The following is a 230686-nucleotide window of genomic DNA, read 5'->3' as shown; positions in this document are numbered from 1 at the left end:
TGGCGACATCAAGGGAAGCGAGCAGTAAGTATGAAGTTGAAGTTGTCGTTAGCATACTAAAAATCGATTGAACTCTCTCTTTAGAAACGAGACCTTCTTTCATATTAAGTACTGAGCTTTGTGTTAGCGAGCTGCCAAGTTTGTGTACGCTTGTTGCTGCCAAATCTGCTCCAGCTTGCATAGCTGAAAGAGGTAGCTCTTCGTGAAAATGAATATGAACACCGTGCGCCTCATCGACCAATACTGGAACATCAAATGAATGGGCAAGCTCAACAATACTTTTTAAGTCGGCTGCAATGCCGAAGTAAGTTGGATTGATGACGAGTAGCCCTTTTGCATCTGGATGTTTTTCCAGAGCTTTTTTAACTGATTCAGGTGTAATACCATGGGAAATTCCTAATTCATTATCGATTTCTGGATGAATAAAAACGGGAACAGCTCCAGAAAAAACAATTGCTGTCATGACTGATTTATGTACATTTCTCGGAACAAGAATCTTGTCCCCAGGTCCGCAAACAGCCATCACCATCGTCATAATGGCGCCGCTTGTTCCTTGTACAGAAAAAAATGTGTGATCGGCTCCAAATGCTTTTGCTGCCAAGTCTTGTGCTTCTTTAATCATTCCTTTTGGTGCATGTAAATCATCAAGCGGTTCAATGTTAATCAAATCAATACTTAAAGCGTTCTCACCAATAAATGTTCTAAATTCTTCTTCCATTCCAGACCCTTTTTTGTGACCAGGGATATGAAATTGAATCGGGTTTTTTGCGGCGTGTTTTTTTAATCCAGTAAATAAGGGTGTTTCGTGCTGCTGCAATTGATTTCCCACCTTCATTAAATGCTTTTTTCTTTATTGTATTGTTTATCAAAAATCATCTCGTTATTTGACGTTTTTTCTTGATGGCATAAAACAAATGAATTATATTATGTTCTAGAAGGAATGTAAAGAAAATCGGCTCGGATAGATACTTAGTCAAACACAAATAATAACAAAACATAAACGAAGGAGTTGTCTGAATGGGAGAATATCAATATCCGATGAATGAAGATTGGAGTACGGAAGAAGCGATAGATGTTATCGCATTTTTCCAAACGATTGAACTTGCCTATGAAAAAGGAATAGAACGCGATGTGCTGATGAGTGCGTACCGTCGCTTTAAAGAGATCGTTCCCGGAAAGGCGGAGGAAAAAAAACTGTGCAACCAGTTTGAAGAAGTGAGTGAATATTCTCCTTATCAAGCAGTAAAAAAAGCGAAAAAGCAAGCTGAAGACCATAAAATTAAATTATAAAAAGGGATGGGTTGCTTTTCATCCCTTTTTTAGATCTGCTGTTTTGATGAATTGATAAAGGTAAGTGAGTTTTTCAAAAGCTGTCTCGATCTGAGAAAGAAAATCATCTGAACTCATTTGTAATACTTGATCTTTTGAAAGCTGAATCCCGCAGAGCACCTCCGCTTTTTTAACCTTTTCAAGTCGTTCAAATAATTGCTTCAGTTCCTCTGTTTTCATATCGGACTGGACGTGTGCTTCCGGTTTTGTATGGTCAGCCGACCAGACAAATGTATCTGGAATCCGGTTTTTAATATCTTGTAAATGTTCTTGCAATCGTTTCCCGTATTCTTCTTTAAGTGGAGCTTCATAAATAAGTGCAAACCAAACGAACACATGGGTTTTCCAAAGCCCGATTTGAAAATGCGGAAACTTTTTATAGCCTCTCTTATTGTTTGCAAAAGCAACCCAACTATCATCAGGCGGGTTGACAGAACGCCGTGCATGTTTTGCAACATGAACGAACATTTCGTCTCCAGTAAGGACGGAAAGAACAGGGGCAAAATGTTCACCTAATGCTTGGAGCTTTGGGCGAACGGTTTCTTTCAAAACACGCATCCGCGCATCTAGGCCTTCTATTGTGAATGTTTGAAAATCTTCTTCAGTTAAACGCAAATGATTCATTTTTTTCCTCCTTGTCCCATCAATCCTCATCATTTTATCATAGCACCAAGACAAATTAAAAAATAATGTTTTTTTTTCACTTTTCTGAGGTAAACAATAGGTAAATCACACAATTTTTATAATGGTGTTGCGAATGTTTTTATGATTCATACGATATGAATAAGACATAATGAAGGATATGCCGGAGGGAATTATGATCTGTTTAATATCAATTTCTCTGGAAGGGGCTAGATGGCAATGAGATCACTTGTCAAACAAGGGATGAAGGAAGAAAAAAATAATCGTGTGGCAGTCTTAAGGCTTGAGGTTGATTATGAATTAGCAATCCTTTTCGAAGCCTTGAAACAAAATGATGAAACCCAAATTGAATTAAGTAAACGCAAACTGGAACAACTCAGAAAAGAATGGATCAGATTTCTAGAGAAAAACCATACTAAAAACGAACCTGGCTGATGGTTCGTTTTTATCTAAGCGCCAGACTTTTTTCATTTCTCTTGCTTTTTTTCGGCCAATATCATTATGCTATCAATAAATCAGTATACATAGAAAAGAGGTTGTATGATGACAAACTGGAAGGAAATTGACCTACTTGCAAAAACATGGGTGAAAGAAGCTGGACAAAAAATAAAAGAAGCGATGAGAGAAGAAGTAACGATTGAAACAAAATCAAATCCTAATGATCTAGTCACAAATATTGATAAGGAAACCGAGCGATTTTTGATTGATAACATTCAGTCGGTTTTTCCAGATCATCACATTCTTGGGGAAGAAGGACAAGGGGACAAGCTCACTTCATTAGATGGAATCGTCTGGATGATCGATCCAATCGATGGAACAATGAACTTTGTTCATCAAAAACGGAATTTTACAATTTCAATTGGGATTTTTGAAAATGGTATCGGTAAAATCGGACTTATTTATGATGTCATCCATGATGAATTGTATCATGCGTTTCAAGGAGAAGGCGCATATATGAATGATACGAAGCTAGGAAAAATGAAAAGGGTACCACTTGAAAAAGCGATTCTTGGGATTAATGCAACTTGGATAACGGAAAATAGTCGGATTGATCCAAATGTTTTGTCTCCGCTTGTTAAGCGGGTCAGAGGAACGCGTTCTTACGGATCAGCAGCTTTAGAACTCGCTTATGTTGCCTCAGGAAGGCTAGATATGTATGTAACAATGCGACTTGCTCCATGGGATTATGCTGCGGGATGTATCCTTCTGAATGAAGTGGGTGGAATCTATACAACCTTAAATGGGAAACCAGTAAATTTCCTAGAAAACACTAGTGTTTTAGCGGGGAATCCTAACTGTCATCAAACAATTTTAAGCGATTACTTATCTGAGCAATAATCTCGCGTGACACTGAATATTTGAATACTTGAAAACGGAAAATAGGGATAAAAAAGACTGTCCAACTAGCTCGTTTATTTACTTTGTTGGAGGTCTTTTGTATATGTCTCCAATCTTCTTACCGAGAAGAACGATGATATCATAACCTTAAAATAGCATTGGCGGGGATATTGGTGGAGATCGACGTAATGAGCGTTGTTTTGATTGCTGTTTTCATTTACATCGTTATATTTGTCATGATGAGTAAAAGAATTGGGAACAAACTTGCTTTTTTATTGATATTTATCGGGGGATTAGCCATCTTTTTCATTGATCAGCTATATATTTGGATTCTAATATGGGGACTTATCACTTTATATTTTTGGTTAAAAGACAGAAGCCATTCATGATCCGAAACAAACCTATATTGAGATGGTCAGCCCCTTTATTTGTAAAGGAGCTTTTTTCTAATCCAGTAAACCTTTATCACGCATTCGCTTTTTTAAGCTAAAACCGATTCCCATCATGATGACGAACATTATCACGGCTCCGATCACACCGGGAAGATTTTTCTCAGCAATGGCAACTCCAATTAACATCATGCTGATTACGGTGATTAAAGCCACTAGTAAGAAGATCCATTTGACCTGTTTCATTGTCTTTCCAACCCCTTTTTCACATCCTACTGTAAGTTTACAGAAGATCATGCAAAATGGAAAGGTGGCACTAAATATTTTTGTCAAATTGAAATCACTTCAATTCTCAGTTATAATATGAAAGATTATCTAAATTTTTTAGGAGATGAAAATGTGAAACTTCGAGAAGATCTTCGCAATATCGCTATTATCGCCCACGTTGACCACGGAAAAACAACGCTTGTTGATCAACTTCTTCATCAGGCTGGTACATTCCGTGCTAATGAACATGTGGCTGAGCGCGCCATGGATTCCAATGATTTGGAAAGAGAGCGCGGAATTACGATTTTGGCGAAAAATACAGCGATTCATTATAAAGATACACGTATTAATATTTTGGATACACCAGGACACGCCGATTTTGGTGGTGAAGTTGAGCGGATTATGAAAATGGTTGATGGTGTTTTGCTTGTCGTTGACGCGTATGAAGGCTGTATGCCACAAACCCGCTTTGTTTTGAAAAAAGCGCTAGAGCAAAACTTAACGCCGATTGTTGTCGTCAATAAAATCGACCGTGATTTTGCCCGTCCGCAAGAAGTTGTTGATGAAGTACTTGATTTATTTATTGAGCTTGACGCTTCTGAGGATCAGCTAGAATTCCCTGTTGTCTACGCTTCAGCGATCAATGGTACAGCATCAACAGATCCAGAACAGCAGGATGAGAATATGAAAGCTTTATTTGAGGCGATTGTCGGTCATATTCCATGCCCGGTTGATAACCATGAAGACCCACTTCAATTCCAGGTGGCACTTTTGGATTACAATGATTATGTCGGCCGGATTGGAATTGGTCGTGTTTTTAGAGGGACGATGAAAGTGGGCCAGCAGGTTGCATTAATGAAGTTGGATGGTTCTGTTAAGTCGTTCCGTGTCACGAAAATCTTCGGTTTCCAAGGACTAAAACGGGTTGAAATTGAAGAAGCCAAAGCCGGTGATCTTGTTGCGGTTTCAGGGATGGAAGACATCAATGTAGGTGAAACGGTCTGTCCGATTGAGCATCAGGAACCACTGCCAGTTCTTCGCATTGATGAGCCGACACTACAAATGACATTTGTCGTCAATAACAGTCCTTTTGCTGGACGAGAAGGCAAATATGTCACAGCTCGTAAAATTGAAGAACGTCTTGAACAACAGTTGCAAACAGACGTGAGTCTTCGAGTTGATCCGACACCATCACCAGATGCTTGGGTAGTATCAGGACGCGGTGAACTTCATTTATCAATTTTAATTGAAAACATGCGCCGTGAAGGTTTTGAATTACAAGTATCAAAACCTGAAGTCATTATTAAAGAAATGGATGGGGTTCGCTGTGAACCAGTCGAGCGTGTCCAAATTGATGTTCCTGAAGAACATACAGGTGCTGTCATGGAATCAATGGGTGCCCGTAAAGGTGAAATGATCGATATGATCAACAATGGAAACGGGCAAGTTCGCTTGATTTTTAATGTACCTTCACGCGGTCTAATTGGTTATTCGACAGAGTTTCTTTCGTTGACAAGAGGTTTCGGAATTTTAAACCATACTTTTGACAGCTATCAGCCGATCGAACCAGGCCAAGTTGGTGGCCGCAGACAAGGTGTTCTCGTTTCGATGGATACTGGTAAAGCTTCTGCTTATGGAATTCAGGGCGTTGAAGAACGTGGCGTTATTTTTGTTGAGCCAGGTACAGAAGTGTATGAAGGTATGATTGTTGGTGAGCATAACCGCGAAAATGATTTAGTGGTGAACATTAATAAAATGAAGCAACAGACAAACGTACGTTCAGCAACGAAAGATCAAACAGTAAGCATGAAAAAACCGCGAATTATGTCTCTTGAAGAATCGCTGGAATATTTGAATGATGATGAATACTGTGAAGTAACACCTGAGTCTATCAGATTAAGAAAGAAAATTCTTGATAAAAATGAACGAGAAAAAGCTGCGAAAAAGAAGAAGTTAGCAGGATTGTCTTAAACTTTGCAGAAATTGAAAAAAGAACGACCCATCTAGCAAAGGGGAGGGGGATTCTTTTTGAATGATGTAAGTGAACAGCTGTCATTTTTTGCCGCGCTTTATCAAGTCGATCAAAATCCTGGAGCAGGCATGTGGCAGCTTTATGTTACGATCTTCATCCTGTCAGCTATTGTTTATAAACTAGGGTTTGCCAAACGGCTGCCACTGTTAAAAAATGTGATCATTTATTTTTTTCTAGCTCTAGGGTGCACATTGTTAACATTTTTCGGCGTCTTTTTACCAGTTGGAGAAGGGCTAGTTGTTGCTATCCTCATCTTAGCGATTTATAAAATTCGCCTGTGGCGCTCGAAAAAGGCGCAACAAATCAAAAAAGCATAGACCCTTAAGTCTGTGCTTTTTTATTTCAGTTAATAAGTAAAGGTCGGATCAATACATATCCGACCTTTATTATGGTTTTACCCGTTCCTTTTCTTTTCTGTGTGGATATAATTTAAAACGGCCGGTTTTCATCCTGTTTTCCGTTTTGATTTTGATCCGTTCGTGACATTCGTTGCACAAATAGGTGTGAATGGGGCGGTTACGAAGACGTTTAGCAATTTGTGTGTCATCATCAAGTTGATCAATTTTGTCACACAATGAACACTTAACCCTCACTTTTTTCACCTCGCTTCAATTATTTCAGTATACCATACCAGTGAAAAATGAGAAAAGCTTATGCCGTGGCACAAGCTTTTCTAGTTAGGGCTGTCTGTTTTTCATATGTTTATTCGACTGTTTATTTTGTTGTTTTTCAAGCTGTTTTTGTCGATCATGATTTAACTGGTCATTGTTTGTTTTTGATGGTGTTGTATTTTGATTATCTGTCATGTCAGTTGGGACTTCCGGAATGACGCGACCGACAATCGCCGCCAATTCATCAAGAATACCCTTCACAGGTCTGCCCTGCTGAATTTGCCTGCCCATACCTCTCAACCGATTAAATGTGTCTGGATCGGCTACAACGACGGCATTTGCTCCGTAACGATCTTCTTGAAGTGCTTCTGCAACGGAATATTTAATTGATTCCACTTTACTCCTTTCTAAATTGTCCTTTACATCAATCCCGACGACAGCAAGTCTTCCAAGGACAACTGCTGTAGCATCAATTACACCGGGGACTCTTTCGGTTATTTTGACGAGCCGTTTTGAAATGGTTTGTCCGCTTTCTCGGTTTACAGGATCTTGAGCGACGTTTTTCACTTGAATGGGTCTGTTCCCCGGCAATTCGTTTGCTTCATTTTCAATACCGCAAGCTGTAAGCAGCATAAGGGAATAAATGAGAAATAGAGATATGATTCGCACTTAAAGTGACCTCCTTAAAAATGCATTCGATATTTTTTATTGTTGAATTAACCTTCTATCTTTATTCAGAAAAACATATATTTTAGCGGGCGCTCCATCAGCTTTTACCAAAGGCTAAAAATCCTGATCAGGAGGCGAAAGATTGAGTAAAATTTATGTGTTAGATACCAATGTGTTGTTGCAGGACCCGAATTCAATCTTTTCTTTCGAGGATAATGAAGTTGTCATCCCGGCTGTTGTATTAGAGGAAGTCGATTCGAAAAAACGCAATCTGGATGAGGTGGGAAGGAATGCCAGATTGGTATCGAAATTAATAGATGATTTACGTTTGAAAGGGAAATTGTATGAAAGTGTTCCTCTCTGTAATGGGGGAAAGATCAGAATTGAACTTAATCACCGCTCATTTCATCAACTTCAAGAAATCTTTGTGGAAAAAACAAATGACAACCGGATTTTAGCGGTTGCAAAAAATTTAAGTCTTGAAGAAGAAACAAAAAACGGTGGTCGTCCAGTCATACTTGTCAGTAAAGATATGCTTGTAAGGGTCAAAGCGGATGCGATCGGATTAATGTCTGAAGATTTTTTACACGACCGAGTGATTGACAATCATGATATATATAGTGGTTTTTCCGACATGTATATTGATACTGAGCAGATGAACTCATTTTATGAAGTTCACAAATTACCGATTAACGGCCGGATGAGTGAACCATTTCACCCAAATCAGTTTGTTGTGATGAGGGATGCACTTAATAGTTCATCATCAGCAATTGGGATAGTCAATCAAACTGGGACAGCTATTCATAAACTGATTTTTGATCAGGAACAGGTTTGGGGGATTCGCTCGCGGAATGTTCAGCAAACAATGGCGATTGAACTTTTATTAAGACAAGATATACCACTTGTTACATTGATCGGGAAGGCCGGAACAGGAAAAACGCTGCTTGCATTGGCTGCCGGTTTATTGCAAACGGAAGATATGGGATGCTATCAGAAGCTTGTTGTCACAAGACCAATCGTTCCAGTCGGGAAGGATATTGGCTATCTTCCTGGGGAAAAAGAAGAAAAATTAAGACCGTGGATTCAGCCGATTTTTGATAACCTTGAATATTTGTTTAATACAAAAAAGCCTGGAGAACTCGATGATATATTGGCGGGGATGGGATCGATTCAAGTGGAAGCACTCACATATATACGTGGCAGAAGCATTCCTGATCAATTTATTATTATTGATGAAGCTCAAAATCTGACCAAGCATGAAGTGAAGACGCTTTTAACACGGGTAGGGGAAGGTAGTAAAATCGTCTTGATGGGGGATACCGATCAGATTGATCATCCATATTTGGATGCCATGAATAATGGCCTGGCATATGTGGTTGAACGTTTTAAAGAACAAAAAATTTCCGGTAATGTAAAACTTTTAAAAGGGGAGCGTTCAGGGCTTGCCAGACTTGCCGCCGATTTGTTGTAGAAAATCTATTCGGCTCGCTGGCAAGCCGTCACTGCTTAGTTATTTGGCTGCAGCTGATTGAATGTCCCCGTTCTTTTTTAAATCACTTGAATCTCTTTAAGGTGTTTTATCGGATTGTTTCGGTTGGAGCCGTCTGCAAAATAAACATGTACAGGTCCATCCTCTGTTAGCGGTTTCCCGTTTTTGCTGAAACAGAGGATCGAATCTTTAGCTTTTGCAAATGAAACAGTCAATACTTCATCTTGATCTTTTACTTTAAACAGGCATTTTACAGCTGAATCAGCTACTTCTGCATTTTTTAAAAATGGCTCAAGTCTAATAGCGAATGTCCCATCGAGTAATTTTTGTTTTTCATATTGTTTTTCTGATTTTAAGGTCGGAGGCGATACTGCACCTTCTCTAATAAGTCGCTCCTGATCTATCTCAAGATCACTAGGCTTGTTTTGCACATCTCGCATATTTGCAAAGAAATGATCCAACTCAAATTTTCGATCATCAAAAATCCACACGCTTGGATCAAGTGTAATCGCATGTTTTACATTTCCCGTAATGGTTATGATCTTCATTTTTATACCACTCCCTCACAAAAATTATAAGCGCTTTCTTTCGAGTTGTCACTTCTCATAACATTGGTTATAATGGGGGTGGAAGATAACGGAAATGACGTTTGTGATGGAGGGAACATCGTGAATTGCCGCTGTAATGAAGAACTCGAGTATTTTGTCAAGGAAGCGAAAAAAGTCACTAAAAAGGGAAAAGTGGCTTCATACATACCAGCTTTAGCAGAATCATCAAGAGATGATTTATCAGCTGCAGTCTACTATGAAGATGGGACATGTCTGTATGCTGGAGATGCTGAGAAGATTTTTACACTTCAAAGTATATCAAAAGTGCTTTCACTTGCACTTGTTCTCATGGATCATGGACCAAATAAAGTGTTTCAATATGTTGGAAAAGAACCGACCGGTGATCCGTTTAATTCCATCATCAAACTTGAAACCGATAATCCAGGAAAACCGCTTAATCCAATGATCAATGCCGGTGCATTAGTCGTCACAAGTATGATCAAGGGAATGTCATCATCTGATAAAATTGAGCATTTATTAAATTTCGTTAGAATGCTGGCTAATAACCAAAGTATTTCGATATGTCAAAGGGTCTCAGAATCTGAATTTGAAACATCTATGATTAATCGGTCAATGTGCTATTACATGAAAGAGTACGGGATTTTTCGTGGTGAAGTGGAAGAGGTTATCGATATTTATACAAAACAGTGTGCTATTCAAATGAATAGTGTGGATCTGGCGAAAATCGGTTCTGTTTTTGCACTTAATGGCAAACACCCCGAAACAAGAAAGCAAATCATCCCAACAGACATTGCAAGAATATGCAAAACATTCATGGTTACTTGCGGTATGTACAATGCCAGTGGTGAATTTGCCATTAAAATTGGAATTCCCGCTAAAAGCGGGGTTTCAGGTGGGATTATGGGGCTATCTCCAAACCAGTTTGGTATCGGGATATTCGGTCCTGCTCTGAATGAAAAAGGAAACAGTATAGCCGGAATCCGCCTCTTGGAACTGTTATCTGCAAACTATAATCTGAGTATTTTTTAGCGGTTTAATCAGGAGAAATAACTTGCAATTTTAGAGGTTAGGCTTTATTATGAATAGAAGAATTATGTACTCGTCTGGGGAACGGAGGGATATTTTTGGTGTCTGAAACTGTAGTCGATCATCGTGAAAAAGCACTTAGTTTGTTAAAACGTGATGCTGATAAAATTTTAAAGCTGATTCAAGTGCAAATGGACAACTTAACGATGCCTCAATGTCCTCTTTATGAAGAGGTTTTAGATACACAAATGTTCGGACTTTCTAGGGAAATTGACTTTGCAGTCCGCCTTGGATTAATAGAAGAACACGAGGGGAAAGAATTGCTCTATACGCTCGAATGTGAATTGTCTGCATTGCATGATGCATTTACAAAAAAATAAAAGAATACTCAGGGACTCCATTATAGTCTGAGTCAGCTTGTCGGGCGACGTGTTTAAGTGCACAGACTGCCGACAGGCTTTTTTGTTATTGATAAACAGACGGTTAAGTGACGAATAAAACGAATAAACGATGGATGAATTAGACCGATAAAAAGAGCAGTGAAGACGGCTAATGATATTCTTCGTTCTTTTGGTAAAAGTGTAGTAAAATAACAAAAAGCTCATATAAAAAATGTTCAAGGGCAAAGTAAGGAAGAGGATAAATATGATAAAAAGAATGCTCAAATCGTATGATTATTCACTCATCTTTGCTGTATTTCTCCTCTGCGGGTTCGGGCTCGTAATGGTGTACAGCTCAAGTGTAATCACGGCGGTTACAAAATATAAACAGCATAGTGACTATTTTTTTAACAAACAGACTAAGGCTTTCATCATTGGTTCACTGATATTTTTATTTACGGCATTTTTTCCGTATAAAGCATTTGCCAATCGAAAATTTCAAAAGCTGCTGTTGCTCGGCTCATTCTGTGCCTTAATCGCTTTATTTGGTATTGGTCATGTGGCTGGAAACGCCCAAAGTTGGTATAAAATTTCGAATTACAGCATTCAGCCAGGAGAGTTTGTCAAACTGACAGTCATATTGTATCTTTCTTCTGTTTATGCCAAAAAGCAAAGTTATATTAATAATCTAGGAACGGGAATTGCTCCGCCAGCTCTCCTCACTGTGGTGCTCTGTGTGTTAGTTGCCGTTCAGCCTGATTTTGGGACAGCGTTCATCATTGGATTGATCGCTTTGTGCATCATTCTCTGCTCAGGGTTCAGCGGGAAGACATTGTTTAAGTTGTTAACATTGGCTGGCGTCGTCTTTGTCCTTGTCAGTCCACTCATCCTTTTCAATATGGACGATATTTTAACGAAGGAGCGTTTGGGCCGTTTTGAAAGTTATCAAAACCCGTTTGAAGATCGGACAGGTAAAGGTTTTCAAGTGTCGAACTCCTTGATTGCAATTGGTACAGGTGGAATTTTCGGTCTTGGTCTTGGTGAAAGTATTCAAAAATACAATTATCTTCCTGAAGCGCATACGGATTTTATTATGGCCGTTATTGCAGAAGAACTTGGTGTTTTCGGTGTTTTATTTGTGATCCTGTTACTCAGCTTTATTGTTATAAAAGGTTTTTATATTGCAAGAAAATGTGAGGATCCATTCGGTAGTCTGCTTGCTATTGGAATCTCAAGTATGATCGCTCTCCAAACATTTATTAATTTAGGAGGTATTTCAGGATTGATTCCTTTGACAGGTGTAACCCTTCCATTTATTAGTTATGGAGGCTCATCACTTGTTGTCCTTTTAGCGAGCATGGGGATTTTAGTGAATATTAGTATGTTCAACGAATATTTCAATCGTTATAAACGAAAACAGTCTATTAATACTACAAAATTCAAAGAAAATCAATATCAAAAAAGTATTAATTATTAAAAAACTTAGCGTGTACAGGTGTTTTAGATTGATTTAGAATAGATACATACTAAGATTCGGTTAGGGGGAACGACATTGTTACTGCAGTCTATCCAAAAAGTTCTTGTTGCAAACAGGGGAGAAATCGCAATCCGTGTTTTTCGTGCTTGTGCAGAGTTACATATTCGCACGGTAGCGATTTACTCAAAAGAAGACAGCAAATCTTATCACAGATATAAAGCTGATGAAGCTTACTTGGTAGGTGAAGGAAAAAAGCCGATCGATGCTTACCTTGATATTGAAGGAATCATTGAGATAGCGAAGCGGAATCATGTTGACGCCATACATCCGGGCTATGGTTTTTTATCAGAAAATATCCAATTTGCCAAGCGTTGTGAAGAGGAAGGGATTATTTTCATCGGTCCGACATCAGAACATTTAGATATGTTCGGCGATAAAGTAAAAGCGCGTGAGCAAGCAGAAAAAGCGGGGATTCCTGTTATTCCGGGAAGTAATGGTTCGGTTGACAGTTTGCATGATGTCGAACACTTTGTTAAACAACACGGCTATCCAATTATCATTAAAGCATCCCTTGGCGGGGGAGGCCGTGGAATGCGGATCGTCAGGGAAGCTTCTGAACTGGCGGAGGCATATAATCGAGCAAAATCAGAAGCGAAAGCCGCATTTGGAAATGATGAAGTATATGTTGAAAAGCTGATCGAAAAACCGAAACATATTGAAGTTCAGATTTTCGGAGACAAAGACAGGAATGTGGTTCATCTATTTGATCGTGATTGCTCTGTGCAAAGAAGACATCAAAAAGTGATTGAAATTGCGCCGAGTGTCGGACTATCTGACTCGCTTAGAAAGAGAATTTGTGATGCAGCAGTTGCTCTGGCGAAAAATGTTAATTATATCAATGCTGGGACGGTTGAATTTTTAGTTGCTGATGACGAGTTTTACTTTATTGAAGTCAACCCTCGCGTTCAAGTTGAGCATACCATTACGGAAATGGTGACAGGAATTGATATCGTTCAGACGCAAATTATGATTGCCGGAGGGCTCAGCCTGAAGAGTAAAGAAATCAATATTCCTCATCAGGAAGCTGTTATACTCCATGGCTATGCCATTCAATCAAGAGTAACGACAGAGGACCCTGCAAACAATTTTATGCCTGATACGGGTAAAATTATGGCATACAGATCAGGTGGGGGTTTTGGCGTTCGTCTCGATACAGGAAATAGTTTTCAAGGTGCCGTCATTACACCTTATTACGATTCTCTGCTTGTTAAACTTTCAACATGGGCACTAACATTTGAACAGGCTGCTGCGAAAATGGTGCGAAATCTTCGGGAATTTCGGGTAAGAGGGATTAAAACAAACATACCGTTTCTTGAGAATGTAGCAAAGCATGAGAAGTTTTTAACAGGGCAATATGACACATCTTTTATCGATTCAACACCAGAGCTGTTTGTGTTTCCGAAACAAAGAGACCGCGGCACAAAAATGTTAACATATATCGGGAATGTTACAGTCAACGGTTTTCCTGGCATACAACAAAAGAAAAAACCGGAATTTGATCGTCCGCCGATCATTAAAACAGATATTGATCAGCCAATTGCGAACGGAACGAAACAGATCCTTGACGAACGGGGAGCGGACGGACTTGTCAAATGGGTGAAAGATCAAAAAAATGTTTTGCTGACTGACACAACATTTCGCGATGCTCACCAATCATTGCTTGCAACAAGAGTCCGCACTCGTGATCTGAAGAAGATTGCGGCTCCGACAGCAGCTGTTTGGTCTGAGCTGTTTAGTCTTGAAATGTGGGGAGGAGCTACATTTGATGTAGCCTACCGTTTCTTAAAAGAAGACCCTTGGAAAAGACTTGAAGAATTGCGGAAAGAGATTCCAAATACGATGTTTCAAATGCTGTTAAGGTCGTCAAATGCTGTTGGTTATAAAAACTATCCTGACAACTTGATTGAAAAGTTTGTTAGCGAGTCTGCGGCAGCCGGAATTGATGTGTTCCGTATTTTTGATAGCTTGAACTGGGTCAAAGGGATGACGCTTGCTATCGATGCGGTCCGCTCTTCAGGAAAAATGGCAGAAGCAGCGATTTGCTATACCGGTGACATTCTTGATCCGGCAAGAACGAAGTATAATCTTGACTATTATACATCAATGGCCAAAGAGCTTGAGGCTGCAGGAGCCCATATTCTTGGGATCAAAGATATGGCAGGGCTGTTAAGGCCGCAGGCTGCATATGATTTAGTGTCTGCTTTGAAAGAGACAATCGATATCCCGATCCACCTTCATACACATGATACAAGTGGTAATGGCATATTTATGTATGCAAAAGCAATCGAAGCTGGGGTTGACATCGTTGATGTGGCAATCAGCTCAATGGCGGGTCTAACATCCCAACCGAGTGCTAGCTCGCTTTATCATGCTCTTGAAGGAAATAAACGCCGTCCGCAATTAAATGTTGATGCGGTTGAATCGCTTTCGCAATATTGGGAATCTGCCAGAAAATATTACAGTGAATTTGAAAGTGGGATGAATGCGCCTCATACTGAAATTTATAATCATGAGATGCCTGGCGGTCAGTACAGTAACTTGCAGCAACAGGCGAAAGGCGTCGGGCTTGGTGACCGCTGGAATGAGGTCAAAGACATGTATCGACGAGTCAATGATATGTTTGGTGATATTGTAAAGGTAACACCATCTTCTAAAGTTGTTGGCGATATGGCGCTCTATATGGTACAAAATCAATTGACAGAAGAGGATATTTATGAAAGGGGAGAATCGCTGGACTTCCCTGATTCTGTTGTTGAGCTCTTTAAAGGATATCTAGGTCAACCACATGGCGGATTCCCTGAAAAACTGCAAAAGCTGATTTTAAAAGGGGAAAAACCGATTACCGTCCGTCCTGGGGAATTGCTTGAGAAAGTCTCTTTTGATGAAATCAAAGCCGAATTTTTAGAAGAACATGATATGGTGTTAACCGATCAGGATGCTGTCTCATATGCTCTTTATCCAAAAGTATTTACCGAGTATGTCAAAACCGCAGAGACGTACGGAAATATCTCTGTTTTAGACACACCAACCTTTTTCTATGGCATGACACTTGGGGAAGAAATCGAAGTTGAAATTGAAAGAGGAAAAACACTTTTCGTCAAGCTAGTCTCAATTGGTGAACCTCGTGCCGATGCGACAAGAGTTGTTTATTTTGAATTGAATGGACAGCCTCGTGAAGTGATCATCAGAGATGAAAGCATTAAATCTTCCGTTCACCAAAATATGAAGGCAGATCGTTCAAACCCGAATCATATCGCAGCTTCTATGCCAGGCACAGTCATGAAGTTGTTGGTTGAAAAAGGTGATCAAGTGAAAAAAGGCGATCATTTGATGGTCAATGAAGCGATGAAAATGGAAACAACAGTTCAAGCTCCGTTTGCAGGAACAATTGAAAACATTTATGTCAAAAACGGGGAAGCTATTGAAACAGGCGACTTACTCATTGAAATGAAAAAGTAAATTACGAAGATTGCCGACGATGTCGGCGATCTTTTTTTGAACATGTGCAATGGACATGAAGATCAGCCGGTTGCCGTAGCTAAAAATCAAACCCGCCAGTTCAAATTGGCGGGTTTGATTTTTAATCTTCAATTTCTAAGTCAAAATCTATTGTCGATAACGGACCATTAATAATAAGAAATAGCTGAGAATCCCGAATAGACAAGAAATAAATAAGGCATGGGCAAGTGCGAAACCGAGATCTAATCTAGTCAAGACAACAAGAATTCCTGAAACTGCTTGAAGAATAATCAAGATTAAGGAAATCATCCAGCCCCAATACATTCTCTTCTGATGTTGGTAATGTCTCGCGGCATGAAGGGTAGCGACCACAATCCATAAGAAGAGCAGGGTGGCAGCGATCCTGTGCCCCATCTGGACCCATTCGTGAAACTGCGTCGGAATCCCGCTATTTAGTCTGCTGCAGTGCGGAAAGTCTGGACAAGCTAGACTTGAGTTTGTGTGGCGTACATAGGCTCCTGTATAAACAACGATATAGGTATATATCATAATACCTACAATATGAAACTGCATGGTTTTTCCTATAGAAAACGACTCCACTTTCTTTTGAGAAAATGCTTCAAAAATGAGGAGTGTTAAAAGTAAAACAGATGCAAAAGAGACTAACGAAATGCCGAAATGAAGAGCCATCACTAGTGCGGATGATCCGAATACCACCGCAGCTGCTCCTAACAGAGCTTGGAGAATGAGAAAAACAACCGACATGATCGCGAGGAATTTTGTTTCCCTGATATGACCGATTTTTTTCCAGCTCCAAATGGCAAGAGCTAAGACTAAAATTCCGCAAGTACCGCTTACAAATCGGTGACTCCATTCGATGATTGATTCCAATGTTAATGCCGGAAATATGCTACCATTACAAAGCGGCCATGATCTCCCACACCCCATCCCGGATCCTGTTTTTGTAACGAGTGCCCCGCCGATCAGTACGAATAACATGGCGATTGTTGTGATGATACCCAAACCTTTTAATGCTTTATTCATAAATTCAATTCCCCTTTTTATGAAAGAAAATAAGTACTATTCCTTTACAAGTTTAAGCAAATTGATGTTCTGGTGCAATTCATTAGCATTGGTGTTCACAAAAATGCAATACAATATGTTCACATTTTTCTTTCGTTCAGAGACTTGATAAATCCGGTTTCGTTTGATAGAACTATATTATAATGACGTCACCCTCTATGGTTGTTCACAACTTTTCCTGCATTTGTATCAGAAGTCATAAAAAGTTCACAAATAATAAGCGGTTTGTCGATTATTATTTAATAGGATGTTTTTTTCCATTCGGTAATCTAGTATGATAGAGTTGTAGGTTTTTATGAATATATCATTTCTCTTCAAGTCATAGAGGTTTGGGTAAGGGGGTTTATGTTATGGCTGAATCAAGAATGACAGCTGATCCAACAATGAATGGACAAATAGAAGAAACAACACCATGGAAAGATTTCCTCGCTCTTATTAAAGTCGGGATTGTATACTCAAACCTGATCACAACGTTTACAGGGATGTGGCTCGCTTTTTATTTATCAAATATGAGCTTTTTAGGAAATCTCGATATTGTCTTGTATACTTTAGCCGGATCTTCGCTCATTATAGCGGGATCATGTGTGATCAACAATTATTATGATCGTGATATTGACCAGCTGATGCAACGGACAAAAACAAGACCAACTGTAACAGGCAAAATTCAGCCTTCACAGGCATTATGGTTTGGTATTTTGTTGATTGCATTCGGCTTTACGATGTTGCTTATGACAACAATGACAGCTGTTGCTGTCGGTTTTGTCGGCGTTTTCACTTATGTTTTTCTTTATACAATGTGGACGAAACGCCGTTACACCATCAATACGATTGTCGGCAGTATCTCAGGAGCTGTTCCTCCTCTGATCGGGTGGACTGCTGTTCAAAGTACTATCAGTGTTGAAGCATGGATATTGTTTTTAATCATGTTTATCTGGCAGATTCCACACTTTTTGGCGCTTGCGATTAAAAAAACCGAGGAATATCGGGCTGCCAACATTCCAATGTTACCGGTCGTCCACGGTTTTGAGATTACCAAAAGACAGATTATGGTCTGGATTGTCTGCTTAATGCCGCTACCTTTTTTCCTTAGTGAACTCGGCTTACCGATCGTTATTCTCGGTACACTGTTGAATATTGGCTGGCTCATTTGTGGCCTTGTTGGATACAAAAACAACAATATCATGAAATGGGCAACGCTTATGTTCGTATATTCATTGAATTACTTGACTATTTTCTTTGTTGCCGTCGTTGTTTTTACACTTTTTAAAATTGGATAAAGTACATCTTGAAGGCTGTCACTTAAACTAGGGACAACAATCATGTAAAAGCCGCCTTATCGATTTTTTTCGATTATGTTTATAAAGGCGGCTTTACGTTTATACATAGATGGTATTTTGAGTAAAAAACATCATGATTTAAGAAAAAAGGAAATGTAAGTGCTTTAATTAACGAGGGGTTAGATGTATGAATAGGTGTTTATATAGCTTTTGTCGTGGCAAGTTCCAAAAGGATTGATTGAAAAGGGGTTGGGATGAAATGTTTAAAAAATGGCGTCTGATGTCATTGTTCGCTATTTTGGTGCTCGTTCTAACAGGGTGCGGAGGAGAACCGTTTTTGTCAACGCTTAAACCAGCGGGAGAAGTGGCTGAGAAGCAATACTATTTAATGATTCTCAGTACGCTGATCATGGTGGTTGTTGTCTTAGTAGTAAGTTTTATTTTTATATTTGTTATTTTGAAATACAGAAGGTCTAGACTCGGTGATGATCACATGCCGAAACAGATTGAAGGAAGTCATAAATTGGAGATCTTATGGACTGTTATTCCGATTATTTTGCTTCTTATCTTGGCTGTACCTGTTGTTTCAGATACGTTTGATTTAGGGAAAACAAAAGCGATGGATAAGAAAAACAGAGACCCTGAGAAAACGCTTGTGGTCAATGTCAGAGCAAGCCTTTATTGGTGGGAATTTGAATACCCTGATTATGGTATTGTTACAAGTCAAGAATTAGTTGTTCCTACCGATAAACGCGTTTATTTTAAGTTGAAAGCTTCTGATATTAAACACTCTTTCTGGGTACCTGCGGTTGGTGGAAAAATCGATACAAATACAGAAAACGAAAATAAATTTTATCTAACATTCGATGATGAGAAGAGCAAGGATGCCGGCGGCTATTTTTACGGGAAATGTGCTGAACTTTGTGGACCTTCCCATGCGTTAATGGATTTTAAAGTTAAAGCTGTTTCCAAAGATCAATTTCAAAATTGGGTAAATGATATGAAACATTATAAATCTAAACCAAAAACCGATTTGGCAGTGCGAGGAGAAAAGCTTTTTAAAGAAAAAAACTGTCTGAGCTGCCATGCGACAGAACCTAATGATAAGAGGGCAGAAGCGGCACGGACAGCGCCAAATTTAGCTGCTTTCGGGGAACGAACTAGAGTTGCAGGGGTAAAGGATTTTAATGATCAAAATATTAAAGATTGGTTGAAAGACCCTGAAAGCATCAAACCGGGTAATAAAATGACGGGAACATATCCGGCTTTAAATGAACAGGAAATTGATGCATTAACAGAATATTTAAAGGGGTTAAAAACCAAAAAATAACGCTTCAAAGGGACAATGAGGGAGGTTTACATTGTGAGTACGCTTACAAAAAAGCAAAGTTTTGGGGCTGTTTTATGGGACTATTTGACAACAGTTGATCATAAGAAAATTGCCGTACTGTATTTGATCGGAGGGGGCATCTTCTTTATACTTGGCGGGATTGAAGCGATTCTGGTCAGAATTCAGCTGGCAATACCTGAGAATAATATCGTCAGTGCAGGAATCTACAATGAAGTCATGACAATGCATGGGACGACAATGATCTTCCTAGCAGCGATGCCACTTTTGTTTGCGCTGATGAATGCCGTTGTTCCTCTTCAAATCGGAGCAAGGGATGTGGCATTCCCGTTTCTCAATTCTTTAGGATTTTGGCTGTTTCTATTCGGTGGGCTGTTTCTCAATTTAAGCTGGTTCTTAGGTGGGGCTCCAGATGCTGGTTGGACGTCATATGCTTCACTTTCACTGAATTCAGAAGGGCATGGAATTGATTTCTTTGTTCTTGGTCTGCAAATATCTGGACTTGGTACATTGATTGCGGGAATTAACTTCCTGGCTACGATTATCAACATGAGAGCACCGGGAATGACCTATATGAGAATGCCTCTTTTTACATGGACGACATTTGTTTCTTCTGCTCTGATATTATTCGCTTTTCCTCCATTAACAATTGGTTTGGCACTTTTGATGTTTGACAGACTGTTTGGTACTAGTTTCTTTAACAATGAACTGGGTGGAAACACGATTATTTATGAACATTTGTTTTGGATTTTCGGTCACCCAGAAGTTTATCTCTTGATATTGCCTGCTTTCGGAATATTTTCAGAGATCATTCCTGTGTTTTCAAGGAAGAGGTTATTTGGTTACTCTTCAATGGTATTTGCCACGGTGCTAATCGGGTTCTTAGGCTATATGGTATGGGCTCACCATATGTTTACAACTGGGCTGGGGCCTGTAGCAAACGCTATTTTTGCGGTAGCAACTATGGCGATTGCGGTTCCGACCGGAATTAAAATTTTCAACTGGTTGTTCACCATTTGGGGCGGCAGTATTAAATTTACAACACCGATGCTTTATGCGGTGTCATTTATTCCGTCATTTGTATTGGGTGGGGTAACGGGAGTTATGCTTGCAGCTGCTCCGGCGGATTATCAGTTCCATGATACTTATTTTGTTGTTGCTCATTTCCATTATGTTATTATCGGTGGGGTCGTGTTTGGTATATTAGCAGGGGCTCATTATTGGTGGCCGAAAATGTTTGGCAAAATGCTTAGTGAGTCATTGGGGAAAGTTTCATTTGTATTGTTTTTTATCGGTTTCCACCTGACGTTTTTTATTCAGCACTGGCTGGGACTTTGGGGGATGCCGCGGCGTGTGTTTACGTATTTGCCAAATCAAGGGCTTGATGTAGCGAATTTGGTCAGTACGATTGGCACGTTTTTAATGGGAGCGGGAGTTATTATTTTACTGATTAATGTTATTGTAACGACAGCAAAAGGGAAAAAAGTTGGCAGTGATCCTTGGCAAGATGGAAGAACATTGGAATGGGCGGTGTCATCTCCACCTCCTGAATACAATTTTAAACAGCTACCACTTGTCAGAGGACTTGATGCTCTCTGGATTGAAAAAAGCGCAGGCAAACGGGAAATGACTGCTGCAGAACCTGTTCAAGATATTCACATGCCGAACAGTTCCATTTTACCTTTCTTTATTTCATTAGGTCTGTTTGTAGCGGCATTTGGTCTCATGTATCGTACAGAATACGCTTGGGGATTACCGGTCATTTTTATCGGCTTCGGAATTACTTTCTTTTCGATGCTTCTACGGTCAGTTATTGATGACCATGGCTACCATATTCATAAAGAAGAACTTCCGGATGACGATGACAAAGGGGTGAAAGCTTAATGCATACAGAAGAGAAATTAACAGCAGAAACATTTCCGGCTGCTCCTGAACGGGCAACTCTGGAAGGGAAAAATAAGTTTCTTGGGTTTTGGCTGTTTCTAGCAGGTGAAACGATTCTTTTTGCATCGCTTTTCGCAACGTTTTTAGCTCTTCGGGATTCAACTGCTGGAGGTCCGAAGACAAGTGAAATATTTGGTATGGGTCTTGTCTTTTTTGCAACAATGCTCCTTTTGACAAGCAGTTTGACAAGTGTTTATGCAATGTATCATATGAGAAACTTCGCTTTTAAAAAAATGCAGTTTTGGCTCTTGATCACTGTATTACTCGGTGCTGGATTCCTTGCGCTCGAAATTTATGAATTTAATCACTATGTTCATGAGTTTGGATTTACAATTAAAAGCTCTGCTCTTGGTTCTGCCTTTTATACACTTGTCGGCACACACGGGGCCCATGTCACCTTTGGACTATTCTGGATTTTAACATTGATGATAAGGAACACTAGACGAGGTTTAAACCTTTATAATGCTCCGAAATTTTATGTAGCTAGCTTATATTGGCATTTTATCGATGTTGTTTGGGTGTTTATCTTTACGGTTGTATATTTGATGGGGATGGTGGAATAACATGGTGAATAATGGAAGCGACAAAAACCCAAAAACTGACCTCGTCTACCGGAGAAAGAAAAATAAGGAAGAAATGAAGCATCAGCTCGTTTCTTTCGGTTTGATGATCGGATTGACCATTGTTGCATTCTTAACAGTTGCTACAGATGCAGGTATTTGGTTTACGATTCCATTTATTCTTTTGCTTGCGATCATACAGGTAGTCTTTCAATTATATTATTTTATGCATATGAGCCAAAGAGGCCATGAGGCACCATCACTATTCCTGTATTCTGGAATTTTCACAGCATTTATCACGGTCTTAGCTTTAATGACGCTTGTTTGGCTCTAGTTTAGTTGATCGAAAAAGGAGGTGGTCTTTTTGGGGAATCTCATTATTTTTGGATTTCGTGCACTTTGGAGCCCTTACTTTTTCGGGGGTGTCCTCTTGATCATAGGCTTGTATTTTTTGTTGATCAAGCGTTTAGGATCTGAGAGTGAGCAGACATCTATTAAGCAAATTAGTTTGTTTTTAACAGCGATGGTTTTACTTTATGTTTCAAAAGGAAGTCCGTTGGATCTCGCCGGGCATATTTTGTTCAGCGCACATATGGCACAGATGGCCATTTTGTACTTAGTTGTACCACCGCTTCTCATCCTAGGGGTGCCAGCATGGCTTTGGAAAAAAATTCTTTTTCGTCCTGTTATTCAACCGCTTTTCCGGTTTTTGTCAAAGCCATTAATTGCAATTATTGTGTTTAATGGTTTGTTTTCGATGTATCATGTTCCACTCGTATTTGATTTTGTGAAAACAGATCCTGTTTACCATGCGATTACGACGATTGTCATTTTTATCGCTGCGTTTTTGATGTGGTGGCCACTTCTTCATTCGGTCAACAAGCTCCCACAAATGAGCAGTCTTTTAAAGATGGGCTATATTATGGCTAATGGAATGCTTTTGACACCTGCATGTGCTTTAATCATGTTCAGTAAAGCAACTTTATATTTAACATATTCTGATCCGAGTGCATGGGTAGACGCCATGAAATTGTGTGTACCTCTTGATATGCTGAGTGGTATGTCCTTAACAGGGCCAGAAATGTTTAGTTCGATGCCTGTCTTACAAGATCAACAATTGGGGGCAATTGTCATGAAAATCATTCAAGAAATTGTCTACGGAACGTGTTTAGCGTTTATCTTTTTTAAATGGGCGAAAAACGAAAGAGCCAAAGATCAAGCAGAGCTTTCTCCATCGACCGTCCATTAATAAAAAATGGTACAGTGCTTCTCTACACTGTACCATTTCTATGTAAAAAGACTATACTTCAAGCGTTGCCACTTTCTCTTTTACCTTTTTTAATACCGATTCGCATGATTGAAGGAGCTGAGTTGGAAAATGCTCATCTTCTCCATATTCCACCCCGTGTGGATAATAATATTTGCCTAAAAGTGGTGTCATCAATTTAATAACGGCATGTCTTGAGCCAACATCACCTTCGATTGCATAGCCGAACACTCGCAGGTAGTATCTACCTTCAACCATATCGAATTTTCGGTCATATGTAACCCTTTCATAGTCCCATTGTCCAGCTCTGACAAAACCTTCACTTTCCATACAATAGTCTAACCGGTTAAGCTCAGCATTCAGTCCTTCAATTCCGGATTCTTCAAATCTCATGTTTCAGGCCCCCCTTTGTTTAAAAAATTTACCTTTACTGACAATCATAGTATGAAAGTGTTGAACTTTCAATGCTGGTTTTATCCATTTGTGAATGTTTTCATAAAAAGTATGAATCAAGGAAGGCTTGACGACAATATGAACAAAGATCGTATATATGATAGGGAGGTATTCGTTTGACAAGAGTGAAAGATATCATGACAAAAGATTTGTTATATTGCACAGTTCTCGATAATGTTTACGAAGCAGCGGTTAAAATGAAGGACGGCAATGTTGGTGCAATTCCAGTTGTAACCGATGACCGTCTTGAGCTTGTTGGTATCGTAACAGATCGCGATTTGGTTTTACGAGGAATAGCCGCGAAAAAACCAAATTCTCAGAAAGTAACAAGTGTCATGACAACAAATGTTGTGACAGTTCAAGAAGATGAGCCGTTTGAAAAAGCGATTGATTTGATGGGGGAACATCAAATCAGAAGAATCGTGGTGACAAACGGGCCCATATTAACGGGAATCATCACCCTTAAAGATATATCGATTTATGAACAATCAAACCGCCGAGTGCGGGATCTATTAACATTTATATCAGAAAATGAAACAGAGGATTTCCTTCATTAAAAACATATTTGATATTAAAGGCAAATAGGCTGTATTGTAATTGAAAATTTGTGAGTGTTCTGTTTAAATGTCACTAAGGCGTTTGTGATAACCAAGCCATTTGCTGGAGGTGGAAGTTTGAAAAGCATATTAAGAGCATTGATGATCCTTCTGATTGTTGCAGTATCATATACCCTTTTTATTCAATATGGATCAACTCCTGAGAAAATTGCCAATGAAGATAAACCACAAGTGTCTAACAATGAGACGAAACAGAATAAGCCTTTGAATATCCCATCATCAGGATTGCTTTCATTTATCGGAAAATCTCCTGAAACACTCGAAAAAAAGCTAGGGAAACCTAATAGAATTGATTCTTCAGCTTATGATTACAAATGGTGGGTTTACAATAAGGGGAAACAACAATATGTCCAAATCGGTGTTCTTGGCGATAAAATCGTCACCCTTTTTGCAACAGGTGACAAGGTTAACACGAAACCATTTAAAATTGGACAACCAGCAAGAGAAGTTTTTAAAACAGCAAAAATTGCACCACATGTTAATGTGGAATACGGTGGTAATTCATACCGGTTTGAGTTTTCAGAGGATGATATGAATACAAGGCCGACTGTTAAGGTTGGCGATTTCTATGTGCAGCTGTATATGGATAAATTTGAAGGGGAATTATCAAGTATTAGAGTATTGGATGCAGAAACTTTGATTAAGCAAAGACCCTATGAGGTTGTATACAGAGGAAAACTTATCGAACCTAAAGCATTGAAAGAGGCTGAATGGCAGCAAGTTGAAAAAGCAAATGAAAACCAAATTTTCGATTTAACAAATGTCATACGTGCAAGATATGGACTTTCAAAGCTAGAATGGGATGATGCCGTATCAAAGGTAGCTGAAGGGCACAGCGGCGATATGGAAGAGCATGATTATTTCTCGCATGTTTCAGAGCATGAGGGGACATTAAAGGATCGTCTTGAAAAAGGGAAAGTGAATTATGAACAGGCTGGAGAAAATATTGCTTTAAACTATGTGGATGGACCGGCAGCGATTGAAGGTTGGCTCAATAGTGAAGGGCACAGAAAAGCTCTGCTTAACAAAGACTATACGAATCTTGGAGTTGGGGTCGATCAGAAATATTATACACAAAACTTTATCAAAAAATGGAATTAAGGATCGCAGCGGTGAAAAATTAGGCGAACACATTTTACATCATCTGATACATTATAAGTAGGCACTGGTTTTTTTCGGAGGGGGTGTAGACGTTGACGACCAAAAAAAATGCACACTCATCAATTGATGAGTTTAAGTGGTTTATTAAACGGCATCCTAAGCTCATATCAGAGGTTCGAAAAGGAGAAAAGAGCTGGCAGGAAGTGTATGAAAATTGGTTTTTGCTTGGAGAAGATGATGCTATATGGAAACCTTATAAAGATCAAGTAGAAACAAAAGAAACGGCATCTGGAGAAAACGGAAAAAACGATTTTATCTCTAAAATGGTTATGGCTTTCAGAAAAATGGACGTCGACCAAATGAATGAACAAATGAATAAAATGAGCCAGTCTATTTCTTCATTACAAAGCCTACTTAACCAGTTTTCGAGCAGCGGCGCTAAGCAAGGCAACCATCAGGGCGGCCAGCAGCCACCATTTTCATTCCGAAAAGATTGATAAAGGAGTTTAATATGCGACAAGAAGTGCAGGAATATGTGTTTGCAAACGAGGAGCGCCGCCGTTTCATCCGTCAGCAACCAGTCTGGTATCGTAAGCTTTCACGTAGTCCACGTGATTTGTCCGCTTTTCAGCTCGACATGATGAATTTTTACGAAAAAACGATTCCTCACCGTGTAAACCAGTTTTCAAACAGTATTCAGATGGCCCAGATGATGATGCAAATGTTCCAAGCGATGCGCACTCAGGATTAACCCCTGGGTGTTTTTTGTATTGATAAAAACTTAGAATTTGTAAAAACTATTGACTGAGGGAGTTGATTGAGATGAAGAAAAGCTGTTTAATCATATGTTTATGTTTTTTACTAGCGGGGTGTACAACGTATAAACCGAAACCTAAAGGTGTAATAAGTGATTCAGTGCATAAATTCCAGCAAATGAGCTATGCCTAAAACTTAAAATACATAGACATTTTGAAAAAGATTATTTTATGATACACTATTGTTGGAGGTGCGTGTCTATGTATGCCACAATAGAATCTGTAAGACTTCAGAATGAAGCTTATGAATTGGCCAACATGATCCTTCAATCAGAGGCGGCAGAATATTACCGGCAATCCCGGAAGCGTCTCCAAGAAGATAAAGAGGCCGAACGAATTATCGCTTCGTTTACCAAAATAAAGCAACAATATGAGGACGTACAGCGTTTTGGAAAGTACCATCCTGATCATAAAGAGATTTCAAAAAAAATGAGGGATATTAAAAGACAGCTTGACCTTCATGAGACTGTGGCAGAGTTTAGAAAGGCCGAAACAGATCTTCAAACCATTCTAGATGAGGTCAGTGTGGAAATCGGTCAAGCGGTGTCAAAACATATTAAAGTTCCGACCGGAAACCCTTACTTTGATCATCTTTCATCGTGCAGTAGTGGCTGTGGATCAGGTGGTAGTTGTGGATGTAAAGTTTCATGACGAGACGTTTTGTCTCGTCTTTTTCATAGATTGAAGCAGATAAGCGACAGGCAGGTGAAAAGCTTGAAAGAAAGACGTCAAGGATTGATCGTTTGGCTTCATTCCTTAAAACATGCAAAAGCGTTGAGAAAATTTGGGAATGTTCACTATGTTTCAAAACGACTTAAATATGCGGTTGTCTATTGTAATATGGATGAAGTAGAAAAAGTGATGGCCAAAATACGTTCGTATTCTTTTGTCAAAAAGGTTGCTCCTTCGTATAAACCCTTTTTAAAAATAGAATTTGAATCAAAACTTGATAAAGCGAAAGAATACGATTATAAAGCAGAAATATAATCGCTTAAAAAAATCCCCGCAAGAATACCCTGCGGGGTCCTTCTATACCTTAAATTTTAAGGAGAAGGCAAAGGGAGAGGAGAAACCGGAGGAAGAACTTATGGGGAAACGTAAGTCTTCTCCGCGGTTGGCAACAACATCAATTGATGCTGTTACTATTATTATCACCAAGCATGATTGTCACTATACATAAAAATTTAGGTTGGTGGTTTGTACCAAAAACCACTTTATGTTAAGATAATGATGATTTTTTTGAGTTTAAGAAAAAGTGGTGGAAATATGAGAGTGATTTCTGGAGTGTACAAAGGACGCGCTATTAAAGCAGTTCCTGGTACATCGACAAGACCGACAACAGATAAAGTAAAAGAGTCGATCTTTAATATGGTCGGTCCATATTTTGAAGGGGGAATCGGTCTTGATTTATTTGCGGGAAGTGGAGGATTAGGTATTGAAGCACTTTCCCGGGGCTTTGACCGCCTCGTTTTTGTAGACCGAGATTTTAAAGCCATACAAACCGTGAAAGCCAATCTGAAAACTTTAGGGGTAGAAAAGTGTGCAGAAGTCTACAGAAATGACGCTGAAAGGGCACTCTATGCGGCAAGTAAAAGGGGACTTCGTTTTGATGCTATCTTTTTAGATCCTCCATATCAAGAACAAAAGCTGAAAGCGCTTTTAATTATGATTGAAAAATCAAATTTGTTGAATGATAATGGATTTATCCTTGCTGAGCATGCGAAAGAAGTGGTACTTCCTCAAGAAACGGGAGAGCTTCACATCTCGAGACAAGAAATATACGGCTTAACAGGGGTAAGCATTTATAGAAAGAGGGGAAATAGGGATGGCTAGCATTGCCGTTTGTCCTGGAAGTTTTGATCCGGTGACATTTGGACATTTGGATATTATTAGAAGAGGGGCAAAAATATTTGACCAAGTATATGTATGCGTTCTAAACAATTCTTCAAAGCAACCGTTGTTTACGGTTGAGGAGCGCTGTGATTTACTAAAAGAAGTAACGAAAGAGATGGATAATGTCCATGTTGAATCTTTTCAAGGTCTGTTGATTCATTATGCTAAAAATAAACAAGCGAACGTTATTTTACGCGGCCTCCGAGCTGTCTCTGATTTTGAATATGAGATGCAAGGAACCTCGATGAATAAAGTGCTTGATGAAAACATTGAGACATTTTTTATGATGACGAATAATCAATACTCATTTTTAAGTTCGAGCATTGTAAAAGAGGTAGCTAAATATAATGGATCTGTAGTAGAACTTGTCCCAGAAGTAGTTGAATCTGCACTTCAAGATAAGTTTTCAAAAAAATGAGCGGCCGAATATGAATTGCACCCCAAATTTTAGACACAGTCTAAAATTTGGAGGTGCTTTTCTTTTGGTTAAATATTGTTAATCAATACAAGAATCATGGTGAGATAAAGGGTACACAAATCACTCTTTAGAGTCGTATAAACTAGACGTACTTCAGATAATGGGACGTCAATAAATTTTTTAATCTACCTTCTCCCTCTACGATACTCCAATGGAGCCGCCCGTGCCTTTGAAGCGGAAGGGATTGACGCCCTAAAACGAAAGAAAAGGGGCGTCAATCCATGAAAAAAATCAACCATCAGAAGGATCAGAAGAAGCGTTACGAGCTGAAATTGAGCGTATACGCATGGAGAATTTCTTTGGCCTATTAAAGTCTGAATTACTTTATTTAAAAGAATTTGAGAGTATGGAGCATTTTAAACAAGAATGATATTTATTCCTATAATCATAAGCGAATCAAGGCAAAATTAAAAGGCATGAGCCCGGTTCAGTACCGTACTCATGCCCAAGTAGCCTAATAAAAAAACGTGTCTAACTTTATGGGGTCACTTCAATACGGTTGCTCATTTTTTTGCTAGTGATAAAGTCTTTGTATAAAGGATCAGATAAATAAAAAGTGTTCCGATCGTTACAAGAGGTCCTATTTGCACTAAAGAATTCCATACTTGGACAACAAGTGATTCCGTTTTCCCAGCGCGAAAAAATAAAAAAACTGGTTCATTTAGTTGAGTGAAAGATGTGTAAAGGGGTTTCCAAAGGATCGGTACAAATAGAGCCGCATAAATACCTTGTAAAAACCGAGCGATAAAAAATGGTTTGAAACGAATATCTGTTTCTGCAAGTATTCCAGCCACCTGAGCTTGAACACAGAAGCCGCTAAATCCTAATATAAAACTTACGATAACTGCTTTTGCTAATAAAGGAGCATTCGTAGCGCTGACAAGTTGACTACCTAGTGTAATTTCAAAAACACCGGATAGTAATGGTTTATCAAGATGAATAGGGAAATGGAGTACACTTAGAATCATGCGCATACCTTGTGAGAGAATGTCTGTTATGTGAACAACAGACAGAATATTGTTAAACACAGAAAAAAGGATGATAAAACCGCCTACCATAAGCAGTGTTTGCACCGAAGAGATAACAGCATCACTTAACAATTTTCCCAACGGTCTTTTTTCTTCAAGCCTTGCCTTGTGAAGCGCTTTTAAAGCTTCTTTAATCGAAGGGATGTGACGCATTCTTTTGTTTCGGTCTGGAGCGATTTCTTCTTTTTTTCCGTAAGACCGCATGGTCACTCCTACGGCCAAATTACCTAAATAATGTGCTGCTGCAAGAACAATACCGAGAGCCGGATTATGAAAAAAGCCAACCGCTACAGCTCCGAAGATAAACAACGGGTTAGATGAATTGGTGAATGATGCAAGCCGCTCAGCTTCTACTCGGGATATTTGCCGTTCTTGTCTAAGTCTTGAAGTAAGTTTGGCCCCTGATGGAAATCCGGAAGCCATGCCCATAGCAAGCACAAATCCTCCGACACCTGGGACGCGGAAGACTGGTCTCATAAAAGGTTCAAGGAGAAGTCCAACAAATGTGACGATGCCAAACCCGATCAATAGTTCTGATAAAATAAAAAAAGGCAGTAAGGAAGGGAATACTACCTCCCACCACATAGCAAGTCCATTTTTGGACGCATCAAACGATGCTTGTGGGTGGGTAATAATAGCAGCTGTAAACAGAAGAAGCAAAACGGCTATGATAAAAGTATTTACTTTTTTCATATTGATCCCAAATCCCCCTTAAGACTGTAAATACACATTGTCAGCTGGAACATGATAAAATAAATTGGAGTTGATTTCCACCCGATGCTTCTTTATTATTATACGAAGCTTGTTCCACATTTTAGACCAATAGAATGTCATTTGTCATCAACATCATGCTAAGCATAGTAAGTTGAGTTCGTTAAATTAAAGATGGAGGGTTTTATTTTCATGCAAAAAAGAAGGTTTGTCCGCATTGCACTCTTGATCGCCATCATCGGGGTCGTTCTATCATTTGTGAGACTCCCTGTTTATATTACTGAGCCAGGGGGAGCGACAGAGCTGAATCCCTTAATTAAGGTAACTGATGGATACAAAGAAAAAGGCAGTTTTTCTTTAATGACCGTTAAGGTAGGGCCTGCGAATCCTTATACATACATATGGGCAAAGCTTCGTCCTTATCATGAAGTCCTTCCTGAAGAGAACTTTAAACAAGAAGGAGAAACTGATGAAGAATATATGAAAAGGCAGTTGCAAATGATGAGGGATTCCCAAGAAAATGCCATGATAGCAGCTTACAAAAGAGCTGGAAAAAAGGTCAGCTATACGTTTAACGGAGTTTATGTTATGTCTGTTGTTGCCGATATGCCAGCGGAAGGGAAACTAAAAGTTGGTGACAAAGTCAAAAAAGTGGATGGAAAGACGTTTCAATCAGCGGAAAGCTTAGTTCGTTATATTGAAACAAAGCAAGCTAATGATATTGTAAAAGTAGTGATAGAAAGGGGTAAAAAACAACAGACAATCACAATGAAGCTGAAAACATTTAAGGAAGAACCGAACAGAGCAGGGCTAGGCATATCTCTGATAACAGACCGGAATGTCAAGGTGAAACCGACTGTAAAAGTGAATATCGAAGACATTGGTGGTCCTTCAGCAGGTCTGATGATGTCAATGGAAATCTATAATCAATTGACGAAAGTGGATGAAACAAAAGGCCATCATATCGCTGGAACTGGAACAATTGATGAGAAAGGCAGAGTTGGGCCAATCGGGGGAATCAGCCAAAAAATTGTTGCGGCAGACAGGGCAGGAGCTGATGTCTTTTTTGCTCCACATGAAGGTGGTAAAAAAGGCTCGAATTATGAGGAAGCTGTCAAAACGGCGAAAGATATCAAGACCAACATGAAAATTGTCCCTGTTGATCATATGGATGATGCGATCAATTACTTAGAAAAAAAAGTTAACCAATCTTGAGATGGTCAATATGAACCGCACTTCTGGCGAGAGGTGCGGTTTTTGACTGCAAGGTATTTCAATGCCGTAAAAATAAGCCGTTGTCTTCATCATACCTAAGCGGTGAAAGTGAATACTCCGCTTCAGCCAGTCTTGTTCGTGCAGGTTCATGAAGTGGTGCACTATAAACTTGTCCAGCTTTTATATCCAGATGAAGAGACGGATTGGAGAGAGACCCAATTTTCGTGATCAGTGGAATCCGCAACTCTTTTTTCTTTTTTGCCAAATATGTCTGGCCTTTTTTGGTCATTCCGAGCAGCCTGATGTAACGAGGATGTGTTTCAGCAAGAATCTGATGAACAACGGCTTTTTTTGTTCGTGTCAAGATGTGTGTATTCATTCTTTGTAACCTTGTCCATGTATAACGTTTTGTTTTTAGCAAGTCCATATATTCTAAGAAAGAACCAGCTTTCTGAATCACTTTTTTGACGCGATGTTCAAGACCTTCTTCAATCTCATAAATTTGCTGAAGTTCTTCTATATCCATCGTTTGAAGATTGTACTTTAGAAAAGAGAAATAATGTTCTGGAGAATGCCAAAGGCCAAATGTCCTCATATATTCATTTAATTCCTTAATAGAGTTTTCAGGTAGAAAAAAGCTACTATCCGATAGACCTTCTTTTTCAATCATTGATTTGCGAATGCTTGTCGCACTTGCGATGTTTCCTGACATTTCGGGCAGGAGAGCATCGTGATATTCAGAAGATAGGCGTTTAACAGTCACAGGTTTCATCTGAAAATGGTTCTCTAAAATGGTTTTGACATAGTGAAAACCAAGGATGTTGTTCGGTTTAGAAAGATCTAAGGTATGTTCGCCATTTGTGATCACAGAAAACGCTTTTGTCATAGCGGACGGATAACTCATCCCTGAGGAGACCTGTTTTTTTACTTCCTGATTAAGAACCTGTTGATGTTGAAGCATATATGTGGCTGTTTGAACAAATGCGTCAGGATCACCATTTTCACTGCCAAAGAATATAGAACTGCAACCTAATTCGTTCAAAAGCGCGACCGCACCTGTAGCGAATATTTCGGCTTTTTGCACGGCGAATACATATGGTAGCTCGACAACGATATCAACATGAGAGGTAAGCGCCATTTTTGTTCTCGACCATTTAGAAACGATCGCAGGTTCACCTCGTTGCAAAAAAAAGCCGCTCATGACAGCAATTGCCACATCACTTCTCGTTTGTGACAATGCTTCTTGAATATGGAACAAGTGACCGTTATGAAAAGGATTATATTCGACAACAACACCTACTGCTTTCATTTTTCCACCTCTCTTGCATCTCTTGAAATAGTTATGATACATTTACACAAGGAATCTGTTGGTTTTAAGTGTATGAATTGTGATGTAAGATGTCAACGAATGAAAGATTCGAACATTGATCTGTAAAGAAAAAATATTGACAAAAAACATGATGAAAGCTATAATCATGTTTGTTGCTCTCTTAGAGGTGATACAATGAAATGGACGATACATCAGCTGAATCAAATGCCGAAGAAAAGCTTTGAATTTGATGAAACAGTTGATCTAAACGAACTATCTCAAAACTCAGATATACGTAGTATTTCACCAGTCAATGTCAAAGGAAAAGCGACGATTGAGTCAAAGCAGGTTGCGTTTGACATTTCTATTTCAGGCGAAATGATCTTGCCTTGTTCAAGAACACTTGTTGATGTTCGTTATCCATTTAGTATTTCAACAAAAGAACTGTTTTTATTTCATAAGATGGATGAAATCGAAGATGAAGATGTCCATATTGTTGAGGATGATCTGATCGACTTGACTCCGATTGTCAAAGAAGAGATCCTTCTTGAAATACCCATGCAAATCTTTTGTGAATCAGTTCAAAAAGAAGAAGGTGCTCCCCAAGAAGGCAAGGATTGGCAGGTCATTACAGAAGATGACCGGAAACATCAAATTGATCCAAGGCTTGCTGATCTTGAGAAGCTCTTAAAACAAGAAGATGAATCTTAACACTCTTTAAGGAGGTGGGAATAATGGCTGTACCTTTTAGAAGAACTTCTAAAATGAAAAAAAGACTTCGTCGTACACACTTTAAATTGCAAGTGCCTGGTATGGTAGAATGCCCAAACTGTGGTGAGATGAAACTTTCACACCGCGTCTGCAAAGCATGTGGATCATACAAAGGAAAAGACGTAAAAAGCAATTAATAAAAAAACACAAGACACTGAGTCTTGTGTTTTTTTATTCTTTAAAACAGGAAAATATTCTATCTACTCTATTAGCTGCATATGTATGAGGTAAATTCATAAAGCTATGGAGGCGAATTCATTTGACTATTACAAGACAGGATGCCTGGACACAGGATGAAGATGTGTTGCTTGCTGAGGTTGTTTTAAGGCATATTAGAGAGGGGGGGACACAGCTGTCGGCGTTTGAAGAAGTAGGTAAAGCTTTAAGTAGGACAGCAGCAGCTTGTGGTTTCCGTTGGAATTCATGTGTGAGAAAGCAATACCAATCAGGAATCGAATTAGCCAAAAAGCAGCGTAAACAATTGCGAAAAAAGATTGGTGTTCACGCAGCCACTTTGCCGAACTCAGTCAAAACCCTCTCTGAAGACAGAAATGATAACCTGACACTTGAAGATGTCATCTGCTTTTTGGAAAACTTAAAAGATACTACATCTCACAAAGTTGATCATGACGAAAAAAGTCGACTGTACGAAGAAATCAATCAATTAAAAAGTGAGATTGAAAAATTGCAAAATGAAAATGAATCACTTAAAAAACAGCTTAAATTGACAGAGGGCGATTATAAAGCATTAATTGAGATTATGGAACGGGCAAGAAAGATGGTCGTTCTTCAAGAAGATGAAAGAAGTAAAAATGTAAAATTCCAAATGGAGACAAATGGTAATTTGGAAAGAATGGAAAAATAGTCAACCGGCCTGACAGTTTCGGCCGGTTTTTGTCTAAGCTGATTCTGAATTTTGATTGTCTTCACTTTCAGGAAGCCAGAGGAGTGGATTTTCTCCCTTATCACGGGCCAAATCATATTTAACTGGCTTAAACCCCATTTTTCCCCAAAAATCAGATGATTTTACACGTGGACTAGTGCGAATCGGTAATCCGAATGATTTAGCAAACTCAACAAGCATTGTCCCATAACCTTTGCGCTGATACCCTGGTAGCACTTCGAGCTTCCAAAGCTCCAGATATTCTCTGTCTTCTTCAAAATATTGATTATATTTACGATCCACTTTATATAGACTCATTCTTGCTATCAACCGATGTCCATAATATATACCGTAAAACGGTGAGTTGCTGTCATTTTCAATCATATTACTTTCAAGATCTTCCAACATAGAAAGTTCTTGAATCCCATATTCCCTGAATTTTTTAAATTCTTCTAGTGTTTTATAATTGATCAACAAACGCTCCACTTTGACCATCTTGTTACCCCCTTTGATTGTGTTATACCTATATTGTAAACGCTTTTTTATAAAAATCCAAATGATAAAAATATTCATAAAACGGCTAACGAGTCAATGGACGTTATTTCTGCTATGATATACAGTATATAAAAAATCAGGATGTGAGGATTTGAGAATTGGAGTGATTGGTGGAGGCTCAATCGGGCTTTTATTTGCATACTATTTTTCGTTTCATCATCATGTGACTATAGTGGTCAGAAGAGAAGAGCAGGCGAAGTCCATCCGACAAAACGGGCTTTCACTTTTAGTAGATGGAAAGAAATATTCGGCTAAACCTGAGGTGAGTGTTGGGCTTGATTCGGATTTTGATCTTCTTTTTGTTGCGGTAAAACAACATCAATTAGCCGCAGTTCTGTCTGAATTGGAGCATAAAGATCCTCTTCAGATCATGTTCTTGCAAAATGGAATGGCACATACTTCTCTTCTAGAAGATTGGAATGTTAAGCATCATCTATATGTCGGAGCTGTGGAACATGGTGCTATCAAAGAAAATGACTATACAGTTCAGCACACAGGGAAAGGAATCGTAAAATGGAGCGCATTCCATTCAGACCGAGCTGAGAGGTTGAAAAAAGAACTGGAGGCGGTACATGAGTCCTTTCCTTTTTTGTGGCACGATGACTGGTATCAAATGCTGGCTAGCAAATTGATTGTGAATGCCTGTATCAATCCGTTGACAGCTCTTCTAAAGGTGAAAAATGGAAAGCTCATTGAAGAGCCGATGTATTTAGCATTCATGAAGTTTGTGTTTGCAGAAACAAGCCGGATTTTGGCAATTGAAAACCCGCAAAAGGCATGGGAAAATGTTCTTTCCGTTTGCCGAAAAACAAGAAGCAACACATCCTCAATGTTAGCGGATATACAGGCAGGAAGAACAACGGAAGCTGACGCAATTATGGGTTATTTGTTAAAACTGGCAAAAAAATCGGGAGATTCTACTCCACATCTCACTTTTCTATACGACAGTATTAAGTCGCTAGAAAAGGTGTCAAGCTAAATCATTTGACGATCACGCTGAACGTGCTATACTCATTTCGGGAAACTAACTATTTACTGGAGAAAGGAAGTTCGAAAGATGCAGCTTACTGAACTTTCCATTGAAAGTCAAAACCCTTTTGTACGAGACTACATAGAAGAGAAAAAGGAAATGAAGCTGTTTTTTGATTACGGCTTAAACAGAGAAGATTGGGAAATGCGCTTGCACGACCTTTCCTCCCGTACATATCATCGTGATGCTTTAGCCGACTATTTACTTAAGTATCACCGTAAGTTTAAATCAAAAAAGATAAATGAGGTCATTGAGCTTCTGCGTGATCCAACGAGTGTTGTAGTCGTTGGTGGACAGCAGGCCGGTCTTTTGACAGGACCGCTATATACGATCCATAAAATCCTCTCAATTCTTCTGCTAGCAAAACAAAAGCAGCAAGAGTTTAATGTTCCAGTCATTCCAGTGTTTTGGGTGGCCGGTGAAGATCATGATATAGAAGAAATTAATCATCTCTATTTATCAGATAACGGGAAAGTGAAAAAATATAAGCTGACCCAGTCTTATTGGAAGAAAAGTGCGGCTGCTAAAACACCTCTTGATCTTGATAAAGCTGAAAAATGGCTGAAAGGTGTTTTTGCTTCTTTCCAAGAAACGGAATATACGAATGAGCTTCTTGCTAATGTACAACGATGTTTGCGGCAGTCAGAGTCTTTCACTGATTTTTTTGAATATATGATTGTTGAATTGTTCGAAAAAGATGGGCTTGTCCTACTAAACTCAGGAGATCCTGAATTAAGAGCGTTACAGTCTGACTTTTTACAAGCGCTCATCAAGAAAAATGATCAACTTGGTGAATCTGTTACACGTCAGCAGGCGTTCATGAAGGAGATGAACTATTCTCCGATTATTGAAACAGCTACCCGTCATGCACATCTTTTCTATGAATATGACGGAGAACGCTTTTTAATTGAAAAAGAGGATACGAATTTTTTTATAAAAGAACTTCGTCTGAAATGGTCTGAGGCAGAGCTTTATCACTTGATCCAAGAAAAACCGGAAGCCTTTAGCAACAATGTTGTAACAAGACCGCTCATGCAGGAATATCTTCTCCCAACATTGGCATTTATTGCAGGGCCAGGAGAAATCAATTATTGGGGAGAGTTAAAAAGTGCTTTTCATGTGATGGATTTTAAAATGCCACCAGTTGTGCCGAGACTCAATATCACGTTTTTGGAACGGCATATTGAAAAGAAGCTAGCTGAGCGGGGCGTGGATCTTAAAGAGTCTCTTGAAAAAGGGAGTTTAACCAAGAAGGAACAGTTTTTTGCAAATCAAGTGCCAAGCACATTTACAAATGTAATCGAACAGGCAAAACAAAAGTTTGAAATGATTCATTCTTCCGTCCGGGCTGAAGCGCTTGAAGTTGACCAAAGTCTGATGCCATTTCTGACAAAAAATGCTCGCTTTATTCAAGATCAACTATCGTTTTTGGAAAAAACAGTCATAAAACGAATTGAAGAAAAAGAAACCAATATTTTAAACGATTTCGACAAAATTCAAATGAGTATTAGACCTTTACAAGCTCCACAAGAGAGAATTTGGAATATCATGTATTATTTAAATAAATACGGTCCAAATTTCTTGGAAAAATACAAAGATTTGCCATATTCTTTTCAAAATCAGCATCAAGTTGTCAAACTTTGAAATAATTTTTTTAAAAACCCTTGATAGTTCAGGGTTTTTTTTTATTCTAAAACAGTGTAAAATATAAATGTGGAGAGAAGTGGTGGATAGTGGTGAGTTAAGGAAGGAAAGTGGGGGCCAAGATCATGTTTATGGGTGAATACCAGCATACGATTGATACAAAAGGCCGCATGATCGTTCCGGCAAAGTTCAGAGAGGGTCTTGGTGAACAGTTTGTCCTGACAAGAGGACTTGACCAATGCCTTTTTGGATACCCGATGTCCGAATGGAAACTCATCGAGGAAAAACTGAAAGCTCTTCCTCTTACAAAGAAAGATGCACGCGCATTTACCCGCTTTTTTTTCTCCGGTGCCACAGAGTGTGAATTGGATAAACAAGGGAGAATTAACATCACATCTTCGCTCTTAAGTTATGCAAAGCTTGAGAAGGAGTGTGTGGTTATTGGAGTTTCAAATCGAATTGAATTGTGGAGTAAAGAGATTTGGGAACAATATGTAGATGAGCAGGAAGATTCATTTGCTGAAATAGCGGAAAACATGATTGGGTTTGATATTTAATGAATCTTTGCGCGAAACAAGCATTCTGCAATCAGTTCATTTGAAAAAGGTGGGATAAAAAGGAAATGTTTCAACATCAAACAGTATTGCTAAAAGAAACAGTCGATGGTTTAAATGTAAAAAAAGACGGTACATATGTAGACTGCACATTAGGTGGTGCAGGGCACAGTTCATATTTACTTACACAGCTCTCAAAAGATGGTAAATTAATTGCGTTTGATCAGGATGATATGGCACTTCGTCATGCAAAAGAAAAACTAGCAGATTTTGAAGGACAAGTTGTTTTGGTAAAAAGTAATTTTCGTTATTTAAAAGATCGTCTAAATGAAATTGGAATTTCTAAAGTGGATGGTGTTTTATTTGACTTAGGTGTGTCATCTCCTCAGCTTGATACACCAGAACGGGGATTCAGTTATCATCATGATGCTCCGCTTGATATGCGGATGGATCAATCGGCAAGTCTTTCAGCGAAAGAGATTGTCAATGAATGGCGTTATGAAGAGTTAGTCCGTATTTTCTTTAAATATGGGGAAGAGAAGTTTAGTAAACAAATCGCCAGAAAAATTGAAGAAGCACGAGAAAAATTGGTTATTGAAACAACAGGTCAACTTGTCGATATCATCAAAGAAGCAATTCCCGCCCCAGCAAGGCGAAGCGGCGGGCATCCTGCTAAACGGATCTTTCAGGCGATCCGAATTGCAGTAAATGATGAATTGAAAGTATTTGAAGAAGCGCTCTTGCAGGCAATTGATGTGCTGAAGCCCGGTGGAAGAGTATCTGTTATTACCTTTCATTCATTGGAAGACAGAATCTGTAAATCGACATTTAAAGAGTTGGCTTCATTACCTGAATTGCCTCACGGATTACCTGTCATCCCTAAGGAATTTGAACCGAAATTAAAACTCGTTCATAAAAAACCAATCACAGCTTCAAAAGAAGAGCTAGAAAACAATAACCGAGCGCGGTCGGCGAAACTGCGGATTGCGGAAAAGGCACGAGAGTAAGCTGTGCAAATTAAAAAGGAGGTCATCAGTCTATGAGTAATTTAGCCTATAAAGTGGAAAGACAACAAAGACAAACTGCAAAAGCGGAGCCATCCGTTATCATCCGAAGAAGAGCATCCATTACATTAGGGGAAAAGGTGCTGATCGTCCTCTTGGCCGTTGCTCTATTCAGTGCTTCACTTTTTCTGATTTCACAGATTTATGTCTCTTATCAGAAAAATATTGAAATTCAACAGCTGAACAACAAGTATGAAGCAGAAAAAAATAGAGTTGGTGATCTTGAAAAGAGGGCGAATGAGCTTAAAGCACCTGATCGAATCATCAGAACAGCTAAAGAAAAAGGGCTTAAATTTGGTGACAAAAAAGTGAAGAATGTACAGGAATGATGAGAATGCCGAAAAAGAATAAATTTATGAACAGAGGAGCGGCAATACTTAGTATTTGTTTTGCTCTCTTTTTCTTTGTGATCCTAGGAAGATTTTTGGCTATTCAAGTGACAGGAAGGGCCAGTGGAGAAGTCTTAGCAGTAAAAGCAAATGAACAATTTGAAAGAAAGCGGTCCATTGAAGCGCACAGAGGAGCGATTCTTGATCAAAATGGTAAAGTGCTTGCAGAGGATACTTCAACCTATAAACTAGTTGCTATCTTGGATAAAAAAATGAAGCCTAAATATGTTTCAAATAAGGATTTTACTGCAAGACAACTTGCGCCAATTATTGGAATGAAAAAAGAAAAAATTCTTGAAATTCTTAACAAGAACAGAGATCAAGTTGAGTTCGGGGCGGTTGGTCATCTCAGTTATGATCAAAAAGAAAAAATTGAACAACTCAATTTGTCTGGTATCGGCTTTATTCGTGATACAAAGCGCTTCTATCCAAATGGTGTCTTTGCCTCTAATTTGATCGGCTATTCCCGGTTAAATGGAAAAACTGGTGAAATGCATGGTGCAATGGGGCTAGAACAAAGCATGAATCAATATCTGAAAGAAACAGACGGCTATATGACGTATGAAACTGATAAAGCAGGATGGCGTCTCCTTCATGACAATGAACAAATAAAAGCCCCTAATAATGGTGATAACGTCTATTTAACGATCGATCAAAAAATTCAAACGTTTTTGGAAGACAGTATGACAACAGTCCAAAAGAAATATAAACCGAAAAAGATGATGGCTGCGGTCGTTGATCCGGAAACAGGGAAAGTACTAGCCATGGCGCAAAGACCAAGCTTTAATCCAAATAAACGGACAAATGTCGCAAACTATTATAATGATTTAATCTCTTACAGTTTTGAACCGGGTTCAACGATGAAGATCTTTACTTTGTCAGCGGCCATAGAAGAGGGAGTCTTCAAGGGAGAGGAAGCTTACCGATCAGGGACTTATTCCGTTTCCAAAAGAGATAAACCGATTAAAGACCATAACAATGGAAACGGTTGGGGGCCAATTTCCTTTAGAGAAGGTGTTGTGCGTTCATCTAACGTTGCATTTGCGATTCTTGCCAATGAAAAGTTAGGAACAGACCGTTTCAATCAGTATTTAAGAAAATTTCATTTCTATGAGAAAACGGGCATTGATCTTCCGGATGAGGCCAATAGTAAAATAAATTTTAAATATCTTCGTGATAAAGTATCAACAGCGTTTGGACAGAGTTCAGCGGTCACACCGATTCAACAGCTTCAAGCTGCAACAGCGATTGCTAATGATGGGAAGATGATGAAACCTTATGTGATCGATCATATCGTCGATCCAGACGACAAAAAAACAGTTTTGCAAAATCAACCGAAAATCGTCGGTCAACCAATTTCAGAAAACACAGCAAAAGAAGTGCGCGAGCTTTTGGGAGAAGTTGTGACTTCAGAAAAAGGTACAGGTCGTGCATATCAGATTGAAGGATATGATATTGCCGGAAAAACCGGAACAGCTCAAATTACCGGAAAAAACGGAAAAATTTTAAGCGGGCGAGAGAACTATGTATTTTCTTTCATGGGTATGGCGCCGAAAGATGATCCAAAACTCCTCATCTATGTAGCTGTTCAACAACCGAAGTTAGAAGGTAGTCAAACAGGTGCTATGCCGGTTTCGGAAGTTTTCAATCCGGTGATGAAAACAAGCCTTCACTATTTGGGTATTGAACCGAGTCAAAGTCAAAAAGAAGCTGAAAAAACGGAAGAAAAACAAATGGAAATGCCTGACTTCATTGAGAAACGCACAGAAGATGCTATCAAAGAAGCAGAGGAAAATCATCTTGTCGCTGTCACTACTGGTGATGGAGAAGCGATTCAAGACCAGTATCCAAAAGCTGGTGAAGAAGTGCTGCCAAATGAACGGGTCTTTCTGAAAACAGAAGGGAAAATCGTGATGCCTGATATGACAGGCTGGTCGAAACGAGATGTTTTCCGTTTTGGTTCAATGGTCGGTATCCATATTGAAACAAGTGGGCAAGGCTTTGTAACAAGCCAAACGATCCAAAAAGGGACAGAATTAAAAACGAAAACAGTTCTTAAAGTAAGATTGAAACAGTCTTAAAATGATAGAAGGTTGTCGGTGAATCCGATAACCTTCTATTTAAATAAATAGCAGCAAACGAAAACCGTTCTACCAAATCATTCTAAGACATAAAATGAAACAAGCTTAAATAAGGAGTGAACGGTCTCTTGCGCGTTTCTAATGTAACAGTCAGAAAACGTTTAATTTTAGTTCTGCTTTTTGGCGTTTCGATCTTTTTGATTATTGATACAAGGCTTGGATATGTTCAGTTTGTCTTGGGTGATAAACTGACATCATTAGCAAAAGATTCTTGGAGCAGAAACCTTCCCTTTGAACCGGAAAGAGGTGAAATCCTTGACCGAAATGGAGTCAAGCTTGCGACAAATCAAAGCGCACCATCTGTTCTAGTCGTACCAAAACAAATTGAAAACCCGATCGAAACGAGCGAAAAATTGGCCAATGTGCTCAATATGTCAAAAGAAAAAGCCTACAAACACGTGACCAAAAAAACGTCCATTGAAAGAATAAATCCAGAAGGTCGAAAAATTTCTCACCAGAAAGCAAAACAAGTGAGAGACCTCAATTTGAAAGGTGTCTATATCGCAGAGGATAGCATCCGTCATTATCCGTTTGGTAGCTATCTATCTCATGTGCTTGGTTTTGCTGGAATTGATAATCAAGGTCTACTAGGGCTTGAAGCTTTTTATAATGAAGAGCTCAAAGGTGAAAAAGGCTATGTTAAATTTTACTCTGATGCAAAAGGGAAGAGAATGCCTGAAGAGGCTGATGATTATACACCCCCAAAAGATGGCTTAGATATGAAACTAACCATTGACTCCCGAGTGCAAACGGTCATGGAGCGAGAGTTTGATATTGCGGAATCGAAATACCATCCTGATGGAATGGTTGGGGTGGCAATGAATCCGAAAACCGGTGAAGTCCTTGCGATGGTCAGCAGACCGGACTTTGATCCGGCAAACTATCAATCAATTGATCCAAAAGTCTACAACCGCAATTTACCGGTATGGAGTACATATGAACCAGGATCAACATTTAAAATTATTACACTTGCAGCTGCATTAGAAGAGAAACAAGTTAATTTACAAAAAGATCGCTTTCATGATAAAGGATCTGTTGAAGTTGATGGCGCACGACTAAAATGCTGGAAACGGGGTGGACATGGCTCCCAGTCTTTTCTTGAAGTTGTCCAAAATTCCTGTAACCCTGGTTTTGTTGAACTCGGTCAGCGACTCGGGAAAGAGAAATTGTTCAGTTATATTAAAGACTTCGGATTTGGAAAGAAAACGGGAATCGATCTTCAAGGAGAGGGAACAGGTATCTTATTTCCGCTTGATCGAGTTGGTCCTGTAGAGCAAGCGACAACGGCTTTTGGACAGGGTGTATCAGTGACTCCGATTCAACAAGTAGCAGCTGTTTCTGCAGCGGTTAATGGTGGAACACTATATACACCTTATATTGCAAAAGAGTGGATTGATCCTGTTACAAAACAAGTCGTTAAAAAAAATGGGCCGATCGCCAAGAAGAAAGTGATTTCTGAAGAAACATCGAAAAAAATCCGCTATGCACTTGAAAGCGTAGTTGCCCAAGGAACGGGCCGGAATGCCTTTGTTGATGGGTACCGGGTAGGTGGGAAAACAGGAACAGCACAAAAAGTGCAAGACGGAAAATACTTAAAAAACAACCATATTGTCTCGTTTATTGGAACCGCTCCTTCTGATGACCCAAACATTGTTGTTTATGTCGCTATTGACAATCCAAAGGGAACAATTCAGTTTGGTGGGACTGTTGCCGCACCAATTGTCGGCAACATTATGAGAGACAGTCTTCCACAGCTCGGGGTTGACAAAAGAAAGAACCAAATTAAGCGTGAATACAAATGGCTGGACAAAAAATTGATTGAGGTCCCGAATCTTATAGGGTTGTCTGTGACAGAACTTGAACCTTTGCTCGTCAATTTGAAACTGAATGCTTCAGGGGAGGGCAATGTCGTTGTTCAGCAATCCCCAAAAGCAGGAGAAAAGGTCAAAGAAGGTTCAACAATTCGCATTTACCTTGATGATCCACAAGATGATCAGGAAGATTGACTTGATCATAAACGATAGCCAATTGTATCGGCAAGCCCATTTCTGCTCGTTTTTTAAGTTTTTCAGGTGATTAGCTGGAAGTATCCTCTTTTTTACGCTAAAATATGAACTGTATGTCTAACAACTACTAATAATCATTTAAAGAAACTGATTTTGAACTCGGAGAGGTTTGATATGATGAAATTAACTAAGCTTCTTACATACTTAAGAAATGAACCTTCCTTTACCGGCCAAGAAGACCCTGATATAACCTCAATCGAGATGGACTCCAGGGAAGTCAAAACAGGGAGTCTTTTTGTTTGTATAAAAGGCTATACAGTCGATGGTCACAAATACGCTCGACAGGCTGTTGATAAAGGAGCGGTAGCCATTCTAGCGGAAAAACAAGTTGATGTAGATGTTCCCGTTATCATTGTCAAACATTCGAAGCGTGCGCTTGCTGTCTTATCAGATGCTTTCTATGGCCAGCCCACAAAACAATTAAGACTAATTGGCATCACTGGCACCAATGGTAAGACCTCAACTTCTCACATAGCGGAAGAGATTTTTAAGCATGCCGGCAGCCGAACAGGTTTAATCGGCACGATGTACATGAAAATCAATGATCAAATACTTGATGTCAAAAATACGACACCAGAAAGTGTGACACTTCAAAAAACGTTTCGAAAAATGGTTGATCAACAAGTAGATACAGCGATAATGGAAGTTTCTTCACACGCTCTTCATATGGGGAGGGTCCATGGTTGTGATTACGATATTGCTGTATTTACTAATCTGACGCAGGATCATCTTGATTATCACGAGACGATGGAGGAGTATCAGCATGCCAAAAGTCTGCTTTTTTCTCAGCTTGGCGGAGCATTTCACCATGAAAAACCGAAGTGGGCGGTTTTAAATGCGGATGATCCCGTTTCTGAATCTTTTGCCCAAGTGACTGCCGCATATCTTCTCACATATGGCATCATAAATGAAGCTGATATCAAAGCGGTAGAGATCAAGATCACACCAAAAGGAACAAGCTTTGATCTTGTCACACCAAAGGGAACAAAACAAGTGACAATCCCGCTTGTTGGCCAATTTAATGTTTATAATGTGTTAGCAGCAGTAGCAATCGCTATTGCGGCAGATATTCCGTTTGAGACCATCACAAAAGCAATTGAAGGGTTAAGTGGTGTCAAAGGGAGATTCGAATTGGTCAATGCCGGTCAAGATTTTCCAGTGATCATTGATTATGCGCATACACCTGACAGCCTTAAAAATGTTCTCCATACGTCTCGAGCGATGACAGAAGGTAAGCTATTTGTGGTAATCGGCTGTGGCGGGGATCGTGATAAGACGAAGCGACCGCAAATGGCGAAGATCGCTACTGAGTTGGCTGATGAGCCGATTTTCACTTCGGATAACCCAAGAAGTGAAGATCCAATTGCGATTATAAAAGGTATGGAAGAAGGAGTAAGAGGGGCTTATTATCACAGTATTGTGAATCGGGAACAAGCCATCTTTTTTGCCATTACCAATGCCAAAAAAGGTGATGTCGTCCTGATCGCTGGCAAAGGCCATGAAACTTATCAGCAAATCGGTGATCAAATATTTGATTTTGATGATGCTGAAGTAGCGAAAAAAGCCATTCTTGAGTTGAAATAAACTGAAAAAGAAATACAGGAAAGAGTTGTTAATGTAATGGATGTGTTCAAAATAAATCAACATATGAAAAAAAACAGTGAATATGATAAATGCGTATGCTGTTTTCTGAAAAATAACCAAACGGGAAGGGGGGAGAACAATGATTGAACAAGTCATTTTGTTTACGATTTTAATGGGCTTTTTAATCAGTGTTCTGTTATCTCCGGTATTTATCCCGTTTTTAAGAAAACTGAAATTTGGGCAAAGCATTCGTGAAGAAGGACCAAAGTCCCATCAGAAAAAGTCGGGTACACCAACAATGGGTGGTGTCATGATTATCTTATCGATTATCGTCACGACGATCGTGATGACAATCAAATTTTCCGAAGTCAGTACCAACATGTTTCTCCTGTTGTTTGTCACTGTTGGCTACGGTCTGCTCGGCTTTTTAGATGACTATATCAAAGTCGTCATGAAGCGGAACCTTGGACTTACCTCAAAACAAAAGCTGATTGGTCAGATTGTGATCGCTGTGGCATTTTATATCGTATATTGTATTCAAGGTAAACCAACTGATATTAGTATTCCAGGGACAACGATATCACTTGAACTTGGTTGGGCTTATCTGATCGTTGTTATATTTATGCTTGTTGGCGGTTCTAATGCTGTTAATTTGACTGATGGGCTTGACGGGCTTTTATCTGGGACAGCCGCGATCGCATTTGGTGCATTTGCCATTTTGGCATGGAATCAATCACAGCAGGATGTTGCGATTTTTTCGGTAGCCATAGTTGGAGCGGTTTTAGGGTTTTTAGTCTTTAATGCTCATCCAGCAAAGGTTTTTATGGGTGACACGGGATCGCTCGCTCTTGGTGGTGCGATTGTCACGATTGCAATTCTAACAAAGTTAGAAATTCTTCTAGTCATTATCGGCGGGGTTTTTGTGATTGAAACCCTTTCTGTTATTTTGCAAGTCATTTCTTTTAAAACAACAGGTAAGCGAATCTTTAAAATGAGCCCACTCCATCATCATTATGAGCTTGTAGGCTGGTCGGAGTGGAGAGTTGTTGTTACATTTTGGACAGCAGGACTTCTGTTTGCCGTCTTAGGAATATACATCGAGGTGTGGTTATAGTGGATACTGAAGGCTTATTACAAAATCAAAACGTCCTTGTATTAGGACTGGCAAAAAGCGGATATGCAGCTGCATCCATTTTACATGAGAAAGGCGTACATGTTGTGGTCAATGATCAATTGGCTTTTGAAAAAAACGAATCTGCGCAAATTCTTGCCGAAAAAGGAGTCGAAGTCATCTGTGGATCACATCCAATTGAGCTATTCGATCTTCATTCAATTGATATTTTGATTAAGAACCCGGGTATTCGCTATGAAAATGTAATGGTTAAAGAAGCGCTTAAAAGAGGCATTCCTGTCTGGACGGAGGTAGAATTAGCCTATCATCTGACAGATGCGCCGTTTATCGGTATTACAGGTTCAAATGGAAAAACGACAACGACAACGCTTGTTTATGAAATGCTGAAAGCAGATGCTAAAAAAGCGCTTGTTGCCGGAAATATTGGAACAGCAGCAAGTGAAGTTGCATATCAAGCTACCGAAGACGAATGGATCGTCACAGAGCTTTCTTCGTTTCAGCTAATGGGGACATATGCATTTAGACCGAAAATCGGTTTACTATTAAACGTATTTGATGCCCATCTTGATTATCACCATACTCGAGAAAATTATGAGCTAGCAAAACAACAGATATACCGAAATCAATCGGAAACAGACGTTGCTGTTGTCAATTTGGATGATGATGTCGTCACTCGGCTCGCGAAATGCTCAAAAGCGGAGAAAATTTATTTCTCGGTTAAACAAGAACTGGAACATGGAGCATGTATAAAAGACGGGATGATCTTGTTTCATCATGAACCAGTCATGCCACTCAAAGATGTTGTGTTACCAGGGGAACATAATTTGGAGAACATTTTGGCAACGATTTGTATTGTGAAGACCGCTGGGGTTGCCAATCAGGCTATCCAAAAAGTCCTGTCAAGTTTTAAAGGTGTAAGACACAGAATGCAATATGTAACAACTATTAAAGACAGAATGTTCTACAATGACAGTAAAGCAACAAATATCCTCGCAACGAAAAAAGCTCTATCATCCTTCGACAAACCGGTGATTCTACTTGCCGGAGGACTTGACCGTGGCAATGGATTTGATGAATTAAAGCCACACATGAATTCAGTCAAAGCGATCATTACTTTTGGGGAAACAGCCCCGAAGTTTGAGAAGTTGGGCAAAGAGTTGGGAATACAACAAGTCAAACGTGTCGATAATGTTGAACAAGCAGCATCTGCGGCTTTCAACTTGTCAGACACGGGAGATGTCATTCTCTTGTCACCAGCTTGTGCAAGCTGGGATCAGTACAAAACATTTGAAGAACGTGGTGACATGTTTGTAAATGCCGTGCATATGCTTAAATAGGGGCTTGTCTGCTTGAGAAGCCCTAAGAAAAGAAGCTTGGGGTGTTCGGCCTTTGCATACTAAAAAAACGTCACCAGACTTTTTATTGGTTATCATTACGTTATTATTGTTAACAATCGGACTGATCATGGTCTACAGTGCCAGTGCGGTATGGGCAACATACAAATATGACGATTCGTTTTTCTTTGCTAAACGGCAGCTATTATTTGCTGGAGTCGGGGTTATCGCAATGTTTTTCATCATGAATGTTGATTATTGGACATGGAGAACTTGGGCAAAAATGCTAATGATTGTCTGCTTCTTCCTCTTGGTCATTGTTCTGATTCCCGGTATTGGGATGGAGCGGAATGGCTCAAGAAGCTGGATCGGTGTAGGAGCTTTTAGTATTCAGCCTTCTGAATTTATGAAACTCGCGATGATTGCATTTTTAGCAAAATTTTTATCTGAAAAACAAAAAAATATTACCTCATTTAGAAAAGGGTTTATACCAGCCCTAGGTATCGTTTTTTCTGCTTTTCTTATCATCATGATGCAGCCTGACCTTGGAACTGGGACGGTGATGGTCACAACATGTATTATTATGATATTTGTGGCTGGGGCGAGAATCTCACACTTTGTGTTCCTCGGTTTGATCGGGCTTAGTGGATTTATCGGTCTTGTCCTGTCAGCACCATATCGAATAAAAAGGATTACGTCTTATTTAAACCCTTGGGAAGACCCTTTAGGAAGCGGCTTTCAAATTATCCAATCGCTCTATGCAGTTGGACCAGGCGGACTATTTGGACTAGGACTCGGTCAGAGCAGACAGAAGTTTTTCTATTTGCCTGAGCCGCAAACAGATTTTATTTTTGCTATTTTATCAGAAGAGCTTGGATTTATTGGTGGGTCACTGATTTTATTGCTTTTCTGTGTCCTATTATGGAGAGGTGTTAGAATAGCCTTAGGTGCACCTGACTTATACGGAAGTTTTATTGCTGTCGGTGTTATTTCAATGATCGCCATTCAGGTGATGATTAATATTGGTGTTGTGACCGGTTTAATTCCAGTCACCGGCATTACATTACCGTTTTTAAGTTATGGAGGTTCATCATTAACGTTAATGCTGATGGCAGTTGGTGTACTTCTCAATGTCAGTAGGTATTCAAGATATTAATGTGATCAGCGATAACCCTGTTAAAAAAGCAGGGTTATCGTCGTGTGAAAAAGAGATAAGGGGGAAAACAGATGCGGATCGTTGTAAGTGGAGGCGGAACGGGAGGTCATATTTATCCCGCCCTTGCATTTATTAAAGAAGTGAAACAACACCACCCAGATGTAAGTTTTTTATATATTGGGACAGATAAAGGTCTTGAGAAAAAAATTGTCGAACGAGAAAATATTCCTTTTAAAGCAATTGATATTACCGGTTTTAAAAGAAAACTATCATTTGAAAATCTCAAAACGGTTATCCGATTTTTAAAAGGTGTCAGCGAATGCAAAAAAGAGTTAAAGAAATTTCAACCGGATGCGGTGATTGGAACGGGTGGTTATGTGTGCGGACCAGTAGTTTATGCTGCCTCAAGATTAGGAATTCCGACAATTATCCACGAACAAAACAGCCTTCCTGGACTCACAAATAAATTTTTATCCAAATATGTTGACAGAGTAGCGATTTGTTTTGAAGAAGCTCAGACACATTTTCCTACAGAAAAAGTTGTTTTTACCGGAAACCCAAGGGCATCTGAAGTCGTATCTATAAAAGAGGTGAAGTCTTTAAGCACTCTAGGGTTACAGGAGAACAAGAAAACAGTCTTGATTTTCGGAGGAAGCCGCGGTGCCGCTCCGATTAATGAGGCTGTCATTGCGATGCAACAATCATTAAAAACTAGAGACTATCAAGTTCTTTATGTTACAGGAGAGGTTCATTATGAAAAAGTGATGTCAGCACTCAATCATGAAGGTATCGCCGAGAATATGGTTGTCATTCCATTTTTGCATCAAATGCCGGAATACTTGAAAGCGTTCGATTGTATTGTTGCACGGGCAGGTGCGACAACAATCGCGGAAATCACCGTCCTTGGTATTCCTAGTGTCTTGATCCCGAGTCCATACGTTACGGCGAATCATCAGGAAGTCAATGCAAACTCGCTTGGCAAGCATAACGCTGCAGTCGTTTTAAAAGAATCAGAACTTGATGGCGACCGTTTAGTTCAAGCTGTCGATCATATTTTACAAGATGAAAAAACGTTACATGAGATGAGTGAGCGCGCAAAATCTCTTGGTGTTCCTGATGCAGCCCAACGTTTGTATCATGTATTAAGTGAATTGCAACAACTAAAAAAAAGATAAAACATAAGGATTTTGGAGGTTTTCCATGGATAAAGTCATACAGGAATTAAGAGAACTTGAAGTTGGTAAAGTGCTTGAGAAAGAACCGTTGGCAAACCACACAACAATAAAAATTGGCGGCCCCGCTGATATTTTGGTGATTCCAAAAAACATTGAGGCGATTGGCGACACGATGAAGGTCATCAAAAAACATCATGTCAAATGGACTGCGATTGGCAGAGGCTCAAACTTACTTGTCCTTGATGAAGGGATAAGGGGTGTCGTGATTAAGCTGGGGACAGGTATTGACCATATTGAGATCGATGGTGAGACTGTAAGAGCAGGTGGTGGATGCTCTGTTGTTCGGCTTGCTACCGGTATCAGCAAAAAAGGACTTTCCGGTTTAGAGTTTGCCGCAGGTATTCCGGGATCAGTCGGTGGGGCAGTTTATATGAATGCAGGAGCTCATGGCTCTGACATAAGCCGAATTTTAGTGAAAGCTTTGATTCTATTTGAAGATGGAACGTTAGAGTGGCTATCAAATGAAGAAATGTTGTTTAGTTACCGTACATCTATTTTACAAAACAAGCGACCAGGAATTTGTCTTGAAGCTGTTTTCCAACTGGAACAAAAAGAGCGTGATATCATCATTGAAGAAATGCAAAAAAATAAAGATTATCGCAAAGAAACACAGCCGGTTTCAAACCCATGTGCAGGTAGCATCTTTAGGAATCCTCTTCCAGACCATGCAGGTAAGCTTATTGAACAGGCTGGATTGAAAGGTTATCAAATCGGAGGCGCAAAGGTTTCCGAGATGCATGGGAACTTTATTATTAATGCTGGGGGAGCTACAGCCAAAGATGTTCTAGATCTCATTACATTTATTCAAAAAACGATTAAAGAAAAGTATGGTGTTGATATGCATACTGAGGTTGAAATGATCGGTGAAAAACGATAAATCTTTTCAGAAATCATACTGCCTTATGGTATAATGTACGAGAAATCAAACGGCATCTTAGTATGTCGTTTGTTTCGCTAACGGCAGTTTTTTCTTTTGAATAAACACCGTGTTTCCATTTTAGGAGGCGCATTTTTCAAATAAAATAGCAATTGTCGTCATCTTTAACCTTGAGGTGAACCATCGTGAAACCCGATCAAGATAAAATCGTCAATATAGAAGAACGGATTCCGAAAATTAAAGAACAGAGAAAACAAAAGGCAAACCGCAGGCTGATTACATTTATTATTTTGTTTTTTTTCATGATGCTTGTCATTATTTACTTACAGACACCGATCAGCAAAGTGTCAACAGTAGAAATTACCGGTAATCAAAATGTATCTAAAGATAAAATTATTTCACTCTCTTCGATTGAAGCAGGAGAGACAGAATACTGGAGTCTAAATGAGCGACAAACCGAGCAAATAATTGAAAAACACAATTTAATAAAAAAAGCTCAAGTTTTTAAAAGTTTGCCCAACAAAGTGTCGATCTCTGTTGAAGAATATAAAAACATTGCTTTTTTACAAAAACATAATGCGTATTATTCTGTGCTAGAAAACGGGCAGGTTCTCTCTGATGAAGTAACACCGTCTGATCAAGCTCCCATCTTAAATGGCTGGAAGAAAGATGATAAACTCGTTCAAATGGCTAAACAATTAGACAAACTTCCTGAGACAGTAAAAAAATTGATTTCAGAAATTAATTATTCACCTCAGAAATCGAAATCTTGGAATATCAAGTTATATATGAATGATGGACATATTGTGACAGCTTCAATTAAAACTTTCGCCAATAAAATGTCTAAATATCCTATAATTGTAAAAGAGTTGCCGGGAAATCAAAAAGGGATTGTTCATTTGGAAGTCGGGACTTATTTTGAACCATTGCAAAAAAAGTCTAAGAAGGAAGAAAAACGTTGAAAAAACATACGGCCATCCTTTCGCTAGCCATGCTTGTATTGGGGTTTCTCTTGTCTTTTTCATATCAATTCACAAAAGAGATGAAAGATAAGAAGGGACCTTCGAAAAGCTGGGAAGAGGAATATTCACTGAGAGATCGGCTGATATCACAAGAAAAGCAAACCAATGCACTGAAAAATGAGTTAATGAGCAAACAGAAAGAAGTGCAGCAAACAGAAGAATCTCTCAAAGGTGAGAAAGAAGAATATGATCACATTCTCGAAGATGTCGAGAGATACAGAATGTTTGTCGGTGAAATTGGAGTTCAAGGTCAAGGAATTCAAGTCACATTAAAAGATGCTTCATATATACCTGAAGGGGAGAATGTCAATCAGTATATCATACATGAAAGCCACATCTTCCGTTTATTGAACGAACTATGGATCTCCGGCGCTGCCGCTGTATCGATCAATGGCCAGCGTGTGACACATCATTCCTATATTTCTTGCAACGGACCTGTCATTACTGTTGATGGAAACCAATATCCAGCTCCATTTGTTGTTTCCGCAATTGGGGAAGCGGATGTGCTGATACCGGCACTAAATATTGCGGGAGGTTTAGTTGACCAATTGACCCGTGATCACATCTCAGTCCATATTGAAGAACAAGCTAAAGTTATGATGGATCCTCTTTTAAATCAAGGGGAATGAAAGAGTTGATAACAGACGTGAAGAAAAACAATCGTTTTCTTAGTATCACTGTGTTGATGCTTATATTCGGCTTCATGCTCTCCGTGCAGTTCAATTCACTAAAGGAGCCCAAAGTTCGCGATACAAGAGATATTTGGGAGTTAAGGGAAGACTTAAAAGCAGAACAAACAAAACAACTTCATCTTTTAGCTGAAATCGATAAATATGAAAAGATGCTGGTAACATACCGGAAAGCGAAAGGGAATTCGAAAACGAAAGGATTGAACGAAACACTTCAAAATTTAAAAAAACAAGCAGGTTTGACTGATATCACTGGTCATGGAATAACGATTAAAATATCGCAGCTGTTTTCGGAGGAATTGACTGGACAATCAATCGAAAATCCGCCGCCAGATCTTCTGAAAAAATTAATCAATGAATTAAATATGTATGAAGCAACGGAAATGTCGATTAATGATAGAAGAGTGATCCATACGACTGTGATTAGAGATATTAATGGAATAACCAAAATAGACGGATTTCCTTTGGATGACTATCCGATAACAGTAAAAATTATCGGGGAAAATGCCGATAAACTATATAGTGGGATGATTGCTTCAAACATGCAAGATCTCTTTGCTGGAGAAAATCTCGATTTACATATAGAGAGGCCTAAAAAACAAATCAAGATTAAAGCATATGATGGTTCAATACAAGTCAATCCATTGAAACCGCTCGAAAAATCAAAAGGAGAAAATTCCTAATGTGGCTTCCAGTTCTAGGGCTTTTGCTTGGAATTGCAATCGGTTTTAGCACAAACTTTACAATACCAAGTGAGTACTCGAGTTACTTGTCTTTAGCAATCCTTGCAGCACTCGATACGATGATTGGAGGAATAAGGGCCCATTTACAAAGTGTATATGATGAACTGGTTTTTGTGACAGGTTTTTTTTTCAATATTGTAATTGCAATAGGTTTGGCTTTTCTGGGCGTTCATCTTGGTGTAGACTTGTATTTAGTCGGCATGTTTGCATTTGGCATCAGACTGTTTCAAAACATTGCGGTTATTAGAAGAATATTGCTTGTCAAATGGACAGCCTTACGGAGAAAAAATAAAAAAAATGAGATTTAAAAGAGGATATACATAGGATGTAACGAATATTCACAGTAATCCTAAAACTAAAGAAACGTGATAACTGTGTCTTTTTGTTACACACTTGTAACCCTTCATTCATTGTATTGTTGTTCGGCAAATAATAGAATAGAATTGACTGAAATGTGAGGAGGTGCCTTTAGAATGAACAACAATGAACTTTACGTCAGTCTAGACATCGGTACGTCCAATATTAAAGTGATCGTCGGTGAAATCTCAGATGATTCTCTCAACATTATCGGAGTCGGAAATGTTCCTTCAAGGGGACTGAAAAAAGGGTCAATCGTTGATATAGATGAAACTGTTCATTCTATAAAAAAAGCGTTTGAACAAGCGGAAAGGATGATAGGTTTTCCGTTGACTCATGCTATTGTTGGTGTTAATGGTAATTACATCCATATTCAAGATACGAGCGGTGTGGTCGCAGTTTCAAATGAAAATAAAGAAATTCAAGTAGAAGATGTACGGCGAGTAATGGAGGCGGCTGAAGTTGTATCGATTCCTCCGGAACAGCTCATCGTTGATGTCATTCCGAGGCAATTTATCGTTGATGGACGTGGGGATATAACAGATCCGAAAAAGATGCTCGGGGTTCGCCTTGAAGTGGAAGGATCGCTGATAACCGGTTCAAAAACAATTATTCATAATTTGCTTCGCTGTGTTGAACGGGCGGGAATTGAGATTACAGATATATGTTTGCAGCCTTTGGCTGCCGGCTCTGTCGCTCTTTCTAAAGATGAAAAGAATCTCGGTGTGGCTTTAATCGATATTGGAGGCGGCTCGACAACCGTTGCGGTCTTTGAAAATGGCCATCTTCTCTCGACAAGTGTCGTCCCTTTAGGCGGAGAAAACATTACAAAAGATTTATCAATCGGTCTTCGCACTTCTACAGAGGAAGCTGAGAGAGTGAAAAAGCAGTTTGGACATGCCTTCTATGAAGAAGCATCAGAAGAGGAAGTATTTGATGTTGCCGTCATTGGAACGGATCAACATCAAACTTTTACTCAGCGGGAAGTGGCCAACATCATTGAAGCTAGATTAGAAGAAATCTTTTTGTTTGTGGTGGAGGAACTCCATAACATGAACATTAAAGAATTGCCGGGGGGATTTGTGCTCACCGGAGGACAGGTAGGAATGCCAGGAGTCCTCAACCTTGCACAAGATATTCTTCAAAATAACGTCAGAGTGGCTAGCCCGAATTATATCGGTGTCAGAGAACCCCAGTACATGACGGGAGTCGGCCTCATTCAATTCGCATATCAAAACGCCAAAATCCAAGGCAGAAAAGTAGGATTTCAAATGCCGGTAGAAGCGGTTCAGGAAGTTGCAGCTTCCCATCAGAAACAAATGCAGCATCGTTCAAAAACAAAGTCTAAGCAACAAGCTGAGCAGAGAAAACCAAGTAAAATGAAAAAACTATTTAACATCTTTTGGGAATAGACATTAGTCATTCGACGATTAGGAGGATTTAGCATGTTAGAGTTTGAAACAAATATAGATGGCTTAGCATCGATTAAGGTAATAGGAGTAGGTGGCGGTGGAAACAATGCTGTCAATCGAATGATTGAGAATGAAGTTCAGGGAGTCGAGTTTATTGCCGTCAACACAGACGCTCAGGCTCTTAACCTTTCAAAAGCGGAAACGAAAATGCAAATTGGTGCAAAGTTGACACGCGGACTTGGTGCAGGAGCCAACCCGGAAGTTGGTAAAAAAGCGGCTGAGGAAAGTAAAGAACAAATTGAAGAAGCGCTAAGAGGCGCTGACATGGTATTTGTTACAGCAGGAATGGGTGGCGGAACTGGTACTGGAGCAGCTCCTGTTATTGCTCAAATTGCCAAAGACTTAGGAGCATTAACAGTTGGTGTTGTCACAAGACCATTTACCTTTGAAGGTAGAAAAAGACAGCTTCAAGCAGCCGGCGGAATTACAGCGATGAAGGATTCTGTTGATACTTTAATCGTTATTCCAAATGATCGCCTCCTTGAAATAGTTGATAAAAACACACCAATGCTTGAAGCATTCCGTGAAGCGGATAATGTTCTCCGTCAAGGCGTTCAAGGAATTTCAGATCTCATTGCAACACCAGGGCTGATTAACCTTGATTTTGCTGATGTGAAAACAATTATGTCAAATAAAGGATCTGCACTGATGGGAATCGGTGTTGCAACAGGTGAAAACCGTGCAGCTGAAGCAGCTAAAAAAGCTGTCTCAAGTCCACTGCTTGAAACGGCGATCGATGGTGCTCAAGGCGTTCTCATGAACATTACAGGTGGTACGAATTTAAGCTTGTATGAAGTTCAGGAAGCCGCTGATATTGTCGCTGCTGCATCAGATCAAGATGTCAACATGATCTTCGGTTCTGTTATTAATGAAAGTTTAAAAGATGAAATTGTTGTGACAGTCATTGCAACTGGTTTTATTGAACAGGATCAAGATCTGACAAAACCACAAAGACCTTTAAATCAAGGCTTAAAACAGCATCAGCACGTTCAGCAGAAACGTGAGCCGAAGCGAGAAGAACAGCCAAGTATGTCTCACCGCAACTTATCACAACCTGCCGAAGATACGCTTGATATTCCAACTTTCTTAAGAAACCGCAATAAACGCTAATCAAATCACAGAGAGCTGCCGTTAACAAAGACGGTAGCTCTTTTTTTCATGCATCTCAACTCCGAAAATTTATTTAATGAAAACTTACAAATAACGACAAAAAAATAACCCTTTTTTTACTATATTTAATATAACACCATGGTTTGACAGAAAAACATAAAAAAGGAGGTGACAAAACAACACTAGCTTTTCTCAATTGAAAAAGGGGGACTTTCTTTGAAACGAATGCTGAAAACGAAAGCACTATGCTCCATTTTAAGCGGACTTCTCATTGGATTGTTAATAATGCCTGTTGTATCTGTTGGAGAGTCAACACCATTACTTACTTCTAGCAAAGATCAGGTGAAAAACCACATTTCAAGCAAAGGGAAAATCTCGAAATCACTTGTGAAACGATTCAAAAAAGCAGATAAAGTCACTTTTTTGATTAAATTGAAAGATCAGATTAATCCTCAAAAAGTTGCAAAACAAGCAGAAAAGAAAGCAAAAAAGCAATCTCTAAGCCCATCTAAACTAGAATATCAAAAGCACTCGGCAGTGGTTTCTTCTTTAAGAATCCAAGCGGATAAGACACAAAGTAATCTAAAAAACTATCTTAAAAAACAAGCGAAAAAGGGAAATGCTAATCAGATTCACTCATTTTATATTGTCAACGGTATGGCAGTCCATGCGACAAAAGAAGTAATGGAACAAGTAGCTGCTTTTCCTGAAGTAGAAAAGGTGTTACCAAATGAAACAAGACAACTTATTAAATCCTCCAAAAAATTGAACAAACAAAAATCAGTCCCGGCTCAAGAAGGGATTGAATGGAACATCTCCAAAATTAACGCACCAGAAGCATGGAAAATAGGGTATGACGGTACTGGTACAGTTGTAGCCACAATTGACACTGGTGTACAGTGGGATCACCCTGCACTCAAAGAAAAATATCGCGGATATAATCGTGAGCATCCTGATCAAACAAATCATGAGTTCAACTGGTTTGATGCGACTGCTGGACAACCTGAACCATATGATGACCTTGAACATGGAACACATGTGACAGGTACAATGGTCGGCTCAGAGCCTAATAAGAAAAATCAAATTGGAGTTGCACCAGGCGCAAAATGGATTGCAGTCAAAGCTTTTACAGCTGATGGTGCTACAGATGCTGACTTACTAAAAGCAGGTGAATGGATTTTAGCGCCTAAAGACAAAGAAGGAAATCCTCATCCAGAAATGGCGCCAGATGTTGTCAATAATTCTTGGACAGGCAAATCTGGTCTTGATGAATGGTATCGTGATATGGTCAAGACGTGGCGGGCTGCTGGTATTTTTCCTGAATTTTCAGCAGGGAATGCTGATGAAACAACCCTGGGTGGTTCTGCTTCAATTGCAATTCCGGCAAATTACCCTGAAAGTTTCGCAACAGGTGCGACAGATACCAATAATCATTTGGCCGATTTTTCTTTACTTGGCCCATCACCATATGATGAAGTAAAACCCGAGATGACCGCACCTGGTGTTAATATTCGCTCTTCTGTTCCAGGAGGCGGATATCAAGATGGGTGGAATGGTACATCAATGGCAGGGCCACATGTTGCTGGAGTAGCCGCCCTACTTAAACAAGCAAATTCATCGCTTTCAGTTGATGAAATCGAAAAAATACTAATAAATACAGCAACACCTCTTACTGATAGCAAATTTGGTGAGACACCTAACAACGGGTATGGACATGGACTTGTTAATGCATTTGATGCAGTATCTTCTGTCACAAAAGGATTGGGTAGAGTAGAAGGCAAAGTTGGAAAAGAAGGTGAAGATCGTCAAGCACCGACATTAACCCATGAAGGGGTAAAAGAAGTATTCTCTGGTGCCGATCTACCGCTTGTCGCTAAAGTTGAAGATAATATTAGCATTTCATCAGTCAAGTTGAGCTATAAAACAGATTCTTCCGATTGGCAAACAATGGCTGCCAAACAAACAGAGGGAGACTACAAAAAAGGAACGTTTGAAGCGACCATTCCTTCTGTTAAAGGAAAAGCACTTTCCTATAAATGGATTGTTACAGATTATGGTGGAAATCAAATAGAATCTAAAGTTTATGAACTCCCAGTGTCTCCGGCAATTACAACAGGTTATAAAACAGATTTTGAAACACCTGTTAAAGGATGGGTCAGCTCAGGAGTAAAAGATTCATGGGAACAAGGTGTCCCACAATCAGGTCCTAAATCAGCTGTATCTGGAAAACAAGTATATGGGACAAATCTGACTGGACCATATGATGATGGAGCAAATATGAACCTGATTATGCCTCCTATAAAAGTGCCAGAGAAAGAAAAACTCTTTCTACAATTTAAATATTGGCATCAAATAGAGGAGGACTTTGACTACGGATTCGTTTATATCCAACCTGAAGGTAAAGAAGAGTGGGTGAAAGCCGCTGAGTACAATGGTTTGACTGCAAAATGGATGGATGAAAAAATTGATTTGTCAGCCTATCAAGGCCAAAAAATTAAGGTGATGTTTAATCTTCAGTCTGACGACAGTCTTCCAGAAGACGGTTTATATATTGATGATATCGAGCTTGTCAAAGACCCGAAAATAACTGGAAATAAAAACCGGCTTGGTGTAGAAAAACGTTCAAAAAAAAGGAAACATTCACCAAAAAAACAAACGATTGATCCGAAAAAAACAAAACCTGCAAATATGATGAAACAAAAAGCTAAAGTAGAAAAAGCAGTACCAACAATGCTCCCATTAAAAGCTAAAGTCAGCGTTCTTGAAACTGGAAAATCAACTTATTCAAGTGCAGCAACCGGAAAATATAATCTTTCACATTTGACTGGTACTTATACAATGCAAGCTGAGACATACGGATATGAATCTGAGAAGCAAACTGTCAAAATTGAGGCTGATCAAACAACGAACATTCATTTTGTCATGAAAGAGCTTGAGAAAGGTACACTGTCGGGAATCGTTAAAAATAAAAAAACAGGTGAACCTATAGAAAATGCTAAGCTATATCTGATTGAAGATGCCGCCGTTAAACCAGTGGAGACTGATAAACATGGACGATATTCATTGACTGCCTATAAAAACTCTTATACAGTCAAAGTCATTGCAAAAGGCTATTACAGCAGTGAATTTACAGTTGATTTAAAAGGCAATATGACCAAAAATGTTGAGCTTAAACCATTTATCGGCTATCCTGGAGAAATTGGTTATGATGATGGGACAAGTGAAAATGGTTGGGTTTTTGATCAAGTAGGCAACGCATTCGCTGTAAAAATGTCTCTAGATAAAGGTAAGGAAAAAGCGATGTTAAAAGGTGGTTTATTTAAATTCTGGGATGAAGCATTTCCAAATCCGGGCGGAACGAAATTTGCAGTTGAGGTTTATGATGACTCAGGAGAAAAAGGGGCTCCGGGCAAAAAAATTGCTGGGCCGTTTACTGGGGAAGCGATTCGCGATGGATCAGTATGGACCAACATTGATTTGAGTGATAAAGCGATAATGGTTGGAAAAGATTTTTACCTTGTCTGTGTTCAAACACAAGATGCAGATCATTCTCCAGCTCTTGGTGCAGATGAAGATGGCGTTTATTCTGGTCGAAGCTGGGAATATTCTAATGGATCATGGTCAAAAGTATCGTCAGAACAAGGGAATATGATGATCCGTGCTTTAGTTGATTATGAGGTTGCCGTACCGATTATTACATCGCCAAAAGACGGGTTGATCACGAACAAGAAGAAAACGATGATCAAAGGGACAACATCACCAACAACAACTGTACATCTCTTTAATGGCAACAAAGAAATCGGAAGAACAGAAACTGACAAAGACGGTAAATTTACAAAAGAGATTCAATTAAATAATGAAGAAAACATGATCACTGCAAAGGCATCTGTCGCTTCGGGAACAACCGATGCCTCAGCACCTGTTCGGATTGTACTTGACCAAACAAAACCAAAGCTTTCCATCACTTCACCACATCACGGATCGAAATTTAATAAAGAAGCAGTAACAGTAAGAGGTACTGTCTCGGATAAACATTTACAATCGGTTAAAGTGAACGGCAAAAAGGCAACTGTTAAAAATGGTAAATATTCAGTTCGGATTCTGCTTGATCAGGGTAAAAATGATATTGGTGTAACAGCGGCTGATGCTGCAGGTAATCAAACAACTAAAAAAGTGATGCTTGATGTTAACTTTAAAACACCACAAATTAAACATTTAAAACCGACTAAAAATAAAAGATTAAAAACAGGTGAAACTGTCAAAATTGAGTTTGAAAGTGCTCCGCATTTAGATGCTGTCTTTGTCATGAGAATGCCGTTGACAAACTTTAATATCACCTCGAAGAACGTGACTGAACTGCCAATGAGAGAGGTTTCAAAAGGTAAGTATGAAGGATACTGGACTGCCACCAAAGGCTCAAAAGCAAAAGGAGCGGAAATTGAGGTCATTGTCCGCGATAACTATGGCAATATTGCAAGAAAAACGGCAAAAGGAAAATTGTATATTCATTAAACAGAAAACGCTGTCTGAATTCAGGCAGCGTTTTTTTAAATCGACAAATTCAGTATGAATCTCTCAAAAAATGTACCTCCTGTGCAACACTAACTGACAGACTTTACCTTTGGGCTTGATTTATACTTATGAAAAACAATCTACAGGTGCGAGATCATGAGAGGGGACGGATGTGGAAATATATTTAGATGTGATTTGGGTATTAAACTTTTGTTTTGATTTACTTCTGCTAATGATGACTTCCTTTATTTTGAAACGAAGGGTAAAAAAGTCAAGGTTTATTCTGGGGGCGTTTGTCGCATCGAGCATCATTTTGTTCATGTTTACCCCTTTCTCACCATATGTCCTTCATCCAGTAGGTAAGCTTTCTTTTTCTGTTTTCATTGTGATCGCAACATTTGGCTTTAAACGGTTCCGGTTTTTTCTGCAAAACTTGTTTGCTTTCTATTTCGCTACTTTTCTTATAGGAGGAGGGATAATTGGAGCACATTCATTGCTTAAAACAAACTCAATCATGAACAACGGTGTCATCATGACAAGTTGGTCCGGTTTTGGTGATCCTGTCAGTTGGTTGTTTGTCGCTGTTGGATTTCCCGCAATATGGCTGTTTTCTAAAAAGCGTTTTGAGGATGTTGAGATGAAAAAACTTCAATATGAAGAACGGGTGCGTCTGCAAGTGGAATTTGCTGATGAAACACTATTTTTTGGGGGACTGATTGATTCAGGAAATCAGCTCTATGATCCGATTACAAAAACACCTGTGATGATTGTCAATATTGAAAAGCTAAACAGTGTTCTTGGGGAAGAGGGGATTTCCGTTATCATGGAAAAAAGTCCTCTTGATGCGATCGAACAGCTTGATCATATCAAACGGGTTCGGTTAATTCCGTATCGGGGGGTCGGTCATCAACACCAATTTTTAATCTGTTTAAAACCGGATCATGTGCAGATTTTTACGAAAAAAGAGGCGCTTGAATCGCCTAGTTGTTTGGTTGGTATTAGTACATCACCGTTATCTGTTGATGGAGAGTTTGATGCTATTGTTCATCCAAAGATGGTGTCAGCAGGAACTGTTGTTCAACACGTGTCATAAAATACTTAAGTTTAATAGGGGGAGGAAGATGAAAAAACTAAAACTAAGATTTACCTATCTCTGGTACAAACTATTGACAAAACTGGGCTTGAAAAGTGATGAGATCTACTATATTGGAGGAAGTGAGGCACTACCGCCTCCATTATCCAAAGATGAAGAACAGGTACTTCTTCACAAACTTCCAAATGGGGATCAAGCAGCACGAGCCATTTTAATTGAAAGAAATTTAAGGCTTGTTGTGTATATCGCCAGAAAGTTTGAGAATACAGGCATCAATATCGAAGATTTAATTAGCATTGGTACGATCGGTCTGATTAAGGCAGTCAACACATTTAATCCTGAGAAAAAAATCAAACTAGCTACATATGCATCTAGATGTATTGAAAATGAAATTTTAATGTATTTAAGACGTAACAATAAAATCCGCTCAGAAGTATCTTTTGATGAGCCGCTCAATATTGATTGGGATGGAAATGAGCTTCTCCTATCAGATGTCCTTGGAACAGAAAATGACATTATTACAAAAGATATAGAAGCAAGTGTTGATAAAAAACTATTAAAAAAAGCGCTTGAACAGCTGAATGCTAGAGAAAAACAAATCATGGAACTCCGATTCGGGCTCGTAGGAGAAGAAGAAAAAACGCAAAAAGACGTTGCTGATATGCTCGGGATTTCTCAATCATACATATCCCGGCTTGAAAAAAGAATTATTAAAAGGCTAAGAAAAGAATTCAATAAAATGGTGTAATTTTTTTAGGGAAATTGAAGCGTTGCTAGCCTAGGGTTTTAGCATCTGCTTTCTTATTTTTGGAAATCGGTAATGCATATTTTTCCTACCCAAGGAGATACTGATCCTTGTACAGCAGCTCCTGTAGGGAGGGAAAAAGATGTCGAGAAATAAAGTGGAAATCTGCGGAGTTGATACATCAAAGTTACCCGTACTCAAGAATGAAGAGATGAGAAAGTTATTCAAGCAAATGCAGGATTTAGGAGACCGCTCAGCAAGAGAAAAGCTTGTTAACGGCAATTTACGCCTTGTCTTAAGTGTCATTCAAAGATTTAACAACAGAGGAGAATATGTTGACGACTTATTCCAAGTGGGCTGTATCGGACTAATGAAATCAATTGATAATTTTGACCTGAGCCACAATGTTAAGTTCTCAACATATGCTGTACCAATGATCATCGGAGAAATTCGCAGATACTTGCGTGATAACAATCCTATCCGGGTATCGCGGTCATTGCGAGATATTGCGTACAAAGCGTTGCAAGTAAGAGAGCGTCTTATTAGTGAGACAAGCAGGGAGCCGACGGCAGAAGAAATTGCCAAAGTCCTTGATGTGTCCCATGAAGAAATTGTCTTTGCTCTTGATGCCATCCAAGATCCTGTATCATTGTTTGAGCCTATTTACAACGACGGAGGAGACCCAATCTATGTAATGGACCAAATCAGTGATGAGCGAAACAAAGATTCACAATGGATAGAAGAACTTGCTTTAAAAGAAGGAATGAGACGGTTAAACGAACGGGAAAAAATGATTCTTCGCAAACGCTTCTTCCAAGGAAAGACACAAATGGAAGTAGCTGATGAAATTGGCATTTCCCAAGCGCAAGTGTCACGTCTAGAAAAAGCCGCTATTAAACAAATGAATAAAAATATCCATTAAAAACCGCAGATTAACTGCGGTTTTATTATGTTCAAATCATCATTTCTCTACATATTATAGACCCACAAAAAGACTCGCTAGAAAAACAGTCTAAAGAAGAGACTGCCATTCATATAATCATACAAGGATACGAAACATAGGGGGCTAACGAAATATGATGACCATTTCCACTTTTCAGTTGAAAGATGTTGTGAATGTATCAAATGGAAAAAGGCTTGGCTCTATCGGTGATATTGACATCAATGTAACATCAGGGAAAATTCAGGCAGTTGTCATCGGTGGAACAGGAAAAGTTTTTGGATTTTTTGGAAAAGAAGAGGAAATTGTTATTCCGTGGCGAAATATAGTTAAAATTGGTGAAGATGTCATTTTAGTACGTTTGAATTGAATAATAAAACCAGTTATCTGCAATGTTCAACCTCAATATTTCGCCTAAAAATATGACTAAACGTCATATATTAGCAATAATTATTTCAAAAAATACATTTCGTTTAGTTTTTTGAGACGAAACTAAACGAAACCACGAAGATGTGTTAAAATAGGAGCGATATCATGAAAAAAATTGTGTCGAAAGGTTGATCAGCATGAGTACATATAAACCCTTTCGTCTTCAGGCTCCGTCTATGCTTGTTATTGAGGATTGGAAGGATATTGGGAGAGCGGACGGAGCAATTATTGCCGGATTTACTACAAAAAACGGCGGTGAAAGCGAACCGCCTTTTCAATCACTAAATACAGGGCTGCACGTACTCGATCATCAGCAGCATGTCACAAATAACAGACAAAAGATTGCAGGCATTCTTCAAACCGATTTAAATGATTGGGTTTTTGCCGATCAAACTCATGAAAACCACATTCATAAAGTGACTTCAGAGGATCGCGGGAAAGGTGCTTTCCGATATGAAACAGCGTTACAAGCGACAGATGGACTTTATACTAATGAACAGAATCTTTTTTTGGCCCTCTGTTTTGCGGATTGTGTTCCTGTTTATTTTTACGACTCTGTTCGTTCATTAATAGGGATTGCACATGCCGGATGGAAAGGAACAACCATGGAGATTGTCAGTAAAATGGTTGAAACATGGGTCAGCAGGGAGGGCTCAAACCTTCAGGATATTCATGCTATCATCGGCCCTGCAATCGGTGAATGTTGTTATACAGTTGACGATCATGTCATATCAAAACTTAGAAATCTTCCGTTTCTGCATGAAAAAAAAGCTTTTTTGCCGATAAAAGAAGGGAAGTACCGTTTAAACCTGAAAGAGGTGAATAGACAGCTTCTTTTACATGCGGGAATTCCGAATGGGCAGATTCAAGTGAGTTCATTGTGTACGAGCTGTGAACATACTTTGTTTTTCTCCCACCGCAGAGATCAGGGGAAAACGGGAAGAATGATGTCTTTCATCGGACTAAAGGAGGTTTAGCTTCAGGTGGATGTAAAAAGTAATTTACAACATATACATGACAAAATAACCGAAGCCTGTAAAAAAGCAGACAGAACTCCAAAGGATGTATCTGTCATTGCTGTGACAAAGTATGTCTCACCTGAAAGAGCGCGAGAAGCGCTCGATGCTGGGATCATGCATTTAGGAGAAAATCGTGATACAGGATTGCTTCACAAGTTGGAGATATTAAAAGATAGACAACCTGTGTGGCATTTTATCGGTACACTGCAAACAAGAAAGGTAAAAACGATCATTGATCATGTTTCATATATCCATTCTTTAGACAGACTCTCATTAGCCGATGAAATACAAAAAAGAGCCAAAAAACCGGTCAGCTGTTTTGTACAGGTCAATACATCTTTAGAAACTTCAAAACACGGTATGACAAAAGAAGAAGTTCTTCCTTTTGTTAAAGCACTGACTGCTCATGAAAATATTCGAATCATTGGATTAATGACCATGGCTCCTTTTACAGATGACGAGACAGAGCTTAGAAACTGTTTTCGTTTATTAAGGGAGTTGCGTGATGATGTTCAACAACTGGAACAATGGAATGCTCCATGTCGTGATTTGTCAATGGGGATGTCAAATGACTTTACAATCGCGGTTGAGGAAGGTGCGACATTTATCAGAATCGGATCTTCACTAGTCGGAAATGAAATTGGAGGTGGACAAAGATGAGCCTTAAAAATAAGTTTAAAAACTTTTTTTCCTTAGAAGATGAGGAATATGAATACGAATATATTGAAACAGACAGGGAAGACATTCCTGAAGAGCACGAATACAAAGACGACACCGCCCACCAATCAAAAGCTTCTGGGAAGCAGAATGTCGTCAGTTTGCAAAGTGTGCAAAAATCTTCTAAAGTAGTATTATGTGAGCCTCGGGTGTATGCGGAAGCTCAAGAGATCGCCGATCACCTGAAAAATCGTCGCGCTGTTGTTGTCAATTTGCAGCGAATTCAGCATGATCAAGCGAAAAGGATTGTTGATTTCTTAAGCGGTACGGTTTATGCCATCGGCGGAGATATTCAGCGGATCGGCGCTGATATCTTTTTATGCACACCTGATAATGTTGATGTCTCAGGCACGATATCCGAGCTTATGGAAGAAGAACACCAGAGGTGGTAAATGACAAATGGATCTAATATTTATAATTTTAAGCAGGCTGTTAAACATTTATTTTTATGCCCTTATCATTTACATTCTGATGTCTTGGGTCCCAAATGCGAGAGAATCATCGATCGGAAGGTTGTTGGAAGCAGTTTGTGAGCCATATCTGGAACCATTCAGAAAGATTATTCCCCCGCTTGGAATGATTGATATCTCCCCGGTTGTCGCCATTTTTCTGCTAAGATTTGCAGATCAGGGTTTATGGATGGTGCACAATTTGTTAACTTCGATGTAAAGTAGGAGATGATCTTCGTTGGCGGCGATTTTGAACGTTTGTGTGCTTTTCATGATCGCCCCCAATGATCCTTTACATAGAAAGGACAGATGATGAACGACATTTATCAACATTTTAGAAAAGATGAAGAGCCTTTTATCGATCAAGCTCTCGAATGGAAACGAATCGTAACGGAACAATATACAATAAAACTGACCGATTTCTTGGATCCGCGGGAGCAGGTTATACTAACTTCTGTTATCGGTCATTCTGATGAAGTGAAGCTCGGCTTGTTCGGCGGCTTTCGAGAATCTGAAAGAAAACGAGCCATTCTTTATCCTGAATATGCGGAACCATTGATAAATGACTATCAGATTCAAGCTTTTGAAGTCACCTATCCGCATAAGTTTGCTTCGATCGAACACCGCGAACTTCTTGGTTCTTTAATGGGACTCGGACTCAAACGGCAAAAATTTGGGGATTTCATCTTCGCGGGGGATATACGGCAATTCGTTTGTTCTGAAGAAGTTGCTGATTTTGTTTTTTTTCACCTCACTCATATCGGAAGGGTAAAAATCGGACTTGAAAAAATCCCGCTTGCAGAGCTTCACATACCTGAACAACATGTCGAAATAAGGGAAGACACGGTCTCATCTTTAAGGCTTGATACAGTTTGTTCACAAGTGATTAGACAATCTCGGCAAAAAGCGCAGGCTTTAGTGAAAAACGGACTTGTAAAAGTGAACTGGAAGCTTGTCGAAGACACTTCCTACTCACTACTTGAAGGGGATATGCTATCTGTTCGAGGCTTTGGCCGCTTTAAACTGACAAACATTGATGGGAAAACAAAAAAAGGAAGATGGAGATTGACAATTGCAAAACAAAAATAAATGGTTTTGCCGATTCTTCTTGTTCATTTGTACATAAAAGAAAATTATGGAGGTGGCTGGTATGCCTTTGACCCCAAATGATATTCATAATAAAACATTTACAAAAGCGTTTCGTGGCTATGAGGAAGATGAAGTAAATGAATTTTTGGCTCAAGTAAGGAAGGATTATGAGATTGTTCTTCGTAAAAAAAGTGAGCTTGAAGAAAAAGTAAATGAATTGGACGAGCGTCTAGGTCATTTTTCAACAATTGAAGAAACATTAAATAAGTCGATTCTTATCGCACAGGAAGCGGCAGAAGATGTAAAACGAAATTCTGAGAAAGAAGCGAAACTGATTGTCCGTGAAGCGGAGAAAAACGCTGATCGAATCATCAATGAAGCTCTCTCTAAATCAAGAAAGATTGCGATGGAAATTGAAGAGCTAAAGAAACAGTCTAAAGTGTTTAGAACTCGCTTCCAAATGTTGATTGAAGCACAGCTTGATTTACTGAAAAATGATGATTGGGATCATTTACTTGAGTATGAAGTGGATGCCGTTTTTGATGAAAGAGACTAGCATTTCTTTTCAATCTTGACATCTTACATCTGTTCGGCATATAATACGTTCATAAATTGAGATGAAAAACGTTTGAGAGGGACAGACTTTGATTCGCAAAAACAATGAAAGCGACCCGGGGATGGTGTAAGCCTGGGATTGTTGAATTCATGTCGATCAACCCTCAAGTTTTCTTTCTGAAACATGCAGTAGGAAAGAACGTCACATCACGTTACGATGGTTGAGTGGATAAGCATATTTATAGCTTATCTAAAAGGGTGGTACCGCGAGAGCAAAGCCTTCTCGTCCCTTATGGGATGAGAAGGCTTTTTTTATTTTATAAAAAAGTTCTGGAGGAATGATGATGGAATACAAAGATACGCTCTTAATGCCGAAAACTGATTTTCCAATGAGAGGTAACTTGCCGAAGCGAGAACCTGAAATTCAGCAGAAATGGGAGGACATGGACATTTACCGTCTCGTTCAAGAACGGACGAAAGGGAGACCGATGTATGTATTGCATGACGGACCGCCATATGCAAATGGGGACATTCATATGGGGCATGCGCTGAACAAAATTTTAAAAGACTTTATTGTCCGTTGGAAATCAATGAACGGCTATCACGCACCATATGTTCCTGGCTGGGACACCCATGGCTTACCAATCGAAACTGCCTTAACGAAAAATAAAAAGGTAAAACGCAAAGAAATGACTGTTGCCGAATTCCGCAAACTTTGTGAAAAATATGCATGGGAACAAATCGAAGGCCAAAAAGGGCAGTTTAAACGGCTTGGTGTAAGAGGAGACTGGAAAAATCCATATGTTACTTTAAAACCTGAATTTGAAGCGGAACAAATTAAAGTGTTTGGGGAAATGGCGAAAAAAGGCTATATTTACAAAGGCTTAAAACCAGTTTATTGGTCTCCTTCTAGTGAGTCCGCTTTAGCCGAAGCGGAAATCGAGTACCATGATAAACGCTCGCCATCTATTTATGTAGCGTTTGATGTTAAAGATGGAAAAGGCGTTTTAACAAATGGCGATAAAATTGTGATTTGGACAACAACACCATGGACGATCCCTGCCAACTTGGGGATTTGTGTTCACCCTGAACTGGAATATAGCATTGTTGCTGTAGGTTGTTCACGTTATGTGATCGCCAGTGCACTTGTTGAAGATGTTTCAAAAACAATCGGTTTTGAAAATCCGCAAGTTGTTCAGACTGTCAAAGGGAAAGATTTAGAACATATTTTAGCAACACACCCGTTATATGATCGAGATTCACTTGTTATGCTTGGAGAACACGTAACAACTGACGCAGGCACAGGCTGTGTACATACAGCTCCTGGTCATGGTGAAGATGATTTTAGCGTCGGTCAGCAATACGGACTTGATGTTCTTTGCCCAGTAGATGAAAAAGGAAATATGACAAGTGAAGCACCTGGTTTTGAAGGGCTGTTTTACGATGAGGCCAACAAACCGATTACGGAAAAACTAGAAGAAAAAGGTGCTCTTCTGAAATTGGAGTTCATTACCCACTCATATCCACATGACTGGAGAACGAAAAAACCAACGATTTTTCGAGCGACTGCCCAGTGGTTTGCATCTATTAAAGATTTTAGAGAAGATCTGCTTAAGGCAGTTAAAGAAACCAATTGGGTACCTGAATGGGGAGAAACTCGTCTTCATAACATGATTCGCGACCGCGGTGACTGGTGTATTTCAAGACAGCGCGCCTGGGGTGTGCCAATTCCGGTATTTTATGCGGAAAACGGTGAACCAATCATTACTGATGGAACGATTGAACATGTGTCAAAACTATTTAGAGAACACGGATCAAATATTTGGTTTGAAAAGGAAGCCAACGAACTACTTCCTGAAGGTTTCACACATCCTGGAAGCCCGAACGGACACTTTACAAAAGAGCAGGACATTATGGATGTTTGGTTTGATTCAGGTTCATCACATCAGGCAGTCTTAGAAGAGCGTGAAGATTTGCAAAGACCAGCAGATTTGTATCTAGAAGGGTCTGATCAATATCGGGGTTGGTTTAACTCGTCTCTATCAACAGCTGTAGCTGTCACAGGAAAAGCCCCTTATAAAAGTGTCTTGAGCCATGGTTTTACACTTGATGCAAACGGGCGTAAAATGAGTAAATCTCTTGGGAATACGATAGATCCGACGAAAGTAGCTAAACAGCTAGGTGCTGAAATTTTACGGTTATGGGTTTCATCAGTCAATTATCAAGCTGATCACCCGGTATCAGATGATATTTTAAAGCAAGTTGCAGAAGTTTATCGTAAAATCCGGAACACGTTCCGCTTCCTTCATGGAAACATTGCTGATTTTAACCCAACAAAAGATGCAGTCGCTATCACAGAACTTCGCGAAGTTGATCAGTATATTTTAATCAAATTGAACAACATCATTGAAAAAGTAAAAAAAGCTTATGATGATTATGATTTCTCAAGTGTCTATCATACCATTCATAATTTCTGTACGATCGAACTCAGCTCATTTTATATGGATTTTGCAAAAGATGTCGTCTATATTGAGCATGCCGATCATAAAGATCGTCGCAGTATGCAGACTGTTTTTTATCAAACATTGCTTGCACTCGTCAAATTAGTTGCACCGATCTTGCCGCATACAGCAGATGAAATGTGGAGCCACTTCACATTTGTTACAGAAAAAAGCGTGCAGCTTAGCGATATGCCAGAAACTGAAGACATCCCAAATGCAAAAGAAACAGAAGAAAAATTCGATCGCTTTATGCAGGTTCGCGATGATGTCTTAAAGGCACTGGAAACGGCTCGAAATGAAAAGATCATCGGAAAATCTTCAGTTGCTAGCTTGACGCTTTATCCAAACGAGCAATCAAAAACTTTGCTTTCTTCCATCAAAGAAGATATCAAACAGCTTTTCATTGTTTCTGAAGTGAAAATCGGTGGATCTGACACAGAAGGTCCGGAAGCTGCTCAATCGTTTGAAACAGGCAAAGTGATCGTTGCTCAGGCTGAAGGAGAGACTTGTGAAAGATGCCGGATGGTTTCTAAAGAAGTCGGTCAAGATTCAGATCACCCAGACTTGTGTCCTCGCTGTGCAGGGATTGTAAAAACATATTATTAAAATTAAAGGGAAAGCGGTTCGGATATCCGAACCGCTTTTTTGATATACTGACATCGTTTTGAACGTCAGGAAAAATCTTTTGTGCTTGGAGTTCAAATTGTCGGTAACACTAAAAGGACAAAAGATCAGAGAGCAGGGGTTGATGTTAGTAATGAATGAACAACTGGCAAACATTCAAATCGAACTCCTTCAAATGAAGGAAGAACTGGAATTAAGATTATTTGAGTATTCCTTTTTCCAACAAGATTGTCAGGCAATGAATTCAAATCAGCAGACGACTCTTATATACCATGTAAAAAAAGAACTTCAGGATGTACTTTTAGCCCTTTCTAAAATTCAGAATGGAACATATGGCATTTGTGAAGAAACAGGACAGATCATGCCGATTTCAAAACTTACTGTTTTGCCGACCGCAAGAACAGTAGATGATTTTTTATTTCCAACCCAATTTGAAAAAAAGACATTGCCTATTTGGGATGAAACCGATCAAACATATCATGAGGCGCTTTATTAATGTACCCTTGAGAAGGTAAAATACTGCCTTCTCAAGGGATGTCAACGAATATTCCTTTACTCCGCTTCTTTTTCTTGTTAAAATGCTTTAATGAAGAGAAACAGATACTGGAGGAACGGTTTGTGCCTTATTACATAATTGCATTATTTATCATTGGAATTGATCAATTAACGAAATGGCTTATTGTCAGTAAGATGGAATATGGAGAAAGCATTCCGGTTTTCGATAGCTTCTTCTTTATTACTTCTCATCGAAATCCGGGTGCTGCATGGGGAATTCTTGCCGGACAGATGTGGTTTTTTTATATCATTACAACAGTAGTGATCATCGGTCTCATGTACTACATCCAAAAGCATGTCAAAGGACAAATTCTTCTTGGAATGGCTCTTGGACTTATGCTCGGTGGCGCTATCGGTAATTTTATCGACCGGATTTTCAGACATGAAGTTGTTGATTTTATCCATGTTGTGATCGTTAATTATCATTATCCGATCTTTAACATCGCTGATTCTTCTTTATGTGTCGGCGTGTTGCTTTTGTTTATCCACATGATATTAGACGGAAAGAAAAAGAAGGAGCTGTAAAATGGAGCATTATGAAATGACGGTTCATGAAGAACATCGAAGTGAACGCATTGATAAATACTTAACCAGTATAGAATCGAATTGGTCAAGAACACAGGTTCAACAGTGGATTAAAGAAGATCTCGTGCATGTAAACAAAAAAGTTGTAAAAGCCAATTATAAAGTACAGCCGGGGGATGTCGTGACTGTTGATGTTCCCGAACCAGAACCGCTCGATGTTGTGGCAGAACAGATGAATCTTGATATTTATTATGAGGATCAGGATGTTCTCGTTGTCAATAAACCGCGTGGGATGGTTGTACATCCAGCTCCAGGTCACTTGACAGGAACGCTTGTCAATGGTTTGATGGCACATTGTGATGATCTCTCAGGCATTAACGGTGTCATGCGCCCTGGGATTGTTCATCGAATTGATAAAGACACGTCAGGCCTCTTAATGGTGGCGAAAAATGATCTGGCTCATGAATCGCTCGTTACACAGCTTGTCAATAAAACGGTGACAAGAAAATATACTGCACTTGTCCATGGCACGATTTCTCATGATCATGGGACGATTGACGCACCGATCGGAAGAGATAAAAAAGATCGGCAAAGTATGACTGTTACAAGAGATGGAAAGCATGCGGTGACTCACTTTGAAGTGAAAGAGAGATTTGATGAGTTTACGGTTGTTGAGTGTCGGCTTGAAACAGGGAGAACCCATCAAATTCGTGTACATATGAAATATATCGGTTTTCCGCTTGCTGGGGATCCGAAATACGGCCCGAAAAAAACGATTGATTTTAATGGACAAGCTCTTCATGCGGGAATATTAGGGTTTGATCATCCACGCTCAGGTGAATATATTGAATTTGAAGCACCACTGCCAAAAGATATGGACATTCTTCTTGATAAACTTCGAAATAAGCATTGACAGATGATTTCTTTTTTGAAATAATAAATGAAGTTAAAACAGATTCTTTAACGCAGTCCAGAGAGGCTGAGAAGGATATCGGACAGGTGAATGACCCATTCGCTTTAAAGAGAACCCCTCTCTGCCTTTTGCAGAAGGGGTTTTTGTTTGATCCTGATAGAGATATGAGGGGGTCTTTAAACCATGGTGGAGAAGGAAAAAGCAGTTATACTCGACGAACAGGCGATCAGAAGGGCGCTGACACGAATCGCTCACGAGATGATTGAGCGAAACAAAGGAATGAACAATTGTATCCTTGTCGGAATCAAGACGAGAGGCATTTATTTAGCTAAACGTCTTGCTGAGCGGATTGAGCAAATTGAAGGAAATCAGGTGATTGTGGGAGAACTCGACATTACGCTGTACAGAGACGATCTCACTAAAAAAACACCGAATGAAGAACCCCTTGTCAAAGGTGCAGATATCCAGACTGACATCACAGATCAAAAAGTGATTGTGATCGATGATGTTCTTTATACTGGGCGCACAGTGAGAGCGGCAATGGATGCACTTGTTGATGTTGGTCGACCTTCCTCAATTCAGCTTGCTGTACTGGTTGATCGCGGTCATAGAGAACTGCCGATCAGGGCTGATTATATTGGCAAAAACATTCCAACTTCAAAGTCTGAAAAAGTCATGGTACAGTTGGAAGAAGTTGATGGCCGTGATCTTGTGGCCATTTATGAAAAATGAATGAAATGATCCTTTTTTAAATGCATTCCAGAGAGTTTGCAAAGAGGGAGAAAGCGACTGCTCGTCACCAGTAGTGTGACAGTCTTCGTCTACCTCTTTGCATAAATAGCAAAGGGGTTTTTTTAATGGGACGTTTTCTTTTTCAATAATAAGACATCATAACAGTTGAGGTTGATCACCAGGAGGAAAAAAGATGAGTCAGAAAAAAGTTAATTTAGGTGTCAGAGATGTACCAAAACCATTAAATTGGATTTCCTTTAGCCTACAGCATTTGTTTGCCATGTTTGGAGCAACCATCCTCGTTCCGAAACTTGTAGGATTAAGCCCGGGTGTGGCGCTGATTACAAGCGGTCTTGGGACACTTGCATATCTATTTATTACAAAAGGACAAATCCCGGCTTACTTAGGTTCATCCTTCGCTTTTATCGCCCCGATTATTGCGGCTAAAGCTTCTGGAGGTCCTGGAGCAGCTATGATCGGTGCTTTTATGGCAGGGATTGCTTACGGGTTGATTGCTCTCTTCATTCAGCAGCTTGGCACAGGGTGGCTGATGAAAGTTCTTCCCCCGATTGTTGTTGGGCCAGTAATTATTGTCATCGGGCTTGGACTTGCGAGTACAGCGGTTAAAATGGCGATGTATGAAAATTCAGGTGCAACACAACTTGTATACAGTGCAAAACACTTTGGTGTTGCAGGATTTACACTTGCTCTCACGATCATCTGCGCGATTTTTTTAAGAGGGTTTTTCAGTCTGATTCCGGTCTTAATCGGGATCATTGGCGGATATTTGTTCGCTCTCAGTCAAGGAATAGTAGATTATCAAATGGTGGTTGATGCAAAGTGGTTCGCAGTTCCTGATTTCGTTCTCCCATTTGTGGATTACACGCCATCGCAGGCAGCAATGGGAATCGGAATTGCCATGGTTCCTGTTGCCTTTGTGACCATGTCCGAACATATCGGGCACCAGATGGTGTTAAGCAAAGTTGTCGGTCAAGATTTCATCAAAAAACCGGGACTTCACCGCTCGATTTTGGGAGACAGTGTCGCGACATTAATGGCGGCATGTCTAGGTGGACCACCAACGACAACTTATGGTGAAAATATTGGCGTTCTGGCGATCACAAGAGTTTTCAGCGTATTTGTGATCGGAGGAGCTGCCGTTATCGCCTTATGTTTTGGATTCATCGGCAAAATTTCAGCGCTTATTAGCTCAGTTCCGTCCGCAGTAATGGGGGGGGTTTCCATCCTCTTGTTTGGAATCATCGCTTCAAGCGGACTGAGGATGCTGATTGATAATAAAATAGATCTCGAAAATAAACGAAACCTGATTATCTCATCTGTCATTCTTGTCATTGGAGTCGGCGGTGCATTTATTAAAGTTGGAAATTTTGAATTATCCAGTATGGCGCTTGCCGCAATTGTTGGTGTGATTTTGAACCTTGTCCTGCCAGAATCAAAGGAAGAACAGGATGGGATCGAAATAGAAGAACATATATAAAAACCTTTTAACTAAAGTCCAGAGAGGCTTGAAAGGGTTGCTGAAAGAGAATGCAAAACACATTCTCTGATTCACTCTATCCTCCAAGCCATCCGTGTCTTGGAGGATTTTTTTGGGAAAATTTAAAACTTAAGGGGGAAATAAAATGAAACATTTAACTGCAATGAATAAACTAAGCCTTGAGGAAATTCACGAGCTTATTGAAGAAGCAAAAACATTAAAATATAATGGTTCTCAACACATACTAGAAGGAAAGTTCGCTGCTAATTTGTTTTTCGAGCCGAGCACAAGAACCCGCTTCAGCTTTGAAGTAGCGGAAAGAAAACTTGGCATGAACGTCTTAAATCTTGATGATGTAAGCTCAAGTGTTCAAAAAGGGGAATCTTTGTACGATACAGTAAGAACGCTGGAATCTATTGGTGCAGATGTTTGTATCATCAGACATTCGCAAGATGATTATTATAATGAACTAGTCGGTCATGTCGGTATTCCGATCATCAATGCAGGTGACGGTTGTGGCCAGCATCCAACCCAATCATTGTTGGATTTATTGACCATACATGAAGAGTTTGACAAATTTGAGGGGCTGACGATATCAATTTACGGCGATATTAAACACAGCAGGGTGGCAAGGTCAAATGCTGAAGTCTTATCAAGGCTTGGTGCAAATATTCTTTTCGCTGGTCCTGATGAGTGGCGGGATCAAGATAATCAATATGGCACTTATGTTTCACCAGATGAAGCGGCCGCTAGTTCCGATGTTGTCATGCTACTGAGGATTCAACATGAACGACACCATGAAAAAATGACAGCAGACGATTATTTGCAAACATATGGATTATCAATCGAACGGGCAAAGTTGATGAAAAAAGACGCCATCATTATGCACCCAGCTCCAATTAACCGAGATGTAGAAATTGATAGCATTCTAGTAGAATCACCTCAAGCAAGAATTTTTAAACAAATGGAAAATGGTGTATATATGAGAATGGCCATTTTAAAAAGAGCGCTTGAAGTAAGTACTACCATTAAAAAGGGAGATGGATTATATGTCTTATCTCATTAAAAACGGGATTATCTTCGATGAAAATGGAAATCAAAAGCAGTGTGATATTCGGGTGACTGGAGACATGATCAGTGAGATGGGGCATCTGGAAGCTGGACTAGACGAAACAGTCATTGATGCAGAAGGGCTTTTCATCTCACCTGGATTTGTTGATCTCCATGTTCACTTAAGAGAGCCGGGTGGAGAGAGCAAAGAAACGATTGAAACAGGGACAAAAGCAGCGGCTAGAGGAGGATTTACAACGGTTGCAGCGATGCCGAATACACGTCCTGTTCCTGATACGAAAGAACAACTGGAACAGCTCACAAAACGAATTCATGAAACGGCGTCTGTCAGAGTCCTTCCTTATGCTGCAATTACAATCAGACAAACTGGTCAAGACATGACGGATTTTGATGAACTCACAAAAGCGGGGGCATTCGCTTTCACTGACGATGGAGTTGGTGTTCAGACTGCTGGGATGATGTTTGAAGCCATGAAAAAAGCAGCGGCTCTCAACAAAGCGATTGTTGCCCATTGTGAAGATAACAGCTTGATTTATGGAGGGAGCGTCCACGACGGTGAATTTGCTAAAGTTCACGGCTTAAAAGGAATTCCGTCTATATGTGAATCAGTTCATATCGCGAGGGATGTTCTACTTGCTGAAGCAGCGGGCTGTCATTATCATGTCTGCCATATCAGCACAAAGGAATCGGTCCGCGTTGTCCGCGATGCCAAAAAAGCGGGAATTCGCGTTACTGCAGAAGTGACACCACATCATCTGCTGCTTTCTGATGCTGATATACCGGGACTGGATACAAATTATAAAATGAATCCACCGCTTAGAAGTAAAGAAGACAGGGAAGCACTTTTGGAAGGACTCGCAGATGGAACGATTGACTTTATTGCAACAGATCATGCTCCGCATACAGAAGCGGAAAAACAACAAAATATGAGCCTTGCACCATTTGGAATTGTTGGTTTAGAAACAGCTTTTCCACTTCTATATACACACTTTGTTAAAAACGGTAGTTGGACTTTAAAACAGCTTATCGATTATGTAACTGTCAAACCTTGTGAAGCATTTGAATTACCTTATGGAAAACTAGAAATAGGCCAATCAGCGGATGTTACGTTAATTGACCTTGATCATCAAGAAAAGATTGCGAAAGAGACTTTTCTTTCTAAAGGAAAAAATACACCATTTAACGGTATCGACTGTTTTGGATGGCCGGTCATGACAATGGTGCAGGGAAAAGTGGTTTACCAAAAGGGGAGGCTTGAAGAATGATAAGACGTCTGGTTCTTGAAAATGGGGCGGTTTTCCAAGGAGAAGCCTTTGGTAGTATTGAAAACGGTATGGGAGAAGTCGTCTTTAACACTGGAATGACAGGCTATCAAGAAATCCTTTCAGATCCATCCTACTGTGGACAGATTGTCACTCTGACCTATCCATTGATCGGAAACTACGGTATCAACAGAGATGATTTTGAATCTATCACACCTTATGTACGAGGCTTTATTGTCAAAGAGTTATGCCAACTTCCTTCAAATTGGCGTTCTGCCTATACACTTGATGAATACTTAAAAATAAAAAATATTCCTGGCTTATCAGGGATTGATACGAGAAAACTAACCCGCATGATCCGTACCGCCGGAACCTTAAAGGGGATATTTGCCGGTGCTGATGAGGATACGGATGTTCTTGTTCAAAAATTAAAAGAAACAACCCTACCAAAAGATCAAGTCAGCCAAGTTTCAACGAAAACGGCATATCCAAGTCCTGGAAGAGGGAAACGGATTGTGTTGGTAGATTTCGGAATGAAACATGGTATTTTACGAGAACTCAATAAACGTCATTGTGATGTGATTGTTGTACCTCACCATGTAACAGGTGAAGAAGTGATGCAGCTGAAACCTGACGGGGTCATGCTTTCAAATGGACCGGGAGATCCAGAAGATGTACCTGAAGCGATTGAAATGATTCAAACGATTATTGGAAAGGTTCCTCTTTTCGGTATCTGTCTCGGACATCAATTGTTCGCTCTTGCTTGCGGCGCAAAGACAGAGAAAATGAAATTCGGTCATCGGGGATCAAACCATCCTGTTAAAGAACTTAAGACTGGCAAAGTATCCATTACATCGCAAAATCATAGTTATACAGTTTCATCTGTTGACGACACACCACTTGAAGTGACACATCTGGCAGTGAATGATCATACAATCGAAGGTCTAAAACACAAATATGAACCAGCATTTACTGTTCAATATCATCCAGAGGCTTCACCAGGACCAGAGGATGCCAACCATTTATTTGATCAATTTCTAGAAATGATTGAAAGCATTGAGAAAGAAGGGGTAGCTGTATGCCGAAGCGTCTAGATATTAAAAAGATTTTGGTCATTGGTTCAGGTCCGATCATTATTGGACAGGCTGCTGAATTTGATTATGCAGGGACTCAAGCGTGTCTAGCTTTAAAAGAAGAAGGGTATGAAGTCATCCTTGTCAACTCAAATCCAGCGACGATTATGACCGATACAGAAATGGCTGATCGTGTCTATATCGAACCACTGACACTTGAATTTTTAACGCGAATTATCCGCAAGGAGCGTCCAGACGCGATTTTACCAACCTTGGGAGGACAGACAGGTCTCAATTTAGCAGTCGAATTATCGGAGAGTGGTATTTTGGCAGAGTGCGGTGTCGAGGTCCTCGGCACAAAGTTGTCAGCGATTCAAAAAGCTGAAGACCGCGATTTGTTTAGAAATTTAATGAATGAACTTCATGAACCAGTCCCTGACAGTGAAATTATCCATTCATTAGAAGAAGCTCGTAAGTTTACGCGGGAGATCGGATTTCCGGTGATCGTCAGACCTGCTTATACACTTGGTGGAACTGGTGGAGGCATCTGTTCAAATGAAGATGAACTGAAAGAAATTGTTGAAAGTGGATTGAAGATGAGTCCAGTTCATCAATGCCTGCTTGAAAAGAGCATTGCCGGATATAAAGAAATTGAATATGAAGTGATGAGAGATGCAAACGATCATGCGATTGTCGTCTGTAATATGGAAAATATTGATCCGGTCGGTATCCATACCGGTGATAGTATCGTTGTTGCTCCAAGCCAGACGTTGAGTGACCGTGAATATCAAATGCTTCGTAATGTGTCCTTGAAAATTATTCGTGCCCTTGAAATCGAAGGTGGCTGTAATGTGCAGCTTGCGCTCGATCCAAATAGTTTTCAATATTACATCATTGAGGTCAATCCAAGGGTCAGCCGTTCATCTGCCCTTGCCTCAAAAGCAACAGGTTATCCAATTGCAAAGCTGGCTGCTAAAATCGCTGTCGGACTGTCTCTTGACGAAATGATGAATCCTGTAACTGGGAAAACATATGCGTCATTTGAACCAGCACTTGACTATGTCGTCTCAAAAATACCGCGGTGGCCATTTGATAAGTTTGAATCAGCTAACCGCAAACTTGGCACACAGATGAAAGCAACAGGTGAGGTCATGGCGATCGGTCGAACTTTTGAGGAATCATTGCTCAAAGCTATCCGTTCACTTGAGGCAGATGTATATCATCTTGAATTGAAAAATGCAGCAGATATTACAAATGACACCTTAGTCAAACGGATTCAAAAAGCGGGAGATGAACGGCTCTTTTATTTGGCTGAAGCCTTGAGAAGAGGCTACACAGTTCAAGAACTCCATCAGTTTTCTGCAATTGATCTGTTCTTTCTCCATAAGCTTGCAGGGATCATTCGCTTTGAAGAGACATTTGAAAAAGCACGCGGTGACTTCAGTTTATTAAAAAAAGCAAAAGAACTTGGTTTTTCAGATCGCACAATCAGCCAATTATGGGGAATGCCGGAACGAAAGGTATATGATCTTAGAAAAGAAGCTGGGATTGTACCTGTTTATAAAATGGTTGATACATGTGCAGCAGAGTTTGAATCTGAAACACCTTATTTTTATAGTACGTATGAAGAAGAGAATGAATCTGAAAGAACGGAGAAAAAAAGTGTCATTGTGCTAGGCTCAGGGCCGATCCGAATCGGTCAAGGGGTCGAGTTTGATTATGCCACCGTTCATTCTGTTTGGGCGATTAAAGAAGCAGGATATGAAGCGATTATTATTAATAACAACCCTGAGACGGTGTCGACAGACTTTAGTATTTCTGACAAACTTTATTTTGAACCGCTGACTGTTGAAGATGTGATGCAGATTATCGATTTGGAACAGCCTGAAGGTGTGATCGTCCAGTTTGGGGGACAGACCGCAATCAATCTTGCCGATGCCCTAGAAGACAGAGGAGTAAAGATTCTTGGAACATCTCTTGAAGATCTTGACCGTGCTGAAGACAGAGATAAATTCGAACAGACGCTCGAAATGCTCCATGTTCCACAACCATTAGGAAAGACAGCAATATCTGTAGAAGAAGCTGTTAAAATTGCTGATCACATCGGCTATCCGGTCCTTGTTCGCCCATCATATGTACTTGGTGGAAGAGCAATGGAAATCGTTTATCATCAATCAGAACTTCTTCACTATATGGAACATGCGGTAAAAATCAATCCCCAGCACCCTGTGTTAATCGATAAATATTTGATTGGGAAAGAGATTGAGGTAGACGCCATTTCTGACGGGGAAACAGTTGTCATCCCAGGGATTATGGAACATATCGAACGAGCCGGTGTTCACTCTGGTGACTCGATTGCTGTCTATCCGCCACAATCGCTTTCAGCAGAGATTAAGAAAAAGATTGAACAATACACGATAAAACTAGCAAAAGGCTTAAACATTGTCGGACTCTTAAACATTCAGTTTGTCCTTTCAAAAGATGAAGTGTATGTCCTTGAGGTGAATCCGCGATCAAGCCGCACAGTGCCATTTCTCAGCAAAATTACCGGCATCCCAATGGCGAACCTAGCAACAAAAGTGATTCTTGGTCAAAAGCTTTCAGATGTCGGATTTACAGAAGGTCTGCAGCAAGAACAAGCAGGTGTGTATGTAAAAGTTCCTGTCTTCTCTTTTGCAAAGTTGAGAAGAGTGGATATTACGCTTGGTCCGGAAATGAAGTCAACGGGCGAAGTCATGGGAAAAGATTTGACATTGGAAAAGGCGCTTTACAAAGGACTGATTGCCTCAGGTATACAGATTCCAAAAGATGGGTCAGTACTGTTGACAGTTGCTGATAAAGATAAACAAGAAGGGCTTTCGATCGCCAAGCGGTTTCATGCGATCGGTTATCAAATTTTAGCGACAGAAGGTACGGCTGACTATTTACGACAAGCGGCAATTCCCGTTAAAACCGTTGGGAAAATCGGTCAGGAAGGCGGAAATTTACTTGATGTGATCCGCAATGGAGAAGCTCAATTTGTCGTGAATACACTAACAAAAGGAAAACAGCCGCAAAGAGACGGTTTCCGAATCAGACGTGAATCTGTCGAAAACGGTGTGGCCTGTCTGACATCACTTGATACAGCTGAAGCAATCTTGCGGGTCCTTGAAAGTATGAGCTTTCTGACTGACCATATGGCTGAAATTAAACTAGTACAAGAGGCGGCGGTACACGAATGAATAAAGGGTATATGACGGTTTGTTCTAATAAGCGTATTGCTGATGATATTTATCAAATGGTACTGAGAGGGGAGCTTGCCAAGACTTGCAACGCCCCGGGGCAGTTCCTTCATTTGAAAGTCAGCGAATCTGTGACTCCATTGTTAAGACGACCGATCAGTATTGCACATATTGACCAAGACAAAGAAGAAGTGACAATTATTTTCCGCAAAAGTGGTGAAGGGACAAGCCTGCTAGCTGCAAAAACAAAAGGGGATTTGCTTGATGTGTTAGGGCCGCTCGGCAATGGATTTCCAGTTGAAACGATTGACTCTGGAAAAACAGCGCTTTTAGTTGGAGGGGGGATTGGTGTTCCCCCTCTTTATGAACATGCCAAACAACTGACAAATAAAAAGGTCGATATTATTTCTGTGTTAGGATTTCAATCGGTAAAAGATGTTTTTTATGAGCAGGAATTTAATCAATATGGTTCCGTACACATTGCAACCGTGGATGGTACTCATGGCACAAAAGGATATGTCACAGATGTGATCGAAGCCGAGAAACTTCAGTTTGACTATTTGTTTGCTTGTGGACCGACACCGATGTTAAAAGCGTTAAAAGATCGTTACCCAGATAAAGAAGTTTACCTTTCACTAGAAGAACGGATGGGCTGTGGAATCGGAGCTTGTTTAGCTTGTGTATGTCATACAGATGAAAGTGATCAATCATATATGAAAGTCTGTGTTGATGGTCCTGTTTTTCGAGCACAGGAGGTGCTTTTATAATGCTTCATGTCAATTTACCGGGTCTTAAGCTGAAGAATCCCATCATTCCAGCATCAGGATGTTTTGGTTTTGGAAAGGAATTTGCTCAACTGTATGATCTCTCCTGCCTTGGCGCGATTATGATTAAAGCAACAACCAGTGAGCCGCGTTTTGGGAACCCAACTCCGCGAGTTGCTGAGACACATGCTGGCATGCTTAATGCAATCGGATTGCAAAATCCTGGTCTACAGGCTGTAATGGAACATGAACTTCCATGGCTTCAACAATTTGATGTACCGATTATTGCGAATGTAGCAGGTTCACTGCTTGAAGATTATGTTGAGGTTGCCGCAGAAATTAGCAAAGCTCCAAATGTTGCTGCACTTGAGCTCAATATTTCTTGTCCTAATGTCAAAACAGGCGGAATTGCGTTTGGCACATCGCCTAAAACGGCAGCAAGCTTAACAAAAGCAGTGAAAGAGGTTTCGAGTGTTCCTGTTTATGTAAAACTTTCACCTAATGTTGCAAATATAGTTGATATTGCTGTGGCGATTGAAGAAGCTGGGGCAGATGGTCTGACGATGATTAATACATTGATTGGCATGAGGCTTGATTTAAAAACAGGTAAACCGATTTTAGCCAATAAAACCGGTGGTTTATCAGGTCCCGCTATTAAACCGGTTGCGATCCGGATGATCTATGAAGTCAGCCAAGCAGTTGATATACCGATTATCGGTATGGGTGGTGTTCAATCTGCGGAGGATGCACTTGAATTTTTATTAGCAGGAGCGAGCGCAGTTGCTGTTGGAACAGCAAACTTTGTCAATCCTTTCGTCTGTCCAGAGATCATTGAACAATTGCCGACTGTCTTAAAAAAGTACGGATATTCGTCATTGACGGACTGTGTAGGAAGGAGCTGGAAAGATGAAACAAACATCGCCCATCATCGCGCTTGATTTTGCTTCAAGAGAGGAGACATATTCGTTTTTAAATCAGTTTCATGGAAAGAAACTTTTTGTAAAAGTTGGCATGGAGCTGTTTTATCAAGAAGGTCCTGCTATTCTTGAACAATTAATGGAGCGGGACTGTCAGATTTTCTTAGATTTAAAGTGCCATGATATTCCAACAACTGTATACAAAGCCATGAAAAGGCTAGCAAGATTCGGTGTTAGCTTAGTTAATGTTCATGCAGCAGGAGGGAAACAGATGATGGAAGCGGCGCTTGAAGGCCTTGAAGCGGGTACGTCCGCTGGGCAAAAACGCCCATCTTTAATCGCAGTCACACAGCTGACAAGCACATCAGCAGAAATGCTTAAAGATGAATTGCTCATCGAAGAAACACTGCTTCATACTGTTCTTCACTATAGCAAACTGGCAAAGCATGCTGGGCTTGATGGTGTTGTTTGCTCAGTACATGAAGCAGAGCAAATCCGTCAGGCTGTTTCTCCTGATTTTCTAACTGTAACCCCGGGCATTCGCTTAGCTGATGATGACAAGAATGATCAAATGAGAGTGGCGACACCGAGCTATGCCAAGGAAAAAGGGGTTTCAGCCATTGTTGTTGGTCGTTCGATTACCCAAGCAATAGATCCGGTTCAAGCATATCAGAAAATAGCACTTGAGTGGGGAGGAATACGGAATGAGTAGAAGTATTGCCAATCATCTTTTAACGATCAAAGCCGTTTTTTTACGGCCGAATCAGCCGTTTACATGGGCGAGTGGTATCCTGTCACCAATTTACTGTGATAACCGTCTGACCCTTTCATATCCTGAAGTGAGAAATGAGATTGCAGGAGGTCTGGCAGAGCTGATCCAAGCTCAATTCCCTCAAACAGAAATGATTGCTGGAACAGCAACAGCGGGTATTCCCCATGCCGCACTTACTGCTGATAGGCTCGGTCTGCCAATGAGTTATGTTAGAAGTAAACCGAAGACCCATGGAAAAGGAAATCAAATAGAAGGGCGAATATCAGCAGGTCAGAAAGTCGTTGTCATTGAAGATTTAATTTCAACAGGTGGAAGTGTTCTCGACGCTGTTACTGCTTTAAAAGAAGCAGGCTGTGATGTGTTAGGGGTTGCCGCCATCTTCACATATGGACTTTCAAAGGCAGACACTGCTTTTCGTAAAGCAGGTGTAGATTATCACACTTTAACCGATTATGACACCTTGATTGAAACCGCAGTCAGTGGTGCCTATATCAGTGAAGCAGATGTCACCAAACTAAAAGAATGGAGAGCAAATCCAGAATCGAAAAAATGGATGGAACAATAAAAAGCCGTCATCCCTCAAGTGGGAGACGGTTTTTTTTAGTAAAAAAGAATCATTTTTTAATTTTAATTAATCCTATCAAAAAAGTCGGGTTGACTTTTGTTTGAATTGTGCTAAAATTTTAAAATAACAATTGAGGGGCTAATCTAGTGCTGCTTTTCGTTTGAAAGATGGGGCAGAGGAGGAACTAGAGTGGGAAGAGATGAGCAATTCGAAATCGTGATCATCAAGATGAAAGATATGTTGAAGGACATGAACTTCGGATCGATTACATTCATTGTTCAAGATGGGAAAGTCATTCAAATTGAAAAACATGAAAAAATAAGATTGAAATAGCTGACTAGACAAACTAGAGGCGGTTTTCACAGTTTTTCTGCTGGAAGCCGTTTTTTTGTTGGCGAAAAAAGGAGGGGATAGCGATTCTTACTTATCATTCATGGAAGGAACCAGCCATTACGTTTCAACATGATGACTCTTATAAAGGGGCATTAGCGGTACTTAAATGGGCCTATGGTCATTATGGTGATCAGCTTGTATATGCTTGTAGCTTTGGTATTGAAGGAATCGTTTTAATGGATTTAATTAATAAGGTGAAAAAGGATGCCATGATCGTGTTTCTTGATACAGGGCTTCATTTTAAAGAAACATATGAAACAATTGAAGCTGTCAAAGAACGTTATCCAGGCTTTCAGATTATGATGAAAAAACCGGAGCTTACCGTTGAACAGCAAGCAGAAAAACACGGAGATAACCTTTGGAAAACTGCTCCAAACTTTTGCTGTGAGCTAAGGAAAGTGACTCCGCTTCGTGAGACACTTTCAGCTTATTCGGCCTGGCTGTCAGGACTTCGTCGTGAACAATCAGAAGGGCGGCGCAACACGGAATTTATTAATAAAGATGAAAAGTTCAAGTCAATTAAAGTTTGTCCGCTCATCCATTGGACATGGAAGGATATTTGGCGTTATGCAACAAAGTATGATCTACCATATCATCCCCTTCATGACCAAGGCTATCCAAGTATAGGCTGCAAACCGTGCACCTCTCCGGCTTTTACAATGGATGATCTTCGCTCTGGCCGCTGGAACGGATTGGGCAAAACAGAATGCGGATTACATGAGTAAGGAGATCTGATCATGGAACTTGCCGCCATTTTATTCAGTATCTTTTTTGCCATAAATATTGGCGCGAGTGGTGCAGCGGCTTCTCTAGGGATTGCATATGGAGCAGGAGCGGTGAAAAGTAAATGTTATGCTTTACTGATCTGTGCGCTAGGTGTTCTCCTTGGGGCAGTTTGTGGTGGCGGGGAAGTCGTCAAAACGATTAGTTCAGGCATTATTCCCGAACAAGTCATTTCCCTGGAAATTGTCTGTATTATCATTGGTTCCGCTGCATTATCGTTATTTATCGCCAATCTTCTCGGAATCCCTCTTTCCACAAGTGAAGTGACAGTTGGATCTGTTATTGGAGTCGGTGTCGCATATCAAGTTTTATTTGTCAAATCGTTATTTGTCATTATTTCATTTTGGATGGTTGTTCCGATCGTTGCTTTTTCTTTTACCTTTTTCATCGTCAAAGCGTTTAAAAAGCGGATAATCAAAAAGAAGAAGACAAAGATCTTAACGATCCTTCTGTTAATAACAGGGTTTTTGGAGGCTTTTTCAGCGGGAATGAATAATGTGGCAAATGCTGTAGGTCCTTTGGTGGCTGCGCATGTATTGTCAATTAAGGAAGGAACACTGTTGGGCGGATTATTTGTTGCTCTTGGCGCCCTTTTATTGGGGCGGCGTGTTCTTGAAACAAATGGTAAAAAAATCACCAAATTTTCAATCGGTGAGGGGATTCTCCTGTCGGGAACTGGAGCTGGACTTGTGACAATTAGTTCAATTTTAGGTCTTCCTGTTCCGCTTGCACAGGTCACATCATCTTCTATTATAGGGATGGGAATGGCAAAAAACGGTGGTCATGTCTTTCATAAACAGGTCGTGAAAACGATGCTGAAAGTGTGGATTGTTTCACCGTTCTTTTCTTTAAGCTTATCTTATCTGTTGGTCAGCCTTTTATTAAAAGGGGATTACTATGCTCTGATTATCATTGCCAGTGTATTGTTATCATCAGTCGGAACGATTAGCTTGATGAAAGCGGTAAGAAGTGAGCAAAACTCCGTTCATGAACAAGGCGGAGGAATTTAAACGGTTATGTAGGGGGAACAAATGATGAGTTTAGAGCCACATGGCGGTGTGTTAGTGAACCGTGTCAATGAAGAATACGATATACAAAACATTTCACAAGAAATCGAACTGGATTCAGTTGCTGTTTCTGATTTGGAACTGATTGGTATTGGTGGGTACAGTCCTATTCAAGGATTTTTAACAGAAGAAGACTATCTGTCAGTTTTAGACAATATGAGGCTTACGAGTGGTGAAGTGTGGACACTGCCAATCACACTTCCGGTTGATGAAGCAAAAGCTATTCAATTACAAACAGGCGAAACGGTCCGTCTCATGTATCAAGGAGAAACTTACGGCATCATCGACATAGAAGATATTTATCAACCTGACAAGAAAATGGAAGCTGAAAAAGTATATAAAACAAGTGACTTGAACCACCCGGGCGTCAAAAAATTATTTGAGCGGGGAAACATCTATGTTGGTGGCTTGATTACATTGATCAAACGGAGTAAAAAACAATTTCCAGCATACACATTTGAACCGAAGGAGACAAGACAGAAATTTGCTGCTCTCGGCTGGAAAACGATCGTTGGTTTTCAAACGAGAAACCCTGTGCACAGAGCGCATGAATACATTCAAAAAACCGCTTTGGAAACCGTTGATGGCCTGTTTTTGAATCCATTAGTTGGTGAAACCAAATCAGATGATATACCGGCAGATATTCGGATGGAGAGCTACCGTGTACTACTTGATCAGTATTATCCAAAAGACCGCGTTTTTTTAGGGGTTTTCCCAGCAGCTATGCGCTATGCCGGTCCGAAAGAAGCTGTGTTTCATGCACTAGTCAGAAAAAATTATGGCTGTACACATTTTATTGTTGGAAGAGATCATGCTGGAGTCGGTGATTATTACGGAACATTTGAAGCACAAGAGCTGTTTGATCAGTTTACAGCGAAAGACATAGGGATTATACCGCTGAAATTTGAACATAGCTTTTACTGTCAGGTATGCAATTCAATGGCCACAGTAAAAACGTGTCCACATGATCAAGAGCATCATGTCATATTGTCAGGTACAAAGGTGAGAAGCATGTTAAGAAACGGTGAATGTCCACCACATACATTTAGCCGTCCTGAAGTCATCCAAACTTTAATTAAAGGTTTAGCCACTTCTAAGGAGGGATCTGTTGGTGAATGACGATATTGTTTGGCATCAGCAATCGATTACGAAACAGGAATACCACGAAAAAAATAACCATAAAAGCTTGCTGATTTGGCTGACGGGTTTAAGCGGTTCTGGCAAGTCAACAATTGCCAACGCTGTGGCTCGTGAGTTGTTTGAAAAAGATTATCAAGTTATCGTGCTTGACGGTGATAATGTAAGACATGGCTTGAACAAAGATCTCGATTTTTCTGATGAAGACCGTACAGAAAATATCCGTCGGATTGGTGAAGTTGCCAAGTTATTTATCGAACAAGGGACAATCGTGATAACCGCATTTATTTCTCCCTTTCAAGAAGATCGGGATCTTGTTAGACAACTGATGGAAGAAGGAGAATTCCACGAAGTCTATGTCAAATGCGATTTAGAAACATGTGAAAAAAGAGATCCAAAAGGTTTGTACAAAAAAGCAAGAAACGGGGACATTTCGTTTTTTACAGGAATCAGTTCACCATATGAAGAACCAAAAAAACCAGAACTTGTCCTTGATACCAGCAGTTATAACAAGAATGAGTGCAAAAATCAGCTAATCAAATATATAATAGCAAACGCGAGATAAAGATGATCAATAGGAAAGTACAGCTCATGTACTTTCCTCATTTCATATATAATGATATGGGGGAAACCGATGATGGGAAAAGTGTATATCGTTGGGGCAGGTCCTGGAGACCCTGACTTATTAACAATCAAAGCTTTAAAAGCGATCCAAAAAGCGGATTGTATTTTATATGACCGACTGATTAATCATCAGATTTTACAACATGCAAAACGAGAAGCAGATCTGATTTATTGCGGAAAGCTCCCCAATTATCACACAATGAAGCAAGAAACAATCAATCATTTCCTTGTCAAGTATGCGAAAAAAGGGAAAAATGTAGTCAGACTAAAAGGAGGAGACCCATTTGTATTTGGTAGAGGGGCCGAGGAAGTGGAAAACCTTGCCGAACATGGGGTTTCATTTGAAGTGATTCCCGGTATTACATCTGGAATAGCGGCCGCTGCATATGCAGGTATTCCTGTTACCCATCGGGAAGTTAGTTCAAGTGTCGCTTTCGTAACAGGCCATTATAAACAAGACGAGAACCTCGAAGAAAAGTGGAAAACGTTGGCTACTGGGATTGATACACTCGTCATTTATATGGGGATTAAAAATATTGAACAAATTGAAAAACGTCTCATTCAAAATGGCAGAGATCCACAAACACCGGCTGCTTTTATCCACTGGGGAACGACAGAGCAACAAACAACCGTGGTTTGTACCGTGGATTCACTTGCTGAAACAGTCAAAACCGCAAAGATTACCAATCCAAGCCTAATTGTCATTGGAGATGTCGTCCATTTCCATTCAAACATCAATTGGTTCGAAACAGAACTCAAAAATAAGCTATTAAGTGAGGCGCTATCATAATGAAACAAGCAATTTTATATATTAGTCATGGCAGTCGTTTAAAAAAAGCTCAGCAAGAAGCGACAGCTTTTTTAGAAAGTTGTAAAGCAGATCTAGCCGCCCCCATTCAGGAAGTGGCTTTTTTGGAGTTAGCTGCACCTAATATTGAAGCTGGCTTTACAGCTTGTGTCGAAAAAGGTGCGACACATATTGCGGCTGTACCACTTTTGTTGTTAACCGCCGCACATGCCAAAAAAGATATGCCCGAAGAAATCGCCCATCTTTCTGCACAATATCCTTCAGTCCATGTCACTTACGGCAGGCCGATTGGAGTTGATCGGGAAGTCATGAAAGCCGTTTTAGGTCGAATAGAGGAAACAGGAAGACCTGTTGAACATGCGCGGATCATATTGGTTGCCCGAGGCAGCTCAGACCCGGATGTCAAACGAGATGTCAAGGAGATCGCCGCCCGTCTGCAAACACTTGCTCCAGTTGAAGAGGTGATTTCCTGTTTTATGACTGCTTGTGAACCTCATTATCAAGAAGTGTTATCACGGTATAAAAAAAGTGACGGGAAAACAACATTTATCGTTCCATATCTGCTGTTTACAGGGATACTGATGAATCAAATTGAACGGGAAACTGAAACATTACAAGAAACCAATCCTGATATTGTACTGACAAAATATCTCGGTTTTCACCCCCATGTAAAAAAATCATTTTTACAGCGAGTTGAGGAAACAATTTTTGATTTTAGGGGGAAAGACTGATGTTACCACTACATATCAACATGAACGGAAAAGCGATTGTCATTGCAGGAGGAGGACGGATTGCGACAAGGCGGTTGAAAACGGTGCTCAGTCAAGGTGCAACGATTACAGTCGTAAGTCCAGAAGTATCAGAGGACATGCTTGAACTGATCAGATCACATTCGATTGACTGGAAGCGAAAAAAAGTTGACCCAGAAGATGTAAAAGGCGCTTTTTTAATTATTTTAGCAACTGATCACCCTGAGACAAACAAACGAATTGCCGCATCAGCCAATCCTTATCAGCTCGTCAATGTTGCCAGTGAAGCGAAGCTTGGAAATGTTTATGTCCCTAAAATCATTAACAAAGGAAAAATCACAGTTTCCGTCTCGACAAATGGGGCAAGCCCAAGCCACACGGTAAAACTCGCAGATCAGATTGAGGGAATGATTGATGACCAGTTTGTTAAAGAAATTGATGGACTATACCAGAAAAGAAGAGGGGGCTAGCCGTAGCGGAATGTATAATAAATATTTTCTCAACATCCACTTTAAGGGTGGGATGAGAGTGAGACGGAGACGGAGACCACTAAAATAAAAAAAGTATTAACGTAAAAAGTAGGACTTTTATATAGGGTCCTGCTTTTTTACTTTCTGATTTTCATTTAATGAGGAAAGAGTTTTGTAGAGAGTTATTTAATAGAAAAAATTTCAAAAAACAATTTGTATATAAAATGCTCTTGTGTTAATTTATAGAATAAATGAAAAAAGGAGGAGGTTTTTTGGGTAAAAAGTTATTAGTTGGTCTTGCATCTGTAGTGCTCATTTATATTGCCCAAATCGGTCAAGCGAAAGGAGCAGAACTAAAAACAATCATTCATCCAACCTCAAAAGAAGTTAAATTAGACTGGAATGACACTGGTGATCGGTATGAAGTCTACTCCGCAGGAAAGCTAGTGTGGAAGGGGACAAAGTCAAAGTATGTCCAAAGAAATCTAAAGTCCGTTAGCCCACAAGATTTTAATATTGTGTCATACAAAGACGGAAAAAGGGTTGACTCACTCAATATTGACACAATGACATTGCCTGAAAATCGAGCAAAAGTGAACAGTGCTTATGATGAAAATATGCCCGATCCTTTAAAGTCTGATGTGTATATAGACAGTACAATTAATGATCATGTACTATCATTAAAACTGAGAGGAAATATCCAGGATGATTTTGATGGGAAAATAGAAATATATAAAGATGAGAAGCTAATAGACAATAATGCAGGCACAAAGCTTGTAGATGATAATATTGAACCAGGAAAAACTTATGTATACAAATTTGTAGCAACAAAAAGATTAAGCGAGTCAGAAATTAAAAAAGTAAATGAAGAGTTTAAAAATACAGGACAAGCCTTAAGTTTTGACAAAATAAAAGATTATTATTACAGACCATACGAATATATCAAAGCAATTAGAGTGCCAAAGCAAAATGAAAGAGTGAATAACCCTGCTTGGGAACCACCTGTTGGACCTCATCCAAATCAGATTGGCATTAAATATCGAACCTTTATTCCAAATAAATATGTTAGAGCAAGTTCATTGGTTAGTGGATGGACAAAAAGTTATAAGTTTGGTGGAGATAATAGATCTTTTAGTTTTTCAAGAGGATCCCACCGTACTCAAACTGAAGCGGTTGCAAGATTTTGGAGTACGGGGTCCGAAACATTTTTCAAAAAAAGTGTTGGATACACTAGATTGTACACAAAAAAAGGGGAATTTATAAAGAAAAAGCGAGCCTCAGCCAAGGATATCACTTTCTCTCAAGGGGCACGTGATAAGAAAATGAATTACTTTGTGATTCATCATAATACTAAAGTGGCTTTTAATGATTTTGGTTGGGCTTCTCCCGGGATAACCTATGGTACAGGAATTGTTGCACATAAAAATGGTCGGGTAACAGTAAGTGGCACCAGAGACCAAGCGCCAAATCATGAAATGTATGCATACATTCCATACTCTGATGTAATGATTCCTTTATTTAAAGCAAAAAATAAAGGATTTGAGTATCTTGCTCCACCAATGCCCAATGCGTATATAAACATAAATGTTAAGTTTTAATAATATTAAAATGCACTGAACTTCAAATTAATCAGTGCGTTTTTTTTTCAATAAAAGGAATAGAGAGGCTCATAATAAAAGCACTAAAAGATGTCATACTTAGAAATAAGAAATCTTTAATTTGAAAATAATACAAACTGGAAGTATGCACAAATACGGTTAATAGAGAGATTAAGATGATATTAAAAGAGGCTCGGAAATGAAAAAATTTCTTAACAATAAAATCAACAAATAAGTATTCAATTAATGCAAGTGCTGAAAGGTATGAGAGAATAAAGAATGCATAACTCAATGATTCACCTACGTCTTTAAGGTCTCCCATACGATATAGGTTTAAATAGAGAAGGATCAAAAAAGTAATATGACAAATCACGAAGCCAAATATAATCTTTTTAATGATCACCATAAGTTCAGATATCATTCCTTTTTTGAATATTATACATAACATATTAATAACTAGGAATGATTCTGAAGACCTTTTTTAAGAATAGTTTGTTTTAAAGTCAAGAAGGATAAAGTATTGAAAAGGATATTTTGACAGCATACTTGTCTTTGATTAACATATAATGTTAAATCCATGATCGCTTAATGTTAGTTTTTGTTATAATAAAAATGATTAAAAAAATCCCTTTATTTGAGGTTTTAAATATGAATCGATTGGAACATGAAAGATAACAACTCACATGCTATGTAAGAGGACCTCCCTTTAATGATTTGCACAAATAGAACAATTTTTGGGAGGTAAAAAGATGATAAAAGAAGATCAGTTTAAGAATTTCATAAAAGATGTAACTAAGGAGTTTTCTGGATGGAACTTTTCTTTAATTGCAGGGACGGGACGGATGAGAAGTAGTTTACTTCCATGGTCATATGGAAGTTTGGCAATACCTCTCATTCAAAATGCAAGTGCAATGTTGGACATGGGGACTGGTGGTGGAGAATTGTTATCTATGTTCAGACCTTTTCCATGCTCTGTTTTTGCAACAGAAGGCTACAAACCAAACGTTGAAATAGCAAAAGTAAATCTTGAACCTTTGGAAATAACGGTTGTCCCAATTGAAGAGGATTCTGACCTGCCATTTCATGATAAACAGTTTAACTTGATTTTAAATCAACATGAATCTTACTCACCTAAAGAAGTAAGAAGAATCATTCAAGAAAATGGCACGTTCTTAACACAGCAAGTTGGAGGATTAGATTGTATTGAAATCAATAAAGCGTTAAATGCCTCAGTGAATAAAGAATTTGAAAACTGGAATCTGACAACAGCATTACAGGAACTAAAAATGAATAAGTTTGAAATATTATATAGTCATGAAGAATTCCCAATTCAAAGATTTTATGATGTTGGAGCATTAGTATATTACTTAAAAGCAATCCCTTGGCAAGTTCCCGACTTCAGTATTGAAAAATATGAAGAAAACTTATATAAAATACACAAAAATATTCAATCTAAGGGCTTTTATGATGTAAAGCAACATCGCTTTATAATTAAAGCTAGGGCGATATAGAGGTCGGTATACTGTTTCATGTTGGAATCGAGATAACTGTACCTGTTTCAGGGAGCATGAAGAGATAGGGCCAATCACGGCTCATTTTCACCTCGTACCTGTTGCATTTACCGAACGAGTCCGAACTGTATTCAGACTATCAGAAAATTTTATCGTAAGACAGATCTTGCGATTTTAGGAGGACTATATGGACGAAAAGCAAAAGGTTCTTGCAGTTGTGAATAAAAAACAATTAGCTTCAATTATGAACAACACGAAATGGGAACAATTGCAGAAATTTGTAATTGATAATTTGCCGTTTCCTCCTGCTTTCCAAGTGAAGTATGTATTAGAAGATCCTCCTGATACAGAAAACTTTGAAGAAGATGTATGGTATTGGGGTGACTGGCAGCACGGGTTGGGTCCGTTTTATTCCATAGAATGGATGCGAGTCAGACCTAGATATGTAAAACATCGAGGTAGACTGATTGAACCTGAAATATTTGATATCACTGACCCATTCATCGACATATTACAAAAGCTAAACATTCCATTTGTTCAAGAAGGTCGCACAATTTGCATTTATGGTTATGTTAACAGCACAGAAATATTCAACCTGAAGCCATAACGAAAAGGGGGAGCCAAAAAGGTTCCCCTACCATTAAAGAAGCCTATTTACTAGCGCCTTTTTTTAGTCTAATCACCAGGTCTTCATCAGGTGTGACAAATAAAGTTTGCTGATTGTCATATGTGACAAAGCCTGGTTTTGCCCCATTCGGCTTTTTCACATGGCGTATTTTCGTGTAATCAACAGGAACTGAAGAAGACTGTTTCGCTTTACTGTAATAAGCAGCGATTTGGGCTGCTTCAAGAATCGTTTTTTCATCGGGCTCACTCGTTTTAATCACAACATGTGACCCGGGAATATCTTTCGTATGAAGCCAAATATGGTCACGTGCGGCAAGCTTCATCGTCAAATACTCATTTTGTTTATTATTTTTCCCAACAAGAATGGTTTCCCCTGTTGTAGATTCATATAATTCAAGTGACGGTGCTTGTTTTTTTTGCTTTTTTTGCCCTTGCCGTTGTTTGCTCCGCAAGTATTTTCCTTCTGCAAGTTCTTCGCGAATTTCTTCTAAATCCCTTGGAGAAGCACTTGACAGCTGTTGAGTAAGCTGGTCGAAATAAGCGATTTCCGCTTCGGCTAGCCTGATTTGTTCTTTGACAACATCAACGGAGTTTTTGGCCTTCTGATATTTTGTAAAATAGCTTTGGGCATTTTCCGATGGTGTTTGATTCGGGTTAAGCGGAATCGTAATTTCCGCACCATTTTCATCATAGTAGTTAATGACGTTCGCGGTTTTGTCACCTTTTTTCAATTGATAAAGGTTTGCTGTTAAAAGCTCTCCATAAAGCTGATATACTTGTGCTTTTTCTGAATGTTCAAGTGTTTTTTCAAGTTTACTAATTTTTTTTTCGTTTTTTTTCTTTTCATTGATGACAAATCGTTCTAAATCATGGGCCTGTTGTTTCACGCGATCTCTTTCTGCTTTTCCAAAATAATAACGATCCAGAAGTTCACTTAAAGTCGTGAAGGTTCGCTTATTTCCGTTTACATGAGTCAAATCAAGGAGATAGTAATATTCTTTTCCATTGTTGTTGACCAATTGAGGTGTAAACTTGTGCTCTTTCACATCGCTAAACATCTTCATCAGCGCGTTTGGCAGTGTTGTTCGGTTCGCAAGCCCTGCACGAAATACAGCTTCTTTTGCAAACAGTGGCGAGACACCGGAAAATGTTTCAACAATTTGTCTATCCAATTTTCCTTCCTGGAAATTCAAGTAGCGAAGGATGTGCTCCGCATCTGTTTCAAGTGGTAATAACTTGTTTTGAGCTGGAGGGAGGATGTACGTGTGACCGGGAAGAACGGTCCGATAACTGTTGATTGAAGGTGACAGGTGTTTTAAGCTGTCAATGATCATATCTGTTTCTCCTTCTCCGTCAGTTACCACGATGTTACTATGCCTACCCATAATTTCCACGTAGAGCTTTCTGATAAGCATATCGCCAATCTCGTTGCGGGTTCTGATATGAAAAACGATCAAACGATCGATTCCAATCTGCTCAATCTTCTCTATAAACCCGCCTTCCAAATGTTTGCGGAGTAGCATGCAAAACATGGGTGGTGTACTCGGATTATCATATGTTTCGGTCGTCAAATGAACCCGCGCATAGCTGGGATGCGCAGATAGCAGCAGTTTATGGTTTTTCCCATTTGCTCTGACATGAAAAACAAGCTCATGTTTATATGGCTGGTGGATCTTTGAAATCCGGCCACCCTCAATGGTTTTGTTTAATTCTTCTATCATTCCATATGTAAAAATGCCATCAAACGACATACGAATACACCCTTTTCTCGTTCATTTATTCATTTCATTATTATAGCATGATTTTGGACGAGTCTGAATAAATTGACTTGTAGAGATGTAACCTTAAAAGTTCCTAGGGTAGGAGGAGTGGACGATTCAATGAAATGGCATGAAATGGGACAAGGCGAGTTATTGAAGATAACAAAAACGTCCATGAACGAAGGATTAACAGAAAAAGAAGCGGAAAAACGGCGCGGAAAGTATGGTGTCAATGAACTTTCAGAAGGAGAAAGAACCTCGGCGCTCGCTTTGTTTTTTTCACAATTTAAAGATTTTATGGTGCTGGTGTTGCTTGCAGCAACGTTAATTTCTGGTTTTCTAGGTGAATACATTGATGCAATTGCGATTGTTGCCATCATTTTTGTCAATGGGATTCTCGGGTTTTTTCAAGAAAGACGGGCGGAGCGCTCACTTGAAGCATTAAAGGAATTGTCAGCACCTCAAGTGACAGTGCTTCGTGACGGAAGGTGGATCAAAGTTGCTTCCAGAGAACTTGTACCAGGGGATGTTGTCCGTTTTATGAGCGGTGATCGGATCGGTGCTGACATGAGACTGTTGGAAACAAAAAGTCTTGAAATTGAAGAGTCTGCACTTACGGGGGAATCATTGCCAGTTTCTAAGCATTCAGAAGCGATTCAAGCTGATGATGTGTCTTTAGGTGATTTAGAGAACATGGCTTTTACGGGGACGCTTGTCACAAGAGGAAGTGGTAGCGGAGTTGTCATAGGTACTGGTATGAATACAGCAATGGGGAAAATTGCGGATATGCTTGAATCAGCCGGAAAGACAGTAACACCATTGCAGCGAAGGCTTGAAGAACTCGGTAAAATCCTGATTGTCGCCGCCTTATTTTTAACCATATTAGTAGTGGGAACCGGAGTTTTTCAAGGACATGACCTGTACAATATGTTTTTAGCAGGTGTTTCACTTGCTGTTGCTGCGATACCTGAAGGATTGCCGGCTATCGTCACAGTTGCTCTTTCTCTCGGAGTCCAGCGAATGATCAAACAAAAATCGATCGTTAGAAAGCTTCCTGCTGTTGAAACCTTAGGATGTGCCTCAATTATTTGTTCTGATAAAACGGGTACAATGACACAAAACAAAATGACAGTGACTCATGTTTGGTCAGAAGGAGAAACATGGAATGTTACAGGTGTCGGGTACAATCCTGAAGGTTCATTCACCATGAACGGTAGGGACGTTCAAGTGAAAAATCATAAGACTTTACAGCAAGTCTTATTGTTTGGAGCATTATGCAATTCATCCTCGATTACAGAGGAAGATGGTGAGTTCCGTTTAGATGGAGATCCAACCGAAGGTGCTTTACTGATCGCAGCCAAAAAAGCCGGGTTTACAGATCGATATCTTGATGGACATTTTAAGATTGTTGAAGAGTTTCCATTCGATTCTTCAAGAAAGATGATGTCTGTCATTGCTGAGGATACAAACGGCAAACGTTTTGTCATTACAAAGGGTGCACCTGATGTTTTAATGAAGCGATCCGTGCACACGTTAAAACAAGGGAAACGAGAACCGTTTACAAAAGACCGAATGAAAGAAACAAGCAATGTACTTGAAAAACTTGCTTCTCAAGCGCTAAGAACGATTGCTGTTGCTTTCAAACCATTGAAAAATGGTGAGAATCCCACTATTGAAAAAGCAGAATCCAATTTAACATTTGTTGGACTTTTGGGCATGATTGATCCGCCTCGGCCAGAGGTGAAACAAGCGATTAAAGAATGCCGAGAAGCAGGGATTAAAACCGTCATGATTACAGGTGATCATGTTATGACAGCTACTGCAATTGCAAAAAATCTAAGTCTATTACCACATCGTGGAAAAGTCATTGATGGGCAGCAACTGAATGAACTTTCTCAGGAAGAATTGACAAATATTGTTGAAGATGTTTACGTGTTTGCCAGAGTGTCACCTGAACACAAATTGAAAATTGTCAACGCATATCAGGAAAATGGCCATATTGTTGCTATGACAGGGGATGGAGTGAATGATGCCCCAGCTATAAAGCAGGCTGATATTGGCATCTCAATGGGGGTCACGGGTACAGATGTCGCCAAAGAAGCTTCATCACTTATTCTTGTCGATGATAATTTTGCTACCATTAAATCGGCAATTAAGGAAGGACGGAATATTTACGAGAATATTCGCAAGTTCATTAGGTATCTATTAGCTTCAAATGTCGGTGAAATCCTTGTGATGCTATTTGCAATGCTACTTGCACTGCCATTGCCATTGGTTCCGATTCAGATTTTATGGGTAAACCTTGTCACAGACGGACTGCCAGCTATGGCGCTTGGAATGGATCAACCTGAAGGTGATGTCATGCACCGAAAACCACGGCATCCGCAAGAAGGCGTATTTGCGAGAGGACTTGGCTGGAAAGTTGTTTCACGCGGTTTTTTAATTGGTATTGCGACACTCGCCGCATTTATGTTCATTTATCACCGCAATCCAGAAGCGCTTGCTTATGCGCAAACTGTAGCTTTTGCGACATTGGTGCTTGCCCAGTTGATCCATGTCTTTGATTGTCGTAGTGAACGGTCCATTTTTGACCGTAACCCGTTTGAAAACATCTATCTGCTTGGTGCTGTTCTGTCGTCAATTTTATTGATGCTTGTGGTCATTTATTATCCGCCGCTGCAGCCGATTTTCCACACTGTGCCAATTTTAATGACGGACTGGCTCCTTATTATCGGGATGTCAGCTATTCCAACTTTTTTACTTGCCGGCTCACTTTTGACAAGAAAAAAATAGGCTTGTATGATATAATCTTAAAGGTAATAGAGGTTTCTATTACCTTTTTGAGTGTTACGATGATAAAGTGGAAGTAAAACGGTTTACATTTTGCTCACTTAAACAGAATTGGGTGTGTTATATGATTCGGAGTATGACTGGTTTCGGCAGTGCCAGCAAAACAAAGGATGGTTTGACAGCAGCTGTTGAGCTGAAGTCTGTCAACTATCGGTTTAAAGAAGTGAATGCTCGTATGCCAAGGCCATTGCTCTATTTAGAAGAGACAATCAAGCAAAAGATTTTTAAACATATACAAAGAGGTCGGCTCGAGCTGTTCGTGTCGGTTGATGGTGATGCTTTAGTTAGCCGAAAAATCAAGGTTGATTGGCCGCTGCTCGAAGAATATATCACGGTTGCCGGAGAGATGAAAGAGCGTTATCAGCTATCAGGAGAAGTTACACTTCATGACGCTTTTCAGTTTGAAAACGTTGTTCAGGTCGAAGAGGAGCCTGTTCAACTTCAACACCTTGAACAGGTACTGCTTGAGGCTGTTGAAGTGGCTGTCCTTGAATTGTGCGGGATGCGTGAAGCTGAAGGCCTGCGACTTAAAGAGGATTGCCTTCTCCATATTGCTAAGCTTGAAAAGCTGACAGAAGAAATCGAAACACTTGCTCCAATGGTTGTTGATCATTACCGGGAACGTCTCAAAGCACGGCTTGAAGAATGGTCATCAGACAGTATGGATGAAAACCGACTGTTGACAGAAGTGGCTTTATTTGCTGACCGCTCTGATATTACAGAAGAAGTGACAAGGTTGAAAAGTCACTTTAGCCAATTTCGTGACATTTGTGAAACGGGTGGAGCGATTGGGCGCAAGCTCGATTTTCTTGTCCAAGAATTAAACCGGGAAGCCAATACGATTGGTTCAAAAGCGAATGATCACCAAATCACAAAACATGTCGTTGAAATGAAAAGCTCTATTGAAAAAATAAAAGAACAAGTGCAGAATATAGAATAGTGGATTGTGCTTATTGTTTACGGACGATCTCAACAGGCTACACTAGAAGAGACGTTCAAATACAGGGGGAACGTATAAGATGACGATTAAACTGATTAATATCGGCTTTGGTAATATTATATCCGCAAATCGGCTTATTTCGATTGTGAGTCCGGAATCAGCGCCCATCAAACGGATGATCCAAGATGCAAGAGATCGAGGTATGCTTATCGATGCTACATATGGAAGAAGAACCCGTGCGGTTGTTATTATGGATAGCGACCATATCATCTTATCGGCTGTTCAGCCTGAGACAGTAGCACAAAGGCTATCAGCCAAAGAAGAAATGATCGAAGAAGGGCAGGGATAAAAAGCCGTATGAAAGAAAGAGGATTATTAATCGTTCTCTCTGGTCCTTCCGGTGTTGGCAAAGGAACAGTTAGACAGGCGCTGTTTGCTCAAGAGGACACAGCATTTGAGTATTCGATTTCAGTCACAACACGTAAACCAAGACAAGGCGAACGAGATGGCATCGATTACTTTTTTAAGACACGCGAACAATTTGAAGACATGATTGAGAACAATCAGCTACTGGAATGGGCCGAATATGTAGGCAATTATTACGGAACACCAGTCGATTATGTTGAAAAGACACTTCAGGAAGGAAAAGACGTTTTTTTAGAAATTGAAGTTCAAGGCGCGCTTCAAGTGAAGAAAGCCTTTCCTGAAGGCCTGTTTATTTTTTTGGCGCCACCAAGTCTAGAAGAACTGAAAAATCGGATTGTAACGAGAGGTACAGAATCCGAAGCTCTGATCAAAAACCGGATGAGGGCTGCCAAAGAAGAAATCGAATTGATGGATGCTTATGATTATGTTGTGGAAAATGACAGTATTGAGCATGCATGCGAAAAGATTAAAGCAATCGTACTCGCTGAACACCTAAAGCGTGTCCGTGTTGCTCCTAGGTATAAGAAAATGTTGGAGGTTGAATAAAAATATGTTAGATCCGTCAATTGACTCTTTAATGGGTAAACTTGATTCAAAATATACGCTTGTAACTGTATCAGCAAAGCGCGCTCGTGAAATGCAGATCAATAAAGATCAGCGAATTGAAAATCCAAAGTCCCATAAATATGTCGGCAAAGCGCTTGAAGAAATCGATGCAGGTCTGCTTACATTTGAAAAGGAAAATCGCTAATAATTGTAAAAATAGCAACCTATCCAGTAGGTTGTTATTTTTTTAAAGGACTATCAACAAGGCATAGGGGGAGAAAAAGATGCTGAAAAATCGAAACATCTTGTTAGGTGTGAGCGGAGGGATTGCGGTCTACAAAGCGGCCGCATTAACGAGTAAACTTGTGCAGGCTGGTGCTAATGTGAAAGTCGTGATGACCAAATCAGCCTGTCAATTTGTTTCTCCACTTACCTTTCAGGCACTCTCGCGTCATGAAGTATACACAGATACATTTGAAGAACGGAATCCCCATGTGATTGCCCACATTGATGTGGCTGATTGGGCTGATTTAGTCATCATTGCACCAGCAACGGCAAATATCATTGGGAAACTTGCTTCAGGAATAGCTGATGATATGCTAACAACAACACTTTTGGCCACATGTGCTCCTGTTTGGATTGCGCCAGCCATGAATGTTCATATGTATGACCATCCAGCGGTTCAACGTAATATCGGTACTCTCTACAAAGATGGCTACCGGTTTATTGAACCTAGTGAAGGATATCTTGCCTGTGGTTATGTAGGGAAAGGTAGGATGGAGGAACCGGAACAGATCATCCAACTTATTAAAGAGCATTTTTCTGCTAAGCAAGACAGTCCACTAAAAGGAAAAAACGTTGTTGTCACAGCAGGTCCAACAAGGGAACAAATCGATCCAGTTCGTTTTTTCTCAAACCATTCAACAGGGAAAATGGGCTATGCGCTCGCTGAAGAAGCTCAGAAGCTCGGGGCTCATGTCACGTTGATTACCGGTCCAACCTCACTTCAAGCACCAACAGATGTTGAGGTTGTTTCCGTTACCTCTGCTGCTGATATGTTTGATGCGGTCTTGTCTCGATTTGCGGAGAGCGATATCGTCATTAAAACGGCTGCTGTCGCAGACTACAAACCAAAACATATCCATGATCACAAACTGAAAAAGAAAGATGGCGCACTGGTGATTGAGCTTGAACGAACAAAAGATATTTTAAAAGAACTAGGAGAGCGGAAAACAAACCAAATCATAGTTGGATTTGCTGCAGAAACACAACATGTCGAAGATTATGCGCAAGAAAAACTGATGGTGAAAAATCTAGACATGATTGTTGCTAATAATATTGCTGAAGATGGTGCAGGTTTTGGAACAGACACCAATATTGTGACTGTTTATCATCGTGATGGCAGCCAACATGCATATCCGCTTATGTCAAAACAAGCAACTGCAGCAGAGATTTTGCGAGAGGTCGCCGGGCTAGTTGAACGGAGCGGGGAACTTACATGAATTTTGCTGAAGTGATCGTTGATGTCACCACAAAAAATCTCGACAGACCGTTTGATTACCGAATCCCTGACAAATGGAAAGGGATGATTAAAAAAGGGATGCGGGTCATCGTACCCTTTGGCCCCCGAAAAGTTCAAGGGTTTGTCATCAATGTGAAAGATGACTCTCATCTCTCTGAGAAGTCAGTCAAATATATTGCTGACATGATTGATTTGACACCTGTTTTAACTGAGGAGTTGCTTGAACTATCTGATTGGCTGACAGAAAAGACACTTTCTTATAAAACGACGGCTTTACAGGCGATGCTCCCGGCAGCAATGAAAGCCAAATACGCGAAAGAAATCAAAGTGATTAAAAACAAACCGCTGACAGAGCCATTAAAAAGCTTATTTTCTGGTAAAATATCACTTCCCTACACAGAAATTAATGATCATAATGTATTAAAGCTTATCCAGCAACAAGTTCAGGCGGGAAATCTTGAAGTAGCATACAAGGTTTCCCAAAAAACAAACAAAAAGATGCGCAAGACGGTGGCTCTGCTTGGCTCGAAAGCGAAGTTGCAAAAAGCGCTTGATGAACTATCGCCGCAAGCTGTTAAACAAAAAGCGATTCTCGAGTTTTTCCTTGAGAAAGAAATAAGTCAGTCAGTCCCTGTTAAAGATCTGTTCGAAAAAACAGGAGGCTCTTCTACATCATTAAAAGCACTTTTGCAAAAAGGTCTTTTACAAGAAAGTGAAGAGGAAGTTTATCGAGATCCTTTTCAGGATAAAAGTTTCAAAAAAACCGAACCACTCTCGTTAACAGAAGAGCAAACTCAAGCTTATCAAGCGATCTCTGAAGCTCTTGAAAAAAACCGACATGATGTATTTCTCCTACATGGTGTCACAGGAAGTGGTAAAACGGAAATCTATCTTCAGTCGATTGAAAAGGTGTTAAAGGCTGGTAAAGAAGCCATCGTTCTTGTTCCAGAAATTTCACTGACACCGCAGATGGTCAAACGTTTTAAAGGTCGTTTCGGATCCCAGGTGGCGGTTTTGCACAGTGGTCTTTCAACAGGTGAGAAATATGACGAGTGGCGAAAAATTCACCGCAAGGAAGTCCGACTTGTTGTAGGCGCACGCTCGGCGATTTTTGCCCCGTTTGAAAATCTAGGTATGATGATTATTGATGAAGAACATGAAACATCGTATAAACAAGAAGAAATGCCGCGATATCATGCGAAAGAAGTGGCCATCAAACGAGCTCAGTATCACAAATGTCCGGTCATTCTTGGCAGTGCCACACCGACACTTGAATCATTTGCAAGGGCAAAAAAAGGGGTCTACAAGCTACTTTCTCTAAAATATCGCGTCAATTATCAAGCTATGCCAGATGTTTCGATTATTGATATGAGAAATGAACTGAGAAACGGAAATCGGTCAATGTTTTCAAGGGAGTTAATGGCAGATCTTGAACAAATGCTTGAAAAAGGTGAACAAGCTGTCCTTTTTTTAAATAAAAGGGGCTATTCATCGTTTGTCATGTGCAGAGATTGCGGTTATGTGATCCAATGCCCCCACTGTGAAATTTCCTTGACATATCATCGGGCAGGGCAGCGTCTTAAATGCCATTATTGTGGCTTTGAAACAGGGATGCCGGCAACCTGTCCAGAGTGCACCAGTGAGCATATCCGTTATTTTGGAACAGGTACACAGCGGGTTGAAGAAGAATTAAACAAAGTTCTTCCACAAGCTAGAGTGATTCGAATGGATGTAGACACAACATCTAGAAAGGGAGCCCATGAAAAACTGCTATCTTCATTTGGACAAGGGAAAGCCGATATTTTGTTGGGAACACAAATGATTGCCAAAGGCTTGGATTTTGAGAATGTGACACTAGTTGGTGTGCTTAGTGCAGATACAATGCTGCATATCCCTGATTTTAGAGCAGCAGAAAAAACATTTCAGTTGATGACACAGGTCAGCGGCAGAGCAGGACGTCATCAAAAAACGGGTCGGGTCATTATTCAAACGTATACACCTTCACATTACAGCATTCAATTAACAAAAACACATGATTATGAGGCATTTTTTCAGCAGGAGATGTTACACAGAAAATATCAGGCTTATCCACCATATTATTATTTGGCGCTCATCACGGTTTCCCACGAAGAAGTCACAAAAGCAGCTCTCGTTACAGAAAAAATTGCCCAATATTTAAAAAAGAATATTTCTGGTGATGCCAAAATTCTTGGACCTGCCGCTTCTCCTATTGTCAAGATCAAAGATAGATATCGCTATCAATGCGTGATAAAATACAAACAGGAAAACGAGCTTACATCTTTACTAAAAAATATGATGGATCATTACAACCGCGATATTGAAGAAAAGCAGTTAATCATTTCGATCGATATGAATCCTTATATGATGATGTAAGAAATAATATTGTGATGGAGGGCTTTTTAGATTGGCAGTAAAATCGATTGTCATATATCCTGCGGATGTTCTGGAAACACCCGCTGAGCCTGTAACGGCATTTGATAAATCTTTAAGAAAACTACTGGGTGATATGTATGATACGATGCTCGAATTTGACGGAGTCGGACTTGCGGCCCCGCAAATCGGTGTCTTAAAAAGAGTCGCTGTTGTCGATATTGGTGATGAGACGGGAAGAATTGAGCTGATCAATCCGAAGGTGATGGCACAACGTGGTGAGCAAATAGGACCTGAAGGTTGTTTAAGCTTTCCTGGTTTATATGGAGAAGTCAACCGATCTGATCATGTTAAAGTGAGGGCATTAAACCGCCACGGAAAGCCATTTACAATTGAGGCGGACGGCTTTTTAGCGAGAGCACTTCTCCATGAGATTGACCATTTAGATGGAATTTTATTTACATCCAAAATTATACGATATTATGATGAGGAAGAACTTGAGGAAATGGAAGGATGATTGGATGACAAGGATCGTTTTTATGGGAACCCCGGATTTTTCAGTTCCAGTTCTCAATACGCTGATTAACGACGGCTATGAAGTGGTAGGAGTTGTCACACAGCCAGACCGTCCGAAAGGCAGAAAAAAGGTGATGACACCACCTCCTGTGAAGGAAGAAGCAATAAAGCACGGGATTCCTGTACTTCAACCTGAGAAAGTAAGAGAGGAACAAGAGATAGATAAAATCCTTGACTTGAAGCCAGATTTAATTGTTACGGCAGCATTCGGTCAAATTTTACCGAGTAAACTGTTAGATTATCCGAAATATGGTTGTATCAATGTTCATGCCTCACTTCTGCCTGAACTTCGCGGAGGTGCGCCTATCCATTACGCCATTCTTGAAGATAAGCAAAAAACAGGTGTTACAATCATGTATATGGTGGAAAAACTAGATGCTGGGGACATGCTTGCCAAAGTTGAGGTTGCTATCGATGAAGATGATAATGTTGGAACTCTTCATGATAAACTTAGCAAAGCAGGAGCAGCGCTTCTCTCTCAAACAGTTCCGAAGGTCGTTAAGGGTTCTGTTACACCAGAAAAGCAGAATGAAGAAAGAGCGACATATGCACCGAATATTAAAAGAGAGCAAGAACGGATGGATTGGTCAAGATCTGGTGAGGATTTATATAATCAAGTCCGTGGCTTAAATCCTTGGCCTGTCGCCTACACGCTCCTCTTTGGGCAAACATTGAAAATTTGGGAAGCGCAAAAAGTATCTGCTGAGAAGAATGCTTCACCAGGAGAAGTGATCAGCATCGAAAAAGACGGTATTATTGTAGCAACAGGTAATAGGACCTATTTAAAAATAACAGAACTGCAGCCCGCGGGGAAAAAAAGAATGAAGGGCGAAGATTTTGTCAGAGGAACTAGTCTTCAAGTCGGAACGAAATTAGGTCATCATGATGAAGAAAAGTAATGTGAGAGAAGTTGCACTTGACGCATTGATTAAACTTGATCAAAATCAGGCATATAGTAACCTTTTACTGCAGTCTGTTATGAAAACACACGACTTAAATGATAAAGACAGAGGATTATTAACTGAACTTGTTTATGGAACACTTCAACATCAACTTGCACTTGATTATATGTTAAAACCGTTCATTAAAAAGCCGGAAAAGGTGAAACTATGGGTGGTTCATCTTTTAAGAATGTCACTATATCAAATGGAATATCTTGAGAAAATCCCAGACCGAGCCGCATTGTTTGAAGCTGTTGAAATTGCTAAGAAACGCGGTCATAAAGGAATTTCTTCATTTGTGAATGGAGTCCTGCGTTCGATTCAAAGAGAGGGTGTACCTTCTTTTGCGGAAATCACCGATCCGATTGAACGTTTAGCCATTGAAACGAGCCATCCAGAGTGGCTTGTCAAAAAGTGGACTGATACATATGGATTTGCTGCGGCTGAACAAATTTGTCGGATTCATATGATTCCACCTAAACAGACGATTCGTGTCAACGAACTGAAGTATGACAGGAGCACCTTACTAAACCTTTTGCAAGAAGAAGGAATTAAGGCTGAAGAAGGTGACTTGTCTGAGGATGCAATCAAACTGTTAAAAGGAACCATAGCGGGAAGCTCCTTTTTTAAAGAAGGTGCTGTGACCATTCAGGATGAAAGCTCCATGTTGGTTGCGAGGGCACTAGGTGTAAAGTCTGGAGAATCAGTCCTTGATGCCTGTGCTGCACCGGGAGGAAAATCAACACATATCGGTGAGCTTCTAAAATGTACTGGAAAAGTGATCTCTCTCGATCTTCACCAGCATAAAGTAAAATTGATAAAGCAGGCAGCTGAACGGCTCGGACTATCAAATATTGAAACCGCAACGATGGATGCTAGAAAAGCTGGGGAAGCCTTCAAAACGGAACAATTTGATCGGATTTTAGTTGATGCTCCATGTTCAGGTTTTGGTGTCATTCGCAGAAAGCCTGATGTGAAATATAGTAAGACACCTGCTGACAGCGCAAGGCTTGCTGGAATTCAACTGGCGATATTAAGAGAAGTTGCCCCTTTGTTAAAGAAAGGCGGTACACTTGTATACAGTACATGCACGATGGACAAGGCGGAAAATGACCAGGTGGTCCAAGCTTTTTTAGGAGAACATCAAGAATTTGAAGCTGATCTTACACTGAAAGAGAGGCTTCCAGAAAAGACGGTACCCTATGTAGAAAACGGTAGCATTCAAATTCTGCCTCACTATTTCGGCACCGACGGCTTCTTTATTTGCAGCATGAGAAAGAAGGGATCATAAATGACTGAATCAAAACAAAAAGTTAGAAAAGAGTTACGAACGAGTAAACCGTCCATTTATTCTTTTGAAATGGATGAGCTTAAAAAATGGCTAAAGGATCACAATGAAAAACCATTCCGCGTTTCACAAATTTTTGAATGGCTTTATGAAAAAAGGGTGACATCGTTTGCTGAGATGACAAACCTTTCAAAAGAACTTCGCGCCAAACTGGAAGAGCATTTCGTCTTGACAACTTTAAAAACGGCTGTCAAACAGACATCCCAGGACGGCACGATGAAATTTTTATTTGAACTTCATGACGGTTATACAATCGAAACCGTTTTAATGAGACACGAATATGGCAACTCTGTTTGTGTAACGACACAAGTTGGCTGCCGGATCGGCTGTACATTTTGTGCCTCTACGCTCGGAGGACTAAAGAGAAACCTTGAAGCGGGCGAGATCGTGGCACAGGTTGTCAAAGTTCAGCAAGCGCTTGATGAAACAGATGAGCGCGTCAGTTCGATTGTCATTATGGGAATTGGTGAGCCGTTTGACAATTTTCAAGAAATGCTCGCATTTTTAAAAATTGTCAACCATGATCAAGGACTGAACATCGGTGCACGTCACATCACAGTATCGACAAGTGGGATTGTGCCGAAAATTTATCAGTTCGCAGATGAAAAATTGCAGATTAATTTTGCGATTTCCCTGCATGCACCGAACACCGAGATCAGAAGCCGCTTAATGCCGATCAACAGAGCGTACAAATTACCTGAGTTAATGAAAGCGGTTGACTATTATATTCAGAAAACTGGCAGAAGAGTTACCTTTGAATACGGGCTTTTTGGCGGTGTCAATGATCAGGTTGAACATGCTGAAGAACTGGCCCGCTTATTAAAAGGAATCAAATGTCATGTTAATTTAATTCCCGTCAATTATGTACCTGAACGAGACTATGTCAGAACACCGAAAGAGCAGATTTTTGCCTTTGAAAAAACATTAAAAGCACATGGAGTGAATGTGACAATCAGAAGAGAGCAAGGCCATGATATTGACGCTGCTTGTGGACAGTTGCGAGCAAAGGAGCGTCAAGAAGAGACGAGGTGAATCAAGGTTGAAAACAGCCTTAATAACGGATAAGGGGAAAATACGGCAGCATAATGAAGATGATGCTGGCATTTTTACAAAAACAGAGGAGCTTGTGTTGGCAGTTGTTTGTGATGGAATGGGAGGCCATCTTGCTGGTGATGTAGCAAGCAAGATGGCGGTTTCAACCCTTCGAGACATTTGGGAGCAAGCGGAAACGATTCCGTCTACCCCTGCTGATAGTGAAGCTTGGTTGATAGAACAAATTGCTGCTGTTAATCAAAAATTACATGACCATTCGAGAACATATCAAGAATGCCAAGGAATGGGGACAACGGTTGTCAGTGTATTATATACAGGGAAATCTTTAACGGTGGCCCATATTGGAGATAGCCGTTGTTATCTGTTGCATGAAAGCAGCTTTACGCAGCTTACAGAAGATCATTCGCTCGTTAATGAATTGGTGAAGACGGGAAGCATTTCGAAAGAAGATGCTCAACACCATCCGCGAAAAAACGTGTTGACAAAAGCCCTTGGGACAGAACCGACAGTAACTGTTGAGGCGCGTTCTTTTGAAGTCGAACCAGGTGATCAAATTCTATTATGTTCTGACGGTTTAACGAACAAGGTAGATGATCTAAAGCTAAAAGAAGTTCTGCATGCTTCAATATCTATAGAAAATACGGCAGAACAGCTTGTCCAGATGGCAAATGACAATGGTGGTGATGATAACATCACTGTCGTGTTATTAGAGCTTCCTTCCCAAACTAAAGTAGGTGAAGACAAGTGTTGATCGGCAAAAGAATTAGCGGCCGTTACCAAATCCTACGCGTCATTGGCGGAGGAGGCATGGCAAATGTCTATTTAGCTGAAGACATCATACTTGATCGGGAAGTTGCCATTAAAGTTCTGCGATTTGACTTCGTTCATGATGCCGATTTTATCAAAAGGTTCAGAAGGGAAGCAGAGTCTGCTGCCAGTCTTGATCATCCGAATATCGTCAGCATTTATGATGTTGGAGAAGAAGATAACATCTATTATATTGTCATGGAGTATGTTGAGGGGATGACTCTCAAAGAATACATAAACCAAAATGGTGCTCTTCATCCGAAAGAAGCAGTCAATATCATGGAGCAGATTGTTTCTGCAATTGCCCATGCCCATGATAATCAAATCGTTCACAGAGATATCAAACCCCACAATATCTTAATCAATCATATGGGACATATTAAAGTAACTGATTTTGGTATTGCCATGGCATTAAGTTCAACAACCATTACTCATAACAATTCGGTTTTGGGTTCTGTCCATTATCTTTCACCTGAACAAGCAAAAGGTGGATTATCAACGAAAAAATCTGACATTTATTCACTTGGTATTGTCATGTTTGAGCTCTTGACAGCTCAGACCCCATTTGTAGGAGAATCAGCGGTCAGCATCGCACTTAAACATCTGCAGGCAGAAACCCCTTCAGTAAAAAGGTGGAATGCATCTGTGCCGCAAAGCGTCGAAAATATTGTCCTGAAGGCAACGACAAAAGATCCGTTTCATCGTTATGATACGGCAGAAGATATGGAAAAAGATCTAAAGACGGCTTTTGATCCTGATAGAATAAATGAAAACAAATTTGTCATTCCTACAGATGAAATGACAAAAGCGATTCCGATTATTAAAGATCAGCAGAAAACCTCTGAGCCAGCAAACACAAATCAGTCCGAAGAAACCCCTCTTGTATCGAAAAAAGGCAAAAGAAAGAAAAAAAGAAAAGTTTGGCTGCTCGTTTTATTAACACTATTTTTTGTTTTAGCGACATCAGCTGTTTTAGCCGTTACAGTGTTTCCATCATTGTTTATGCCTAAAGATATAGAAGTTCCCAATGTTGGTGGACTTGAATATAAAAAGGCTGTCTCAAAGCTTGAGAAGCAAGGGTTTGAAATTGATCCAAATACTGAAGATATAGCAGATGAAAACATAAAAGAAGGTTTGATTGTAAAATCTGACCCAGAAGCGGGCGATGTTGTTAAAGAGGGCTCAACAATCAAGCTTTATAAAAGTTCAGGCAAAGAAAGAAAAGAAGTCAATGATGTGACAGGACAAAACATTGATGCAGGTAAAAAACTCCTTGAACAAAATGGTTTTAAACATGTGGTTACTGAAGAGATAAATGATGACGAAGCGGCTGGTACCATTATTAGTCAACAGCCTTTAGCAGGAACTGAAATTGTTCCGGATGACGATGAGATCAAATTAACGGTTAGCATAGGACCAAAAGCAACATCTTTAAGAGATTTAACAACTTACAGCAAACAAGCCGCTTCAGGTTATTTAGATGATCATCAACTAGTCCTTGTTGAAAAAGAAGCGCATTCCGAAGATGTTCCTAAAGGGCAAGTCATGAAGCAGAAACCAGCAGCAGGGACAGCTGTGAAACCAGGTGAAAAAATTGAGGTCACATTTTCTCTTGGACCTAAAGAAAAACCAATTCAATCAGTAACTGAAAAAATTGACATACCTTATGAACCGGAATCAGAAGGAGAAAAACTAGACGTCAAGATTGCAATAGATGATGAAGATCATAGCATTTCTGACACTTATGAACACTTCAAGATTACAGAGCCAACGAAGCGAACAATCAAATTTAAAATTGGTCCTGGCAAAAAAGGTTATTATCAAGTCATGATCAATGATAAAGTAGTCAAATCAAAAACCATTGAGTATCCTGAGGATGAATAAGGAGGTGCACTATGCCTGAGGGCAAAATTATAAAAGCGTTAAGCGGCTTTTATTATGTATTGGATGGAGATCAAATCATTCAATGTAGGGGGAGAGGGAATTTCAGGAAGAACAAAGTCACTCCTCTTGTTGGTGATCATGTTGTTTATCAGGCTGACAATGATAAAGAAGGTTATTTGTTGGAGATCAAAAAGAGAGATAATCAGCTTGTCAGACCTCCTATTAGCAATGTTGATCAGGCTGTTCTTGTGTTTTCCGCAAAAGAGCCCGATTTTAGCACTTCACTGTTGGACCGTTTTTTAGTACTTGTTGAAGCAAATCAGATTAAACCGATCATTTGTATTACAAAGACCGATTTACTATCAGAGGATTGTCTAAAAGAGATTGATCAATATGCAGAAGACTATCGCAAGATCGGTTATCACGTTTGTTTAGCTTCAACTAAAAATGAGAGTAGTTTAAGCAATCTCATTCCGCATTTTAAAAACAATATCACCGTATTTGCCGGTCAGTCAGGTGTGGGGAAGTCTTCTCTTTTAAATGCGATCAGTCCTGATCTTCAGCTAAAAACCGATACAATTTCAAGCCATTTAGGAAGGGGAAAACATACAACCCGACATGTCGAACTTATTTATACAGGTAATGGACTTGTTGCCGATACACCTGGTTTCAGTTCGCTTGAGTTTTCCGGTATTGAAGCAGAAGAATTAGGGGATACGTTTTTGGAAATTGCTGAAAAAAGCGCTGAGTGCAAATTTCGCGGATGTTTGCATATAAAAGAGCCAAATTGCGCTGTTAAAAGATCTGTAGAAACGGGAGAAATTGCATCTTATCGGTATGACCATTATGTTGAATTTTTAACCGAAATAAAAGATAGAAAGCCGAGGTATTAAATATGGTATATATTGCGCCATCCATTCTGTCAGCTGATTTTTCTCGTCTCGCTGAAGAGATTAAAGATGTGGAACAAGGTGGAGCCGACTTTATTCATATCGATGTGATGGACGGGCATTTTGTTCCCAACCTGACGATTGGTCCGCTTGTGGTTGAGGCTGTCCGTCCCATCACAGAACTTCCACTTGATGTTCATTTAATGATTGAGAATCCAGATCAATATATTCCTGCATTTAAAAAAGCGGGGGCGGATATTTTATCGGTACATGTCGAAGCATGCCCACATCTACATAGGACGATCCAGCTTATCAAGGAGCAAGGAATCAAAGCCGGTGTCGTTTTAAATCCACATACTTCTGTTCAGCAAATCGAACATGTGATCGAAGACCTTGACCTCGTATTATTAATGACCGTAAATCCAGGTTTTGGCGGGCAATCATTTATTTCTTCTGTTGTTCCGAAAATCAAGCAGGTCAAGGAACTCGCTGATCAAAAAGGCCTTACTGAGCTATTGATTGAAGTTGATGGAGGAGTTAATCAACAAACGGCAGTACAATGTATAAACGCCGGAGCAAACATGCTAGTCGCTGGCTCGGCAATTTATAATGAAAAAGATCGTCAAAAAGCGATTTCTGATCTAAAAAAAGCGACTGAATAATATTGATCGCATGTAGACTAAAATAAGAGCCAGCTGACAGCTGTGCTCTTTTTTAGGATAGAAAGGACAGAGCAATGAAAAATATTAATATTATGGCAGGAGGTCCCAGTTGTCTCATCCCGGATTTGTCAGCATATCATGATAGTAGCACACATTGGATTGGTGTTGATCGAGGGGCGGTGACACTTCTGGAGGCAGGGATCATCCCGCAAGAAGTGTTTGGGGATTTTGATAGTATCACAAATGAACAAAAGATAGCGTTGGAAAGTGCGGCACCGCATTTTCATATCTATCAAGCTGAAAAAGATCAGACCGATCTTGACCTTGCCCTTAGTTGGGCTGTTGAACAAGAGCCTCTCTCCATCAAACTGTTTGGGATATCAGGAGGAAGAGCAGATCATTTTCTTGGGAATATCCAGCTTCTTTATCAAACACTGAAAAAGAAAGTCGACACAGTCATGATTGATAGGCAAAATACCATCAGCATGTTTTCACCTGGTTCCTATACAGTAAGCCATGATCAATCAAAGCCATATGTTTCATTTCTACCGTTTACAGAATTGGTCAAAAACCTGTCTCTAACCGGTTTTAAGTATTCTTTAAATAATTGTCATATTACACTTGGATCTACACTATGTATTAGTAATGAACTCATCCATTCAAAAGGTGCGTTTTCGTTTACGGAAGGCATATTAATCATGATAAGAAGCAATGATTAAAAATAACCTAGTGATACATGCGGTTATGGGACTCTTGAGGAGGGAACAAAATGAAATTTTATACCATTAAGTTGCCGAAGTTTTTAGGGGGAATTGTACGGGCGATGTTGGGCTCGTTTCGCAAAAATTAAGAAAGCGCCTCGTGCGCTTGGTGTTCCCAAACTGAAAAACACGTAAAAACGCCTGCTCTCTAGGCAGGCGTTTATTTCTTATACACGCTCAACTTTTCCGGATTTCAAAGCTCGAGCTGATACATATACTTTTTTAGGCTTACCATTCACAAGGATGCGCACTTTTTGAACGTTTGCTCCCCATGTGCGTTTAGAAGCGTTCATCGCGTGAGAACGAGAATTTCCAGAACGTGATTTTCTGCCTGTAATTACGCATTTACGTGCCATTTCTTTCCCTCCTAACTCTCAAAAAACATCATCATTCTCTATGAATTGATTACATTGTGATGCTTAAGGTACTTTAATAATTTACCACAGCCGAAAATCGTTTGCAACTATTGTTTGTTCTCCTTTCAAGAATATTCACTTGACATCTTGAAAAAATAGACGGCCTGTAGTATAAGTAGGATTGGGTCTGTACCTGTTCTTTAAAAAAGAAGATCCTTATAGTAAAATGGTGTTAACTCGGTCAAGATAACCTAAAAAGGAGGAACCGATGTGTCCATTGAATTTCGAACAAAATACGGACAAATTGATATATCAAATGAAGTCATCGCCATGGTTGCCGGAGGCGCGGCGATTGATTGTTACGGGATCGTAGGTATGGCATCTAAGAACCAAATTAAAGACGGATTGACTGAAATCCTTCGAAAAGAAAATTTCAGCCGTGGAGTGATTGTGCGTCAGGAAGATGACCGTATACATATTGACATGTATATCATCGTTAGCTATGGAACAAAAATTTCAGAAGTAGCGCATAATGTCCAAACAAAAGTCAAATACACGCTGGATCATACAGTAGGTCTTGCAGTTGATTCCGTAAACATTTACGTTCAAGGAGTACGCGTGACGAACCCGTAGTTAGGAGGAAAACAAGAGTGTCTAAACGAATTTTAGATGGGAAAGCATTTGCAGACATGGTTCTGTATGGCGCGCACCATCTGTCTCAAAACGCAAAAGTAGTTGATGCGTTAAACGTATTTCCAGTTCCGGATGGAGATACGGGTACAAACATGAACTTATCGATGACATCTGGTGCAAAAGAAGTAAAACAGCTTCATACTGAAAAAATAGGAGAAGTGGCAGCAGGCCTTTCAAAAGGACTGTTAATGGGAGCGCGAGGAAACTCAGGCGTTATTTTATCACAGTTGTTTAGAGGCTTTGGAAAATCGATTGAGCAGAAAAGTGAAATCGATGCAAAGGAATTTGCTGCCGCTTTTCAGGCAGGTGTTGACGCCGCCTATAAAGCCGTTATGAAACCGATTGAAGGTACAATTCTGACTGTCGCTAAAGATGCGGCCAAAAAAGCAGTGGCTACTGCTCAGACCGACACTGATATTATTACGGTTATGGAGGCTGTTGTAAGTGAAGCTACGGCTTCATTAGAACGGACACCTGAATTGTTACCGGTGTTAAAAGAAGTCGGGGTTGTTGACAGTGGAGGCAAAGGGCTTTTATGTGTCTATCAAGGGTTTTTGGCCTCTTTGAAAGGAGAAAAACTTTCAAATCAGGCCACCTCTCTTCCGGCATTGGACGACCTTGTCAGCGCTGAACATCATAAAAATGCGCAAAGTCAAATGAGCACAGAAGATATTGAATTCGGTTATTGCACAGAATTCATGGTCAAGCTCGGTCAAGGCCAACAAGCGTTTGATGAAGAGAATTTTCGCCAAGATTTAAGTCGTTTCGGTGATTCGTTGCTTGTCGTATCTGATGAAAATCTTGCGAAAGTCCATATTCATGCCGAATATCCGGGAGAAGTCTTAAGTTATGCGCAAAAATACGGTAGCTTAGTCAATATGAAAATTGAAAATATGCGTGAACAGCACAGTGCGATCATCAATCAAAATCAAACTGAAACAGCTACACAAAAGGTAACAGCTGAAAAACAAGCATATGGCATTGTGACGGTGGCAATGGGCAAAGGAATTGCAGAGCTTTTTCAAAGTATTGGTGCAACAGCTGTGATAGAAGGTGGCCAGACGATGAATCCGAGCACAGAAGACATCGTTGCAGCGATTCAAGACACTCATGCAGAGAACGTCGTTATATTGCCGAATAACTCAAATATTGTGATGGCGGCAAACCAAGCTGCAACAGTTGTTGAACAAAACGTGATCGTGATTCCGACAAAGACTGTTCCACAGGGAATGGCTGCATTGCTAGCATTCAATCCTCAGCTTGAGATAAAAGAAAATGAGGCTAATATGCTTGAGGCGATCGAAGATGTCAAAAGCGGTCAGATCACATATGCGGTTAGAGACACGAACATTGATGGGATGGACATTAAAAAAGGCGATTTTATGAGCATTTTAAATGGAAAAATCGTTGATACCGCTACAGAGCAGTTGTCAGCAGCCAAAAAGCTGGTCTCTAAGATGATCGATGAAGATAGTGAAATTGTAACAATTATTAAAGGGGAGGATGCTTCACAAGAAGAAGCGGAAGACCTTGCTCGTTTTATTAGGGAAACGTATGATGAAGTCGAAGTCGAAGTTCACAACGGAAAACAACCGTTATATGCTTATATTTTATCTGTAGAATAATTATTCTTAAAGGGCTGTCCAACAAGTCAATTTTGTGACTATTGGACGCCCTTTTCACATTTAAAAAACGCTCCTTCTTTCCATTTTCAATATATTGATGATTTTCTAAAATCCCGCTATAATAAGGCGGGAACAAATATTCGGAATTTAGAAATGGTAACAGTGACTGATTGTTTACGAATTTATCGAGATTTTATCAGATAACCCTGATCACCATAGATAACACAAGGTCCACCTGCAACTGTGTATGTCATCAAGGCAAATTGAGATACTTGTCAATTATTAGGCGTAGAATGAAGCTTCACATTTATAAAAAACAATGTCGCTTACATTCTGAAGGTGAATTAGTCAAATCGAAGGCTTGAAAGTACAAAAGTCAAATCATTAACTAAAGGTTCCCAACCAAGTTAAAAAACGCTTTCATAAAGGTGCATCATCTTTCTTGCCAATTGAGATATGATCGATTAGTCTAAAAAAAACGGCCTTTTCTTGCCCAATAGGAGATTGGCGGACAATTTGTATGATTAAAGGGGGATATTGATGAAGTACAGAAGTGTGTTTGATATTATCGGGCCGGTTATGATCGGACCATCTAGCTCCCATACCGCAGGCGCTGCGAGAATCGGGAGAGTGGCCAGAAGCTTGTTTGCGAGAGAACCGCAAAAAATCATTGTATCTTTTTACGGCTCTTTTGCGGAAACCTATAAAGGACATGGGACAGATGTTGCGGTCATTGGCGGTCTCTTAGACTATGACACATTTGATGAAAGAATTAAAGACGCCATTCGCCTTGCCGAAGAAAAAGGAATTGAGATTGAGTTTCGCGAAGAAGAAGCGGTTCCAAAACATCCAAATACAGCCCGCATTCTCATCTCCGATCATCAAGGAACTCTTGAACTTGTGGGAATATCAATTGGCGGAGGTAAAATCGAAATTACCGAACTGAACGGCTTTGAACTTAGACTATCAGGAAATCACCCGGCTATTTTAGTGATTCATAATGACCGGTATGGGACAATTGCTGGTGTTGCTAATGTTTTGGCTAAATTCGCCATTAACATCGGTCATATGGAAGTTGCCAGAAAAGATGTCGGTCAAGAAGCACTCATGACGATTGAAGTAGATCAATTTATCGATCCGGTTGTCTTTGAGGAATTAAAAACACTGCCGAATATCATCGATGTTACACAAATTGCTGACTAACAGGTAAAAAAGAGGGGGATGACATGTTTCGAAATGTGAAAGAACTTATTGAACTGACAAAAGAGAAAAAGGCCTCCATATCAGAAATCATGATTAGGCAGGAAATTGAAGTTTCAGGGCGGACACGGGAAGCTATTTTTGAACAAATGGAGGAAAATTTAGCTGTTATGGAAGCGGCTGTTGAAAAAGGAGTCACCGGGGTTAAGTCTCATTCTGGGCTAACCGGCGGAGATGCCGTTAAACTTCAAGCATATCTCCAAGCTGGAAAAGGAATATCAGGTGATGTGATTTTAGATGCTGTCAGTAAAGCGGTTGCGACAAACGAAGTCAATGCGGCAATGGGAACGATTTGTGCGACACCGACTGCAGGATCTGCCGGTGTTGTCCCAGGTACTTTATTCGCAGTTAAACATAAGCTTAATCCGACAAAGGAGCAGATGATTCGTTTCCTATTTACTTCAGGGGCATTTGGCTTTGTCGTTGCCAATAACGCTAGCATATCGGGAGCAGCAGGCGGTTGCCAGGCTGAAGTTGGTTCAGCTTCAGGAATGGCAGCAGCAGCAATTGTAGAAATGGCTGGGGGAAAGCCTGAACAATGTGCAGAAGCGATGGCGATCGCTTTGAAAAATGTACTCGGTCTTGTTTGTGATCCTGTTGCAGGGCTTGTCGAAGTTCCATGTGTGAAACGAAATGCAATGGGGGCTGCAAATGCAATGGTTGCAGCAGATATGGCACTTGCCGGTATTACAAGCCGAATTCCGTGTGATGAAGTGATTGATGCGATGTACAAAATCGGCCAAACGATGCCGACAGCGTTGAGAGAGACGGGGCGAGGGGGCCTTGCTGCAACACCGACAGGGAAGGAACTTGAGAAAAAAATATTTGGAGGGGCATCAGTGACACGTGGAAAATCATTTACAAACTAGTATATCTGCCATCAAAGGAGTCGGAGCGGAAACGGAGAAAACGTTAAATGAGCTCGGTATATACAATATTTCCGATCTGTTAAACTATTTTCCGTACAGATATGATGATTATGAGTTGCGTGATTTGGAAGACGTTGCACACGAGGAAAGAGTAACAATAGAAGGGAAGGTTCACAGTGAACCTTCTCTTACCTATTACGGAAAAAAACGGAGCCGCCTTACATTCCGGCTTCTTGTAGGAAATTATTTAATTACAGCGGTTTGTTTTAACCGTCCATATTTGAAAAAGAAACTCACGCTTGGCTCTGTCATCACTATTTCAGGAAAATGGGACAAGCATAGGCAATCGATCATGGTTCAAGAATTAAAAAATGGACCACATCAAAATACTCAAACGATTGAGCCTGTTTACTCAGTAAAAGAAAAGCTAACTGTTAAGATGATGCGGAAATTGATTCAGGAAGCGATCAACAACCATTTACAATTTGCCCAGGACCTCTTGCCTGAAAAACTCCGGCTCACATACAAACTCCTTTCTTACCAAGATGCAGTAAGAACGATCCATCAACCAAAGACACGGGAAGCTTTGAAACAGGCGCGACGCCGCTTTGTTTATGAAGAATTTTTACTATTTCAACTAAAGATGCAAGCATTACGAAAGTTTGAAAGGGAACATTCTGACGGGCTCAAACATTCCTTTAGCATCGAGGCTGTTGATGCATTTGTTAACAGTCTTCCCTATACCTTGACAAAGGCCCAGGCTAAAGCCCTAGATGATATTTTGAAAGATATGGTTTCTGATTTTAAAATGAATCGTTTACTGCAAGGTGATGTAGGATCGGGTAAAACGGCCGTCGCTGCCATTGCTTTGTATGCTTGTCTTCTTTCTGGTTATCAGGGAGCATTAATGGTTCCGACCGAAATATTAGCGGAGCAGCATGCTGATTCATTGGTTTCTTTGTTTGCCGGGGAGGATGTTCGTGTTGCGCTCTTAACTAGCTCTGTCAAAGGCAAGCGAAGGCGAGAGCTTCTAGAAAGATTAATAAACGGAGAAATCGATATTTTAGTGGGGACACATGCCTTAATTCAGGAAGATGTTCATTTTAAACAGCTTGGACTTGTCATCACTGATGAGCAACATCGGTTTGGTGTAGAACAAAGAAAAAAGTTGAGAAGTAAAGGCAAAGACCCTGACGTTCTCTTTATGACAGCGACACCGATTCCCCGGACACTCTCCATCACAGTTTTCGGTGAAATGGATGTTTCTGTTATTGATGAAATGCCGGCGGGGCGCAAACAAATTGAAACGTACTGGGTTAAACATGATATGCTGGAACGCATCATGACTTTTATCGAAAAAGAGTTAAAAAAAGGTAGGCAGGCCTATGTGATCTGTCCGCTGATTGAAGAATCAGATAAGCTTGATGTCCAAAATGCGATCGATGTTCACAGTATGCTGACGCACGCTTTTCAAGGAAGGTGGCACATCGGGCTTATGCATGGTAAATTGCCTAATGATGAGAAAGAACAAGTGATGAGGCAGTTCAGTCAAAATGAATGTCAAATTCTTGTCTCAACGACTGTCGTTGAAGTCGGGGTGAACGTTCCAAACGCAACGATCATGGTCATTTATGATGCTGACCGTTTCGGACTTTCACAGCTACACCAGCTTCGTGGTCGGGTCGGGCGCGGTGATCACCAATCATATTGCATTTTAATGGCAGATCCAAAATCTGAAACGGGTAAAGAACGTATGGTGATCATGTCTGAAACAACAGACGGCTTTGAACTTTCAGAAAAAGATTTGGAATTGAGAGGACCGGGTGATTTTTTCGGAAAAAAACAAAGTGGAGTCCCGGAATTTAAAGTCGCAGATATGGTTCATGACTACCGCGCGCTTGAGACAGCAAGACAAGATGCGACAGAGCTTATTTCATCAAAAGCATTCTGGTCAGAAGACAAGTATGCCGGAATAAGAGAGTATTTACAGAACAGCGGAATAATGGATGGGGAAAAATTAAGTTGATCATCATAGACAAAGAATATTGCATTCTAATCTATGAAATTATATACTACTATTAGTACCTAGTCATAATTCCCGCGGATGGTGTTTATAAATATGAGAAAAAGTAAAAGAGAACGCCAAGAATTGCTGCAGCAGACCATTAATAGGACCCCGTTTATAACTGATGAGGAGTTGGCGGAACAGTTTAATGTCAGCATTCAGACGATTCGTTTAGACCGTTTGGAACTTTCTATCCCTGAACTGAGGGAAAGAATTAAAAGTGTCGCAGAAAAGTCCCTTGAAGACGAAGTAAAATCACTTCCACTTGATGAAGTAATCGGGGAAATCATTGATCTTGAACTGGATGAACAGGCGATTTCGATTCTTGAAATCAAAAAAGAACATGTTTTCAGTCGCAATCAAATTGCAAGAGGACATCATTTATTTGCCCAGGCTAACTCACTTGCTGTTGCAGTGATCAATGATGACCTTGCATTAACCGCTACAGCGGATATTCGCTTCACGCGACAGGTCAAACAAGGTGAACGGGTTGTAGCAAAAGCGAAAGTCGTTAAACTTGATAAAGAAAAAGGCAGAACGATTGTCAATGTTAACAGCTATGTTGCAGAGGAACCTGTGTTTTCAGGCGAATTTGTCATGTATCGTTCAAAACAATCTTAGAAGGTGGCGCATATGTCATGAGAATTGCTGTTGATGCTATGGGTGGCGATCATGCTCCTAAAGCCGTTATCGATGGTGTAATGAAAGCCATTGCGGATTTTAAAGATCTAGACATCACACTTGTTGGTGATCAAGAAAAAATGGCTGCTCATTTAACAGATCATGAGCGGATTCATATTAAACATGCAGAAGAAGTGATTGAAGCGACAGATGAGCCTGTTCGTGCTGTAAGAAGAAAGAAAAACTCGTCAATGGTTCTAATGGCTACAGAAGTCGCCGAGGGAAGAGCGGATGCCTGTATTTCTGCCGGGAATACAGGAGCCTTGATGACAGCTGGATTATTTGTCGTCGGCAGGATTGAAGGAATCGAAAGACCTGCCTTAGCACCGACCTTACCAACGGTATCTGGAGACGGTTTTCTCCTCCTTGATGTTGGTGCAAATGTAGATGCAAAACCTGAACACCTCGTTCAATATGCGATTATGGGCTCTGTTTATAGTGAACACGTTTTAGGTGTAAAGAACCCGAGAATTGGTCTATTGAATGTAGGGACAGAGGACAAAAAAGGAAATGACCTTGCCAAACAGGCCTTTCAAAACCTAAAAAAACTAGATCTCAACTTTATTGGTAATGTTGAAGCGCGCGACATGCTTGATGGTGTTGCAGATGTGATTGTGACAGATGGCTTTACTGGAAACATTGCCTTAAAGACGGTCGAAGGTGCCGCACTGTCGATTTTTAAAATGCTGAAAAGCACGCTCACCTCAAGTTTTGCGACGAAATTGGCTGCTTCTGTGCTAAAACCGAAGCTGAAAGAAATGAAAGCAAAAATGGACTACTCTGAATATGGAGGAGCCGGACTGTTTGGTTTGAAAGCGCCTGTCATTAAAGCGCATGGTTCTTCTGATGAATCAGCTATTTATCATGCAATCCGTCAGGCGAGAGGGATGGTCACTCAACATGTTGCGTCATGTATTGAACAAAAGATTAAACAAAAAGCAGATGAATAGTCTGGAGGTTTTTTGAAAATGGGTAAGATTGCTTTTTTATTCCCTGGTCAGGGATCCCAGCATATTGGTATGGGGTATGAACTGTATCAAAAAGAGCCGAAAGCAAGACAGATATTTGAGGAAGCAGATCAAACGTTGGAAACAAACTTAAGCTCTCTTATGTTTGAAGGAGATGCGAAAGAATTAACACTTACATACAATGCACAACCTAGCCTGCTAACGGCAAGCATCGCCACGCTTGAAAAATTAAAGGAATACGGTATAACAGCCGATTTCATGGCTGGACATAGTCTAGGTGAATATTCAGCATTAGTAGCTTCTGGCGCGATGTCCTTTAAAGATGCAGTTTACGCTGTTAGAAAACGTGGTGAATTTATGAATGAAGCTGTCCCGGCTGGAGAAGGAGCGATGGCCGCGATTCTTGGCATGGATCGTGAAGCACTAAAAAATGTAACAGATCAGGTGTCCAAAGAAGGGAATCTCGTTCAACTGGCGAACTTAAACTGTCCCGGACAAATTGTTATTTCAGGAACTGCAAAAGGGGTTGAACTTGCCTCAGAACTTGCGAAAGAGCATGGCGCAAAGCGAGCAATTCCACTTGAAGTCAGCGGGCCGTTTCATTCTGAACTCATGAAACCAGCTGCCGAAAAATTGCAGGAAGTTCTTGATCATTGCAAGATTGAAAATGCATCTACACCTGTTATTTCTAATGTAACGGCTGATGTTGTGACAGATAAAGAAGACATCAAACAAAAACTGATTGAGCAGTTGTATTCACCTGTTCGCTTCGAGGAATCGATTAGCAGATTGATTGACGAAGGTGTTACAACTTTCATTGAGATCGGTCCGGGCAAAGTTTTATCTGGACTTGTTAAAAAAGTGAATCGTAGAGTTCAAACAATTGCTGTATCAGACCCAAATACAATTGAGCTTGCTGTTCAAACTTTGAAGGAGGAACAAGGACATGCTGGAGAATAAAACCGCAGTTGTCACCGGTGCTTCAAGAGGGATTGGCCGAGCGATTGCACTCGATTTGGCTAAACATGGAGCAAATGTCACTGTCAATTATGCAGGAAATGAAGCGAAGGCAAACGAAGTTGTTGATGAGATTAAAGCACTCGGCCGAGATGCGGTTGCGATCAAAGCCGATGTTTCAAAAGCTGATGATGTTCAAGCGATGATGAAACAAACAATTGAACGTTTTGGTTCCCTCGATATTCTTGTCAACAATGCTGGTATTACGAAAGACAATCTGTTGATGAGAATGAAAGAAAATGAATGGGATGATGTCATCAACATAAACTTAAAAGGTGTGTTCAACTGTTCAAAAGCTGTGACAAGACAGATGATGAAACAAAGAAGCGGTCGGATTATCAATGTCACCTCGGTTGTGGGAGTCATCGGAAACGCCGGACAAGCTAATTATGTCGCTGCAAAATCAGGTGTTATTGGTTTAACGAAAACCTTGGCAAAAGAGCTCGCTTCAAGACATATTACTGTGAATGCAATTGCACCAGGGTTTATCTCAACAGAAATGACAGATAAACTGACAAAAGAGCTTCAAGATGAGATGTTAAAGCAGATTCCACTTGCCCGTTTTGGTGAGCCTTCAGACATTAGCAATGTCGTTGTTTTCCTTGCGTCTGAACAATCTCGTTACATGACCGGTCAGACATTAAATATTGATGGCGGAATGGTCATGATTTAAATTTCTCTGGTTTTTTAAAAATGAATCAACTATAATACTTGAGGGGAGGTGAATAGCTATGGCAGACGCATTAGAGCGTGTAACAAAAATCATCGTAGACCGCCTTGGTGTAGATGAAGCTGACGTCACTCTTGAAGCCTCATTTAAAGAGGACTTAGGAGCTGACTCCCTGGATGTAGTTGAGCTGGTCATGGAACTTGAAGACGAGTTTGACATGGAGATTTCTGACGAAGATGCTGAAAAGATTGCAACAGTCGGTGACGCTGTGAACTACATAAATAGTAAGCAGTAAGCTCTAACTTAAAGTCCCGTTTAAAGACGGGGCTTTATCCCTTTATTATGCTTAGAAAAGCCGAACCAAGACCAAGCCTACCTGATTTTATAGGAGGCTAGGTATACTTGATGTACCTAGATGGAGGTTGCTATGTCAAAACATTCTCATTTCAAAGACAGAAAAGTGTTTCATAAAAAAGTGGAACAGTTTAAACAGTTTCAAGAACGAATTTCGGTTCAATTTCAAAATGAGAAGCTTTTATACCAAGCGTTTACACATTCATCTTATGTGAATGAGCATCGAAAGAAGCCTTATGAAGATAATGAAAGGCTTGAATTTTTAGGAGATGCTGTTTTGGAACTAACCATTTCTCAATTTTTATACGCTAAATACCCGGCTATGAGCGAGGGTGATTTGACAAAATTGAGAGCGGCGATTGTATGTGAGCCTTCATTGGTTTCTCTAGCCCATGAGCTTTCTTTTGGAGAGCTTGTCCTTTTGGGGAAAGGAGAAGAAATGACAGGTGGAAGAAAGCGGCCGGCACTGTTAGCTGACGTGTTTGAAGCTTTTATCGGTGCGCTTTATCTTGATCAAGGGCTTGAATCTGTCGTAACCTTTCTGAAAGCGTATGTCTTCCCAAAAATCGATGAGGGTGCTTTTTCTCATGTGATGGATTTTAAAAGTCAACTTCAGGAATTTGTACAGCGTGATGGACGAGGTTCTTTAGAGTACAAGATTCTTCAGGAGAAAGGTCCCGCACATAACCGTGAATTCGAAGCCAATGTATCGCTTAAAGGAGAAGTACTGGGAGTAGGAACCGGCCGATCCAAAAAAGAAGCTGAACAGCATGCCGCCCAAGAAGCGTTGGAAAAGTTACAAAAACACCATATTGAACAATAAATCCCCCTTGCCAAAAACAGGGGGATTTCAGTATATTAGCGCCTTTTATGAAAAGGTGTGATAGAATTGTAATACTTTAATACATGAGGAGGATCAGGATGTTCCTCAAACGTTTAGATGTCATTGGATTTAAATCGTTTGCAGAACGAATTTCTGTAGATTTTGTAAAAGGTGTAACAGCTGTTGTCGGACCTAATGGCAGCGGAAAAAGCAATATTACAGACGCGATTCGCTGGGTATTGGGGGAGCAGTCCGCCAAATCACTCAGAGGTGGCAAAATGGAGGACATCATTTTTGCTGGAAGTGATTCGCGAAATAAGCTAAATCTTGCGGAAGTGACGCTGACGCTTGATAATGAAGACCATTTTCTCCCGATTGACTTTCACGAAGTCAGTGTGACAAGGAGAGTCTACAGATCAGGCGAAAGTGAGTTTCTTATCAACAATCAATCTTGCCGCTTAAAAGATATCATCGATCTTTTTATGGATTCAGGGCTTGGTAAAGAAGCGTTTTCAATTATCAGCCAAGGGAAAGTCGAAGAAATTTTAAGTAGCAAGGCTGAGGAACGAAGAAGCATTTTTGAAGAGGCAGCCGGTGTTTTAAAATATAAATCAAGAAAGAAAAAAGCTGAAAACAAACTGTTTGAAACACAAGACAATTTGAACCGTGTCGAAGATATTCTTCATGAACTTGAGGGACAAGTCGAACCTTTAAAAGTACAATCATCAATCGCTAAAGATTATCTTGAAAAAAAGGAAGAACTTGAAAAAATCGAGATTGCTTTAACAGCATTTGATATAGAAGAACTTCATAAAAAATGGGAGGCTCTTGGAGAAAAAGTCGAGAAGGCAAAAGACGAGGAAATGTCGGCATCTGCCTCCATCCAAGGAAAAGAAGCTAAAATCGAACAGGCGAGAGATAAAATGCAGGCGCTTGACGAATCGATTGATGAACTTCAACAAGTGCTCCTTCTAACAAGTGAAGAACTTGAAAAACTAGAAGGCAGAAAAGAAGTTTTAAAAGAACGAAAAAAGAATGCCTCCAAAAACAGAGCACAACTCGAAGATACGATTGTACAGCGTGGGGAAAAAGAAAAAGACTTAAATGAAAAAATAACCAAACAAAAAATGGTTTATGAAAAGCTCCAAGCTGAAGTGAAAGAGATTAAAAAGCAAGTCAAAGATAAAAATCAAGCACTCTCAATGTACAGTGAAAATGTCGAAGAAGAAATCGAACAGCTGAAAAGCGATTATTTTGAGCTATTAAACGAACAGGCTTCGATTCGGAATGAGTTGCAGTTTATTGAGGATCAGATGTCTCAATCTGCTCACCAACAAAAACGTCTTGCAAATAACAACGAAAAATATTTGGATGAACGACAGGAACTCACTGAACAAAAAACAAAAACAGAACACGAGTTCACCCTCCTTGATGAGCAGCTTCATTCCCAGATTCAGGCCTATCGGGACACACAAAAAAGCTATGAACAAAAGAAAAACCAATATGAAAAAAAAGAGTCAGCTCTTTATCAAGCTTATCAGTATGTCCAGCAAGCTCGTTCAAAAAAAGAAATGCTTGAGACCATGCAAGAAGACTTTTCTGGATTTTATCAAGGTGTTAAAGAGGTACTGAAAGCTAGAAACGAACTGCCGGGTATCCATGGGGCGATTGCTGAGCTCATTCAAACAGACCAAAAGTATGAAACAGCGATTGAAATTGCCTTGGGAGCTTCAGCGCAACATGTTGTGACAGAACATGAAGATGCAGCAAGACAAGCGATTCAGTATTTGAAAAAACATTCATTTGGACGAGCAACATTTCTCCCGCTTTCTGTGATGAAAGAGAAGTATATCCAGTCTCGTGATCTTGCCCTTGCTAAAGAAAACCCGTCATTTATCGGAAATGCCAGTGAGCTTGTTTCATATGCATCATCATACAGGACGGTTGTCCAACATCTACTTGGCAATGTGCTGATTACAGAGCATTTAAAAGGTGCTAACGATCTTGCCAAACGGCTTGGACACAGATACCGGATCGTTACACTTGAAGGGGATGTCGTCAATCCAGGTGGCTCCATGACGGGTGGAGCTGTGAAGAAAAAAACCAATTCACTTTTAGGACGTACAAGAGAGCTGGAAGCGATGACAGAACGTCTACAGGAAATGGAAAGCAAATCCCAACTGCTTGAAGACGAAGTGAAAAGCTTAAAAATAGAGATCCAAGCTCTTGAAAAACAGCTTCAAACATTGCGTGAAGATGGAGAACGTTTAAGAAGTGAACAACAGCAAATGAAAGGCCGACTTTATGAACTAGAAGTTGCCGAAAAAAATGTTAACAGTCATTTGGAACTGTATGACAGAGAAAAAGCAGAGCTTCTTGAAGAGGATAGCACAAAAAAACAACGAACATTAGAACTTGAAGAAAAGCTAAAAGTCGTTTCTGAAAGCTTGAAGAAACTCGATGGGGAAATCGAGCATCTCACGGAAAGAAAGCAGACGCAAACATCAACAAAAGAAACACTACAAAGTGAGTTGACTGATTTAAAAGTTGTACTAGCGAAAACGGAACAGTCTTGTGCACATGAACGGGAAAAACTCACAAGGTTAGAAGAAGAGTTTTCTGAAAATGAAGAAGCTTTGAAAGTTACCAAAGAAGACCTCTCATTTCTCACAACAGAAATGTCATCAAGTTCAAATGGTGAGGAAAAGCTTGAGGACGCAGCGAAAAAGAAATTGAATGATAAAAATAAAACTGTGGAGCTTATCGCCTCAAGAAGAGATCAGCGGGCAAAACTACAAAAAGGGCTTGAAACAGAAGAGCTTGAACTAAAAGAAATGAAACGTCAATATAAACAAATGGCAGGCCTTCTGAAAGATGAAGAAATTAAGCTCGGACGTATGGAAGTGGAATTAGATAATTTGATTGCGTTCCTGCGTGAAGAGTATGGCTTATCATTTGAAGGTGCAAAAGAGAAATATCCTTTGGAACTAGCGGCTGAAGACGCGAGAAAGCGCGTTAAGCTCATCAAACTAGCGATCGAAGAACTTGGCACTGTCAATCTTGGAAGCATTGAAGAGTACGAAAGAGTGAATGAACGCTACGTCTTTCTAACGGAACAAAAGGATGATCTGCTTGAAGCGAAAAATACGCTCTTTCAAGTGATTGAAGAAATGGATGATGAAATGACGAAGCGATTTGCGGAAACCTTTACACAGATTCGCTCCCATTTCGAAGAAGTTTTCCGTGCGTTATTCGGGGGCGGAAGAGCTGAATTAAAGCTGACAGATCCCGAAGATTTACTTCATTCAGGTGTGGAGATTATCGCTCAACCTCCTGGTAAAAAGCTGCAAAATTTAAGTCTCCTTTCTGGAGGAGAACGGGCTCTGACAGCGATTGCTCTCTTGTTTTCGATTCTTAAAGTCAGACCTGTCCCATTCTGTGTGTTGGATGAAGTAGAAGCAGCACTTGATGAGGCCAATGTGTTCCGCTTTGCACAATATTTGAAAAAATATAGCTGTGAAACTCAATTTATTGTCATTACTCATCGAAAAGGTACGATGGAAGAAGCCGATGTTCTTTATGGTGTGACAATGCAGGAATCAGGTGTTTCTAAGCTTGTCTCCGTTAAACTGGAAGATACAAAAGAATTAGTTTAAGTAAAGCGAGGTTACGATGATGAGTTTTTTTAAGAAACTGAAAGAGAAGATCACAAAGCAAACCGATTCTGTCTCGGGAAAGTTTAAAGAAGGCTTGACCAAAACAAGACATTCGTTTCAGGAGCGGGTCAATGAACTCGTTTCCCGCTACCGAAAAATAGATGAAGACTTTTTTGAAGAGCTTGAAGAAGTACTGATCGGAGCGGATGTTGGTGTATCAACTGTAATGGAGTTGATTGATGAACTGAAGAGTGAGGTCAAACGAAAAAACATTCAAGACCCGAAAGAGGTCCGGGCTGTTATTTCTGAAAAGTTGGTTGAGATTTATGAAGGTGGAGAGAAAGAAGTCTCAGAGCTTAACATAGAGGATGGCCGTTTAAACATTATCTTGTTTGTTGGTGTTAATGGTGTTGGAAAAACAACAACAATCGGTAAACTAGCTCACCAATTTGTAAAGGAAGGAAAAAATGTCGTCCTTGCTGCTGGAGACACGTTCCGTGCAGGAGCGATCGATCAGCTTGAAGTGTGGGGAGAGCGAGTTGGCGCACATGTTGTCAAACAGGCTGAAGGTTCAGATCCGGCAGCTGTAATCTATGATGCTGTTCAGGCCGCCAAAGCAAGAGGTGCTGATGTTCTTCTTTGTGATACAGCAGGACGACTACAAAATAAGGTGAACTTGATGAAGGAACTTGAAAAGGTGAAACGCGTGATTCAGCGTGAAGTGCCTGAAGCGCCTCATGAAGTGTTGCTTGTCTTAGATGCGACAACAGGTCAAAATGCCATGACACAGGCGAAAGAGTTTTCAAAAGCGACAGATGTATCAGGAATTGTGTTAACAAAACTTGATGGAACGGCAAAAGGTGGAATTGTTTTGGCGATTCGTCATGAACTGAACATTCCCGTTAAATTTGTCGGACTTGGAGAAAAAATGGATGACTTACAACCATTTAATGCAGAGTCTTATGTCTACGGCTTGTTTTCAGATCTAATCGACACAGAAAACTAGTTCTTGATAAATGACAAGATAAAAACTTGACAGTTAAAACAAATCACAGTAAACTAATGTATTGTAAAGGGATTTGACTTAACAAAGGGGAGAGTCTCATGACGCTTGAAAAAACAACGAGAATGAATTACTTATTTGATTTCTACCAGTCGTTGTTAACATCTAAACAAAAAAGCTACATGTCGCTTTACTACTTAGACGATTTCTCCCTTGGCGAAATAGCTGAAGAATATCATGTCTCAAGGCAAGCTGTCTATGATAACATTAAACGGACTGAAGCTATGCTTGAGCAATATGAAGAAAAGCTACTTTTGTTTAAAAAATTTCAAGAGCGCAAAAAAATATTTGAACAGTTGAGAAAATTGACTGCTGATCAGACTGAAACGGTCAGACTGATTGATGCGCTTGAGAAATTAGATTAGGAGGCGGCACTTAAAATGGCATTCGAAGGATTAGCCGACCGACTGCAGAAAACGATTTCTAAAATCCGCGGCAAAGGAAAAGTAACAGAACAAGACGTTAAAGAAATGATGCGTGAAGTTCGTTTAGCGCTCCTTGAAGCGGATGTCAACTTTAAAGTCGTTAAAGATTTTGTGAAAAAGGTAAGTGAACGAGCTGTCGGTCAGGACGTCATGAAAAGTCTGACACCAGGACAACAAGTCATTAAAGTTGTCAAAGAGGAACTGACAGAGCTGATGGGCGGAGAAGAAAGTAAAATTGCCACAGCCAAACGTCCACCAACTGTGATTATGATGGTTGGTTTACAAGGAGCCGGTAAAACGACCACAACAGGAAAACTTGCCAACCTGCTTCGTAAAAAGCATAATCGCAATCCGCTCTTAGTAGCAGCTGATATTTACCGACCAGCTGCAATTAAACAGTTAGAAACACTCGGAAAACAGCTAAGTATGCCTGTGTTTTCACTTGGTGATCAAGTCAGCCCGATCGATATTGCAAAACAGGCGATTGAAAAGGCGAAAGAAGACCATCATGACTATGTGCTCATCGATACAGCAGGACGTCTTCATATTGATGAAGAACTGATGGATGAACTGCACAAAGTAAAAGAAATCGCTCAGCCGGAAGAAATATTCCTTGTTGTTGATTCCATGACAGGACAGGATGCGGTTAATGTTGCGAAAAGTTTTAACGACCAGCTTGGTGTAACAGGAGTTATCCTGACCAAACTTGATGGTGATACAAGAGGTGGTGCGGCTTTATCAATTCGCGCTGTGACAAATACGCCGATTAAATTTGCCGGACTCGGTGAAAAACTTGATGCACTCGAACCGTTTCACCCTGAACGAATGGCTTCACGAATTCTTGGTATGGGTGATGTGCTGACCTTGATCGAAAAAGCCCAAGCAAATGTTGATGAAGAAAAAGCAAAAGAGCTTGAGCAAAAAATGAAAAATATGAGCTTTACGCTTGATGACTTTTTAGAACAGCTTGGTCAGGTTCGCAATATGGGTCCTCTTGATGAGCTTATTCAAATGATGCCTGGTGCAGGTAAAATGAAAGGCTTAAAAAATGTCAAGGTCGATGAAAAACAGCTCAACCATGTTGAAGCGATCATTAAATCGATGACTGGAAAAGAAAAAGAACAACCTGAAGTCATAAATGCTAGCAGACGCAAACGAATTGCGAAAGGTAGCGGAACATCAGTTCAGGAAGTCAACCGTCTTTTAAAACAATTTGAAGATATGAAAAAAATGATGAAGCAAATGACAAACATGACAAAAGGGAAGAAAAAAGGTTTTAAATTGCCCTTTATGTAAACTCGTTTTCTGATGATCAAAACGTTGTTAAGAAAAAACACTTTACAAACACTTTTATCATTGTTAATATACTATCTTGTTGAAATATTTTCGGAGGTGCTAGGTAAAATGGCAGTAAAAATTCGTTTAAAACGTATGGGAGCAAAAAAATCTCCTTTCTATCGTATTGTTGTAGCAGATTCTCGTTCACCACGTGACGGTCGTTTCATTGAAACAGTCGGAACTTACAACCCGGTAGCGAAACCAGCAGAGGTAAAAATCGATGAAGAGCTTGCTCTTAAATGGCTTCAAACAGGAGCTAAACCGTCTGACACGGTACGCAACCTTTTCTCAAAAGAAGGTATTATGGAAAAATTCCACAATGCTAAACAAAGTAAGTAATGAGTGATCTACACTTGGAAGAGCTGATTGTATCTTTAGTCAAACCGCTTGTGGATCATCCTGATGATATTCGGGTAACCAAAGAGGAACAACATCAACAGATCATAATCCGTCTTTCTGTCAATCAAGAAGATACCGGTAAAATTATCGGGAAAAAAGGGCGGACTGCAAGAGCGATACGTTCTGTGGTGTTTGCGGCTGGCGCACAGTCTTCTAAGAAAGTTCAACTTGAGATTGCAGACTAAGGGAGAGGGTTTAAAACCTCCCCCTTTTTTATCATGAGAGAAAAAATCACTTGGATGAGTAGGTGATGTATCATGCAAATTATTCAGCGTGTAACTGTCATGCAAATCTTAACTGAAAATAGTAAGAAAAAACTGCTCGCTTTCTTTGAAGAAAAAAAAGAAATGCTAGAACGTGAATGTAGCCAACTTTATTTTCAACTTAGAAAACACGAAAAAGAACATCACAATTCAGCAGCAGCCGATTCATTCAAAAAAGAAATTGAAAAGCGCCATGATAAAATGAAAATGATCGAATTTCAAATTCATCAAATTCATACGCTTCCATTAGGCAGTGAAGTGAAAGAAAAAGAAGTTGATGCTTTGTTAAATATTGAAGTCGGTGATCATTGGAATGAGATGACTGAAGGAAAAACAATCGTAATTGAAGACGGAATCGTCAATGAAATTCGTCCGAGGTGAAAACATGCAGAAACGATGGTTTAATGTAGGGAAAATTGTCAATACTCATGGAGTGAAAGGTGAAATACGTGTGATTTCAAAAACTGATTTTCCTGAAGAACGATATCAACCTGGAAACACGCTTTACATATTTACAGAACAACAGGAAGAACCCATTCAAGCAACGATAAGTTCGCATCGGCTTCATAAACAATTTCATCTTTTGCAATTTAAAGAGATAGCAACATTAACTGAAGCTGAAAAACTAAAAAATGCTTTGATCAAAGTTCCAGAAGACCAGTTAGGTCAATTGGCAGAAGACGAATACTACTTTCATGAAATTATCGGCTGTGATGTTTTCTCAGAAGAAGGAGATCAACTCGGTAAGGTGAAAGAAATTTTAACTCCCGGTGCAAACGATGTTTGGGTCATAGCGCGCTCTGGTCAAAAAGATGTGCTGATCCCTTATATCGAATCTGTCGTAAAAAGCATTAACGTCAAAGAAAAAATCATTAAGATTCATATGATGGAAGGATTACTTGACGAATGAGAATTGATTTTTTAACACTTTTTCCAGACATGTTTGAAGGTGTACTAGGTTCTTCAATTCTTCAGAAAGCCCAAGAGAAACACGCTGTCGATTTTCATGTCGTTAATTTCCGGGCTTATTCTGATCATAAGCATCAAACTGTTGATGATTATCCGTATGGCGGTGGCGCAGGCATGGTCTTAAAACCGCAACCTGTCTTTGATGCGGTCAAAAACTTGAGTAGTGAGGCAGAGAAAGATCCCCGCATTATCATTGTTTGTCCTCAAGGTGAGCGCTACACTCAAAAAAAAGCGGAAGAGCTTGCCAAAGAGGAACACTTAATGTTTATTTGTGGCCATTATGAAGGGTATGATGAGCGAATCAGAGAACACCTGGCAACCGACGAGATTTCTATTGGTGACTTTGTGCTGACAGGTGGTGAACTGCCAGCGATGATGATCGCTGATAGTGTTGTCAGACTGTTACCGGGGGTCCTCGGCAAAGAAGAATCACACCTAGAAGATTCTTTCAGTACAGGTCTACTCGAACATCCGCATTACACACGCCCTGCAGATTACAAAGGCTTAAAGGTTCCCGATGTTCTCATCTCTGGAAATCATGCCAAGATTAACGAATGGAGACGAAAAGAGTCGCTCAAACGGACATTTTTAAGACGACCTGATCTTCTCGAACACTATTCTTTATCAGATGAAGAACGAAAATGGATTTCAGAATGGGAAAACCGCTAGATTCTATTGCGTCTTGTAGAAAGATATGATATGATACTACTTGTGACTTGAACGGGACTCTCGTTTAAGTTTGAAAACGATGTTCCGCTGTGGTCGTTATTTTCCCATGAGCATCTGTTGGAAGGAGTTGAAGACGATGCAAAAATTGATTCAAGAAATCACAAAAGAACAACTACGCACTGATTTGCCTGCGTTCCGTCCTGGTGACACTTTACGTGTACACGTTAAAGTTGTTGAGGGTAACCGTGAACGTATTCAGGTCTTTGAAGGTGTTGTGATCAAGCGTCGTGGTGGCGGAATCAGCGAAACTTTCACAGTTCGTAAAATTTCTTACGGTGTTGGAGTTGAGCGTACATTCCCATTGCACACACCAAAAATCGCGAAAATCGAAGTTGTCCGTCATGGTAAAGTACGCCGTGCGAAACTTTATTACTTACGTGAACTTCGTGGAAAAGCGGCTCGTATTAAAGAAATTAGACGATAATGATAATGAACGAAAAGAGCTTGTTAACCATAACAAGCTCTTTTTTTATAAATGATCTAAATAACAGAAAGAAGGTGGTCGTCGTGGTGATTCAATGGTTTCCTGGCCATATGGCGAAAGCAAGGCGGGAAGTAACGGAAAAATTAAAGTTGATCGACATTGTATATGAACTTGTTGATGCGAGAATCCCCATGTCCTCAAGAAATCCGATGATCGAAGATATTTTGAAGCACAAACCGCGGATCATGCTACTCAACAAAGCGGATAAAGCTGATTCACTGGTGACGAATAAGTGGAAACAGCATTTTGAAGCAGATGGGATTCCCTCACTTGCAATCAATTCTGTCAATGGGCAAGGATTAAATCAAATTTTACCCGCTTCAAAAGAGTTGCTAAAAGAAAAATTTGACAAAATGAAAGCAAAAGGTGTCAAGCCTCGAGCAATTAGGGCGTTAATTGTTGGTATTCCAAATGTGGGAAAATCGACTTTGATCAATCGACTTGCCAAAAAAAATATTGCCAAAACCGGTGATAGACCTGGAGTGACAACAGCACAGCAATGGGTAAAAGTCGGCAAAGAATTGGAACTTCTCGATACCCCGGGGATTTTATGGCCGAAGTTTGAGGATGAGCTTGTTGGCTTAAAGCTTGCGGCGACAGGAGCCATTAAAGATTCAATTATCAATTTACAGGATGTTGCAGTATTCGGTTTACGCTTTTTAGAAGAGCACTATCCTGAGCGTTTAAAGAACCGCTATGATTTTGTAGAGATCCCTGAAGAGATTGCACAACTGTTTGATGAGATCGGTAAAAAACGCGGGTGTCTAATGGCCGGTGGTGCGATTGATTACGATAAAACAACAGAGGTCATTATTCGGGATATCAGGACAGAAAAATTTGGGCCACTCTCATTTGAAGAGCCTGAAGAAATAGAAAAAGGCGCGCTTTAAAAAAAGGCGGGTCTTTATTTTTTATCAAGATCCACCGATAAAAAAAATAGGGGAGAAATGAATTGAAAACATTAACTGTAAAAGAAGTGAAAGAACGTCTTCAGTCAGTGAAGGTAAAAGATGATCCTTTTATCGAGCAATGCTTGAAAGATGGGCGCAAAAGCATTCAAGCGCTCGTTACAGCCTGGCTGAAGCAAAATGAAAGACTATTGGCTATGCAGGAAGATTGGTGGACGATGACTTCCTATGAACGGTCACTAACAGAGCATGGCTATCAATATATCGCTGGAATTGATGAAGCTGGTCGAGGTCCTTTAGCAGGCCCTGTCGTTGCTGCTGCAGTCATCTTAACTAAAGATTGTGAAATATTAGGCCTGACTGATTCGAAAAAACTATCCAAACAAAAACGAGAAGATTACTATTCTTTCATTATGGAGGAAGCACGAGCTGTTGGAGTAGGGATTGTTGATGCAGATGTTATAGATGACATCAATATTTATGAAGCATCTAAACAGGCGATGACAAAAGCGGTTCAGGCGCTGTCTATTGCTCCCGATTATCTGCTAATTGATGCAATGTCACTCCCGTTAGTGACCAAGCAGACATCATTGATTAAAGGTGATGCCAAAAGCGCATCAATCGCAGCTGGCGCGTGTATTGCAAAGGTAACAAGAGACAAGTTGATGGACGAATATGCCGACAAATATCCAATGTACGGTTTTGAAAAGCACAAAGGCTATGGAACGAAAGAACATTTGGACGCTCTAGCTAAGTATGGACCATCACCTATTCATCGCAGATCGTTTGCACCTGTACGAGCCCACTTGAACAAATAGCGGAGGGAGAAGGAATTTGATGATGCTAAATGAATTACATAAAAGCCTGATCACCCAATTTGAAAATTCCGATTCTCTCCAACGGATGAACGGGGCTGAGACGGACCAAAAAAAGCTGTTAATCGGCAAAGTGCTCAAGTTTATCGGTGAACAGTATGCTGAAATTCAAATCGGCAACACAAAATGGCAGGGACGACTTGAAACACCGCTCACAACAAATACGTATTATTGGTTTTCTTATGAAAAGAAAGCAGATGAACCACAAGGTCGCCTTCAAGTCGTTGAAGCATTTGACAAAAGCCCGAAGACGGTACAGGATGCTGCTGTAAAGCTTTTGGATGGCCTCTCACTAAAAAGCACAAAGGAGGCCGTATTTTTAGTCGGAGCACTGCTGAAAGAGCAGCAACCGATCAAGGAAAATGATGTGAAAGCAGCGATCAAATGGCTTGAAAACTTGCCGAAATCACAAATTCAAAAAGGAATGGACGCTGTTATCTTTGCACTGAAACGGCAACTTCCTGTTCACCCGGGCATCCTTGATTCAATTTTAGCTGTGAAAGATCCAGTTTCAATCAGTAGCCAAATTGGTAAACTGTATGAAGCAATCAGCCATGAGCCACAACACACGACAGGCTTGGAAAAGCTGAAAAATGCGCTTCTTCCGATTTTAAACGTTGAGACTGAACTTCAGGCAGAAAACCTTCTGCGAATTCTTTCTGACAAGGCGAGACCGGCAGGCAAAGAAACACAGCAGACTTTACTGTTACAGACCGAAAATGAACAAGACAATAAAATGACTCATCCAAAGCTTCATGAACCCGCAATGGCAAAAGAGATTTTGGCGAAACTAACGACACTGGCTGAACAGAAAGGGACAACATTAGTTAAAGAAGCTATCACTTGGATTAAATCACTGCCATCCCATAAACCGATGACATTTGCTATGTTAACAGAAAGCGAAACAGAGTTGTTGCAGCACATCATTAAGGAGTCCGCGCCTTCCTTAACAAATAAAGCAGATGTACTCACTGCCTTGTTTAAAATGAAAAACTTGTTAGGTGTAAAAGATGAACTGTCTTTTGTAAAAGCGCTTGAAAATGCTGGTCCGATTAAGGAGCAAAGCCTGCAGTCATTGAAGCTTGTCCTAAATGAAATGCGCCATTCTCAGGATCTTTCACCTTCTGTTAAACAGGAAGTAAACGAAGTGTTTAATCGATTAAACGGTCAGTTGTTTTTGCAACATGACCAATCAACACAAAGCCAGCTTTTTCTTTCATACCCATTGTTCTCTAAGCACAGTGTCCAGGATTTAACGGTTTTCTTTAATGGTCAAAAAAAAGAAGATGGTAAAATTGATCCGTCCCAGTGTCGTCTCATGTTTTATCTGCAGTTGGACGCACTTAAAGAAACAGTTGTTGATTGTTTTATTCAACAAAAAGTCATGACAGTTACGATTGAGACTGGCTTTGATTTGCAGGGGCTCATTGACCCATTGTTCCCCTCCTTAAAGGAAAAATTGAAAGAGCTTGGTTATAGCTTGTCGAGTGTTACGGCAAAAAAGCGGGAACATCTTCAAATGCCGTCCTCTGTGGAAAGTCAGTTTGAACAGATGACACAATACACTTTGGATGTGAAAATATGAAAGAAATGATGCCGTTAAGAAAGGCTGTTGCACTACATTATGATGAAATGAAAGATAAGGCACCAAAAGTAGTTGCTAAAGGATCGGGATATACGGCTGAAAAAATCATTCTAGAGGCCAAAAAAGCAGGAGTTCCCATCCAAGAAGATCCGACTCTTGTCGAATTAATGCGCCACCTTGAGCTTGATGATCATATTCCAGAAGCACTCTATGAAATTGTAGCCGAAATTTTTTCATTTATCTATTCATTGGATGATGAAATGAAAAAGGGGGAATAACCTTTAAAAAAGGCGATTCCCTCTTTTAATTTTATATTTTCAATAAAGTAAAAGTTTGAATGTTTAGAAGGATTTTACGATTTTGTAGCGAATTCTGGACAATCTTTCTATGATTATATAAAATGAAAGCGCAGTCTATTATTATTTTTGCTACATAAGTTAGGAGGATGGGAAATGAATATCCATGAGTGCCAAGGGAAAGAGGTCCTCAAGCAGTATGGGGTGACCGTTCCGGAAGGTAAAGTGGCATTTACAGCAGATGAAGCGGTAAAAGCAGCAGAGGCATTGTCAGGCCCGATTTATGTCGTGAAAGCACAAATTCACGCAGGCGGGCGCGGTAAAGCAGGAGGGGTAAAAATTGCAAAATTAAAAGATGAAGTGAGAACGTATGCGGAAGAATTGTTGGGGAAAACGCTTGTCACTCACCAAACAGGCGCTGACGGCCAAATAATAAAACGCTTACTTATTGAAGAAGGCTGCGATATTAAAAAGGAGTACTATGTTGGGCTTGTTCTTGATAGAGCGGCGTCACGAATCGTACTGATGGCTTCTGAAGAAGGTGGGACAGAAATTGAAGAAGTCGCCGCAAAAACGCCGGAAAAAATCGTTAAAGTTGTGATTGATCCAGCGGTTGGACTGCAAAGCTATCAAGCGAGAAAAGTCGCTTTCGCTATTCATATTCCAAATGAACTGGTCGGCCAAGCTGTTCAATTCATGATGGGGCTGTACAGGGCATTTGTTGAAAAAGATTGTTCGATTGCCGAAATTAACCCACTTGTCGTGACAGGCGATGGGAAAGTCATGGCGCTTGATGCCAAGCTCAACTTTGATAGTAATGCATTATATAGACAAAAAGATATCTTGGCATACAGGGATCTTGATGAAGAAGATCCGAAGGAGATCGAGGCATCCAAATATGATTTAAGTTATATTTCACTCGATGGTAATATCGGTTGCATGGTAAACGGTGCAGGGCTTGCGATGTCGACAATGGATATTATAAAACATTACGGGGGAGAACCGGCAAACTTTCTTGACGTCGGTGGTGGTGCAACGGCTGAAAAAGTGACGGAAGCTTTCAAAATTATTCTGTCTGACCAAAATGTGCAAGGAATCTTTGTCAACATTTTTGGCGGTATCATGAAATGCGATGTCATCGCTCTAGGGGTTGTCGAGGCAACAAAACAAGTTGGATTAACTTTACCTCTTGTCGTACGCTTGGAAGGAACAAATGTAGATCTCGGCAAAAAAATCCTTCATGAATCAGGACTTAATATCACGTCTGCTGAATCAATGGCTGACGGCGCACAGAAAATTGTATCCTTAGTGAAGTAAGAAAGGCAGGGGAGTAAAAAATGAGTGTATTTATCAATAAAGATACAAAAGTCATTGTTCAAGGGATTACAGGTTCGACGGCACTATTTCATACAAAGCAGATGCTAGAATACGGCACAAAGATTGTCGGCGGCGTAACACCTAAAAAAGGTGGAACAGAAGTTGAAGGGGTACCTGTATTCAACACAGTTGAAGAAGCTGTCAAAGAAACTGGAGCAACTGCTTCTGTTATTTATGTGCCGGCAGCATTCGCGGCTGATGCGATTATGGAAGCTGTTGATGCGGAACTCGAACTTACCGTCTGTATCACTGAGCATATACCAGTGCTTGACATGGTAAAAGTAAAAAGATACATGGAAGGTAAAAAAACGAGATTGATTGGACCGAACTGTCCAGGAGTGATTACACCTGAAGAATGTAAAATCGGAATTATGCCGGGCTATATTCATAAGAAGGGGCATGTAGGGGTTGTCTCGCGGTCTGGTACCCTTACATATGAAGCTGTGCATCAGCTTTCAGAAGCAGGAGTTGGTCAATCAACAGCTGTTGGTATCGGTGGAGACCCGGTAAACGGGACGAATTTTATCGACGTCTTAAAAGCCTTTCAAGAAGATCCTGATACACATGCTGTCATTATGATCGGAGAAATTGGTGGTACAGCAGAAGAAGAAGCGGCCGAATGGGTGAAAGCTCATATGAATAAACCTGTCGTCGGTTTTATCGGCGGAAAAACAGCTCCTCCGGGAAAACGGATGGGGCATGCCGGTGCGATTATTTCTGGAGGAAAAGGCACAGCTGATGAAAAAATTAAAACGATGAATACCTGCGGAATCGAAGTTGCAGAAACTCCTTCAGTAATGGGAGAAACATTGATTCAAGTACTAAAAGAAAAAGGCCTTTACGAGCTATGTAAGACACATTGATAAACATAAAGCAGGAATAGTCTAAATGATCTATTCCTGCTTTTTAAATCTTTGAAACTAGTTCTTTTGAATGGCATGCTAGAAAAATGATGGAGGTTTTTGAATGAATGATAGTAGCGACCTTTTGATCTTCCTTCGCTTAAATGGTGCTTTGTCACCTTCGCTTTTGTATAAATGGTGGAAAAAAGATCCTTCTTTATCACTTACAGACGAAAAAAACCATCCTTTAACAGAACTTACGGCAAAAAAAATAAACTTATATTCTATCAGAAAGCTGACCCATAATGGACTCTCTACAATAAAAGATCTTTACCAGTATTATCGTGAAAACGGGGTGAACTTGATCGCAATCTCGTCCCCTGATTATCCAGACTGTCTGAAAATGATTCACGATCCACCCCCTGTATTATTTATAAAAGGAAAGAAGACTCTTTTTTATGAAAAAAGACGGATCGGAGTTGTTGGAACACGTCATCCTTCTTCATATGGCGAAATGGTTACAACTTATCTTGTGAGGGAACTTAGTAAAAAAAATTGGTCGATTGTTAGTGGAGTGGCAAAAGGGATTGATGGTCATGCCCATCGAGAAAGTATTCGTGCAAAAGGTAGCACAATTGGAGTCATTGCAGGAGGATTCAACCACTTTTATCCCCGTGAAAACCGCCAGCTTGCCGAACAGATGGCAAGAAACCATCTTCTGGTGTCAGAGCACCCGCCGCATGTAAAACCTCAAAAATGGCATTTTCCGTTGCGAAATCGACTGATAAGCGGATTAACTGAAGGAATTGTTGTGATTCAAGGTAAGGAAAAAAGCGGATCACTTATTACAGCATATCAAGCACTTGAACAAGGAAGAGAAGTTTTTGCAGTACCAGGTTCAATCTTTGAACAAAATTCATTGGGACCAGCGAAGCTTATTCAAGAAGGGGCTAAACTAGTCACTGGGATTGATGATATAATTAGTGAACTTCCTTCTTTTCATACTCAAAATTTGGAACTTCTTTAAAAATATCGTTTGACAAATCGCATTCGAATATTTAATAATAGTGAGGATTTCAAGTTTAAACGAGCGAATTGGCGTTTATCATAAAGAATGGTTAAATTTAAATGAAATCAATGATGATGTTGAATATCATAAAAAGGCTAAATTGAAAAGAGAGAGAACACCTCTTGAGGGGGATAATGTGATGTCCGAATACTTAGTTATCGTGGAATCGCCTGCTAAGGCAAAAACGATTGAGCGATACTTAGGAAAAAAATACAAAGTTAAAGCGTCAATGGGGCATGTCAGAGATCTGCCAAAAAGCCAAATGGGAGTTGACTTCGAGCAGAACTTTGAACCAAGATATATTACGATTCGAGGGAAAGGGCCTGTCCTGAAAGAACTAAAAACAGCTGCCAAAAAAGCAAAAAAAGTTTATCTTGCAGCTGACCCCGACAGAGAAGGGGAAGCTATTGCATGGCACCTTGCTCACAGTCTTGATTTGGACTTACATTCAGACTGTCGTGTTGTTTTTAACGAAATTACAAAAGATGCAATTAAAGACTCATTTAAGCACCCACGTATGATTAATATGGATCTTGTCGATGCTCAGCAAGCGAGAAGAGTTCTTGATCGTCTAGTCGGCTATAAAATCAGTCCAATTTTATGGAAAAAGGTTAAAAAGGGCTTAAGTGCCGGTCGAGTTCAATCTGTCGCATTGCGTCTCATTATTGATCGTGAAAAAGAAATAAACGAATTCAAACCGGAAGAATACTGGACGATTGAAGGTTCTTTCCTAAAAGGAAAGGAAACCTTTGAAGCCAGCTTTTTTGGGATTCGCGGTGAAAAGCATCCGCTTAAAAGTGAAGATGATGTTAAACAAATCCTTTCACAGATCAAAGGCAACCAATTTGACATACAAAAGGTAACAAAAAAAGAACGTAAACGAAACCCGGCTCTTCCGTTTACGACTTCAACACTTCAACAGGAAGCTGCGCGAAAATTAAATTTCCGGGCAAAGAAAACGATGATGATCGCCCAGCAATTGTATGAAGGAATCGATCTTGGCAAAGAAGGAACCGTTGGGTTAATCACTTATATGAGAACGGATTCAACCCGAATTTCCAACACAGCCCAAGAAGAAGCATCTTCTTTTATCGACCAGCAATATGGTAAAGAGTTTTTAGGAAACAAACGAAAACCTGCAAAAAAGAATGAAAATGCACAGGACGCCCATGAAGCGATTCGACCAACATCTGTGCTCAGAAAACCTTCAGAGCTTAAGGCTGTATTGGGGAGAGATCAACTTAGGCTTTACAAACTCATTTGGGAACGGTTTGTCGCTAGTCAAATGGCATCAGCTATATTAGACACGATGAGTGTTGATCTTGAAAACAACGGCATGACGTTTCGGGCAACCGGAAGTAAAGTGAAGTTTTCCGGTTTTATGAAAGTTTATGTTGAAGGCAAAGATGATCAAGCAGAAGAAAAAAATAAAATGCTTCCCGATTTAGTTGAAGGCGATACAGTTCTTGCAAAAGATATTGAACCTGCTCAGCATTTTACACAGCCGCCTCCGCGTTATACGGAAGCCAGACTCGTCAAAACGCTTGAAGAGTTGGGAATTGGACGCCCGTCTACTTATGCGCCTACATTGGACACCATTCAAAAGCGCGGGTATGTGACGCTTGATAATAAACGGTTTGTTCCGACTGAACTCGGGGGAATTGTACTTGAAGCGATGATGGAGTTTTTCCCTGAAATCATCAATGTTGAATTTACCGCGAAAATGGAAAAAGAACTTGATGATGTTGAAGATGGAAACATTCAGTGGATCCAAATTATTGATTCCTTTTACAATGATTTTAAGAAGCGTGTTGAAAAGGCAGAAGCTGAGATGAAAGAAGTTGAAATCGAACCTGAATATGCAGGTGTCGATTGTGAAGAGTGCGGCCACCCAATGGTATATAAGCTGGGACGATACGGGAAATTTATGGCTTGCTCCAATTTTCCGGACTGCCGTAATACAAAACCGATTGTAAAAGAGATTGGTGTTAAATGTCCATCATGCAAAACTGGAAATATCGTTGAGCGCAAATCGAAAAAACGCCGCATCTTTTACGGCTGTGACCGCTATCCTGAGTGTGAATTCGTATCTTGGGATAAACCTCTTGAGCGAAAATGTCCAAAATGTGAGGACATGCTCGTCGAGAAAAAGCTGAAAAAAGGCGTTCAAGTACAATGTGTGAACTGTGATTATAAGGAAGAACAACAAAAGTAGCGGTGAGCAGAGCTTTGCTCACCTTCTTTGTTGTGTGAAAAGAACACGAATAAGGAGAGATATCAATATGAATCAAACGATCAATGTTATTGGGGCCGGCCTAGCTGGAAGTGAAGCGGCGTGGCAACTTGCCAAACGAGGTATCCATGTCCGACTATATGAAATGAGACCTGTTAAACAAACACCGGCACACCATACAGACAAATTTGCAGAACTTGTTTGTAGCAACTCACTTCGCGCCAACACTTTAACGAATGCTGTAGGTGTATTAAAGGAAGAAATGCGATTACTAGATTCAGTCATCATTGCTGCCGCTGATCACTGTTCTGTGCCAGCGGGAGGAGCACTTGCTGTTGATCGACATGAATTCGCCGCACATGTAACCGAAAAAGTGAAGCAACATCCAAATGTCACAGTCATAAACGAAGAAGTGCAGGAAATACCGGAGGGACCGACGATTATTGCCACTGGCCCGCTTACTTCTAAGGTACTTTCTGAGCAATTGCAGCAGTTAACAGGTGAAGATTATTTATACTTTTATGACGCTGCTGCACCGATCGTTGAAAAAGACAGCCTTGACATGGATAAAGTCTATTTGAAATCCCGTTATGATAAAGGGGAAGCTGCGTATTTAAATTGCCCCATGACAGAAGCAGAGTTTGACCGTTTCTATGAAGCGCTCATATCTGCGGAGACCGTGCCACTAAAAGAATTTGAAAAAGAGATTTTCTTTGAAGGCTGTATGCCGATCGAAGTCATGGCCAAACGAGGCAAAAAAACGATGCTTTTCGGGCCTATGAAACCTGTTGGGCTTGAAGACCCAAAAACAGGGAAACGCCCATATGCTGTTGTTCAGCTTAGACAAGATGATGCTGCTGGTACTCTCTATAATATTGTCGGTTTTCAGACTCATCTCAAATGGGGTGATCAAAAAGAGGTGCTTCGACTTATTCCAGGCTTGGAACAGGCTGAAATTGTTCGTTACGGTGTTATGCATAGAAATACATTCATTAACTCGCCAAGTCTTTTAAAAGCAACCTACCAGTTTAAAAAAAGGGATGATCTCTTTTTTGCTGGACAAATGACAGGTGTTGAAGGTTATGTAGAATCAGCGGCATCGGGACTTGTGGCTGGTATTAATGCTGCCCGCCTTATATTAGGCAAGGAACCCATCATCTTTTCTAATGAAACGGCGATTGGTAGCATGGCTCATTATATTACGGAAACAAACCAGAAAAACTTCCAACCGATGAATGCAAATTTTGGGCTCTTTAAAGAACTTAACGTTAAAATTAAAAATAAGCAGGAGCGTAATGAACAATATGCATTACGTGCATTAGATACTATTCGAAATATTTCGAAAACATTATAGATATTCATTGCCATAACAACTTGTTATGTGATAATATTTAAAAGCCCTTTTCAAAGAGGTGGAGTCATGGAAAATGTTAAGAATTTTTTAACTTTATTCATTGAATATTTACAAATAGAAAAGAGTTATTCAAAATATACAATTGTGGGTTACATTTCATCTATTGAAGAGTTTGAACGCTTTTTAAAAATTCAAGGAATAAAGGGCTTTCAAGACGTGACTTATCCGGATGTGAGGATTTATTTGACGGAGGTTCATGAAAAAGGGCTTACACGCAGAACGATCAGCAAAAAAATCTCAGCATTGCGAAGCTTTTATAAGTTTTTGGTGAGGGAAAAATTAGTAAAAGATAACCCCTTTTCCGTCGTCAGTCTTCCAAAACAAGATAAACGAATTCCGAAGTTTTTGTATGAAAGAGAGCTTGAAGAATTATTTGCAATTTCAGATCTTGATACCCCGCAAGGACAACGAAATCAAGCGCTACTAGAGCTTCTTTATGCCACTGGTATGCGGGTAAGTGAACTTTGCGGATTAACCGAAACTGATGTAGATTTAAGTTTTGATACGGTATTAGTTCATGGAAAAGGAAAGAAGCAAAGATATATTCCATTTGGTTCCTTTGCACACGAGTCTTTGGATCTATATTTTCAAAATGGTAGACATATCCTTCTGGCGAAAGCAAAGGAGCCTAGTTCTTTTGTGTTTTTAAATCAAAGAGGTGGGCCCCTGACTCAAAGGGGAGTTCGATATATTTTGGATGAAATTGTAAGAAGTGCTTCGGGGACATTACATATACACCCTCATATGCTTCGTCATACATTTGCCACCCATTTATTAAATAAGGGAGCTGATTTGCGGAGCGTTCAGGAATTGCTTGGGCATTCAAATCTTTCTTCAACTCAAGTGTATACACATGTATCTAAAGACATGCTCAGGAAAACGTACATGTCTCACCATCCTCGGGCTCATAAAGGGAAATAAAGGAGGCTCTTTTATGTCATCTTTTCATGCGACAACAATATTCGCCATTCAGCATAACGGAAAGTGTGCGATGGCGGGAGACGGCCAAGTTACATTCGGGCAGGCTGTTGTGATGAAGCATACGGCAAGAAAGGTGAGAAAGCTATTTAATGGAAAGGTACTCGCTGGTTTTGCCGGTTCTGTCGCAGATGCTTTCACACTTTTTGAAATGTTTGAAGCAAAACTTGAAGAGTACAATGGCAATCTGCAGAGAGCGGCTGTTGAACTTGCAAAAGAGTGGCGTAGCGACAAAATTCTCAGGAAACTTGAAGCGATGCTAATTGTCATGAATACAGATAGTCTTTTGCTCGTTTCGGGAACCGGTGAAGTGATTGAACCGGATGACGGTATATTGGCAATTGGTTCTGGAGGGAACTATGCCCTTGCTGCTGGAAGGGCTCTCAAACGATATACTGGTGGCCAGCTTGAGGCGAAAGAAATTGCAAGAGCTTCACTTGAAACTGCTGGCGAAATTTGTGTGTACACGAACGATCAAATCATTGTAGAAGAACTTGAATAGAAAGGATTTGAGGCATATGGAAAAAAAGCCGCTAACTCCGAGAGAGATTGTTGATCGGCTTGACCAGTATATCATCGGCCAGGTCGATGCAAAAAAAGCGGTGGCCGTCGCTTTAAGAAACCGCTATAGAAGAAGTCTTCTTGATGAAAAGTTACGTGAAGAAATCGTTCCGAAAAATATATTGATGATGGGACCGACAGGCGTTGGTAAAACAGAAATTGCTAGGCGAATCGCAAAGATTGTCGGTGCGCCGTTTGTCAAAATCGAAGCGACAAAATTTACAGAGGTTGGCTATGTTGGTAGAGATGTAGAATCCATGGTTCGAGATCTTGTGGAAACATCTGTCCGTCTCGTCAAAGAAGAAAAAATGAGTGAAGTAAAAGTGATTGCCGAAGAAACTGCAAATAAACGCCTTGTGAAATTGCTTGTTCCAGGAAGAAAAAAGCAGGCAGGTAGCAAAAATCCTTTTGAAATGTTGTTTGGAGGAAATCAGGATCAACAGCAGGACGATCATGATACAAAAGAAGAATCTGATATCCAAACGAAACGGAAGCAGATTGAGCATCAGCTTGCTCTCGGTGAACTTGAAGACCATTATGTCACAGTCGAAGTTGAAGAGCAGCAACCATCGATGTTTGATATGCTTCAAGGTTCAGGAATGGAACAGATGGGGATGAATATGCAGGACGCGCTCAGCAATTTGATGCCGAAAAAGAAAAAGCGTCGTAAACTAATGGTGAAAGAAGCGCGAAAAGTGCTGACAAATGAAGAGGCGGCAAAGCTTATCGATATGGATGAAGTAGCACAGGAAGCTGTCTTGAGAGCAGAGCAATCAGGGATTATTTTCATCGATGAAATTGATAAAATCGCCAAAAAAAGTGGGGCATCTTCTTCAGCTGACGTATCTAGAGAGGGTGTGCAACGCGATATTTTACCGATTGTAGAAGGCTCAACCGTGATGACAAAATACGGGGCTGTGAAAACAGATCATGTACTATTTATTGCAGCGGGTGCCTTTCATATGGCAAAACCAAGCGATTTAATCCCTGAGCTACAGGGGCGTTTTCCGATTCGGGTAGAATTGAAAAAACTGAGCATCGATGACTTTGTGAAAATCTTAATTGAACCAAGTAATGCACTGCTCAAACAATACAAGGCTTTGTTAAAGACTGAGGGTATATCTCTTGAATTTTCTGACGATGCTATTCGTAAGATTGCAGAGGTCGCTTATCATGTCAATCAAGACACAGATAATATTGGAGCAAGACGACTTCACACCATTTTGGAACGGCTGTTGGAAGAATTATCATTTGAGGCTCCTGATGTGACGATGGAAAACGTTGTCGTTACACCACAGTATGTGGAAGAAAAATTAGGTTCAATTGCTAAAAATAAAGACTTAAGTCAGTTTATTTTATAAACCATTCAATATGAGTAACTTTAGGAGGATCATTAATTATGGCTTTATTACAAAAAACAAGAAAGATTAATGCAATGCTGCAAAATGCGGCAGGGAAACCGGTTAATTTTAAAGAAATGGCGGAAACGCTTCGCGATGTGATTGATTCTAACATTTTCGTTGTGAGTCGAAGAGGAAAACTTCTCGGTTTCTCTATTAATCAGCAAATTGAAAATGATCGGATGAAAAAAATGCTAGAGGAACGTCAGTTTCCTGAAGATTATACGAAAAGCCTGTTCAATATTCGAGAAACATCATCTAACTTGGATATTAACAGTGAATACACTGCTTTTCCTATCGAAAATAGCGATCTATTCCAAGCTGGGCTGACGACAATCGTCCCAATTGTAGGTGGAGGAGAAAGACTAGGTACTTTAATTCTTTCCCGTCTTCAGGCAAAATTTGAAGATGATGATCTAATCCTTGCTGAATATGGAGCTACAGTTGTCGGAATGGAGATTCTGAGGGAAAAAGCAGAGGAAATAGAAGAAGAAGCCCGCAGTAAGGCAGTTGTTCAAATGGCGATAAGTTCATTGTCATACAGTGAACTTGAAGCAATTGAGCATATTTTTGAGGAACTTGATGGAAACGAAGGGCTACTTGTTGCGAGCAAAATTGCTGATCGAGTTGGGATTACACGTTCGGTTATTGTGAATGCATTGCGCAAACTTGAAAGTGCAGGGGTAATAGAATCTAGGTCTTTAGGGATGAAAGGCACATATATTAAAGTTTTAAATAATAAATTTTTGTTTGAATTAGAAAAACTAAAGTCTCATTAAAAGAAAAAGCAGAAAAGCCGCAAAACATGCGGCTTTTTTTTATTTCACCACTAAAATTATATAATAATAATTATAATGCTGAAAAAATGATTAAATAGTGGTTAAATAACCATAATAATACTATATAAATATAATAACATCTAAATGTAACAACTGTAACACTACATAGTTCTTATAATCTAGGACTAAAGTACTATTTATAAAATAGATATATATTACGAGTTTTTTTTATTCAAATATCATGGACTTTAAGCCTATTTTTTCATACAATGGTCTTATGGATTTTACAAATCTCGACAAGATTCTTAGAGAGTTGGAAAAAGATTGGAGGTAATTGGTGTTGGATATATTTGCTGGCACGATCAAAACACTGGAAGGATCCTTGCGGCAAGCAAACATTAAGCAAAAAGTCATATCCAATAATATTGCCAATGTAGATACACCGAACTACAAGGCGAAAGAAGTATCATTTAAAAATGTGCTAAATGAAGAATCCTCTCGGCTGAATGCTATAAAAACAGACTATAGACACATTGACTTTAAAGGTAATCAGTCTAATTATTCAGTTGTATCAAGTAAAAATACGTCTTATCAAGAAAATGGAAACAATGTCGATATCGATCGGGAAATGAGTGAAATGGCGAAGAATCAAATTCAATATCAAGCGTTAGTTGAAAGAATTAGTGGGAAATTTAACTCATTAAGGACTGCACTTACGGGAGGTAAATAATGGGCATGTTTAACGGCATTAATATTTCAGCTTCAGCTCTGACTGCGCAACGGGTTCGAATGGACACAGTCTCATCTAACCTTGCAAACATGGATACGACGAGAGCTAAAAGAGTAAATGGTGAATGGCAACCTTATCGGAGAAAGCTTGTCTCAACTGCTCCAAAAGGCGAATCCTTTTCATCTGTACTTCATTCATCGATGAATGGATCATCAAGAGTTGGAGAAGGTGTAAAAGTGACAAAAATTAGTGAAGATCAAACACCATTTAAACTCGTTTATGATCCGACACATCCTGATGCAAATCAGGAAGGTTATGTGCAAATGCCAAATGTCGATCCTCTCAAGGAAATGGTCGATTTAATGAGTAGCACAAGATCTTACGAGGCCAATGTCACAGCAATGAACGCAACAAAAGGAATGCTCATGAAAGCATTAGAAATTGGAAAGTAGGTGAGAAATGATGATCAATGCAATCTCTCCGTTTCAAACTCAATCTGCACAAGCGGCAGGTACAGAATTGACAAAACCAATCAGTAACAAACAAGCAGGCTCTGAAAACCAGGTCAGCTTTTCAAATATGTTAAAAAACTCTATCAATGCTTTGAATCATTCTCAAAACCAATCTGATAAGCTGACAAACGCATTGGCTCTTGGACAGAATGTCAATCTAGATGAAGTCATGATTGCGGCTCAGAAGGCTAATGTATCATTAACTGCTGCAATAGAGTTTCGTAACAAAGCAGTTGAAGCCTATCAAGAAATCATGAGAATGCAAGTGTAAGAAAGGAGTAGAAAATCGAAGAGAATTAGTGTATATACCGGGGGAGTAAGATGAATCGTATTTTAACGCAAATAAAAACTAAGGTAACCGATTTTTGGAAGAATCGATCAAAACTGCAAAAAATCCTAATGATCAGCGGTGTTGTCACTGTGGTGATACTGTCTATCGTCATTGGTGTTTTGGCCTCATCTGAAAAGATGGTTCCGCTCTATAAAGATTTGACAGCAGAAGAAACTGGTAAAATCAAGCAAGTTCTTGATGAAAAAGGAATTTCATCAGAAATTGACACAGATGGATCTGTCATTAAAGTTCCTGAGGAACAAGTTAATAGCTTAAAGGTTGATTTGGCAGCAGAAGGTCTTCCGAAAAGCGGAAGTATCGATTATTCGTTTTTTGGTGAGAATGCTGGATTTGGTATGACAGATAACGAGTTTGATGTTTTAAAAGTAAAAGCAACACAAACTGAACTTTCAAATCTGATTAAAGGGATGGAAGGTATTAAAGATTCCAAAGTCATGATCAACCTTCCAAAGGATTCCGTCTTTATTGGAGAAGAGAAGCCGCAAGCATCAGCTTCGATTGTCTTGCAAATAAAGCCTGGCTATACGCTTGATCAAAGTGAAGTGAATGGTCTTTATCATCTTGTTTCTAAAAGTGTTCCAAATCTTGATGAGAAAAACATCGTGATCATGGATCAAAATTCTACGTATTACGATCTAACTGGCAAAGAGTCCGGATCTTATGCAGACAGCTACTCTTCCCAACGAGAAGTCAAAGCTCAAATTGAGAAGGATCTCCAAAGACAAATTCAACAGATGCTGGGCACAATGATGGGACAAAATAAGGTGGTTGTGTCTGTCACATCTGATATCGATTTCACAAAAGAAAACAGAAAAGAAGATCTTGTTGAGCCTGTCGATAAAGAAAACATGGAAGGCATCACAGTGAGTGCTGAACGAGTCAATGAAACATATGCTGGTGAAGGCGCGCAAGCTGGAGGTGTCAATGGAACAGGCGAAAATGATGTGACAAACTACGCGGAAGCAGGTAAAGGTGAAGGAAGCGGAGACTACGAAAAAAGTGAAGAACGCATTAATACTGAAGTCAACAGAATCCACAAAGAAATTGCCGAAAGTCCTTATAAAATCAGAGATTTAGGTGTACAGGTCATGGTGGAGCCGCCGAAAGCGAATGACCCTCAATCACTCCCAGCTGAGAGGGTAGAAGATATTAAGAAAATCCTCTCAACCATTGTGAAAACATCAATAGATAAGAAGTATGAGGAAAAACCTTTAACTGATGAAGAAGTCGAAGGCAAAATTGTTGTCTCAGTTTCACCATTTGATGGAAAACAGGCCATTGATGAAGAAGCAGAAACAGGTGGTATTCCACTTTGGGCTTATATCACAGGTGGTGTGGTGCTAGTTGCACTTGCCGGTTTGATCATCTGGCTTGTCAAACGACGTAAGACAGAAGATGTACAAGAAGATGAATGGTTTGAGACACCTCAAGAACCGATCAGAGTATCTGATGTTAATCAGGAAAAAGAAACAGAAGAATCTGTCAGAAGAAAGCAGCTTGAAAAAATGGCGAAAGATAAGCCTGATGAATTCGCAAAATTACTGCGTAGCTGGCTGACTGAGGAATAGGAGGGAATTTGAAATGGCAAAAGTAAAACAAGATAAGCTTACAGGTAAACAAAAAGCGGCCATTCTTATGATTTCCTTAGGCCTTGATGTGTCAGCTAATGTTTATAAACATTTAACGGATGAAGAAATTGAACGGCTCACACTTGAAATATCAAATGTCAGAGCTGTCTCACCTGAGAAAAAAGATGACATTATCCAAGAATTTCATGAAACAGCACTTGCTCAAGAATATATTTCAAACGGTGGAATCCATTATGCAAAGCAAGTGTTAGATAAGGCACTTGGTGAGGATAAAGCAGCCAATATTATTACACGGCTCACATCTTCACTACAAGTTAGACCGTTTGATTTTGCTAGAAAAGCAGAACCGGCTCAAATTTTGAACTTTATCCAACATGAGCATCCGCAGACAATTGCTTTGATCTTATCCTATCTCGATCCAGTGCAATCAGGGCAGATATTGTCCGAACTTGATCAGGAAGTGCAGGCTGAGGTGGCAAGACGGATAGCTGTTATGGATAGAACTTCTCCGGAAATTATAAATAAAGTCGAACAAATTTTAGAGCAGAAACTTTCATCGACCTTTACTCAGGATTACACACAGACCGGCGGTATTGAAGCTGTTGTCGAAGTGTTAAATGGAGTTGACAGAGGAACAGAGAAAACCATTCTGGATGCCCTTGAAATACAGGACCCTGAACTTGCAGACGAAATTAAGAAACGGATGTTTGTCTTTGAAGATATCGTTACACTTGATAACCGTGCGATTCAAAGAGTTATCCGCGATGTTGAAAACGAAGATCTACTTCTATCTTTAAAAGTGGCAAGCGAAGAAGTCAAAGATATTGTCTTTGGCAACATGTCACAACGTATGGTTGAATCGTTTAAAGAGGAAATGGAATTCATGGGACCTGTGCGACTGCGTGATGTTGAAGAAGCTCAATCTAGAATCGTTAGCGTGATTCGCAGACTTGAAGAAGCAGGTGAAATTGTAATCGCCAGAGGTGGAGGAGATGATATCATTGTCTAACATCATTAAACAGCGATTATCATCTATTCCAGAAGTAAAAGGGCGGACAATTTCAATAAAAGAAGTGAAAACTCCCAAAGATGAGGAAGAGGTGTTGGGAGAGCCTGATCCGCAACTGCTTCTACATCAGGCCAAGCAAGAAGCAAATCAACTACTTGAGAAGGCGAACCTTGAACTTGAGCAAATAAGGCGTCAAATTGATGAAGAAAAAACAAACTGGGATACAGAACGTCAAGCTTTGATGGAACAAGCGAAAAAGGAAGGTTTTGAGGCGGGTTTTGAACATGGAAAAGCTGATGCCCATAAAACCTACCAATCTTATTTAGAAAATGCTCATGCCATTGTCAGTTCAGCTAGACAAGATTATGAAGAAAAAATTGACCAATCGGCTGAAGAAATCATCACACTTGCTGTTTCCTTGGCTAAAAAAGTGTGGCATCAAAAACCGGATGACAAAGAAGCTTTCATTGAGCTTGTGAAACAAGTACTATCTGAAATAAAAGAGTTCGATGATATTTCGATCTATGTCGATCCCGAGTACTACGAAATGGTTCGGAGTCAGAAAAATGAGCTTCAACAGTTGCTTCAATATGGCACTCACCTCGCCATTTATGCTGATGAAAAAGCTGTAAAAGGTACTTGTTATATCGAAACAGCTTTTGGGAGAATTGATGCAAGTATTGACACTCAATTAGAGCAATTGAAACAGAAATTGTTAGCCCTACTTGAAACGGCGGGTGAAAGCTGATGATGCTTGAGCAGCTACTTGAATGTATTGAGGCAGTTGATGCTTATAAACGTTTTGGAAAAGTGAAACAAGCTGTCGGTCTTATGATTGAGTCAAAAGGACCAGAATGTTCAATTGGAGATGTTTGTAAGATTTATACGAAAGGCAATACGGGAAAAGTAATTAAAGCGGAAGTCGTCGGCTTTAAAGATCAAAATATTCTACTCATGCCCTATCTTGAGGCGGCCAACATCGCACCTGGTAGCATTGTCGAAGCGACGGGAGAGTCACTACGAATTAAAGTCGGTTCGGGTTTAATCGGACAGGTTGTTGATGCATTTGGCAACCCGCTTGACGGAAGCATACTACCGAAAGGCTTGGCACCAGTTTCGACTGAACAGGCACCGCCAAACCCGATGCAAAGGCCTCCTATTAGAGAAAAAATGGCAGTTGGTGTCAGATCAATTGACAGCCTCTTAACTGTCGGAAAAGGGCAACGCGTTGGTATCTTCGCTGGAAGTGGTGTTGGAAAAAGCACACTGATGGGGATGATTGCAAGAGAAACAGAGGCAGATTTAAATGTCATTGCCCTTGTTGGTGAACGTGGCCGTGAAGTGAGAGAATTTATTGAAAAAGATCTTGGTGAAGAGGGACTAAGGCGTACGATTGTTGTTGTCGCGACATCAGATCAGCCTGCTTTAATGAGATTGAAGGCAGCTTTTACAGCAACAGCAATTGCCGAATACTTTCGTGATAAGGGCCAAAATGTGATGTTTATGATGGATTCGGTGACAAGGATTGCCATGGCTCAACGTGAAATTGGTTTAGCGACAGGAGAACCGCCGACAACGAAAGGTTATACGCCTTCAGTGTTCGCTATTTTACCAAGACTTCTAGAACGAACAGGCACAAATGAAAATGGTTCAATTACAGCTTTTTATACAGTTCTTGTCGATGGTGATGATATGAACGAACCAATTGCTGATACAGTACGAGGGATTTTGGATGGTCATATTGTGCTAGACCGGAATCTTGCTAATAAAGGTCAATTTCCTGCGGTGAATATTTTAAAAAGCATCAGTAGGGTCATGAGCAATATTGCTGAGAAGGATCATATAAAAGCCGCAAACCGATTTAGAGAATTGTTATCAACCTATCAAAATTCAGAAGATCTTATCAATATCGGCGCATACAAAAAAGGATCTTCTCGGGAAATTGATGAGGCGATACAGATTCATCCGGAACTGATTCGCTTTCTCAAACAGGAAGTGGATGAAGGAGCATCTCTAGAAGACAGCATTTCTTTACTAAAGAGTCTTATAGGAAGAGGGGAATAGCAAGAATGGCTTATTCATTTAGATTTCAAAAGCTTTTAGAGCTTAAAGAAAATGAAAAAGACCAATCATTTGTTGCATACCAGCACTCAGTTTCAGAATTTGAAAATGTTGCAGAAAAATTATATGAAAGCATGAACCAAAAAGAAACGCTTGAGAAAAATAAAGAAATGAAAATGCAAACTGGTATGAGTGTTCAGGAAATGAGACATTATCAGCAATTTGTTACAAATCTTGAAAACACGATTCATCATTATCAAAAGCTTGTCATCATGAAAAGAAATGAAATGAATGAAAAACAAACCGATTTGACTGAAAAAAATATTGAACTAAAAAAATTCGAGAAAATGAAAGAAAAACAGCTTGAAAAATTAACAACCGAAAGCAAAGCGAATGAAATGAAAGAAATGGATGATATCTCCATTACTCAGTTCATGGCACAAGGAAATTAGGAGAACAAAATGGCTGAAGAAAAAAAACCTAGTAAATTTCTCAAATTTTTGTTGTTGATTGTCACTCCCCTCCTATTCATAGGGGTTGCAGGATTCGTCGTGATGTGGCTTTTAGGTATTCAGGTTCAAGATGTTGCTTCTAAAATCCCTGTTGTTAAAGAGTTTGTCCAAGACAGTGATCAAAATCAAGGGAAAGATAGCACAGCTCATCAGCAAGACAACAAAGCGGAAAAGCTACAAAAAACAATTGATGAACAAAAAAGTGAGATCGAAACGCTCACAAGTGACTTGAAAACGAGTAATGAAGAAATTAAAACACTCAAACAACAAATCAACTCATTAAAGAAAACAGAAGAACAAGATAGTGAAAAAGACAAGACCAAAGAGGCAGAAAAGGGCAGTAAAATCGTTAAAATTTATCAAAGTATGCCAAGTAACAAATCTGCCAAGATTTTAAGTGAACTAAACGAGCAAGAGGCAGAAAAAATCTTAAACGCCTTAAACAAAAAGAAAGTGGCAGAGATCCTTTCGAAAATGCCTCCTGAAAAAGCGGCTATCTTTACAGAAAAGCTTGCAAAACTTGAAGAGAAGCCTGAAGAAAAACCTGAAGGGGGGGAATAGCTTGCGACTTCTTGACACGATCTCTTTTGGGGCTAAACCATCGCTGGGAACAGTTTCAACAAAGACAAGCGGGACAACCCCTGGCACCGTCTTTCAGGATGTACTTCAAAAAGAAAACAGCTTGGTTTCTTTTCGTGAAAAAAGTGGAGAAGATTCAGGTGGAGACAATCAAATGAATCAGCTGATAAAAGAACTTGAAAATTGGCTTGCTGGTAAGGGGAGCAATCCTTTAACTGAAGAAAATTTGAATGCTCTTCAAGCACTTGAAAACTCAAGTGCTACACCTGAAACACTCTCACTGGTTGATCAGCTTTTAAGCAAGATCAAAATGTTGCTAGAGTCTGACACTGAAACGAGTGCGAACAGTGCGATTGCCGATTCTGAAGAGGTACTCACTGATGAAGACATGGAAACAGATGATCTGAAACTGCCTGACGTTGCGACGCTCAGTCAGCTGCAACACCTGTTGTTTGCCATCATGCAAGAAAATCAGTCGACTCAAAAATCGTCTCAAATTGCTGAACTATACGAACAAGCGCCGGAGTTTCTTTCGATGTTGGTTAAAACAGGTTCAGAACCATTGGCAAATGAATTAAAACGTCAGCTCTTTACGAAAGACCCGAATCAATCACAGTTGCTGTCCATGTCAAATGCCGAGTTGAAAAGCTTGAAAAGCTTAATTGAGCAAATGATGGAAGACAGCTCTCAGCCAGGTCAGAAAGAGTGGAAAATGGTTGAAAGTCAGCTTAAAGCTTTCCTGATGAGCAACAAATCGGATGTTTTAGTAACAGATACACCATTTTCATTACTTTTTAAAGGCAAAGAGATTCAGGTGGAGAGAAAATCAGAGCCGATTCATTCCCTAGGGATGATTCAGCAACAACGAACTGGAGACACTCTCCTTCAAGGGCTAAAGTTGACGTCGGAAGTGCCAGCTGCTCCGCAAAAAGACTTAACAGATCAAATTCTAGGTTCTTGGAAACAAATGAAGTTTACACCGTTTGGTAAATCAACAGGCAGTTTTACGATTCGTTTGAATCCTGAGAACCTCGGGTTTATTACGATTAAATTGGTCAAACAGCATGGGATGTTCTCAAGCAAAATCATTGCCTCGACTGAGTCGGCAAAAGAGCTATTAGAACATAATTTGTCACAACTCAAACAGGCACTGCCAAATATGTCTGTGCAAATCGATCGTTTTAGTGTATCACATCAAAACGGTGATCAGCCGTTTGGTCAGTTTGCAGATCAGCAAAAAAATCAACAGCAGCCAAAACACGATCAGCCACACCACCAGGAAAATGAAGATTTCCGTGAGTTTTTAGATGAACTGATCGAGACTCGACTGCAGGATACAGAGGAGGAAAGTTAATGGCTGAAACTTCGATCGGTGCAAGAACACAAACTCCAAGTACGCAGACAAGTTCAACAACGTCTTACTATTTGTCAGATAAGCAAAAGACGGAGAAGAGCGGATCTAATTTGGGAAAAGATGATTTTCTGAAATTGTTAATGAAACAATTGCAACATCAAGATCCATTAAAACCGATGGAAGACCGCGAGTTCATTGCACAAATGGCGACCTTTTCAAGTATGGAACAATTAACAAATTTAAATAAAACGATGTCGACCTTTGTTGGTCTACAAGATCCAATGTCAATGTATGTTGGTTGGATTGGTAAACAAGTCACTTACTCAGCTGATGATCATAGCGAAAAAACCGCACTTGTCAAATCAGTAAAAAGTTCAGATGGTCACTACTTGCTCGTTCTTGATGATGGAACAAAAGTGAATCCGTGGGATGTAACGGCAGTAAGTACAGCTGATCAGAAATAAGAAGAGAAATTTAGGGAGGAATTCATTAATGTTACGTTCACTATACTCAGGAATTAGCGGAATGAAAAACTTTCAGACTAAGCTAGATGTCATTGCAAACAATATTTCAAACGTCAATACTGCTGGTTATAAGAAAAGCAGAGTGACTTTTAAAGATATTGTCAGTCAACAGATTGCAGGTGCAGCTGCTACAACTGCTGACAGAGGATCAGTAAATGGTAAACAAATCGGACTTGGTTCAACACTGGGAACGATTGATGTGATTCACACCAATGCAGCACCTTCAACAACGGGCAGAGATTTAGACATTGCGATTGCTGGAGACGGCTACTTCCGAGTTGGCTCAGGTACTGAAACTTACTATACACGTGCTGGAAGCTTTTATTTATCAGATATTGGCGACTTAGTCAATGGAGACGGGCTGTTCGTTTTAACTGCTGCCAACGGTAAAATCAATATTCCGAACACAGCACAAAGTGTAAAGATTGGACCTGATGGTACAGTGACATATGTTGATGCAACAAACAACAATGTGACCGCTGGACAAATTTCCCTTGCGACTTTCAGCAATACAGGCGGGTTGGAGAAGAAAGGTGACAACCTTTACCGTGAATCATTAAGTTCTGGAGCAGAGCAAGTTGTTGCGCCAGGAGGCGGCTCATCAGGTGTATTACAAACTGGTGCACTAGAAATGTCAAACGTTGACCTTTCCGAAGAATTTTCTGACATGATTATCGCACAGCGTGGTTTCCAGTCTAATGCAAAAATCATTACAACCTCTGATGAAATCCTTCAGGAACTCGTCAATCTGAAACGATAGGGGTATAAACAGTGATTAAAGTAACGCGTTTAAACGGACAGCCATTTACTCTGAATGCGATATTCATTGAACAAATTGAATGTTTTCCCGACACAACAATTACACTGTCAAACGGTAAAAAGTTCGTTGTCAAGGAAAATGAAGATGCTGTTGTGGAACGAATTGTAGCATTTTATAAAAAAATTCAAATTATTTCTTGTGACCAGAGAATTGAGGAGTCTGAATGAATAAAAAACTTCTAGGTATTATGCTGTTTATTGTTTTGCTCATCATTGTACTGGGAGCAGTCATTATTTTTATGTTAAAAGGAAACGCAAGTGAAGATGGAAACAAGGAACGATCTATTGATGAAGTCTTGGAATCCGTTGTTGAAATACAAGAAATCACTACGAACTTAAAATCAGACAATGTCGTTCGTTTATCACTCAAACTAGAAACAGATTCGCCAGAAGCGAAAGAAGAGCTTGAAAAACGTGATTTTCAAATTAAAGATACAGTGATTTCTATTTTAGCCAATACCACTGCTGAGGATATTAGTGGTACCAAAGGAAAAGATAAATTCAGAGAAGCATTAAAAGAAAAACTGAACTCGAACTACATGAAAGAGGGCAAAGTAAAAGAAGTCTACCTTACCTCCTTTAATAGCCAGTAGGAAAGGATTCGATAGAATAACGGAGGTGAGAAAATAGATGGCAGGAGAAGTACTCTCCCAAAATGAAATTGATGCATTACTTTCGGCGATATCGACCGGAGAAATGGATGCTGATGAACTGAAAAAAGAGGAGACCGAAAAAAAGGTAAAAGTCTATGATTTTAAACGGGCGCTCCGCTTTTCAAAAGATCAGATCCGCAGTTTAACGAGAATTCATGATAATTTCGCGCGTCACTTAACGACCTATTTCTCTGCGCAGTTGAGAACTTATATTCAGATCTCAGTCAGCTCAGTTGATCAAGTCCCGTACGAGGAATTTATTAGATCGATTCCAAATATGACTATTCTCAATCTCTTTGAGGTTCATCCGCTTGAAGGGAAGATCATGATGGAGATCAATCCTACGATTGCCTATACAATGATGGACCGGGTCATGGGCGGAATTGGATCAAGTCATAATAAGATCGAGAACATGACAGAAATTGAGACAAAAATCATGGCCAATCTATTTGAAAACTGTCTCGCGAATTACAAAGAAGCTTGGGAATCGATCACCGAAATTGAGCCGGAAATGACCGATTTTGAAATCAATCCGCAGTTTGTGCAAATGGTTTCACCTAATGAGACAGTTGTCGTCATTTCATTGAACACACAAATAGGAGATATTAGCGGCGTCATTAATCTTTGTATTCCGCATGTCGTTCTCGAGCCGATTATCCCTAAACTTTCTGTCCATTACTGGATGCAGTCTGACAGAATTGAAGCAAAACCAGAGGAAACAAAGTCGCTAGAAAAGCGGATTATGACGGCACGAATTCCAATTGTTGTAGAACTCGGAACATCAGAATTAACGATTGAAGAGTTTTTACATTTAGAAATTGGCGATTGTATCACTTTGGACAAATCAGTAGCAGAACCTCTTACTGTTTTGGTCGGAGATAAACCGAAATTTCTAGGACAAGCCGGCCGAATGAATCGGAAAACAGCGATTCAAATTCTAGAACACGACATAAGAGGTGAAGAAGATGGAGAATAACAGCAGGTTATCACAGGATGAAATTGATGCGCTACTTAAAGGTGGCGATGACAATAATCAAGAACAGCCAGAGTCAAGCTTATCCCCGATAGAGCAAGATGCAATCGGGGAAATCGGAAATATTTCCTTTGGGAGCTCTGCGACAGCTTTGTCCACTTTGTTAAATCAAAAAGTTGATATTACAACACCAACTGTTTCAGTGATTAATAAGAGTCAGTTGATTAATGAATTTCCTCGCCCATATGTTTCAATCGGTGTGAGTTATACAGAAGGCTTTTTAGGAAACAACCTGCTTGTCATCGAACAAAGTGATGCTGCGATCATCGCTGACTTGATGATGGGTGGAGACGGAACAAATGCTGATCCGTCCTTAAGCGAAATTCATTTAAGTGCCGTTCAAGAAGCGATGAACCAAATGATGGGATCAGCGGCAACATCAATGTCGACCGTCTTTAGCAAAAAGGTTGATATTTCACCGCCAGAAGTTGATCTACTAGATATGAGTGAAGGGGAAGGAACAGACCAAATTCCCAAGGAAGATCCACTTGTCAAAGTATCCTTCAGAATAAAAGTAGGAGAATTAATTGACTCTCATATTATGCAGCTTTATCCGCTGACATTTGCGAAAGATTTGATCAACGAATTAATGGATCATGGAAATGAAGAAACACCAGCACCGGCTGAAGAACCAGCGGTCGCTCCGGAAACACCGGCACCGGCTGCTGCACCTGTCGCGCCTGCTGCAAGTCCGAAACCAAATCCAACACCAAAACAGCAAGCGACACCGGTTCAAGTGGCACCAGCTGAGTTTGTCTCATTCGATAATCAGCCTCAAGCTCAGTCTCATCATCATAACCTTGGCATGTTGATGGATATTCCTTTATCTGTGACGGTCGAGTTGGGTCGGACAAACCGCAGTGTCAAAGAAGTTCTTGAGTTGTCAACCGGCAGTATCATTGAGCTTGACAAATTAGCGGGTGAGCCTGTTGAAATCCTTGTGAACCAACGGATAGTTGCAAAAGGAGAAGTTGTCGTGATTGATGAAAACTTCGGTGTTAGAGTAACAGATATTTTGAGTCAAGCAGAACGAATTAATAAATTAAGATAACAACAGATTGATTAAGGAGAGGTTAAAAATGGCTTATAGAATTTTAATAGTTGATGATGCAGCTTTTATGAGAATGATGATTAAAGACATCTTGGTGAAAAATGGGTTTGAAGTAGTTGCTGAAGCTCAAGATGGAGCACAGGCAGTAGAAAAATATAAAGAGCATTCTCCTGATCTAGTGACAATGGATATTACAATGCCAGAAAAAGACGGAATTACTGCTCTGAAAGAAATCAAAGCGATTGATCCACAAGCAAAAATCATTATGTGTTCTGCAATGGGTCAGCAGTCCATGGTTATTGACGCTATCCAAGCTGGAGCGAAAGACTTCATCGTCAAGCCGTTCCAAGCTGACCGTGTAATGGAAGCAATCAATAAAACACTAAGTTAAAGGGTGTTCAACTTGTTTAAGAAACCTTTCATTTTCATCGTCAGCATTTGTGCGCTTCTTTTTCTCATGATCCCAGTCTCTTCCGCTTTTGCGGAGGAATCTGGGAACCAGAACCAGACAGTTGATCAGTTGTTTAATAAAGATGCTGGCAAAGAAAAAGAAAAAGGACAAACGAAAACGGAGAAAAAAAATAGTCAGTCTGTTAAGGAAGAGACGGAAACAGAAACCCCGTCTTCTTCCGTTACTATATTTGATTTTGTCAAGATGATCGGCGCCTTACTATTTGTGATTTTTCTCATTTACGCTTTGGTCAAATTTATGAATAAACGAAACCGCCTGTTGAAACCTTTTCAATCTGTTGAAAACATTGGCGGTACATCACTGGGACAGAACAAATCTGTACAGTTGATTAAAGTAGGGAAGAGAGTACTGGTTGTCGGAGTCGGTGACAATATCCAGCTTTTAAAAGAGATTGAAGATCAACAAGAATGTGATGAGCTTCTCACTCAACATGAAACGGCTGTAAACAGTAAGGTAGAGTGGCAGAAATGGGTAGAGCAAGTCAAAGTTCCAGGAAGACAAAAGCAAAGTGGAACACCGACTTTTGCTGAATCATTAAAAGCTCAGCTTTCAGAATTAAAACAAAGTCATGCAAAAGGCAAAAAGAAAGGCCGAAATCAACATGAATGAGTTTATCGATTTATTTAATTCAAGTGATGCGGCAAATGTGAGTGCCAGTGTCCGGCTACTCCTTCTTTTAACAGTGTTTTCAGTTGCACCGGGGATTTTAATTTTGATGACTGCTTTCACAAGGGTTGTCATCGTCTTGTCTTTTGTTAGGACATCTTTAGCAACGCAATCTATGCCACCAAACCAGGTGCTGATTGGGCTCGCATTATTTTTAACATTTTTCATTATGGGACCGACATTTTCTGAGATTAATAAAGAAGCGTTGACCCCTTTAATGAATAACAAGATTAGTATAGATGAGGCATACACAAAGGCTGAAGTTCCGATCAAAGAGTTTATGAGTAAGCATACGAGACAGAAAGATTTAGCGTTATTTATGAATTACGCCAAGATGAAGACGCCTGAGTCCATTAAGGATATCCCGCTTTCTACAATGGTTCCAGCGTTTGTCATCTCAGAATTGAAAACAGCATTTCAAATGGGATTTATGATCTTTATTCCGTTTTTGATCATCGATATGGTTGTAGCCAGTGTTCTGATGTCGATGGGGATGATGATGCTTCCCCCAGTCATGATTTCACTACCGTTTAAGATTTTGCTGTTTGTCCTTGTAGACGGCTGGTATTTAATTGTTAAATCATTGCTGCAAAGCTTTTAGAGTAGGTGGTCAAACATGAATTCAGAATTTGTAATATCGATGGCTGAAAAGGCGGTATATGTCACACTGCTTATTAGTGGACCTTTATTGGCGCTCGCTTTACTAGTGGGACTGATCGTTAGTGTTTTTCAGGCAACGACTCAAATCCAGGAACAGACGCTTGCATTTATTCCTAAAATTGTTGCTGTGCTTGTCGGGCTAGTTATTTTTGGCCCATGGATGCTATCAACAATTTTATCTTTTGCAACTGAACTGTTCTCAAATTTAAATCGTTTTGCAGGGTAGTTGAAAAATGCTATCTATTATTGAACTATTTCCAGCCTTCTTACTAGTGTTTGTGAGGATCACAGCTTTTTATGTAACGGTGCCTCTATTTTCTTATCGGACAATTCCTGCCGTTCATAAAATAGGTTTTGCATTTTTTCTAGCAATTATCAGTTTTAGTACGATTAAAAACCCTCCACATCTTGATGTAGATGGCATGTACATGCTGTTGATCATGAAGGAGGCGCTTGTTGGGCTTCTACTCGGACTTATCGCTTATATGATGATTTCAGCTATCCAAATTGCTGGTTCTTTCATTGATTTTCAGATGGGTTTTGCTGTGGCCAATGTCATCGACCCTCAGACAGGGGCACAAAGTCCGCTGGTCGGTCAGTTTTTGCACACGATGGCTCTTCTACTCATGTTGAGCTTGAATGCCCACCATCTTTTGCTTGATGGAATTTTTTACAGTTATCAATATATTCCGATTGACCATCTTGGGCTTTCATTTGGGAATGAACAATTTGGTGATTTTATTGCCAAAAGTTTCAATTCGATGTTCATTACTGCTTTTCAATTGTCAGCACCTGTTGTCGCAAGCTTGTTTTTAGTCGATTTAGCATTGGGAATTGTCGCGAGAACCGTACCGCAGCTGAATGTGTTCGTTGTCGGTCTTCCTTTGAAAATCGCGGTCACCTTTATCATGCTCATCATCTGTATGGCAGTTATGTTCAGCATGATGCAAAACGTATTTGAATTCGCCATTCGGACAATGAGAGATTTATTAAGTTTACTTGGGGTGGCATGATGAAGCTCACATTGGACTTGCAATTTTTTGCAGGTGAAAAAACTGAAAAAGCAACACCGAAAAAACGCCAAGAAACGAGAAAAAAAGGGCAGGTTGCCAAAAGCGCAGATATCAACACAGCAATCACACTTCTCGTTGTGTTTCTATCATTTTTGTTCATTGGACCATTTATGAGAGACCGCTTAACCGGTTTAATCGAAAGGTTCTTTAAAGAATCACTGACAATGGAAATAACGGTAGCTAACATTCCCGGATTGTTTCGTGATCTGGCTCTGGAAAGCGGATTGCTAATGGCACCAATTTTACTAGCAGCCCTTGTCTCAGGTGTTTTAAGTAACTATATGCAAGTGGGATTTTTATTTGCACCTGAAGCGATCAAAGCGGATTTGAAAAAATTGGATCCGATTCAAGGGTTTAAACGAATTTACAGTATGAGAGCGATCGTTGAACTTTTGAAGTCCATTTTGAAGATCGCGCTTGTTGGTACTGTCACATTTGCAGTCTTATGGATGAACTTTGATAAGATCATGAGAATTTCTCATTTAACCCCTGGTAAGGTTTTATCATCTGTTGGCTGGCTGACCTTTTTAATGGGGGTATCGGCAGCGGTCGTACTGATATTTCTTGCGACACTTGATTACCTTTACCAAAAATTTGATTATGAAAAAAGCATTCGAATGTCAAAACAGGACATTAAAGAAGAATACAAAAAAACAGAGGGCGATCCTTTAATTAAATCAAAGATTAAACAAAAGCAAAAAGAAATGGCGATGCGCCGTATGATGCAAGAAGTTCCGAAAGCAGATGTCATCATTACAAACCCGACGCATTATGCGATCGCCCTTAAATATGATGAAAGCAAGATGGATGCACCATTTGTGCTGGCAAAAGGGGTCGATTTGATGGCCTTGAAGATTAGGCAGATTGCCAAAGAGCATAATGTGATGACAGTTGAAAACAGACCTCTGGCAAGAGCGCTCTATGATCAGGTTGAGATTGATCAAGCTGTTCCAGAAGAATTTTTTAAGGCCGTTGCTGAAATCTTGGCTTATGTATATAAAACAAAGCAAAAAATCTAGTGAATTTTTCGTTTTAAAAGGAGAGAAACAGCATGTCAGCAAGAGACTTATCAATTTTATCCGGGGTTATCCTGATTGTGGCAATGCTCATTATCCCTTTTCCTACATGGTTGTTGAGCGTCTTTATCATCGTTAATATTTCTCTTGCGTTGATCGTGCTTCTCACCACAATGAATATGAAAGAACCGCTGCAGTTTTCGATATTTCCTTCTTTATTGCTGTTGCTGACGCTGTTCCGTTTAGGGCTGAATGTATCAACAACACGTTCCATTCTGTCAAACGGTGATGCGGGAAAAGTCGTTGAAACTTTTGGATCTTTCGTTGTCGGCGGTAATGTGCTGGTCGGTCTTGTTGTTTTTATCATCCTGGTCATTATCCAATTTGTCGTCATTACAAAAGGGGCGGAACGGGTTTCAGAAGTTGCAGCAAGATTTACGCTTGACGCTATGCCCGGTAAACAGATGAGTATCGATGCAGATTTAAACGCCGGAATGATCACTGAACAAGATGCGAAAGTTCGTCGTGAAAAAGTGGCTCGTGAAGCAGATTTCTATGGAGCGATGGACGGAGCGAGTAAATTTGTCAAAGGGGATGCAATCGCTGGTATTATCATCGTTCTCATTAACGTTCTGTTTGGAATGGTGATCGGTATGCTGCAAAAGCAGATGAGTATTCAGGAAGCGGCTGCACACTTCACATTAATGTCTGTAGGTGACGGTATTGTTTCACAGTTACCTGCTCTCTTAATCTCGACCGCAACAGGGATTGTTGTAACAAGGGCTGCATCAGACGGTAACCTAAGTCAAGATATTACCGGCCAGCTATTTGCTTATCCAAAGCTCTTGTATGTCACAGCTGGAACAATTTTTTTACTCGGAATCTTTACACCGATCGGGATTCTTTTGACCGGTCCGGTAGCTGCCCTTCTGGCGATAGGAGCTTATACACTTTCTAAAGCTGGGGAAGAAAAAGATCAAATCGAAGAGATTCTTGAGGAAGAAGCGGAAGTCGATGAGTTAAAAAGTCCGGAAAGTGTTGTCCATCTGCTTGATATCGATCCGATCGAATTTGAATTCGGCTATGGATTGATTCCGCTGGCTGATGCTAACCAAGGTGGAGATCTATTAGACAGAATTGTGATGATCAGACGCCAGCTTGCGATTGAGTTGGGTCTTGTTATCCCAGTGGTCAGAATTAGAGATAACATCGCACTGCAACCGAATGAGTATAAGCTAAAAATTAAAGGTAATGAAGCTGCAAAAGGGGAGCTTCTTCTTGATCACTTTTTAGCGATGGCTCCGACTGGTGAAGACGATCAGATTGAAGGAATTGATACGATCGAGCCATCATTTGGCCTTCCGGCAAAATGGATTGCTGAACCGCAAAAAGATCAAGCAGAAATGCTAGGATATACAGTCGTTGACCCAGCTTCTGTTGTTTCGACGCATATTACAGAACAAGTGAAAAGACACGCTCACGAATTAATCGGTAGACAGGAAACAAAACAACTGATCGACCATTTAAAAGAATCGTATCCGGTTTTGGTCGAGGAAGTCACACCAAATCCGTTGTCTGTTGGTGATATTCAAAAAGTACTTGCGAAACTTCTCAAAGAAAAAGTATCAATCCGGAATTTGGTGACCATCTTTGAAACTTTAGCAGACTACGGAAAACTGACGACAGATTCAGATATGCTAACAGAATATACGAGGCAGGCACTTGCTAAGCAGATTACAAGTCAATATTCAAAAGAAAATGAAACACTGAAAGTGGTAACCTGCTCAGGACGTGTTGAAAAGTCGATTGCTGAAGGGATTCAACAAACCGAACACGGCAATTATTTATCTCTTGAACCAGCAATATCTGAAAATATCATTCAGTCTGTAGCTAGAGAAATTGAGCAGCTCTCATTAAGACAAGAAATGCCGATTCTCCTCTGCTCGCCGCCCGTCAGAATGTATATTAAACAGCTTTTGGAACGCTATTTTCCAGATCTTCCAGTACTGTCATATAACGAACTGGAGGCTAATGTGGAAGTTCAAAGTATCGGAGTGGTGGATATTCAATGAAAATTAAAAAATTTGTAGCTGGTTCTATGCAAGAAGCCACAATGCAAATCAGGCAGGAGCTTGGAAATGACGCCGTCATTTTAAACTCTAAAAAGATTCAAACACGTAAGTTTCTTGGATTTGTCAAGAAACAAGGTGTAGAAGTCATCGCTGTTCTTGATCAAGATTTTCCCGAGATGAAAAAACCAAAACAGCAGATGCCTACTATTTTTCAACAAACACTTTCACCTGAAAAACCGGAGCAACTTGATTTAGCTCATCAGGTAAAAGAACTGAAAGAAATGTTAGCAAATCAGCATCAAGAACATGCTGTTGATGTGTTGCCAAAACCGTTAAAAAAAGCTGATCGGCTTTTAGAAAAACATGGGGTTTCCACAGCGATTCGCACAAAAGTATTAAGTCGACTGGTGAATACCCCTTTAAGCGGAGAGAAATGGACTGAAAAAAAGGCACTCTCTCTTTTAACAGAAGCTTTAGGAGAACTCCTTCCGAAAAATTCGGAAGAGAACTTAACAATCCACTCTCAATATGTTGTACTATTCGGATCAACTGGGGTTGGCAAAACGACAACACTAGCCAAACTAGCCGCAACTTCTGTACTAGAAAAGCAAAAAAGAATTGCTTTTATCACGACAGATACGTATCGAATTGCCGCGGTTGAACAGTTAAAAACATATGCTGAGCTTCTCAATGCTCCTCTGGAAGTGTGTTATTCAAAAGAGGAATTTAAAGCGGCACAGGAGAAGTTCGCTGACTTTGATCATGTCTTTATTGATACAGCTGGCCGCAATTTTAAAGATGGTCAGTATGTTGAGGAACTGAAAGGAATCATTCCATTTGATCGGAATATCCAAGCGTTTCTTGTTATGTCGGCAACGAGCAAATACGAAGACATGAAAGAGCTTCTCAAACAGTTTTCAAGCATTTCGATCGATCAGCTTATTTTTACAAAGCTGGATGAAACCGATTCAATGGGAAGTATGATGAATCTTTTAGCTGAATCAAAAATTGGCCTTGGTTATATTACAAACGGCCAAAATGTTCCGGAAGATATTCGCAGTTTATCAAATGAGTCATTTGTTAAACTGCTGACGGGGTGTTGATCATGGATCAAGCGGCAACTTTACGAAAACGAATGGAACAACGATTTTCCCAAACGCTCCCACTTTCTCATAAAAAAGCAAAAACAATTGCAGTCATGAGTGGAAAAGGTGGCGTCGGAAAATCGAATTTGTCGCTAAACATGGCACTTGCGCTTATAGAAAAAGGGAAAAAAGTCCTTTTAATAGATCTAGATGTCGGAATGGGTAATATTGATATTTTGATTGGGCATCAGTCGATTTATACAATGATGGATGTGCTGAATCAAAAAATGCCTTTTCATCGAGTTTTATCAACTGGTCCAAAAGGTATCCAATATATTTCTGGGGGAACAGGACTGAATACGATGTTCGAGCTGAGCAAGGAGAAATGGAGATTCTTTCTGGAAGAATTATCAGCTGTTCTTAAAGATTATGACTTTGTGATCCTTGATATGGGAGCAGGACTTTCTAAAGATCAGCTACCATTTGCTCTTTCTGTTGATGAAATTCTGATTGTTACTACTCCTGAACCGACATCCATTATGGATGCCTACAGTGCGATTAAGCACTTAGCATTAAACGGACAGGAACTCAAGCTGAAGGTGATTGTGAACCGCTGTACAAACCAAAAAGACGGTATATCTACATTTTCTCGTCTTTCTCATACGGTAAATTCCTTTTTACAGCAAGAGCTGGTATATGCCGGCCCAATCCCTGAAGATTCTTCAGTTTCAAAAGCAGTTGTTGAACAGCAACCGTTCTTGCTGAAGAACCCTCGTTCCAAACTAAGTAGGTCGGTCTACCTTTTGGCAGATTCACTACTTAAAATAAACAAACAGAAAGTAGAAGATAAACCTACGTTTATCGAAAAATTATCTTCATTCTTGAGAAGGGGTAATCCAACATGATACGTGTTCTTGTCGTTGATGATTCTGCTTTTATGAGAAAAATGATCACCAAGTTTTTAACATCCAATCACCAGATTGCTGTAGTAGGAACGGCAAGAAATGGAGAGGAAGCACTCCAAAAAATAACAGAACTTCGTCCAGATGTCGTGACATTGGATATTGAGATGCCTGTCATGAATGGTAAGGAAACACTAGAAAAAATAATGGCTGACGATCCTCTTCCCGTCATCATTGTTTCTAGCCAGACACGTAAAGGAGCAGATATTACGATTGAATGCTTGGAACTTGGTGCATTCGACTTTATCGCCAAACCGTCAGGATCAGTGTCAATCGATTTATATAAAGTAAAACAAGAGTTGATTGAAAAGGTATTGGCAGCTGGACAATCAAAGAACAAAGAGCAAACTCATCCAGCACCAAAGCCTTTATCTCAGTTTCAATCGTCTTTCAAAAACAATCGTTCTACTATTCCGGCTGGAACTGTTAAACAACTCATTTGTATCGGGACATCAACCGGAGGACCTAGAGCTTTGCAAAAAGTGTTACCCAAGCTTCCTAAAAATCTAAAGGCGCCTGTTTTTGTCGTTCAGCATATGCCTCCAGGGTTTACGGCTTCTTTAGCAAACAGGTTGAACCATCTCTCAGAAGTAACCGTAAAGGAGGCTGAAAACGGTGAGAGAGCAAGGGAAGGTTGGGTGTATATCGCACCAGGTGGAAAAAACATGGCGATCAGACCTGAGCAGGGAGAATTGGTGATCACGCTTGATGATCGTGACACGACCAGTCTCCATAAACCTTCCGTTGATTACTTATTTCAGTCCCTTACATCTGTGAAAGGGTTTGAAAAAGTTGCCGTGATCATGACGGGGATGGGGAGTGACGGAACTGAAGGTGTCAAAGGCCTGATCAAGAACGGTGGTGGGAGAGTCATCGTTGAATCTGCAGAATCTTCCGTCGTATTCGGAATGCCTAAGGCAGTTTTAAACACCGGATTGGCAGATGAGGTCAAACATGTTGATGAAATTGCTGCATCTATTATGACGTATATGAAAAAAGAGAGGGCGTGACTTAGATGGATATGAATCAATATTTAGACGTCTTTATTGAAGAAAGTAAGGAACATTTACAAACTTGTAACGAAAAACTACTCGAACTTGAAAAAAATCCATCAGATTTGCAGCTTGTCCATGATATCTTCAGAGCAGCTCACACTTTAAAAGGAATGAGCGCAACAATGGGCTATGAGGATATGGCTCATTTAACACATAGCTTAGAGAATGTGTTAGATGCCATCCGAAATGAGGAAATGACGATAACTTCAGACTGGATGGATATCATGTTTGAAGCGCTCGATGATCTCGATGCGATTGTTCAATCCATCATTGATGGAGGAGATGGAAAAAGAGACGTCTCCGAAGTCTGCGCCAAACTTGATGTGACAGGTGCAAACAAAGAAACAGCTGCTGCTGAAGCATCTGCTGAAAAAGCGCCTGAAACGAAATGGTCTTATGACGAGTATCAAAGAACAGTCATCACACAAGCAGAAGAACAAGGTTTTAAATGCTATGAGGTCGTCGTTTCTCTTAAAGAAGATTGTCTATTAAAAGGTGTTCGGGTATACATGGTATTTGAACAACTAAACGAAGTCGGTGAGGTTGTCCAAACGATTCCTGAAACAGAAGTTCTTGAAGCTGAAGACTTCGACTCTGAGTTTATGATTTGCTATTTGAGCAAGCTTGGAAAAGAAGAGATTTACAATAAAATCAACAGTGTTTCAGAAATTGAGAAAATTGAAGTGAACGAACTGAAACACGAGACTGCTCCGGAATCTACAAAAACAGCTCCTGCTAAAAAAGAGGATAAAAAACCGGAGAAAGCTGTTAAAGAGACAAAAGCTAAAAATGAACCAGCCAAAACAGGTCAAAACGGTGGAACAAAAACGATCCGCGTAAACATTGACCGTCTCGATTCTTTAATGAACTTATTTGAGGAACTTGTCATTGATAGAGGTCGCCTAGAGCAAATTGCCAAAGAACTTGAACATGGGGAATTAACGGAAACTGTTGAAAGAATGACGCGAATTTCCGGTGATCTGCAATCAATCATCCTTAACATGAGAATGGTACCTGTGGAAACAGTATTCAACCGTTTTCCACGAATGGTCCGCCAGTTAACGAAAGAACTGAATAAAAAAATTGAACTTACGATTTTCGGTGCAGAAACAGAACTCGACCGGACAGTCATTGATGAAATCGGTGATCCGCTTGTCCATCTTTTAAGAAACAGCCTCGACCACGGAGTGGAAATGCCTGATGTCAGGGTGAAAAATGGTAAGCCGGAAACAGGTCAAGTTCGTCTGAAAGCATATCATAGCGGAAACCACGTCTTTATTGAGGTAGAGGATGACGGAGCGGGTATTAACCGCAAAAAGGTGCTTGAAAAAGCAATTGAACGTGGTGTTATTTCTGAACGTGATGCAGAGACAATCGAAGATTCAGAAATAGATGCGCTGATCTTTGCACCAGGTTTCTCCACAGCCGATCAAATTTCGGACATTTCCGGACGCGGTGTCGGTCTTGATGTTGTCAGAAACAAACTTGAATCATTGGGAGGATCGGTCAGCATTAAATCGAGTGAAGGTGAAGGATCACTCTTTTCAATTCAGTTACCGCTGACACTGTCGATCATCTCTGTTCTTCTTGTCAAATTGGAAAAAGAGACGTTCGCGATTCCGATTTCTTCTATTATTGAAACAGCTGTCATTGATAAGAAGGATATTCTTCAAACTCATGACCGCGAAGTCATTGATTTCAGGGGCCATATCGTACCTGTCGTTTATCTGAAAGAGCAGTTTAAAGTTGAAGATTCTGCAGATGATCTAGAGCAGCTTCATGTCATCATTGTAAAAAAAGGAGACAAGCTAACTGCATTTGTTGTAGATTCCTTTATCGGTCAGCAAGAAGTCGTCTTAAAATCATTGGGTGATTATTTAACAAACGTCTTTGCGATTTCTGGAGCAACGATTTTAGGAGACGGACAAGTCGCTTTAATCATCGATTGCAATGCCCTTATTAAATAGAAAGTGAAAGGAGAGCGATCCTCTTGACCACACAGACTACCACCGGTGAAAAAATGATTGTATTTAAAGTAAATCATAAGGAATATGCCATCTCTGTTTCAGAAGTCATGTCAATTGAAAAATGGCAACAACCGACAAGGGTTCCTGGAGTAGAATCATATATTTGCGGTGTTATTAATTTAAGAGGTGTTGTCACACCTGTGATTGATTTAAGAAAGCGGATTGAAGCACCAGGAGACAACATTACCGATGAAACGAGAATTATCATCATTAATCATCAAGACATTGAAGTGGGCTGGGTTGTTGATGAGGCGAATGATGTGATCTCTGTCAATGAAGAAGAAATTGAGTCTGCTCCTGAAACAGCTAAACGAGACGGAAAACAATGGATAAAAGGGATTGTCAAACAAGGTTCCAGATTACTCAATCTAATTGACTCTGAAGCCGTCTTAAACAGAAAATCGAGTCTTGTCGGAACTTCCGAGAATGTCAAGAAATAAGGAGCAAGATGATGAGCATTTTTAAAGGAATTAGAGAAGAGCATCTTGATATTTTAAAAGAAGTCGGCAATATAGGAGCGGGTCACTCCGCTTCAGCCTTGGCTCTTTTGTTGAACAGAAAAATTGAGATGGAAGTGCCATTTGTCAAGCTCCTATCGTTTGATGAACTGATGAATCTTTTCGGGGGAGCAGACCTTCCCGTTGCCAGTATCTTTTTACGCATGGAAGGCGATTTTCCGGGGTCAATGTTCGTTATTATGCCTTTTTCAGAGGCTGAACAATTAATTAGGGAGCTGATCGGCAACCCTGAATATGAGATTGAGAATATGACCTCCGAAGATATTGGAGCTTCTGCTTTACATGAACTAGGGAACATTATGGCGGGATCTTATTTGACCGCTCTTGCTGATTTAACCCAAAGACAAATGTATCCGAGTGTTCCTGAGCTGACCCTTGATATGTTCGGGGCTGTCATTAGTGAAGGATTGATTGAGCTTAGTCAAATCGGAGATCAGGTCATTGTGATTGATAACTCAATCTTTGATGAAGAAAACAATAAGAAGGTAAAAGCCCATTTATTCCTGTTACCTGATTATGATTCATTTGAAAAGCTGTTTAGTGCATTAGGTGCAGCATTATGAACATGATGGAGAACGAGAATATTGTGATCAGAGTGGGTATTGCTGATATGAATATCGCACGTGCGCCCGAACGAATCCGAACATCAGGTCTTGGTTCATGTGTTGGACTTGTACTTTATGATTTGGAAGCAAAGACAGCAGGACTTGTCCATGTCATGCTTCCAGATTCCACCCTATCCAAAACAGTGGATATTAACCTAGCAAAATATGCAGACACTGGTGTCAAGGCAACGGTTGATATGTTGCTGAAGGCCGGGTGTCGTAGATCTGCATTGAAAGCGAAGATGGCCGGTGGAGCCGAAATGTTTAAATTTAAAATGACGAATGATCTAATGAAAGTCGGGCCAAGGAATGTTTTAGCAATTAAAAACCACCTTTCTCTCTTGAACATTCCGATTGTAAGTGAGGATACAGGAGGAACAAGCGGAAGGACGATCGAGTTTGATCCGCAGTCAGCAACACTTGAGATCCGCACAGTTAAGCAAGGTATAACGACGATTTAATATGTCATTTAGGGGGAAAAAAATGCAATCCTTGAACTACGAAGATCAGATGCTTTGGTCACGTTGGAAAGAATGGAAAGATCCTCAGGCTGGCGATGATTTAATTCGCCGCTATATGCCGCTAGTCACATACCATGTTGGTCGGATAGCTGTCGGTTTGCCAAAATCTGTTCATAAAGATGACTTGGTGAGTCTGGGAATGCTGGGTTTGTATGATGCCCTTGAAAAGTTTGATCCAGGAAGAGATTTAAAGTTTGACACATATGCATCATTTAGAATTAGAGGAGCGATTATTGATGGACTTCGAAAAGAAGACTGGCTCCCAAGAACGTCTCGCGAAAGAACTAAAAAAGTTGAGGCTACAATCGAAAAGCTTGAACAGCGTTATTTAAGAAATGTATCACCAAGTGAAATTGCTGCTGAACTGGGAATCACCGAACAGGAAGTAGTGACAACAATCAATGAAGGTTTTTTCGCAAATCTTCTTTCAATTGATGAAAAGCTACATGATCATGAGGACGGAGAAAATGTTCAGGTGATGATCAGAGATGATAAAACCATCACACCGGAAGAAAAAATGTTAAAAGATGAGTTAATTTGCCAACTTTCGGAAAAAATAAACGAACTTTCCGAAAAAGAGCAAATTGTCATTAGTTTGTTCTATAAAGAAGAATTAACATTAACTGAAATTGGACAAGTTCTTGATTTGTCAACATCACGCATTTCACAGATTCATTCAAAAGCACTATATAAATTGAAGCATCTACTTGAAAAAGTGGTACAATAGCTGCCGGCTTTGCCGGCAGCGTTTTTTAGGAAAACTAAAAAAACGGTCACTTTTAAAATTTCATGGTTAGCGAGTGAAAAATATGTCAACAATATTATGGCTTATTAGCTTTATGCTTCATGGTACATTGATCTATTTTGTCATCATTCTTTACACAAGGCTTGGTGCTTTTAAAGAAGCGGAAAAAAATCAAAAACAAATGTTAGAAGAAACGGAGAATACGTTAACTGCGTTTTTGATGGAACTAAAAGATGAGAATGATAAACTTGTTCAAGAGCTTCAAAAGGACCGGACAGCTGAAATCAAACAAAAGCCGGAAAAGTTTGAAGAAGAGCCCGCCCTTTCTCTACCTGAATCAAAAGAAAAAGACGCTGCTGATCTTCCACTCTATATTGAATCGATGATTCATGAAGTTGAAAAGGAAGAAGATGAACTGAATCAGGAAGAGGAAGAAGAGGCTATCTCGTTTGAAGAAAAAGCTGTCTTGTTATATGAGCAAGGTCTTTCCATTGAAGAGGTTGCCAAACAGTTAAAAAGCGGAAAAACAGAGGTCGAACTTCTCTTGAAATTTCGCGGAAAGCTAAAAAACGATTCTTGATTGTCGAGTCTGCTTATGGTATATTAATTTTTGGTGTTAATTACACACGCTTATCGATTTATGCAAGTGGTGCTGTACATTTGTCCAGTCCTGCATGAAGATGACTTAAGCGGAGGAAAAAACCAATATATTAGGAGGAAATTACATGTCAGTCATTTCTATGAAGCAATTGCTTGAAGCTGGTGTTCACTTCGGTCACCAAACACGCCGTTGGAACCCAAAAATGAAGCGTTACATCTTCACGGAGCGTAACGGAATCTACATTATCGATCTTCAAAAAACAGTGAAAAAAGTTGAAGAAGCTTACAACTTCACGAAAAATCTTGCAGCAGACGGAGGAAAAATCCTATTCGTCGGTACAAAAAAACAAGCTCAAGATTCTGTTAAAGAAGAAGCGGAACGTTCTGGAATGTACTATGTTAACCAACGTTGGTTAGGTGGTACATTAACAAACTTTGAAACGATTCAAAAGCGTATTAAACGCCTCAAAGATATTGAAAAAATGCAAGAAAATGGCACATTTGAAGTGCTTCCTAAAAAAGAAGTTGTTCAACTGAAAAAAGAATTAGAGCGTCTTGAAAAATTCCTCGGTGGAATTAAAGAAATGAAGGAACTTCCTGACGCGCTATTTATTATCGACCCTCGTAAAGAGCGCATCGCAGTTGCTGAAGCACGTAAATTGAACATTCCGATTATCGGAATTGTTGATACAAACTGTGATCCTGATGAAATCGATGTTGTCATCCCTGCAAACGATGATGCAATCCGCGCTGTTAAACTGTTAACATCTAAAATGGCGGATGCGATTTTAGAAGCTAAACAAGGTGAGGAAACAGCTGAAACAGAAGAAAAAGTAGCAGAAACGACAGAAACAACTACTGCTTAACCTATTCAAAAGGTGATAAGGGGGAACTGCCTTTTATCACCTTTTTTTACAGCAAAAACAATACATAAATTTGTTGAAATTTAAGGAGGAAAACAAAATGGCAATTAGTGCACAAATGGTAAAAGAACTTCGCCAAAAAACCGGTGCAGGCATGATGGACTGCAAGAAAGCATTAACAGAAACAGATGGCAACATGGAAAAAGCAATCGACCTTCTTAGAGAAAAAGGAATTGCAAAAGCAGCTAAAAAAGCGGATCGCATTGCAGCTGAAGGTTTAACATTGATCAAGACAGATAGTAACACAGGGGTTATTTTGGAAGTGAACTCTGAAACGGATTTCGTTGCGAAAAACGAAGGTTTTAAAGAGCTTTTAAATGATCTTGCTGACCATCTTCTTGCAGAAAAACCGGAAAATTTGGAAGCTGCACTAGGACAAAAAATGGCAAACGGTACAACTGTTGAAGAATATATCACAAATGCGGTTGCTAAAATCGGAGAAAAAATTACCCTTCGTCGCTTCAGCCTTTTGACAAAGGGTGACAATGATGCTTTTGGTGCATACTTGCACATGGGTGGACGCATCGGAGTTCTAACAGTTCTTAGCGGTACAACTGACGAAGAAACAGCAAGAGACATTGCGATGCATGTTGCTGCTGTAAACCCTCGCTACATTTCTCGTGACCAAGTGTCTGAAGAAGAAGCGAACCATGAACGTGAAATTTTAACACAACAGGCTCTTCAAGAAGGAAAACCTGAGAATATCGTGGCAAAAATGGTTGAAGGCCGTCTAAACAAATACTTCGAGGAAATCTGCTTGCTTGACCAAGCGTTCGTTAAAAATCCGGATGAAAAAGTGAAACAAGTGGTTGCTGCGAAAAACGCAACAATTAAAACATTTGTCCGTTATGAAGTCGGAGAAGGTATTGAAAAACGCCAAGATAACTTCGCTGAAGAAGTGATGAACCAAGTGAAAAAATAAGACTTGGAATCCGCTTGCCGAAACAATTTAGGCAGGACATTTCAAAAAATAGGGGGCACAGTGTTGTGTCCCTATTTTTAAAATAGTTTACAAACCTTTTTTTCTCTTGCATAATAAAAAACGGCAAGCATGCAACTTGGAGGTTATTATGGAAAAACCAAAATATCATCGTATCGTTTTAAAGCTTAGCGGTGAAGCTCTTGCAGGTGAACATGGAAACGGCATTAATCCGACCGTGATTCAATCCATCGCCAAACAAGTGAAAGAAATTGCCGAGCTTGATGTTGAAGTGGCCGTTGTTGTCGGAGGCGGCAATCTATGGCGCGGAAAAACCGGAAGTGACCTTGGAATGGATCGGGCCACAGCAGATTATATGGGAATGCTTGCAACAGTTATGAATTCTCTTGCTCTTCAAGACAGCCTAGAAACATTGGGTATCCAATCGAGAGTTCAAACATCGATAGAAATGCGGCAAGTCGCAGAACCTTACATAAGAAGAAAAGCGATTCGCCACCTTGAAAAGAAACGAGTAGTCATCTTTGCTGCCGGGACAGGCAATCCCTATTTTTCGACAGATACAACAGCTGCACTCAGAGCGGCTGAAATTGAGGCTGATGTGATTTTAATGGCCAAAAATAATGTTGATGGTGTGTATAATGCAGATCCTAGAACTGATGATACGGCTGTAAAATATGAAGAATTATCATATCTTGATGTCTTAAAAGACGGCTTGGCTGTCATGGATTCAACTGCTTCTTCGCTATGTATGGATAATGACATTCCGCTGATCGTTTTTTCCATTATGGAAGAAGGCAATATTAAAAAAGCTGTGCTCGGCGAATCAATCGGAACTATAGTAAGGGGGAAATAACGTGTTAGATCAAGTGATGAATGAAACAAAAGAACGGATGGAAAAAGCCATTCATGCATATCAGCGTGAACTAGCAACTATCCGCGCAGGTCGTGCAAATCCGTCATTGTTTGATAAAGTAACAGTTGAGTATTACGGAGCACAAACACCTTTAAATCAAATTGCTTCAATTAATGTACCTGAAGCACGTATGTTGATCATTACTCCATATGATAAAACGGCACTAGGAGACATTGAAAAAGCGATTCAAAAAGCTGATTTAGGCGTAACTCCGACGAATGACGGCAATATCATTCGGATTACCATTCCGCCTTTAACTGAAGAGCGTAGAAAAGAGCTTGTGAAGCTTGTTAAGAAGTACTCTGAAGAAGCAAAAGTTGCTGTCCGCAACATTCGCCGCGATGCAAACGATGATCTGAAAAAATTAGAGAAAAACGGTGAGATGACTGAAGATGAATTGCGCTCTTCAACGGAAGACGTACAAAAATTGACAGATGAATATGTGTCAAAAATTGACGAGATTACAAAAGACAAAGAGAAAGAAATCATGGAAGTTTAATCAAAAACTCTGTACAATGGTAATAGTGAAAAGACCCTCTCATGTTTACAGGGGGTTTTTTTGTTAATACTGTTGTTAACTAGATGATATAACAGGAAAGCAACCTTTTGGGTGATGGAGGAATCTCATGCTCAATATACTCAAAAACTGGAAGAATCAGCATTCAGCGGCTTCCAATATGGAATGGTATACAAAAGAAAATATTTTAAAAGGAGAAATTCCTGAACATATTGCCATTATTATGGACGGAAACGGCCGTTGGGCAAGAAAACGGGCAATGCCTCGTATTGCCGGACATCATGAAGGCATGAAGGTGGTTAGACAGACAACAAAGCTAGCAAGTGAGCTTGGTGTAAAAGCCTTAACTCTGTATGCTTTTTCCACTGAAAATTGGAAAAGACCAAAACTAGAGGTCGATTTTCTGATGAAGCTACCTGAAGAATTTCTTAACACATACCTTCCAGAACTCGTTGAAGAGAATGTTCAGGTGCGCATTACCGGTGATAGGGAAGGACTGCCCCCTCATACCATTCGTGCGGTAGAAAAAGCCGTCATCGATACGAAAAACAATCAAGGACTTATTCTTAATTTTGCCTTAAATTACGGGGGGCGGGCCGAGATCGCCAATGCAGCAAAGAAAATTGCCGAAGATGCAAAAAAAGGTGTCATTAAAGTTGAAGAAATCGATGAAAATTTGTTTTCTGATTATTTAATGACAGAAGCTTTGCAAGATCCCGATTTGTTGATACGAACAAGCGGCGAAATCAGACTGAGCAATTTTATGCTTTGGCAACTTGCATACAGTGAGTTTTTATTTACTGATGTTTTATGGCCTGACTTTAAAGAAGCTCACTTTCTTCAGGCCATCGGTGAGTATCAGCGTCGGGGAAGAAGGTTCGGCGGAATTTAGAGGATGGTGCAGATGAAACAGAGAATTTTGACAGCTGTTATAGCGGCGGCCGTTTTTTTGCCGCTTGTTATGGTTGGAGGGCTACCGTTCACAATACTAGTCTATGCCATGAGTATATTGGCTCTTTTCGAACTATTGCGAATGAAAGGCCTACAGCTTTTAAGCGTTCCTGGTATGATCACTTTGATACTTTTGGGAATTTTACTATACCCAAGCCGGTATCGTGAGTTGGTCACCTTTGGGGTTTCCAAAGGTGAAGTGTTATTTTTGGCCGTTCTTTTGCTTTTAGCTTATACAGTACTAAGCAAAAATATCATATCTTTTGATGGAGTCGCTTTTGCGGTTTTAACGGCTATTTATATTGGATTCGGCTTTTATTATTTTATTGAAATTAGAGACATGGGTCTTAGCTATGTTTTTTTCGCACTCGGAGTTGTTTGGTCAACAGATTCCGGGGCATATTTTATCGGCAAATCGTTTGGAAAGCGAAAGCTCTGGCCTGAAATTAGCCCTAATAAAACAATTGAAGGTTTTTGGGGCGGTATATCCATGGCGGTGATTTTTGCTCTCATCTATCAGATGGCTACAGACTTTTTGCATTCCTATCTATTTGTGTTCATGATTACAATACTTCTATCGATCGTCGGCCAAATTGGCGATTTGGCTGAATCTGCATTTAAGCGTCACTACCATGTGAAAGATTCAGGACGAATTCTTCCCGGGCATGGCGGTGTTTTGGACCGTTTTGACAGTTTATTATTTGTCGTGCCATTTCTATACTTCTTGCTTGTTCTTTTTTAGTCGTTCAGGCTATCATAAAGAGGTATATCAATGCATTTAAAAGAAATAGAGGTGCAGCATTTTGAAGAACATATGTCTTCTAGGAGCAACTGGCTCTATCGGGGAGCAAACGCTTGATGTTATAAAAGCACATGGGGATAAGTTCCGGCTCACAGCCATGACATTTGGGAAAAATATAGAAAAAGCTGTCGGGATTATTGAAACATTTAAGCCTCGATATGTAGCTGTGGGTGATGAACAGACCTATAAAAAATTGAAACAATTTTCTTTTACTTACACATTTGAAACGGGGATTGGGGAGGAAGGTTTAATTGAAGCAGCCGTTTTTCAAGAAACGGACATTGTTGTTAACGCTCTCCTAGGTAGCGTTGGTCTTCTCCCAACTTTAAAAGCAATTGAACATAAAAAAACGATTGCTTTAGCAAATAAAGAAACACTTGTGACTGCTGGACATATAGTAAAACAACATGCAAAAAAATATGATGTCCCATTATTACCTGTTGACAGTGAACATTCCGCCATTTTTCAATGTCTTCAGGGAGAGAACCCAAAACATATCAAACGGCTCATCCTCACAGCTTCAGGCGGTAGTTTTAGAGATAAAACGAGACAAGAACTGGAAGGCGTTACAGTAGAGGAAGCTCTTCATCATCCTAATTGGTCGATGGGTGCAAAAATTACGATCGATTCGGCGACATTGATGAATAAAGGGCTTGAGGTGATTGAAGCACACTGGCTTTTTGATATTCCTTATGAACAGATTGATGTGGTGCTACATAAAGAAAGCATCATCCATTCAATGGTGGAATTTCATGACAAGAGTGTCATGGCACAACTTGGCATACCTGATATGAGAGTGCCGATTGGGTATGCGCTTAGCTATCCAGAACGCCTCTTGTTTGAAGAAGAAAAATCTCTCGATCTGTGGGAAATCGGGCAATTACATTTTGCCCAAGCTGATTTTGAACGGTTCCGTTGCTTACGATTCGCTTATGAATCGGGCAAAATAGGTGGGACAATGCCGACGGTTTTAAACGCTGCAAATGAAGTTGCTGTGGCAGCATTTCTATCAGGTAAAATAACGTTTCTAGGGATTGAAGATATTGTTGAGAAAGCTTTAGAGCGTCATCAGGTCATTTTAAAACCTTCACTTCAGGACATTTGTGAAGTGGACAAAGAGGCCAGAACGTTTGTCCAAACATTACTCACATAAGGTGGTATGTTCGTGAATACTGTGATCGCGTTTATTATTATTTTTGGAACACTCGTTTTTTTTCATGAACTGGGTCATTTAATCTTAGCACAGAGAGCGGGAATATTATGCCGAGAGTTTGCTATCGGATTCGGACCGAAAATTTTCTCATTTAAGAAAAACGAGACAGTTTATACAATCAGGCTTCTCCCAATCGGTGGTTTTGTCAGAATGGCCGGAGAAGACCCTGAAATGATTGAGGTCAAGCCTGGCTATACGGTTGGGCTATTGTTTAACAAAGAAGACAAAGTCGAAAAAATCATTTTAAACCAAAAAGAAAAATATCCAGATGCACTTGTTATTGAAGTGGAACAGGCCGATTTAGAACATCAAATGAGAATTAGCGGTTATGAGCAAGGGAATGAAGATCAACTCGTTTCTTTCTCTGTCAGTGAGACATCATTTTTCATTGTAGATGGAGAAGAAGTCCAGATTGCCCCTTACAATCGACAATTTCATTCGAAAAGTGTTTGGAAGCGTATCAAAGCGATTGCAGCCGGACCGATTATGAACTTTATTTTGGCTTATGTCATTCTTGTGTTCCTTGGTATCGTACAAGGTGTACCATCAGACGAGCCTGTGCTTGGAAAGCTCGTTGATAACGGCCGGGCTGCCGAAGCTGGACTGCATGAAGGTGACCGTATCCAAACTATCAATGGGTTGAAAATGGAATCATGGACTGATGTTGTCAGCACAGTTAGAGAACACCCTGAAAAGAAAATGAAGATCGTTTTGACGCGTAACAATAACAAGCTAACGAAATATGTGACCCCAGAAGCTGTCAAAACCGGCGATGAAACCGTCGGTCGATTTGGTGCCTATAATCCTGCAGAAAAAGGACTCTTTTCAGCGATATCCTATGGTGCAACTGAAACTGTAAGAGTATCTCAGAACATTATGACAACACTTGGAAAAATGGTGACTGGGCAGTTTTCGGTTGACATGTTAGCTGGACCTGTTGGAATTTACGATATGACAGATCAAATAGCCAAAACAGGACTGATTAATCTGATGAAATTGGCTGCCTTTTTAAGTATAAATCTCGGAATTGTCAACCTTTTGCCAATACCTGCTTTGGATGGAGGCAGACTTCTGTTTCTATTTATTGAAGCAATCCGTGGAAAGCCGATCAACCGTGAAAAAGAAGCAGTTGTTGTCTTTATCGGTGTTGCCTTCCTGATGCTTGTCATGCTTGTCGTGACATGGAACGATATCCAGCGCTTGTTTTTATAAAACTAAAATTACCATTGGAACAAATGAGGTGTGAAAGAAATGAGACAGAGCAGGACGCTAATCCCGACACTTCGGGAAGTGCCGGCTGATGCTGAAGCAAAAAGTCATCAGCTTCTTCTTAGAGCGGGGTTTATTAGACAAAATACGAGCGGTATATACAGTTATATGCCACTTGCCAATAAAGTGATTCAAAAAATTCAAGCCATTATCCGTGAGGAAATGGAAAACATCAATGCCGTTGAAATGCTGATGCCAGCGCTGCAGCAGGCGGAAACATGGCAGGAATCAGGAAGGTGGTATTCGTACGGACCTGAACTGATGAGATTAAAAGACCGCCATGGTCGTGAATTTGCTCTTGGTCCGACACATGAAGAGGTTGTGACGAGCATTGTTAGAGACGAAATCAAATCGTACAAGCGTCTTCCATTAACCCTTTATCAAATCCAATCGAAATTCCGTGATGAAAAACGTCCACGTTTCGGGTTGCTGAGGGGTCGCGAGTTTATGATGAAGGATGCCTACTCTTTTCACTCTTCTGCAGAAAGCCTTGATGATACATATCAAGATATGTATCAGGCTTATACGAATGTCTTTACACGCTGCGGTCTAAATTTCAGACCGGTTATCGCAGATTCTGGGGCGATCGGTGGAAAAGACACCCATGAGTTTATGGCGCTTTCTGCTATCGGTGAAGATACGATTGCTTACTCTGATGAATCTTCATATGCTGCCAACATTGAAATGGCTGAAGTAGCAGAAATGGTTAAGTCGGAAACAATCGAAATGAAGGACATGCAGGAAATTCATACACCAGGTGTGAAAACGATAGAAGAGCTTGCCGCATTTTTAAATATATCTCCTTCAAACTGCATTAAATCCATGCTTCTCAAGGTAGATGGCCGTTTCGTACTTGTGTTGACAAGAGGAGATCATGAAGTCAACGAAATTAAAGTGAAACATCTGCTTGATGCAGAAACGATTGAATTTGCAAGTGCTGAAGAGGTTGTCGAAAATATCGGCACAACGCCAGGATTTGTTGGACCTGTTGGCTTAAACCCTGAAATTGAAATATATGCTGATTTCTCGGTAAAAGTCATGACAAATGTGGTTGTCGGAGCCAATAAATTAGATTATCATTTTCAAAATGTCAATCTTAGCCGTGATACCCATCATATCCAATTTGCAGATCTCCGTTTTATCAAGGAGGGTGATCCTTCACCTGATGGCAAAGGAACGATCCGTTTTGCAAGAGGGATTGAAGTCGGACAGGTCTTTAAGTTAGGTACCCGCTATTCAGAGGCTATGAATGCAACATACTTAGATGAAAACGGGCGGGCAAAGCCAATGCTAATGGGCTGTTACGGTATTGGAGTTTCACGAACGCTTTCCGCTATTGTCGAGCAGCATCATGATGATAAAGGCTTGGTTTGGCCGCTTTCTGTCAGTCCGTATGATCTTCACATTCTCGCACTCAATATGAAAAACGAAGGCCAGGTTCAGCTTGCTCAGACATTATATAAAGATTTACAAGCAAAAGGCTATGATATTTTATTTGATGATAGGGCTGAACGGGCTGGTGTTAAATTTGCCGACTCCGATTTAATTGGTCTACCGATTCGTATTACAGTCGGTAAGCGAGCGGGTGAAGGTGTAGTAGAAGTGAAAATCAGGAAAACAGGAGAATCCTTTGAGATGACAACAGAGGAACTGTCAGGCTTTATTGAAAAACAAATGAAGAACTTATCAACGCATTCGTAAACATGTTAAACTAGGATATATGAAGGTACCTCAGAATGATTTCTTGAGGTGCCTTCAATTATGATCTTTTAGGGAGGAATCTGTCTTGGAAGACCAGCTTTCTGTCAACAGAAGACAGTTTCAAATTCTTCTGCAGCAGCTCAATTTAACCGATGATTCAATGATCCGCCATTTTGAAGGTGGACAAATCACTAAACTTACCGTTCATAAACAGAAGAAGACTTGGCATTTTCACTTTATATTTAAAGCTGTGCTACCTTATCAGATCTTCGAGCGCTTTCATCATCAGCTGACACGCACCTTTTCCCATATCGCACAAGTAACCTGTTCTATTGATGCTGAAGATAAGTCTGTCAATGAACAGTTAGTTCAGGATTATTGGGTGCACTCGATTCAAGAATTAGACGGTATTTCTCCGCCAATTTTGGTGCTTTTGAATGAGCAACAACCAAGACTAGTTGGAAACAAAATTTTACTTAAAACGAAAACAGACACAGAAGCTTCTGCATTAAAAAGAAAGTACAGTTCGCTTATTCAGTCAAGCTACCGGTCATTCGGTTTTCCAGAACTTCAGCTTGATACAGAAATTTTTGTTTCAGATCAAGAGATTCAGAAATTTAGAGAACAAAAACAAGCTGAAGATCAAGAAAAAGCATTACAAGCTTTAATTGAGATGGAGAAGCAGGATAAGGAAAGAGCAGATGAGGAAGCACCATCAGGGCCGTTGCAAATCGGATACCCCATTAAGGATACCGAAGAAATTAGAACGCTTGATAGCATAATGGATGAAGAACGAAGAATCACAGTTCAAGGGTATGTGTTTGATGCCGAAACAAGAGAATTGAAAAGTGGCAGAACGCTTTGCATCTTTAAAATAACTGATTATACAAACAGTATCCTGATCAAGATGTTTGCTCGGGAAAAAGAGGATGCAGCCTTGATGAAGACTTTGAAAAAAGGCATGTGGGTTAAGGCAAGAGGTAGTATTCAAAACGATACATTTGTCCGTGATTTGGTAATGATTGCTAATGATGTGAATGAAATTAGGGCAAAAACGCGCGAAGACACAGCTCCTGAAGACGAAAAACGAGTTGAATTGCACCTCCATTCACCGATGAGTCAAATGGATGCTGTTTCAAGTATCGGGAAGCTTGTTGAACAGGCGAAAAAATGGAATCATTCTGCGATTGCCATTACAGACCATGCTGTTGTTCAATCCTTTCCAGACGCATTTTCAGCCAGTAAAAAGCATGGTGTGAAAATGATATATGGGTTGGAAGCCAACCTGGTTGATGATGGTGTGCCAATCGCCTACAATCCCGTTCACCGTCTCCTTGAAGAAGAAACATATGTCGTATTTGATGTGGAAACAACAGGGTTATCAGCTGTCTATGATACGATTATCGAATTGGCCGCGGTGAAAATAAAAGGCGGGGAGATCATTGAACGCTTTGAGCGGTTTGCTAATCCACACCGTCCTTTATCAGCAACAATTATTGAACTGACAGGGATTACCGATGATATGCTTAAAGATGCACCTGATGTTAAAGAAGTGATTAGAGAATTTAAGGAATGGTCTGGTGACCACACATTAGTTGCTCACAATGCAAGCTTTGACATCGGGTTCATCAATGTTGCCTATAAGCGTCTGTTGAAAACCGAAAAAGTGCAAAACCCTGTAATAGACACACTCGAACTGGGCCGGTTTCTTTATCCGGAGTTTAAAAACCACAGGCTCAATACACTCTGTAAAAAGTTCGATATTGAACTTACTCAGCACCATAGAGCAATATATGATACAGAAGCAACGGGTTATTTACTTGTGAAAATGCTCAAAGATGCAACTGAAAAAGAGATTTTGTATCATGATGAGCTCAATGAAAATATGGGACAATCCAATGCATATCAACGTTCTAGGCCATATCATGCGACACTTTTAGCCGTTAATGAAACAGGTCTGAAAAATCTCTTTAAACTTGTTTCATTGTCACACATTCATTACTTTTACAGAGTGCCGCGGATTCCGAGATCCCAGCTTGAAAAGCATAGGGAAGGCATTTTAATTGGTTCAGCCTGTGACAAAGGTGAAGTGTTCGAAGGCATGATGCAAAAATCACCGGAAGAAGTAGAAGAGATTGCAGCATTTTATGACTATTTGGAAGTGATGCCGCCGGAAGTGTATCGCCACCTCATTCAGCTTGAACTCGTGAGAGATGAGCATTCCTTAAAAGAAATTATTACTAATATCACAAAGCTTGGTGACAAATTGAACATACCTGTGGTGGCCACGGGAAATGTCCATTACTTACATCCTGAAGATAAAATCTACAGAAAGATTTTAGTTTCTTCACAAGGTGGGGCAAATCCTCTGAACAGACATGAACTGCCAAATGTTCACTTTCGGACCACAGATGAAATGCTTGCTGCTTTTTCGTTTTTGGAGAAAGAAAAAGCGAGGGAAATTGTGATCACCAACACCCAAAAGGTCAGTAACATGATCGAAGAGATAAAACCGATCAAAGATGATCTTTATACACCAAAAATTGATGGGGCAGATGAAGAAATTAGGCAAATGAGCTATGAGAAAGCGAAGCGTATTTATGGCGAAGAACTGCCTGAAATCGTTAAAGAGCGAATTGAAAAAGAACTAAAAAGTATTATTGGTCATGGATTCGCTGTTATCTATCTCATTTCTCATAAACTCGTGAAACGCTCGCTTGATGATGGCTATCTCGTTGGGTCTAGGGGATCTGTAGGCTCTTCATTAGTTGCAACATTGACAGAAATTACAGAGGTTAACCCATTGCCTCCGCATTATGTCTGTCCAGATTGTCGCCATTCGGAATTTTTCAATGACGGGTCTGTCGGCTCAGGCTATGATTTACCTGATAAAGATTGTCCGAACTGTGGGGCAGCTTATAAAAAAGATGGTCATGACATTCCGTTTGAAACATTCCTGGGTTTTAAAGGGGACAAGGTTCCGGATATCGATTTAAACTTTTCAGGAGAATATCAGCCCCATGCCCATAATTACACAAAAGTACTATTTGGAGAAGATAACGTCTACCGTGCGGGAACGATTGGTACTGTCGCTGAAAAAACGGCATATGGATATGTAAAAGGGTATGCGAATGATCATAATTTGCATATGCGCGGAGCAGAAATTGATCGGCTTGTACAGGGCTGCACTGGTGTAAAAAGAACAACAGGTCAGCATCCAGGTGGAATCATTGTTGTTCCCGATTACATGGATATATACGATTTTTCACCGATTCAGTTTCCAGCGGATGCCACTGGTTCAGAGTGGAAAACAACTCATTTTGACTTTCACTCTATTCACGACAATCTACTAAAACTCGATATCCTTGGTCATGATGATCCGACGGTAATCCGCATGCTTCAAGATTTGAGTGGAGTTGATCCAAAAACAATTCCGACAGATGACCCTGAAGTCATGAAAATATTTCAAGGGACAGAGTCTTTAGGGGTTACTGAAGAGCAGATTGGCTGTAAAACAGGGACGCTTGGCATCCCTGAATTCGGAACCCGTTTTGTCCGACAGATGCTTGAGGATACAAAACCGACAACATTTTCCGAACTCGTTCAAATTTCTGGTCTATCACACGGAACAGATGTCTGGCTTGGAAATGCTCAAGAATTGATTCACAATAACATTTGTGAACTGAGCGAAGTCATCGGTTGTCGTGACGATATAATGGTGTATTTAATTTATCAAGGACTTGAACCGTCTCTTGCCTTTAAGATTATGGAATTTGTCCGTAAAGGGAAAGGTCTAACACCTGAGTGGGAAGAAGAAATGAAGAACAATCAAGTACCAGATTGGTATATCGATTCTTGTAAAAAAATTAAATATATGTTCCCGAAAGCCCACGCTACCGCATATGTTTTGATGGCAGTCAGGATCGCCTACTTTAAAGTCCATCATCCATTACTTTATTATGCAGCATACTTTACAGTACGTGCTGATGATTTTGACATCGATACCATGATCAAGGGCTCGACTGCGATCAGAGCGGTCATGGATGATATCAATACAAAAGGGCTTGATGCTTCTCCAAAAGAGAAAAGTTTGCTGACTGTGCTTGAGATCGCATTAGAAATGTGTGAAAGAGGATTTTCTTTCCAAAAAATTGATCTCTATCGTTCCAGTGCCTCTGAATTTATGATTGATGGTAACAGTCTGATTCCGCCTTTTAACTCGATTCCTGGTCTTGGTACAAGTGTTGCTTTAAATATTGTCAAAGCAAGAAAAGAAGGCGAATTTCTTTCTAAAGAAGATTTGCAAAAGCGAGGAAAGGTTTCAAAAACAATTATGGAATATTTGGATGGACATGGTTGTCTTGAATCTCTTCCTGATCAAAATCAGTTGTCTTTATTTTAGAACTGCCGGCATTGCCGGTAGTTTTTTTATATTTTCATTTTTAAACCAGTTTGAGAATCACTGCAATTAAATATGGGGATTCAATGACAGTGGAATCTATTGTGGTAGACTTGGTCATATAAAAGATTGTTCTGAAGTGGTGAGTCTTACTATTCACAAAAAATTGTAGAGTTGTTCCTGATAAAGAAGTGAGTAATCAAAATGTATTGTATTAATTTACTCTGTTGAGCCACATCATTTTATTGGTACGCCAATCCTCCTGTTAAACTCGATGTTAAAATCCTCAATAATATCAAAAGAAGGTTCCAACAACAATCTGAATTACCTATTTGAGCTAAATTATAGTGCTCTCATTGCTTGGAAATTTACCGATATTAAATAATGGAAACGAAGAACGAAGTATAACATCAATTATTCGCTAGTTTTTATGGACTAAAAGAAGATCATATTGGTGGGGAAGTCTCTATTTCTCCTATAGACAGTCATGGGCTTTCTAATCGATGTCTTTAAGGATGAATGTTGGTTGAACAACCAGTTTCATCGTTTAGGCCTATATTACTCATGCTCGGATGGTTTCAAAAAACAATTGACAAAAAATGTTTTAACATGTTAATGTTTTCAAGGAGTTTGATGTTTCAACAATGCATGCTTTTCTATAGGAGGTGAGTAAAATGTAAACGCTTTCTGTTGTGTCCCTCTATTCTCTTTGTCATTATCTGAATGATAAAAGCTGAACAACTAACATATCCACATTTCTCCGACTCAACACAATTGATCTCCATCATGTCTAGTGCTAGATATTCTCTTCAAAAATACTTATTTAAACCATAACCAAGATTGGTATCAGAAATGCCGTGCCTGTTGATCATGAAGATCAGTTTAAAAGAATTGACCGAGGTGTTTGTTACCGGTGTCTCTAACATGTTTTACCCACTCGCCCACAAATAACAAAATGATCACGATATGGTGGGATAACGGGAATGACCAGTTTGACAGAATAGAAAGAAAGTGACGTGATCCTGTTGCAAAAAATATCATCGTTCAGGCGGGGTAAGGTATAAAAATGCGATTATTAAACTTGTAGAACTTGATATTAAAAGGGAGCAACAGCTGGGCGCTCAACCGGTTGACATTCAGCTTAATGGACGTACACTCACAGGAATCTTCCGTCAAGCAAAACCATTGAAAAAAGGTTGACTACACTGTTGATCATGATGGGAAACAGTCGCGATCACAGAAGCTTATATCACAAAGTTGATGGCTGAATCAGCTGGGATAGGAGCAAAAGGACAACTCACTTTTTGATAAAGGTGCAAATCAAGTCATGTTGTGATTCTTTATGATCGCCCAAAACTAGAAAAAAGTGAATTACAGTCTGAAAGTCACGAATTAATGGGGCTCTTCAAATACCTGAGTATTTAAACGGCACAACACTGGCAACAGTAAAAGGAGTCGTTGATTCTACCGGAAAACCTGTTCTTGAGGACGTATGGTCGCGGACACCTTATGATGAAGGTTTTTATGAAAAAGACGGTGATCTCTATTTGCGAGAGCGTGTTTTAAAGTTTTAAAAATGACTCTACATTTACATTTGAAGTGTGGCCAAAATAGTTGTCAAAATGAAAGTCGTACCGTAAAAAATGTAAACATTTTTTGAGAAAGAGAGGAAAATAATGAAAACACTGAAAGTTGTGATGTTTTGTTTTGTGATGATCTCTTTCAGTTTGTTTGGATTTTCCCGTCCGGCTTTTGCTGCATCTCCTTTTGTTTCAACATCTGAAACAAAATTTATGTTAAATGGAAAGCCCTTTTATTTTGCTGGAACCAATAACTATTATTTTCACTATAAGTCTAAAAAAATGGTTGATGATGTCTTTCACGATATGAAAGCGATGAACTTGAAAGTGATTCGTATTTGGGGATTCCTTGATGGAAAAGCACATGATCAGTCTGTCATGCAGCCTGCCCCTGGTGTTTATGATGAATCCGGCTTTTCTAAACTTGATTATGCGATTTACAAAGCGGGTCAAATGGGAATAAAACTGGTCATTCCATTTGTGAACAACTGGGATGAATTTGGTGGAATGAATCAATATGTTCGCTGGTTTCATGCAGACGGGCATGATGCGTTTTATACAGATCCACGGATTAAGCAAGCGTATAAACGTTATGTTTCATATATGTTGAATCGAATGAACACATATACAGGTGTAAAATATAAAAATGATCCCGCCATTATGACATGGGAACTGGCAAATGAGCCGAGAGTCCGGTCAGACAGGAGCGGAAACATGCTAGTTGAATGGGCGGATGAAATGAGTTCATATATCAAATCAATTGATCGAAAGCATCTTGTCGCAGTAGGTGATGAAGGGTTTTACCGGATAGATGGTCATCATGATTGGATCTTTAACGGCAGCGAAGGAGTTGACTGGATGAGGCTCACTGCTCTTCCCAACATTGATTACGGAACATACCATTTGTATCCAGATCATTGGGGGAAGACAGCAGAATGGGGAAATCAGTGGATTACAGACCATATCCGTGATGGGAAAAAAATCGGTAAACCGGTCGTACTGGAAGAGTACGGTTTTAAAGATCAAACAAGACGAGATCATGTGTACAAATCATGGCTTGATCTGATTGAAAAACATCATGGGGCAGGAAGTCAATTTTGGATTTTGACTGGTATTCAAGATGATGGTACACTCTATCCTGATTATGATGGATTTCGGATTGTTTATCCAAGTTCCTCAGCAGCGATTATTTCAGAACATGCCAAACGAATGAATAAAAAATAACATTTAAAAACAGTAAACATACATCCTAACGAGATGTAACCCTCATACAAATACTTGAAGCAAACTGATTTGCATTAAAAATATGGTTATGGTATAGTTTTATTGGAAATGCTAACGATAGCCGAGGCGAAGAGTGGGGAAACCCGCTCTTTTGTATTGACTAGGTAATTTTGTCTCGACATGTTCATCGTTTTTTCTATGATCCCCTGCTTATCGAGCAGGGTTTTTACGAGGGAACTGATGAATGGGAGCCTGCACAAGGAGGAAGAGAATTGAGTAACAAAGTGATCGATACCGTCAGCGAAATGGTTCAGCCTATTTTAGACAGTCTTCAGCTTGAACTTGTCGACATCGAATTTGTCAAAGAAGGCCCAAACTGGTTCCTTCGGGTGTTTGTTGATTCAGATTCAGGGGTCGACATTGAAGAGTGTGCCAAAGTTAGCGAAGCTCTTAGTGAAAAGCTGGATGAGTCCGATCCGATCAAGCAGAACTATTTTCTCGAAGTATCGTCTCCAGGAGCTGAACGGCCACTCAAGAAAGAAGCCGATTTCATGAAAGCGCTCGGAAAAAACGTATTTATTAAGACCTATGAACCAATTGAAGGATATAAAGAGTTCGAAGGCATTCTTTCTGAGTTTGACGGTGAATTCGTCGAAGTAACGATGACAATCAAAACAAGGCAGAAAAAAATCAAAATTCCTTACGAAAAAGTAGGAAAAGCAAGGCTAGCAGTTTCGTTCAATTAATTTTTGACTGTTTAAGGGGGAAACCGTAAACATGAGTAGTGAGTTGTTAGATGCCCTGACGGTTCTTGAAAAAGAAAAGGGAATCAGTAAAGACATTATTATCGAAGCAATTGAGGCTGCGCTTATTTCCGCTTATAAACGGAACTTTAATCAGGCGCAAAATGTCAGGGTCGACTTAAACCGCGACACGGGTACAATTCGTGTTTTTGCTAGAAAGGATGTCGTGGATGAAGTCTATGACCCACGACTAGAAATCTCGATTGATAACGCGAGAAATATTAATCCAAACTATATTGTTGGCGATGTTGTTGAGATAGAAGTGACTCCGAAAGATTTCGGTCGTATTGCTGCCCAGACGGCAAAACAGGTGGTTACACAGCGTGTCCGTGAGGCAGAACGAGGTGTCATCTATTCAGAATTTATTGATCGTGAAGAAGATATTATGACCGGTATCGTTCAGCGGATTGACAATAAATTCATCTATGTTTCATTAGGGAAAATTGAAGCGCTTCTGCCGACTGGTGAACAAATGCCAAATGAAGTCTATAAACCTCATGATCGAATTAAGGTGTTTATCACAAAAGTTGAAAAAACAACGAAGGGTCCACAAATTTACGTTTCAAGAACTCATCCTGGCTTATTAAAACGTCTTTTTGAAATTGAAGTGCCAGAAATTTATGATGGAACAGTTGAACTCAAGTCTGTAGCAAGAGAGGCGGGAGATCGCTCTAAAATTTCCGTCCGGACAGAAGATCCCGATATCGATCCGGTCGGTGCTTGTGTAGGCCCTAAAGGACAGCGTGTTCAAGCAATCGTTAATGAACTGAAAGGCGAGAAAATAGATATTGTCCACTGGTCAAATGATCCTGTCGAATTTGTTGCCAATGCATTAAGTCCATCTAAAGTACTAGATGTCATTGTGAATGAAGAAGAGAAGTCGACAACGGTAATCGTTCCAGATTACCAACTATCACTTGCAATTGGCAAAAGAGGGCAAAATGCTCGCTTGGCAGCTAAGTTAACCAACTGGAAGATAGATATTAAAAGTGAAACAGATGCAAGAGAACTAGGGATTTACCCTAGAGAGTTCGAAGAAGAGCATGAAGCGCTTTTCTTAGAAGACGAAATGCCAGAATCGGATGAATAAGAGGTGACCTTTGGTGAAAAGCCGAAAGAAGATCCCGCTTAGAAAATGCGTTGTAACAGGGGAAATGAAGCCGAAAAAAGAGCTCATTCGTGTCGTCCGTTCTAAAGAAGGAGAGGTATCCGTTGATCCGACTGGAAAAAAGAACGGCCGGGGAGCTTATCTTACACTTGATAAAGAAGTTATTTTAACTGCAAAAAAGAAAAATAGCTTAGCAAATCAGCTTCAAGCACAAATTGATGGTCAGATTTTTGATAAACTGTTGGAACTAGCAGAAAAGGAGAACAGATAAATGTCAGATTCGGAGTGGTTTTCCTTGCTAGGCCTAGCGAATCGAGCTCGAAAAGTCGTGTCCGGTGAAGACCTGGTCGTAAAAGAAATCAGACATTCACGCGCAAAGCTTGTTTTACTGGCAAAAGATGTCTCTTTTAACACGGAGAAAAAAGTCACAGATAAATGCAAATACTACAATGTTCCATTCAAAACAGTCGGTGATCGTCTCCTTTTAGGTCGTTCTATCGGCAAAGAGTCCCGTGTTGTTGTAGCGGTAACTGACCAAGGTTTTGCGAATACGTTGCTCCGAAAGCTCGATTAATTTTTTTGGGGGTGAACGAATGGCTAAAATGAGAGTTTATGAATATGCAAAAACCATAAATGTTTCAAGTAAGGACATCTTAGCGGTATTGAAAGATCTGAATATGGAAGTCAATAATCATATGGCAATGATTGGGGAAGATGCTATCAAACAGCTTGATAAAAAGTTCAAAAAAGGCAGCGGACAGCCTGTTGAGAAAAAGCAAGCGACAAAACCTGCTGATTCAAGCGGTCAAAAGCAGCATTCTACAACAAAACCAAATAAAAATCGAGATGGAAAGAAGAATAACGTGCAAAATACTCAATTTAACAATAACAATAAGAAGAAAAACAACAAAAAAAATAAACGAAATAAAAATCAACACACACAACCGCAACAAGAGAAACAAATCAAACCGAAAAAAGAACTTCCAGAAAAAATTACATTTACCAATTCTCTTACGGTCGGTGCGTTAGCAGAGGCACTTGGAAAAGAACCGTCAGAGATCATTAAAAAGCTGATGCTGCTCGGTGTCATGGCAACAATCAATCAGGATCTTGATAAAGATACCGTTGAACTTATTGCTTCTGAATACGGTGTAGAAGTGGAAGAAGTGATCGTCCACGAAGAAACTGAATTTGAGAAATATGAAGAGCATGATCAAGAAGAAGATCTTGAAATTCGTCCTCCTGTTGTGACGATCATGGGACACGTAGACCACGGGAAAACAACGCTTCTCGATAGCATTCGTAAAACGAAAGTTGTTGAAGGAGAAGCAGGCGGAATCACACAACATATCGGCGCTTATCAAATCGAAGAAAATGGGAAAAAGATTACATTTCTTGATACACCGGGACACGCCGCATTTACAACAATGCGAGCGCGTGGTGCTGAAGTGACTGATATTACGATTCTCGTTGTAGCCGCAGATGACGGTGTAATGCCTCAAACAATTGAGGCGATCAACCATGCAAAAGCAGCAGAAGTTCCAATTATTGTAGCTGTCAATAAAATTGATAAACCAGCGGCCAATCCTGATCGTGTGATGCAGGAGTTAACAGAGCATGGCCTTGTCCCAGAAGCATGGGGAGGCGAAACGATTTTTGTACCTCTGTCTGCTCTTTCAGGTGAAGGGATCGATGAGTTGATTGAAATGATTCTACTCGTTAGTGAAGTTGAAGAACTGAAAGCGAACCCGAACCGCAGAGCAAAAGGTACAGTTATCGAAGCCGAACTTGATAAAGGAAAAGGTTCTGTGGCAACATTACTTGTTCAGACTGGAACTCTCCATGTCGGTGATCCGATTGTTGTCGGTAACACATTTGGCCGGGTACGTGCCATGGTCAATGATATCGGTAGACGTGTCAAATCAGCTGGTCCATCTACACCGGTTGAAATTACTGGTTTGAACGAAGTTCCAAATGCAGGGGATCAGTTCCTTGTCTTTAAAGATGAAAAAACAGCTCGTTCAGTTGGTGAATCGCGTGCTTCGAAACAACTTGAAGAACAACGCAGTGATAAAGCAAAACTCAGTCTTGATGATCTATTCGAACAGATTAAACAAGGTGATGTTAAAGAAATCAACCTTGTGGTTAAAGCTGATGTTCAAGGTTCTGCGGAAGCCTTAGCCGCTGCATTGCAGAAAATTGAAGTCGAAGGCGTCAGAGTGAAGATTATTCACACAGGTGTTGGGGCAATTACTGAATCAGATATTATTTTAGCATCTGCTTCAAATGCGATTGTCATTGGGTTTAATGTAAGACCTGACGGAAATGCTAAGAGTACGGCTGATGTCGAAAATGTTGATATCAGGCTACACCGTATCATTTATAAGGTCATCGATGAAATTGAAGCGGCTATGAAAGGTATGCTTGATCCTGAATATGAAGAAAAAGTGATCGGCATGGTTGAAGTTCGCCAAACATTCAAAGTTTCAAAAATCGGTACGATTGCCGGTGGCTATGTAACAGAAGGAACGATTACGAGAGATAGCGGTATCCGCTTAATTCGCGATGGTGTCGTCATTTTTGAGGGAGAAGTAGATGTACTGAAACGTTTTAAAGATGACGTAAAAGAAGTTGCACAAGGATATGAATGTGGTATTACCATTAAAAAATATAACGACATACGTGAAGGTGATGTCATTGAAGCGTATGTTATGCAAGAAATTGAAAGACAGTGATCGGTTTTGTTGAATGTGAATGTATCATTTATGATGCATTATCACTTAAGGAAAAACGTGCAGTTCTAAAGCGGGTGATGACAAGAATCCGGGGAAGGTTTAATGTTTCTATAGCAGAAATAGCCTACCAAGATACATGGCAACACACTAGCTTTGGAATTGCCGCTGTTTCTTCTTCCCGTGTTCATACGGAAAAAGAGCTGCAACGTGTTCTCGCCTTTATCGACTCTTTTCCGGAAATTGAACGGACGATCACGAGAACAGAGTGGTTTTAATATAGAGGTGGTATGGTCATGAGTATGAGAGCGACCCGTGTAGGTGAGCAGATGAAAAAAGAACTTGGAGACATCATCGGACGAAAGTTAAAAGATCCGAGAATTGGATTTTTAACAGTAACAGATGTCAGAGTCTCTGGTGATCTGCAAATTGCTAAAGTGTATATTTCCGTTCTTGGTGATCACAAGAAACGAGAAGAGACACTAGCAGGCTTGGCAAAAGCAAAGGGCTTTATTCGATCTGAACTTGGGAATCGAATCAGGCTCCGCAAAACACCTGAAATTCAATTTGAATTCGATGAATCAATCGATTACGGAAACCGGATCGAAACATTGATTCATGAGCTGAATTCAAACAAAGACGAATAAAACACAAAAAGGATAGGCGGAATCCAACTGCCTGTCCTTTTTAACTAATGGAAAGGAGTGAAACAACCTACATGTTTAACGGAGTCCTACTTTTACATAAACCGGCTGGAATGACTTCTCATGATTGTGTCATGAAAATTCGTAAGATGCTAAAGACAAAAAAGGTTGGTCACACAGGAACACTCGACCCTGAAGTATCAGGTGTTCTTCCAATCTGTATTGGAAGAGCGACCAAGATCGTTGAATACTTGACAGAAAAAGCAAAGACATATGATGCTGAAATCACGCTCGGCTTTTCAACGACGACAGAAGATCAGACGGGAGAGATGATCGAAAAAACCCTGATAAAGACCCCACCCGATGAAAAAACGGTTAAGAGTGTACTTAAAAGTCTTGAAGGTCCACTTGAACAGGTACCTCCAATGTATTCAGCAGTCAAAGTCAATGGAAAAAAATTATATGAGTACGCTAGAGCGGGACTTGAAGTCGAAAGGCCCAGTCGAACAATTACGATTCATCAGATTGACTTGACATCTGCAATCAGCTATGAACGTGATACGGTACGCTTTCGGTTCCATGTAACATGTTCAAAGGGTACGTATGTCAGAACCTTGGCAGTGACCATCGGCGAAAAGCTTGGTTATCCAGCTCATATGTCTCATTTAAGGAGAACGGCCTCCGGTGATTTCACACTTGATGAATGTTTGACTTTTGAAGATATAGAAAAACTTCTTGCTGCCGGCAGATTGGCTGAACAGATTGTGCCCGTTGAACGTGCACTTGATCATTTGCCGAAATGGAACATTAATGATACATTAGCTAAGAAAGTGGAAAATGGAGCAGTGCTTGAAACGCCCGCTTGTTTTTTACATTTAACGAGCGAAGACCGTTTGGCGGTCTTTACAGAAGAAGGCTTGTGTACAGCTATTTATTACCCGCATCCAACAAAATCTGGATTGTTAAAACCGGCAAAAGTATTCGCGCAAAATAAGTGAACAAGAAGAAAAGGTGACCGTTTTGAAGACGATACATATTTCTCATCCTCACAATTTAAAACGTGAGGACTTCCCAAAATCAGTGATGGCACTAGGTTTTTTTGACGGGATTCATCTGGGGCACCAGGAAGTGATTCGCACAGCGAAAAACACGGCAGATCAAGCAGGAGTCAAAACGTCTGTGATGACCTTTTACCCTCATCCGTCAGCCATTCTCAAAAAAGGTTGTGAGCCTAAAGAGTGGATTACGCCTTTAGATGACAAAATGAAAATCATCGAAAGTTTAGAAGCCGACTTTTTATATATCGTGGACTTCAGTTCTCAGTTTGCTTCCCTTTCACCAGAGGAATTTATTGATCAATATATTATCGAATTTAATGTTTGTCATATTGTAGCGGGCTTTGACTTTACTTTTGGGAAATTTGGAAAAGGTACAATCGAAAACTTTCAAGAGTATGCAAAAGGACGTGTAAACAGTACAGCAGTTGCTAAATTATCCAAGCAGGATCAGAAGGTGAGCTCCACTAGGATCAGAGGTCTTCTTCAAGAAGGTGATGTAGCATATGTCGCCCAATTGTTAGGAAGACCATATGATGTCAAAGGCATTGTCATCGAGGGGGATAAACGGGGACGAAGAATGGGTTTTCCAACAGCCAATATTGGACTTTCAGACTTGTACATTGTACCTCCAACTGGTGTATATGCTGTTAAAGCCGAGATAGAAGGGGCATCTTTCAACGGGATCTGTAATGTTGGATATCGCCCAACTTTTTATCAAAAACGTCCTGATCAGCCTTCAATTGAAGTGAATTTATTTGATTTTGATGAAGAGATATATGGAAAACAAATTCGGGTTGAATGGCATAAAAGGTTGAGAAATGAAAAAAAGTTTGGCAGTATGAACGATCTAATTGAACAAATTAGAAAAGATAAACACGCAGCGATTCGCTTTTTTAAAGAACGGAAGCTGGCCGAGATTTAAATATGTATACAAATATTCATTATCGTCAATCATGTTGATGAAAAAGTTTATTGTAAGTAGTTGCATAAGAGCTGTCTTTCTAGTATCATAGTTTCTGTAGCTTTAAAACCGCTCACTTGGCAAATCGAATCACCGGCGTTTGCTAGGTAATCGGGGCTAATATTATTTGGAGGTGAAACAGGATGGCAATTACTCAAGAGCGTAAAAATCAACTCATCAATGAGTTCAAAACACACGAATCTGACACGGGTTCACCGGAAGTTCAGATCGCTATCCTAACAGATTCAATCAACAATCTGAACGAGCATTTACGCACTCATAAGAAAGACCACCACTCACGTCGCGGTCTTCTTAAAATGGTAGGTAAACGTCGTAATCTTCTTACGTATCTTCGTAATAAAGACGTCACTCGTTACCGTGAGTTGATCAACAAACTAGGATTACGTCGATAATCGTAAAAAGCGGGAGGATTCCCGCTTTTTTATCGTATAAAAACAAATATCTGGAAACTCCAAACATGTTGCTCATATAAATAATTTGATAACAAGTTTACATAGGATTTTGCCATTGATATGTTCAATTCATTTCGTTCATAATAGGAGTAATCTAAAAACTATCCAAAGAGAGGAGTTCATATTAAATGGGACAAGAGAAACACGTCTTTTCCATAGATTGGGCCGGCCGAAAATTAATTGTTGAAACGGGTCAGCTTGCCAAACAAGCAAACGGAGCTGTTATGATCCGTTATGGTGATACTGCCGTTCTCAGTACTGCAACAGCTTCAAAAGAACCCAAAACTGTAGATTTCTTTCCTCTAACTGTTAACTATGAAGAAAGACTTTATGCAGTTGGGAAAATTCCAGGCGGATTTATTAAAAGAGAGGGAAGACCGAGCGAAAAAGCGATTCTTGCTAGCCGCTTAATTGATCGGCCCATCCGCCCGCTGTTTGCTGATGGATTCCGTAATGAAGTTCAAGTCGTTAGCATTGTTATGAGTGTTGACCAAAATTGTTCATCAGAAATGGCAGCGATGTTTGGTTCATCACTTGCACTTTCTGTGTCAGATATTCCTTTTGAAGGACCGATTGCTGGTGTGACAGTGGGAAGGATTGATAACGAATTTATCATTAATCCGACACTTGAACAGCTTGAGAAAAGCGATATTCATTTAGTAGTAGCAGGAACAAAAGATGCGATTAACATGGTTGAAGCAGGTGCTGAGGAAGTACCGGAAGAGATCATGCTTGAAGCGATCATGTTCGGTCATGAAGAAATCAAGCGTCTGATTGCTTTTCAAGAAGAAATTGTTGCAGTTGTCGGAAAAGAAAAATCAGACATTTCATTGTATGAAATCGATTCCGATCTAAAAGCAAAAGTTCAAGCCATGGCTGAAACCGATTTATTAAAGGCGATTCAGGTTCATGAAAAGCATGCACGCGAAAATGCGATTAGCGAAGTGAAAAATACCGTTGTCGCTAAGTTTGAAGAAGAAGAACATGATGAAGAAACGCTTAAACAGGTGAAAAATATTTTAGGACAGCTTGTGAAAAATGAAGTGCGCCGTTTGATCACCGAAGAAAAAATTCGTCCAGATGGCAGAGGCGTCGCTGAAATCCGTCCGCTTTCTTCAGAAGTAGGTCTACTTCCGAGAACACATGGATCAGGACTATTTACAAGAGGACAAACTCAGGCGCTTAGCATTTGTACACTTGGTGCACTTGGAGATGTTCAAATCTTGGATGGTCTCGGTGTTGAAGAATCTAAACGATTTATGCACCATTATAATTTTCCACAGTTTAGTGTTGGGGAAACAGGACCGATGCGCGGACCCGGCCGACGCGAAATTGGACATGGAGCACTTGGTGAACGTGCACTTGAACCGATTATCCCATCTGAAAAAGATTTTCCATACACAGTTCGCCTTGTTTCAGAAGTGCTTGAATCAAATGGCTCGACTTCACAAGCAAGCATTTGTGCAAGCACACTTGCGATGATGGATGCTGGGGTGCCAATTAAAGCACCAGTTGCTGGGATTGCGATGGGGCTTGTCAAATCTGGTGACCATTACACGGTATTAACAGATATTCAGGGAATGGAAGATGCCCTTGGGGACATGGACTTTAAAGTAGCAGGAACAGCGAAAGGTGTCACTGCTCTGCAAATGGATATTAAAATTTCCGGTTTGTCACGAGAGATTTTGCAAGAAGCTTTACATCAGGCGAAAAAAGGCAGAATGGAGATTCTTGAAAGTATGCTCTCTACAATTAGAGAAGCAAGACAAGAGCTTTCTCCATATGCGCCGAAGATCTTGACAATGTCGATCAATCCGGATAAAATCCGCGATGTCATCGGTCCAAGCGGTAAGCAAATTAATAAAATTATTGAAGACACTGGTGTTAAAATTGATATTGAACAAGATGGAACAATCTTTATTTCTTCGACAGATGAAAGTATGAATCAAAAAGCGAAGAAAATCATTGAAGACCTTGTCAGAGAAGTTGAAGTTGGACAGCTTTACTTAGGTAAAGTGAAACGAATTGAGAAATTTGGCGCCTTTGTCGAACTATTTAGTGGCAAAGATGGTTTAGTCCATATTTCAGAGCTTGCACTTGAACGTGTTGGTAAAGTTGAAGATGTTGTTAAAATCGGTGATGAACTCCTTGTGAAAGTAACGGAAATTGACAAGCAAGGACGGGTTAATCTATCGAGAAAGGCTGTACTGCGTGAACAGAAGGAAAATGAGGAACAAAAATCGTAAATCGGTGTCTATCTCGCTTCTGTCAGGTGTGTTAAGCTTGAGAAGGAGCCTGGGAGACCCGGCTTCTTTTATTTTGAGCGGACTGATTCGCTCAGTTCTATCTTGTCCTTTTCTCACATAATTTGTGGGGAAGGGAGGAATCCAATTGAAGAGGACCGCTGTTCGATGTTTCGTCTTTTTCTTTCTTTTCATCATGTCATATCAAATGATCAAAACTCCATATAAGCTAAATTACATAGATGCTATAAAAAAAGATGCCGCTGCAGTCAGTACCCAACACGACAGTATTTATCAGGAGCTGATTGAAAAAGCGCCTCAATTTGAAATAAAAGCACAGAATGCGCAAGTTGATCAAATTTGGAAAGCGACCCCTGGCTATAACGGTTTAAAAGTGAATCTTGAAAAATCTTATCGGAAAATGAAAAAGGCCGGTTTATTTGATAAGAAGTTACTTGTTTATGATCAGGTCAAACCGGAAGTCCACTTACAATCATTAAAATCTGAGCCAATTTACCGCGGACATCCCGATAAACCGATGGTCTCATTCATTATTAATGTTGCTTGGGGAAATGAATATTTAGCAAAAATGCTCCCCATTTTGAAAAAATATCAAGTGAAAGCGACTTTTTTTCTAGAAGGGAAATGGGTAGAAAAACATCCGGATTTAGCAAAAACCATTTTCAATGATGGACATGAAATCGGAAACCATTCATACAATCACCCAGATATGAGCAAACTGACGAGTGAACGAATTTCTGAACAGCTGCAGCTGACAAATGAAATCATCAAGAAAACGCTTCAGGTGGAACCAAAATGGTTCGCACCCCCTAGTGGAAGTTTTCGCAAAGAAGTTGTTCATAAGGCACATCACTTAGGGATGGGAACGATCATGTGGACAGTTGATACTATCGATTGGCAAAAACCACAACCAGCTGTTTTACAACACCGCGTTTTAAGCAAAGTGCATAATGGGGCCATGATATTAATGCATCCAACAGATGCCACTGCAAAAAGCCTCGCGATCCTCATACAAAAACTAAGGGGAAAAGGCTTTCAAATTGGAACAGTCTCACAATTGTTGAACGAAACACGTATCATGAAAGAATAGTGATATGCGTTCTTTGAATAGGAGGAACAGATTTGATAAAACGGTATACTTGTCAAAATGGCGTACGAATCGTACTTGAAAATAACCCCACCGTCCGGTCTGTAGCAATCGGTGTTTGGATCGGAACTGGATCGAGACATGAAACACCGGACATTAATGGTATTTCACACTTTTTGGAACACATGTTTTTTAAAGGAACAAAAACACGGACAGCCAGAGACATCGCAGAGTCCTTTGATAGAATAGGCGGACAAGTCAATGCATTTACTTCAAAAGAGTATACATGCTATTATGCGAAAGTTCTTGATGAATACGCGAGTTATGCTTTAGATATTCTAGCTGATATGTTCTTTCATTCTTCATTTGATGAAGAAGAATTAAAAAAAGAAAAAAACGTTGTCTATGAAGAAATTAAAATGTATGAAGATACACCTGATGATATTGTCCATGATTTACTTAGTAAAGCCTCATTTGGGAATCACTCTCTTGGTTATCCTATTCTCGGCAGTGAAGAAACACTTGCTAAGTTTAATGGAGCCTCTTTGAGAAAATATATAGATGAACACTACACACCTGATCGCGTCGTCATTTCGATTGCTGGAAATGTTTCTGAAAGTTTTATTAAAGAGGCTGAAAAACATTTTGGCTCTTATGAAGCAGCTGGAAACAGAACAGGAATGACAGAACCTGATTTTCACTATGAAAAATTGGCACGTAAAAAGGAGACAGAACAAGCCCATCTTTGTCTCGGCTTCAAGGGCTTAAAAGCCGGACATTCAGAAATTTATGATTTGATTGTCATGAACAATATTTTGGGAGGAAGCATGAGCAGCCGCCTTTTTCAAGATGTCCGTGAAGATAAAGGACTCGCATATTCTGTGTTTAGCTTCCACAGCTCATACGAAGATAGCGGAATGGTGACCATTTATGGCGGAACAGGCGCTAACCAGCTTCAGCTTCTTTCAGAAACGATTCATGAAACACTTAGGGTGTTAAAAAGCGAAGGCGTTACACCGAAAGAACTCGAAAACAGCAAGGAGCAAATGAAAGGCAGTCTGATGCTCGGTCTAGAAAGTACAAATAGCAAAATGAGTCGCAACGGAAAAAATGAACTTTTGCTGGGAAAACACCGGACCCTGGACGAAATGCTGGAAACATTAAACGCAGTCAATCTTGAGCGTGTCAATCGATTGGTGAAACAAATATTTACAGATGATTATTCAATGGCACTTATCAGTCCAACTGGTGATCTGCCAAAATAAACTGCTTGCCGCTTAGGCAGGCATGTTTTTTTATTTTGAGACATACACCATAACAAAAGGAGGATTTTTATGAGGCTTAGTGAACTTTCGGGAAAAGAAATCGTCGATGTCAAACGTGCTGAACGTCTCGGGGTTTTGGGGCAAACAGATCTTGAGATCAATGAAGAGGACGGCCGGATTACCGCACTTATCATTCCCTCACTTAAATGGTTTGGATTAAGAAAACAAGGGAATGAAATTAGAGTTCCTTGGACACAGATTCGCAAAATCGGATCAGATATGATTATTCTTGATGTTCCTGAAGAAATCGGAAGCGATGATAAATAAACAGATCCTTGACCTGGCAGCTCGACAAGCCAGGTTTTTTTGTTTGCGACAAACTAATTTTAATTCACCGCTATTTCCTTTTTGTCATATGATGAAATTAGCTTATGAATTAAGATCTTTGTCAAAAAGAAGGTGAATGTTAGAGCCATGTTAACCGGATTGACAATTGCACTCATCGGGGGAGATGCAAGGCAACTAGAGATCATTCGCAAACTGACAGAACAACAGGCAAAAGTTTTTTTGGTCGGTTTTGATCAACTTGATCATGGGTTTACCGGTGCAACAAAATGCAAATTAAATGAATTGGATTTCGGTGTAATAGACAGTATCATTCTGCCTGTTTCAGGTACAGCGGCTGATGGTTCAGTTGCAACAGTGTTTTCAAACGAAAAGGTGATATTGACACAACATGATTTAGAGAAAACAAAGCCAAACTGTACGATTTATTCAGGAATTTCTAATGATTATTTAGATGGAATAGTGAAAGGGGCAAATCGCAGTCTTATTAAGCTTATGGAAAGAGACGATATTGCCATTTATAATTCGATACCTACAGTTGAAGGAACCATCATGATGGCAATACAGCATACCGACTACACCATTCATGGCTCAAATATTATTGTTCTTGGGCTTGGCCGAACCGGAATGAGTATTAGTAGAACTTTTTCGGCTCTTGGAGCACATGTGAAAGTTGGTGCGCGAGACTCAGCCCATCTCGCTAGGATCACGGAAATGGGTCTTACCCCTTTTCACATCAGCCAACTTGGCGAACATGTTGAACATACCGATATTTGTATTAATACCATTCCAAGTCTTATTCTTAATCGAACGGTTCTTTCGCGAATGACACCGAGAACATTGATTCTTGATTTAGCCACTCGCCCTGGTGGTACAGATTTTGGTTTTGCTGAAAAACAAGGTATAAAAGCGCTGCTTGCACCAGGACTTCCGGGTATTGTAGCGCCAAAAACGGCAGGTCAGATCATCGCTAATGTTTTGTGTAATCTTTTATCACAAGCAACAACTGATCGAAAGGAGTAGTTAGTCATCATGTCGATCAAAGGGAAAAGAATCGGATTTGGTCTAACAGGTTCACATTGTACGTATGATGCAGTATTTCCACAAATTGAAGAGCTTGTCAGTAGTGGGGCAGAAGTTAGACCGATCGTGACATCAACTGTAAAATCGTCCAATACACGCTTTGGTGAAGGAAAAGAATGGGTGCGGAAAGTTGAAGAACTGACAGGATTTGAGGTCATTGATACGATTCCCAAAGCGGAACCTCTAGGACCGAAAACACCGCTTGACTGTATGGTGATTGCCCCACTGACAGGAAACTCAATGAGCAAGCTTGCCAATGCAATGACAGATTCTCCGGTTTTAATGGCAGCGAAGGCAACAGTGCGAAACTCTCGACCAGTCGTTTTGGGTATATCTACAAATGATGCTCTCGGTCTTAACGGTGTTAATTTGATGAGGCTCATGACAACAAAAAACATTTTCTTCGTTCCGTTTGGTCAGGATGATCCATATCAAAAACCAAATTCACTCGTTGCCAAAATGGAGCTTTTATGTCCAGCTATTGAAGAAGCCCTTTCCCATAAACAAATTCAACCCGTTCTTGTGAACAATTATGAATAAGATTTTAAAAAATATCAATCATCTGGTTCATTTCTATGTTAAAATATAGTGTAAAATCAAGTCAACCATTGTTATAAATGATTGGTGGAAGGAGTTTTACATTTGGGCAGAGGATTACATGTAGCAGTAGTTGGTGCCACAGGTGCTGTAGGACAGCAAATGTTAAAAACATTAGAAGAAAGAAATTTTGAACTGGATAAATTAATTTTATTATCATCAAAACGTTCTGCAGGTAAGCAACTCACATACAAAGGTGAAAAATATACTGTACAGGAAGCGGTTCCGGAAAGTTTTGAAGGCGTAGATATTGCCTTGTTCAGTGCGGGCGGAAGTGTCTCACAGGCGCTTGCTCACGAGGCTGTCAAACGCGGAGCGATTGTTATTGACAACACAAGTGCATTTCGCATGGATCAAAATACACCACTTGTCGTCCCAGAAGTAAATGAAGCAGATTTACATCACCATAATGGAATCATTGCAAACCCGAATTGTTCAACAATTCAAATGGTTGTTGCACTTGAGCCAATCAGAAAGGCATTCGGTTTAAATAAAATTATTGTTTCAACATACCAAGCTGTTTCAGGAGCTGGAAATGAAGCTGTAAAAGAACTTTATGACCAAACGGAAGCGATTCTGAATAACAAGCCGTTCGATGCGCAGATTATGCCAGTGAAAAGTGATGAAAAACACTATCAAATTGCTTTTAATGCCATTCCTCAGATCGATAAATTCCAGGAAAATGGGTTTACGTTTGAGGAAATGAAAATGATAAATGAAACGAAAAAAATTATGCATATGCCCGAACTTCAAGTTTCTGCAACATGTGTAAGACTTCCGATTGCAACTGGACATTCGGAGGCTGTCTACATTGAAATTGACCGTCATGATGTAACAGCAGAAGATATAAAAAATCTGTTAAAAGATGCTCCAGGAGTAATCCTCCAGGACAATCCAGCTGAACAGCTCTATCCAATGCCTGCTGATGCAGTAGGGAAAAGAGATGTGTTTGTCGGAAGGGTGCGAAAAGACCTCGATCGCCCAAATGGTTTTCATCTTTGGATTGTATCCGATAACCTTCTCAAGGGTGCAGCCTGGAATTCTGTTCAAGTTGCAGAAAGTTTAAAAGCTTTAAATTTAGTTTAAATACTGATACGATTTCTAGGGAGAGAGTGAGGCTAAAACCCGCCTGCTCTCTTCTGTTACGTCCGAAATCAATGTGGAGTGAAATGAATTGAAAATCATCGTTCAAAAATTTGGCGGAACGTCTGTAAAAGATGATCACGGCCGAAAACTCGCCCTTAGTCATGTTAAAGAAGCCGTTAATAAAGGATACAAAGCTGTTATTGTGGTTTCAGCAATGGGCCGAAAAGGTGATCCATATGCGACGGATTCATTATTGGATCTACTTTATGGAAGACAGGATGTGATCACCGAACGTGAGCAGGATTTATTATTGTCATGTGGTGAAACGATTTCTGCTGTTGTCTTCTCAAGCATGTTGTTGGAAAATGGAATGAAAGCCGCGGCATTGACTGGTGCACAGGCTGGTTTTTTGACAGATGATCAGCACACAAATGCAAGAATTCTCGAAATGAAACCAGAACGCCTTCTCAGCATGCTGGTCGATCATGATGCGGTTGTTGTTACCGGATTTCAGGGAGCGACAGCAAAAGGAGATATCACGACGATCGGCCGCGGTGGCAGTGATACATCAGCTGCTGCCCTTGGTGCGGCATTAGATGCGGAATTTATTGATATTTTCACAGATGTAGAAGGTGTTATGACCGCAGATCCTAGAATCGTAGAAAAAGCAAGACCCCTTCCTGTGATTACTTACACGGAAATATGTAATTTAGCATACCAGGGTGCAAAGGTGATCCATCCAAGAGCAGTCGAAATCGCCATGCAGGCAAAGGTACCTATTCGGGTTCGCGCGACATATTCTAAAGAAAAAGGCACACTGGTCACAAGTCATCATACATCAAAAGCTGGAAGCGATGTGTTTGAACGATTGATCACAGGTATTGCTCATGTGAAAGATGTGACGCAGTTTAAGGTTCCAGCTAAAGAAGGACAATATAATGTACAGACAGAAGTATTTAAAGCAATGGCAAGCGCAGGTATTAGCGTAGATTTCTTTAATATTACACCAAGTGAAATTGTATATACAGTAGCTGGAAACATGACCGATCGAGCATTAGATATTTTAACAAAAATGGGTTATGACCCCGCTGTAACGAGAAATTGTGCAAAAGTGTCAGCGGTAGGAGCAGGGATTATGGGCGTCCCAGGTGTCACTTCAAAAATTGTCACGGCCTTATCGGAAAAGGGAATTGCCATTCTTCAATCCGCTGATAGCCACACAACGATTTGGGTGCTTGTTCATGAGGAACATCTGGCATCGGCTGTAAATGCTTTACATGAAGTGTTTGAACTATCAAAATAAAAGTGGAATTATTAGAGGTGAAAAAAATGAATTTCGGAAATATTGCGACTGCAATGGTGACTCCTTTTGACAAAAATGAAAATGTTGATTTTCAAAAATTAAAAAAGTTGATCGGTTACTTGATCGAAAACGGTACAGATTCCCTAGTTGTTGCTGGAACAACGGGTGAATCACCAACACTGTCTGAAGAAGAGAAACTGGCGCTTATTAAATATTGTGTAAAAGAAGTAAACGGTCGTATACCTGTTATTGCTGGTACGGGCAGCAACAATACAGCCGCATCTATTAGATTGACTAAAAAAGCAGAGGAAGCTGGAGCGGACGCTGTTATGCTTGTGGTTCCTTATTACAACAAACCTTCTCAAGAAGGGATGTACCATCATTTTAAAGCAATCGCTGAAGAGACTTCTCTACCAGTTATGCTTTACAATGTACCGGGTCGGACAGTCGTTTCACTTTCGCCAGAAACGACGATCCGCCTGGCTAAAATCCCGAATATCGTAGCGATTAAAGAAGCGAGCGGTGATTTAGACGGAATTGCAAAAATTGTTGCCGAAACACCTGAAGATTTTGCTGTTTATTCAGGTGATGATAGCCTAACACTGCCGGCTCTAGCTGTTGGGGGTAAAGGTGTTGTATCTGTTGCGTCCCATATCATTGGACGGGAAATGCAAGAGATGATCACGCTTTATTTGAATGGAGATACGGCTCAGGCAGCATTGATCCATCAGAAATTGCTGCCTCTCATGAATGGTTTGTTTGCGGCTCCAAACCCGACACCAGTCAAGACAGCTCTTCAGCTAAAAGGTCTTGATGTCGGTTCTGTTCGCCTTCCTTTGCTTCCGCTAAATGAAGAGGAACGTCTCCACTTAAGTAACTTGATTGACAATTTGTAAACACATATACGGTCGAAACGGTCATCCCCTTTTCGGGGTATGGCCGTTTATATTATACATAAGGTTCTTGTTTTCTAAAATTAGATTCAGGTATAATAGGGACAAGTGATGATGGACGGGTAACTAAGATTAGGAGGATTACAATTTGAAAAAAAAGACAGAAAATATTAAGATTATCGCCTTAGGCGGTGTCGGGGAGATTGGAAAAAACCTTTATGTTATCGAAATTGACTCAGACATATTTGTGGTTGATGCAGGGCTTATGCATCCAGAAAATGAGATGCTAGGAATCGATGTCGTCATCCCTGACATTTCTTATTTAATCGAAAGATCTGACCGTGTTAAGGCGATTTTCCTAACACATGGCCATGAAGAAAACATCGGTGGTGTTTTTTACTGCTTGAACAAACTTTCCGTGCCTGTGTACGGAACAAAGCTGACTCTTGCCCTTTTAAAAGAATCTTTAAAGCAGTACGGTTCAAATAAAAAAACCGATTTAAGAGAAATCCACTCCAAATCAGTTATTTCATTTGAATCAACAAAAGTTTCATTTTTCAGCACTAACCATAGTATTCCAGATTCCGTTGGCATCAGCTTTAAAACATCACTTGGATCAATCGTATGTACTGGTGATTTTAAATTTGATCAGACACCAGTTTTTAACCAGAAAAGCGATATTGGAGAGATTGCCAAAATTGGCAACAGCGGTGTCCTTTGCTTGCTTTCAGACAGCACCAATGCAGAAAAGCCAGGTTATACACCTTCAGAAGCTGTTGTTGGAGGAGAAATATCTGATGTGTTCTACAGCGCTGAAAATCGAGTCATCATTACCGTCTTAGCTTCCAACCTCAACCGGGTTCAACAGGTGATTGACGCAGCACTTCAAAACGGTAGAAAATTAGCCGTATCAGGCAAAAATATATCAGCGATTCTCAAGCTTGCGATGAAACTCGGTTATGTTATAGCTGATGAGGACATGTTCATCCCGGTTCAAGATGTTAAAAAATATCCTAAACACGAAGTAGCTATTTTGACGGGGGACAACCATGGGGAACCACTTGCTGCCTTAACAAGAATCGCCAAACAAGGACATAAACAGATTGATATTGAAAAAGGGGATACCGTCTTGATTGCCTCAACCCCTATTCCAGGACAGGAGTTAGTCTATTCAAAAGCGGTCGATCTATTGACAAGGGAAGGTGCCCATGTTGTGTTCGCACAAAAGCGTGTTCACGTTTCTGGCCACGGTTGTCAAGAAGAACTAAAACTAATGCTTAATCTGATGAGACCGAAATATTTAATTCCTGTAAACGGTGAATTCAGAATGCAAAAAGCCCATTCCAAAGTTGCAGAAGAAATCGGAATGAAGCGAAGTGACATTTTTCTAATTGAAAAAGGTGATGTCGTTGAGTTTCGCGGTCAAAATGTGAAAATAGGCGATAAAGTTCAATCAGGTAACATATTGATTGACGGTCTAGGTGTGGGGGATATCGGCAACATCGTCCTTAGGGATCGGCGTCTTCTATCTCAAGACGGAATTTTAATCGTTGTGATTACACTCGATAAAAAGAAAAAAAATCTTGTTTCAGGACCCGAAATTATCACAAGAGGTTTTGTCTATGTTAGAGAATCTGAACAATTAATCATTGATGCAACAGAGCTTGTCAGAAATATTGTCAAAGAAAGTACTGAAAACGCCGTTGTTGAATGGTCTGCCTTAAAACAAACAATGCGTGATGCTTTAAATCAATTCTTATATGAAAAAACAAAGCGAAAACCAATGATTATTCCAATTATCATGGAAGTATAAAAGGGCTTCCCGAAAAGTTAGTTTTTCTGACTTTTTGGGGCCCTTTTACTCATTTTCTCGGGTTTCCTTTTTACACTGAATGAAAAAAACGCCATTGTTAATAATACAAAAGAAACTCGAGAAAGAGGTGAGTAATATGCGCTTAGACCGGACAGAAAATGGGGAAGAACAAGAGGAACAGCCCGCTAAACAAGATGTAAAAGATAGCATTGTCAACAAAATTCAGCAACTCGGTGAAACAACACTCCCACAAATGGGACAAGATTCGAATATTCATTGTTTGACGATCATTGGTCAAATTGAAGGTCATATTCAGCTTCCTCCGCAAAATAAAACAACAAAGTATGAGCATGTTATTCCGCAAATTGTCGCTATTGAGCAAAATCCAAAAATTGAAGGATTGTTAATCATTTTAAATACAGTTGGCGGTGATGTAGAAGCTGGACTTGCAATCGCTGAAATGCTGGCCTCACTATCTAAACCAACAGTTTCCATTGTGCTTGGTGGCGGCCATTCTATAGGTGTGCCAATTGCGGTTTCATGTAATTATAGCTATATTGCCGAAACGGCTACAATGACAATTCACCCGGTTCGATTGACCGGTCTTGTTATCGGTGTACCGCAAACATTTGAGTATCTTGATAAAATGCAGGACAGGGTTATCAATTTTGTCATGAACCATTCCAATATTTCCGAAGATAAATTTAAGGAGTTAATGTTTTCCAAAGGAAATCTAACAAGGGATATTGGAACAAATGTCGTTGGAAAAGATGCGGTGAAATATGGCTTAATCAATGAAACGGGCGGAGTGGGGCAGGCCATTAAAAAGTTGAATGAACTAATCGAAGAAACCCGTAGCAGTGATGAGAGGATGGTTCAATGATCCTATATACGATGATGCCGCATGAACTCGTTTTTGGTAGCCAGATGGAAGAAACAAACCGGAGGCAGGTTGATGTAAATGGCGTACCACTTCTCATCGAAATGAATGGAGAAGAAGCTAAAGTGATTCAAGTACTTAGTACAAATCCCATGGACTATTTAAATCAAGAAACCGCACCTGGGCAAACATTGAAACTGACATTTTACAAATAGCTCAAAGTATCAATGATAAATATGCTATAATAGTGAGATCAGGAAGGATTGCAGCCGCAACAGGCTGCTTTCTCTTTTCTCGGTTACTTTTTATATGTGTGGTAAGGTGATGGGCATGGCAAAAAGAAAAAGAAAATCGAAAAAGAAGCAAAGACAAGTCAAAAAGACGAATCTTAAATTTGAATTGTACGGTTTAATTTGTATCGCCATTTCAATTATTGCGGTATTACAACTTGGTATCGCTGGTCAGACATTTATTTATATGTTTCGCTTTTTCGCAGGTGAATGGTTTATTTTATGTCTCATTCCGCTCTTTTTGACAGGTATATCACTATTCTGGAAGAAAAAAATGCCCCGCTTTTTAACGAGACGAAAAGCCGGAATTTATTGTATTGTTGCAAGTGTTTTGCTACTGTCTCATGTTCAGCTATTTCAACAATTAGCAGGCAGGTCAATGATTCAGTCTCCCAGTGTGATTCAAAATACGTGGAATCTATTTTTAATGGATATCAAAACCGAAGTAGGTCCTCAAGATCTTGGTGGCGGAATGATCGGAGCTTTACTGTTTGCAGCATCCTATTTTCTCTTTGCTTCAACAGGCTCGAAAATTATTGCGATTTTTTTGATCTTGATTGGTCTACTCCTAATCACTGATCGTTCACTTCAAGAGACAATCATGAAATGGTTGGGACCAACTGCATCTTTTATTAAAAATCAGTGGCGGGCGTTTCTCAATGATCTCAAACAACTTAGAACTCATTCTTCAAAAAAGGCATCAGGAAAAAAACAGAAGACACAGCGAAAATCGAAGTCACCTGAAACTCCTGTTCAAGATGTGGAAATAGATTCCGATCCAGTTATCCAATCAGAGCCGATTATATCAAGTTTTGCAGATCGTGATGAACAGCTTGATGATCAAGTTGTTGAATCCCCTGAACCATTGGACAAGACTGTTGAGTCAGAGGAGATTAAAACAATCAAAACCTCTCCTGAGATGACTTTTACAGAGCTTGAAAATAAAGATTATCAGCTTCCACCAATTCAGTTACTTGATGATCCGAAGCATTCGGGTCAGCAGACTGACAAAAAAAATATTTATGACAATGCCAGAAAACTTGAGAAAACGTTTCAAAGTTTCGGAGTGAAAGCAAAAGTTACTCAAGTTCACCTTGGCCCTGCAGTAACAAAATATGAGGTCTATCCTGATGTCGGTGTTAAAGTCAGCAAGATTGTCAATTTGAGTGACGATTTAGCACTTGCACTTGCTGCTAAAGATATTCGTATTGAAGCTCCAATACCAGGAAAATCAGCGATTGGAATTGAAGTGCCGAATGCGGAAGTTGCAATGGTTTCCTTAAAAGAAGTATTAGAATCTAAATTCAATGACCGTCCTGATGCAAAACTAATGATCGGACTTGGAAGAAATATTTCCGGTGAAGCGGTGTTAGCTGAATTGAATAAAATGCCGCATCTTCTTGTTGCAGGGGCAACTGGAAGCGGAAAAAGTGTCTGTGTCAACGGTATTATCACAAGCATTTTAATGAGAGCAAAACCGCATGAAGTCAAGATGATGATGATTGATCCGAAAATGGTTGAACTTAATGTTTATAACGGAATTCCTCATTTGCTCGCTCCTGTTGTCACAGATCCGAAAAAAGCATCACAAGCTTTAAAAAAGGTTGTCAATGAAATGGAACGGCGCTATGAGTTATTTTCCCATACTGGAACAAGAAATATTGAAGGGTATAACGAACACATCAGAAGAACGAATTCAGCTGAAGAAGCAAAACAACCCGAACTTCCATATATCATCGTCATTGTTGATGAGCTTGCTGATTTGATGATGGTTGCATCTTCTGATGTTGAAGATTCGATTACAAGACTCTCACAAATGGCACGAGCGGCTGGAATTCATTTGATTATTGCGACACAGCGTCCTTCTGTTGATGTTATTACAGGGGTGATTAAAGCCAATATTCCGTCAAGAATTGCTTTCAGTGTATCTTCACAGACTGACTCGCGAACGATTCTTGATATGGGTGGAGCAGAAAAACTTCTTGGAAGAGGGGACATGCTGTTTTTACCAGTTGGAGCAAATAAACCGCTTCGTGTTCAAGGAGCTTTTTTATCAGACGAAGAAGTAGAAAAAATCGTTGACCATGTCATTGAACAGCAAAAGGCTCAATATCAAGAAGAGATGATTCCTGAGGACACACCTGAAACGCTCAATGAAGTCACAGATGATCTTTATGATGAAGCAGTTGCACTTGTTGTCAGTATGCAGACAGCATCTGTTTCTATGCTGCAAAGAAGGTTTCGCATTGGCTATACGAGGGCGGCTAGGCTCATCGATGCCATGGAGGAACGAGGAATTGTTGGACCTTATGAAGGTTCAAAACCACGGGAGGTTTTAATGTCAAAAGATCAATATGAAGGGCTCTCATCTTGAAGAGGGGCATTCGGTATGAGTTTTAACCAAGTTTTTGGTTACGCATAAAAATATTATGTAAACCAAAAAGCTCTTTATTTATATGACAAAACATGATATAGTTGTTCTCAAATAAAGGGGTTTTTTATCTGATCTTGTCAGACGGAGGGAAAACATGTCTATAAAAGCTGACAATCAACATTTATGCTTAAAAGTGATTGATCGGATCAAAAATGATATCCAAAAAGGAATTTATCGCGAAAATGAACAGCTCCCGTCTGAGTTTGAGCTGTCAAAAATATTGGGTGTCACAAGATCAGCTTTACGTGAAGCGCTTCATATGTTGGAAGAGGAAAAAGTGATTTGCAGAAGGTATGGTGTAGGTACATTTGTAAACTCAAAACCTTTATTTCTTTCAGGCATTGAACAGCTAAACAGTGTCACAAAAACGATTGAGCAAGCGAGCATGATACCGGGAACGATTTTTCTGTCATCACGGGTAACTGTCCCAACTGAAGAAGACTTGCTTCATTTTCAAAATGAAGAAGAGAGCGAGATCTTTTTGCTTGAGCGGGTAAGAACGGCAAATGGAAGACCTGTTGTTTACTGCTTGGATAAAATACCGATGACGATTCTTCCAAAAGGATTTTCACACGGGCAGGAATCAATGTTCGAATGGTTAAAAGACGAAGCGGGGGCTGTGATTAGTTATGCGGTTACAGATATTGAACCAATTGGCTATCATGATACAATTTCCCAAATTCTTGAATGTGACCCTGAAACAGCTCTTTTATTGCTAAAGCAAATCCACTATGATCAAAATGACAGACCTGTATTATTTTCTTTAAATTATTTTCGGGCTGATAAATTCAGGTTTCATGTTGTCAGAAAATGTTTTTCATAAACAAACAGGCGCTTATCAGAGCGGCTGTTTTTTGTTTGCACATAAACATGCCTTCATTAAGCCAAACTATTAGATGATAGACATTTTCAATGAATTGGGTGAAACAGTTGAGCGAAAAAAAAGATGTTAAAAGCATTATCGCGTTGTCTTCCGTCCCGCTCGTGATGACGCTTGGTAACTCGATGCTGATTCCGGTGCTACCTGTTATTGAAAAAAAATTAAATATCTCTTCATTTCAAGTTTCGCTCATTATCACGGTTTACTCGATTGTAGCGATTCTTTGTATTCCGATCACCGGCTACTTATCAGATCGCTATGGAAGAAAAAAAATCATGTTGCCATGTTTGCTCATTGCATCCGCGGGGGGTGCAGTAGCCGGGATTGCTGCAGTGATGTTCAAAGACCCATATATCATGATTTTGGCAGGGCGTGTTCTTCAGGGAGTTGGTTCAGCAGGGGCAGCTCCAATCGTGATGCCATTTATCGGTGATTTATTTCAAAAAGATGAAGATATTAGCGCGGGACTTGGAGATATTGAGACTGCCAATACGGCTGGAAAAGTATTAAGCCCTATCCTAGGTGCTTTTTTAGCTTCATGGGTCTGGTTTATGCCATTTTGGTTTATTCCTGTTGTTTGTTTGATCAGCTTTTTCCTCGTCTTATTTTTTGTTCCTAAGCCAAAGGAAAAAGAAAACAGAGGTGATACGAAATCAGTCAAAGATTTTGCTAAATCTGTTCATGGAATTTTAAAACGGGAGGGGCGTTGGCTAGTGTCTATTTTTATGATTGGTGGCATTATTATGTTTCTATTGTTTGGCCTGCTTTTTTACCTGTCAGACAATCTTGAAAAAAAATATCAGATTGAAGGAATCATCAAGGGAGCGTTACTTAGCATCCCACTGCTTTTTTTGTCGGTCAGTTCATACTTAGCTGGAAAGCTGATTGGCAACAATAAAATCAGAATGAAAATATATGTGATCATCGGAATGGCCTTCCTTGTTTTGGCTTTTGCAGGACTGTGGTGGAAGCACAGTTTTTATCCGTTATTTTTATTTATGAGTCTCGGTGGTGTTGGAATCGGTATTGCTCTTCCTTCACTTGACGCGCTGATTACAGAAGGGATAGAAAAAGAAGAGCGGGGAACAATCTCCTCTTTTTATAACAGTATGAGGTTTATTGGAGTGGCTCTTGGACCGCCCGTTTTTGCCTATATGATGGCAGGTGCTGAGCGGGTCATTTTCATCGTATCGCTTTTAAGCAGTTTGGTTGCTCTAGCGCTTGTGTTATTTTATATAGATCCAAAGAAAAATGAAAATGAAGCGGTGGAAACAGTATAAATTCTTAATATCCAGAGATGAAACGTACTGGAAATCAAATAGTGCTGATATTGTGGTGACAAGACAATAGCCCATATTTGAACCGAGGTTCCACTTCTTCTCGTCTATTTTTCTGAATGAAGAGTATAAAGTTTGTCTGTGGCACCTAGTGACTGTTTTGTCATACAGTCAGTTCATTCTTCCGTCAAACGATCAATGTATTCTGTATAGTAGGTCAAGAGTGTTTTGATTTCCTTAATCATCCTCCAGTTGATATAATTACAACCAAACAGTATTAGAGTAATACGCATATATGGTCATAATACATAATAAAAAACAATAAAGGAGGCTCTTTATGACATACCTGAAGGAAATAAAGGGAAAACATCAGGGGTTGACATATCACATTGTCAAAACAGAAAAATTTAAAACGATTTCGATCATTTTTAAATTACTCTCCCCTTTAACAAACGAAGAAGTGACAAAAAGAGCTCTATTTCCGCATGTGCTTTTGCGGGGAACAAGTAAGTATCCTAGCACATCTGCATTCAGGACATACTTGGATGAGCTTTATGGAACTTCGGTATCGGCGGATTTATCTAAAAAGGGCGAACAGCATGTCATCACGTTTCGGCTTGATATTGCGAACGAAAAATATTTAAAAGAACAAACTCCTCTTTTAGAAAAAGGACTTGAGCTTGTTAGAGATGTCATTTTTTCACCTGCTCTTGAAGACGGTGTTTTTCATTCATTATATGTTTCACAAGAAAAGCGGACTTTAAAGCAAAGAATTCAAGCTGTTTATAACGATAAAATGCGTTATTCCAACTTAAGACTCATTCAAGAAATGTGCAAAGATGAACCTTATGCTTTACATGTCAATGGAGAGCTTAAAGATGTTGAAGATATTACCCCTCAAAGTCTTTATGAAACATATCAAAAAGCGCTTCGCGAAGACCAACTCGACTTATACATTGTTGGGGATGTTGATGAAAACCAAGTTGAACAATTGATTTCTTCGTATTTTAACGTAGAAGAAAGAAAGGGTCGAAAAGCTGCTGATATACAACGCAACCACAAGCCAGAGCCCCGTGAAGTGATCGAAGATGCAGATGTCAAACAAGGGAAACTGAACATGGGCTTTCGGACAAATACGGTTTTTACAGACCAAGATTATCCAGCTTTACTGTTGTTCAATGGACTATTCGGTGGTTTTTCTCATTCGAAATTGTTTATCAATGTTCGAGAAAAAGCGAGTCTTGCTTATTATGCCGCATCTCGAATTGAAAGTTTTAAGGGGCTCTTAATGGTGATGTCGGGAATTGAAGTGGGCAATTATCAAAAAGCTGTTGAGATTATCAATCAGCAATTTCAAGAAATGAAAAAAGGCAATTTCACAGAAGATGTCATCGATCAGACGAAAGCGGTGATTAAAAATCAGATTCTTGAAACGCTTGACACACCATATGGCTTAGTTGAATTCCTTTATCAACAGACTGCAGCTCAAACTGAGTTTGCTTTGGAAAAATGGCTTGCCAACATTGCCAACGTTTCAAAAGAAGACATCATAAAAGTGGGAGAAAAAATCGAATTGGATACCACATACTTTTTGAAAGGGACGGAGGGAGCATCTTGACAAAACCAATCGAGTTTAAACAACTGAAAGAAACGTTATATTATGAAAAAATGCCCGGTGGGCTTGATGTTTATGTCCTTCCGAAAGCGGGCTTCAACAAAACATATGCTGTGTTCACCACAAAATATGGTTCAATAGACAACCAATTCGTCCCACTAGGAAAAGATAACATGGTGCGTGTACCAGATGGGATTGCCCATTTTTTGGAACATAAGTTATTTGAAAAAGAAGACGGTGATATTTTTCAGGAATTCAGCAAACAAGGTGCAGCAGCAAACGCCTTTACATCGTTTACTAGAACGGCGTATCTCTTTTCAAGTACAGCAAATGTTGAGGAAAATTTAGAAACACTGATCAATTTTGTGCAAGATCCATATTTTACTGAGCAAACGGTTGAAAAAGAGAAAGGGATCATTGGCCAGGAGATCAACATGTATGATGATAATCCGGATTGGCGCCTGTTTTTCGGTCTAATCGACAATATGTATAAAGAACACCCTGTACAGATTGATATTGCCGGAACAATTGAAAGCATCTCCCATATTACGAAGGATCTTTTGTATGAATGCTATGAGACATTTTATCATCCAAGTAATATGTTGTTGTTTATCGTCGGTCCGGTAGATCCAGAAAAGATCATTCGCCAAGTTCGTGAAAATCAGCAGAATAAATCCTATACAGACCAGCCAGAAATTGTTCGCCAACATATAGAAGAACCAGCAGCTGTATATCAAAAAGAACAAGAAATCAAAATGAATGTCCAAAACGCGAAATGTTTAGTCGGTTTAAAAAGCGTTAATCCTTCAAATACTGGTGAACAGCTCTTACGACATGAGCTAACAATGAATCTAATTCTTGAGTGTTTGTTTGGCAAAAGCTCTACAGACTATGAGAGGATCTATGAAAAAGGTTATATTGATGAAACATTCAGCTATGATTATACGGAAGAGCATGGCTTTGGTTTTATTTCTGTAGGTGGTGACACGACAGAACCGGATCATCTTGCAGGTGAACTGAAACAAGTACTTTTCAAAGCAAAAGAATCGATCACAGCCGAAAAACTAGAATTAGCAAGAAAGAAAAAAATCGGCACGTATTTAAGATCATTGAACTCACCGGATTATATCGCGAATCAATTTACACGCTACGCTTTTTTGGAAACGAGTTTATTTGATATTGTATCTGTGCTTGAGTCGATCACATTGGAAGATGTGCAGCGAGTCATTGAAGAAGAAGTGAGAGAAGATTGTATCACTGTTTGCAAAGTTGTGCCGAAATAGAAGAATGGAGAAGATATTCAGCGTGAGCAACATTAAATCACGCTGGATTTTTCTTTTCTAAAAAGAAAGGTGGAACCAATGGCAAAATGGGCACTTATTACTGGAGCAAGTGGTGGAATTGGGCAATGTATCAGCGAAAGGCTTGCCCAAAATGGCTATCATTTACTCCTTCATTACCACACAAATAAAACAGCAGCCAGTCATCTTGCCAAGCGGCTGGCCGACAGTTATGGGATTCAGACAGAGATCATTGATAGTGATCTCACTGATTCAAAAGGGGCGGCAGCTATTTCCGCTTCTGTTAGAGAGCGGGAGCTTGAAGCTGTTGTTTTGAACAGCGGACAAAGCTATCATGGACTTGTCACTGACATGTCAGATCAAGATGTTCAAGAAATGGTACAGCTTCACATCTCAAGTCCATTTCTGTTAACAAGAAACTTACTGCCAGCTATGATCAAAAGGAAAACCGGTGTCATCGTCGCGATTACTTCGATTTGGGGCGAAACCGGGGCATCCTGTGAAGTGTTATACAGTATGACAAAGGGGGCGCAAAATTTGTTTGTGAAAGCTCTTGCAAAAGAGCTTGCCCCAAGTGGTATCAGAGTAAATGCTGTTTCTCCGGGAGCGGTTAAAACAAACATGATGGGAGCTTTCTCAAAAGAGGAAGTCACCATGCTGGCAGAAGAGATTCCGATGGGGAGACTCGCCAAGCCTGAAGAAGTTGCGGATGCAGTTGAGTTTTTACTTTCAGAAAAAGCATCATATATTACTGGCCAAATTTTATCGGTAAATGGTGGTTGGCATTGTTAAAAACATGTATAGTTTGTCATCCCTCCGAGAATAATAAATCTGTAACTTTAAGAGAATGGAGGGGCTTGATATGTCAGTACTGGACAACTGGGACCAGTGGAAAAACTTTTTGGGTGACCGTCTGAACGAAGCCCAGAATAAAGGAATGTCAAACGAAACCATCTCAGATCTAGCATATGAGATAGGTGATTACTTAGCGACTGAAGTCGATTCTAAAAACCATCAAGAAAGAGTACTTGCTGATTTGTGGAGTGTTGCTTCAGAAGAAGAGCAACGTGCCATTGCCAATGTGATGGTCAAGCTTGTCGAAAACAACGCCTCACATTAAATGGAGTGTAAGAAAAAAGTGAGGGTTTTCAGGGCACAGTGTTGAATAACCCTCACTTTTTTCATATCTACATCAATATCGATCATATAAAAAACTGCCTAGGATTTTCTAGGACAGTCTGAGAGAGTGTTTACTCTCTCTTTTTTGTAGCACAGTACGGTTTGTTTTTCTTCCATTCTCTTAAAAAACTCGCCCAATTTTGGAAAACGAACGTTTTTCTTATTTAATATAACATTCTGCTTTCTAATTAGGCCAAAATGCTTTATGATAAAGGAAGGTAAATTTTTGTCAAGATGATGTGTAGGGAGGTTCTCATTTGGCAAAACTCGAATGGTATCTAGAATATGAGATCCAAGTCAACCGCCCCGGACTTCTGGGAGACATATCCTCTTTGTTGGGGATGCTTTCAATTAATATTATTACAATTAACGGTGTTGATACTTCAAGAAGAGGACTTTTATTAAAATGCCGTCATATAGATCAAATTAAACGTCTTGAATCGATTTTGAATACAATGGAGACGATTAAGGTGACAAAGCTGAGAGAACCAAGGCTGAGGGATCGTCTCGCTGTAAGGCATGGTCGCTATATTCAACGGGATGCCGATGATAAAAAAACATTTCGTTTTGAGCGTGCAGAGCTCGGTCTGCTCGTCGATTTTATGGCTGAGCTGTTTAAACAAGACGGACATAAGCTGATTGGAATTCGCGGAATGCCGCGGGTAGGTAAAACAGAATCGATCGTCGCTTCCAGTGTTTGTGCCAGTAAAAGGTGGCTGTTTCTGTCTTCCACTCTTTTAAAACAAACGATTAGAAGTCAGTTAATTGCTGATGAGTATAGTACGGAAAATGTATTTATACTTGATGGCATTGTCTCTACAAGAAGAGGATCTGAACGCCATTTACAGCTCGTCAGTGAAATTATGCGGCTCTCTGCGACAAAAGTTGTCGAACATCCAGATATTTTTGTGCAAAATACTGAATATACGATGGATGACTTTGATTATATTATTGAATTGCGTAACAAACCTGATGAGGTTATTACATATGAACATGCCGAAGAACCACAAATGTTCGACCATTCTGGTTTTTCTGGCTTTGATTTTTAGAATGGAAGGTGTTTTGTTGTGACTGAACTAGGAATTCGGCTGAAAGAAGCCAGAGAGGAAAAAGGAATGTCGTTAGCCGACCTTCAAGCGGTAACAAAAATCCAAAAGAGATATTTAACAGCGCTTGAGGAAGGAAACTACGAAATTATACCAGGAAAGTTTTATGTGAGAGCTTTTATCAAACAGTACGCAGAAGCTGTTGGTTTGGACTCAGAGCTCTTATTTGAAGAGTATAAAAAGGATATCCCGAATTCTTATAATGACGATGTTTCTGAGCGGATTTCTTCTATTAAGCCACAGAAGGAACTTCCAAAATCAGCTTCTAAAGTGCTTGAGCTTTTGCCAACTTTGCTCGTTACCGCTGGGATTATTGTCGTGATCGCAATCATCTATGTGGTCATCCAAATGGTAAATGGTGGAGGAAACCAACATAAGGCTGACGATCCTAAAGCTGAGGAGTCACAAAGCAAGTACGAAGTCCCTAAAGATTCACCATTAACAAAAGAGAAGAAAGAAAATGGTGGCGCAGACGAGGACAAAAAAGAAGAAGATCAACAAAAGGCTGATAAAAAGGAAAAGTTGAGCATCAAAGCCACTGACAGTAAAGGGAGCTCGACAACCTATGAAGTATCAGGAGCTGATAAGCTGGAGCTTGAAATGAAAGCAACAGACAAATCTTGGGTTAGAGTTCAGGATGGAGAAGGACAGTCTCTTAAAGAAGGAATGATGAAAAAAGGAGAAACCTTTGAAAAAAATATAACCGATCAGAAACAGATTAATTTACGGATCGGAAATGCGCCTGGTGTAGAAATAAAACTTAATGGAGAAGTTCTTTCTTATGAACTTGATCCAAAGAGTGTGATAACACAAAACATAACGATTCAAAATAAGAAGGAGGAAAAGTCATCTTAACCATAGGCGAGATGACTTTTTCTTGCGTTCATCAACACTAAAACGATACATATGGAGGAACCTTAATGTTTAATTTACCAAACAAAATTACACTCTCAAGAATTGCGCTCATTCCTATTTTCATGATCATTATGCTTGTTCCATTTCAGTGGGGAACCTTGTCTTTCGGAACCGAATCAATCCCTGTTACTCATTTGGTTGGAGCACTATTGTTTATTTTTGCTTCTGTTACCGATTGGATTGACGGGTACTACGCGAGAAAGCTCAACCTGGTGACGAATTTCGGGAAATTCCTTGATCCTCTTGCAGATAAATTACTCGTTTCATCAGCGTTGATTATTTTGGTTCAGTACGATCTTGCCCCTGCTTGGATGGTGATTGTCATTATTAGCCGAGAATTTGCTGTAACAGGACTTCGTCTTGTACTCGCTGGCACAGGAGAAGTTGTAGCAGCCAATATGTTAGGAAAAGTAAAAACATGGGCACAGATTATTGCGATTTCAGCTTTGTTACTTCATAATCTGCCTTTTGAACTCGTGTCTTTCCCATTTGGCTTGCTTGCTTTATGGGTAGCAGTCTTTTTCACACTCATCTCTGGATGGGATTATTTTGTTAAAAACTGGGATGCTTTAAAAACATCGAACTAATTATTGGGGAAGTGGAAACAATGAAACTGGAAAGAAAAGCTGAAATTATTGCCGTCGGCTCAGAGCTTCTGCTCGGGCAGATCGTTAACACAAATGCGCAATTTATTAGCAAACACTTGGCTGAAATCGGGATCAATGTTTTTTATCACACGGCTGTTGGAGATAATCCTGATCGTTTAAAGCAAGCGATTCAAACCGCACATGAAAGATCTGATTTTCTGATTTTTTCAGGCGGACTTGGACCGACGAAAGATGATTTGACAAAAGAAACGATCGCAGAGGCTGTTGGAAGGCCTCTCAAGCTTGATACTGCAGCTTTTCAATCGATTGAAGATTATTTTAAAAAGACAAACCGTACAATGACTCCAAACAACCGGAAACAGGCGATGATTCTTGAAGGTTCGACTGTTTTGCCCAATCGATTTGGCATGGCACCAGGGATGTTTTTCGAGCATGAATCTCAGTTTTATATGCTTCTTCCTGGTCCACCGAAAGAATTGGAGCCAATGTTTGAAAATGAAGCGAAGCCGTTAATTTTAGAAAAACTTGCCTCTAAAGAAAGAATTGTTTCGAGAGTTCTCAGATTCTTTGGAATCGGAGAATCTCAGCTAGAAACCGATTTAGAAGATATTATTGATGCACAGACAAATCCGACAATTGCTCCTTTAGCGGCCGATGGAGAGGTCACACTCCGCTTAACGGCAAAACACACCAATATTTCTGAGACAAACCGACTTTTAAATGAAATGGAAGACCGTATTTTAGAGCGGGTCGGAGAGTTTTTTTACGGATATGGTCATACATCGCTTGTGGAAGAACTTGCAAAAGCTTGTGTCAAGAAAGGGATGACACTTTCTGCTGCAGAAAGCTTTACTGGTGGTCTGTTTTCTAGCTGGTTGACAGAGCTGAGCGGAGCATCTGAATACTTCAAAGGCGGTGTTGTCTGTTATACGAACGAACTGAAACGTGATGGTGTCGGAGTTGCGGAAGAAACCTTGAATCGTTTTGGTGCGGTCAGTGCCCAATGTGCGAAAGAACTTGCTGCAGGCATAAGAGACAAAACAGGCAGTGATATCGGAATCAGCTTTACAGGTGTTGCTGGTCCGAATACACAAGAGGGACACCCTCCAGGGAAAGTGTTTATGGCCATCTCAATAAATGGAAAACTTGAAGAGGTGTTTGAATTCATGTTTGCCGGTTCTAGATCAAGTATTCAAAGACGTTCAGCTAAATATGCTTGTTATCTGTTATTAAAAATGCTAGAAAGTAAGTCATAATAAGATTTTTCCTTTTCAAAAAGAATGTTTCTCTCTGAGGGATCATTCTTTTATTGTTTGTATTCGTTAAAAAAAACGAATATGCGTTCGCTTTTTTCTTGGCAAATTCGTATAAACAAGGTATAGTAGATATAGCGGAAGTGATAAAGGAGGAAAAATAGAATGAGTGATCGTCAGGCGGCCTTAGATATGGCGCTTAAACAAATAGAAAAACAGTTTGGTAAGGGTTCAATTATGAAGCTCGGTGAACAAACTGAAACAAGAATTTCAACTGTTCCGAGCGGTTCTTTAGCCCTCGATGCAGCCCTTGGTGTAGGCGGATATCCACGCGGCCGGATTATTGAAGTGTATGGACCGGAAAGCTCCGGTAAAACCACGGTGGCGCTTCATGCGATTGCTGAAGTTCAGCAACAGGGCGGTCAGGCGGCATTTATCGATGCTGAACATGCACTCGATCCAGTTTATGCGCAAAAATTGGGTGTCGATATTGATGAGCTTTTGCTATCACAACCTGACACAGGAGAACAAGCGCTTGAAATTGCGGAAGCGCTTGTCAGAAGCGGAGCTGTTGATATCGTTGTCATTGACTCTGTTGCAGCTCTTGTTCCGAAAGCTGAAATCGAAGGTGAAATGGGGGACACACATGTCGGACTGCAAGCAAGATTGATGTCCCAAGCGCTTCGGAAACTGTCCGGAGCGATTAATAAATCGAAAACGATCGCAATCTTTATTAACCAAATTCGTGAAAAAGTCGGTGTCATGTTTGGTAATCCTGAGACAACTCCTGGCGGAAGAGCACTGAAATTCTACTCATCTGTTCGCCTTGAAGTACGCCGTGCTGAACAGCTTAAACAAGGAAATGATGTCATGGGAAATAAGGCGAAAATCAAAGTCGTGAAAAACAAAGTGGCACCTCCTTTCCGGACAGCTGAAGTCGATATTATGTATGGTGAAGGCATTTCAAAAGAAGGAGAAATCATCGACCTTGGAACAGAGCTTGACATTGTCCAAAAAAGTGGAGCATGGTATTCTTATCAAGATGAACGTCTTGGGCAAGGACGTGAAAATGCAAAACAGTTCCTTAAAGAAAACAAAGATATCCTTCTTACCATTCAAGAGCAGATCAGGGAGCATTACGGACTAGATACAGGTAGTCCTGCTTCACAAGAAGAAGCTCAGGAAGAACTCGAAATTTAATCATGTAAGGTTGCCGGCGAAGATCGGCAGCCTTTTTCTGTGTTTAAGTGAGATGAGAAACGTTAAGACAGCAAGCTTGACAAGTATTTCCCACACAATTACAATGAAATTGTATCACTTGTTTTTCTTAACATGATTGATAAACATTTAAACTTGACAAGGGCAGTGAAACGATTTTCATTCCCTGTGAAGGTTCTGTATGTTGAGAGATAGCACAATGTACATGCCGACACTTACTTTTAGCAAGAAACAAGTTCATAGCAAGAGGAGGTGAAAGTATGAGTCCTTTAACAATTCTCATCTCCATTTTGCTGAGCCTATTCTGTTTAGTTGTTGGCTACTATGTTCGTAAAATCATTGCCGAAGCAAAAATTTCAGGTGCGCATCATGCAGCCGAACAAATTCTTGGAGACGCCAAGCGAGATGCGGAAGCGTTGAAAAAAGAAGCCCTTCTTGAAGCAAAGGACGAGATTCACACGCTTCGGATAGAAGCTGAACAAGAAGTTCGTGAAAGACGAAATGAGCTTCAAAAACAAGAAAACCGTTTACTTCAAAAGGAAGAGAACCTTGACCGAAAAGATGAATCATTAGATAAACGGGAAGCGATGTTGGAGAAGAAAGATCATTCTCTGAATGAACGACAACAACATATTGAAGAGATGGAAAGCAAAGTGGATGAAATGATTCGTATGCAGCAGTCAGAATTAGAGCGGATTTCTAGTCTGACGCGCGATGAAGCGAAACAAATCATTCTCGAACGAGTTGAAAATGAGCTTTCCCATGACATCGCGATCATGATGAAAGAAACTGAAAATCGTGCGAAAGAAGAGGCTGATAAAAAAGCAAAAAATATTCTTTCATTGGCCCTACAACGTTGTGCGGCTGATCATGTAGCTGAGACAACGGTTTCAGTTGTTAATCTTCCAAATGATGAGATGAAAGGGCGTATTATCGGACGTGAAGGGCGCAATATCCGTACATTGGAAACGTTGACGGGTATCGACCTTATCATCGACGATACACCGGAAGCTGTTATTCTTTCGGGATTTGACCCGATCAGACGGGAAACTGCTAGAATCGCTCTTGATAAACTCGTTCAGGATGGCCGCATTCATCCTGCCAGAATCGAAGAAATGGTTGAAAAATCCCGCCGTGAAGTGGATGATTATATTCGTGAAATGGGAGAACAAACGACTTTTGAAGTTGGTGTTCACGGTCTTCATCCGGATTTAATCAAAATTCTCGGCCGTTTAAAGTTCAGAACAAGCTATGGTCAAAATGTATTGAAACATTCCATGGAAGTGGCATTTTTGACCGGTCTAATGGCTTCAGAACTTGGAGAGGATGTCACACTTGCTAAACGGGCAGGACTTCTTCATGATATTGGAAAAGCGATTGATCACGAGGTGGAAGGAAGCCATGTTGAAATTGGTGTAGAACTTGCCACCAAGTACAAGGAGCATCCAGTCGTCATCAATAGTATCGCATCACATCACGGAGATCAGGAACCAACTTCCATCATCGCAGTGCTCGTGGCAGCAGCCGATGCGTTGTCAGCCGCAAGACCTGGTGCAAGAAGTGAAACGCTTGAAAACTATATTCGCCGGCTTGAAAAATTGGAAGAAATCTCTGAATCATATGAAGGTGTTGAAAAGTCATTTGCGATACAAGCTGGACGGGAAGTGCGGATCATGGTAAAACCAGATTCAATTAACGATCTAGAAGCCCATCGTCTGGCACGAAATATTCGAAAACGAATTGAGGACGAGCTAGATTATCCTGGACATATTAAAGTAACTGTGATCAGGGAAACAAGAGCAGTTGAATATGCAAAATAAAGTGGTGCAGCATGCATCGCTTTATTTTTTTGTTTTCTTATGTAACACTATTAAAAAGCCTATTTTAAAAAAGAAAGGGTCAAAACATGAGAATTCTATTTGTAGGAGATATTGTCGGTTCACCCGGCAGACATATGCTCAAAAGCTATTTACCAAAACTAAAACTAAAATATAAACCGCATGCCACCATCGTAAATGGAGAAAACGCTGCACATGGGAAAGGCATAACTGAAAAAATATATCATGAAATCATAGAAGCGGGAGCTGATGTGATCACAATGGGAAACCATACATGGGATAAAAGAGAAATATTCGATTTTATTGATGATGTTCCCAAGATGATCAGACCTGCTAACTTTCCGAAGAACACGCCAGGGAAAGGAATGACATATACAAAAGCAAACGGAAAGGAATTGGCTGTCATCAATCTGCAAGGTCGGACATTTCTTCCTCCGCTTGACTGTCCTTTTCAAAAAGTAGATGAGTTAATTGAAGAAGCTTCTCGAAGAACGCCGTATATTTTCATCGATTTTCATGCTGAAGCAACTAGTGAAAAACAGGCGATTGGCTGGTATACAGATGGGAGAGTGTCAGCTGTTGTCGGAACACATACACATGTTCAAACCGCTGATAATCGTGTGCTTGAAAAAGGTACAGCATATATTTCTGATGTGGGGATGACCGGTCCGTATGACGGAATTCTCGGAACGGACAAAGAAGCAGTGATCAAACGCTTTAAAACAAACCTTCCTGTTCGCTTTGAAGTTGCCGAAGGTCGTACGACATTAAGTGCAGTTGTCATAGATATCGATGAACAAAGTAAAAAAGCTGTTAAGATTGACCGAATTTTAATTAATGATGATCATATGTTTTTTGAATAGCATTTTAGAAAAATATTAAATAGAAAGCAGGAATATCCAGATCTTTTAGTGAATATAGTAAAAATGGAAGGTACCCTGCTATTTTTGAAAAGCAATATTGGGGATGGCTTTAGAAATAGCAACATCTAATAATGATTGTTCTAATGAACACTCACTTATCTATTGTAAATTTAGAGGGGGAGCAGGAATGGAAATATTAAAAGTTTCAGCAAAATCAAATCCGAATTCAGTTGCAGGTGCACTCGCAGGAGTTTTAAGAGAACGAGGAGCTGCAGAAATTCAAGCAATCGGAGCAGGAGCACTAAATCAGGCTGTAAAAGCTGTGGCGATTGCCCGTGGATTTGTCGCACCAAGTGGAGTTGATCTGATTTGTATCCCGGCCTTTACCGACATTCAAATTGACGGTGAAGAACGAACAGCGATTAAATTGATTGTAGAACCTCGCTGATAGACAAAGAACTTGCTATTCCATATGCTTCAACCTACTTACAGATGTAAGTGGGTTGTTTTTGGTTAAAGAAAATGGCGGTACAAAAACCTAAACACAAAAAACCATTGATAATCATTTTCATTTAGTATATAATGATGGGTTCTAGGTTGTATTGGCAGCCTGGAACCTTTATACTGAAGAGTGAGTTTGTTTGAAAGGAGACAAAAAACATGAATGAGAAACAGCGAACTGAAAGCGGACAGGTTAATCCAGCGGACAAAAAATCCGAAAAGGATTACAGCAAGTATTTTGAAGCTGTTTATATTCCGCCTTCATTAAAGGACGCAAAAAAACGTGGCAAAGAAGCCGTTGAATATCATAACGATTTTAAAATCGCAGAGCAGTACAAAGGCATTGGTGAGGGACGGAAGTTTTATATCCGCACATACGGTTGCCAGATGAAT

Annotated in this window: 229 protein-coding genes, 1 pseudogene and 1 other annotated feature (2 of these 231 cut by a window edge); of the genes and pseudogenes, 217 read left to right on the top strand and 13 right to left on the bottom strand. The window is 40.0% G+C overall.

All coding sequences use genetic code 11. The annotated features are described in order from the left end of the window. Nucleotides 1–817, bottom strand: partial view of an aminotransferase class I/II-fold pyridoxal phosphate-dependent enzyme gene (locus tag PDT38_RS04815; protein WP_270799403.1) — the 5' portion only. Its footprint begins 656 nt before the window's first position; the window shows 817 of its 1473 coding nt (coding positions 1–817); the start codon lies at nt 815–817; its stop codon lies off the left edge, out of view. Nucleotides 818–1017: 200 nt separating this feature from the next. Here PDT38_RS04815 and PDT38_RS04810 point away from each other — a divergent pair, with 200 nt between their 5' ends. Then, entirely contained in the window at nt 1018–1290 is a 273-nt protein-coding gene (locus PDT38_RS04810) for a UPF0223 family protein (protein ID WP_270799401.1), read from the top strand. A gap of 18 nt (nt 1291–1308) precedes the next feature. On the opposite strand, the gene PDT38_RS04805 is transcribed toward PDT38_RS04810, so the two are convergent. Beyond that, nucleotides 1309–1953: a YktB family protein gene (locus PDT38_RS04805; protein WP_270799400.1), complete on the bottom strand. Its 645-nt coding sequence runs from the start codon at nt 1951–1953 to the stop codon at nt 1309–1311. A gap of 237 nt (nt 1954–2190) precedes the next feature. On the opposite strand from PDT38_RS04805, the gene PDT38_RS04800 reads away from it, so the two are divergent. The 3 genes from PDT38_RS04800 (at nt 2191) to PDT38_RS04790 (ending at nt 3698) form a co-directional block, all read left to right on the top strand. Beyond that, the gene (locus PDT38_RS04800; protein WP_270800141.1) at nt 2191–2406 is read left to right on the top strand and encodes a hypothetical protein; all 216 of its coding nucleotides are present in this window, start codon (nt 2191–2193) and stop codon (nt 2404–2406) included. Between the two features lie 108 nt (nt 2407–2514). Continuing rightward, nucleotides 2515–3309: an inositol monophosphatase family protein gene (locus PDT38_RS04795; RefSeq protein WP_270799398.1), complete on the top strand. Its 795-nt coding sequence runs from the start codon at nt 2515–2517 to the stop codon at nt 3307–3309. A 188-nt stretch (nt 3310–3497) separates the two neighbouring features. After that, nucleotides 3498–3698, top strand: coding sequence for a hypothetical protein (locus tag PDT38_RS04790; protein ID WP_270799396.1), 201 nt, complete (start codon nt 3498–3500; stop codon nt 3696–3698). Between the two features lie 57 nt (nt 3699–3755). Here PDT38_RS04790 and PDT38_RS04785 read toward each other — a convergent pair whose 3' ends face one another. Beyond that, on the bottom strand, nt 3756–3944 hold the full coding sequence (locus PDT38_RS04785) for a YlaF family protein (RefSeq protein WP_270799394.1): 189 nt from the start codon (nt 3942–3944) through the stop codon (nt 3756–3758). Between the two features lie 153 nt (nt 3945–4097). Between PDT38_RS04785 and typA the strand changes: the two genes are divergently transcribed. After that, complete coding sequence (gene typA / locus PDT38_RS04780; protein ID WP_270799392.1) at nt 4098–5936, top strand: translational GTPase TypA; 1839 nt, start codon at nt 4098–4100, stop codon at nt 5934–5936. 57 nt (nt 5937–5993) lie between these two features. Further along, nucleotides 5994–6314 carry a YlaH-like family protein gene (locus PDT38_RS04775; protein WP_172294581.1) on the top strand — a complete coding sequence of 107 codons (321 nt, stop codon included), beginning with the start codon at nt 5994–5996 and terminating at the stop codon, nt 6312–6314. Nucleotides 6315–6383: 69 nt separating this feature from the next. On the opposite strand, the gene PDT38_RS04770 is transcribed toward PDT38_RS04775, so the two are convergent. Both PDT38_RS04770 and PDT38_RS04765 read right to left on the bottom strand, forming a co-directional pair. Beyond that, nucleotides 6384–6590, bottom strand: a complete 207-nt coding sequence (locus PDT38_RS04770; RefSeq protein ID WP_270799390.1) for a YlaI family protein — start codon at nt 6588–6590, stop codon at nt 6384–6386. A gap of 84 nt (nt 6591–6674) precedes the next feature. After that, a complete protein-coding gene (locus PDT38_RS04765) occupies nt 6675–7277 on the bottom strand; it encodes a YhcN/YlaJ family sporulation lipoprotein (protein WP_270799389.1) in 603 nt (200 codons plus the stop codon). A 142-nt stretch (nt 7278–7419) separates the two neighbouring features. On the opposite strand from PDT38_RS04765, the gene PDT38_RS04760 reads away from it, so the two are divergent. After that, a complete protein-coding gene (locus PDT38_RS04760) occupies nt 7420–8748 on the top strand; it encodes a PhoH family protein (protein ID WP_270799387.1) in 1329 nt (442 codons plus the stop codon). Between the two features lie 77 nt (nt 8749–8825). Here the strand turns inward: PDT38_RS04760 and PDT38_RS04755 are convergent, their stop codons facing one another. Beyond that, nucleotides 8826–9314, bottom strand: coding sequence for a molybdopterin-binding protein (locus PDT38_RS04755; RefSeq protein WP_270799385.1), 489 nt, complete (start codon nt 9312–9314; stop codon nt 8826–8828). A gap of 120 nt (nt 9315–9434) precedes the next feature. On the opposite strand from PDT38_RS04755, the gene glsA reads away from it, so the two are divergent. From glsA to pyc, 4 genes are all read left to right on the top strand, one after another. Beyond that, complete coding sequence (glsA, locus tag PDT38_RS04750) at nt 9435–10364, top strand: glutaminase A (protein WP_270799382.1); 930 nt, start codon at nt 9435–9437, stop codon at nt 10362–10364. A 95-nt stretch (nt 10365–10459) separates the two neighbouring features. Then, a complete protein-coding gene (locus PDT38_RS04745) occupies nt 10460–10741 on the top strand; it encodes a YlaN family protein (protein ID WP_172294593.1) in 282 nt (93 codons plus the stop codon). 265 nt (nt 10742–11006) lie between these two features. Then, nucleotides 11007–12218 carry a putative lipid II flippase FtsW gene (ftsW, locus tag PDT38_RS04740; protein WP_270799381.1) on the top strand — a complete coding sequence of 404 codons (1212 nt, stop codon included), beginning with the start codon at nt 11007–11009 and terminating at the stop codon, nt 12216–12218. Between the two features lie 75 nt (nt 12219–12293). Next, on the top strand, nt 12294–15737 hold the full coding sequence (gene pyc / locus PDT38_RS04735) for a pyruvate carboxylase (protein WP_270799380.1): 3444 nt from the start codon (nt 12294–12296) through the stop codon (nt 15735–15737). Nucleotides 15738–15884: 147 nt separating this feature from the next. Here the strand turns inward: pyc and PDT38_RS04730 are convergent, their stop codons facing one another. Further along, nucleotides 15885–16781, bottom strand: a complete 897-nt coding sequence (locus tag PDT38_RS04730) for a COX15/CtaA family protein (RefSeq protein WP_270799379.1) — start codon at nt 16779–16781, stop codon at nt 15885–15887. Between the two features lie 389 nt (nt 16782–17170). On the opposite strand from PDT38_RS04730, the gene cyoE reads away from it, so the two are divergent. The 6 genes from cyoE (at nt 17171) to ctaG (ending at nt 23198) form a co-directional block, all read left to right on the top strand. Beyond that, complete coding sequence (cyoE, locus tag PDT38_RS04725; RefSeq protein ID WP_270799378.1) at nt 17171–18097, top strand: heme o synthase; 927 nt, start codon at nt 17171–17173, stop codon at nt 18095–18097. A 259-nt stretch (nt 18098–18356) separates the two neighbouring features. Beyond that, nucleotides 18357–19427, top strand: coding sequence for a cytochrome c oxidase subunit II (gene coxB / locus PDT38_RS04720; RefSeq protein ID WP_270799376.1), 1071 nt, complete (start codon nt 18357–18359; stop codon nt 19425–19427). 15 nt (nt 19428–19442) lie between these two features. Continuing rightward, entirely contained in the window at nt 19443–21329 is a 1887-nt protein-coding gene (ctaD, locus tag PDT38_RS04715) for a cytochrome c oxidase subunit I (protein ID WP_394356215.1), read from the top strand. Beyond that, a complete protein-coding gene (gene ctaE / locus PDT38_RS04710) occupies nt 21329–21952 on the top strand; it encodes a cytochrome c oxidase subunit III (protein ID WP_270799375.1) in 624 nt (207 codons plus the stop codon). Before ctaD ends, ctaE begins: the two co-directional genes overlap by 1 nt. Nucleotide 21953: 1 nt before the next feature. Then, nucleotides 21954–22283, top strand: coding sequence for a cytochrome c oxidase subunit IVB (gene ctaF, locus PDT38_RS04705; protein ID WP_270799373.1), 330 nt, complete (start codon nt 21954–21956; stop codon nt 22281–22283). A gap of 30 nt (nt 22284–22313) precedes the next feature. After that, nucleotides 22314–23198 (top strand): cytochrome c oxidase assembly factor CtaG, encoded by an 885-nt coding sequence (gene ctaG / locus PDT38_RS04700; RefSeq protein ID WP_270799371.1) that lies wholly within the window; start codon nt 22314–22316, stop codon nt 23196–23198. 51 nt (nt 23199–23249) lie between these two features. Here the strand turns inward: ctaG and PDT38_RS04695 are convergent, their stop codons facing one another. Continuing rightward, nucleotides 23250–23609, bottom strand: coding sequence for a YugN family protein (locus tag PDT38_RS04695; protein ID WP_270799369.1), 360 nt, complete (start codon nt 23607–23609; stop codon nt 23250–23252). Nucleotides 23610–23785: 176 nt separating this feature from the next. Between PDT38_RS04695 and PDT38_RS04690 the strand changes: the two genes are divergently transcribed. The 9 genes and pseudogenes from PDT38_RS04690 to PDT38_RS04650 form a co-directional block, all read left to right on the top strand. Further along, the gene (locus PDT38_RS04690) at nt 23786–24226 is read left to right on the top strand and encodes a CBS domain-containing protein (RefSeq protein ID WP_270799368.1); all 441 of its coding nucleotides are present in this window, start codon (nt 23786–23788) and stop codon (nt 24224–24226) included. A gap of 117 nt (nt 24227–24343) precedes the next feature. After that, nucleotides 24344–25387, top strand: a complete 1044-nt coding sequence (locus PDT38_RS04685) for a CAP domain-containing protein (protein ID WP_270799367.1) — start codon at nt 24344–24346, stop codon at nt 25385–25387. A 92-nt stretch (nt 25388–25479) separates the two neighbouring features. After that, complete coding sequence (gene ylbD, locus PDT38_RS04680) at nt 25480–25884, top strand: YlbD family protein (protein WP_270799366.1); 405 nt, start codon at nt 25480–25482, stop codon at nt 25882–25884. 14 nt (nt 25885–25898) lie between these two features. After that, the gene (locus PDT38_RS04675; RefSeq protein ID WP_270799364.1) at nt 25899–26138 is read left to right on the top strand and encodes a YlbE-like family protein; all 240 of its coding nucleotides are present in this window, start codon (nt 25899–25901) and stop codon (nt 26136–26138) included. Between the two features lie 265 nt (nt 26139–26403). Beyond that, on the top strand, nt 26404–26853 hold the full coding sequence (locus tag PDT38_RS04670) for a YlbF family regulator (RefSeq protein ID WP_270799362.1): 450 nt from the start codon (nt 26404–26406) through the stop codon (nt 26851–26853). Between the two features lie 63 nt (nt 26854–26916). Beyond that, the gene (locus tag PDT38_RS04665; protein ID WP_270799360.1) at nt 26917–27189 is read left to right on the top strand and encodes a YlbG family protein; all 273 of its coding nucleotides are present in this window, start codon (nt 26917–26919) and stop codon (nt 27187–27189) included. Between the two features lie 279 nt (nt 27190–27468). Further along, nucleotides 27469–28035 carry a 16S rRNA (guanine(966)-N(2))-methyltransferase RsmD gene (gene rsmD / locus PDT38_RS04660; protein WP_270799358.1) on the top strand — a complete coding sequence of 189 codons (567 nt, stop codon included), beginning with the start codon at nt 27469–27471 and terminating at the stop codon, nt 28033–28035. Then, nucleotides 28028–28513, top strand: a complete 486-nt coding sequence (gene coaD / locus PDT38_RS04655; protein WP_270799356.1) for a pantetheine-phosphate adenylyltransferase — start codon at nt 28028–28030, stop codon at nt 28511–28513. The genes rsmD and coaD overlap by 8 nt, the downstream gene beginning before the upstream one ends. 346 nt (nt 28514–28859) lie before the next feature. Next, nucleotides 28860–29031, top strand: a pseudogene (locus PDT38_RS04650) (IS3 family transposase); the annotation flags it as partial. 45 nt (nt 29032–29076) lie between these two features. Here PDT38_RS04650 and ylbJ read toward each other — a convergent pair. After that, nucleotides 29077–30300 (bottom strand): sporulation integral membrane protein YlbJ, encoded by a 1224-nt coding sequence (ylbJ, locus tag PDT38_RS04645; RefSeq protein WP_270800137.1) that lies wholly within the window; start codon nt 30298–30300, stop codon nt 29077–29079. A gap of 204 nt (nt 30301–30504) precedes the next feature. Here ylbJ and PDT38_RS04640 point away from each other — a divergent pair, with 204 nt between their 5' ends. Beyond that, nucleotides 30505–31527 carry a SepM family pheromone-processing serine protease gene (locus tag PDT38_RS04640; RefSeq protein ID WP_270799355.1) on the top strand — a complete coding sequence of 341 codons (1023 nt, stop codon included), beginning with the start codon at nt 30505–30507 and terminating at the stop codon, nt 31525–31527. 58 nt (nt 31528–31585) lie between these two features. On the opposite strand, the gene PDT38_RS04635 is transcribed toward PDT38_RS04640, so the two are convergent. After that, a complete protein-coding gene (locus PDT38_RS04635) occupies nt 31586–32836 on the bottom strand; it encodes a nucleotidyltransferase (protein WP_270799353.1) in 1251 nt (416 codons plus the stop codon). Between the two features lie 195 nt (nt 32837–33031). On the opposite strand from PDT38_RS04635, the gene PDT38_RS04630 reads away from it, so the two are divergent. From PDT38_RS04630 to gerR, 3 genes are all read left to right on the top strand, one after another. Beyond that, the gene (locus PDT38_RS04630) at nt 33032–33547 is read left to right on the top strand and encodes a YceD family protein (RefSeq protein ID WP_270799352.1); all 516 of its coding nucleotides are present in this window, start codon (nt 33032–33034) and stop codon (nt 33545–33547) included. Nucleotides 33548–33570: 23 nt separating this feature from the next. Further along, nucleotides 33571–33744 (top strand): 50S ribosomal protein L32, encoded by a 174-nt coding sequence (gene rpmF / locus PDT38_RS04625; protein ID WP_046130742.1) that lies wholly within the window; start codon nt 33571–33573, stop codon nt 33742–33744. A gap of 122 nt (nt 33745–33866) precedes the next feature. Next, nucleotides 33867–34472: a sporulation-specific transcriptional regulator GerR gene (gerR, locus tag PDT38_RS04620; RefSeq protein WP_270799351.1), complete on the top strand. Its 606-nt coding sequence runs from the start codon at nt 33867–33869 to the stop codon at nt 34470–34472. 33 nt (nt 34473–34505) lie between these two features. Here the strand turns inward: gerR and PDT38_RS04615 are convergent, their stop codons facing one another. Further along, the gene (locus PDT38_RS04615; RefSeq protein WP_270799350.1) at nt 34506–34985 is read right to left on the bottom strand and encodes an N-acetyltransferase; all 480 of its coding nucleotides are present in this window, start codon (nt 34983–34985) and stop codon (nt 34506–34508) included. A gap of 151 nt (nt 34986–35136) precedes the next feature. On the opposite strand from PDT38_RS04615, the gene PDT38_RS04610 reads away from it, so the two are divergent. The 55 genes from PDT38_RS04610 to PDT38_RS04340 all read left to right on the top strand — a co-directional run bounded on the left by PDT38_RS04610 (nt 35137) and on the right by PDT38_RS04340 (nt 94932). Next, on the top strand, nt 35137–36024 hold the full coding sequence (locus tag PDT38_RS04610) for a 2-dehydropantoate 2-reductase (RefSeq protein WP_270799349.1): 888 nt from the start codon (nt 35137–35139) through the stop codon (nt 36022–36024). A 78-nt stretch (nt 36025–36102) separates the two neighbouring features. Then, nucleotides 36103–37719: a bacillithiol biosynthesis cysteine-adding enzyme BshC gene (gene bshC / locus PDT38_RS04605; RefSeq protein ID WP_270799347.1), complete on the top strand. Its 1617-nt coding sequence runs from the start codon at nt 36103–36105 to the stop codon at nt 37717–37719. A 125-nt stretch (nt 37720–37844) separates the two neighbouring features. Then, the gene (gene mraZ, locus PDT38_RS04600) at nt 37845–38276 is read left to right on the top strand and encodes a division/cell wall cluster transcriptional repressor MraZ (protein WP_270799344.1); all 432 of its coding nucleotides are present in this window, start codon (nt 37845–37847) and stop codon (nt 38274–38276) included. A 65-nt stretch (nt 38277–38341) separates the two neighbouring features. Continuing rightward, the gene (gene rsmH, locus PDT38_RS04595; RefSeq protein WP_270799342.1) at nt 38342–39280 is read left to right on the top strand and encodes a 16S rRNA (cytosine(1402)-N(4))-methyltransferase RsmH; all 939 of its coding nucleotides are present in this window, start codon (nt 38342–38344) and stop codon (nt 39278–39280) included. A 32-nt stretch (nt 39281–39312) separates the two neighbouring features. Continuing rightward, nucleotides 39313–39666 carry a cell division protein FtsL gene (ftsL, locus tag PDT38_RS04590; RefSeq protein ID WP_270799341.1) on the top strand — a complete coding sequence of 118 codons (354 nt, stop codon included), beginning with the start codon at nt 39313–39315 and terminating at the stop codon, nt 39664–39666. 5 nt (nt 39667–39671) lie between these two features. Then, entirely contained in the window at nt 39672–41807 is a 2136-nt protein-coding gene (locus PDT38_RS04585) for a penicillin-binding protein (RefSeq protein ID WP_270799339.1), read from the top strand. Between the two features lie 128 nt (nt 41808–41935). After that, a complete protein-coding gene (locus PDT38_RS04580) occupies nt 41936–43873 on the top strand; it encodes a stage V sporulation protein D (protein ID WP_270799337.1) in 1938 nt (645 codons plus the stop codon). 177 nt (nt 43874–44050) lie between these two features. Continuing rightward, nucleotides 44051–45517 carry a UDP-N-acetylmuramoyl-L-alanyl-D-glutamate--2,6-diaminopimelate ligase gene (locus tag PDT38_RS04575; protein WP_270800136.1) on the top strand — a complete coding sequence of 489 codons (1467 nt, stop codon included), beginning with the start codon at nt 44051–44053 and terminating at the stop codon, nt 45515–45517. A 139-nt stretch (nt 45518–45656) separates the two neighbouring features. Next, nucleotides 45657–46631 carry a phospho-N-acetylmuramoyl-pentapeptide-transferase gene (mraY, locus tag PDT38_RS04570; protein ID WP_270799336.1) on the top strand — a complete coding sequence of 325 codons (975 nt, stop codon included), beginning with the start codon at nt 45657–45659 and terminating at the stop codon, nt 46629–46631. After that, the gene (gene murD / locus PDT38_RS04565) at nt 46631–47986 is read left to right on the top strand and encodes a UDP-N-acetylmuramoyl-L-alanine--D-glutamate ligase (protein WP_270799335.1); all 1356 of its coding nucleotides are present in this window, start codon (nt 46631–46633) and stop codon (nt 47984–47986) included. Before mraY ends, murD begins: the two co-directional genes overlap by 1 nt. 52 nt (nt 47987–48038) lie before the next feature. Further along, the gene (gene spoVE / locus PDT38_RS04560) at nt 48039–49139 is read left to right on the top strand and encodes a stage V sporulation protein E (protein WP_270799334.1); all 1101 of its coding nucleotides are present in this window, start codon (nt 48039–48041) and stop codon (nt 49137–49139) included. A 71-nt stretch (nt 49140–49210) separates the two neighbouring features. Then, nucleotides 49211–50314 (top strand): undecaprenyldiphospho-muramoylpentapeptide beta-N-acetylglucosaminyltransferase, encoded by a 1104-nt coding sequence (murG, locus tag PDT38_RS04555; protein WP_270799333.1) that lies wholly within the window; start codon nt 49211–49213, stop codon nt 50312–50314. A 25-nt stretch (nt 50315–50339) separates the two neighbouring features. Continuing rightward, nucleotides 50340–51251: a UDP-N-acetylmuramate dehydrogenase gene (gene murB / locus PDT38_RS04550; RefSeq protein ID WP_270799332.1), complete on the top strand. Its 912-nt coding sequence runs from the start codon at nt 50340–50342 to the stop codon at nt 51249–51251. 185 nt (nt 51252–51436) lie between these two features. Then, complete coding sequence (locus PDT38_RS04545) at nt 51437–52213, top strand: cell division protein FtsQ/DivIB (protein ID WP_270799331.1); 777 nt, start codon at nt 51437–51439, stop codon at nt 52211–52213. Beyond that, nucleotides 52210–52902 (top strand): DUF881 domain-containing protein, encoded by a 693-nt coding sequence (locus PDT38_RS04540; RefSeq protein ID WP_270799330.1) that lies wholly within the window; start codon nt 52210–52212, stop codon nt 52900–52902. Before PDT38_RS04545 ends, PDT38_RS04540 begins: the two co-directional genes overlap by 4 nt. A gap of 17 nt (nt 52903–52919) precedes the next feature. Then, on the top strand, nt 52920–53645 hold the full coding sequence (locus PDT38_RS04535) for a DUF881 domain-containing protein (protein WP_394356239.1): 726 nt from the start codon (nt 52920–52922) through the stop codon (nt 53643–53645). Next, nucleotides 53645–54013 carry a small basic family protein gene (locus tag PDT38_RS04530; protein ID WP_172294665.1) on the top strand — a complete coding sequence of 123 codons (369 nt, stop codon included), beginning with the start codon at nt 53645–53647 and terminating at the stop codon, nt 54011–54013. The genes PDT38_RS04535 and PDT38_RS04530 overlap by 1 nt, the downstream gene beginning before the upstream one ends. Nucleotides 54014–54178: 165 nt before the next feature. Then, nucleotides 54179–55474 (top strand): cell division protein FtsA, encoded by a 1296-nt coding sequence (gene ftsA / locus PDT38_RS04525; RefSeq protein WP_270799328.1) that lies wholly within the window; start codon nt 54179–54181, stop codon nt 55472–55474. 33 nt (nt 55475–55507) lie between these two features. Next, nucleotides 55508–56644: a cell division protein FtsZ gene (ftsZ, locus tag PDT38_RS04520; RefSeq protein WP_270799327.1), complete on the top strand. Its 1137-nt coding sequence runs from the start codon at nt 55508–55510 to the stop codon at nt 56642–56644. Nucleotides 56645–56860: 216 nt separating this feature from the next. After that, entirely contained in the window at nt 56861–61156 is a 4296-nt protein-coding gene (locus PDT38_RS04515) for a S8 family peptidase (RefSeq protein WP_270799325.1), read from the top strand. Between the two features lie 172 nt (nt 61157–61328). After that, a complete protein-coding gene (gene spoIIGA, locus PDT38_RS04510; protein WP_270799324.1) occupies nt 61329–62249 on the top strand; it encodes a sigma-E processing peptidase SpoIIGA in 921 nt (306 codons plus the stop codon). Between the two features lie 28 nt (nt 62250–62277). Further along, on the top strand, nt 62278–62997 hold the full coding sequence (gene sigE / locus PDT38_RS04505; RefSeq protein WP_172294675.1) for an RNA polymerase sporulation sigma factor SigE: 720 nt from the start codon (nt 62278–62280) through the stop codon (nt 62995–62997). Between the two features lie 139 nt (nt 62998–63136). After that, entirely contained in the window at nt 63137–63916 is a 780-nt protein-coding gene (gene sigG / locus PDT38_RS04500; protein ID WP_270799322.1) for an RNA polymerase sporulation sigma factor SigG, read from the top strand. A gap of 154 nt (nt 63917–64070) precedes the next feature. After that, nucleotides 64071–64304: a YlmC/YmxH family sporulation protein gene (locus PDT38_RS04495; RefSeq protein WP_270799321.1), complete on the top strand. Its 234-nt coding sequence runs from the start codon at nt 64071–64073 to the stop codon at nt 64302–64304. A gap of 196 nt (nt 64305–64500) precedes the next feature. After that, nucleotides 64501–65340, top strand: coding sequence for a peptidoglycan editing factor PgeF (gene pgeF / locus PDT38_RS04490; RefSeq protein WP_270799319.1), 840 nt, complete (start codon nt 64501–64503; stop codon nt 65338–65340). Between the two features lie 6 nt (nt 65341–65346). Further along, nucleotides 65347–66042 (top strand): YggS family pyridoxal phosphate-dependent enzyme, encoded by a 696-nt coding sequence (locus PDT38_RS04485; protein WP_270799318.1) that lies wholly within the window; start codon nt 65347–65349, stop codon nt 66040–66042. Continuing rightward, nucleotides 66039–66491, top strand: a complete 453-nt coding sequence (gene sepF, locus PDT38_RS04480; protein WP_270799316.1) for a cell division protein SepF — start codon at nt 66039–66041, stop codon at nt 66489–66491. Before PDT38_RS04485 ends, sepF begins: the two co-directional genes overlap by 4 nt. A gap of 7 nt (nt 66492–66498) precedes the next feature. Beyond that, on the top strand, nt 66499–66768 hold the full coding sequence (locus PDT38_RS04475) for a YggT family protein (RefSeq protein WP_270799315.1): 270 nt from the start codon (nt 66499–66501) through the stop codon (nt 66766–66768). A 92-nt stretch (nt 66769–66860) separates the two neighbouring features. Continuing rightward, nucleotides 66861–67637, top strand: a complete 777-nt coding sequence (locus PDT38_RS04470) for a YlmH family RNA-binding protein (RefSeq protein ID WP_270799313.1) — start codon at nt 66861–66863, stop codon at nt 67635–67637. 61 nt (nt 67638–67698) lie between these two features. Next, nucleotides 67699–68193, top strand: a complete 495-nt coding sequence (locus tag PDT38_RS04465) for a DivIVA domain-containing protein (RefSeq protein WP_172294692.1) — start codon at nt 67699–67701, stop codon at nt 68191–68193. Between the two features lie 62 nt (nt 68194–68255). Beyond that, nucleotides 68256–68486: a binding site (T-box leader), on the top strand. A gap of 50 nt (nt 68487–68536) precedes the next feature. Beyond that, entirely contained in the window at nt 68537–71299 is a 2763-nt protein-coding gene (gene ileS / locus PDT38_RS04460) for an isoleucine--tRNA ligase (RefSeq protein WP_270799310.1), read from the top strand. 151 nt (nt 71300–71450) lie between these two features. Further along, nucleotides 71451–71813 carry a TraR/DksA family transcriptional regulator gene (locus tag PDT38_RS04455; RefSeq protein WP_270800134.1) on the top strand — a complete coding sequence of 121 codons (363 nt, stop codon included), beginning with the start codon at nt 71451–71453 and terminating at the stop codon, nt 71811–71813. Nucleotides 71814–71851: 38 nt separating this feature from the next. Then, on the top strand, nt 71852–72397 hold the full coding sequence (gene lspA / locus PDT38_RS04450) for a signal peptidase II (RefSeq protein WP_270799308.1): 546 nt from the start codon (nt 71852–71854) through the stop codon (nt 72395–72397). A gap of 1 nt (nt 72398) precedes the next feature. Then, the gene (locus PDT38_RS04445; RefSeq protein WP_270799306.1) at nt 72399–73310 is read left to right on the top strand and encodes an RluA family pseudouridine synthase; all 912 of its coding nucleotides are present in this window, start codon (nt 72399–72401) and stop codon (nt 73308–73310) included. 183 nt (nt 73311–73493) lie between these two features. Further along, nucleotides 73494–74042, top strand: a complete 549-nt coding sequence (pyrR, locus tag PDT38_RS04440; RefSeq protein ID WP_270799305.1) for a bifunctional pyr operon transcriptional regulator/uracil phosphoribosyltransferase PyrR — start codon at nt 73494–73496, stop codon at nt 74040–74042. 193 nt (nt 74043–74235) lie between these two features. Continuing rightward, entirely contained in the window at nt 74236–75540 is a 1305-nt protein-coding gene (gene pyrP / locus PDT38_RS04435) for a uracil permease PyrP (RefSeq protein ID WP_270799303.1), read from the top strand. Nucleotides 75541–75685: 145 nt separating this feature from the next. Further along, nucleotides 75686–76606 (top strand): aspartate carbamoyltransferase catalytic subunit, encoded by a 921-nt coding sequence (locus PDT38_RS04430; protein WP_270799302.1) that lies wholly within the window; start codon nt 75686–75688, stop codon nt 76604–76606. Further along, entirely contained in the window at nt 76590–77876 is a 1287-nt protein-coding gene (locus tag PDT38_RS04425) for a dihydroorotase (protein ID WP_270799301.1), read from the top strand. Before PDT38_RS04430 ends, PDT38_RS04425 begins: the two co-directional genes overlap by 17 nt. After that, nucleotides 77873–78967, top strand: a complete 1095-nt coding sequence (locus tag PDT38_RS04420; protein WP_270799300.1) for a carbamoyl phosphate synthase small subunit — start codon at nt 77873–77875, stop codon at nt 78965–78967. The genes PDT38_RS04425 and PDT38_RS04420 overlap by 4 nt, the downstream gene beginning before the upstream one ends. Then, nucleotides 78952–82167: a carbamoyl-phosphate synthase large subunit gene (gene carB / locus PDT38_RS04415; RefSeq protein WP_270799298.1), complete on the top strand. Its 3216-nt coding sequence runs from the start codon at nt 78952–78954 to the stop codon at nt 82165–82167. Before PDT38_RS04420 ends, carB begins: the two co-directional genes overlap by 16 nt. Continuing rightward, complete coding sequence (locus PDT38_RS04410) at nt 82164–82934, top strand: dihydroorotate dehydrogenase electron transfer subunit (RefSeq protein ID WP_270799296.1); 771 nt, start codon at nt 82164–82166, stop codon at nt 82932–82934. The genes carB and PDT38_RS04410 overlap by 4 nt, the downstream gene beginning before the upstream one ends. Then, nucleotides 82934–83869 (top strand): dihydroorotate dehydrogenase, encoded by a 936-nt coding sequence (locus PDT38_RS04405; RefSeq protein WP_270799295.1) that lies wholly within the window; start codon nt 82934–82936, stop codon nt 83867–83869. The genes PDT38_RS04410 and PDT38_RS04405 overlap by 1 nt, the downstream gene beginning before the upstream one ends. Then, complete coding sequence (gene pyrF, locus PDT38_RS04400) at nt 83838–84560, top strand: orotidine-5'-phosphate decarboxylase (protein WP_270799294.1); 723 nt, start codon at nt 83838–83840, stop codon at nt 84558–84560. The genes PDT38_RS04405 and pyrF overlap by 32 nt, the downstream gene beginning before the upstream one ends. Then, nucleotides 84553–85185, top strand: coding sequence for an orotate phosphoribosyltransferase (gene pyrE, locus PDT38_RS04395; protein WP_270799292.1), 633 nt, complete (start codon nt 84553–84555; stop codon nt 85183–85185). The genes pyrF and pyrE overlap by 8 nt, the downstream gene beginning before the upstream one ends. A gap of 189 nt (nt 85186–85374) precedes the next feature. Continuing rightward, nucleotides 85375–85518, top strand: coding sequence for a YezD family protein (locus tag PDT38_RS04390; protein ID WP_270799290.1), 144 nt, complete (start codon nt 85375–85377; stop codon nt 85516–85518). Between the two features lie 83 nt (nt 85519–85601). Beyond that, a complete protein-coding gene (locus tag PDT38_RS04385; protein WP_270800131.1) occupies nt 85602–86303 on the top strand; it encodes a phosphoadenylyl-sulfate reductase in 702 nt (233 codons plus the stop codon). 12 nt (nt 86304–86315) lie between these two features. Then, nucleotides 86316–87371, top strand: a complete 1056-nt coding sequence (locus PDT38_RS04380; RefSeq protein ID WP_270799288.1) for an inorganic phosphate transporter — start codon at nt 86316–86318, stop codon at nt 87369–87371. A 24-nt stretch (nt 87372–87395) separates the two neighbouring features. Then, nucleotides 87396–88547 carry a sulfate adenylyltransferase gene (gene sat / locus PDT38_RS04375; RefSeq protein WP_270799286.1) on the top strand — a complete coding sequence of 384 codons (1152 nt, stop codon included), beginning with the start codon at nt 87396–87398 and terminating at the stop codon, nt 88545–88547. Beyond that, a complete protein-coding gene (gene cysC / locus PDT38_RS04370) occupies nt 88537–89130 on the top strand; it encodes an adenylyl-sulfate kinase (RefSeq protein WP_270799285.1) in 594 nt (197 codons plus the stop codon). Before sat ends, cysC begins: the two co-directional genes overlap by 11 nt. 72 nt (nt 89131–89202) lie before the next feature. After that, entirely contained in the window at nt 89203–89979 is a 777-nt protein-coding gene (cobA, locus tag PDT38_RS04365; protein ID WP_270799284.1) for a uroporphyrinogen-III C-methyltransferase, read from the top strand. Further along, nucleotides 89979–90728: a sirohydrochlorin chelatase gene (locus PDT38_RS04360; RefSeq protein ID WP_270799282.1), complete on the top strand. Its 750-nt coding sequence runs from the start codon at nt 89979–89981 to the stop codon at nt 90726–90728. The genes cobA and PDT38_RS04360 overlap by 1 nt, the downstream gene beginning before the upstream one ends. Beyond that, nucleotides 90728–91216 (top strand): NAD(P)-dependent oxidoreductase, encoded by a 489-nt coding sequence (locus PDT38_RS04355; RefSeq protein ID WP_270799281.1) that lies wholly within the window; start codon nt 90728–90730, stop codon nt 91214–91216. Before PDT38_RS04360 ends, PDT38_RS04355 begins: the two co-directional genes overlap by 1 nt. Before the next feature lie 272 nt (nt 91217–91488). Next, complete coding sequence (locus PDT38_RS04350) at nt 91489–92814, top strand: hypothetical protein (protein WP_270799280.1); 1326 nt, start codon at nt 91489–91491, stop codon at nt 92812–92814. Nucleotides 92815–93563: 749 nt separating this feature from the next. Further along, nucleotides 93564–94325 (top strand): methyltransferase domain-containing protein, encoded by a 762-nt coding sequence (locus PDT38_RS04345; protein ID WP_270799278.1) that lies wholly within the window; start codon nt 93564–93566, stop codon nt 94323–94325. Nucleotides 94326–94512: 187 nt separating this feature from the next. Next, complete coding sequence (locus PDT38_RS04340; RefSeq protein WP_270799276.1) at nt 94513–94932, top strand: DUF6678 family protein; 420 nt, start codon at nt 94513–94515, stop codon at nt 94930–94932. Nucleotides 94933–94975: 43 nt separating this feature from the next. Here the strand turns inward: PDT38_RS04340 and PDT38_RS04335 are convergent, their stop codons facing one another. After that, the gene (locus PDT38_RS04335) at nt 94976–96703 is read right to left on the bottom strand and encodes an Rqc2 family fibronectin-binding protein (protein ID WP_270799275.1); all 1728 of its coding nucleotides are present in this window, start codon (nt 96701–96703) and stop codon (nt 94976–94978) included. Between the two features lie 129 nt (nt 96704–96832). Here PDT38_RS04335 and PDT38_RS04330 point away from each other — a divergent pair, with 129 nt between their 5' ends. The 17 genes from PDT38_RS04330 to spoVM all read left to right on the top strand — a co-directional run bounded on the left by PDT38_RS04330 (nt 96833) and on the right by spoVM (nt 114398). Beyond that, complete coding sequence (locus PDT38_RS04330; protein ID WP_270799273.1) at nt 96833–99505, top strand: calcium-translocating P-type ATPase, SERCA-type; 2673 nt, start codon at nt 96833–96835, stop codon at nt 99503–99505. 121 nt (nt 99506–99626) lie between these two features. Beyond that, nucleotides 99627–100502 carry a YicC/YloC family endoribonuclease gene (locus PDT38_RS04325; protein WP_270799271.1) on the top strand — a complete coding sequence of 292 codons (876 nt, stop codon included), beginning with the start codon at nt 99627–99629 and terminating at the stop codon, nt 100500–100502. Nucleotides 100503–100581: 79 nt separating this feature from the next. Continuing rightward, nucleotides 100582–100851 carry an extracellular matrix/biofilm regulator RemA gene (gene remA, locus PDT38_RS04320; protein WP_172294744.1) on the top strand — a complete coding sequence of 90 codons (270 nt, stop codon included), beginning with the start codon at nt 100582–100584 and terminating at the stop codon, nt 100849–100851. A gap of 8 nt (nt 100852–100859) precedes the next feature. Continuing rightward, a complete protein-coding gene (gene gmk / locus PDT38_RS04315; protein WP_172294746.1) occupies nt 100860–101474 on the top strand; it encodes a guanylate kinase in 615 nt (204 codons plus the stop codon). 4 nt (nt 101475–101478) lie between these two features. Next, complete coding sequence (rpoZ, locus tag PDT38_RS04310) at nt 101479–101679, top strand: DNA-directed RNA polymerase subunit omega (protein ID WP_270799268.1); 201 nt, start codon at nt 101479–101481, stop codon at nt 101677–101679. 79 nt (nt 101680–101758) lie between these two features. Continuing rightward, nucleotides 101759–102976: a bifunctional phosphopantothenoylcysteine decarboxylase/phosphopantothenate--cysteine ligase CoaBC gene (coaBC, locus tag PDT38_RS04305; RefSeq protein WP_270799266.1), complete on the top strand. Its 1218-nt coding sequence runs from the start codon at nt 101759–101761 to the stop codon at nt 102974–102976. Further along, complete coding sequence (gene priA, locus PDT38_RS04300) at nt 102973–105390, top strand: primosomal protein N' (RefSeq protein WP_270799264.1); 2418 nt, start codon at nt 102973–102975, stop codon at nt 105388–105390. Before coaBC ends, priA begins: the two co-directional genes overlap by 4 nt. Before the next feature lie 31 nt (nt 105391–105421). Beyond that, complete coding sequence (gene def / locus PDT38_RS04295; RefSeq protein ID WP_270799262.1) at nt 105422–105904, top strand: peptide deformylase; 483 nt, start codon at nt 105422–105424, stop codon at nt 105902–105904. A 4-nt stretch (nt 105905–105908) separates the two neighbouring features. Then, nucleotides 105909–106862: a methionyl-tRNA formyltransferase gene (gene fmt / locus PDT38_RS04290; RefSeq protein ID WP_270799260.1), complete on the top strand. Its 954-nt coding sequence runs from the start codon at nt 105909–105911 to the stop codon at nt 106860–106862. Beyond that, a complete protein-coding gene (rsmB, locus tag PDT38_RS04285) occupies nt 106849–108195 on the top strand; it encodes a 16S rRNA (cytosine(967)-C(5))-methyltransferase RsmB (protein WP_270800129.1) in 1347 nt (448 codons plus the stop codon). Before fmt ends, rsmB begins: the two co-directional genes overlap by 14 nt. Then, entirely contained in the window at nt 108196–109284 is a 1089-nt protein-coding gene (gene rlmN, locus PDT38_RS04280) for a 23S rRNA (adenine(2503)-C(2))-methyltransferase RlmN (protein WP_270799259.1), read from the top strand. 7 nt (nt 109285–109291) lie between these two features. Beyond that, nucleotides 109292–110056, top strand: coding sequence for a Stp1/IreP family PP2C-type Ser/Thr phosphatase (locus tag PDT38_RS04275; RefSeq protein ID WP_270799258.1), 765 nt, complete (start codon nt 109292–109294; stop codon nt 110054–110056). Continuing rightward, nucleotides 110050–111996 (top strand): Stk1 family PASTA domain-containing Ser/Thr kinase, encoded by a 1947-nt coding sequence (gene pknB, locus PDT38_RS04270; RefSeq protein ID WP_270799257.1) that lies wholly within the window; start codon nt 110050–110052, stop codon nt 111994–111996. Before PDT38_RS04275 ends, pknB begins: the two co-directional genes overlap by 7 nt. Before the next feature lie 11 nt (nt 111997–112007). After that, complete coding sequence (gene rsgA, locus PDT38_RS04265; RefSeq protein ID WP_270799255.1) at nt 112008–112889, top strand: ribosome small subunit-dependent GTPase A; 882 nt, start codon at nt 112008–112010, stop codon at nt 112887–112889. A 2-nt stretch (nt 112890–112891) separates the two neighbouring features. Continuing rightward, nucleotides 112892–113548 (top strand): ribulose-phosphate 3-epimerase, encoded by a 657-nt coding sequence (gene rpe, locus PDT38_RS04260; protein ID WP_270799254.1) that lies wholly within the window; start codon nt 112892–112894, stop codon nt 113546–113548. Between the two features lie 74 nt (nt 113549–113622). Beyond that, on the top strand, nt 113623–114267 hold the full coding sequence (locus tag PDT38_RS04255) for a thiamine diphosphokinase (RefSeq protein WP_270799252.1): 645 nt from the start codon (nt 113623–113625) through the stop codon (nt 114265–114267). Between the two features lie 50 nt (nt 114268–114317). After that, entirely contained in the window at nt 114318–114398 is an 81-nt protein-coding gene (gene spoVM / locus PDT38_RS04250; protein ID WP_172299467.1) for a stage V sporulation protein SpoVM, read from the top strand. Between the two features lie 78 nt (nt 114399–114476). Here the strand turns inward: spoVM and rpmB are convergent, their stop codons facing one another. After that, nucleotides 114477–114665, bottom strand: coding sequence for a 50S ribosomal protein L28 (rpmB, locus tag PDT38_RS04245; protein WP_003181685.1), 189 nt, complete (start codon nt 114663–114665; stop codon nt 114477–114479). A gap of 270 nt (nt 114666–114935) precedes the next feature. Between rpmB and PDT38_RS04240 the strand changes: the two genes are divergently transcribed. The 115 genes from PDT38_RS04240 to miaB form a co-directional block, all read left to right on the top strand. Beyond that, a complete protein-coding gene (locus PDT38_RS04240; protein ID WP_172294768.1) occupies nt 114936–115298 on the top strand; it encodes an Asp23/Gls24 family envelope stress response protein in 363 nt (120 codons plus the stop codon). Between the two features lie 17 nt (nt 115299–115315). After that, a complete protein-coding gene (locus PDT38_RS04235) occupies nt 115316–116983 on the top strand; it encodes a DAK2 domain-containing protein (RefSeq protein ID WP_270799249.1) in 1668 nt (555 codons plus the stop codon). Nucleotides 116984–117523: 540 nt separating this feature from the next. After that, nucleotides 117524–118186 carry an L-serine ammonia-lyase, iron-sulfur-dependent subunit beta gene (sdaAB, locus tag PDT38_RS04230; RefSeq protein WP_270799247.1) on the top strand — a complete coding sequence of 221 codons (663 nt, stop codon included), beginning with the start codon at nt 117524–117526 and terminating at the stop codon, nt 118184–118186. A 23-nt stretch (nt 118187–118209) separates the two neighbouring features. Further along, nucleotides 118210–119112, top strand: coding sequence for an L-serine ammonia-lyase, iron-sulfur-dependent, subunit alpha (sdaAA, locus tag PDT38_RS04225; RefSeq protein WP_270799245.1), 903 nt, complete (start codon nt 118210–118212; stop codon nt 119110–119112). Then, nucleotides 119090–121138, top strand: a complete 2049-nt coding sequence (recG, locus tag PDT38_RS04220) for an ATP-dependent DNA helicase RecG (protein ID WP_270799243.1) — start codon at nt 119090–119092, stop codon at nt 121136–121138. The genes sdaAA and recG overlap by 23 nt, the downstream gene beginning before the upstream one ends. 93 nt (nt 121139–121231) lie before the next feature. Further along, nucleotides 121232–121798, top strand: coding sequence for a transcription factor FapR (gene fapR, locus PDT38_RS04215; RefSeq protein WP_270799241.1), 567 nt, complete (start codon nt 121232–121234; stop codon nt 121796–121798). 17 nt (nt 121799–121815) lie between these two features. Further along, complete coding sequence (gene plsX, locus PDT38_RS04210; RefSeq protein ID WP_270799239.1) at nt 121816–122808, top strand: phosphate acyltransferase PlsX; 993 nt, start codon at nt 121816–121818, stop codon at nt 122806–122808. 18 nt (nt 122809–122826) lie between these two features. Further along, nucleotides 122827–123786 (top strand): ACP S-malonyltransferase, encoded by a 960-nt coding sequence (gene fabD, locus PDT38_RS04205; protein ID WP_270799237.1) that lies wholly within the window; start codon nt 122827–122829, stop codon nt 123784–123786. Beyond that, nucleotides 123773–124516, top strand: coding sequence for a 3-oxoacyl-[acyl-carrier-protein] reductase (gene fabG / locus PDT38_RS04200; protein ID WP_270799235.1), 744 nt, complete (start codon nt 123773–123775; stop codon nt 124514–124516). Before fabD ends, fabG begins: the two co-directional genes overlap by 14 nt. A 58-nt stretch (nt 124517–124574) precedes the next feature. Continuing rightward, complete coding sequence (gene acpP / locus PDT38_RS04195; protein WP_003181706.1) at nt 124575–124808, top strand: acyl carrier protein; 234 nt, start codon at nt 124575–124577, stop codon at nt 124806–124808. 132 nt (nt 124809–124940) lie between these two features. Beyond that, the gene (gene rnc, locus PDT38_RS04190; protein WP_270799232.1) at nt 124941–125690 is read left to right on the top strand and encodes a ribonuclease III; all 750 of its coding nucleotides are present in this window, start codon (nt 124941–124943) and stop codon (nt 125688–125690) included. A gap of 98 nt (nt 125691–125788) precedes the next feature. Further along, nucleotides 125789–129346, top strand: coding sequence for a chromosome segregation protein SMC (smc, locus tag PDT38_RS04185; RefSeq protein WP_270799231.1), 3558 nt, complete (start codon nt 125789–125791; stop codon nt 129344–129346). 19 nt (nt 129347–129365) lie between these two features. Next, nucleotides 129366–130352 carry a signal recognition particle-docking protein FtsY gene (gene ftsY, locus PDT38_RS04180; RefSeq protein ID WP_270799229.1) on the top strand — a complete coding sequence of 329 codons (987 nt, stop codon included), beginning with the start codon at nt 129366–129368 and terminating at the stop codon, nt 130350–130352. A 98-nt stretch (nt 130353–130450) separates the two neighbouring features. After that, nucleotides 130451–130774 carry a putative DNA-binding protein gene (locus PDT38_RS04175; protein WP_270799228.1) on the top strand — a complete coding sequence of 108 codons (324 nt, stop codon included), beginning with the start codon at nt 130451–130453 and terminating at the stop codon, nt 130772–130774. Nucleotides 130775–130789: 15 nt separating this feature from the next. Continuing rightward, nucleotides 130790–132130, top strand: a complete 1341-nt coding sequence (ffh, locus tag PDT38_RS04170; protein WP_270799226.1) for a signal recognition particle protein — start codon at nt 130790–130792, stop codon at nt 132128–132130. Nucleotides 132131–132238: 108 nt separating this feature from the next. Beyond that, entirely contained in the window at nt 132239–132511 is a 273-nt protein-coding gene (gene rpsP / locus PDT38_RS04165) for a 30S ribosomal protein S16 (RefSeq protein ID WP_006638197.1), read from the top strand. After that, entirely contained in the window at nt 132511–132756 is a 246-nt protein-coding gene (locus tag PDT38_RS04160) for a KH domain-containing protein (protein ID WP_270799225.1), read from the top strand. The genes rpsP and PDT38_RS04160 overlap by 1 nt, the downstream gene beginning before the upstream one ends. 72 nt (nt 132757–132828) lie before the next feature. Continuing rightward, nucleotides 132829–133215, top strand: a complete 387-nt coding sequence (locus tag PDT38_RS04155; protein ID WP_270799224.1) for a YlqD family protein — start codon at nt 132829–132831, stop codon at nt 133213–133215. Between the two features lie 4 nt (nt 133216–133219). After that, nucleotides 133220–133744, top strand: coding sequence for a ribosome maturation factor RimM (rimM, locus tag PDT38_RS04150; RefSeq protein WP_270799223.1), 525 nt, complete (start codon nt 133220–133222; stop codon nt 133742–133744). Continuing rightward, a complete protein-coding gene (gene trmD / locus PDT38_RS04145; protein WP_270799221.1) occupies nt 133741–134472 on the top strand; it encodes a tRNA (guanosine(37)-N1)-methyltransferase TrmD in 732 nt (243 codons plus the stop codon). The genes rimM and trmD overlap by 4 nt, the downstream gene beginning before the upstream one ends. 136 nt (nt 134473–134608) lie before the next feature. After that, nucleotides 134609–134956 carry a 50S ribosomal protein L19 gene (rplS, locus tag PDT38_RS04140; RefSeq protein ID WP_172299469.1) on the top strand — a complete coding sequence of 116 codons (348 nt, stop codon included), beginning with the start codon at nt 134609–134611 and terminating at the stop codon, nt 134954–134956. 83 nt (nt 134957–135039) lie between these two features. Continuing rightward, on the top strand, nt 135040–135906 hold the full coding sequence (gene ylqF, locus PDT38_RS04135) for a ribosome biogenesis GTPase YlqF (RefSeq protein WP_270799219.1): 867 nt from the start codon (nt 135040–135042) through the stop codon (nt 135904–135906). Nucleotides 135907–135968: 62 nt separating this feature from the next. Beyond that, entirely contained in the window at nt 135969–136742 is a 774-nt protein-coding gene (locus tag PDT38_RS04130; RefSeq protein WP_270799218.1) for a ribonuclease HII, read from the top strand. Nucleotides 136743–136761: 19 nt separating this feature from the next. Then, a complete protein-coding gene (locus PDT38_RS04125) occupies nt 136762–138384 on the top strand; it encodes a hypothetical protein (protein WP_270800126.1) in 1623 nt (540 codons plus the stop codon). Next, a complete protein-coding gene (locus PDT38_RS04120) occupies nt 138381–138662 on the top strand; it encodes a FlhB-like flagellar biosynthesis protein (protein WP_270799217.1) in 282 nt (93 codons plus the stop codon). The genes PDT38_RS04125 and PDT38_RS04120 overlap by 4 nt, the downstream gene beginning before the upstream one ends. Before the next feature lie 174 nt (nt 138663–138836). Next, nucleotides 138837–139997 (top strand): ADP-forming succinate--CoA ligase subunit beta, encoded by a 1161-nt coding sequence (gene sucC, locus PDT38_RS04115; protein ID WP_270799215.1) that lies wholly within the window; start codon nt 138837–138839, stop codon nt 139995–139997. A 20-nt stretch (nt 139998–140017) separates the two neighbouring features. Continuing rightward, entirely contained in the window at nt 140018–140920 is a 903-nt protein-coding gene (sucD, locus tag PDT38_RS04110) for a succinate--CoA ligase subunit alpha (RefSeq protein ID WP_270799214.1), read from the top strand. A 103-nt stretch (nt 140921–141023) separates the two neighbouring features. Further along, complete coding sequence (gene dprA, locus PDT38_RS04105; RefSeq protein WP_270799212.1) at nt 141024–141926, top strand: DNA-processing protein DprA; 903 nt, start codon at nt 141024–141026, stop codon at nt 141924–141926. A 181-nt stretch (nt 141927–142107) separates the two neighbouring features. Further along, complete coding sequence (gene topA / locus PDT38_RS04100) at nt 142108–144183, top strand: type I DNA topoisomerase (protein ID WP_270799210.1); 2076 nt, start codon at nt 142108–142110, stop codon at nt 144181–144183. 67 nt (nt 144184–144250) lie between these two features. Further along, on the top strand, nt 144251–145555 hold the full coding sequence (gene trmFO / locus PDT38_RS04095) for an FADH(2)-oxidizing methylenetetrahydrofolate--tRNA-(uracil(54)-C(5))-methyltransferase TrmFO (protein ID WP_270799209.1): 1305 nt from the start codon (nt 144251–144253) through the stop codon (nt 145553–145555). Nucleotides 145556–145621: 66 nt separating this feature from the next. Continuing rightward, nucleotides 145622–146536 carry a tyrosine recombinase XerC gene (xerC, locus tag PDT38_RS04090; protein WP_270799208.1) on the top strand — a complete coding sequence of 305 codons (915 nt, stop codon included), beginning with the start codon at nt 145622–145624 and terminating at the stop codon, nt 146534–146536. Between the two features lie 13 nt (nt 146537–146549). Continuing rightward, nucleotides 146550–147095: an ATP-dependent protease subunit HslV gene (gene hslV, locus PDT38_RS04085; RefSeq protein WP_270799207.1), complete on the top strand. Its 546-nt coding sequence runs from the start codon at nt 146550–146552 to the stop codon at nt 147093–147095. 16 nt (nt 147096–147111) lie between these two features. Then, on the top strand, nt 147112–148515 hold the full coding sequence (gene hslU, locus PDT38_RS04080) for an HslU--HslV peptidase ATPase subunit (protein WP_394356213.1): 1404 nt from the start codon (nt 147112–147114) through the stop codon (nt 148513–148515). A gap of 38 nt (nt 148516–148553) precedes the next feature. Beyond that, on the top strand, nt 148554–149333 hold the full coding sequence (codY, locus tag PDT38_RS04075) for a GTP-sensing pleiotropic transcriptional regulator CodY (protein WP_270799205.1): 780 nt from the start codon (nt 148554–148556) through the stop codon (nt 149331–149333). A gap of 340 nt (nt 149334–149673) precedes the next feature. Then, the gene (gene flgB, locus PDT38_RS04070) at nt 149674–150063 is read left to right on the top strand and encodes a flagellar basal body rod protein FlgB (RefSeq protein WP_270799204.1); all 390 of its coding nucleotides are present in this window, start codon (nt 149674–149676) and stop codon (nt 150061–150063) included. After that, a complete protein-coding gene (gene flgC / locus PDT38_RS04065; protein WP_270799203.1) occupies nt 150063–150515 on the top strand; it encodes a flagellar basal body rod protein FlgC in 453 nt (150 codons plus the stop codon). The genes flgB and flgC overlap by 1 nt, the downstream gene beginning before the upstream one ends. A gap of 10 nt (nt 150516–150525) precedes the next feature. Next, the gene (gene fliE, locus PDT38_RS04060; RefSeq protein ID WP_270799202.1) at nt 150526–150846 is read left to right on the top strand and encodes a flagellar hook-basal body complex protein FliE; all 321 of its coding nucleotides are present in this window, start codon (nt 150526–150528) and stop codon (nt 150844–150846) included. Nucleotides 150847–150896: 50 nt separating this feature from the next. After that, a complete protein-coding gene (fliF, locus tag PDT38_RS04055) occupies nt 150897–152495 on the top strand; it encodes a flagellar basal-body MS-ring/collar protein FliF (protein WP_270799201.1) in 1599 nt (532 codons plus the stop codon). 13 nt (nt 152496–152508) lie between these two features. Then, nucleotides 152509–153525, top strand: a complete 1017-nt coding sequence (fliG, locus tag PDT38_RS04050; protein WP_270799199.1) for a flagellar motor switch protein FliG — start codon at nt 152509–152511, stop codon at nt 153523–153525. Next, nucleotides 153509–154273 (top strand): flagellar assembly protein FliH, encoded by a 765-nt coding sequence (gene fliH, locus PDT38_RS04045; protein WP_270799198.1) that lies wholly within the window; start codon nt 153509–153511, stop codon nt 154271–154273. Before fliG ends, fliH begins: the two co-directional genes overlap by 17 nt. Before the next feature lie 2 nt (nt 154274–154275). Next, nucleotides 154276–155589: a flagellar protein export ATPase FliI gene (fliI, locus tag PDT38_RS04040; RefSeq protein WP_394356238.1), complete on the top strand. Its 1314-nt coding sequence runs from the start codon at nt 154276–154278 to the stop codon at nt 155587–155589. Nucleotides 155590–155594: 5 nt separating this feature from the next. Continuing rightward, on the top strand, nt 155595–156038 hold the full coding sequence (gene fliJ, locus PDT38_RS04035) for a flagellar export protein FliJ (protein WP_270799194.1): 444 nt from the start codon (nt 155595–155597) through the stop codon (nt 156036–156038). A gap of 9 nt (nt 156039–156047) precedes the next feature. Next, nucleotides 156048–156659: a MotE family protein gene (locus PDT38_RS04030; protein WP_270799193.1), complete on the top strand. Its 612-nt coding sequence runs from the start codon at nt 156048–156050 to the stop codon at nt 156657–156659. A gap of 1 nt (nt 156660) precedes the next feature. Then, entirely contained in the window at nt 156661–158031 is a 1371-nt protein-coding gene (locus tag PDT38_RS04025) for a flagellar hook-length control protein FliK (protein ID WP_270799191.1), read from the top strand. Beyond that, on the top strand, nt 158031–158495 hold the full coding sequence (flgD, locus tag PDT38_RS04020) for a flagellar hook assembly protein FlgD (protein ID WP_270799189.1): 465 nt from the start codon (nt 158031–158033) through the stop codon (nt 158493–158495). Before PDT38_RS04025 ends, flgD begins: the two co-directional genes overlap by 1 nt. A gap of 28 nt (nt 158496–158523) precedes the next feature. Continuing rightward, nucleotides 158524–159315, top strand: coding sequence for a flagellar basal body rod protein FlgG (gene flgG / locus PDT38_RS04015; RefSeq protein ID WP_270799188.1), 792 nt, complete (start codon nt 158524–158526; stop codon nt 159313–159315). 11 nt (nt 159316–159326) lie between these two features. Beyond that, the gene (locus PDT38_RS04010) at nt 159327–159542 is read left to right on the top strand and encodes a flagellar FlbD family protein (RefSeq protein WP_172294852.1); all 216 of its coding nucleotides are present in this window, start codon (nt 159327–159329) and stop codon (nt 159540–159542) included. Beyond that, nucleotides 159539–159967: a flagellar basal body-associated protein FliL gene (gene fliL, locus PDT38_RS04005; RefSeq protein ID WP_270799185.1), complete on the top strand. Its 429-nt coding sequence runs from the start codon at nt 159539–159541 to the stop codon at nt 159965–159967. Before PDT38_RS04010 ends, fliL begins: the two co-directional genes overlap by 4 nt. A gap of 37 nt (nt 159968–160004) precedes the next feature. Further along, nucleotides 160005–161003: a flagellar motor switch protein FliM gene (gene fliM, locus PDT38_RS04000; protein WP_270799184.1), complete on the top strand. Its 999-nt coding sequence runs from the start codon at nt 160005–160007 to the stop codon at nt 161001–161003. Next, complete coding sequence (gene fliY, locus PDT38_RS03995) at nt 160993–162111, top strand: flagellar motor switch phosphatase FliY (protein ID WP_270799183.1); 1119 nt, start codon at nt 160993–160995, stop codon at nt 162109–162111. Before fliM ends, fliY begins: the two co-directional genes overlap by 11 nt. A gap of 28 nt (nt 162112–162139) precedes the next feature. Beyond that, complete coding sequence (locus PDT38_RS03990) at nt 162140–162502, top strand: response regulator (RefSeq protein WP_270799181.1); 363 nt, start codon at nt 162140–162142, stop codon at nt 162500–162502. Nucleotides 162503–162568: 66 nt separating this feature from the next. Further along, nucleotides 162569–163192 (top strand): flagella biosynthesis regulatory protein FliZ, encoded by a 624-nt coding sequence (fliZ, locus tag PDT38_RS03985; protein WP_270800125.1) that lies wholly within the window; start codon nt 162569–162571, stop codon nt 163190–163192. Further along, nucleotides 163185–163850 (top strand): flagellar type III secretion system pore protein FliP, encoded by a 666-nt coding sequence (fliP, locus tag PDT38_RS03980; protein WP_270799179.1) that lies wholly within the window; start codon nt 163185–163187, stop codon nt 163848–163850. Before fliZ ends, fliP begins: the two co-directional genes overlap by 8 nt. Nucleotides 163851–163865: 15 nt before the next feature. After that, on the top strand, nt 163866–164135 hold the full coding sequence (gene fliQ / locus PDT38_RS03975) for a flagellar biosynthesis protein FliQ (protein ID WP_172294866.1): 270 nt from the start codon (nt 163866–163868) through the stop codon (nt 164133–164135). A 7-nt stretch (nt 164136–164142) separates the two neighbouring features. Further along, nucleotides 164143–164922 (top strand): flagellar biosynthetic protein FliR, encoded by a 780-nt coding sequence (gene fliR / locus PDT38_RS03970; RefSeq protein WP_270799173.1) that lies wholly within the window; start codon nt 164143–164145, stop codon nt 164920–164922. Then, nucleotides 164922–166001 carry a flagellar biosynthesis protein FlhB gene (gene flhB / locus PDT38_RS03965; protein WP_270799171.1) on the top strand — a complete coding sequence of 360 codons (1080 nt, stop codon included), beginning with the start codon at nt 164922–164924 and terminating at the stop codon, nt 165999–166001. The genes fliR and flhB overlap by 1 nt, the downstream gene beginning before the upstream one ends. Before the next feature lie 32 nt (nt 166002–166033). Further along, nucleotides 166034–168070 carry a flagellar biosynthesis protein FlhA gene (gene flhA, locus PDT38_RS03960; RefSeq protein WP_270799169.1) on the top strand — a complete coding sequence of 679 codons (2037 nt, stop codon included), beginning with the start codon at nt 166034–166036 and terminating at the stop codon, nt 168068–168070. Beyond that, the gene (gene flhF / locus PDT38_RS03955) at nt 168067–169173 is read left to right on the top strand and encodes a flagellar biosynthesis protein FlhF (protein WP_270799168.1); all 1107 of its coding nucleotides are present in this window, start codon (nt 168067–168069) and stop codon (nt 169171–169173) included. Before flhA ends, flhF begins: the two co-directional genes overlap by 4 nt. A 2-nt stretch (nt 169174–169175) precedes the next feature. Then, on the top strand, nt 169176–170060 hold the full coding sequence (locus tag PDT38_RS03950; RefSeq protein ID WP_270799167.1) for a MinD/ParA family protein: 885 nt from the start codon (nt 169176–169178) through the stop codon (nt 170058–170060). Further along, nucleotides 170057–171127, top strand: coding sequence for a protein-glutamate methylesterase/protein-glutamine glutaminase (locus PDT38_RS03945; RefSeq protein WP_270799166.1), 1071 nt, complete (start codon nt 170057–170059; stop codon nt 171125–171127). The genes PDT38_RS03950 and PDT38_RS03945 overlap by 4 nt, the downstream gene beginning before the upstream one ends. Before the next feature lie 5 nt (nt 171128–171132). After that, nucleotides 171133–173139, top strand: coding sequence for a chemotaxis protein CheA (locus tag PDT38_RS03940; protein WP_270799164.1), 2007 nt, complete (start codon nt 171133–171135; stop codon nt 173137–173139). Nucleotides 173140–173162: 23 nt separating this feature from the next. Beyond that, on the top strand, nt 173163–173639 hold the full coding sequence (locus tag PDT38_RS03935) for a chemotaxis protein CheW (protein WP_270799162.1): 477 nt from the start codon (nt 173163–173165) through the stop codon (nt 173637–173639). An 11-nt stretch (nt 173640–173650) separates the two neighbouring features. Continuing rightward, nucleotides 173651–174280, top strand: a complete 630-nt coding sequence (locus PDT38_RS03930; RefSeq protein ID WP_270799161.1) for a chemotaxis protein CheC — start codon at nt 173651–173653, stop codon at nt 174278–174280. A 2-nt stretch (nt 174281–174282) separates the two neighbouring features. Continuing rightward, on the top strand, nt 174283–174783 hold the full coding sequence (locus tag PDT38_RS03925) for a chemotaxis protein CheD (protein WP_394356237.1): 501 nt from the start codon (nt 174283–174285) through the stop codon (nt 174781–174783). A 22-nt stretch (nt 174784–174805) separates the two neighbouring features. Further along, nucleotides 174806–175570 carry a FliA/WhiG family RNA polymerase sigma factor gene (locus PDT38_RS03920; protein ID WP_270799157.1) on the top strand — a complete coding sequence of 255 codons (765 nt, stop codon included), beginning with the start codon at nt 174806–174808 and terminating at the stop codon, nt 175568–175570. 82 nt (nt 175571–175652) lie between these two features. Further along, entirely contained in the window at nt 175653–176168 is a 516-nt protein-coding gene (locus tag PDT38_RS03915) for a DUF6115 domain-containing protein (protein ID WP_270799155.1), read from the top strand. Between the two features lie 145 nt (nt 176169–176313). Next, nucleotides 176314–177054 (top strand): 30S ribosomal protein S2, encoded by a 741-nt coding sequence (gene rpsB, locus PDT38_RS03910; RefSeq protein ID WP_270799153.1) that lies wholly within the window; start codon nt 176314–176316, stop codon nt 177052–177054. A gap of 97 nt (nt 177055–177151) precedes the next feature. Then, the gene (gene tsf / locus PDT38_RS03905) at nt 177152–178033 is read left to right on the top strand and encodes a translation elongation factor Ts (protein ID WP_270799152.1); all 882 of its coding nucleotides are present in this window, start codon (nt 177152–177154) and stop codon (nt 178031–178033) included. A gap of 148 nt (nt 178034–178181) precedes the next feature. After that, complete coding sequence (pyrH, locus tag PDT38_RS03900) at nt 178182–178904, top strand: UMP kinase (protein ID WP_270799150.1); 723 nt, start codon at nt 178182–178184, stop codon at nt 178902–178904. A gap of 16 nt (nt 178905–178920) precedes the next feature. Continuing rightward, a complete protein-coding gene (gene frr / locus PDT38_RS03895; RefSeq protein ID WP_394356236.1) occupies nt 178921–179463 on the top strand; it encodes a ribosome recycling factor in 543 nt (180 codons plus the stop codon). Between the two features lie 127 nt (nt 179464–179590). Then, nucleotides 179591–180373, top strand: a complete 783-nt coding sequence (locus PDT38_RS03890) for an isoprenyl transferase (protein ID WP_270799147.1) — start codon at nt 179591–179593, stop codon at nt 180371–180373. A gap of 12 nt (nt 180374–180385) precedes the next feature. After that, nucleotides 180386–181174, top strand: a complete 789-nt coding sequence (locus tag PDT38_RS03885; protein ID WP_270799146.1) for a phosphatidate cytidylyltransferase — start codon at nt 180386–180388, stop codon at nt 181172–181174. Nucleotides 181175–181235: 61 nt separating this feature from the next. After that, nucleotides 181236–182387, top strand: a complete 1152-nt coding sequence (gene dxr / locus PDT38_RS03880) for a 1-deoxy-D-xylulose-5-phosphate reductoisomerase (RefSeq protein WP_270799145.1) — start codon at nt 181236–181238, stop codon at nt 182385–182387. A 6-nt stretch (nt 182388–182393) separates the two neighbouring features. Then, on the top strand, nt 182394–183659 hold the full coding sequence (gene rseP, locus PDT38_RS03875; RefSeq protein WP_270799143.1) for an RIP metalloprotease RseP: 1266 nt from the start codon (nt 182394–182396) through the stop codon (nt 183657–183659). A 39-nt stretch (nt 183660–183698) separates the two neighbouring features. Next, complete coding sequence (locus PDT38_RS03870; RefSeq protein WP_270799142.1) at nt 183699–185417, top strand: proline--tRNA ligase; 1719 nt, start codon at nt 183699–183701, stop codon at nt 185415–185417. An 85-nt stretch (nt 185418–185502) separates the two neighbouring features. Then, nucleotides 185503–189819: a PolC-type DNA polymerase III gene (locus PDT38_RS03865; RefSeq protein WP_270799140.1), complete on the top strand. Its 4317-nt coding sequence runs from the start codon at nt 185503–185505 to the stop codon at nt 189817–189819. 1709 nt (nt 189820–191528) lie between these two features. Beyond that, the gene (locus PDT38_RS03860; protein WP_394356235.1) at nt 191529–192620 is read left to right on the top strand and encodes a glycoside hydrolase 5 family protein; all 1092 of its coding nucleotides are present in this window, start codon (nt 191529–191531) and stop codon (nt 192618–192620) included. Between the two features lie 272 nt (nt 192621–192892). Beyond that, nucleotides 192893–193366, top strand: a complete 474-nt coding sequence (rimP, locus tag PDT38_RS03855; RefSeq protein ID WP_270799138.1) for a ribosome maturation factor RimP — start codon at nt 192893–192895, stop codon at nt 193364–193366. Between the two features lie 31 nt (nt 193367–193397). Beyond that, nucleotides 193398–194513: a transcription termination factor NusA gene (gene nusA / locus PDT38_RS03850; RefSeq protein ID WP_270799136.1), complete on the top strand. Its 1116-nt coding sequence runs from the start codon at nt 193398–193400 to the stop codon at nt 194511–194513. Between the two features lie 13 nt (nt 194514–194526). Continuing rightward, the gene (rnpM, locus tag PDT38_RS03845) at nt 194527–194802 is read left to right on the top strand and encodes an RNase P modulator RnpM (protein WP_270799135.1); all 276 of its coding nucleotides are present in this window, start codon (nt 194527–194529) and stop codon (nt 194800–194802) included. Further along, nucleotides 194803–195105 carry a YlxQ family RNA-binding protein gene (locus PDT38_RS03840; RefSeq protein WP_172294921.1) on the top strand — a complete coding sequence of 101 codons (303 nt, stop codon included), beginning with the start codon at nt 194803–194805 and terminating at the stop codon, nt 195103–195105. It abuts the gene before it with no gap. Between the two features lie 19 nt (nt 195106–195124). Then, the gene (infB, locus tag PDT38_RS03835) at nt 195125–197266 is read left to right on the top strand and encodes a translation initiation factor IF-2 (RefSeq protein ID WP_270799134.1); all 2142 of its coding nucleotides are present in this window, start codon (nt 195125–195127) and stop codon (nt 197264–197266) included. Beyond that, on the top strand, nt 197263–197541 hold the full coding sequence (locus PDT38_RS03830) for a DUF503 domain-containing protein (protein ID WP_270799133.1): 279 nt from the start codon (nt 197263–197265) through the stop codon (nt 197539–197541). Before infB ends, PDT38_RS03830 begins: the two co-directional genes overlap by 4 nt. A gap of 18 nt (nt 197542–197559) precedes the next feature. Beyond that, nucleotides 197560–197910 carry a 30S ribosome-binding factor RbfA gene (gene rbfA, locus PDT38_RS03825; RefSeq protein WP_270799131.1) on the top strand — a complete coding sequence of 117 codons (351 nt, stop codon included), beginning with the start codon at nt 197560–197562 and terminating at the stop codon, nt 197908–197910. 71 nt (nt 197911–197981) lie between these two features. Continuing rightward, nucleotides 197982–198905 carry a tRNA pseudouridine(55) synthase TruB gene (truB, locus tag PDT38_RS03820; RefSeq protein WP_270799129.1) on the top strand — a complete coding sequence of 308 codons (924 nt, stop codon included), beginning with the start codon at nt 197982–197984 and terminating at the stop codon, nt 198903–198905. Between the two features lie 22 nt (nt 198906–198927). Further along, complete coding sequence (gene ribF / locus PDT38_RS03815; protein WP_270799128.1) at nt 198928–199887, top strand: bifunctional riboflavin kinase/FAD synthetase; 960 nt, start codon at nt 198928–198930, stop codon at nt 199885–199887. A 182-nt stretch (nt 199888–200069) separates the two neighbouring features. Continuing rightward, the gene (gene rpsO, locus PDT38_RS03810) at nt 200070–200339 is read left to right on the top strand and encodes a 30S ribosomal protein S15 (protein ID WP_003220957.1); all 270 of its coding nucleotides are present in this window, start codon (nt 200070–200072) and stop codon (nt 200337–200339) included. A gap of 188 nt (nt 200340–200527) precedes the next feature. Next, entirely contained in the window at nt 200528–202645 is a 2118-nt protein-coding gene (pnp, locus tag PDT38_RS03805) for a polyribonucleotide nucleotidyltransferase (RefSeq protein WP_270799126.1), read from the top strand. 193 nt (nt 202646–202838) lie between these two features. Continuing rightward, a complete protein-coding gene (locus tag PDT38_RS03800; protein ID WP_270800121.1) occupies nt 202839–203753 on the top strand; it encodes a polysaccharide deacetylase family protein in 915 nt (304 codons plus the stop codon). A 32-nt stretch (nt 203754–203785) separates the two neighbouring features. Next, nucleotides 203786–205015 (top strand): M16 family metallopeptidase, encoded by a 1230-nt coding sequence (locus PDT38_RS03795; RefSeq protein WP_270799124.1) that lies wholly within the window; start codon nt 203786–203788, stop codon nt 205013–205015. Nucleotides 205016–205084: 69 nt separating this feature from the next. Further along, complete coding sequence (locus PDT38_RS03790) at nt 205085–205342, top strand: YlmC/YmxH family sporulation protein (protein ID WP_270799122.1); 258 nt, start codon at nt 205085–205087, stop codon at nt 205340–205342. Nucleotides 205343–205489: 147 nt separating this feature from the next. Beyond that, on the top strand, nt 205490–206383 hold the full coding sequence (dpaA, locus tag PDT38_RS03785; protein WP_270799121.1) for a dipicolinic acid synthetase subunit A: 894 nt from the start codon (nt 205490–205492) through the stop codon (nt 206381–206383). 6 nt (nt 206384–206389) lie between these two features. Continuing rightward, nucleotides 206390–206983 (top strand): dipicolinate synthase subunit B, encoded by a 594-nt coding sequence (dpaB, locus tag PDT38_RS03780; RefSeq protein ID WP_270800119.1) that lies wholly within the window; start codon nt 206390–206392, stop codon nt 206981–206983. Between the two features lie 102 nt (nt 206984–207085). After that, the gene (gene asd / locus PDT38_RS03775; protein WP_270799120.1) at nt 207086–208126 is read left to right on the top strand and encodes an aspartate-semialdehyde dehydrogenase; all 1041 of its coding nucleotides are present in this window, start codon (nt 207086–207088) and stop codon (nt 208124–208126) included. Nucleotides 208127–208214: 88 nt separating this feature from the next. Continuing rightward, entirely contained in the window at nt 208215–209429 is a 1215-nt protein-coding gene (gene dapG / locus PDT38_RS03770; protein WP_270799118.1) for an aspartate kinase, read from the top strand. 26 nt (nt 209430–209455) lie between these two features. Continuing rightward, the gene (gene dapA / locus PDT38_RS03765) at nt 209456–210325 is read left to right on the top strand and encodes a 4-hydroxy-tetrahydrodipicolinate synthase (protein ID WP_270799116.1); all 870 of its coding nucleotides are present in this window, start codon (nt 209456–209458) and stop codon (nt 210323–210325) included. A gap of 145 nt (nt 210326–210470) precedes the next feature. Further along, nucleotides 210471–212135, top strand: coding sequence for a ribonuclease J2 (gene rnjB / locus PDT38_RS03760; RefSeq protein WP_270799115.1), 1665 nt, complete (start codon nt 210471–210473; stop codon nt 212133–212135). Nucleotides 212136–212271: 136 nt separating this feature from the next. After that, a complete protein-coding gene (locus PDT38_RS03755) occupies nt 212272–213018 on the top strand; it encodes a ClpP family protease (RefSeq protein ID WP_270799114.1) in 747 nt (248 codons plus the stop codon). After that, nucleotides 213015–213230: a YlzJ-like family protein gene (locus tag PDT38_RS03750; protein ID WP_270799112.1), complete on the top strand. Its 216-nt coding sequence runs from the start codon at nt 213015–213017 to the stop codon at nt 213228–213230. The genes PDT38_RS03755 and PDT38_RS03750 overlap by 4 nt, the downstream gene beginning before the upstream one ends. A 115-nt stretch (nt 213231–213345) precedes the next feature. After that, a complete protein-coding gene (locus PDT38_RS03745) occupies nt 213346–215679 on the top strand; it encodes a DNA translocase FtsK (protein WP_270799110.1) in 2334 nt (777 codons plus the stop codon). A 154-nt stretch (nt 215680–215833) separates the two neighbouring features. Continuing rightward, nucleotides 215834–216562 (top strand): GntR family transcriptional regulator, encoded by a 729-nt coding sequence (locus tag PDT38_RS03740; RefSeq protein WP_270799108.1) that lies wholly within the window; start codon nt 215834–215836, stop codon nt 216560–216562. A gap of 89 nt (nt 216563–216651) precedes the next feature. After that, nucleotides 216652–217899: an MFS transporter gene (locus PDT38_RS03735; RefSeq protein WP_270799106.1), complete on the top strand. Its 1248-nt coding sequence runs from the start codon at nt 216652–216654 to the stop codon at nt 217897–217899. Nucleotides 217900–218233: 334 nt separating this feature from the next. Further along, entirely contained in the window at nt 218234–219514 is a 1281-nt protein-coding gene (gene yfmF, locus PDT38_RS03730; RefSeq protein WP_270799104.1) for an EF-P 5-aminopentanol modification-associated protein YfmF, read from the top strand. Then, nucleotides 219511–220794 carry an EF-P 5-aminopentanol modification-associated protein YfmH gene (gene yfmH, locus PDT38_RS03725; RefSeq protein WP_270799102.1) on the top strand — a complete coding sequence of 428 codons (1284 nt, stop codon included), beginning with the start codon at nt 219511–219513 and terminating at the stop codon, nt 220792–220794. Before yfmF ends, yfmH begins: the two co-directional genes overlap by 4 nt. Before the next feature lie 78 nt (nt 220795–220872). Continuing rightward, a complete protein-coding gene (gene ymfI / locus PDT38_RS03720; protein WP_270799100.1) occupies nt 220873–221604 on the top strand; it encodes an elongation factor P 5-aminopentanone reductase in 732 nt (243 codons plus the stop codon). 70 nt (nt 221605–221674) lie between these two features. Then, entirely contained in the window at nt 221675–221932 is a 258-nt protein-coding gene (locus tag PDT38_RS03715) for a DUF3243 domain-containing protein (RefSeq protein WP_270799098.1), read from the top strand. Between the two features lie 316 nt (nt 221933–222248). Then, nucleotides 222249–223040 carry a YmfK family protein gene (locus tag PDT38_RS03710; protein ID WP_270799096.1) on the top strand — a complete coding sequence of 264 codons (792 nt, stop codon included), beginning with the start codon at nt 222249–222251 and terminating at the stop codon, nt 223038–223040. A gap of 18 nt (nt 223041–223058) precedes the next feature. Beyond that, on the top strand, nt 223059–223952 hold the full coding sequence (locus tag PDT38_RS03705; RefSeq protein WP_270799094.1) for a helix-turn-helix domain-containing protein: 894 nt from the start codon (nt 223059–223061) through the stop codon (nt 223950–223952). A gap of 65 nt (nt 223953–224017) precedes the next feature. Further along, a complete protein-coding gene (gene pgsA, locus PDT38_RS03700; RefSeq protein WP_270799092.1) occupies nt 224018–224599 on the top strand; it encodes a CDP-diacylglycerol--glycerol-3-phosphate 3-phosphatidyltransferase in 582 nt (193 codons plus the stop codon). Between the two features lie 20 nt (nt 224600–224619). Next, nucleotides 224620–225876 carry a competence/damage-inducible protein A gene (locus PDT38_RS03695; protein WP_270799091.1) on the top strand — a complete coding sequence of 419 codons (1257 nt, stop codon included), beginning with the start codon at nt 224620–224622 and terminating at the stop codon, nt 225874–225876. Between the two features lie 162 nt (nt 225877–226038). Next, complete coding sequence (gene recA, locus PDT38_RS03690) at nt 226039–227073, top strand: recombinase RecA (RefSeq protein ID WP_270799090.1); 1035 nt, start codon at nt 226039–226041, stop codon at nt 227071–227073. A gap of 278 nt (nt 227074–227351) precedes the next feature. After that, nucleotides 227352–228911, top strand: a complete 1560-nt coding sequence (rny, locus tag PDT38_RS03685; RefSeq protein ID WP_270799089.1) for a ribonuclease Y — start codon at nt 227352–227354, stop codon at nt 228909–228911. A gap of 86 nt (nt 228912–228997) precedes the next feature. Then, the gene (locus PDT38_RS03680) at nt 228998–229792 is read left to right on the top strand and encodes a TIGR00282 family metallophosphoesterase (protein WP_270799088.1); all 795 of its coding nucleotides are present in this window, start codon (nt 228998–229000) and stop codon (nt 229790–229792) included. Nucleotides 229793–229979: 187 nt separating this feature from the next. Beyond that, the gene (spoVS, locus tag PDT38_RS03675; RefSeq protein ID WP_003181955.1) at nt 229980–230240 is read left to right on the top strand and encodes a stage V sporulation protein SpoVS; all 261 of its coding nucleotides are present in this window, start codon (nt 229980–229982) and stop codon (nt 230238–230240) included. 212 nt (nt 230241–230452) lie between these two features. Continuing rightward, nucleotides 230453–230686, top strand: the 5' end (the start) of a protein-coding gene (miaB, locus tag PDT38_RS03670; RefSeq protein ID WP_270799087.1) for a tRNA (N6-isopentenyl adenosine(37)-C2)-methylthiotransferase MiaB. The gene runs 1296 nt beyond the window's last position; the window shows 234 of its 1530 coding nt (coding positions 1–234); its start codon is at nt 230453–230455; its stop codon lies beyond the right edge, outside the window.

The organism is Bacillus changyiensis (assembly GCF_027706145.1).
GTDB lineage: Bacteria > Bacillota > Bacilli > Bacillales > Bacillaceae > Bacillus > Bacillus changyiensis.
Note: the sequence above shows the minus strand (reverse complement) of the source record. Positions and strands in the feature narration are given on the sequence as shown.

Bases quoted from the DNA above. Each gene is read 5' to 3' on its own strand.
- spoVS (WP_003181955.1), top strand. From the start codon at position 229,980: ATGGAAATATTAAAAGTTTCAGCAAAATCAAATCCGAATTCAGTTGCA.
- cyoE (WP_270799378.1), top strand. From the start codon at position 17,171: ATGGCTGAATCAAGAATGACAGCTGATCCAACAATGAATGGACAAATA.
- PDT38_RS03860 (WP_394356235.1), top strand. From the start codon at position 191,529: ATGATCTCTTTCAGTTTGTTTGGATTTTCCCGTCCGGCTTTTGCTGCA.
- PDT38_RS03885 (WP_270799146.1), top strand. From the start codon at position 180,386: ATGAAACAGAGAATTTTGACAGCTGTTATAGCGGCGGCCGTTTTTTTG.
- pyrP (WP_270799303.1), top strand. From the start codon at position 74,236: ATGAGTCAGAAAAAAGTTAATTTAGGTGTCAGAGATGTACCAAAACCA.
- PDT38_RS04470 (WP_270799313.1), top strand. From the start codon at position 66,861: ATGAACGACATTTATCAACATTTTAGAAAAGATGAAGAGCCTTTTATC.
- flgC (WP_270799203.1), top strand. From the start codon at position 150,063: ATGGGCATGTTTAACGGCATTAATATTTCAGCTTCAGCTCTGACTGCG.
- xerC (WP_270799208.1), top strand. From the start codon at position 145,622: ATGGAAAATGTTAAGAATTTTTTAACTTTATTCATTGAATATTTACAA.
- PDT38_RS04785 (WP_270799394.1), bottom strand. From the start codon at position 3,944: ATGAAACAGGTCAAATGGATCTTCTTACTAGTGGCTTTAATCACCGTA.
- PDT38_RS03950 (WP_270799167.1), top strand. From the start codon at position 169,176: ATGGATCAAGCGGCAACTTTACGAAAACGAATGGAACAACGATTTTCC.
- rpe (WP_270799254.1), top strand. From the start codon at position 112,892: ATGGTATATATTGCGCCATCCATTCTGTCAGCTGATTTTTCTCGTCTC.
- hslU (WP_394356213.1), top strand. From the start codon at position 147,112: ATGGAAAAAAAGCCGCTAACTCCGAGAGAGATTGTTGATCGGCTTGAC.
- ftsY (WP_270799229.1), top strand. From the start codon at position 129,366: ATGAGTTTTTTTAAGAAACTGAAAGAGAAGATCACAAAGCAAACCGAT.
- pgsA (WP_270799092.1), top strand. From the start codon at position 224,018: ATGTTTAATTTACCAAACAAAATTACACTCTCAAGAATTGCGCTCATT.
- fliL (WP_270799185.1), top strand. From the start codon at position 159,539: ATGAATAAAAAACTTCTAGGTATTATGCTGTTTATTGTTTTGCTCATC.
- dprA (WP_270799212.1), top strand. From the start codon at position 141,024: ATGAATGATAGTAGCGACCTTTTGATCTTCCTTCGCTTAAATGGTGCT.
- PDT38_RS04810 (WP_270799401.1), top strand. From the start codon at position 1,018: ATGGGAGAATATCAATATCCGATGAATGAAGATTGGAGTACGGAAGAA.
- PDT38_RS04340 (WP_270799276.1), top strand. From the start codon at position 94,513: ATGGACGAAAAGCAAAAGGTTCTTGCAGTTGTGAATAAAAAACAATTA.
- pyrF (WP_270799294.1), top strand. From the start codon at position 83,838: ATGAAACAAACATCGCCCATCATCGCGCTTGATTTTGCTTCAAGAGAG.
- PDT38_RS04475 (WP_270799315.1), top strand. From the start codon at position 66,499: ATGGATCTAATATTTATAATTTTAAGCAGGCTGTTAAACATTTATTTT.
- fliF (WP_270799201.1), top strand. From the start codon at position 150,897: ATGAATCGTATTTTAACGCAAATAAAAACTAAGGTAACCGATTTTTGG.
- fliM (WP_270799184.1), top strand. From the start codon at position 160,005: ATGGCAGGAGAAGTACTCTCCCAAAATGAAATTGATGCATTACTTTCG.
- fabG (WP_270799235.1), top strand. From the start codon at position 123,773: ATGCTGGAGAATAAAACCGCAGTTGTCACCGGTGCTTCAAGAGGGATT.
- priA (WP_270799264.1), top strand. From the start codon at position 102,973: ATGAATTTTGCTGAAGTGATCGTTGATGTCACCACAAAAAATCTCGAC.
- rny (WP_270799089.1), top strand. From the start codon at position 227,352: ATGAGTCCTTTAACAATTCTCATCTCCATTTTGCTGAGCCTATTCTGT.
- PDT38_RS04380 (WP_270799288.1), top strand. From the start codon at position 86,316: ATGGAACTTGCCGCCATTTTATTCAGTATCTTTTTTGCCATAAATATT.
- PDT38_RS03745 (WP_270799110.1), top strand. From the start codon at position 213,346: ATGGCAAAAAGAAAAAGAAAATCGAAAAAGAAGCAAAGACAAGTCAAA.
- bshC (WP_270799347.1), top strand. From the start codon at position 36,103: ATGCAGCTTACTGAACTTTCCATTGAAAGTCAAAACCCTTTTGTACGA.
- PDT38_RS04800 (WP_270800141.1), top strand. From the start codon at position 2,191: ATGAGATCACTTGTCAAACAAGGGATGAAGGAAGAAAAAAATAATCGT.
- ffh (WP_270799226.1), top strand. From the start codon at position 130,790: ATGGCATTCGAAGGATTAGCCGACCGACTGCAGAAAACGATTTCTAAA.
- fabD (WP_270799237.1), top strand. From the start codon at position 122,827: ATGGGTAAGATTGCTTTTTTATTCCCTGGTCAGGGATCCCAGCATATT.
- fapR (WP_270799241.1), top strand. From the start codon at position 121,232: ATGAGAAAAAGTAAAAGAGAACGCCAAGAATTGCTGCAGCAGACCATT.
- PDT38_RS04455 (WP_270800134.1), top strand. From the start codon at position 71,451: ATGAATGAACAACTGGCAAACATTCAAATCGAACTCCTTCAAATGAAG.
- sucC (WP_270799215.1), top strand. From the start codon at position 138,837: ATGAATATCCATGAGTGCCAAGGGAAAGAGGTCCTCAAGCAGTATGGG.
- dapA (WP_270799116.1), top strand. From the start codon at position 209,456: ATGAATTTCGGAAATATTGCGACTGCAATGGTGACTCCTTTTGACAAA.
- PDT38_RS03800 (WP_270800121.1), top strand. From the start codon at position 202,839: ATGTCATATCAAATGATCAAAACTCCATATAAGCTAAATTACATAGAT.
- PDT38_RS04125 (WP_270800126.1), top strand. From the start codon at position 136,762: ATGATGCTAAATGAATTACATAAAAGCCTGATCACCCAATTTGAAAAT.
- coaD (WP_270799356.1), top strand. From the start codon at position 28,028: ATGGCTAGCATTGCCGTTTGTCCTGGAAGTTTTGATCCGGTGACATTT.
- PDT38_RS04155 (WP_270799224.1), top strand. From the start codon at position 132,829: ATGCAAATTATTCAGCGTGTAACTGTCATGCAAATCTTAACTGAAAAT.
- PDT38_RS04635 (WP_270799353.1), bottom strand. From the start codon at position 32,836: ATGAAAGCAGTAGGTGTTGTTGTCGAATATAATCCTTTTCATAACGGT.
- cobA (WP_270799284.1), top strand. From the start codon at position 89,203: ATGGGAAAAGTGTATATCGTTGGGGCAGGTCCTGGAGACCCTGACTTA.
- PDT38_RS04640 (WP_270799355.1), top strand. From the start codon at position 30,505: ATGCAAAAAAGAAGGTTTGTCCGCATTGCACTCTTGATCGCCATCATC.
- rsmB (WP_270800129.1), top strand. From the start codon at position 106,849: ATGAAGAAAAGTAATGTGAGAGAAGTTGCACTTGACGCATTGATTAAA.
- trmD (WP_270799221.1), top strand. From the start codon at position 133,741: ATGAGAATTGATTTTTTAACACTTTTTCCAGACATGTTTGAAGGTGTA.
- PDT38_RS04695 (WP_270799369.1), bottom strand. From the start codon at position 23,609: ATGAGATTTGAAGAATCCGGAATTGAAGGACTGAATGCTGAGCTTAAC.
- fliE (WP_270799202.1), top strand. From the start codon at position 150,526: ATGATCAATGCAATCTCTCCGTTTCAAACTCAATCTGCACAAGCGGCA.
- coaBC (WP_270799266.1), top strand. From the start codon at position 101,759: ATGCTGAAAAATCGAAACATCTTGTTAGGTGTGAGCGGAGGGATTGCG.
- sepF (WP_270799316.1), top strand. From the start codon at position 66,039: ATGAGCCTTAAAAATAAGTTTAAAAACTTTTTTTCCTTAGAAGATGAG.
- rpsP (WP_006638197.1), top strand. From the start codon at position 132,239: ATGGCAGTAAAAATTCGTTTAAAACGTATGGGAGCAAAAAAATCTCCT.
- PDT38_RS03915 (WP_270799155.1), top strand. From the start codon at position 175,653: ATGTCAACAATATTATGGCTTATTAGCTTTATGCTTCATGGTACATTG.
- lspA (WP_270799308.1), top strand. From the start codon at position 71,852: ATGTCAACGAATATTCCTTTACTCCGCTTCTTTTTCTTGTTAAAATGC.
- fmt (WP_270799260.1), top strand. From the start codon at position 105,909: ATGACAAGGATCGTTTTTATGGGAACCCCGGATTTTTCAGTTCCAGTT.
- PDT38_RS04670 (WP_270799362.1), top strand. From the start codon at position 26,404: ATGTATGCCACAATAGAATCTGTAAGACTTCAGAATGAAGCTTATGAA.
- rsmH (WP_270799342.1), top strand. From the start codon at position 38,342: ATGTTTCAACATCAAACAGTATTGCTAAAAGAAACAGTCGATGGTTTA.
- PDT38_RS04755 (WP_270799385.1), bottom strand. From the start codon at position 9,314: ATGAAGATCATAACCATTACGGGAAATGTAAAACATGCGATTACACTT.
- PDT38_RS04730 (WP_270799379.1), bottom strand. From the start codon at position 16,781: ATGAATAAAGCATTAAAAGGTTTGGGTATCATCACAACAATCGCCATG.
- ileS (WP_270799310.1), top strand. From the start codon at position 68,537: ATGGAATACAAAGATACGCTCTTAATGCCGAAAACTGATTTTCCAATG.
- fliG (WP_270799199.1), top strand. From the start codon at position 152,509: ATGGCAAAAGTAAAACAAGATAAGCTTACAGGTAAACAAAAAGCGGCC.
- sat (WP_270799286.1), top strand. From the start codon at position 87,396: ATGAGTTTAGAGCCACATGGCGGTGTGTTAGTGAACCGTGTCAATGAA.
- truB (WP_270799129.1), top strand. From the start codon at position 197,982: ATGTTTAACGGAGTCCTACTTTTACATAAACCGGCTGGAATGACTTCT.
- flhB (WP_270799171.1), top strand. From the start codon at position 164,922: ATGAAGCTCACATTGGACTTGCAATTTTTTGCAGGTGAAAAAACTGAA.
- PDT38_RS03890 (WP_270799147.1), top strand. From the start codon at position 179,591: ATGCTCAATATACTCAAAAACTGGAAGAATCAGCATTCAGCGGCTTCC.
- rimM (WP_270799223.1), top strand. From the start codon at position 133,220: ATGCAGAAACGATGGTTTAATGTAGGGAAAATTGTCAATACTCATGGA.
- acpP (WP_003181706.1), top strand. From the start codon at position 124,575: ATGGCAGACGCATTAGAGCGTGTAACAAAAATCATCGTAGACCGCCTT.
- sigE (WP_172294675.1), top strand. From the start codon at position 62,278: ATGAAAAAACTAAAACTAAGATTTACCTATCTCTGGTACAAACTATTG.
- PDT38_RS04465 (WP_172294692.1), top strand. From the start codon at position 67,699: ATGCCTTTGACCCCAAATGATATTCATAATAAAACATTTACAAAAGCG.
- fliI (WP_394356238.1), top strand. From the start codon at position 154,276: ATGCTTGAGCAGCTACTTGAATGTATTGAGGCAGTTGATGCTTATAAA.
- PDT38_RS04420 (WP_270799300.1), top strand. From the start codon at position 77,873: ATGATAAGACGTCTGGTTCTTGAAAATGGGGCGGTTTTCCAAGGAGAA.
- PDT38_RS04345 (WP_270799278.1), top strand. From the start codon at position 93,564: ATGATAAAAGAAGATCAGTTTAAGAATTTCATAAAAGATGTAACTAAG.
- ftsZ (WP_270799327.1), top strand. From the start codon at position 55,508: ATGTTAGAGTTTGAAACAAATATAGATGGCTTAGCATCGATTAAGGTA.
- pyrR (WP_270799305.1), top strand. From the start codon at position 73,494: ATGGTGGAGAAGGAAAAAGCAGTTATACTCGACGAACAGGCGATCAGA.
- PDT38_RS04355 (WP_270799281.1), top strand. From the start codon at position 90,728: ATGTTACCACTACATATCAACATGAACGGAAAAGCGATTGTCATTGCA.
- dpaA (WP_270799121.1), top strand. From the start codon at position 205,490: ATGTTAACCGGATTGACAATTGCACTCATCGGGGGAGATGCAAGGCAA.
- flhF (WP_270799168.1), top strand. From the start codon at position 168,067: ATGAAAATTAAAAAATTTGTAGCTGGTTCTATGCAAGAAGCCACAATG.
- PDT38_RS03840 (WP_172294921.1), top strand. From the start codon at position 194,803: ATGTCAGATTCGGAGTGGTTTTCCTTGCTAGGCCTAGCGAATCGAGCT.
- PDT38_RS04445 (WP_270799306.1), top strand. From the start codon at position 72,399: ATGGAGCATTATGAAATGACGGTTCATGAAGAACATCGAAGTGAACGC.
- rpmF (WP_046130742.1), top strand. From the start codon at position 33,571: ATGGCTGTACCTTTTAGAAGAACTTCTAAAATGAAAAAAAGACTTCGT.
- PDT38_RS03750 (WP_270799112.1), top strand. From the start codon at position 213,015: ATGATCCTATATACGATGATGCCGCATGAACTCGTTTTTGGTAGCCAG.
- PDT38_RS04160 (WP_270799225.1), top strand. From the start codon at position 132,511: ATGAGTGATCTACACTTGGAAGAGCTGATTGTATCTTTAGTCAAACCG.
- spoVM (WP_172299467.1), top strand. From the start codon at position 114,318: ATGAAATTTTATACCATTAAGTTGCCGAAGTTTTTAGGGGGAATTGTA.
- nusA (WP_270799136.1), top strand. From the start codon at position 193,398: ATGAGTAGTGAGTTGTTAGATGCCCTGACGGTTCTTGAAAAAGAAAAG.
- fliP (WP_270799179.1), top strand. From the start codon at position 163,185: ATGAATGAGTTTATCGATTTATTTAATTCAAGTGATGCGGCAAATGTG.
- ftsA (WP_270799328.1), top strand. From the start codon at position 54,179: ATGAACAACAATGAACTTTACGTCAGTCTAGACATCGGTACGTCCAAT.
- PDT38_RS03870 (WP_270799142.1), top strand. From the start codon at position 183,699: ATGAGACAGAGCAGGACGCTAATCCCGACACTTCGGGAAGTGCCGGCT.
- PDT38_RS04495 (WP_270799321.1), top strand. From the start codon at position 64,071: ATGATGACCATTTCCACTTTTCAGTTGAAAGATGTTGTGAATGTATCA.
- PDT38_RS03735 (WP_270799106.1), top strand. From the start codon at position 216,652: ATGAATTGGGTGAAACAGTTGAGCGAAAAAAAAGATGTTAAAAGCATT.
- sdaAA (WP_270799245.1), top strand. From the start codon at position 118,210: ATGTTTCGAAATGTGAAAGAACTTATTGAACTGACAAAAGAGAAAAAG.
- PDT38_RS04360 (WP_270799282.1), top strand. From the start codon at position 89,979: ATGAAACAAGCAATTTTATATATTAGTCATGGCAGTCGTTTAAAAAAA.
- pyrE (WP_270799292.1), top strand. From the start codon at position 84,553: ATGAGTAGAAGTATTGCCAATCATCTTTTAACGATCAAAGCCGTTTTT.
- gmk (WP_172294746.1), top strand. From the start codon at position 100,860: ATGAAAGAAAGAGGATTATTAATCGTTCTCTCTGGTCCTTCCGGTGTT.
- flhA (WP_270799169.1), top strand. From the start codon at position 166,034: ATGTCAGCAAGAGACTTATCAATTTTATCCGGGGTTATCCTGATTGTG.
- PDT38_RS03920 (WP_270799157.1), top strand. From the start codon at position 174,806: ATGCAATCCTTGAACTACGAAGATCAGATGCTTTGGTCACGTTGGAAA.
- flgD (WP_270799189.1), top strand. From the start codon at position 158,031: ATGGCTGAAACTTCGATCGGTGCAAGAACACAAACTCCAAGTACGCAG.
- PDT38_RS04325 (WP_270799271.1), top strand. From the start codon at position 99,627: ATGATTCGGAGTATGACTGGTTTCGGCAGTGCCAGCAAAACAAAGGAT.
- ftsL (WP_270799341.1), top strand. From the start codon at position 39,313: ATGAGTAATTTAGCCTATAAAGTGGAAAGACAACAAAGACAAACTGCA.
- sigG (WP_270799322.1), top strand. From the start codon at position 63,137: ATGTCGAGAAATAAAGTGGAAATCTGCGGAGTTGATACATCAAAGTTA.
- trmFO (WP_270799209.1), top strand. From the start codon at position 144,251: ATGAATCAAACGATCAATGTTATTGGGGCCGGCCTAGCTGGAAGTGAA.
- rplS (WP_172299469.1), top strand. From the start codon at position 134,609: ATGCAAAAATTGATTCAAGAAATCACAAAAGAACAACTACGCACTGAT.
- PDT38_RS04615 (WP_270799350.1), bottom strand. From the start codon at position 34,985: ATGGTCAAAGTGGAGCGTTTGTTGATCAATTATAAAACACTAGAAGAA.
- rnc (WP_270799232.1), top strand. From the start codon at position 124,941: ATGTCAAAACATTCTCATTTCAAAGACAGAAAAGTGTTTCATAAAAAA.
- PDT38_RS03940 (WP_270799164.1), top strand. From the start codon at position 171,133: ATGGATATGAATCAATATTTAGACGTCTTTATTGAAGAAAGTAAGGAA.
- ymfI (WP_270799100.1), top strand. From the start codon at position 220,873: ATGGCAAAATGGGCACTTATTACTGGAGCAAGTGGTGGAATTGGGCAA.
- ftsW (WP_270799381.1), top strand. From the start codon at position 11,007: ATGATAAAAAGAATGCTCAAATCGTATGATTATTCACTCATCTTTGCT.
- rpmB (WP_003181685.1), bottom strand. From the start codon at position 114,665: ATGGCACGTAAATGCGTAATTACAGGCAGAAAATCACGTTCTGGAAAT.
- murB (WP_270799332.1), top strand. From the start codon at position 50,340: ATGGATAAAGTCATACAGGAATTAAGAGAACTTGAAGTTGGTAAAGTG.
- rpsB (WP_270799153.1), top strand. From the start codon at position 176,314: ATGTCAGTCATTTCTATGAAGCAATTGCTTGAAGCTGGTGTTCACTTC.
- smc (WP_270799231.1), top strand. From the start codon at position 125,789: ATGTTCCTCAAACGTTTAGATGTCATTGGATTTAAATCGTTTGCAGAA.
- fliY (WP_270799183.1), top strand. From the start codon at position 160,993: ATGGAGAATAACAGCAGGTTATCACAGGATGAAATTGATGCGCTACTT.
- PDT38_RS04630 (WP_270799352.1), top strand. From the start codon at position 33,032: ATGAAATGGACGATACATCAGCTGAATCAAATGCCGAAGAAAAGCTTT.
- yfmF (WP_270799104.1), top strand. From the start codon at position 218,234: ATGACATACCTGAAGGAAATAAAGGGAAAACATCAGGGGTTGACATAT.
- murG (WP_270799333.1), top strand. From the start codon at position 49,211: ATGCGGATCGTTGTAAGTGGAGGCGGAACGGGAGGTCATATTTATCCC.
- PDT38_RS04805 (WP_270799400.1), bottom strand. From the start codon at position 1,953: ATGAATCATTTGCGTTTAACTGAAGAAGATTTTCAAACATTCACAATA.
- PDT38_RS03680 (WP_270799088.1), top strand. From the start codon at position 228,998: ATGAGAATTCTATTTGTAGGAGATATTGTCGGTTCACCCGGCAGACAT.
- rpsO (WP_003220957.1), top strand. From the start codon at position 200,070: ATGGCAATTACTCAAGAGCGTAAAAATCAACTCATCAATGAGTTCAAA.
- PDT38_RS03925 (WP_394356237.1), top strand. From the start codon at position 174,283: ATGATGGAGAACGAGAATATTGTGATCAGAGTGGGTATTGCTGATATG.
- PDT38_RS04530 (WP_172294665.1), top strand. From the start codon at position 53,645: ATGTGGCTTCCAGTTCTAGGGCTTTTGCTTGGAATTGCAATCGGTTTT.
- pnp (WP_270799126.1), top strand. From the start codon at position 200,528: ATGGGACAAGAGAAACACGTCTTTTCCATAGATTGGGCCGGCCGAAAA.
- PDT38_RS04335 (WP_270799275.1), bottom strand. From the start codon at position 96,703: ATGTCGTTTGATGGCATTTTTACATATGGAATGATAGAAGAATTAAAC.
- PDT38_RS04575 (WP_270800136.1), top strand. From the start codon at position 44,051: ATGAAATTAACTAAGCTTCTTACATACTTAAGAAATGAACCTTCCTTT.
- PDT38_RS03715 (WP_270799098.1), top strand. From the start codon at position 221,675: ATGTCAGTACTGGACAACTGGGACCAGTGGAAAAACTTTTTGGGTGAC.
- topA (WP_270799210.1), top strand. From the start codon at position 142,108: ATGTCCGAATACTTAGTTATCGTGGAATCGCCTGCTAAGGCAAAAACG.
- plsX (WP_270799239.1), top strand. From the start codon at position 121,816: ATGAGAATTGCTGTTGATGCTATGGGTGGCGATCATGCTCCTAAAGCC.
- mraY (WP_270799336.1), top strand. From the start codon at position 45,657: ATGATTGAACAAGTCATTTTGTTTACGATTTTAATGGGCTTTTTAATC.
- fliZ (WP_270800125.1), top strand. From the start codon at position 162,569: ATGATCCCAGTCTCTTCCGCTTTTGCGGAGGAATCTGGGAACCAGAAC.
- rpoZ (WP_270799268.1), top strand. From the start codon at position 101,479: ATGTTAGATCCGTCAATTGACTCTTTAATGGGTAAACTTGATTCAAAA.
- PDT38_RS04675 (WP_270799364.1), top strand. From the start codon at position 25,899: ATGCGACAAGAAGTGCAGGAATATGTGTTTGCAAACGAGGAGCGCCGC.
- PDT38_RS04255 (WP_270799252.1), top strand. From the start codon at position 113,623: ATGAAAAATATTAATATTATGGCAGGAGGTCCCAGTTGTCTCATCCCG.
- PDT38_RS03755 (WP_270799114.1), top strand. From the start codon at position 212,272: ATGCGCTTAGACCGGACAGAAAATGGGGAAGAACAAGAGGAACAGCCC.
- fliH (WP_270799198.1), top strand. From the start codon at position 153,509: ATGATATCATTGTCTAACATCATTAAACAGCGATTATCATCTATTCCA.
- rlmN (WP_270799259.1), top strand. From the start codon at position 108,196: ATGACTGAATCAAAACAAAAAGTTAGAAAAGAGTTACGAACGAGTAAA.
- PDT38_RS03945 (WP_270799166.1), top strand. From the start codon at position 170,057: ATGATACGTGTTCTTGTCGTTGATGATTCTGCTTTTATGAGAAAAATG.
- recA (WP_270799090.1), top strand. From the start codon at position 226,039: ATGAGTGATCGTCAGGCGGCCTTAGATATGGCGCTTAAACAAATAGAA.
- coxB (WP_270799376.1), top strand. From the start codon at position 18,357: ATGTTTAAAAAATGGCGTCTGATGTCATTGTTCGCTATTTTGGTGCTC.
- codY (WP_270799205.1), top strand. From the start codon at position 148,554: ATGGCTTTATTACAAAAAACAAGAAAGATTAATGCAATGCTGCAAAAT.
- PDT38_RS04120 (WP_270799217.1), top strand. From the start codon at position 138,381: ATGAAAGAAATGATGCCGTTAAGAAAGGCTGTTGCACTACATTATGAT.
- PDT38_RS04030 (WP_270799193.1), top strand. From the start codon at position 156,048: ATGGCTGAAGAAAAAAAACCTAGTAAATTTCTCAAATTTTTGTTGTTG.
- ctaD (WP_394356215.1), top strand. From the start codon at position 19,443: ATGAGGGAGGTTTACATTGTGAGTACGCTTACAAAAAAGCAAAGTTTT.
- rsmD (WP_270799358.1), top strand. From the start codon at position 27,469: ATGAGAGTGATTTCTGGAGTGTACAAAGGACGCGCTATTAAAGCAGTT.
- rbfA (WP_270799131.1), top strand. From the start codon at position 197,560: ATGAGTATGAGAGCGACCCGTGTAGGTGAGCAGATGAAAAAAGAACTT.
- PDT38_RS04410 (WP_270799296.1), top strand. From the start codon at position 82,164: ATGAATAAAGGGTATATGACGGTTTGTTCTAATAAGCGTATTGCTGAT.
- tsf (WP_270799152.1), top strand. From the start codon at position 177,152: ATGGCAATTAGTGCACAAATGGTAAAAGAACTTCGCCAAAAAACCGGT.
- mraZ (WP_270799344.1), top strand. From the start codon at position 37,845: ATGTTTATGGGTGAATACCAGCATACGATTGATACAAAAGGCCGCATG.
- PDT38_RS04330 (WP_270799273.1), top strand. From the start codon at position 96,833: ATGAAATGGCATGAAATGGGACAAGGCGAGTTATTGAAGATAACAAAA.
- remA (WP_172294744.1), top strand. From the start codon at position 100,582: ATGACGATTAAACTGATTAATATCGGCTTTGGTAATATTATATCCGCA.
- PDT38_RS04405 (WP_270799295.1), top strand. From the start codon at position 82,934: ATGCTTCATGTCAATTTACCGGGTCTTAAGCTGAAGAATCCCATCATT.
- pyrH (WP_270799150.1), top strand. From the start codon at position 178,182: ATGGAAAAACCAAAATATCATCGTATCGTTTTAAAGCTTAGCGGTGAA.
- carB (WP_270799298.1), top strand. From the start codon at position 78,952: ATGCCGAAGCGTCTAGATATTAAAAAGATTTTGGTCATTGGTTCAGGT.
- PDT38_RS04430 (WP_270799302.1), top strand. From the start codon at position 75,686: ATGAAACATTTAACTGCAATGAATAAACTAAGCCTTGAGGAAATTCAC.
- rsgA (WP_270799255.1), top strand. From the start codon at position 112,008: ATGCCTGAGGGCAAAATTATAAAAGCGTTAAGCGGCTTTTATTATGTA.
- PDT38_RS03790 (WP_270799122.1), top strand. From the start codon at position 205,085: ATGAGGCTTAGTGAACTTTCGGGAAAAGAAATCGTCGATGTCAAACGT.
- hslV (WP_270799207.1), top strand. From the start codon at position 146,550: ATGTCATCTTTTCATGCGACAACAATATTCGCCATTCAGCATAACGGA.
- PDT38_RS04790 (WP_270799396.1), top strand. From the start codon at position 3,498: ATGAGCGTTGTTTTGATTGCTGTTTTCATTTACATCGTTATATTTGTC.
- flgG (WP_270799188.1), top strand. From the start codon at position 158,524: ATGTTACGTTCACTATACTCAGGAATTAGCGGAATGAAAAACTTTCAG.
- sucD (WP_270799214.1), top strand. From the start codon at position 140,018: ATGAGTGTATTTATCAATAAAGATACAAAAGTCATTGTTCAAGGGATT.
- infB (WP_270799134.1), top strand. From the start codon at position 195,125: ATGGCTAAAATGAGAGTTTATGAATATGCAAAAACCATAAATGTTTCA.
- fliJ (WP_270799194.1), top strand. From the start codon at position 155,595: ATGGCTTATTCATTTAGATTTCAAAAGCTTTTAGAGCTTAAAGAAAAT.
- PDT38_RS04585 (WP_270799339.1), top strand. From the start codon at position 39,672: ATGCCGAAAAAGAATAAATTTATGAACAGAGGAGCGGCAATACTTAGT.
- PDT38_RS03930 (WP_270799161.1), top strand. From the start codon at position 173,651: ATGAGCATTTTTAAAGGAATTAGAGAAGAGCATCTTGATATTTTAAAA.
- PDT38_RS04425 (WP_270799301.1), top strand. From the start codon at position 76,590: ATGTCTTATCTCATTAAAAACGGGATTATCTTCGATGAAAATGGAAAT.
- pgeF (WP_270799319.1), top strand. From the start codon at position 64,501: ATGAGTACATATAAACCCTTTCGTCTTCAGGCTCCGTCTATGCTTGTT.
- sdaAB (WP_270799247.1), top strand. From the start codon at position 117,524: ATGAAGTACAGAAGTGTGTTTGATATTATCGGGCCGGTTATGATCGGA.
- ctaE (WP_270799375.1), top strand. From the start codon at position 21,329: ATGCATACAGAAGAGAAATTAACAGCAGAAACATTTCCGGCTGCTCCT.
- PDT38_RS03990 (WP_270799181.1), top strand. From the start codon at position 162,140: ATGGCTTATAGAATTTTAATAGTTGATGATGCAGCTTTTATGAGAATG.
- PDT38_RS04795 (WP_270799398.1), top strand. From the start codon at position 2,515: ATGACAAACTGGAAGGAAATTGACCTACTTGCAAAAACATGGGTGAAA.
- ctaF (WP_270799373.1), top strand. From the start codon at position 21,954: ATGGTGAATAATGGAAGCGACAAAAACCCAAAAACTGACCTCGTCTAC.
- rseP (WP_270799143.1), top strand. From the start codon at position 182,394: ATGTTCGTGAATACTGTGATCGCGTTTATTATTATTTTTGGAACACTC.
- PDT38_RS03695 (WP_270799091.1), top strand. From the start codon at position 224,620: ATGAAACTGGAAAGAAAAGCTGAAATTATTGCCGTCGGCTCAGAGCTT.
- fliR (WP_270799173.1), top strand. From the start codon at position 164,143: ATGCTATCTATTATTGAACTATTTCCAGCCTTCTTACTAGTGTTTGTG.
- PDT38_RS04175 (WP_270799228.1), top strand. From the start codon at position 130,451: ATGACGCTTGAAAAAACAACGAGAATGAATTACTTATTTGATTTCTAC.
- fliQ (WP_172294866.1), top strand. From the start codon at position 163,866: ATGAATTCAGAATTTGTAATATCGATGGCTGAAAAGGCGGTATATGTC.
- frr (WP_394356236.1), top strand. From the start codon at position 178,921: ATGAATGAAACAAAAGAACGGATGGAAAAAGCCATTCATGCATATCAG.
- PDT38_RS03740 (WP_270799108.1), top strand. From the start codon at position 215,834: ATGTCTATAAAAGCTGACAATCAACATTTATGCTTAAAAGTGATTGAT.